General features: G+C 61.9%; 191 protein-coding genes, 3 tRNA genes and 2 pseudogenes (2 of these 196 cut by a window edge). 77 read left to right on the top strand and 119 right to left on the bottom strand.

Translation table 11 applies throughout. The annotated features are described in order from the left end of the window. The 5 genes from ACP7DE_RS05350 to ACP7DE_RS05330 all read right to left on the bottom strand — a co-directional run. A protein-coding gene (locus tag ACP7DE_RS05350; protein ID WP_426071100.1) for a LysM peptidoglycan-binding domain-containing protein crosses the window boundary here: on the bottom strand, positions 1-5,050 show its beginning. 5,486 nt of this gene lie to the left of the window's left edge; the window shows 5,050 of its 10,536 coding nt (coding positions 1-5,050); its start codon is at positions 5,048-5,050; its stop codon lies off the left edge, out of view. Between the two features lie 67 nt (positions 5,051-5,117). After that, positions 5,118-6,617 (bottom strand): hypothetical protein, encoded by a 1,500-nt coding sequence (locus ACP7DE_RS05345; RefSeq protein ID WP_426071099.1) that lies wholly within the window; start codon positions 6,615-6,617, stop codon positions 5,118-5,120. After that, positions 6,614-10,279 carry a hypothetical protein gene (locus ACP7DE_RS05340; RefSeq protein ID WP_426071098.1) on the bottom strand — a complete coding sequence of 1,222 codons (3,666 nt, stop codon included), beginning with the start codon at positions 10,277-10,279 and terminating at the stop codon, positions 6,614-6,616. Before ACP7DE_RS05340 ends, ACP7DE_RS05345 begins: the two co-directional genes overlap by 4 nt. A 182-nt stretch (positions 10,280-10,461) precedes the next feature. Further along, complete coding sequence (locus ACP7DE_RS05335) at positions 10,462-10,839, bottom strand: hypothetical protein (RefSeq protein WP_426071097.1); 378 nt, start codon at positions 10,837-10,839, stop codon at positions 10,462-10,464. 458 nt (positions 10,840-11,297) lie between these two features. Further along, the gene (locus tag ACP7DE_RS05330) at positions 11,298-11,756 is read right to left on the bottom strand and encodes a hypothetical protein (protein ID WP_426071096.1); all 459 of its coding nucleotides are present in this window, start codon (positions 11,754-11,756) and stop codon (positions 11,298-11,300) included. A 166-nt stretch (positions 11,757-11,922) separates the two neighbouring features. Here ACP7DE_RS05330 and ACP7DE_RS05325 point away from each other — a divergent pair, with 166 nt between their 5' ends. After that, the gene (locus ACP7DE_RS05325; protein WP_426071095.1) at positions 11,923-13,113 is read left to right on the top strand and encodes a low temperature requirement protein A; all 1,191 of its coding nucleotides are present in this window, start codon (positions 11,923-11,925) and stop codon (positions 13,111-13,113) included. Between the two features lie 41 nt (positions 13,114-13,154). Here ACP7DE_RS05325 and ACP7DE_RS05320 read toward each other — a convergent pair whose 3' ends face one another. Then, on the bottom strand, positions 13,155-13,685 hold the full coding sequence (locus ACP7DE_RS05320) for a GNAT family N-acetyltransferase (RefSeq protein WP_426071094.1): 531 nt from the start codon (positions 13,683-13,685) through the stop codon (positions 13,155-13,157). 80 nt (positions 13,686-13,765) lie between these two features. On the opposite strand from ACP7DE_RS05320, the gene ACP7DE_RS05315 reads away from it, so the two are divergent. Continuing rightward, a complete protein-coding gene (locus tag ACP7DE_RS05315) occupies positions 13,766-14,335 on the top strand; it encodes a helix-turn-helix domain-containing protein (protein ID WP_426071093.1) in 570 nt (189 codons plus the stop codon). Positions 14,336-14,357: 22 nt separating this feature from the next. Here ACP7DE_RS05315 and ACP7DE_RS05310 read toward each other — a convergent pair whose 3' ends face one another. Then, positions 14,358-15,254, bottom strand: coding sequence for a LysR family transcriptional regulator (locus ACP7DE_RS05310; RefSeq protein WP_426071092.1), 897 nt, complete (start codon positions 15,252-15,254; stop codon positions 14,358-14,360). A 63-nt stretch (positions 15,255-15,317) separates the two neighbouring features. On the opposite strand from ACP7DE_RS05310, the gene ACP7DE_RS05305 reads away from it, so the two are divergent. The 3 genes from ACP7DE_RS05305 (at position 15,318) to ACP7DE_RS05295 (ending at position 18,961) form a co-directional block, all read left to right on the top strand. Continuing rightward, entirely contained in the window at positions 15,318-16,823 is a 1,506-nt protein-coding gene (locus ACP7DE_RS05305) for an MFS transporter (RefSeq protein ID WP_426071091.1), read from the top strand. A gap of 219 nt (positions 16,824-17,042) precedes the next feature. Beyond that, positions 17,043-18,611 carry an EAL domain-containing protein gene (locus ACP7DE_RS05300; protein ID WP_426071090.1) on the top strand — a complete coding sequence of 523 codons (1,569 nt, stop codon included), beginning with the start codon at positions 17,043-17,045 and terminating at the stop codon, positions 18,609-18,611. Then, a complete protein-coding gene (locus tag ACP7DE_RS05295) occupies positions 18,608-18,961 on the top strand; it encodes a hypothetical protein (protein ID WP_426071089.1) in 354 nt (117 codons plus the stop codon). The genes ACP7DE_RS05300 and ACP7DE_RS05295 overlap by 4 nt, the downstream gene beginning before the upstream one ends. Positions 18,962-18,964: 3 nt before the next feature. On the opposite strand, the gene ACP7DE_RS05290 is transcribed toward ACP7DE_RS05295, so the two are convergent. After that, positions 18,965-20,329 carry a serine hydrolase domain-containing protein gene (locus ACP7DE_RS05290; RefSeq protein ID WP_426071088.1) on the bottom strand — a complete coding sequence of 455 codons (1,365 nt, stop codon included), beginning with the start codon at positions 20,327-20,329 and terminating at the stop codon, positions 18,965-18,967. A gap of 136 nt (positions 20,330-20,465) precedes the next feature. Beyond that, positions 20,466-21,401 (bottom strand): VirK/YbjX family protein, encoded by a 936-nt coding sequence (locus ACP7DE_RS05285; RefSeq protein ID WP_426071087.1) that lies wholly within the window; start codon positions 21,399-21,401, stop codon positions 20,466-20,468. 205 nt (positions 21,402-21,606) lie between these two features. Here ACP7DE_RS05285 and ACP7DE_RS05280 point away from each other — a divergent pair, with 205 nt between their 5' ends. Genes ACP7DE_RS05280 through ACP7DE_RS05270 form a run of 3 tightly spaced genes read left to right on the top strand, consistent with a single transcriptional unit; the run spans position 21,607 to position 23,063 of the window. Further along, positions 21,607-22,041: a DUF1801 domain-containing protein gene (locus ACP7DE_RS05280; RefSeq protein WP_426071086.1), complete on the top strand. Its 435-nt coding sequence runs from the start codon at positions 21,607-21,609 to the stop codon at positions 22,039-22,041. 38 nt (positions 22,042-22,079) lie between these two features. After that, positions 22,080-22,601: a hypothetical protein gene (locus tag ACP7DE_RS05275; RefSeq protein ID WP_426071085.1), complete on the top strand. Its 522-nt coding sequence runs from the start codon at positions 22,080-22,082 to the stop codon at positions 22,599-22,601. A gap of 21 nt (positions 22,602-22,622) precedes the next feature. Next, complete coding sequence (locus ACP7DE_RS05270) at positions 22,623-23,063, top strand: GNAT family N-acetyltransferase (protein WP_426071084.1); 441 nt, start codon at positions 22,623-22,625, stop codon at positions 23,061-23,063. Positions 23,064-23,352: 289 nt separating this feature from the next. Here ACP7DE_RS05270 and ACP7DE_RS05265 read toward each other — a convergent pair whose 3' ends face one another. Beyond that, a complete protein-coding gene (locus ACP7DE_RS05265; protein ID WP_426071083.1) occupies positions 23,353-24,375 on the bottom strand; it encodes a DNA-binding protein in 1,023 nt (340 codons plus the stop codon). A gap of 221 nt (positions 24,376-24,596) precedes the next feature. On the opposite strand from ACP7DE_RS05265, the gene ACP7DE_RS05260 reads away from it, so the two are divergent. Continuing rightward, positions 24,597-25,616 carry a tyrosine-type recombinase/integrase gene (locus ACP7DE_RS05260; protein ID WP_426071082.1) on the top strand — a complete coding sequence of 340 codons (1,020 nt, stop codon included), beginning with the start codon at positions 24,597-24,599 and terminating at the stop codon, positions 25,614-25,616. A 173-nt stretch (positions 25,617-25,789) separates the two neighbouring features. On the opposite strand, the gene ACP7DE_RS05255 is transcribed toward ACP7DE_RS05260, so the two are convergent. The 5 genes from ACP7DE_RS05255 to ACP7DE_RS05235 all read right to left on the bottom strand — a co-directional run bounded on the left by ACP7DE_RS05255 (position 25,790) and on the right by ACP7DE_RS05235 (position 29,100). Continuing rightward, positions 25,790-26,314, bottom strand: coding sequence for a hypothetical protein (locus ACP7DE_RS05255; protein WP_426071081.1), 525 nt, complete (start codon positions 26,312-26,314; stop codon positions 25,790-25,792). Positions 26,315-26,464: 150 nt separating this feature from the next. Continuing rightward, positions 26,465-26,890 carry a GNAT family N-acetyltransferase gene (locus ACP7DE_RS05250; protein ID WP_426071080.1) on the bottom strand — a complete coding sequence of 142 codons (426 nt, stop codon included), beginning with the start codon at positions 26,888-26,890 and terminating at the stop codon, positions 26,465-26,467. After that, positions 26,887-27,345, bottom strand: a complete 459-nt coding sequence (locus ACP7DE_RS05245) for a PaaI family thioesterase (protein WP_426071079.1) — start codon at positions 27,343-27,345, stop codon at positions 26,887-26,889. The genes ACP7DE_RS05250 and ACP7DE_RS05245 overlap by 4 nt, the downstream gene beginning before the upstream one ends. Positions 27,346-27,378: 33 nt before the next feature. Then, entirely contained in the window at positions 27,379-27,873 is a 495-nt protein-coding gene (locus ACP7DE_RS05240; protein WP_426071078.1) for a MarR family winged helix-turn-helix transcriptional regulator, read from the bottom strand. A 45-nt stretch (positions 27,874-27,918) separates the two neighbouring features. Continuing rightward, positions 27,919-29,100 (bottom strand): citrate synthase family protein, encoded by a 1,182-nt coding sequence (locus ACP7DE_RS05235; RefSeq protein ID WP_426071077.1) that lies wholly within the window; start codon positions 29,098-29,100, stop codon positions 27,919-27,921. Between the two features lie 100 nt (positions 29,101-29,200). Between ACP7DE_RS05235 and ACP7DE_RS05230 the strand changes: the two genes are divergently transcribed. Both ACP7DE_RS05230 and ACP7DE_RS05225 read left to right on the top strand, forming a co-directional pair. Continuing rightward, positions 29,201-29,764, top strand: a complete 564-nt coding sequence (locus tag ACP7DE_RS05230) for a GNAT family N-acetyltransferase (protein ID WP_426071076.1) — start codon at positions 29,201-29,203, stop codon at positions 29,762-29,764. Continuing rightward, complete coding sequence (locus ACP7DE_RS05225; protein WP_426071368.1) at positions 29,733-30,686, top strand: NAD(P)/FAD-dependent oxidoreductase; 954 nt, start codon at positions 29,733-29,735, stop codon at positions 30,684-30,686. The genes ACP7DE_RS05230 and ACP7DE_RS05225 overlap by 32 nt, the downstream gene beginning before the upstream one ends. 224 nt (positions 30,687-30,910) lie before the next feature. Here ACP7DE_RS05225 and ACP7DE_RS05220 read toward each other — a convergent pair whose 3' ends face one another. Further along, positions 30,911-31,792 carry a LysR family transcriptional regulator gene (locus ACP7DE_RS05220; protein ID WP_426071075.1) on the bottom strand — a complete coding sequence of 294 codons (882 nt, stop codon included), beginning with the start codon at positions 31,790-31,792 and terminating at the stop codon, positions 30,911-30,913. Positions 31,793-31,889: 97 nt separating this feature from the next. Here ACP7DE_RS05220 and ACP7DE_RS05215 point away from each other — a divergent pair, with 97 nt between their 5' ends. Both ACP7DE_RS05215 and ACP7DE_RS05210 read left to right on the top strand, forming a co-directional pair. Then, positions 31,890-32,486 (top strand): GNAT family N-acetyltransferase, encoded by a 597-nt coding sequence (locus ACP7DE_RS05215; RefSeq protein WP_426071074.1) that lies wholly within the window; start codon positions 31,890-31,892, stop codon positions 32,484-32,486. Positions 32,487-32,604: 118 nt separating this feature from the next. Next, positions 32,605-34,083 (top strand): MFS transporter, encoded by a 1,479-nt coding sequence (locus ACP7DE_RS05210; RefSeq protein ID WP_426071367.1) that lies wholly within the window; start codon positions 32,605-32,607, stop codon positions 34,081-34,083. Between the two features lie 4 nt (positions 34,084-34,087). On the opposite strand, the gene ACP7DE_RS05205 is transcribed toward ACP7DE_RS05210, so the two are convergent. From ACP7DE_RS05205 to ACP7DE_RS05195, 3 genes are all read right to left on the bottom strand, one after another. Continuing rightward, positions 34,088-35,140: an alpha/beta fold hydrolase gene (locus ACP7DE_RS05205; RefSeq protein WP_426071073.1), complete on the bottom strand. Its 1,053-nt coding sequence runs from the start codon at positions 35,138-35,140 to the stop codon at positions 34,088-34,090. A 29-nt stretch (positions 35,141-35,169) separates the two neighbouring features. Further along, positions 35,170-36,609 carry an alpha/beta hydrolase gene (locus ACP7DE_RS05200; RefSeq protein ID WP_426071072.1) on the bottom strand — a complete coding sequence of 480 codons (1,440 nt, stop codon included), beginning with the start codon at positions 36,607-36,609 and terminating at the stop codon, positions 35,170-35,172. An 85-nt stretch (positions 36,610-36,694) separates the two neighbouring features. Beyond that, on the bottom strand, positions 36,695-39,010 hold the full coding sequence (locus tag ACP7DE_RS05195; protein ID WP_426071071.1) for a heavy metal translocating P-type ATPase: 2,316 nt from the start codon (positions 39,008-39,010) through the stop codon (positions 36,695-36,697). A 97-nt stretch (positions 39,011-39,107) separates the two neighbouring features. Between ACP7DE_RS05195 and cadR the strand changes: the two genes are divergently transcribed. Next, positions 39,108-39,539: a Cd(II)/Pb(II)-responsive transcriptional regulator gene (gene cadR, locus ACP7DE_RS05190; protein WP_034787498.1), complete on the top strand. Its 432-nt coding sequence runs from the start codon at positions 39,108-39,110 to the stop codon at positions 39,537-39,539. Between the two features lie 12 nt (positions 39,540-39,551). Beyond that, positions 39,552-40,595, top strand: coding sequence for a hypothetical protein (locus ACP7DE_RS05185; protein WP_426071070.1), 1,044 nt, complete (start codon positions 39,552-39,554; stop codon positions 40,593-40,595). Here the strand turns inward: ACP7DE_RS05185 and ACP7DE_RS05180 are convergent. The 5 genes from ACP7DE_RS05180 to ACP7DE_RS05160 form a co-directional block, all read right to left on the bottom strand. Then, the gene (locus ACP7DE_RS05180) at positions 40,592-41,086 is read right to left on the bottom strand and encodes a hypothetical protein (RefSeq protein WP_426071069.1); all 495 of its coding nucleotides are present in this window, start codon (positions 41,084-41,086) and stop codon (positions 40,592-40,594) included. The two genes, ACP7DE_RS05185 and ACP7DE_RS05180, sit on opposite strands and share 4 nt — an antisense overlap. Positions 41,087-41,099: 13 nt before the next feature. Beyond that, entirely contained in the window at positions 41,100-41,486 is a 387-nt protein-coding gene (locus ACP7DE_RS05175; protein ID WP_426071068.1) for a hypothetical protein, read from the bottom strand. 103 nt (positions 41,487-41,589) lie between these two features. After that, the gene (locus tag ACP7DE_RS05170; RefSeq protein ID WP_426071067.1) at positions 41,590-42,141 is read right to left on the bottom strand and encodes a DUF4142 domain-containing protein; all 552 of its coding nucleotides are present in this window, start codon (positions 42,139-42,141) and stop codon (positions 41,590-41,592) included. A 97-nt stretch (positions 42,142-42,238) separates the two neighbouring features. Beyond that, positions 42,239-42,892 (bottom strand): SMI1/KNR4 family protein, encoded by a 654-nt coding sequence (locus ACP7DE_RS05165; RefSeq protein WP_426071066.1) that lies wholly within the window; start codon positions 42,890-42,892, stop codon positions 42,239-42,241. Next, a complete protein-coding gene (locus tag ACP7DE_RS05160) occupies positions 42,889-43,308 on the bottom strand; it encodes a MerR family transcriptional regulator (protein ID WP_426071065.1) in 420 nt (139 codons plus the stop codon). The genes ACP7DE_RS05165 and ACP7DE_RS05160 overlap by 4 nt, the downstream gene beginning before the upstream one ends. A 69-nt stretch (positions 43,309-43,377) precedes the next feature. On the opposite strand from ACP7DE_RS05160, the gene ACP7DE_RS05155 reads away from it, so the two are divergent. Continuing rightward, positions 43,378-44,172 carry an SDR family NAD(P)-dependent oxidoreductase gene (locus ACP7DE_RS05155; RefSeq protein ID WP_426071064.1) on the top strand — a complete coding sequence of 265 codons (795 nt, stop codon included), beginning with the start codon at positions 43,378-43,380 and terminating at the stop codon, positions 44,170-44,172. A gap of 3 nt (positions 44,173-44,175) precedes the next feature. On the opposite strand, the gene ACP7DE_RS05150 is transcribed toward ACP7DE_RS05155, so the two are convergent. The 3 genes from ACP7DE_RS05150 to ACP7DE_RS05140 all read right to left on the bottom strand — a co-directional run bounded on the left by ACP7DE_RS05150 (position 44,176) and on the right by ACP7DE_RS05140 (position 47,158). Continuing rightward, complete coding sequence (locus ACP7DE_RS05150) at positions 44,176-45,378, bottom strand: FAD-dependent monooxygenase (RefSeq protein ID WP_426071063.1); 1,203 nt, start codon at positions 45,376-45,378, stop codon at positions 44,176-44,178. Next, complete coding sequence (locus ACP7DE_RS05145; RefSeq protein WP_426071062.1) at positions 45,375-45,887, bottom strand: MarR family winged helix-turn-helix transcriptional regulator; 513 nt, start codon at positions 45,885-45,887, stop codon at positions 45,375-45,377. The genes ACP7DE_RS05150 and ACP7DE_RS05145 overlap by 4 nt, the downstream gene beginning before the upstream one ends. A 362-nt stretch (positions 45,888-46,249) precedes the next feature. Further along, complete coding sequence (locus ACP7DE_RS05140; protein WP_426071061.1) at positions 46,250-47,158, bottom strand: LysR family transcriptional regulator; 909 nt, start codon at positions 47,156-47,158, stop codon at positions 46,250-46,252. Positions 47,159-47,259: 101 nt separating this feature from the next. On the opposite strand from ACP7DE_RS05140, the gene ACP7DE_RS05135 reads away from it, so the two are divergent. Next, positions 47,260-48,705, top strand: coding sequence for an amidase (locus tag ACP7DE_RS05135; RefSeq protein ID WP_426071060.1), 1,446 nt, complete (start codon positions 47,260-47,262; stop codon positions 48,703-48,705). Positions 48,706-48,714: 9 nt separating this feature from the next. Here the strand turns inward: ACP7DE_RS05135 and ACP7DE_RS05130 are convergent, their stop codons facing one another. Continuing rightward, on the bottom strand, positions 48,715-49,137 hold the full coding sequence (locus tag ACP7DE_RS05130; RefSeq protein WP_426071059.1) for a DUF2061 domain-containing protein: 423 nt from the start codon (positions 49,135-49,137) through the stop codon (positions 48,715-48,717). Between the two features lie 228 nt (positions 49,138-49,365). Continuing rightward, entirely contained in the window at positions 49,366-49,716 is a 351-nt protein-coding gene (locus ACP7DE_RS05125; RefSeq protein ID WP_426071058.1) for a nuclear transport factor 2 family protein, read from the bottom strand. A gap of 92 nt (positions 49,717-49,808) precedes the next feature. On the opposite strand from ACP7DE_RS05125, the gene ACP7DE_RS05120 reads away from it, so the two are divergent. Further along, positions 49,809-50,393, top strand: coding sequence for a TetR/AcrR family transcriptional regulator (locus ACP7DE_RS05120; protein ID WP_426071057.1), 585 nt, complete (start codon positions 49,809-49,811; stop codon positions 50,391-50,393). 36 nt (positions 50,394-50,429) lie between these two features. Here ACP7DE_RS05120 and ACP7DE_RS05115 read toward each other — a convergent pair whose 3' ends face one another. Continuing rightward, entirely contained in the window at positions 50,430-51,797 is a 1,368-nt protein-coding gene (locus ACP7DE_RS05115) for a chitinase (RefSeq protein ID WP_426071056.1), read from the bottom strand. A gap of 261 nt (positions 51,798-52,058) precedes the next feature. Beyond that, positions 52,059-53,630: a PA domain protein gene (locus tag ACP7DE_RS05110; protein WP_426071055.1), complete on the bottom strand. Its 1,572-nt coding sequence runs from the start codon at positions 53,628-53,630 to the stop codon at positions 52,059-52,061. A gap of 312 nt (positions 53,631-53,942) precedes the next feature. On the opposite strand from ACP7DE_RS05110, the gene ACP7DE_RS05105 reads away from it, so the two are divergent. Both ACP7DE_RS05105 and ACP7DE_RS05100 read left to right on the top strand, forming a co-directional pair. Next, entirely contained in the window at positions 53,943-54,545 is a 603-nt protein-coding gene (locus tag ACP7DE_RS05105) for an NAD(P)H-binding protein (RefSeq protein ID WP_426071054.1), read from the top strand. A gap of 278 nt (positions 54,546-54,823) precedes the next feature. Next, the gene (locus ACP7DE_RS05100) at positions 54,824-55,120 is read left to right on the top strand and encodes a helix-turn-helix domain-containing protein (RefSeq protein ID WP_426071053.1); all 297 of its coding nucleotides are present in this window, start codon (positions 54,824-54,826) and stop codon (positions 55,118-55,120) included. A 19-nt stretch (positions 55,121-55,139) separates the two neighbouring features. Here the strand turns inward: ACP7DE_RS05100 and ACP7DE_RS05095 are convergent, their stop codons facing one another. The 7 genes from ACP7DE_RS05095 to ACP7DE_RS05065 all read right to left on the bottom strand — a co-directional run bounded on the left by ACP7DE_RS05095 (position 55,140) and on the right by ACP7DE_RS05065 (position 65,013). Continuing rightward, complete coding sequence (locus ACP7DE_RS05095; RefSeq protein WP_426071052.1) at positions 55,140-55,928, bottom strand: hypothetical protein; 789 nt, start codon at positions 55,926-55,928, stop codon at positions 55,140-55,142. An 18-nt stretch (positions 55,929-55,946) separates the two neighbouring features. Beyond that, positions 55,947-56,642: a putative type VI secretion system effector gene (locus tag ACP7DE_RS05090; protein ID WP_426071051.1), complete on the bottom strand. Its 696-nt coding sequence runs from the start codon at positions 56,640-56,642 to the stop codon at positions 55,947-55,949. Between the two features lie 9 nt (positions 56,643-56,651). After that, positions 56,652-59,399, bottom strand: a complete 2,748-nt coding sequence (locus ACP7DE_RS05085; protein WP_426071050.1) for a T6SS effector BTH_I2691 family protein — start codon at positions 59,397-59,399, stop codon at positions 56,652-56,654. 23 nt (positions 59,400-59,422) lie between these two features. Beyond that, complete coding sequence (locus ACP7DE_RS05080; protein ID WP_426071049.1) at positions 59,423-60,358, bottom strand: DUF4123 domain-containing protein; 936 nt, start codon at positions 60,356-60,358, stop codon at positions 59,423-59,425. A 14-nt stretch (positions 60,359-60,372) separates the two neighbouring features. Beyond that, positions 60,373-63,186 carry a type VI secretion system Vgr family protein gene (locus ACP7DE_RS05075; RefSeq protein WP_426071048.1) on the bottom strand — a complete coding sequence of 938 codons (2,814 nt, stop codon included), beginning with the start codon at positions 63,184-63,186 and terminating at the stop codon, positions 60,373-60,375. 122 nt (positions 63,187-63,308) lie between these two features. Next, on the bottom strand, positions 63,309-63,965 hold the full coding sequence (locus ACP7DE_RS05070; RefSeq protein ID WP_426071047.1) for a T6SS immunity protein Tli4 family protein: 657 nt from the start codon (positions 63,963-63,965) through the stop codon (positions 63,309-63,311). A 265-nt stretch (positions 63,966-64,230) separates the two neighbouring features. Beyond that, on the bottom strand, positions 64,231-65,013 hold the full coding sequence (locus ACP7DE_RS05065; protein ID WP_426071046.1) for a hypothetical protein: 783 nt from the start codon (positions 65,011-65,013) through the stop codon (positions 64,231-64,233). Positions 65,014-65,230: 217 nt separating this feature from the next. On the opposite strand from ACP7DE_RS05065, the gene ACP7DE_RS05060 reads away from it, so the two are divergent. The 7 genes from ACP7DE_RS05060 to tssA are packed head-to-tail and all read left to right on the top strand — an operon-like array spanning position 65,231 to position 74,639. Next, positions 65,231-66,076 carry a M15 family metallopeptidase gene (locus ACP7DE_RS05060; protein WP_426071045.1) on the top strand — a complete coding sequence of 282 codons (846 nt, stop codon included), beginning with the start codon at positions 65,231-65,233 and terminating at the stop codon, positions 66,074-66,076. A gap of 15 nt (positions 66,077-66,091) precedes the next feature. Continuing rightward, a complete protein-coding gene (locus ACP7DE_RS05055; RefSeq protein ID WP_034788054.1) occupies positions 66,092-66,361 on the top strand; it encodes a PAAR domain-containing protein in 270 nt (89 codons plus the stop codon). 31 nt (positions 66,362-66,392) lie between these two features. Beyond that, positions 66,393-67,835, top strand: coding sequence for a hypothetical protein (locus ACP7DE_RS05050; protein ID WP_426071044.1), 1,443 nt, complete (start codon positions 66,393-66,395; stop codon positions 67,833-67,835). Positions 67,836-67,881: 46 nt separating this feature from the next. Continuing rightward, the gene (tssM, locus tag ACP7DE_RS05045) at positions 67,882-71,793 is read left to right on the top strand and encodes a type VI secretion system membrane subunit TssM (protein ID WP_426071366.1); all 3,912 of its coding nucleotides are present in this window, start codon (positions 67,882-67,884) and stop codon (positions 71,791-71,793) included. Further along, positions 71,790-72,770: a type VI secretion system-associated protein TagF gene (tagF, locus tag ACP7DE_RS05040; protein WP_426071043.1), complete on the top strand. Its 981-nt coding sequence runs from the start codon at positions 71,790-71,792 to the stop codon at positions 72,768-72,770. The genes tssM and tagF overlap by 4 nt, the downstream gene beginning before the upstream one ends. A gap of 2 nt (positions 72,771-72,772) precedes the next feature. Then, positions 72,773-73,567, top strand: a complete 795-nt coding sequence (locus ACP7DE_RS05035; protein WP_426071042.1) for an OmpA family protein — start codon at positions 72,773-72,775, stop codon at positions 73,565-73,567. A gap of 28 nt (positions 73,568-73,595) precedes the next feature. Then, positions 73,596-74,639, top strand: a complete 1,044-nt coding sequence (gene tssA / locus ACP7DE_RS05030; RefSeq protein WP_426071041.1) for a type VI secretion system protein TssA — start codon at positions 73,596-73,598, stop codon at positions 74,637-74,639. A gap of 69 nt (positions 74,640-74,708) precedes the next feature. On the opposite strand, the gene ACP7DE_RS05025 is transcribed toward tssA, so the two are convergent. The 16 genes and pseudogenes from ACP7DE_RS05025 to ACP7DE_RS04950 form a co-directional block, all read right to left on the bottom strand. Next, positions 74,709-76,859 (bottom strand): T6SS phospholipase effector Tle1-like catalytic domain-containing protein, encoded by a 2,151-nt coding sequence (locus ACP7DE_RS05025; RefSeq protein WP_426071040.1) that lies wholly within the window; start codon positions 76,857-76,859, stop codon positions 74,709-74,711. A gap of 35 nt (positions 76,860-76,894) precedes the next feature. After that, complete coding sequence (locus ACP7DE_RS05020) at positions 76,895-77,392, bottom strand: DUF3304 domain-containing protein (RefSeq protein WP_426071039.1); 498 nt, start codon at positions 77,390-77,392, stop codon at positions 76,895-76,897. Positions 77,393-77,446: 54 nt separating this feature from the next. After that, positions 77,447-77,944, bottom strand: coding sequence for a DUF3304 domain-containing protein (locus tag ACP7DE_RS05015; protein ID WP_426071038.1), 498 nt, complete (start codon positions 77,942-77,944; stop codon positions 77,447-77,449). 52 nt (positions 77,945-77,996) lie between these two features. Continuing rightward, positions 77,997-78,533 carry a DUF3304 domain-containing protein gene (locus ACP7DE_RS05010; protein ID WP_426071037.1) on the bottom strand — a complete coding sequence of 179 codons (537 nt, stop codon included), beginning with the start codon at positions 78,531-78,533 and terminating at the stop codon, positions 77,997-77,999. Positions 78,534-78,549: 16 nt separating this feature from the next. Continuing rightward, a pseudogene (locus ACP7DE_RS05005) lies at positions 78,550-78,855 on the bottom strand (DUF3304 domain-containing protein); the annotation flags it as partial. A 268-nt stretch (positions 78,856-79,123) separates the two neighbouring features. Continuing rightward, the gene (locus ACP7DE_RS05000; protein WP_426071036.1) at positions 79,124-79,591 is read right to left on the bottom strand and encodes a hypothetical protein; all 468 of its coding nucleotides are present in this window, start codon (positions 79,589-79,591) and stop codon (positions 79,124-79,126) included. Next, the gene (locus ACP7DE_RS04995) at positions 79,581-80,504 is read right to left on the bottom strand and encodes a DUF4123 domain-containing protein (protein WP_426071035.1); all 924 of its coding nucleotides are present in this window, start codon (positions 80,502-80,504) and stop codon (positions 79,581-79,583) included. The genes ACP7DE_RS05000 and ACP7DE_RS04995 overlap by 11 nt, the downstream gene beginning before the upstream one ends. Beyond that, positions 80,501-83,302 carry a type VI secretion system Vgr family protein gene (locus ACP7DE_RS04990; RefSeq protein WP_426071034.1) on the bottom strand — a complete coding sequence of 934 codons (2,802 nt, stop codon included), beginning with the start codon at positions 83,300-83,302 and terminating at the stop codon, positions 80,501-80,503. Before ACP7DE_RS04990 ends, ACP7DE_RS04995 begins: the two co-directional genes overlap by 4 nt. A gap of 176 nt (positions 83,303-83,478) precedes the next feature. Beyond that, positions 83,479-86,166: a type VI secretion system ATPase TssH gene (tssH, locus tag ACP7DE_RS04985; RefSeq protein ID WP_426071033.1), complete on the bottom strand. Its 2,688-nt coding sequence runs from the start codon at positions 86,164-86,166 to the stop codon at positions 83,479-83,481. Between the two features lie 46 nt (positions 86,167-86,212). Continuing rightward, on the bottom strand, positions 86,213-87,307 hold the full coding sequence (tssG, locus tag ACP7DE_RS04980) for a type VI secretion system baseplate subunit TssG (RefSeq protein ID WP_426071032.1): 1,095 nt from the start codon (positions 87,305-87,307) through the stop codon (positions 86,213-86,215). Next, the gene (tssF, locus tag ACP7DE_RS04975; RefSeq protein WP_426071031.1) at positions 87,271-89,115 is read right to left on the bottom strand and encodes a type VI secretion system baseplate subunit TssF; all 1,845 of its coding nucleotides are present in this window, start codon (positions 89,113-89,115) and stop codon (positions 87,271-87,273) included. Before tssF ends, tssG begins: the two co-directional genes overlap by 37 nt. A gap of 2 nt (positions 89,116-89,117) precedes the next feature. Beyond that, on the bottom strand, positions 89,118-89,606 hold the full coding sequence (gene tssE / locus ACP7DE_RS04970) for a type VI secretion system baseplate subunit TssE (protein ID WP_426071030.1): 489 nt from the start codon (positions 89,604-89,606) through the stop codon (positions 89,118-89,120). Between the two features lie 146 nt (positions 89,607-89,752). Beyond that, a complete protein-coding gene (locus tag ACP7DE_RS04965) occupies positions 89,753-90,244 on the bottom strand; it encodes an Hcp family type VI secretion system effector (protein ID WP_034752191.1) in 492 nt (163 codons plus the stop codon). Positions 90,245-90,273: 29 nt separating this feature from the next. After that, complete coding sequence (gene tssC / locus ACP7DE_RS04960; protein ID WP_426071029.1) at positions 90,274-91,758, bottom strand: type VI secretion system contractile sheath large subunit; 1,485 nt, start codon at positions 91,756-91,758, stop codon at positions 90,274-90,276. A 4-nt stretch (positions 91,759-91,762) separates the two neighbouring features. Further along, positions 91,763-92,272 carry a type VI secretion system contractile sheath small subunit gene (gene tssB / locus ACP7DE_RS04955; RefSeq protein ID WP_426071028.1) on the bottom strand — a complete coding sequence of 170 codons (510 nt, stop codon included), beginning with the start codon at positions 92,270-92,272 and terminating at the stop codon, positions 91,763-91,765. 69 nt (positions 92,273-92,341) lie between these two features. Then, a complete protein-coding gene (locus tag ACP7DE_RS04950) occupies positions 92,342-92,920 on the bottom strand; it encodes a tetratricopeptide repeat protein (protein ID WP_426071027.1) in 579 nt (192 codons plus the stop codon). Between the two features lie 369 nt (positions 92,921-93,289). On the opposite strand from ACP7DE_RS04950, the gene tssK reads away from it, so the two are divergent. The 4 genes from tssK to ACP7DE_RS04930 are packed head-to-tail and all read left to right on the top strand — an operon-like array spanning position 93,290 to position 99,719. Beyond that, entirely contained in the window at positions 93,290-94,636 is a 1,347-nt protein-coding gene (tssK, locus tag ACP7DE_RS04945; RefSeq protein WP_426071026.1) for a type VI secretion system baseplate subunit TssK, read from the top strand. Between the two features lie 9 nt (positions 94,637-94,645). Next, the gene (gene icmH, locus ACP7DE_RS04940) at positions 94,646-95,425 is read left to right on the top strand and encodes a type IVB secretion system protein IcmH/DotU (protein ID WP_426071025.1); all 780 of its coding nucleotides are present in this window, start codon (positions 94,646-94,648) and stop codon (positions 95,423-95,425) included. Further along, positions 95,425-99,231, top strand: coding sequence for a type VI secretion system tip protein TssI/VgrG (tssI, locus tag ACP7DE_RS04935; RefSeq protein WP_426071024.1), 3,807 nt, complete (start codon positions 95,425-95,427; stop codon positions 99,229-99,231). The genes icmH and tssI overlap by 1 nt, the downstream gene beginning before the upstream one ends. A 50-nt stretch (positions 99,232-99,281) precedes the next feature. Then, positions 99,282-99,719 (top strand): hypothetical protein, encoded by a 438-nt coding sequence (locus ACP7DE_RS04930; RefSeq protein WP_426071023.1) that lies wholly within the window; start codon positions 99,282-99,284, stop codon positions 99,717-99,719. Between the two features lie 166 nt (positions 99,720-99,885). On the opposite strand, the gene ACP7DE_RS04925 is transcribed toward ACP7DE_RS04930, so the two are convergent. Together ACP7DE_RS04925 and ACP7DE_RS04920 are read right to left on the bottom strand one after the other, a co-directional pair. After that, on the bottom strand, positions 99,886-100,353 hold the full coding sequence (locus tag ACP7DE_RS04925; RefSeq protein ID WP_426071022.1) for a MepB family protein: 468 nt from the start codon (positions 100,351-100,353) through the stop codon (positions 99,886-99,888). Next, the gene (locus ACP7DE_RS04920) at positions 100,350-100,583 is read right to left on the bottom strand and encodes a hypothetical protein (RefSeq protein WP_426071021.1); all 234 of its coding nucleotides are present in this window, start codon (positions 100,581-100,583) and stop codon (positions 100,350-100,352) included. The genes ACP7DE_RS04925 and ACP7DE_RS04920 overlap by 4 nt, the downstream gene beginning before the upstream one ends. Positions 100,584-100,718: 135 nt before the next feature. Here ACP7DE_RS04920 and ACP7DE_RS04915 point away from each other — a divergent pair, with 135 nt between their 5' ends. Next, positions 100,719-101,081 (top strand): TfoX/Sxy family protein, encoded by a 363-nt coding sequence (locus ACP7DE_RS04915; protein ID WP_426071020.1) that lies wholly within the window; start codon positions 100,719-100,721, stop codon positions 101,079-101,081. Here ACP7DE_RS04915 and ACP7DE_RS04910 read toward each other — a convergent pair. From ACP7DE_RS04910 to ACP7DE_RS04885, 6 genes are all read right to left on the bottom strand, one after another. After that, a complete protein-coding gene (locus ACP7DE_RS04910; protein ID WP_426071019.1) occupies positions 101,070-102,074 on the bottom strand; it encodes a 2-hydroxyacid dehydrogenase in 1,005 nt (334 codons plus the stop codon). The two genes, ACP7DE_RS04915 and ACP7DE_RS04910, sit on opposite strands and share 12 nt — an antisense overlap. 87 nt (positions 102,075-102,161) lie before the next feature. Continuing rightward, positions 102,162-103,352: a hypothetical protein gene (locus tag ACP7DE_RS04905; RefSeq protein WP_426071018.1), complete on the bottom strand. Its 1,191-nt coding sequence runs from the start codon at positions 103,350-103,352 to the stop codon at positions 102,162-102,164. A 2-nt stretch (positions 103,353-103,354) separates the two neighbouring features. Beyond that, a complete protein-coding gene (locus ACP7DE_RS04900; protein WP_426071017.1) occupies positions 103,355-104,896 on the bottom strand; it encodes an MBOAT family O-acyltransferase in 1,542 nt (513 codons plus the stop codon). Next, complete coding sequence (locus ACP7DE_RS04895) at positions 104,886-105,959, bottom strand: glycosyltransferase family 4 protein (protein WP_426071016.1); 1,074 nt, start codon at positions 105,957-105,959, stop codon at positions 104,886-104,888. The genes ACP7DE_RS04900 and ACP7DE_RS04895 overlap by 11 nt, the downstream gene beginning before the upstream one ends. A gap of 34 nt (positions 105,960-105,993) precedes the next feature. Further along, entirely contained in the window at positions 105,994-107,472 is a 1,479-nt protein-coding gene (locus tag ACP7DE_RS04890; RefSeq protein WP_426071015.1) for a lipopolysaccharide biosynthesis protein, read from the bottom strand. A 15-nt stretch (positions 107,473-107,487) separates the two neighbouring features. After that, a complete protein-coding gene (locus ACP7DE_RS04885; RefSeq protein WP_426071014.1) occupies positions 107,488-109,572 on the bottom strand; it encodes a glycosyltransferase in 2,085 nt (694 codons plus the stop codon). A gap of 152 nt (positions 109,573-109,724) precedes the next feature. Here ACP7DE_RS04885 and ACP7DE_RS04880 point away from each other — a divergent pair, with 152 nt between their 5' ends. Together ACP7DE_RS04880 and ACP7DE_RS04875 are read left to right on the top strand one after the other, a co-directional pair. Continuing rightward, positions 109,725-111,023, top strand: a complete 1,299-nt coding sequence (locus tag ACP7DE_RS04880) for a putative O-glycosylation ligase, exosortase A system-associated (protein WP_426071013.1) — start codon at positions 109,725-109,727, stop codon at positions 111,021-111,023. Beyond that, positions 111,020-111,955: a polysaccharide deacetylase family protein gene (locus ACP7DE_RS04875; RefSeq protein WP_426071012.1), complete on the top strand. Its 936-nt coding sequence runs from the start codon at positions 111,020-111,022 to the stop codon at positions 111,953-111,955. The genes ACP7DE_RS04880 and ACP7DE_RS04875 overlap by 4 nt, the downstream gene beginning before the upstream one ends. Here ACP7DE_RS04875 and ACP7DE_RS04870 read toward each other — a convergent pair. The 3 genes from ACP7DE_RS04870 to ACP7DE_RS04860 form a co-directional block, all read right to left on the bottom strand. Further along, positions 111,864-113,810, bottom strand: coding sequence for an asparagine synthetase B family protein (locus ACP7DE_RS04870; protein ID WP_426071011.1), 1,947 nt, complete (start codon positions 113,808-113,810; stop codon positions 111,864-111,866). The genes ACP7DE_RS04875 and ACP7DE_RS04870 overlap by 92 nt on opposite strands. Further along, a complete protein-coding gene (locus ACP7DE_RS04865) occupies positions 113,807-114,985 on the bottom strand; it encodes a pyridoxal-dependent decarboxylase, exosortase A system-associated (RefSeq protein ID WP_426071365.1) in 1,179 nt (392 codons plus the stop codon). Before ACP7DE_RS04865 ends, ACP7DE_RS04870 begins: the two co-directional genes overlap by 4 nt. Positions 114,986-115,098: 113 nt before the next feature. Next, complete coding sequence (locus ACP7DE_RS04860; RefSeq protein ID WP_426071010.1) at positions 115,099-116,691, bottom strand: acyl-CoA ligase (AMP-forming), exosortase A system-associated; 1,593 nt, start codon at positions 116,689-116,691, stop codon at positions 115,099-115,101. Between the two features lie 145 nt (positions 116,692-116,836). On the opposite strand from ACP7DE_RS04860, the gene ACP7DE_RS04855 reads away from it, so the two are divergent. From ACP7DE_RS04855 to ACP7DE_RS04830, 6 genes are read left to right on the top strand one after another with little or no spacing between them, the layout of a single operon-like run. Next, entirely contained in the window at positions 116,837-117,649 is an 813-nt protein-coding gene (locus ACP7DE_RS04855; RefSeq protein ID WP_426071009.1) for a hypothetical protein, read from the top strand. Continuing rightward, positions 117,628-117,873: an acyl carrier protein gene (locus ACP7DE_RS04850; protein ID WP_426071008.1), complete on the top strand. Its 246-nt coding sequence runs from the start codon at positions 117,628-117,630 to the stop codon at positions 117,871-117,873. Before ACP7DE_RS04855 ends, ACP7DE_RS04850 begins: the two co-directional genes overlap by 22 nt. Continuing rightward, complete coding sequence (locus ACP7DE_RS04845) at positions 117,870-118,736, top strand: hydrolase 2, exosortase A system-associated (protein WP_426071007.1); 867 nt, start codon at positions 117,870-117,872, stop codon at positions 118,734-118,736. Before ACP7DE_RS04850 ends, ACP7DE_RS04845 begins: the two co-directional genes overlap by 4 nt. Next, positions 118,733-119,638: a hydrolase 1, exosortase A system-associated gene (locus ACP7DE_RS04840; protein ID WP_426071006.1), complete on the top strand. Its 906-nt coding sequence runs from the start codon at positions 118,733-118,735 to the stop codon at positions 119,636-119,638. The genes ACP7DE_RS04845 and ACP7DE_RS04840 overlap by 4 nt, the downstream gene beginning before the upstream one ends. Continuing rightward, positions 119,632-120,954 (top strand): glycosyltransferase, encoded by a 1,323-nt coding sequence (locus tag ACP7DE_RS04835; protein ID WP_426071005.1) that lies wholly within the window; start codon positions 119,632-119,634, stop codon positions 120,952-120,954. Before ACP7DE_RS04840 ends, ACP7DE_RS04835 begins: the two co-directional genes overlap by 7 nt. Beyond that, on the top strand, positions 120,951-121,664 hold the full coding sequence (locus ACP7DE_RS04830; RefSeq protein ID WP_426071004.1) for a tetratricopeptide repeat protein: 714 nt from the start codon (positions 120,951-120,953) through the stop codon (positions 121,662-121,664). The genes ACP7DE_RS04835 and ACP7DE_RS04830 overlap by 4 nt, the downstream gene beginning before the upstream one ends. Here the strand turns inward: ACP7DE_RS04830 and ACP7DE_RS04825 are convergent. The 11 genes from ACP7DE_RS04825 to ACP7DE_RS04775 form a co-directional block, all read right to left on the bottom strand. After that, entirely contained in the window at positions 121,651-122,388 is a 738-nt protein-coding gene (locus tag ACP7DE_RS04825) for a hypothetical protein (protein ID WP_426071003.1), read from the bottom strand. The two genes, ACP7DE_RS04830 and ACP7DE_RS04825, sit on opposite strands and share 14 nt — an antisense overlap. Before the next feature lie 16 nt (positions 122,389-122,404). Beyond that, entirely contained in the window at positions 122,405-122,851 is a 447-nt protein-coding gene (locus ACP7DE_RS04820; protein WP_426071002.1) for a DUF6678 family protein, read from the bottom strand. After that, a complete protein-coding gene (locus ACP7DE_RS04815) occupies positions 122,848-123,564 on the bottom strand; it encodes a DUF6058 family natural product biosynthesis protein (protein ID WP_426071001.1) in 717 nt (238 codons plus the stop codon). The genes ACP7DE_RS04820 and ACP7DE_RS04815 overlap by 4 nt, the downstream gene beginning before the upstream one ends. A 43-nt stretch (positions 123,565-123,607) precedes the next feature. Continuing rightward, positions 123,608-124,864 carry a formate-dependent phosphoribosylglycinamide formyltransferase gene (purT, locus tag ACP7DE_RS04810; RefSeq protein WP_426071000.1) on the bottom strand — a complete coding sequence of 419 codons (1,257 nt, stop codon included), beginning with the start codon at positions 124,862-124,864 and terminating at the stop codon, positions 123,608-123,610. A 94-nt stretch (positions 124,865-124,958) separates the two neighbouring features. After that, on the bottom strand, positions 124,959-125,456 hold the full coding sequence (locus ACP7DE_RS04805) for a VOC family protein (protein ID WP_426070999.1): 498 nt from the start codon (positions 125,454-125,456) through the stop codon (positions 124,959-124,961). Between the two features lie 67 nt (positions 125,457-125,523). Next, entirely contained in the window at positions 125,524-126,930 is a 1,407-nt protein-coding gene (locus ACP7DE_RS04800) for a TolC family protein (RefSeq protein ID WP_426070998.1), read from the bottom strand. Further along, entirely contained in the window at positions 126,920-128,263 is a 1,344-nt protein-coding gene (locus tag ACP7DE_RS04795) for an HlyD family type I secretion periplasmic adaptor subunit (RefSeq protein WP_426070997.1), read from the bottom strand. Before ACP7DE_RS04795 ends, ACP7DE_RS04800 begins: the two co-directional genes overlap by 11 nt. Then, complete coding sequence (locus ACP7DE_RS04790; RefSeq protein WP_426070996.1) at positions 128,260-130,434, bottom strand: type I secretion system permease/ATPase; 2,175 nt, start codon at positions 130,432-130,434, stop codon at positions 128,260-128,262. Before ACP7DE_RS04790 ends, ACP7DE_RS04795 begins: the two co-directional genes overlap by 4 nt. A gap of 89 nt (positions 130,435-130,523) precedes the next feature. Continuing rightward, on the bottom strand, positions 130,524-133,529 hold the full coding sequence (locus ACP7DE_RS04785; RefSeq protein ID WP_426070995.1) for a calcium-binding protein: 3,006 nt from the start codon (positions 133,527-133,529) through the stop codon (positions 130,524-130,526). Positions 133,530-133,824: 295 nt separating this feature from the next. Further along, complete coding sequence (locus ACP7DE_RS04780) at positions 133,825-134,466, bottom strand: DUF6000 family protein (RefSeq protein WP_426070994.1); 642 nt, start codon at positions 134,464-134,466, stop codon at positions 133,825-133,827. Further along, the gene (locus ACP7DE_RS04775; RefSeq protein WP_426070993.1) at positions 134,463-135,356 is read right to left on the bottom strand and encodes a LysR substrate-binding domain-containing protein; all 894 of its coding nucleotides are present in this window, start codon (positions 135,354-135,356) and stop codon (positions 134,463-134,465) included. Before ACP7DE_RS04775 ends, ACP7DE_RS04780 begins: the two co-directional genes overlap by 4 nt. A gap of 110 nt (positions 135,357-135,466) precedes the next feature. Between ACP7DE_RS04775 and ACP7DE_RS04770 the strand changes: the two genes are divergently transcribed. Next, positions 135,467-136,966: an MFS transporter gene (locus ACP7DE_RS04770; protein ID WP_426070992.1), complete on the top strand. Its 1,500-nt coding sequence runs from the start codon at positions 135,467-135,469 to the stop codon at positions 136,964-136,966. A gap of 100 nt (positions 136,967-137,066) precedes the next feature. Here ACP7DE_RS04770 and ACP7DE_RS04765 read toward each other — a convergent pair whose 3' ends face one another. The 3 genes from ACP7DE_RS04765 to ACP7DE_RS04755 all read right to left on the bottom strand — a co-directional run bounded on the left by ACP7DE_RS04765 (position 137,067) and on the right by ACP7DE_RS04755 (position 139,954). Continuing rightward, entirely contained in the window at positions 137,067-137,603 is a 537-nt protein-coding gene (locus ACP7DE_RS04765; RefSeq protein WP_426070991.1) for a CPBP family glutamic-type intramembrane protease, read from the bottom strand. A 94-nt stretch (positions 137,604-137,697) separates the two neighbouring features. Beyond that, on the bottom strand, positions 137,698-139,278 hold the full coding sequence (locus ACP7DE_RS04760; RefSeq protein WP_426070990.1) for a methyl-accepting chemotaxis protein: 1,581 nt from the start codon (positions 139,276-139,278) through the stop codon (positions 137,698-137,700). A 250-nt stretch (positions 139,279-139,528) separates the two neighbouring features. Then, positions 139,529-139,954, bottom strand: coding sequence for a hotdog fold thioesterase (locus ACP7DE_RS04755; RefSeq protein ID WP_426070989.1), 426 nt, complete (start codon positions 139,952-139,954; stop codon positions 139,529-139,531). 144 nt (positions 139,955-140,098) lie between these two features. Between ACP7DE_RS04755 and lpxO the strand changes: the two genes are divergently transcribed. The 3 genes from lpxO (at position 140,099) to fdx (ending at position 141,881) form a co-directional block, all read left to right on the top strand. After that, positions 140,099-140,998, top strand: coding sequence for a lipid A hydroxylase LpxO (gene lpxO, locus ACP7DE_RS04750; RefSeq protein WP_426070988.1), 900 nt, complete (start codon positions 140,099-140,101; stop codon positions 140,996-140,998). Positions 140,999-141,088: 90 nt separating this feature from the next. Beyond that, positions 141,089-141,487, top strand: coding sequence for a DUF6331 family protein (locus ACP7DE_RS04745; protein WP_426070987.1), 399 nt, complete (start codon positions 141,089-141,091; stop codon positions 141,485-141,487). Between the two features lie 61 nt (positions 141,488-141,548). Continuing rightward, positions 141,549-141,881, top strand: coding sequence for an ISC system 2Fe-2S type ferredoxin (fdx, locus tag ACP7DE_RS04740; RefSeq protein WP_426070986.1), 333 nt, complete (start codon positions 141,549-141,551; stop codon positions 141,879-141,881). A 33-nt stretch (positions 141,882-141,914) separates the two neighbouring features. On the opposite strand, the gene ACP7DE_RS04735 is transcribed toward fdx, so the two are convergent. Together ACP7DE_RS04735 and ACP7DE_RS04730 are read right to left on the bottom strand one after the other, a co-directional pair. Continuing rightward, complete coding sequence (locus ACP7DE_RS04735; RefSeq protein ID WP_426070985.1) at positions 141,915-143,957, bottom strand: M13 family metallopeptidase; 2,043 nt, start codon at positions 143,955-143,957, stop codon at positions 141,915-141,917. A 119-nt stretch (positions 143,958-144,076) separates the two neighbouring features. After that, positions 144,077-144,850 (bottom strand): hypothetical protein, encoded by a 774-nt coding sequence (locus tag ACP7DE_RS04730; protein ID WP_426070984.1) that lies wholly within the window; start codon positions 144,848-144,850, stop codon positions 144,077-144,079. A 167-nt stretch (positions 144,851-145,017) separates the two neighbouring features. Between ACP7DE_RS04730 and ACP7DE_RS04725 the strand changes: the two genes are divergently transcribed. Then, positions 145,018-145,254, top strand: coding sequence for a DUF7661 family protein (locus ACP7DE_RS04725; protein WP_426071364.1), 237 nt, complete (start codon positions 145,018-145,020; stop codon positions 145,252-145,254). Position 145,255: 1 nt separating this feature from the next. Here the strand turns inward: ACP7DE_RS04725 and ACP7DE_RS04720 are convergent, their stop codons facing one another. From ACP7DE_RS04720 to ACP7DE_RS04695, 6 genes are all read right to left on the bottom strand, one after another. Then, positions 145,256-145,825 carry a DUF1439 domain-containing protein gene (locus ACP7DE_RS04720; RefSeq protein ID WP_426070983.1) on the bottom strand — a complete coding sequence of 190 codons (570 nt, stop codon included), beginning with the start codon at positions 145,823-145,825 and terminating at the stop codon, positions 145,256-145,258. A 212-nt stretch (positions 145,826-146,037) separates the two neighbouring features. Then, on the bottom strand, positions 146,038-146,991 hold the full coding sequence (locus ACP7DE_RS04715) for a hypothetical protein (protein ID WP_426070982.1): 954 nt from the start codon (positions 146,989-146,991) through the stop codon (positions 146,038-146,040). 35 nt (positions 146,992-147,026) lie between these two features. Beyond that, positions 147,027-147,470, bottom strand: coding sequence for a hemerythrin domain-containing protein (locus ACP7DE_RS04710; protein ID WP_426070981.1), 444 nt, complete (start codon positions 147,468-147,470; stop codon positions 147,027-147,029). 105 nt (positions 147,471-147,575) lie between these two features. Beyond that, a complete protein-coding gene (gene prsR, locus ACP7DE_RS04705; protein ID WP_426070980.1) occupies positions 147,576-148,931 on the bottom strand; it encodes a PEP-CTERM-box response regulator transcription factor in 1,356 nt (451 codons plus the stop codon). 20 nt (positions 148,932-148,951) lie between these two features. Continuing rightward, positions 148,952-151,003, bottom strand: a complete 2,052-nt coding sequence (prsK, locus tag ACP7DE_RS04700) for an XrtA/PEP-CTERM system histidine kinase PrsK (protein WP_426070979.1) — start codon at positions 151,001-151,003, stop codon at positions 148,952-148,954. Further along, positions 151,000-152,388: a TIGR03013 family XrtA/PEP-CTERM system glycosyltransferase gene (locus tag ACP7DE_RS04695; protein ID WP_426070978.1), complete on the bottom strand. Its 1,389-nt coding sequence runs from the start codon at positions 152,386-152,388 to the stop codon at positions 151,000-151,002. Before ACP7DE_RS04695 ends, prsK begins: the two co-directional genes overlap by 4 nt. Before the next feature lie 203 nt (positions 152,389-152,591). On the opposite strand from ACP7DE_RS04695, the gene nadB reads away from it, so the two are divergent. From nadB to ACP7DE_RS04680, 3 genes are all read left to right on the top strand, one after another. Then, positions 152,592-154,205, top strand: coding sequence for an L-aspartate oxidase (gene nadB / locus ACP7DE_RS04690; RefSeq protein ID WP_353657322.1), 1,614 nt, complete (start codon positions 152,592-152,594; stop codon positions 154,203-154,205). A gap of 60 nt (positions 154,206-154,265) precedes the next feature. After that, positions 154,266-154,739 carry a hypothetical protein gene (locus tag ACP7DE_RS04685; protein ID WP_426070977.1) on the top strand — a complete coding sequence of 158 codons (474 nt, stop codon included), beginning with the start codon at positions 154,266-154,268 and terminating at the stop codon, positions 154,737-154,739. Positions 154,740-154,890: 151 nt separating this feature from the next. Next, on the top strand, positions 154,891-155,253 hold the full coding sequence (locus tag ACP7DE_RS04680) for a hypothetical protein (RefSeq protein ID WP_426070976.1): 363 nt from the start codon (positions 154,891-154,893) through the stop codon (positions 155,251-155,253). Positions 155,254-155,277: 24 nt separating this feature from the next. On the opposite strand, the gene ACP7DE_RS04675 is transcribed toward ACP7DE_RS04680, so the two are convergent. From ACP7DE_RS04675 to ACP7DE_RS04655, 5 genes are read right to left on the bottom strand one after another with little or no spacing between them, the layout of a single operon-like run. Beyond that, positions 155,278-156,639, bottom strand: a complete 1,362-nt coding sequence (locus ACP7DE_RS04675; protein ID WP_426070975.1) for a toxin-antitoxin system YwqK family antitoxin — start codon at positions 156,637-156,639, stop codon at positions 155,278-155,280. Continuing rightward, on the bottom strand, positions 156,624-157,970 hold the full coding sequence (locus tag ACP7DE_RS04670) for a toxin-antitoxin system YwqK family antitoxin (RefSeq protein ID WP_426070974.1): 1,347 nt from the start codon (positions 157,968-157,970) through the stop codon (positions 156,624-156,626). The genes ACP7DE_RS04675 and ACP7DE_RS04670 overlap by 16 nt, the downstream gene beginning before the upstream one ends. Before the next feature lie 9 nt (positions 157,971-157,979). Next, positions 157,980-160,319, bottom strand: coding sequence for a hypothetical protein (locus ACP7DE_RS04665; RefSeq protein WP_426070973.1), 2,340 nt, complete (start codon positions 160,317-160,319; stop codon positions 157,980-157,982). Further along, a complete protein-coding gene (locus ACP7DE_RS04660) occupies positions 160,316-161,083 on the bottom strand; it encodes a PP2C family serine/threonine-protein phosphatase (RefSeq protein WP_426070972.1) in 768 nt (255 codons plus the stop codon). The genes ACP7DE_RS04665 and ACP7DE_RS04660 overlap by 4 nt, the downstream gene beginning before the upstream one ends. Positions 161,084-161,097: 14 nt before the next feature. Next, positions 161,098-161,781: a vWA domain-containing protein gene (locus tag ACP7DE_RS04655; RefSeq protein WP_426070971.1), complete on the bottom strand. Its 684-nt coding sequence runs from the start codon at positions 161,779-161,781 to the stop codon at positions 161,098-161,100. 324 nt (positions 161,782-162,105) lie between these two features. Here ACP7DE_RS04655 and ACP7DE_RS04650 point away from each other — a divergent pair, with 324 nt between their 5' ends. The 4 genes from ACP7DE_RS04650 to ACP7DE_RS04635 all read left to right on the top strand — a co-directional run bounded on the left by ACP7DE_RS04650 (position 162,106) and on the right by ACP7DE_RS04635 (position 164,782). After that, entirely contained in the window at positions 162,106-162,549 is a 444-nt protein-coding gene (locus ACP7DE_RS04650) for a hypothetical protein (protein ID WP_426070970.1), read from the top strand. 26 nt (positions 162,550-162,575) lie between these two features. Continuing rightward, positions 162,576-163,733: a helix-turn-helix transcriptional regulator gene (locus ACP7DE_RS04645; protein WP_426070969.1), complete on the top strand. Its 1,158-nt coding sequence runs from the start codon at positions 162,576-162,578 to the stop codon at positions 163,731-163,733. Next, the gene (locus tag ACP7DE_RS04640; protein WP_426070968.1) at positions 163,730-164,167 is read left to right on the top strand and encodes a hypothetical protein; all 438 of its coding nucleotides are present in this window, start codon (positions 163,730-163,732) and stop codon (positions 164,165-164,167) included. Before ACP7DE_RS04645 ends, ACP7DE_RS04640 begins: the two co-directional genes overlap by 4 nt. Before the next feature lie 93 nt (positions 164,168-164,260). Further along, positions 164,261-164,782, top strand: coding sequence for a hypothetical protein (locus ACP7DE_RS04635; RefSeq protein WP_426070967.1), 522 nt, complete (start codon positions 164,261-164,263; stop codon positions 164,780-164,782). Between the two features lie 31 nt (positions 164,783-164,813). On the opposite strand, the gene ACP7DE_RS04630 is transcribed toward ACP7DE_RS04635, so the two are convergent. Continuing rightward, complete coding sequence (locus ACP7DE_RS04630) at positions 164,814-165,269, bottom strand: tellurite resistance TerB family protein (protein WP_096235317.1); 456 nt, start codon at positions 165,267-165,269, stop codon at positions 164,814-164,816. 310 nt (positions 165,270-165,579) lie between these two features. On the opposite strand from ACP7DE_RS04630, the pseudogene ACP7DE_RS04625 reads away from it, so the two are divergent. The 3 genes and pseudogenes from ACP7DE_RS04625 (at position 165,580) to ACP7DE_RS04615 (ending at position 169,627) form a co-directional block, all read left to right on the top strand. After that, a pseudogene (locus tag ACP7DE_RS04625) lies at positions 165,580-166,397 on the top strand (lipid II flippase Amj family protein). 100 nt (positions 166,398-166,497) lie between these two features. Continuing rightward, the gene (locus tag ACP7DE_RS04620) at positions 166,498-167,313 is read left to right on the top strand and encodes a hypothetical protein (RefSeq protein WP_426070966.1); all 816 of its coding nucleotides are present in this window, start codon (positions 166,498-166,500) and stop codon (positions 167,311-167,313) included. After that, positions 167,306-169,627, top strand: a complete 2,322-nt coding sequence (locus ACP7DE_RS04615) for a UvrD-helicase domain-containing protein (protein ID WP_426070965.1) — start codon at positions 167,306-167,308, stop codon at positions 169,625-169,627. Before ACP7DE_RS04620 ends, ACP7DE_RS04615 begins: the two co-directional genes overlap by 8 nt. 111 nt (positions 169,628-169,738) lie before the next feature. Here the strand turns inward: ACP7DE_RS04615 and purL are convergent, their stop codons facing one another. Both purL and ACP7DE_RS04605 read right to left on the bottom strand, forming a co-directional pair. Then, positions 169,739-173,797: a phosphoribosylformylglycinamidine synthase gene (purL, locus tag ACP7DE_RS04610; RefSeq protein WP_426070964.1), complete on the bottom strand. Its 4,059-nt coding sequence runs from the start codon at positions 173,795-173,797 to the stop codon at positions 169,739-169,741. 193 nt (positions 173,798-173,990) lie between these two features. Beyond that, positions 173,991-175,055 (bottom strand): diguanylate cyclase domain-containing protein, encoded by a 1,065-nt coding sequence (locus tag ACP7DE_RS04605; RefSeq protein WP_426070963.1) that lies wholly within the window; start codon positions 175,053-175,055, stop codon positions 173,991-173,993. A 351-nt stretch (positions 175,056-175,406) separates the two neighbouring features. Between ACP7DE_RS04605 and ACP7DE_RS04600 the strand changes: the two genes are divergently transcribed. Continuing rightward, positions 175,407-177,032, top strand: coding sequence for a tetratricopeptide repeat protein (locus tag ACP7DE_RS04600; RefSeq protein ID WP_426070962.1), 1,626 nt, complete (start codon positions 175,407-175,409; stop codon positions 177,030-177,032). Positions 177,033-177,110: 78 nt separating this feature from the next. Here the strand turns inward: ACP7DE_RS04600 and ACP7DE_RS04595 are convergent, their stop codons facing one another. Continuing rightward, positions 177,111-179,114 carry a hypothetical protein gene (locus ACP7DE_RS04595; protein ID WP_426070961.1) on the bottom strand — a complete coding sequence of 668 codons (2,004 nt, stop codon included), beginning with the start codon at positions 179,112-179,114 and terminating at the stop codon, positions 177,111-177,113. Positions 179,115-179,443: 329 nt separating this feature from the next. Continuing rightward, entirely contained in the window at positions 179,444-179,689 is a 246-nt protein-coding gene (locus ACP7DE_RS04590; RefSeq protein WP_426070960.1) for a hypothetical protein, read from the bottom strand. 448 nt (positions 179,690-180,137) lie between these two features. Between ACP7DE_RS04590 and ACP7DE_RS04585 the strand changes: the two genes are divergently transcribed. The 3 genes from ACP7DE_RS04585 (at position 180,138) to ACP7DE_RS04575 (ending at position 182,583) form a co-directional block, all read left to right on the top strand. Then, positions 180,138-181,475 carry a S41 family peptidase gene (locus tag ACP7DE_RS04585; protein WP_426070959.1) on the top strand — a complete coding sequence of 446 codons (1,338 nt, stop codon included), beginning with the start codon at positions 180,138-180,140 and terminating at the stop codon, positions 181,473-181,475. Further along, entirely contained in the window at positions 181,468-181,953 is a 486-nt protein-coding gene (locus ACP7DE_RS04580; protein ID WP_426070958.1) for a MarR family winged helix-turn-helix transcriptional regulator, read from the top strand. Before ACP7DE_RS04585 ends, ACP7DE_RS04580 begins: the two co-directional genes overlap by 8 nt. Positions 181,954-182,130: 177 nt before the next feature. Next, a complete protein-coding gene (locus ACP7DE_RS04575) occupies positions 182,131-182,583 on the top strand; it encodes a hypothetical protein (protein ID WP_426070957.1) in 453 nt (150 codons plus the stop codon). A 156-nt stretch (positions 182,584-182,739) separates the two neighbouring features. Here ACP7DE_RS04575 and ACP7DE_RS04570 read toward each other — a convergent pair whose 3' ends face one another. Continuing rightward, positions 182,740-183,792 (bottom strand): NAD(P)-dependent alcohol dehydrogenase, encoded by a 1,053-nt coding sequence (locus tag ACP7DE_RS04570; protein ID WP_426070956.1) that lies wholly within the window; start codon positions 183,790-183,792, stop codon positions 182,740-182,742. A gap of 178 nt (positions 183,793-183,970) precedes the next feature. Here ACP7DE_RS04570 and ACP7DE_RS04565 point away from each other — a divergent pair, with 178 nt between their 5' ends. Then, a complete protein-coding gene (locus ACP7DE_RS04565) occupies positions 183,971-184,915 on the top strand; it encodes an AraC family transcriptional regulator N-terminal domain-containing protein (protein ID WP_426070955.1) in 945 nt (314 codons plus the stop codon). Here ACP7DE_RS04565 and ACP7DE_RS04560 read toward each other — a convergent pair. Continuing rightward, positions 184,897-188,481, bottom strand: coding sequence for a hydantoinase B/oxoprolinase family protein (locus ACP7DE_RS04560; protein WP_426070954.1), 3,585 nt, complete (start codon positions 188,479-188,481; stop codon positions 184,897-184,899). The two genes, ACP7DE_RS04565 and ACP7DE_RS04560, sit on opposite strands and share 19 nt — an antisense overlap. 145 nt (positions 188,482-188,626) lie before the next feature. Between ACP7DE_RS04560 and ACP7DE_RS04555 the strand changes: the two genes are divergently transcribed. Then, complete coding sequence (locus tag ACP7DE_RS04555; RefSeq protein WP_426070953.1) at positions 188,627-190,171, top strand: NAD(P)H-hydrate dehydratase; 1,545 nt, start codon at positions 188,627-188,629, stop codon at positions 190,169-190,171. Positions 190,172-190,318: 147 nt separating this feature from the next. Here ACP7DE_RS04555 and ACP7DE_RS04550 read toward each other — a convergent pair whose 3' ends face one another. Next, on the bottom strand, positions 190,319-190,966 hold the full coding sequence (locus ACP7DE_RS04550) for an ABC transporter ATP-binding protein (protein ID WP_426071363.1): 648 nt from the start codon (positions 190,964-190,966) through the stop codon (positions 190,319-190,321). A gap of 160 nt (positions 190,967-191,126) precedes the next feature. Here ACP7DE_RS04550 and ACP7DE_RS04545 point away from each other — a divergent pair, with 160 nt between their 5' ends. Then, complete coding sequence (locus tag ACP7DE_RS04545; RefSeq protein WP_426071362.1) at positions 191,127-191,759, top strand: arylesterase; 633 nt, start codon at positions 191,127-191,129, stop codon at positions 191,757-191,759. 77 nt (positions 191,760-191,836) lie between these two features. On the opposite strand, the gene ACP7DE_RS04540 is transcribed toward ACP7DE_RS04545, so the two are convergent. The 11 genes from ACP7DE_RS04540 to ACP7DE_RS04490 form a co-directional block, all read right to left on the bottom strand. Next, entirely contained in the window at positions 191,837-193,762 is a 1,926-nt protein-coding gene (locus ACP7DE_RS04540; RefSeq protein WP_426070952.1) for a SurA N-terminal domain-containing protein, read from the bottom strand. A gap of 428 nt (positions 193,763-194,190) precedes the next feature. Next, positions 194,191-194,267: transfer RNA gene (locus tag ACP7DE_RS04535), tRNA-Asp, on the bottom strand. A 17-nt stretch (positions 194,268-194,284) separates the two neighbouring features. After that, positions 194,285-194,361: transfer RNA gene (locus ACP7DE_RS04530), tRNA-Asp, on the bottom strand. Between the two features lie 125 nt (positions 194,362-194,486). After that, positions 194,487-194,759 (bottom strand): HU family DNA-binding protein, encoded by a 273-nt coding sequence (locus tag ACP7DE_RS04525; RefSeq protein ID WP_010398442.1) that lies wholly within the window; start codon positions 194,757-194,759, stop codon positions 194,487-194,489. A gap of 204 nt (positions 194,760-194,963) precedes the next feature. After that, positions 194,964-197,375: an endopeptidase La gene (gene lon, locus ACP7DE_RS04520; protein ID WP_426070951.1), complete on the bottom strand. Its 2,412-nt coding sequence runs from the start codon at positions 197,373-197,375 to the stop codon at positions 194,964-194,966. Between the two features lie 273 nt (positions 197,376-197,648). After that, a complete protein-coding gene (gene clpX, locus ACP7DE_RS04515; protein ID WP_010398446.1) occupies positions 197,649-198,917 on the bottom strand; it encodes an ATP-dependent Clp protease ATP-binding subunit ClpX in 1,269 nt (422 codons plus the stop codon). A 199-nt stretch (positions 198,918-199,116) separates the two neighbouring features. Further along, positions 199,117-199,734, bottom strand: a complete 618-nt coding sequence (clpP, locus tag ACP7DE_RS04510; RefSeq protein ID WP_373629889.1) for an ATP-dependent Clp endopeptidase proteolytic subunit ClpP — start codon at positions 199,732-199,734, stop codon at positions 199,117-199,119. An 87-nt stretch (positions 199,735-199,821) separates the two neighbouring features. Continuing rightward, positions 199,822-201,162 carry a trigger factor gene (gene tig / locus ACP7DE_RS04505; protein WP_426070950.1) on the bottom strand — a complete coding sequence of 447 codons (1,341 nt, stop codon included), beginning with the start codon at positions 201,160-201,162 and terminating at the stop codon, positions 199,822-199,824. Positions 201,163-201,884: 722 nt separating this feature from the next. Continuing rightward, a tRNA-Leu gene (locus tag ACP7DE_RS04500) sits at positions 201,885-201,967 on the bottom strand. 753 nt (positions 201,968-202,720) lie between these two features. After that, the gene (locus ACP7DE_RS04495) at positions 202,721-205,819 is read right to left on the bottom strand and encodes an efflux RND transporter permease subunit (protein WP_426070949.1); all 3,099 of its coding nucleotides are present in this window, start codon (positions 205,817-205,819) and stop codon (positions 202,721-202,723) included. Then, positions 205,816-206,979, bottom strand: coding sequence for an efflux RND transporter periplasmic adaptor subunit (locus ACP7DE_RS04490; RefSeq protein WP_426070948.1), 1,164 nt, complete (start codon positions 206,977-206,979; stop codon positions 205,816-205,818). Before ACP7DE_RS04490 ends, ACP7DE_RS04495 begins: the two co-directional genes overlap by 4 nt. Before the next feature lie 293 nt (positions 206,980-207,272). Between ACP7DE_RS04490 and hpnC the strand changes: the two genes are divergently transcribed. The 6 genes from hpnC (at position 207,273) to ACP7DE_RS04460 (ending at position 212,317) form a co-directional block, all read left to right on the top strand. After that, the gene (hpnC, locus tag ACP7DE_RS04485; RefSeq protein ID WP_426070947.1) at positions 207,273-208,154 is read left to right on the top strand and encodes a squalene synthase HpnC; all 882 of its coding nucleotides are present in this window, start codon (positions 207,273-207,275) and stop codon (positions 208,152-208,154) included. A gap of 46 nt (positions 208,155-208,200) precedes the next feature. Beyond that, positions 208,201-209,034 (top strand): presqualene diphosphate synthase HpnD, encoded by an 834-nt coding sequence (gene hpnD / locus ACP7DE_RS04480; protein WP_426070946.1) that lies wholly within the window; start codon positions 208,201-208,203, stop codon positions 209,032-209,034. A 7-nt stretch (positions 209,035-209,041) separates the two neighbouring features. After that, complete coding sequence (hpnE, locus tag ACP7DE_RS04475; RefSeq protein WP_426070945.1) at positions 209,042-210,394, top strand: hydroxysqualene dehydroxylase HpnE; 1,353 nt, start codon at positions 209,042-209,044, stop codon at positions 210,392-210,394. A 130-nt stretch (positions 210,395-210,524) separates the two neighbouring features. Next, positions 210,525-210,680 carry a hypothetical protein gene (locus ACP7DE_RS04470; protein WP_426070944.1) on the top strand — a complete coding sequence of 52 codons (156 nt, stop codon included), beginning with the start codon at positions 210,525-210,527 and terminating at the stop codon, positions 210,678-210,680. A 28-nt stretch (positions 210,681-210,708) separates the two neighbouring features. Further along, complete coding sequence (locus ACP7DE_RS04465; RefSeq protein ID WP_426070943.1) at positions 210,709-211,500, top strand: DUF1700 domain-containing protein; 792 nt, start codon at positions 210,709-210,711, stop codon at positions 211,498-211,500. Positions 211,501-211,510: 10 nt separating this feature from the next. Next, positions 211,511-212,317: a head GIN domain-containing protein gene (locus ACP7DE_RS04460; protein WP_426070942.1), complete on the top strand. Its 807-nt coding sequence runs from the start codon at positions 211,511-211,513 to the stop codon at positions 212,315-212,317. A gap of 22 nt (positions 212,318-212,339) precedes the next feature. Here the strand turns inward: ACP7DE_RS04460 and ACP7DE_RS04455 are convergent, their stop codons facing one another. Then, positions 212,340-213,593 carry a TIGR03862 family flavoprotein gene (locus ACP7DE_RS04455; RefSeq protein ID WP_426070941.1) on the bottom strand — a complete coding sequence of 418 codons (1,254 nt, stop codon included), beginning with the start codon at positions 213,591-213,593 and terminating at the stop codon, positions 212,340-212,342. A 176-nt stretch (positions 213,594-213,769) separates the two neighbouring features. Here ACP7DE_RS04455 and ACP7DE_RS04450 point away from each other — a divergent pair, with 176 nt between their 5' ends. Then, positions 213,770-214,003 carry a hypothetical protein gene (locus tag ACP7DE_RS04450; RefSeq protein ID WP_426070940.1) on the top strand — a complete coding sequence of 78 codons (234 nt, stop codon included), beginning with the start codon at positions 213,770-213,772 and terminating at the stop codon, positions 214,001-214,003. A 42-nt stretch (positions 214,004-214,045) separates the two neighbouring features. Here ACP7DE_RS04450 and moaD read toward each other — a convergent pair whose 3' ends face one another. From moaD to thrC, 3 genes are read right to left on the bottom strand one after another with little or no spacing between them, the layout of a single operon-like run. Continuing rightward, positions 214,046-214,312, bottom strand: a complete 267-nt coding sequence (gene moaD / locus ACP7DE_RS04445; RefSeq protein ID WP_426070939.1) for a molybdopterin converting factor subunit 1 — start codon at positions 214,310-214,312, stop codon at positions 214,046-214,048. A 10-nt stretch (positions 214,313-214,322) separates the two neighbouring features. Further along, the gene (gene glp, locus ACP7DE_RS04440) at positions 214,323-215,549 is read right to left on the bottom strand and encodes a gephyrin-like molybdotransferase Glp (RefSeq protein WP_426070938.1); all 1,227 of its coding nucleotides are present in this window, start codon (positions 215,547-215,549) and stop codon (positions 214,323-214,325) included. Continuing rightward, positions 215,549-217,045, bottom strand: coding sequence for a threonine synthase (gene thrC, locus ACP7DE_RS04435; RefSeq protein ID WP_426070937.1), 1,497 nt, complete (start codon positions 217,043-217,045; stop codon positions 215,549-215,551). Before thrC ends, glp begins: the two co-directional genes overlap by 1 nt. 285 nt (positions 217,046-217,330) lie before the next feature. Here thrC and ACP7DE_RS04430 point away from each other — a divergent pair, with 285 nt between their 5' ends. Next, a complete protein-coding gene (locus tag ACP7DE_RS04430; protein WP_426070936.1) occupies positions 217,331-218,071 on the top strand; it encodes an AAA family ATPase in 741 nt (246 codons plus the stop codon). Between the two features lie 36 nt (positions 218,072-218,107). On the opposite strand, the gene ACP7DE_RS04425 is transcribed toward ACP7DE_RS04430, so the two are convergent. From ACP7DE_RS04425 to kbl, 3 genes are read right to left on the bottom strand one after another with little or no spacing between them, the layout of a single operon-like run. After that, positions 218,108-219,520, bottom strand: coding sequence for an L-serine ammonia-lyase (locus ACP7DE_RS04425; RefSeq protein ID WP_426070935.1), 1,413 nt, complete (start codon positions 219,518-219,520; stop codon positions 218,108-218,110). Positions 219,521-219,568: 48 nt separating this feature from the next. Next, positions 219,569-220,534, bottom strand: coding sequence for an NAD-dependent epimerase/dehydratase family protein (locus ACP7DE_RS04420; RefSeq protein WP_426070934.1), 966 nt, complete (start codon positions 220,532-220,534; stop codon positions 219,569-219,571). A gap of 20 nt (positions 220,535-220,554) precedes the next feature. Then, positions 220,555-221,787, bottom strand: a complete 1,233-nt coding sequence (kbl, locus tag ACP7DE_RS04415) for a glycine C-acetyltransferase (RefSeq protein WP_426070933.1) — start codon at positions 221,785-221,787, stop codon at positions 220,555-220,557. A gap of 220 nt (positions 221,788-222,007) precedes the next feature. Between kbl and ACP7DE_RS04410 the strand changes: the two genes are divergently transcribed. The 6 genes from ACP7DE_RS04410 (at position 222,008) to ACP7DE_RS04385 (ending at position 227,785) form a co-directional block, all read left to right on the top strand. After that, a complete protein-coding gene (locus ACP7DE_RS04410; RefSeq protein ID WP_034751403.1) occupies positions 222,008-222,583 on the top strand; it encodes a helix-turn-helix domain-containing protein in 576 nt (191 codons plus the stop codon). Between the two features lie 91 nt (positions 222,584-222,674). Beyond that, a complete protein-coding gene (locus ACP7DE_RS04405; protein WP_426070932.1) occupies positions 222,675-223,607 on the top strand; it encodes an STM4015 family protein in 933 nt (310 codons plus the stop codon). Between the two features lie 12 nt (positions 223,608-223,619). Beyond that, on the top strand, positions 223,620-224,702 hold the full coding sequence (locus ACP7DE_RS04400; protein WP_426070931.1) for an STM4014 family protein: 1,083 nt from the start codon (positions 223,620-223,622) through the stop codon (positions 224,700-224,702). Then, complete coding sequence (locus ACP7DE_RS04395) at positions 224,695-225,537, top strand: STM4013/SEN3800 family hydrolase (protein ID WP_426070930.1); 843 nt, start codon at positions 224,695-224,697, stop codon at positions 225,535-225,537. Before ACP7DE_RS04400 ends, ACP7DE_RS04395 begins: the two co-directional genes overlap by 8 nt. Further along, on the top strand, positions 225,534-226,913 hold the full coding sequence (locus tag ACP7DE_RS04390; RefSeq protein ID WP_426070929.1) for an STM4012 family radical SAM protein: 1,380 nt from the start codon (positions 225,534-225,536) through the stop codon (positions 226,911-226,913). The genes ACP7DE_RS04395 and ACP7DE_RS04390 overlap by 4 nt, the downstream gene beginning before the upstream one ends. Next, the gene (locus tag ACP7DE_RS04385; protein ID WP_426070928.1) at positions 226,907-227,785 is read left to right on the top strand and encodes an STM4011 family radical SAM protein; all 879 of its coding nucleotides are present in this window, start codon (positions 226,907-226,909) and stop codon (positions 227,783-227,785) included. Before ACP7DE_RS04390 ends, ACP7DE_RS04385 begins: the two co-directional genes overlap by 7 nt. 64 nt (positions 227,786-227,849) lie before the next feature. Here the strand turns inward: ACP7DE_RS04385 and ACP7DE_RS04380 are convergent, their stop codons facing one another. Next, complete coding sequence (locus ACP7DE_RS04380) at positions 227,850-230,033, bottom strand: prolyl oligopeptidase family serine peptidase (RefSeq protein ID WP_426070927.1); 2,184 nt, start codon at positions 230,031-230,033, stop codon at positions 227,850-227,852. 427 nt (positions 230,034-230,460) lie between these two features. Between ACP7DE_RS04380 and ACP7DE_RS04375 the strand changes: the two genes are divergently transcribed. Then, a protein-coding gene (locus ACP7DE_RS04375) for a GGDEF domain-containing protein (RefSeq protein ID WP_426071361.1) crosses the window boundary here: on the top strand, positions 230,461-230,686 show its start. It continues 1,562 nt past the right edge of the window; only the first 226 of its 1,788 coding nucleotides appear in the window; its start codon is at positions 230,461-230,463; its stop codon lies off the right edge, out of view.

The following is a 230,686-nucleotide window of genomic DNA, read 5'->3' as shown; positions in this document are numbered from 1 at the left end:
CCAGCGGCACGCCCAGCGCGGCGGCGATGGCGCCGAAGCTGTCGCCGGGCGCGGTGACGTGGCTGACGGCGCCGGCGCCGAAGTCGAAGACCAGCGTCACGCCCGTACGCAGCGCGCGCGGCGCCGCATTCGCGCCGATTAGCTGGGCAGCGGTGGTTTGCCAGCGACCGCCGGCGCCGGCCGGATCCGTGTAGCGGGCGGCGATGGCCGCCAGCGTATCGCCGGCCTGGATCACGGCGGACAGGCCGCCGACCTGCAGCGGCATCGCGCCATTCAGCGGATACATGGCATTCGGCAGCGACACGTCGTCCGCGTCGATGGCGTTGCCGGCCCGGTTGAAGGCGGCGACGATGCTGGCGATGCTGTCGCCTGGCTGCAGCGCATAGCTGTAATTGTCGAAGGCATCGATGGCCGATTGCAGCAGCGCGCGGCCGATCAGGCTGAAGACGTCGACGAAGATGAAGGCCGCCATCGATTCGGCGTCAGCGTCGTCCTGCGCCAGCAGCGCGGGCTTGGCGGGCGCCTTGCCCACCTTGGCGGCCACCTGACGCAGCACGCCGGCCACTGTGCTACGGTACTGTTCCGTCGCCGTCGCGTAGGTCTCAAGGTCGATCGCTTGCGTGCCGGCGCCGCCTTGCGGGTCGGGGACGTCCAGCCGCAGCCCGTCGAACAGCGGGAATAGCGTGGCGCCGTCCATATTGGCTCCCGGCGCGCTGATGTTCACGATGAAGCTGTCGGCGAGGAATTGGAGCAGGTCACCCATGCCGAATGGTTGCATGGCGGGGTCGGCCAGCACCTGGATGCCCGCCACCAGCTCCGCCAGCGTGACGCTGGCAGTAGCGGCAGCAGCCAGGTCCAGCGCCGCGCCGTCGGCCCGCGTCGCCGGCTGCAAGGCGTCGAGCAGCCACGGGAAATACGCCTTGCACAGCAGGTCGAACGAGGTCGTGCCTACTCCCGCGCCGCCGGCGGCCGGGTCCGGCGCATCCATGGCGAACAGGCAGACGAACGCGCCTTGCTGCGCGCTGCTGGCGGTGGCGCCCTGCGGCGCCAGCACCGTGAATTGCGGCGCCGCCACCAGTTGCAGCACCGGCTTGGCATCGGTGCGCAGCACGCGGCGCGGCTGACGGCGCGGCCCGGCGCGCAGCATGGCGGCCTGCAGTTCCATCGGCAAGGTGCGCGCGCGGCCGCGCACCAGGCTTTCCAGGCGCCGCGCGCCGCCGCCATCCCACGGCGCGCGGCTGTCGCTGCCGATGCGGAATTGCGCGCTGACGGTGGCGGAAAAGCCCACGGAAATGGTGAAGCTGAAGATGCCCAGGTCGATCTTGACGCGCAGGCTGATGCGCACCGAGGCTGTCACGGACAGGGGGATGGCGCGGTAGGATTCGTAGCCGATCTGCACTGACAGCGTGATATTGACGAGCAGCGAAGCGCTGATGATCTTCAAGTCCACTTCGCCGTACAGCATGCCGATCACGCCGAACGTGCCCGTCAGCTTAAAGTAGCTGCTTTCCTGTACGCTGCCGGACGCGCCGGCCTTGGCCAGCGCGACGGCGTTGCTGCTGTCGTACGGATGGTAGGTGGCGATCACGCCTTCGATGATGCCGAACACGGTCAGCGCGAAGCCGGCTTTCAGCGGCCCCTTGACGAAGTTGTAGCCCAGGCCCAGCTGCAGGCCCAGGCCGAAGACGATGACGGGATTGAAATACCCGAGATCGGTTTTCGGCACCTGCGTCGCCGTCGCGCTCGACAGCTTGCCGAAATACACGCCGCCCGCGCCCATCACTGGCACGCCGTAGACGATGGCGCTAAAGCTGAACGAGCGCGTAAAGTCCATATTGTAAGGAAAGCCGATGTCGATCAGGAAATCGCCATTCGTGTAGATCTTGATGCCTATCATCGGCAGCACCACGCTGACGGCGCCGAAGTTCAGGTTGCGTATGCTGTCGGGGAAGGTGAAGTCGATCTGGAACAGGCCCACGTCGTCGCTGATTTTCTTGTACAGGATATCGACCACCAGGCCGGCCAGGCCGCCCATCTTGGGGCTGCCCAGGGTCAGGCGCAAGCCGTACAGGTTGGGATCGTTGAAAACGATCTGTACGTCAACGGCCCACACGCCGGCTGTCTGCAGCACGCCGAAATGCGCGGCGATCAGCCAGTTGCTGTCCGGCTGGTAATACGGTTGGCCCTGCACGCCGCTGCCCGGGTTGACGGGATTGGTCTTGCCCGTGGTGGGCGGCACGCCGGCCAGCGCGTCGATGACAGCCTTGGTCGAGCTGAAGTCGGACGCGCCGTTGATGGCCACGCGCTGGCCCAGCATCAGCAGGAAGACCTTGAAATAGCTGGAACCGGCGCCCGGCACGCTGGGCATCTCTTCCACGTCCTGCCCCTTGTTCGGGTCCAGCAAGTCGCCCATGCTGCCTTTGAGCAATGGCGGCACGCTGGCGTCCAGCGCCAAGGTCACCTTGCCGTCCGTATTGCGCTTGAAGACGATGCTGCGGATGACGATGAATCCGAGGTTGAGGGGTGAACTGAGCGTGTAGGTGGCGCTGAGGCGGTTCTTTTCGCCGCTTTTCAGCGACACGTTGACGGACAGGCCGTCCAGCGTGACCTGGTTCAGCAAGTCCCACGGCGACGGCAGCACGAAATACGGATCGCCCAGTGTGCGCACGAGCGCCTGAATCAGGCTGCCCAACGACCAGCCCGCCAGGGTGAAACTGAGCATCTCGTTGCCGCTGGTATAGGTTGCCGTGAAGCCTTCCCAGCTCACGTACAGCGTGTGGTTCGGCCCCTTGTCGGTCGGCTGGAACGCATAGCCGAAGCCCAGTTTCAGATTGATGGCGGTATAGATCCATACGGCATCGGCCTTGCCCGAGAATTGCTGCGCGGCCGGCTTGGCGCCGTCATACTGTACCGAGAGCGTGGCTTTCTGCAAGCCGATCTGTTGCTGGCCAAGCATGAACAGCCAGGTGAAGGTGGTGTCGACCGTGTAGCTGGTGGCCAAGTCCGTGCTGGGCTTGCCGCTGGGAATGACTGCATCGATGGCGAACGCGGAAATCTTCAGGTTGCCCGGCAAGAAGACCGGGAAATCATAGATGCCGCCGGCGGCAAAGAATTGCTTGATCATCTCGCCCACGTCGAGTTCTTGCGCGAGGGAGGCGGAGAGGGTCCAGCGGGGCGGCGTTTCCTGGCTGCTGTAGGCCACGCTGACGGCGGCCTGCAGGCTGGCGCCCACGCCCAGCAAGCCGGAAATAGAACCGGCCCAGGCCGTGCCGGCGCCCGCCTTGCCGGCCTCGACAAGGGCCAGCGCGCCTTCCTGCTTGTCCGCGGCCACCGTGGCACTGATGCCAGACAGGCTGATCTGGCCTTCCGAAATGCTCAAGATGGGCGAGCCGCCCACCGTCAGGAAGGACAGGCTGATGGCGTAGTCGCTGGAAAACGCGAAGGACTGGGCCGCGCCGTCTATGCTCAGCGCGATATTCGACACCTCGGCCTGGATGCTGTCGGGCAGGCTGACGAGGCCGTTCGAGACGACGGACAGGAAGTCCGACAGCGTGGCCTTGCCGGGAAAGCTGGCCTGGAACAGCTGATCCGAGTTGAACTGCACGTCGAATTCGCCGCCCGGCGTGCCGTCGAGGTTGCGAAATACCGTGGGCAACAGAGTGAAGGTGGTACCGAACAGGTATTCATAGCGCGACTTTCCGCTGGCCTTGCTTGCCAGCGGCTGGTAAGCCGTCCAGTCGAGGAAGAACGAGGTGACGGTAAAGCTCAGCGCGGGCGTGGGCGCCGGGATAGGCTGCCAGTTGAGACCGCGCACGGTGCGCAGCTGCAGCGTGACCTGGTCCACCGTGGGCGTCGCCTTGGGCGGGATGCTGCCGCTGATGGTCATGCCGCCGAGGCCGAACGATGTCAGGAACTCCTGCAACACGGCCGGGGTGGCGCGGAAATAGCTGGCGCCCCCGCCGATCAGGCTGATGGCGGCGCCGGGACTGAGAGGCGGCCCGTCGCTGCCCGCTTCCAGGCTGACCGCGTAGTTGCCGTCGCCGTTGGCGTTCGATGGCTGCAGCAGCAGCGACAGCGTGTAGTCGGTGGCGCCTGCGCCTTCCACGCTGAGCGTGGCTGTGAGGGCCAGCGTGGCGGCCTGGTCGCCGTCTGCCGCTTCCTCGTCGGCCAGTTCGCCGTCGCCGTGCAGCAGCAGCTGCATGCCGCCGTCGAGCAGCAGGGCGTCGGGCGGCGGCGCATCGACGGGCGGCGGGATCGTCACGGTCAGGCTGGGCGCGGCCACGCGCAGGTAGCCGGCGAATGTGCAGTCGAGTTCGCTGAGCGTGGCCGACAGCACGCCGCTGGGCATCAGCCCGCCCAGTTCGAACGTCTTGCCGTCGTACAGCGCCATGTCCAGGTAGCCGCCGATTTTCAGCTTGCCCGGCGGCGCCGCCAGGTCGGAAAACAGTTCCAGAAATGGCGTCACGAAGGCGGGCAGTGCCACACTGGCGCTGAGGTTCTGCTTGGCGCCGCCCGTGACGGACAGCGCGCCGTCGCCCCCCCATGGATAGACGCCGTCGGCGCTGGAAAACACCAGCAGCGCGCCCGACAGCGGCAACTCGCTGAACGGCCAGCCGCCCATAAAGGGAAAGCTGCTATCCCAGTTCCAGCCGGCGGGACTGGCGGCCACCTGCACCACCAGCACGGCCGGGTCATCCCCGTCGTCATCCTCGTTGTCGCCCGCCGTGCGCGCGGCGGCAAGCTGGGTGGAAAACACCAGCGTGGCCGGGGTTTGCAGCAGGCCGCCGATGAAGGGCAGGCTCGCCTTGCTGACAGTAAAGACGCCGTCGCTCACGGCGCCCACGTCGGCTGCCGCGCAGCTGATCAGGAACTGCGCCGCGTCGATCTGGAATGCCTGGCCGATGATGGCGTCGAATTTTTCGGGCGGCGCGACGTCCGGGTCGGCCAGGCCCGCTTCCAGGAAGGCGGCATCGAGGGCGAACGGGCCGCTGCTGGCGGCGTTGACGATGGCTTGCTGCAGGTTTTCCAGCGCGGTATCGGTGGTGGCCATACGAACTTGCTCCTTGAATCAGTCATGATGTCCCGGGCGGACGCTCGCACCCGCCCGGACGCTCTGTCTACAGCACGGCAAACAGCGCCAGATGGTCGCTGGTGCTGCGCAGGTAGCCGTAATTGGCCCAGCCGTTCAGCGTGCGCGCCTCGCCTACGGCATACACAGCCGCCGGCGATTGCGGCCAGGCCATGCCGGCAGGCAAGTTCGTAAATTGCGCGGGCAGCGGGCGCGTGCCGATGGGCACGTCAGGGGGCATGGCGCCCGCCCCCGTGAATGGCGTGCCCGACACGGGATTCATCACCGTGAACTGGTAATTATTCGCCGGCACCAGCGGGTTGACGAGCATATTGTCGATCGAGAAAAAGTTGCTCACCATATCACTGCCGATATAGTTATAGCCCGGATACGGCGCCGCCAGCAGCGCGCCGCCGGCCGTATTGTCGGACCACAGGAAGCGCGATTGCTGCGTCAGCTGCTGCTTGGTGCGCTTGGGGCGGATATGCGTGGCCAGGTAGCCCTGATACGCGTCCAGCGTCAGGTTCGGTGCCACCGGCATGGCAAGCGGCGGGTTCAGCAGCGGCATGTAGTTGATCGCGCGCAACTGGTCGTAGGCCGTGGTCCGCCCGCCCGCCCCGGGCGGCTGCGCGTAGATGGCGTTCAGGTTAAAGTCGCCGCAGATCAACTTGATTTCATTGTGCGGCGCGGCGGCAGGCGCCGCCGCCACGTCGAGCACGCCACGCAGCAGGATATTGATAAAATTGGTGGCGCCGCCGTGGTTGGGCGGCGCATGCACGGCAAACAGGGTCAGGTTGCGCGTGATGACGTTGGCCTGGTTGGTTTCCACGAAACTGACCATGAAGGGCTGGCGCAAGCCGTTGAAATTGACCAGACCGCCAGCGACGGGCGGCACGGCTGGCGGCGGCGCGGGCGCAAAGGCGATGCGCGCCGCCGCCATGCCCTCGGCCAGGCCGCCGTTGTACTGGGCGCCGGCCGGGATGTTGCGCGCCGGCTGGCCTTGCGGGTTGAGCAAATCCTGGACGTTGGGCGCGCCGGCGCCCCCGGCCGGGTAGGCGGCGGGCACGGCGCCAGCTGCCACAGCCGACACGCCGCCGCCCGTCCACACGTTCGGCCCCGTGAAATAGCGCCGCACTTCCGTGGGCGTGCCAGCCGTGCCCGATATGCCGCGGTACAGCACGGCGACCGATTCCGTGCGCCCGCCCGTGCCCACTTTCAGCGGCGGCACCATGCGCCAAGCATCGCGGTTGGGGTCGGTGGCGTCGTTGCGCAACTGCTGCAGCAGGAAGATCGCACCCTGCAGGCCGCCCGTGGCGGGCGCCAGGTCGCCGGCGCCGGCCGCGCTGGCCGCCACTTCGATCAGGACGAAAATATCGGGCTGCGTTGCGCGCAGGATGGTCAGGATGTGGTTGCGGCGCTGCAGCGCAGCCACGGCCGGCAGATTACCGCCGCAGCGACCGCCTTCGCCATAGCGGGGCCGCTTGCGGCTCGGATTGTTGACCTTGTTGATGCCGAAGTTCTCGATATTCCAGTACACGACGTTGGTCATGCTGCGCTCCCCAATGAAATGGCAGGCAATGGCAGCGCGGCCAGTTCCGGCTCCTGCCGGGCGGGCGCATCGGCGATGTACGCGGCATACCAGCCCAGGCTGCCCGTATTCTTCGGGTCGCCAAACAGGAAGAACTGGATGTTCGCGTCGGCCGGCAGCTTGGCAATGCCGAGGAACTTGATGGCGATATTGTCGAGCCGCAGGCAATAATAGTAGGAGTCGCCGTCGGGCACTTTTTGCCGCATCAGGCCGATATTGTCGATGGCCAGCTTGAAGATGCCTTGCAGGCTGATCATCTTGGCGCCCGGTGCCGCACCGGGCAGCGACAGACCAACGAAGACGGCTTGCTCGTCGTCGCCGGCGGTGCTGGCGGGCGACCAGGCCAGCAGCAGGGTCGAATGGAAGCCGGCAGCCGAGACGAGCGCGCCCGGCCCGCCCATGGTGACGTCGTACACGACGCCGTGCCAGGGCCCGTCGAGCGTGCCCAGGTTAAGCGCCGTGCTGACCGGCAGGAAGCCGAAATCGGCCGGCTTTTGCCCGTCGGCGGCGGCGATAAAGCCCGACAGTTCCAGGCCGAAGCCTTTGAACAGGCTGTCCGGCCTGGCCTGGCTGGCGTCGAGGTCGTATGCCAGGTTGGCCGTCACCTCGTCGAAGCGCACGGCAGACGGCGTCGTCTGCGGATAGCGCATGTCGATCACCAGGTTGGAAAAGGCCAGGCCTTCGCCGTCCGGCGGCAGGTCCGGCGCCAGCGCGCCGAACGACAGCAGGTCCAGTGCGGCGCCCGTGCGATCGTCCAGGCTGGCGAAGTCCAGCGTACCCCAGACGGAAAAACGGTTCAGCACGGTCGCGCCCGCATCGGTGGTGCCCAGGCAGTTGAACTGGATGCGCTGGAAAGCCACGTGGCGCAGCAGGTTGCTGTCGAGGCTGAATATCGACGGCGTGGCTTGCTCGAAGATGTAGATGCCGGTGCCATTCTGGTCAATATAGCTGCCGTCGAGTACCACGCCGTTGTTCGGCATCGCATTGCCGCCGAAGGTGGTGGCCGTCACGCGCGAGCCGAGCAGGCCGTTGACGGCCAGCTGCACGTAGCTCTTGAAGGTCTTGATGACGGCATTGTCGAACAGCACCTGCAATTGCAGCACGCGGAACGCATAGTTGTCGGTGTCGGGCAGGGCGATGGGCGTATCGGGCGGCAAGCCGTTGCGCTGGCCCGCGGCGAAGGCCGGGTCCTGGTAGTCGACCAGGCCGAAGGTGCTGGAATTGCCGTCGAGGGTGATGCTGCCGTCGCCATGCACGGTCACGCGGCTGGCCGTGAAGCCGAAATGGTGGGCGACGAAGCGCGTCAGGTCGAGGCCGGCCGCGATGCCCTGCAAGCCAGTCGGCAGACTGGACGGATCCAGGTCCGCCTGCAGCACCAGCACGCCTGTCCAGGCGGGATCGCTGACCAGTTCCAGGAAATGTCGGTACGGCGATTCGGGCTTGTCCGCCGCCAGCACCTCGGCCGCTTCGATGACATCCTGCAGCCACTGCGACAGCCCCGTGTAGGCGATGCCCTGGACGCTGGGGCCGGCGTCGGCGGCCAGCGAAAAATCGGGCGCGCCCGACCAGGCGTTCGGATTGGCGACGCGTTCCCTGACACTGCCGCTGCAATACTTGAGCAGCATCACGTTGCGGTAGGACGTGGGCATCACGCCGACGCCCACCTGCGCTTGCATGGTCCAGCCCGCGATGCCCACGGTATTGTCGAAGCGCGCGCCGCCGTCCGACAGGTGAGCAGCGTTGACGGCCACCAGGAACAGCTGGTTGGTCTGCAAGGCATCCTGCAAGGTAGCATCCGGGAAGCGGAAGCCGAACGGCAAGACCTGGCCGCCGCCCAGGGTCTGGCCCAGGGTCACCGACAGGAAGGCGTCCTGGTCCTGCTCCTGGCTGGACACGGTGGCGACGGCTCCCTGCGGCGTGGTGCGGTAGTGCGGCGTTTCCGCCACCGCCTCGTCGGCGGCCAGCCCGCGCACGCGGCGGCTGGCGGCCGCGCGCGCCTGCCAGGTGGCGCTGGCGCCGCTGGAAATGACGGCCTTGCGCGTGGCGGCCACGATGCTGCTTTCAAAGCTAGACAGCAGGGAGGCGCTGATATCCAGCGGGCGGCCGCTGACGGCGCCGCCATACGGTAGCAGGGGAAAGGCGTGCGCGGCGCCCTGCGGCACGGGCAGCGCGGGCGGGGTCGAGGCGAGCACGGTATCGGCGGCCACGGCGCGCAGCAAGGCGGCCGCCCGGGCGGCCGGCGGCAGGCCGTACATAGGACTGCCCGCCGGCTCTGCATGGTATTGCGGCATGGCCGCGCCGCCCTTGAGCACGCTGGCCCAGCAACTGAGGTAGTCGGCCGTCAGCGGCGTGGCCACGTTACCGGAATCGGGCAAGTCCAGGGTCGCGGCCTGGAACGGGAAGACGGAAGCGTAGGCGGGCGAGGCGGGCACGAACAGCAGGCTGTCATTCTCCGGCGCGGCGCCATCATAGGTAGTGATGCTCAGCTGTTCCGAGCCGAAGATGCCGCATAACAAGTTTGTCTGCGTCCCGGCAGCCTGGCCGCTGGCGCTCAGGCCGAAGCGCCCGGCCGGCGTCAGCAGGGCCTTGCTGGTCGCGGGCTGAGAGGGGGACCGCGCGGCGCAGCCAAAGGCCAGGGCGCCAGACTGCAGGCCGACCTCGGGCGGCTGTCCGTTGGCGGCGCCCAGCGGCAGCAAGGCCGTCGCATGGCCCAGCGCCGTGCGGTAGGTGGACGGCAAGGCGGGCTGGCCGGTCGGCAGCAAGCCGCAGCGCAATACGCCTTCCAGCCTGGCCTTGGCGGACAGCTTCTGATTGTAGGGATCGAGCGGGTCGACCGTGCCCACCCAGGCCAGGTTGGCCGGCAGCGCGGCGGGCGCGCTCAGCGCCGGGTAGAACAGCTGCTGCAGCTGGCCGCTGGCCGTGTCGCGCGCGCTCAAGGGGAAGCCGACGGCCAGGCCGCCGGGGCCGAAGGTGACGGCAGGGTTGACGGTGGCCGTAAACGTCAGGCAGCCCGCATTCGCGCCCGCCAGCGGCACGAACGTGCGGATCGTGTTGCCGCTGCCCGTGACGCGTATGCCGATATCGCTGGCGTTGCGCTGGAAGGCCAGCGCCGGCGGCGTAGCCAGCGGCGCGGACAGCCGCAGACTGCCGCTGGCGGCGTCGATGGACAGGCCGACGCCGGACAGCACGTTGAACAGCAGGTCCTGTCCCAGCAGGAAATTTACATTGGTGCTGGTGGCAAAGCCCTTGGTCAGCGGGTTATAGCTGTAGCTGCAGCCATAGTTCTTGAAGGGATCGGCCGGCGCTGCATCGGCGTCGCGCAGCCACAGCAGGGCGTTCAGGTTCAGTCCCGGCGCCGACGACTGCCGGTCGATATAGGCGGCGAGGGCGGCGATGAAGGGGCCGGGCGCCGCGTCCAGCGCCGCCGGACGGGCGCTGGCAAACACGTAGCCGCCCATGCGCTGCGGCGACAGGCTGTCGGCATAGCTGATGCTGTCCGGGGGCGTGGCCGGCGGCGCGACGGGCGGCAGCAGGTAGCCGGCCCAGGCATGCTCCGCCTGCGGCGGCGATTCATATAGGCTGACCTTGCTGGCGGGATCGGTGGCGACGAAGCTGAAACCCATGACAACCTCCACTCAAGACGCGACTCGGGCTGCGATGCGGCGGCATGGCGCGCCGCGTGGCATCACAATCGTTTATAAAGGGTAGGCCCGGAAAGGGCGTCGGATGGCCAGGCTGGCTGCCTGGATGCTGTGGCGGGCGGCCATCCAGGGCGCCCGCCCGCAGGCGGGCGCGGAACCGCCGCTTACTGCGAGTTGGAGGTAAAGGTGGCCAGCACGAAGCCCGTGTAGCCATACACTGTGCCGCCGTCGACGATGTCGCCGGAGAGCAGCACGTTATACAGCCCTGTGCTTTGCGGCGAGTAGGTGACCGTCAGGCCGGCTTTCCACGTGACGACGCCATTGCCCGTGTCGCTTGCCAGCTTGGCCGTGGTGAAACCGGTGCTGACGCTAGGATTCCAGTACGTGGTGCGGCCCTGGAACTGGAAGGCGATGCCGGTCTGGTTGTTGCTGTCGCTGCTGGCTATGGACAGCGCGATGCTGTTCGGTGTGGTGTTGGTGGTGACGCTTTGGCCGGCGGCCAGCGTATGGTTGGTGACTTCGACGCGAGGTAAGTTAGACATGACATTCTCCATGAGGTGATATCGGCCTGCACTTGCGGTGGGCGCCCCGTGGCCGAGAGGTCCAGGGCAGTTGGGTAAGTCGGTGAAAAACGGTATTGCAACGGCTTTGCAACCATGCCATAAAAATATGGCAGGACAATACGCAATTTCAAATAAAGACAAGACATTTGATATTAATCAATCCGGAATTGATTAATATTTTTTTTATTTACTTATTCAAAACTGGTTTCCGGCTATTCGGAATATAACCATGCCGGCTCTTGCGCGTCACAAATAGCGATTCTATGCCTATTTTTTTGCGCGATTCTCTCGAATTGTCGCAAAGACAGGAATGGCACGGCATCCGGACGCGGTGCGGGAATGCGCCGCCGGCCATTTTCGCGGCGGCAGGCAAGCCGGATAGGGGATGCAATTGAATATAAACGGTTTATTGACTTAAATAGATGGCATGCGCGGCTTTATTGCGCGGCCGGCGCGGGCAGGACCGGACAGCGTTCAAAAACGGCTACCACCTTGCCAGTCAGCGTGTACTGCGTGCCGTCATCGAGGATGGGGCCATCGATGAGGATTTGATATTGCTGCGGACCGAGCGCCTGGAAACGCAGGGTCAGCCCTTTCTGGAATGTCACGATGGTATCGCCGCGGTCGGCGCCCAGCTGCAGCAAGATATTCGCTGTCGACAATAAAACCGTCCAGTACGCGGTGCCGTTGGCGCGCAGCGCCACCAGGGTGTTGTCATTGATATCATTGCTGGCCGTGGCGATGGCATCGCTGTTGACCGTCAGCGCCATGGTTTGCGGCGCCCGGCACGCGGGGGCCGGTTCGGCCAGCTGGCGCGCCAGCGCCGGGGCGTCGCCACCGAGCGATAGCAGCAGCACGGCAGCCAGCCAGGGGGCGCGCCAATTCAGCTGATACATGGTGGAGGTGGTGTCCCGCGCATGCGGCCCATCGTAGCGACTTTCGGCCGGAAGAGCAAACGCATGCCAACCGCAGCATCGCCATGGCCGCCATCCCCATCTGCTATCATCATGCCGTTTTGGCCGCCGCCGTGGGCGCCGGTCCGGTATTTATGCAAGGAAAAAAATGAATAATCGCATCTCCCTGCTGCGCACGCGCGGCGGGCAGGACAGCGGCAAGGTGGGCATGATCGAGCTGTTCTTCGACCTGGTGTTCGTGTTTGCCGTCACGCAACTGTCGCACGGCTTGCTGGCGCACCTGAGCGCCATCGGTTGGTTGCAGACGGGTTTGCTGCTGATGGCCGTCTGGTGGGTGTGGATTTTTACGTCGTGGATCACCAACTGGCTCGACCCCGAGCGCATTCCCGTGCGCATCAGCCTGTTTGCCCTGATGCTGGGCGGCTTGATCATGTCGGCCTCGATACCGGAAGCGTTCGGCACGCGCGGCCTGGGCTTTGCGGGCGCGTATGTGGCCATGCAGGTGGGCCGGCCCCTGTTTGCCTGGTGGGCCGTGCGCCATGAAGCGCTGGCGCGGCGCCGCAATTTCCAGCGCATTGCCTTGTGGGCCGTGTTGTCCGGCATCTTCTGGATCGCCGGCGGCATTGCGTCGCCCGAGCAGCGCATCTTCTGGTGGGGCGCGGCCCTGCTGATCGACCTGGCCGGCCCATGGATGCAGTTTGGCATGCCGGGCCTGGGCCGTTCCTCGACGGCGGACTGGGATGTCGATGGCGGCCATATGGCCGAACGCTGCGGCCTGTTCGTCATCATCGCCCTCGGTGAATCCTTGCTGGTGACGGGTGCCACCTTCGCGGGGCTGGAGTGGACCCCCGGCAACTGGCTGGGTTTCCTGTCGGCGCTGGTCGGCAGCATCGCCATGTGGTGGATTTACTTTGACACGGGCGCCGAAGCGGGCCACCACCGCATCGCTCATTCGAAGGACCCGGGCCGCATCGCGCGCAAGGCTTACACGTATATCCACGTGCTGATCGTGGGCGGGGTGATCGTCAGCGCCGTGGCCGATGAACTGGCCCTCGTGCATCCGGACGAGGCGAGCTTCGCCGGCATCAGCGCCTTGCTGGGCGGCCCGATCCTGTATCTGCTGGGCAATGCGCTATTCAAATGGGTCAGCAACGACCGCGCCACGCCGCCGCTGTCGCATCTGCTGGGCATCTTGATCATCCTGGCGCTGATCCCGATGGCCTACGGTCGCCTGTATTCGCCTTTGACCCTGGCGTGCATCACCAGCTGCGTGCTGGTTCTGGTGGCTGTGTGGGAACATATGGCGCTGCGCCGCCCGCCGCCGGATATTGATCTCTGATGCCCGACCTCTGATGCCCGATCCCTGATGCCTGCGTGACCTTATCCGGGCGGCGTGATGCCGTCCGGATCGCTGCGCGTATCGAGCTGCAGTTGCAAAAACGCCAGGTCCAGCCAGGCGCCGAACTTGGTGCCCACTTGGCGCAGCAAGCCCACTTCCTCGAAGCCCAGCTGTTTGTGCAGGGCGATCGAACCGGCATTGCCCGCTTCGATGCCCGCCACCATCACGTGCTTGCCCAGGCCGCGCGCGCGCACGATCAATTCCCCCATCAATGCCTTGCCGACGCCGGCGCCACGGCTATCGGCGCGCACATACACGGAATGCTCGACCGTATGCCGAAAACCCTCGAACGGACGCCAGTCGCCGAACGAGGCGTAGCCGGACACATTCTGCTGCGCATCGATGGCGACCAGCACCGGATAGCCGGCCCGCTGGCGGTCGGCCAGCCAGGCGGTGCGGTTGGCCGCATCGACCGTGCGTTCATTCCAGATGGCCAGGGTATGGCTGACGGCATCGTTGTAGATGGCCGTGATTCCTTCGATGTCGCCCAGCCGGGCCTCGCGTATCTGCATGTTGCTCTCCTTGCCAAGCGTCTACTATAATGGACAAATCATAGATTGCCACTCGCTACTTGTCCAATAAAATTCTATAGATGTCCACTAAACCAGACGAATTGAACCAGCGCATCGGTGCCAGGGTGCGCCTCGAGCGGGAAAGCCTGGGCTGGTCACTGACGGAGCTGGCGGCCCGTTCGGGCGTGTCGCGCGCGATGGTGCATAAGGTGGAGCGCGGCGATTGCAGCCCCACGGCCACCTTGCTGGCGCGGCTGTCGGGTGCCTTCGGCCTGAGCATGTCCGAACTGATCGCCCGCGCCGAGATGCGCGACGGGCGTCTGTTGCGCCAGCTTGAGCAGCCCGTGTGGGTCGACCCGCAGAGCGGCTATGTGCGGCGGCACGTGTCGCCCGCATCCGACATGCCGCTCGACCTCGTGCATATCACCTTGCCGCCGGGCGCCGTGGTAGCCATGCCGGCCGCCGCCTATGTGGCGCGGCGCCAGCTGATCTGGGCGTTGACCGGCAGCCTCGTTTTCATCGAAGGTGACACCCGCCACGTGCTGGACGAGGGCGATTGCCTGGAACTGGGTCCGCCGTCCGACTGCATGTTCAGGAATGAAACAGCCACCGCTTGCACCTACGCCGTGGCCGTGTTGAAACGCGGCTGACGGCCGAATCACCAGGCTAGACTCAGGCAATCGCCGCAGCGCGCAGCTGGGCGATGAAGGCGCGCGCGGCGGGCGCCTGTTCATGGCGGCGGAAGGCCACGGCGATTTCCGAGCTGATTTGCGGCGCTTCCAGTTCGCGGAAGCATACGCCAGGCAATTGCACGCTGGCCATCACGGAGTGGGGCACGATGGCGCAGCCCACGCCCAGCGACACTTCCGTCAGCACGGCCACCAGGCTGCCCGGGCGCGACACCACCTGCGCCGCAAAGCCGCCGCGCCGGCTTACCTCCAATGTTCCCAATTCCTGTTCCGGCACGATGAACGCTTGCTGCGCCAGCGCGGCCGGCCCCGCCACATCGAGGCCCGCCAGCGGGCTGTCAGCCTGTACGGCCAGCACGAAGCGGTCACGCAGCAAGACCACGCTGGCTATGCCGTCCGGCAAGTGCAGGGGCGGGCGCACGAAGGCCAGGTCCACCCGGCCCTGGTCCAGCAAGCCGGGCAGGGCATCCATCGCCTGTTCGCGCGCACCGATGTGGATGCCGGGGTGGCTGGCGCGAAAGCGGGCAAACTGGTCTTGCAGCACGCCGGAATACGCGGCCGAGGCCACGTAGCCGATTTCCAGCCGTCCCAGCTCGCCCCGTCCCGCCCGCCGCGCCACGTCCTGGGCCTGTGCAAGTTGCGCCAGCGCGCGCGCCGCTTCCACCACGAACAACTCTCCTGCGGCCGTCAGGGCCACGGCGCGCTTGCTGCGCTGGAACAAACGCGTGCCCAGCAGCTGTTCCGTTTCCTGTACCTGCTTGGTCAGGGCGGGCGGCGAAATGCCGAGTTCCGCAGCCGCCCGCGCGAAATGCAGGCTGTGCGCCACGGCAAGCACGCAGCGGAAATGCCGCAGTTCCATGTCTTTGACTATATTCACCATGGGTGAATTATAAGACGATTATCTTATAACAAGAAATAATACAAGCTTGCTTACAATCGACGCATGAAGAATACCAACTGGACCTTATATACGTGCTCGGGCGTGTGCGCGCTGATCATGCTCGATACCAACGTCGTGGCTGTCTCCTTGCCGTCGATCGCCCGCTCCCTCAACGCCAGCTTCGTCGACGTAGAATGGGTGGTCAGCGCCTACATGCTGGCATTCGCCTCGTTTTTGCTGCCCGCCGGCAGCGTCGCCGACCGCCTGGGACGGCGCAAGGTCATGCTGTTTGGCCTGACCGTGTTTGCGCTGGCGTCCCTGCTGTGCGGCCTGGCCTGGACGCCGTTCGTGCTCAACGTGGCGCGCGCCATCAAGGGCCTCGGTGCCGCGCTACTGCTGACGTCCGCGCTGGCCGTCATCGGCCACACGTTTCATGCGGAAAAGGAGAGGGCGCGCGCCTGGTCCGTGTGGGGCGCGGCCATGGGCGTGGCCATGACGGTGGCGCCGCTGCTGGGCGGCCTGATCACGAGCGCCATCAACTGGCGCTGGATTTTCTATCTGAACCTGCCCGTCGTCGCCATCCTGATGTGGCTGGTAGGCAAGCATGTGGAAGAATCGAAGGATGCCTCCAACGCCAGTTTCGACCCGCTGGGTGCGGCGCTGTTTTCCGCCGGCCTGTTCTGCATCATCTGGGGCTTGATCGACGCCAGCGTGGCGGGCTGGTCCAGTCATGCCACCGTGCTGCGCTTCTTGGCGGGCGCGGCGCTGCTGGTGGTGTTCGTGATGGTGGAACGGCGCCAGCGCGCGCCGATGGTCGATTTGTCCCTGTTTGGCCGGCGCGTGTTTGTCGGCGCCGTGCTGGGCATGTTCGGCTACGCCATCGCCGCGCAAGTGATGATGACTTTTTTACCCTTGTACCTGCAGAACGCCTTCGGCTTTTCCGCCGTGCTGGCCGGCTGTGCCATGCTGCCGTTTGCCGTGGCCATGGTGGTGCTGTCGCGCCTGGCACCGCGCGCCATGCGCCGCTTGGACGACTGCGGCATCCTGGTGACGGGTCTGTTGATCGTCGCCGTGGGCAACGTCGCCACGGCGCTGGCCGCCGCCAGCTTGCAGTATGGCCTGGTGGCGGCTGGCATGGTCGTCACCGGCGCAGGCGCGGGATTGCTCAACGGCACCACGCAAAAAGCCATCCTCGCCTGCATTCCCCGCGAGCGCACGGGCATGGGGTCCGGCATCAGCACCACCACGCGCTTTGTCGGCATCGTGCTGGCCGTGGGTGCGCTGGGCGCCGTGCTGGCCATGCGCACGGCCGCCTCGTTCGAGAAACTGGCGTGGCTGCACGGCTTGAAGGCCTCGCCCGAGATGATAGGGCGCATTGTCGCTGGCAACGCGGCCGAAGCCTTCGGCCAGCTGCCGCCCGCCATGCAGGCCGTGGCGCAGGAAGCGGCCCGACACGCCTTCATCGACGGCTTTGCCAGCGTGCTCCATCTGGCGGGCGGACTGGCGGCTGTCGTGGCGGCGCTGGTGTTTGTGCTGGCAAGGCCGGTGCAAAAAATGGAAAAAGTGTAACTCTTCAGCAATATTCGAGTACACGGCCTCTGCTTGTAATATGATGCCATCGAGCAATACATGGCAATCATATAACACGACCAATTAAGAGCGCCGAACAGAACCGTAGCGAGCGGCAGTGAGTTGTGGCTGAGAAGCGGAGCTGTGCGAATGCACAGTGAGCATCGGAGGCCGCAAATCGCGACGCGCAGTAGGTTATGTTCGGTGCGGGAGGAGCGCATGCGCAGAAAACGCATTATCATCACCAGCGTGCTGGTCGCAGTCATCGGCGTCGCCGTTCCCCTGAGCCTTGCCTTTTACCTGTCGTCCGTGCGCGCCGTGCAGGGCGAGCAGGAACGCCTGCGCCTGCTGGCAAGCTATGCGCTCGAGCGCGCCCACCGTTCCATCGCCTCGGCCGGGGTCGCCCTGCGCAGCGCCGATGCCCTGGACTTGGCGCCGTGTTCGGAAGCGCATATCCAGCAACTGCGCCGCATCACCATCACCACGCGCAGCATCGACGATATCGGCTATGTCGAGAACGGTTTGCTCAAATGCACGTCCACGGGCATGGAGGACGAGCGCATCGCCATCACGCCCGCCGACTTCACCATGAACAATGGCATGGGCATCGATTTCAACCTGCGCCCCGCCGTCAGCGGCGGCAAGCGCATGGTGGGATTGACTTACCGCGCCTATAAAGTGCTGATTGATCCCGTGCGCTTTTCCGACGTCATCATCGACAGCGATATCCAGATGGCCGTGGCCATCGGCAAGGAAGGCGTGCTCGACACCTTGCACCATCCCGACCCCGCGCTGGTGCAAACCTTGCTCGCCGGCCAGCCGGCGGCGGACGGCGCGCCGCAGGACGGCAGCATCCATGCCATCCTGTACCGCGATGGCTTGACGGCCGTGATGATCGAGCCGCGCAGCAAGCTGAACGACAGGTTGCGGCGCGAACAGTTGCTGCTCTTGCCGCTGGGCCTGCTGATGGCCGCCTTCATCGTCGGCATCGTCGTGTGGCTGTCGCGCCGCCGCCTGTCCCTGATGGGGGAACTGAAGATCGCCATCGAGCGGCGCGAATTTTTTGTCCATTATCAACCCATCATCGCCCTCGACACGGGCGTGTGCGTGGGCGCCGAGGCGCTGATACGCTGGCGCCGCCCCGACGGCAGCATGATACGGCCCGACCTGTTCATCCCCGTGGCCGAGGAAGGCGGGCTGATTTTGCCCATCACCGACCAGGTCATCGATTGCGTCATCGCCGACATGCGCGCCGCGCTGCTGGCCGACCGCGCACTGCACATCGCCATCAACTTGTGCGCCAGCGATATCGAAACGGGCAGGGTACTCGACGTGCTGGAACGCTCGCTGGCCGGCACCGGCATCGAGGCGCAGCAGATTTGGCTGGAAGCCACGGAGCGGGGCTTCATCAACGTGGAAGCGGCCCGCGCCACCATCGAAAAGGCGCGAGCGCGCGGCCATGCGGTGGCCATCGACGATTTCGGCACAGGCTATTCCAGCCTCTCCAGCCTGCAAAACCTGCCGCTAGACGCCCTCAAAATCGACAAATCCTTCGTCGACACCATCGGCACGGACGCCGCCACCAGCAGCGTCACGCCGCACATCATCGCCATGGCCCGCACCTTGAACATGCTGATCGTGGCCGAAGGCATTGAAACGCAGCAGCAAGCCGATTATTTGCTGGAGCGCAAAGTCGAATTCGGCCAGGGCTGGCTGTTTGCGAAAGCGCTGCCGGCCTTGGAGTTCCTTGCCTTTTACGAAACCCGCCGCTTGCCATTGTCGACATGAAACCAGCACGCTTGCCCTATCCCTTGCAGCCGCTGCGCGTACCGGGCGGCTGGCACCTTACCGTCAACACCCTGTTCGAGGTGGACCCAGGCCCGGATACCATGCAATGGTTCAGCAGCGCGCTGCTGCTGTGGGGGCATTGCCGCGAGACGGGCTACTGCTTCAATTCGCACTTCGAGCCGGAAGATGATCCGAACGGCGAATTCGTGCTGGAGATGGGCAAGATGGAATACGACCGCCACGGCAAGATCGTCCAGGGCAGCGACGCCTTCCTGGGCGAGTTTCGCACGCGCAGCAAGGCAGCGTTTGTCGAGCGGGTCGAGCAGTTCATGCAAGACCCGGCCGCCTGAGCGCTACGGTTTGCGCGGCAAGACCACGTCCTGCCCGCCCTGTTTGAGTACGGCGCCGGCGATCTTGCCTGCAGCATCGCGCGTAAAGGCCAGTTCCGCCTCGATGGCGCGGAAGAAAAACTGGTCTTTCGCGCTGGCAAACAGGGGCGCCGAGCCGACACCCGTGCCGGCCGCTTCCAGCCCCTGCTTGCCCAACGACACCGTCAATGTGAAATTCTCGCCTGGGGAATGTTCGAGCACATATTTGGCCACGTATTCAGCTAATGTTGCGCGCGGCAGCTCGATGGCGGCTTGCGGCTTTTTCAGCGGCGGCAATGGCGTGCCGGGCAGCAGGGCGGACAGGCCCAGGGCGTCGACATCGCGCGCCGTGTTCGTCAGCACCATCACGCCCCGCTTGCCGTCCGTGGTGAACGCCGCATAACTGGCGTAGCCGCCCGTCTGACCGCTGTGCCAGGCGTAGGCATGACCCTGTTGCTGTTCCAGCAACCAGGCGAGGCCGATTGTCGTGTCGCTGTCCGGCGCCAGCGGCCGCTGCGGCTGTATCGCCAGCGCATACGGGCGCAGCGGCTTGAACATATACGCTTGCAGGTAGGAAATCATGTCGCGCGCGCTGGAATACACGCCGCCGGCCGGCGCCACCACATTCAAATCCCAAGCGGGCGTAGGTTCGCCCGACAGTAAATGGCCGGGCGCCAGGCGCGCCAGCATGCCGTGCGTGGGCTGGTTCGAGGTCGAACGCATGCCCAGCGGCACGGCGATGCGCTTCTGCAGCAGCGCTTCATAACTGCTGCCGGCCTGTGCGGCCAGGGCCGTGCCCAGCACGGCGTAGCCGATGTTGGAATAATCGAAGACACTGCCCGGCGCGCGGGGCAGATGGTAGGCGGCAAGAAACTGCCGTTGTTTTGCTGGCGTGTAATCGGCATACGGATTGGCCGGGTCTTTCGGTGCGAAGTTGTCGGGCAGGCGCGGTAGCGCAGAATAATGCGTTGCCAGGTCGAGCAGGCTGATTGTCTTGCCGTCGAAGGCGGGCACCGTATAGCCGGGCAATAATGTCGCTACTGGCTCGTCGAGTTTCACCTTGCCCTCGACGATGGCGTCGGCCAGCAGCAAGGCCGTCATGGTCTTGGTGACGGAACCGATCTGGTAGACGCTGTCGGCGCCCGGTGTGGCGTTCTTGCCTGCCTGCACGCTGCCAAAACCGTAGACGGCGCTGTGCTTGCCGTCGATGACGGCGATGACAATGCTGGCGTGCATGCCCGTGCGCGTGAGTTCTTCCGCGCGCTGGCGCACGGCGTCGTCCAGCACGGGCGCGGCCAGTGCAGCAGTGCCGGCGAGGCAAAGGGGGAGGAGGGCGAAAGTGGCTGTCATGGAAACCTTGTCCAGGGTGGATCGAAGGCACGCCGGCGTCTGGCTAAGGTGGCTGGCATGCCTAATGAAGGATACGACCCCAACATGAAGGCGGCCTGAGTTTTATGGCTGCCAGCATGCCAAGTCGTGCGCTTGCTCAATTTTCAGCCATCGGCGCTTCCAGCAAGGCCGCCAGCTGCGCCCGCATGTCGGCGGAAATGCATTGCTGCAATTCGCCACGCCGGCGCGCATCGGCGCGTTTCTTTGATGGTACGTCGGCCAGGTCCGGCGCCCGGCAGGGCGCGCAGGGCAAGTGATAATTACCATCGCGCATGCGTAAGGCATGCAATTCCTGCCATGCCAGGTCGTAATCGGCGGCGATATGGCGGCGGCGCCGCGCATTCAGGGCGATGCGGTTGTCATTGCTGATCAAAAACAGGTTATTACAGGCAAAAAAATCACCGAAATCGCGTAGGGCCGCGACCATCAGGTTTTTCGGACGGCAACCGTGCAGCGCCCGCGTGGCTCCCTTGACAGCCAGCTTGCCGGCCTCGGAGCGCAAGCCTTGCAGCGCACCCAGCTGCAAGGAGACGCCATCGGCACGCGGCACAAATAGAAAGCTGGCCAGGTACAGGGGCTGGCCAGCGCGCGTCAGGCGCAGGCACAGTTCGCCTTCGCGGTAGCTGTCGTGGATGGCCGTCAGCTGCAAGCGATACGGCGCCCCGTCCTTGCCTTCGAACGCAGCCAGCACCACGGGTTGGCGCGCGGCACGCTCGACCAGGGCGCGCGCGCCCGCTTGCCACAGGAAGCGGTAATGCCCTTCCAGCAAGGCCAGGCGATCCGTGCAGCCCAACTGGCGCGAGGCGTAAGGACGGTAAATCTTGAAACGCAAGCAGGGATGCAGCTGCGCCAGTGAGGTCATGCCAGGCATGTTGCCCAGGAAGGCTTGCCAGCGCGTGCGCTGGCGGGGAAAGAAAAGGGCGCCCAGCGCCGCTTTCAGGCGGTGGCCTCTGGCGGAATGTGGTGGTACGGCGGGTAGCACGGCGGGCGGCACGGCGGCGCCGCGGCGCAAGGTTAAAGCGATGTCATTCATGGTTCTGCCGGAAAATGGCAGGCGCTGCACAATGAGAGCCTTGCCAATCTGAATGCTACGCGGGCCAGGTGAAGTTCATATTAAGAAGCTGGCGATACATCCAACGCGTTCAAGACGCGCCGGGGCGCAGAAGTGCTAGCATTGGACACCCCGGCATCGCGCAAGCGCATATGGGCACAGACAGGTCAGGAAAGAGATCACAGCCATGAAAAAAGCAGAGCCAGACACGCAGTCCGGGGAGAGCGCGGTGGGCGGCGAGTCCGCTACCCGCCAGATCGACGCGAAAATCGCCTCCCTGGCGGATTGGCGCGGCAAAACGCTGGCCACGGTGCGCGCGCTGATCCACCAGGCGGACCCGGACGTGGTCGAAGAAGTCAAATGGCGCGGCGTGCCCGTCTGGTCGCATGCGGGCATGATTTGCACAGGCGAAACCTATCAACTGGCCGTCAAGCTCACTTTCGCCAAGGGCGCCACCTTGCCCGATCCGGCCGGCCTGTTCAATTCCAGCCTGGACGGCAACACGCGCCGGGCCATCGACATCCACGAAGGCGAGCATCTCGATGCTGCGGCGTTCAAGGCGCTGATACGCGCCGCAGTGGCAATGAATACGGCGCCCACACCAAAGCGGACGAACAATTGAGACATTAACTGTATATCTGGCACGACCCGGCCGAGCGCATGCTGGTCGCTTCCGGCATCGAATTCAAGGATTTTATCCTCGCCCTCGGCAAGGCGGACGGCATCGTGCTGCGCAAGGGCAGCGCCGGCACGGCCAGCAAGCCTGCCGTCTATCAGGTGCTGGCCCGGCAGCAACTGGCGGCCCTGACGCATGAGGATATGTATGCCTGGGGCAGTCATGCCTGGGCCGATTGGCAGGAGGATGGCCAGGGCAAGCCGCCCGCTTCGCTTGATGCGGACGTGGCCGCGCTGCTCGACCACCGTGGCGCACTCGGGCCGCTTCCCGCCTTGCGCAGCCGCTTCCTCGCCTTTTCCCACGACGACGGCTGGTATTTGAAGCTGTTGTATGCGGCATGGGACGACGTGGCGGCGCTGCTCGCCGACGCCATCCCGCCAAGCTTGGGCACGCTCGATATGGACGCACTGCAACAGGGAGGCGACGGCTACTGGCTGCAAAACGGCGCGCTCCAGGTGGAGCGGAAAACCCACGATATCGACAGCGTGCTGAACCGTCGCCTGTAGCTGATGAGCAGCGCGCCAGCCATGAGCCTGATTCGTCGCTTTGCCAGCGCGGACACGCCGTCCTGCACCGCCATCCTGGCCCTGGCCGGGCGCGACACCTTCGGCCCTGTCGCCGACAGCGCCGCGTTCACGGCGGCGACGCAGGACGAAGAGATCTTCGTTGCCGAACGCGGCGGCATCGTCGTCGGCTTTGCCGCCGTACACACGGGCGACGCCCCCGACTACTTCCTGCACCACCTGTACGTGCATCCGGCGCACAGCGGACTGGGCATCGGCGCGCTACTGCTGGCGGCCGTGGTGGTGCGCTTCGGTCCCCGGTTGAGCCTAAAGACGCAGCTCAGCAATACGGGCGCGCGGCGCTTTTACGCGCGCGCGGGCTGGGTCGAAGAGGCGGCAGACAGCGGCGTGGACGCCATCGGTGCGTGGATAAGAGTGCGCTACCGTGCCAGGCAGGGACAGTGAAACGTCAGATGCTAGGTGGCGCGCAAGGCGACCATGGCGCTTCGCAAGCGCGCAGCATGCCGGCAGGAAGCGTTGCCTGCGCCGGCCGTTCGTGAAAATGCGCCGTGTAGCAGCCGCTACAGGCGCTAGCCAGCGCCAGTAGCTGTGCGCCGAGCGGCGTCAAAATGAAATGCTGGACATACTTGTCCCCATCGGACGTCATGGGACAGGGACTTAGCGCGGCAAGCCCTGAAAGCTGGCCAGGCCCGTCCTGGGGCCATCGTAGAGTTCCCATACCATGTAAACAGGTTCAAACATCGCGTTGCTCCTTGCCATCCATGAGCAGGCCCAGCCTGGCCGCCATGCCGGCATTTTCGCGCAGCAAGCCGTCGCGCTCCTGCGCCAGGCTTGCCGCCTTCAGTTGCGACGCTTGCGCATTTTCCGCCAGCATGTCGAGCTGCAGGTCTTGCGCGGCCAGCGCCACCTTGGCATCGTTCAGCGCCAGCATGGACGTATCGAGCTTGGCCAACAGGGCGTCCGCCGACGCGGCCGCCTGCAGATATTGAAATTCAAACTGGTCGCGCTCGGGACGCACGGTGGCCAGCGCTTCGCGGTCGGCGGACGCTTCGCCGGATAAACGCGTTTGCTCAGCCTGCAGCTGCGCCAGGCGCATGTCTTGCTGCACCAGGGTCGCTTGCTGACCCTGCAAACGCTGCTGCAACTGGGCATTATCCTGCTCCAGCCGGCTGATCCGCTGCTGCGCCTGGGCGCGTTCTTCGCTGCGCTGGGTAGCGGCCGCTTCCTGGTAATGGTCGAACTGCGAGCGCACCTGCGCCAGTTGGCGGTTCAAGGCGGCGATTTCCTCGCCCCGGTCGGCCAGGCGTTGCGTCAAGCCCGCGTTGTCGCTGTGCAAGGTGGCCAGGGTGACGGCGCGAAAATGGTGCTCTTCCTTCAGTTGCGCCAGCGCGTGCTGGGTGCCGCGCAATTCCTGGGTGAGGGCGGCGCGCGTCTCCGCCAGCTTCAGCCGTTCCGTTTCCGTCTTTTTCAGCTTTTCCAGCGCCGCGTCGCGTTCGGCGCGGTTTTGCTGCATGCCCGTTTCCAACTGCTGCGCCACGTCGCGCTGCTGCTTGTCATACACGCCGCGCATCGCTTCCATCAGCTCGGCTGGCAAGCCTGCCTCCGTTTTCACGGCGCCCGCGCCCTGGAACTCCTCCTTCCAGCGCTTGAGCAGGGGCGCGATGGTGCTCTTGCTGCCCGTGCCACCCAACGCTTCGCGCACATTGTCGACCGTGGGGTTGCGCCCATCGGCAGCGACGATTTGGGCTGCTTTCATAACATCAGAGTACAGAATGCCGGTGCGGGCCATAAAACCACCTATAAGCGAAATTTAGTAACGTATTACATAATACGTAATATCAAATAATATTACGATATAAATTTTGATGATTATTAAAAAATATAAGCTGTGATAAGATTGCTTATCGCGTGTTATGGGGGTGGTTTGCATGCTATTCTGTGATCCTCCCAGTACAAAACCGCGATTTCGCCACCGCCATGCCCGATTTACACCTCTCGAAACGCCGTGTCACCGTGCCGAAAAACGCCGCCATCGCCGCTGCCCCGTTACACGGCGCCCTGATCGATGCAGAGCTGGCCGCACGCCACCAGGCTTTCCTGGCCGCCGCCACGTCGGACAACACGCGCCGCACCTACCGTTCCGCCATCCGCCACTTCCAGGTGTGGGGCGGGGCGCTGCCCGCCGACGAGTCCACCGTCATCCGCTATCTGATGGCGTATGCGGATAGCCTGAACGCCCGCACCCTGGCCCTGCGTCTGACGGCCCTGTCGCAATGGCATGTGTACCAAGGCTTCGCCGACCCGGCGTCCACGCCCACCGTGCGCAAGACCCTGGCCGGCATCGCCCGCCTGCACGGCAAGCCGAAGAAGAAGGCTAAGGCTTTGCCATTGGAAGACCTGGAAGTTATCGTGACCAAACTGGCCGCGCTGGGCAGCGTCAAGGCCCTGCGTGACAGCGCCTTGCTGCAACTGGGATTTTTTGGCGGTTTTCGGCGCAGCGAACTGGTGGGATTGACACTGGAAGACGTGAGCTGGGAGCCGCAGGGCATGGTAATTACCTTGCCCCGTTCGAAAACGGATCAATCGGGGGAGGGCATCGTCAAGGCGATCCCGTTCGGTGACGGCGTCTGCTGTCCGACCACAGCCCTGCGTACCTGGCTGGCCGCGGCGCATATCCGTACGGGGCCGCTCTTGCGCACCGTCAATCAGTGGGGCCATGTGAGTATGAAAGCACTGCACCCGGGCAGCATCAGCACGATACTCGAAGGCTGCGCCAGGCTGGCACAGCTCGATTACGTGCCGGAATTGTCGAGCCACAGCCTGCGCCGCGGCATGGCCACCAGCGCGCACCGGGCGGGCGCCGATTTCCAGGCCATCAAGCGCCAGGGCGGCTGGCGCCACGACGGCACCGTGCACGGCTATATAGAAGAGGCGGGGCGTTTCGAGGAAAATGCGGCGGGGAGTTTGTTGAAGGCGAAGAAGAAGGCAGCGGGCTGAGGCGCCCTACAGCAACTTGCAGGCATTGGTCTGGCCGCGAATAGCATTGACAGCCTAATGCTCATACCATGGTTTTGCATGTCCGTTTCCGCCCCATAGCAGACATTCGAGGTAGGTCTCACGCTCGAGCCGAGCAGCACGTTGCTTTACTGTGTGGAAGATGCGGTTAAGTATCACTTAGTCCCAGCGACGAGAAAAAGCTGCCATGTAAAGGTCGCAGCACACGCGCCGAAGAAGAATACGCACAGCAGGCCAGTTATCCATTCGTCGAAGAACAAAGCCATAGCGCCGCCAGCGAACACGAATAAGCAAGAAATAATCAGGAATATCCAGAGTATCGGACGGCCGATTGATAGGGAGTGCGCTGCCATGGCTATGCGCCGTTGCATTGGTGTTGGGCGAAGCGGCTTTTCGGTCTTTGGCAGGCCAATGGAGAACAACCAGAATAGAACGTAATTAAAGGATACAAAGGCCACAGCAAAGGTGACAAGATTCGGCATTGTTACAGTAATAAGAGGTATGAACCAGAGCGCGCTGAGGGCCAGACCGTAGAACGCGAGTTGAATCCAAGCGCGAGAAGCACGCTGCTGTGCCGACAACAAATAGCATGGGCCGCTAGCGCCCCATAGTCGAAAGATATACCGCCCGTCCGGTAGTTGGGGTGAAAAGGTGCTGGCGACAAATTCTAAGATGGTCATAGGTGCGCAATGGTAGAAAAAACTTTAAGAAATTTCAAGGTACATCGACGACCGCTACTGGCCGACAGCGGCCGGCCAAAAATGGCTCACTATATGGCGCTATTGCTCCTTTGGCAAGCAAGAGGCGAACAAGTGGCTTTACGAGGCGTTCTAAGACAGCGACTTTATGAAGTGAATGCGCTCCCTGGCCGAGTCGCCAAAATGCTCCACCAGCCGTATCTGATATCCATTGCGGATCAACAAGCGCAGCATGGCGGGATAGCGGTTCATCGATTTCACCGTGACAGCCGCAAAGCCGCGTTCTTTGGCCCTGGCTTCCTGGGCTTCCAGCAGCCGCTGCGCCAGCCCCGTCTTGCGGTGCGCGGGCAGCACGCCGCCGAGCCAGCTATACAAAGAGCCATCCTCGGCGTCATGCCCAAGCTTGAAACCGACGGGCTGGCCGTCCGCTTCCGCGATGAGCACCAGGGCGCTGGCGGGCAGCCGTGCCTGCAGCTGCGCCAGGCTGCGCCGCTGGTCGAACTCGGGTATCGCCTGCAGCACGTGCCACGCTTCAGTTATGCTGCCGAGTCGAATCATGCGGTCGCCTGCTCCCGGGCGGCGGGCCGAATGATCATGCAGGTGGCCGTCGCGTGCGCGTACACCTTACCGGCCTCGTCGCGGATCGTGCCTTCGGAAATGACCAGGTTGCGCCCTGCATTGATGACTTTGCCTTCCGCGTAGACCGTGACGTTGAAGGGCAGGGGGCGGCACATCTTGATGTTCAGGTCCGTCGTGCCGTAGCTTTCGCCAGCCGGCAAGACCGTGTGCGTGGCGCAACCCGTGACCGTGTCGAGCACGGTAGCGGCAAATCCGCCGTGCACGCCGCCCATGGGATTGGTGTGCGTTTCATTTGCCGTCGCCGTGAAGATGACACGGCCATGCTCGACCGTTTGCGCATCCATGGGCATGGTCTTGGAAATGCCGGGCCGTGGAAACAGGCCTTGCGCGAAAGCTTGCATTAGTTGCAAGCCGGTCATGTCTTTCGGGTGCATGGGTAACTCCTGTGGTGGTGATGTTGGGATGAGTCAAACGTCTTGCTGGAAACGCAGGCGCGAGGCATGCAGCAGGAAGCGGGCGACGATGGCCAGTTCTTCTTCGCTGAAACCCGCTTTCAGTTGTTCATTCAGGCTGTCGAGCAGGGGCAGGGCGGCGGCCAGCACCTCGCCGCCCTTGGCCGACATGTGCAAGGTACCGGCGCGCGCGTCGAGCGCCGACTGGCCACGCACGATGAGGCCGTTCTCTTCCATGCGCGCCACCAGGCCAGTGACGGCCGAGTTTTTCAATTGCAGCGCCCGCCCCAGATCCTTTAATTGGCAACCTTCCTCGCCCTTCAGGGCAAACAGGGCGACCACTTGCGTGCCGGAAAAGCCCAGTTCGCTGGTGAACACGGCATCGGCCGAGCGAAACAGGTTCTGGCGCGACAGGTTGAGCAGGTTAAACAGACGCGGCGAGCGCTCGCCCAGCGGGCAGGCGGCTGCGGTATCGGGAAGGTCTGGCTGGGGGGAAGTATTGGTACGCATACGAAGTATACTACTACGTATGCGTAATAAATCAAGCGTCTATTGTTAGTCGCGCTGGTGGCGCCCCACATAGCGTGCACGCGGCCGTATCAGGGTCGCACCGGCGGCCTGCTCGGCGGCATGCGCGACCCAGCCGGCCGAGCGGGCCAGCGCAAACACGCTTATGCCCGCGCCCTCGGGCCAGCCGAACGCCAGCTCCATGGCCGCCAGCGCTAAGTCGGCATTCGGCTTGGCGCCGAGCAATTCGCCCGCCGTGGCGCACGCGGCCAGGATGGCGCGCAGTTGCGGGGGTTCGTGCGACAGCGTCGACAAGATTCCCAACAAATATGCGGCGCGCGGGTCGCCGTGCGGATACAGGGGATGGCCGAAGCCGGCGAATTCCGGTGCGATGCTCGCATAATAATTGCCGATGGAATCTCTGGCGTCCTTGGCGTCTGGCGCGGCCAGCGCCTGCGTCAACATGCGCCGGGCCGCCGCGCTGCCGCCGCCGTGTCTGCCACCGGACAGGGCTGCCAGCCCCGCGCCCAGCGCAGCGGGCAGGCTGGCGCCCGTCGAGGCGACGCAGCGCACGGCAAAGGTCGACGCGTTCAATTCATGGTCGGCCAGCAGCACGAGCGCCGCGCGGATCAATTCAGTTTGTTCCGCGCCGGCTTGCCAAGCCTGGGCCAGCTGCCGGTGCAGCGGCAGCGAGGACGGCGCCGTCTGCAGCAGAGCGGCAGCCAGGATGCGCATCAGTGCGGGGCCGGACTGCAGCGAGTGCACAATGTCCGCTGTTGTCAGCATGGCCATGGCCAACATGGCGCGCATCAAGGGCGGCGCGTCCGGCGCGCCGGCCAGCCCTTGCGGCAGGGCAGGCGCGTCTTGCTGAAAATAGTCACTTACGCCATCGTCCCACAGCAGGCCGGCGGCCGCCTCCAGGCTTGCATGCTGCGCCAGCGCCGTCGCATCGCAGCCGCGGTACAGCAATCGTCCGTCAGCAATATGCGAAATCTGCGTCTCCAGCACGGGCAAGCCCCAGTGCATGGCGGCCACGGCCGTCTGGCCGCCCCGTTTGGCGTCATTCTTGCGCGCCGCCAGCCGTAGCACGTCTTCCTGCGGATAGCGCTTGCGGCGCGCCGCGCCATTGCTGACGGAAGCCAGCAAGCCCCGGCTCACATAGGAATACAGAGTGGGCAGGCTGACGCCCAGCATGCGCGCCGCGTCAAGAGCGGACAGATCGTTGTTCATGGACGCCATTGTAGCGTTTGTCACTTTATATTGATTGATGGAATCAAGATTGACGGGCCGGGCCGCGCTTCACTAGACTCATGCCTTTCCAGGAGTTTCCATGAGCACATTCACCATTCGCACCCTGCGTCCGGACGACGCCGTCCCGCTACTGGCATTCGAGCAAGCCAACCGGGCCTGGTTCGAGCGCCACATCGACCCGCGCCCCGATGATTTTTACAGTATTGAGGGCATCCAGGCGCACGTTGCGCAATTCCTGGGCGAGCACCAACAGGGACGCTTGCACCCCTGCGTCATCGTCGACGAGCACGGAGAATTGATCGGGCGCGCCAACCTCAAGGACATTAACCGGAAGCAAGGCGTGGCAGAAGTCGGCTACCGCATCGGAGAGCTGCAAGCGGGCAAGGGCCTGGCCACAGCCGCGTTGCGCCATCTGATTACCCTGGCGCAAGACGAATGGCGGCTTGCCAGCCTGTGCGCCTACGCCATTGACGGCAATGTGGCGTCAATGCGCGTGCTGGAGCGCTGCGGTTTCGAGCAGGGAACGGCCGCGCCCGCTATCGCCATCGTGGCGGGCAAGGTCGTCGATGGCCATGCATACGCGCTGGATTTGCGGGCGGCTGGCGTAGACTCTGCCCAGTGTAAACAAGATCAGCAGATATGATCGTGAAAACCCCAAACGCATCATCGTCATCGGCGTCGGCATCGTCGGTGCGTCGCTCGCGTATCACCTGGCCAGCAAAGGCGCGCAAGTCACCGTAGTCGAGGCGCAAGGCATCGCTTCCGGCGTGACGGGCACCTCGTTTGCCTGGATTAACACGTCCTGCGCGGGGCCTGACCCCATTGCGGCACTACGCGGCGGCGCCATCGCTGCCTACCGCCAGCTGGAAACGCAGGTTCCCGGCTTGACGCTGCGCTGGCATGGCGCCTTGTTGTATGGCACGCAGGACGGGCGCGTGTCGCCCGCGTGCATATTGATTGAGCGCGCCCGCATTTCCCAGCTTGAACCAAATCTCAGGCAGCCGCCGCAACAGGCCGTCTACGAACCGGAGCAGGGCGCCCTCGATGCCGTTGCCGCCACACATGCCTTGCTGGCAGCGGCCCGAGCGCTCGGCGCGACTGTCCTCACGCACACGCCCGTGCTGGGCTTTATCGTCCTGGGCGCACGAGTGATGGGCGTGAAAACGGCCGCTGGCCTCATCGTTGCCGACACGGTCGTACTGGCAGCGGGCACAGGCACCGCTACATTGGCCGCGCAACTGGGCGCAAGCTTGCCGATTCACGCCTCGCCCGCCATATTCCTGCGCTACCAGGCGCCGAGCGGCTTGGTGCGCGGCATTATTTCCAGACACGCAATGGAAGTGCGCCAAGACGACGAAGGCACAGTGCTGGCGGCGGAAGATTACGCGGACGACGCACCTGAAAACCAGCCCGCCGCCATGGCGCGGCGCACGGCCAGCGCGATCCGCAATGAACTTGAGGGTGCCGAGGCCATCGTACCGGAATTCGTCTGCATCGGCCTGCGTCCCATGCCCTTAGACGGCGTGCCCGTCATCGGCTATTTGCCATGGCGAACCAGTTGTTGATGACAGTTGAGTGCATCGTGTAAAGCTTTCAGTACTTACCTGTAGTGCAGTTTGATGCCGCCAGTTCCAGTTGTGAGTGAGATGGCATGAAGCCTGGTCTCATCTTTCGGATACACCGTCATACCAATGTTTTAATTGCAACCGTCATATTGCCTTTGCCATGCCATCAACATGCCGCTACCAGCTTTTCCTTCATTAAATTACCGCAGTGACCGCAGTACGCCTTACCCCCTCGGCCCATCCAGCAACAACTCCGCCAGCCTGGTCGTCAACCACAAACTCGTCTCGCTGAGTTTTTTTCCATGGATCGACAGCCGCCGTACAGGCAGGCGCGACAGGGCCAAGGCGGGGCAGGGCACTTCCTGCAAATAGCCCTTGTAATTGTCGTAATTGGCGATATTCAGGGGCAGAATCGCCCAGCCCAGCTCGTCCGCGACCATTTCCGCGATGCTGTAGAAACTGTCGGAAAACCAGACGGCGGGGCTGAAGGCGTGTTCGCGGTTCAGCTCGGAATCCATGATCAGCTGGCGGTAGCGGGTCAGTTCGTTGCGGCTGACTTCCTGGCCGTGCGCCATAGCGTGGCCTTTCGCCACGAACACGCCTTGCGCCACGCTGCCGATGTGCTGCTGTTCCAGTATGGGCGAGATGGGGCCGCGGTCAAAATGAAACGCCACGTCGGCTTGCTGCTGCTCTACGTATTGCGCCACTTCCGACGCCGTGGCGTTGAGCATGACCAATTCCAGTGCCGGGTAGCGCGCCGCTAACTCCTTGACCAGCTTGCTGATGGCCAGGTAGGGCAGGGCTTCGTCCAGTGCCAGGGTCAGCTGCGCTTCGGGCGCCTCGCTCAGCAGTTGGGCGCGCAGTTGCAATCGCTCGGCCTGGCGCAGCAGTTCGCACGCTTCCAGGTGCATCACCTTGCCCGCTTCCGTCAGCACGGCGCTGCGGCGCGAACGGTCGAACAGTTCCACGCCGAATTCCGCTTCCAGCAAACCGATCGAGGTGCTGACCACCGATTGCGCGCGGCCCAGCCGGCGCGCCGCACCCGAGAAAGAACCGGCCGCGACAGCCGCTTCAAAGTAGCGCATTTGTTCCAAAGTCCATTGCATGGCATCCACCTATCTGTTTTACAGATGGATTTTAACTTGAATGCCATTCTGGGGCGACATAAAATGCCTTTACTAATTCAATAACATGAGATCCGCCATGAAAAACGCTCAACAGAATACGTCCGCCATCAGCTTCAGCTGGTGTCACGACGCCACCGCCGAAGATGCACTGTGCAAGCTCTACCTTGACAACGTCAGCGCCGACTATATCTCCCATTCGGAGCTGCAGGGTGAGCGCGCCGACGCGCCCGGCAACTGGCGCGCGGACTTGCCTGAGGTGATACGCGGCGAGATCCGCGCCGCCCTGTCGCATGACTGGGCACATGGCGATTCGACCCTGCTGGCCGTGGCTACCTTGGGCGACGATATCGTCGGCATGGCTTTGGTTTCCATCGACACGCGCCAGCGCGCTTCGAAATCGTTCGCCGCGCTGGACGATCTGGTCTTGCTGCCCTCCGTGCGCGGCAGCGGCATCGGCAGCCAGTTGGTGGAGTGGGTCGCCGAGGAGCTGCGCAGCCACGGCATCGCCCGCTTGTTCCTCGAATGCGGCGCGCACAACTTGACGGCGCAGAAATTCTTCCAGGGACGCGGCTTCAAGCAAGTGTCCGTCGTCATGCTGCGCGAACTCGACGTAGTCGATGCGGCCGTTGCAGCGTCCGCCGCCGTAGATGACAAGGACGGCGATCGTGGCTGACGCCCGCCGCCCCCGACAAGCCCAGGCCCGTGGCAGCCTGGAACGTAAATATTTGCGCAGCACCCGCTTTATCCAAACAGATAGTTGTTAACTAATACATGAGTTGTTTATGCATTCAATGAAAAAATGGCTGACGCTGGCCATCGTCTCCAGCGCCTTGTTCCTGATCGTGGTCGACATGACCGTGCTCTACACCGCCTTGCCCGCGCTGACGCGCGACTTGCAGGCATCCTCCTCGCAAAAATTGTGGATCATCAACGTCTACGCGCTGGTCGTCTCCGGCTTGCTGCCCGGCTTTGGCACCCTGGGTGACCGTTTGAGCCACAAACCCGTTTTCCTTGCCGGCCTGGCCGTGTTCGGCATCGCCTCGCTGTGCGCCGCGTTTTCGCCCGCGCCTGAACTGCTGATTTTTTCGCGCATCCTGCTGGCCATCGGTGCCGCCTTGATGATGCCTGCCACCTTATCCATTATCCGTTTGACCTTTACCGATAACCGCGAGCGCTCGTTCGCCATCGGCGTGTGGGCAGCGATTGCCTCGGGCGGCGCCGCGTTTGGCCCCGTGCTCGGTGGTTTCCTGATGGAACACTATTGGTGGGGTTCCGTCTTCCTGATCAATGTACCCATCGTGCTGCTGACCCTGGTGCTGGCCGCCGTTATCCTGCCGAAACGGGCCGGTAACCGCGACAAGCCGTGGGATCTGAAGGGCTCGCTGCAAATCATGATGGGGCTGCTGGGTAGCGTGTATGCGATCAAGGAGCTGGGCAAGCCGCAACCGTCGTATGCGCTGGCCGCCGCGTCGTTTGCCGTGGGCGCCTTCTTCATGCTGAAGTTTGTGCGCCGCCAGAAGCGCCAAGCCAAGCCGCTGATCGACTTCGCCCTGTTCCGCGAACTGCCGTTTTCCAGCGCCGTGGCCGCCGCCATGGTGGCCTCGGCCGCCCTGATCGGCATGGAACTGGCGTTGAGCCAGCACATGCAGTTGGTGCGTGAATTGTCGCCGCTGGAAGCGGGCTTGCTGCTGTTGCCGCTGCCGCTGGCGTCGGTGTTTGCCGGCCCGCTGACGGGTTTCATGCTGCCGCGCGCCGACAAGGCCAAGGTGCTGTGGGGCTCGCTGCTGTTGTCCGGGATCGGCATGGCATCGTATTTGCTGCTGCATGACGCCGCCGTCTCGGCGCAGGTGGCCAGCCTGGTGATCCTGGGTCTGGGCCTGGGCGCCGTCATGACGGCCGCGTCCAGCGCCGTGATGTTGAACGTGGCGCCGCAGCAAGCCGGCATGGCCGCTTCGATCGAGGAAGTGTCGTATGAACTGGGCGCCGTGATTGGCGTGACGGTGCTGGGCACCATCTTGTCGGCCGTCTACAGCGCCACCCTGGTCATTCCGGAAAGCGCGGGCCTGTTGCCGAATGCGCATGACACCCTCGATGCGGCGCTGCTGGCCGCCGAGCAATTGCCGGCCGAACTGGGCTTGCAAGTGTCGGAATTGGCCCGTTCCGCCTTCGACAAGGCGTTTATTGTCGTGCTGGCCACGGCTTCTGCCATCCTGATGGCGGCGGCAGCCACCATCCGCCACCTGCATCTGCGGGCACACCGCGCGATTTAATTGCTCAGTGGCCGATCAACGGCGCCACCTTGTCGCGCAGAATCGTCCATTGGGCTTCGAGCACGGCCTGGTTGGGGTCGTGTCCGGCCCGTTTCACCAGGGTGAAATCCTTGACCGGCGCCGTGAGGCGGTCAAAGTACGTGCGCGCGATGGCGGGCGAGGTCAGCAGGTCTTCTTCGCCCATGATGAAAAACACAGGTAATTCAAAGCGCGGGCCCAGCGCTGGCAAGTCGACTTTGGCGAACATGCCGTCGCCGCGCATGCCGATGAACTGGATATACGAGTAATCATCGGCCGCCTCGGCATCGGCCAGGGCTTGCGGCGTGGCGTAGAACGGCGCGGGTTGCCACCAGTGCTTGGGCGGCGCATCCGTTGCCAATCCTTCATATTTGCGGTCGAAGCGGCGCAAGATGCCGAAGTTGCGCGGATCGCGCCATGGCGGCGGACCGAGCGCCGTCAGCTTGTCCAGCGTGGTGGTATCGCCAGCCGCTTGCGCCAGCGCAAGCACTTCCCGGTACATGCCGGCCTCGTTGTCCCGCGCATTGACCACCTGCGCCGTGCCGATATACGCGTGGAACAGGTCGGGGCGCGCCTTGGCCATATGCACGCCCAGAATCGATCCCCAGGAACTGCCCATCAGGATGACTTTTTGCTGGCCCAGATGCTGCTCGATATAGCGGGCCACGGCGATGCCGTCGTCGCGCATCTGTGCCACGCTCAATGACACATCTTCCGTCGGGCGCTGTTTTGCATACGTCATGCCCGCGCCGCGCTGGTCCCATTGCACCAGCGTGTAGTGGCGCTCCCAGCCCGCATAGATGGCATCCGCATAAGGACTCAAGGCGTTGCCGGGGCCGCCATGGATGAACAGGATCACGGGATTGCCGCAGGCGGCGCCCGTGACCGTGATCCATTGCTCGATGCCATTGATGGGCACATAGCCTTGCTCGCGGATGGGCTGTGCGGGCGAGGCGCAGATGGACTGGGCGGCGGGCGGCGCCGCTTGCGCCGCGCCGAAACAAGATAACAGCAGCAATGTTAGGCCTGCGGTGCGCATATCGTCCTCTTCTCTATAGTTGGTGGGAACTACAGCGTGCAATCCTGCGCCGCCTTGCCGGCAATAAAGCGGCTGCTGGCCTGTTCAAAGCAGGCGGGCGCCGTCCATAAAAGGAAATGCGGGGCGTTCTGCACGGTGGACAGGGCCACTTTCCCGGCCTTGTTCTGCGTCAAAGCCTGCACTTGCGCCTGCGCGCCCGCGTACGGCGTCTTCGGGTCCAGTGTTCCCTGCAACACCAGCATCGGCGGCACTGTCGCCGGCAGGCCTCCGAAGTAGGCATCGCGCGGGTAGGTGGGCAAGCCGCCGCCCAGCAAGATGCGGGGCAGGGGACTGCTAAACAGCAAATCCGCCTCTGCGCGGTCGGTGTCCGCGGCCGTCCAGCCGGGACGCAAGGATGGCTGCAGATTGTTTTCCGAATTGCTGATGATATTGACCAGTGGAATCGACAGCGGCGACTGGGGATAGCTGCCAAGGCTGGCCGCCGCCTGTGTCAGGATGGCGCGCACGGACGCCAGTTCCGCATCGTCGCCCTGGTCCAGCTCGCGCAGCAGATACGGGATGCGGGCGCGGGCGGCCGGTACGTCGAGCATGCCGCCCAGGAAGTTTTTCAGGTTTTTGCCGGGAATTTTGGCCAGCAGGGAGGAATCGGCTTGCGCCGTGTCCAGCACGCGGCGGTACAGGCTTGCGGCCGGATCACCCAGTGCCGCATGGCAAGCGGCATCCGCGTCGCATTGGGCCAGCACCTGCAGACCGACCGTGTTGACCACGTGCGAACGCTGGCTCAAGTCCCAGCGCGCATCCGTTTGCGGCGGCACCAGCGAGTCAAGGATGACGCCCTTGACGGGCAGCGGCCCCAGCTGCAAGGTGCGCAAGACCAGCTGCGTGCCATACGACACGCCATATACATAGACCGGCGGCTTCTTGCTTCCGCGTTCGCCTTCGATCAAGGCTTTCAAGTCGCGCGCGGCCATCGTGATGGAAAACTGGCCCGCGTATTCCGGCATCAAGTTGATGCCGGCAAAGCAACTGCCCCATTCGGCGCCCGCCAGGGCGCGGCCGCCGGGACTTTGTTCGGACTCTTCCACCTTGCACAGGCGAGAAGAGTGGCCCGTGCCGCGGTGGTCGGGAATCAGGAATTCAAAGCCGGGAAAGCTGCGGCGCAAGGTGGGCAGCAGACTGTAGAACGACGCGCCCGATTCGCCGGGGCCGCCCGCCACCAGCCACAGGGTCCCCTTGGCGGGTTTGCCGGCCGGCACGTCGGCGGCGATCTTGCGCACGAAGACGTGCATCGCATCCGTATCGCCGACGGCGCGGCCTTGCGCATCGTAGCTGCCGGGCACGTTCAAGCCCGAGCACAGGCTGCCGGGAACAGCCGTATCGGAACAGGGCGTGAAAAATAGGGGTTCGGCGTGCAGGGAGGTGCCAGCCAGCAGAGTGGCCAGCAAGGTCAGGCAGGGCAGGAAGGTCATCGGCTACTTTGGCGGCGGTGGAGAACAGCCGCCAAAATAGCGTTTTTTACAGTAATTGTCCAGATGGAACTATTTCTGGAGGGCTTTAGTTACTTTTTCCATTACGCAGCAATCTCAGCCCGTTGGCCACCACCAGCAGGCTGGCGCCCACGTCGGCGAATACGGCCATCCACAGGGTCGCCATGCCGGCCAGCGCCAAGCCGAAGAAGATGGCCTTGATGCCGATGGCGAAGCTGATGTTTTGCACGAGGATGCTGCGCGTGCGCTGGCTCAGGGCAATGAATTCAGGCAATTTGCCCAATTCATCGTCCATCAGCGCCACATCCGCCGTTTCGATGGCCGTGTCGCTGCCGGCCGCGCCCATGGCAAAGCCGATGTCGGCCTGCGCCAGGGCCGGGGCATCGTTGACGCCGTCGCCCAGCATGGCCACCACGCCGAACTGCTGCTGCAATGCCTTGATTTCATCGAGTTTGTTTTCTGGCAGCAATTCCGCCTTGACCAGGCTCACGCCCACTTCGGCGCCGATGCGCTGCGCCGTCAGCAGGTTGTCTCCCGTCAACATCACGGTCGTCACGCCCAGCGCATTCAATTTGGCGATGGCAGACGCCGCCGAGGGGCGCAGCACGTCGGCCACGGCGATCACGCCCAGCGCGCCGGCTTTGGTCGCCAGGACCATGGCCGTGTAGGCTTGCTGTTCCAGCCGCGCCAGGATGGCTTGCAATTTCGGCGTCACGACATGCAATTCCGTCATCAGGCGGGCATTGCCCAGATAATAGGTCTGGCCAGCGATATCGCCTTGTACGCCGCGCCCATGCAGGGCGGCAAACTGGCTGACGGGCAAGTGACTGCTGGCGGGCGGCCCCGCCTTGACGATGGCGGCGGCCAGTGGGTGGGCAGAATTGGCATCCAGGCTGGCGGCCAACTGCAAGATGGCGTCGCGGCTGCTGCCTTCCAATGCGACCACATCCGTGACGGCCGGTTTACCCATGGTCAGGGTGCCCGTCTTGTCGACGGCGATGGCCTTGATGCGGTAGCCCGTTTCCAGGAATTGCCCGCCTTTCACTAAAATGCCGCGCCGCGCGGCCGCCGTCAGGCCGCTGACCACCGTGACGGGCGTGGAAATGACCAGCGCGCACGGGCAAGCGATCACCAGCATCACCAGCGCTTTATACACCCATGCCATGAAGGGTGCGCCCAGCAGCAAAGGCGGCAGCACGGCCACCAGGATGGCGAAGACGACCACGGCCGGCGTGTAGTAGCGGGCGAAATTGTCGACAAAGCGCTGCGTGGGCGCCTGTTTGCCCTGGGTCTCCTCGATCACCTTGACGATCTTCGCCAGGGTGCTGTTGCCGCTGTTGGCCGTCACGGTGACGTCGAGCAAGCCCCGTTCATTGATGGTGCCCGCATACACGACGTCGCCCACGGCCTTGTCCACCGGCATGCTTTCACCCGTGATGGGGGCCTGGTTGACGGACGATGCGCCGCTGGCCACCACGCCGTCGAGCGCGATGCGCTCGCCCGGCTTCACGCGCATGGTCGCGCCGATAGCCACCGTTGCCACGCTTACCGGCTGCCAGGCGCCGCTGGCATCGGCGACCGTCGCCGTGTCGGGCGCCAGCTGCATCAGGCTGTGCACGGCATTGCGCGCGCGGTTCAGCGACAATCCCTCGATCAGCTCGGCGATGGCGAACAGGAAAATGACCATGGCCGCTTCCGGCCACTGGCCGATGGCAATGGCGCCAAACACCGCTAGGCTCATCAGGAAATTGATGTTCAGGGTGAAGGTTTTCAGGGCGATCCAGCCCTTTTTCAGGGTCGGCCAGCCGCCCGTGGCAATCGATAGCAGGGCCAGGGCGATGACGAGGGGCGAACTGTCTTCGTGCGTGGTCCATGCCAGCGCCTCGGCAGCGGCAGCCGCCAGGCCGGACACCACCAGCAAGCCTTTTTGCAGGCTGCTGAGGCTGCCATCGTTCGGATCGCGTGTCACGGCAGCGTCCGCCTGCATGGGAATCGCCTGCATGCCGATGCCGTGCAGGGCCGCTTCCACCGTCGCCAGCGAAGCCAGGGTGTGATGCACATCGAGCACGCGGTTCAGCAGATTGAAATCGAGGCCCACCACGCCCGCCATATTGGCCAGCTTGTTGCGGATCAAACGCTCTTCCGTGGGGCAATCCATGTTGGCAATGCGGTATTTGGCCATGCTCGCGCCGGCGATGGGGGCGCTGGGCAGGGCTGGCCCTGACGGCGCGGCAGGCGCAGACGAGCACCCATGCTGGCTGGAACAGCAGCTGGTCGCCCTGGGCGTAGCGTTCGCGGCTGCTTCGTGCGCCTGCTTGTGCTCATGCTCATGCTCGTGCTTATGATCGTGGCCCTGCGCGTGGTTATGGCTATCGTGCGGCATCGCATCATCCTTCTGGATTGGTGTATGCTTGCATTAGAAACCCTGTAGCCGCTACAGGGTCAAGCGGAATTTGCACGAAAGAATGAAAAGGGATGCCATGCGTATCGGAGAACTGGCCAAACGGACAGATTGTGACGTGGAAACCGTGCGTTACTATGAAAAAGCGGGCTTGTTGCAAGAACCGGGCCGTAACAGCGCCGGCTACCGCGAATATCGGGAGGAGCACCAGGAACGGCTGCAATTCATCCGCCATTGCCGCTCCCTGCAGATCGGCTTGACGGATATCCGCGCCTTGCTGGAATTTAAGAACAATCCGGCCGAAGGGTGCCAAAGTGTCAACGAATTGCTCGACCACCATATCTTGCGCATCGCCGAGCAAATGGCCAACCTGCAAACCTTGCAGCAGCAACTGGTGACCTTGCGCCACCAGTGCGACCAGCCGCAGCCGTCGCAAGACTGCGCGATTCTACAAAACTTGTCCGAGGCGGCCAGCGGCCACGACTGCGCCTGCCATACCGAACTCCATTGAACCGATTGCTGCATGCTGAAACTGATACCTGGAAGTACTTTACTGACCTTATCCCTGCTGTCGCCGCTGGCCCAGGCCGTCGACACTCCTCCCGCTGCCGGCCACTACCTGACCCTGTACGCCGTGCCCGGCGTGCCGCAAAGCGATGACCCGTACACCTGGAGCACGGCTGGCGGCAAGCAGCTGACAAAAGGCTTGACCAAGGCCGACGGCCGCGCCTATCTCAAGGGCGAAGAAGGTGAAGAGTCGTATGTCCTCGAAACGCTCAGCATGCGCTGGACCTTCCTTGTACCGGCTCGCTGCTGGCAGGAAACGCCTGCCGCCTTCCAGTCATGCCTGACACTCAAGCAAACGGCCAGCCTGTACGATATCGAACAAGATGCGGCGAAACTGGCCAGAGAGAAAGATCAACAGGCCAAGGCGGCGGCCTATGTACTGGCTGCCAGGGCCAACGACGATGCCCTGGCCTGGCTGGGCAAGCTGCCGCCGCAGTGGTCGACGCAGGAACACGCCAAGCGCCTGCTGTCCATCGGCGACAAGATCGAGCGGCATATCGCCAGCGGCTTGCGGCAAGGCGGCCCCGATGTACGCCAGTTCGCCTGCAAGGCGCCCACCGCCTACGGCGCATTGCCGCAGCAGCAAGCCGTGCTGGCCTTTCAGTTGCAGCCGCTGCCGATGCTGCACTTCGGTGCCGTCTGGGACCAGCTGCTTGCGGCTGCCGCACAGGGCAACTGGATGGCGCGCCTGGAAGTGTATTACGCGCTGGCGGAGCGCAAGGTGAGAGAACTGAGCTATGTGGAGCAGGCGCGCCTGGTGCAATTGATGGAATGGCTGCACCAGCGCGAAATCGCCGGCCTGTACCGCTTTTTCAGCGCCCGTACCATCGGCGATGGCGCCATGCAAGACCGCGTGGCGCGCCTGGCCGCCATGCAGGGCAGCGTTATGGACCAGAGCGTCGTTGGGAAGCTGCTGCAGGACGAGGACGATCCGGCGCTGGTGGCGGCAGGCAAGCGGATGCTCGACTGCGCCGCAGCGGCCATGCAGCCACCGCGCTAACGCGGCTGCAGGGGCCGGTCGCTATCGCCTTGACGAAAGGCGTCGATCGAGCCGCTACCAGTCGCCCGGATCTTTCGCCGCCGCGCGCGCCAGGTCGTCGCGCCCGTCCTGCCGCACCAGGCAGTAGATATCGACAAAGAAGGCGCGCGGGTCGTCCATGTCATCCCACCGGGCGGCAGGGCGTAAGTACTCTCGGGATCATGCTCTAGGATGGCCTGGAAGTCATAGCCAGGGTCTTGCAGCGCCTGTGCCAGCACTGCCACCAGTGCATGGCGGTGGCGGCAGCTGAGTTCCTTGAATTGCGCCGTGATGTCGCGCCGTATCAGTGCCGCGCGCCGGCTGGCGTCGTTCATGTCCCAGGTGTTCAGTTCCACGCCCAGCGTGTGTTCGCGGTCGTACACGTCAAAAGGACCGAGAAATTGGTAAAGCGTGGGTTCATACGGCACGTCGACCCAGGGGCCGCGCAGCCCCTTTTGTTTTAGTGCTTGCATGATTATTCCCCGTTCACGCGCATTCGGGCAAGGTCCAGCCTTCATAGCCCATGTCGGTCGGGTAGATGGCGCGGTGGTGGTTCTGGCCCCAGCGTGCATAGTCGAGGATACCGTCTTCATGCATGTCCAGTACCCATTCGGTGCTTTCCAGCAAGGTGCCATCCTTGTGGTACACGCGGAAAAACGTGGATGTGCTGAGTGCGCGCACGATGTTTTGTGGCACGCCGTTGCCATAGTGCGGCATATAGGTCTTGATGACGCAGGTGCCTTGCTCGTTCCACTGCTGGGCATACACGGTAGCATTGCGCGCCGCCGCCACTTTGATGAAGAGCCAGCCTGCCAGCAGGATGGCGAACAAAATGGCGACGGCGATCAGGCAGGTTTTCTTGAGTAGCTGCATGAGGTCATGGCATGGCCGAAAACGAAGTTGCCGCATTGTATGTCAAGAGCGGAAATACTTGCTGTACGGCATGTACGTCGAGTATTTATCCGCGTATTGCTGTCTATTTCGCCAATGCCGCCTGCAAGGCGTACGCCATGTCCAGATGATGTTGTAACGCTGGCAAGGTTTTCTTGGCGAAAGCCTTAATGTCGGGATCGCTAACCTTCTGGCTGGCATCCGTAAACAGTTTCACGGCCTCTTTGTGCGCGGCCACGCCGATGCTGGCCGCATATTCCTTGTCGAATTGCTGGCCTTCCAGGCGGCCCAGCTTGTCGATCTGCGCCTGGTGCTTCGTACCGGGCTGGTCGCTGACCTTGATTTGCTTGCTGCTTGCCAACTGCTTCAATTCCTCGGCCACTTTCGTGTGTGCCGTGACCATGGCATCGGCGAATTTCTTCACCTCGGGATTGCTGCTCTTGCCTTGGGCCACTTTGCTGGCGGCAATTTCCGTGCTGCCCGCGTCGGCAGCCTTGCTGAGGAATTGCTTGTCGTACGCGCCCGGTGCGGCAGCGGCGATGCTGTTGATGGCAAGGCCGCTCAACAGCGCCACGGCGGCGGCTATGGCCACGCTCTTCAGGGATGGGGTACGGGAACTGGTGGTGGAGATGCGCATGGGATTCCTCGGGTATGGTTTTTTCTACAAGCTGATGGCAATGTTAAGCCCGCAGCCTGCGTACACCCATAGGACGCTCACGACTATCCCCGTAGGACTAGTCCTGTTCGTTAGCGCACAGTTCCACTTGTTTTAGAGCAAACAAAGCGGTAATGCCTGCATCTCGGCGCCAGGCGGGCATGCCGATATCGAGCCACTGCGCCATCGCCTCCAGGTGGGACGGCTCCGCGACGCTGTGTTCGAGTTCATCGAGCACCGTATCGCGGTCGATATACAGGCCGTCCAGCCAGGCGTCGAACGATGGCGCCAGTTCCATCATGCCGTGGGTGCGCTTGCCCGTCCAATCCGGCAACTCCTGCACATAGGCCAGCACCCGCCCGCCGCCTTCCTCCGTCAGATCCAGGTAAACCATGGAATTGCCGCCATCGCGGGCGAACGGTAGGATACGTACCGGCATGTCCGTATGCTGGCGCGCGGCGCGGATTTCGCCCACCAACGTTTCATCGCAGAAATCACCTTCCTCGGCGCTAAAGAAGGTATTGAAGCCCATTTTTTCCATACCCCCATTGCCGTCCGGCACATCGCAGGTGTAGTCGAACCAGGCGCCGTTGGCCACCTGCAGGAAAGCCAGAAAGGCCGGCGGCAACGGTGCTTCCAGCAAGGTTTCGATGGCGGCGATCTGCTGTGCCGTGGGGGCTGGCTTGGCGCCCTCGATTGCCAGGTGACGGTACTGCGTGTAACGGTTGCTCATTGATTATCCTTGTATTTATTCTTGAATTTATCCTCGTTTATGTGCACTGGCGCCACATCGTTGCAGCCCGTCTCCACCTTGGCCAGCGCATCGACGAGGCCCGCGCGCAGCACGGCCATCGAGCGGGCCTTGTCGTCAATCTGGGCGATTTTCGTTTCCAGCATGACACGCTTGGTAGCCGCATCGAGCGCATTTTCCTGCCAGACGGCAATGACTTCGGCGATTTCCTTCAGTGTAAAACCCAGCGCCTTGGCGTGACCGATCAACTCGATGCGCCGCAAGGCTTGCGCCGAGTACTCTTTATAGTTGTTCGTCATGCCCGGCTGCGGCGCTTCATCCAACAAGCCCTGGCGCTCGTAGAAGCGCACCGTATCCTTGCTGACGCCCGTCAGGCGGGTGATTTCTCCGATGCGCATGTTTCCTCTTGACCGTGGTCTAAAGACCACAGTTTACAGTGAATTTCTCTTCACTACGATTCAATTGCCATGACCGCTTTCAATTACACCAATCAAACTGTGCTGATCACGGGCGCCTCGTCCGGCATCGGCCGCGTCTTTGCGGAAACCCTGGCCGCCCGCGGCGCGCATTTGCTGCTGCTGGCCCGCTCGGGCGCCGTGCTCGATATGCTGGCCGCCGACCTTTCCCGGCGCCATGGCACCCGCGCGCACGCGCTGGTGGCTGACTTGAGCCTGCCCGGCACCGCTGCACAAGCCCATGCGCAAGCTTGCGCGCTGGGCATGCCGCCCGACGTGCTGATCAATAACGCGGGTTTCGCCACGCATGGCAGGTTTGAAACCATTCCCCTCGCGCGCCAGGCAGCCGAAGTGACCGTCAATTGCACGGCCCTGATGGAACTCACGCACTGCGTCTTGCCGCACATGCTGGCGCAAGGGCGGGGCGCCATTCTCAACGTGGCGTCCACGGCGGCTCTGCAGCCCGATCCCTACATGGCGATTTACGGCGCCAGCAAGGCTTTCGTGCTGTCGTTTTCGGAAGCGCTGTGGGCGGAAAACCGCAGCCGTGGTGTGCGCGTGCTGGCCCTCTGCCCGGGCGCCACGGACACGGCCTTCTTTGACGTGGTGGCCGCACCCGAAGCGGCCGTGGGTCAGCGCATGGCGCCGCAAGTCGTGGTCGACGAAGCGCTGCGCGCCCTGGACCGCGGCTGCAGCAGCCACGTAGCGGGCCGGCCCAACCGGCTGCTGGCCTGGCTGCCGCGCTTGCTGCCGCGTCAGACTGTGCTGGGCATCGTGGAAAACATGCTCAAACCGAAGGCGGCCTAGGCTTCAGAAGGCCATGTCCGCATAATTGGGCAGCGAGATGGCATCTGCCTTGGGCGTCAGGAACTTGGCCAAAACTGATTTCACAATTGGAACGTTTGACATGCGCAACATGGCATGGCCCAGGGCGATCCCGGCGCGGGTGTGCGGGGAAGCCAGGCGGGGCGCGAATGAGGGCATGCTCTGTGCCTGATCAACATACGGGCGCATGATGCTTTCATACGCGGCAAATGCTTGCGTGTGAGTGTCGTGGCGTCCCAGTTCGCCTGCCAACACGTAAGCGCCGCACATGCCCAGGCTCGTGCCCATGCCGCTGATGGGCGAGGCGCAATAGGCGGCATCGCCAACGAGCGCAATCCTGCCCTTTGACCATCGCGCCATTTTGACTTGAGAAATCTGGTCGAAATACAGGTCGGGGGCGTCGTCCAGGGACGCCAGGATGCGCGGCGTCTCCCACTTGAGAGCCCCAAATTTCTCCTTCAGCAGTGTCTTTTGCTCGGCCGGCGAGAGCTTTTCATAAGCACTGGGCGCTTCCTGGAACGAGAGCAGGGCGCGGGTGGTGCCCAGGTTATCGGGACGCAAGCAAACGCTCAAGCCGCCAGGGGCATTGAACCATCGCATCTGGCGCGCATCGCCCGGCGCGCGCGGGATGGTGAAATAGGCCGTGTAGAGATTGAACGACCGGCGCTTGACTTCGTCCCCGAACACCAGGGTGCGCGTATGCGAGCCGACGCCTTCGGCGCCAATCACGAGATCGAACATTTCTTCGCCGCCCTGTTCAAAGCGCACGTTGACGCCATGGGGCAGTTCTTCGAGCGCCGCAATGCTATCGCCAAATCGGTAGTTCACTGCTTGACGGCTATGCTCGATTAGCAGCTTGGCCAGCTCACCCCTTAGAATTTCAAGCTCGGCCACCGGACCGTTGCCGCCAAACGCCCCGATGCCAAATTCCGCCTGGGTACGGTCTTGCGCGTCGACAAACCTGATGCCATCTTCATGCGTGCTCCGGGAGCGGATGGCGCTCTCGAGTCCCATGCGTTGCGCCACCAGCTTGCCTGCGCCGCGCACGTCGATCGTTTGCCCGCCATCGCGAAATTCGGGCGCCCGCTCGACAACAGTGACTTCCATGCCCAGGCGCGACAGCCAGAAAGCCAGGGTGGGACCGGCGATACTTGCCCCTGTCACCAAGATTTTTCGTTTAATCGTCATATGGTTTTCTTTTTTGATGTGGTTGGCAAAGTGCTCTGGTACACAGTAATCACTTGCTGGAGAAAATGTTCAATCGTCGTACGCTCGTCCGCCGACAGGCCGCTCAACACCGCGTCCAGACCATCGAGCATCGGTGCGATATGCCTGTACGTTTGGGCCACCGATGCCTGCACGGGATGCACCAGCACGCGACGCTTGTCGTCCTGCTGGCGTTCCCGCGTCACATGGCCGGCACGTTCCAGGCGGTCGATGACGAGCGTCACGCCCGCTGTAGTGACGGAAAGGCGCGAGGCAAGCTCATTGGGAGAAAGGGGACCATGTGTGATCAATTGCTCCATCAATGCCAGATCGGTCTGATTAATGCCCAGCGCGGTGCTCAGGCGCAATGCCGTATCGCGCGTCAGAATCGCGATATCCTGCAACTGGCGGCCGATGACATCGCCTGCGATGTGCATGCCGCGCGGATCTTCTGCTGCGAATGATTCAATATGTGTTTCCTGGTCATGCATGGCTTACCTCAAGTTCAGATTTTGCAGCAGTTGAAAAAAATATAGTCACGCCCATAAAGGCAACGAGAATGAAAGCCTGGATCGTCAACGCGGCACTTAAAGCCAGGTCCGGCGCCACATCGGGATGCGCGGCAAAAATGCCGCACTGAACACGGCCACGCCTATCGAAGCGGCAATGGATTGCCCCGGCCAGCCTTTACAGCAAATCCATGATTTCGGAAACGATCATGACAAGTAAAATCGGCCAACAAGGTAGTGCGGCAGTATTGATACTATTTAATAGCTAACTTAGTTAGTGATAATGTGAGACGGTATACGGACTTTTGATCTTTGTCAACAGCGACCGGCTGATAGGCAGCGACTTAAGCTCGCTTCCCGTTGCGCTCCATGATGCGTTCGCGCAACCAGCGGTGCGCCGGGTCCAGGTGCATGCGCTCGTGCCAGACCATGGCCATCTCGTAATCGGGCAGGCGCATCGGCGGCTCCCACGTGCGCAGCGCGCCCAGCGCGTTTTTCAACAGGCGCGACGGCAGCAGGGCCACCATGTCGGACGCCGCCAGCAAGGGTGGGACGATGAGAAAATGTGGTACCGACAGCACCACTTTGCGCGTTCGCCCCAGTTGCTGCAGCGCTACATCGACGGCCGTGCGGAAACCGCCGCCGTTGGGCGAGACGACGATGAATTCCAGCGCGCAAAACTGGTCGAGATCGGGTGGCGCCTGCAGCAGCGGATGGTCGCGGCGGCCCGTCAGCACATAGTGTTCGGTGAACAGGGTGCGGTGGCGCAAGCCCGGCGGCGCTTCTTCCTGGGCCAAAAAGCCCAGGTCGACCTGGCCGCTTTCCAGGTCTTGCGCCATGCGCGCCGGCACGGCTTCGAACACGGCCATGCGCGACAACGGCGCCTGCGTGCGCAGAGATGCCAGCATGGGCAGCAAAATCGCATATTCGGTGGCGTCGGCTGCCGCCAGATTCCAGCGCACCTCGGCCGTAGCCGGCTCGAACGCCTGTTCCGGCTGCAAGACTTGCTCCAGTTGGGCCAGCACGGCTTGCAACGGTGCCAACAGGGCCAGCGCGCGCGCCGTGGGCAGCATACCGCGCGGCCCGGGCAACAGCAGCGGATCGTCGAAGGCCGTGCGCAGCTTGCCTAGCTGCACGCTGACGGACGGCTGGCTCAGGTGCAGCCGCGCCGCCGCCCGCGTGACGTTGCGTTCGATCAATAAGGCGTTGAGGGTCAGCAGCAAATTCAAGTCAAGCTTATGCAAATTGTTCATGACTATACCTTCTATATGAACTATTCATTTCCACTATGATAGCGCAAGCCCTAGAGTGGTTCCTGTGACTTTCATTCTTCATCCATTACAGGAAATAACTGATGCAACTACATGAATATACAAGCTTTGATGGATTAGGACTGGCTCAGCTCCTGCGCACTGGCGCCGTCTCTGCCACCGAACTGTACGACGCGGCCGTGCGCGCCTGCGCCGCCGTCAACCCGCAGCTCAACGCCGTGGTTGAGCTCTGGCCGGCGGATGTGGCCGCCATCGACAGCACAGTCAGCACTGCGGCGTTTGCCGGTGTGCCGTTCCTGATCAAGGACGTGGCCGTGACGATGGCGGGCCAGCGCAGCGAAGCGGGCAGCCGCCTGGGCGCTGGCCATGTCGCCGCGCTGGATTCTCATCTGATGACGCAATTTCGCCAGGCGGGACTGGTAACGTTTGGCCGCACTAGCACGCCGGAAATGGCCTTTGCCACCACCACGGAACCTGTGCTGTATGGCGCCACGCGCAATCCCTGGAACGTCAACTTGAGCGCGGGCGGCTCCAGCGGTGGCGCGGCGGCGGCCGTCGCAGCCGGCATCGTGCCGCTGGCCCATGCGACGGACGCGGCCGGGTCCATCCGCGTGCCGGCCGCGTCGACGGGCTTGTTCGGCTTGAAACCGAGCCGTGGCCGGGTCTCGAACGGCCCCGCCATAGACGAAATCTTCAGCGGCCTGGGCGTGCAGCTGGGCGTGAGCCGCACGGTGCGCGACAGCGCGACCTTGCTTGACGCCGTGCAAGGAATACTGCCGGGCGAGCCGTATGTGACGAGTGCACCGGGCCATAGCTGGCTGTCGCAGGTGGCCGTGGCACCGGGCAAGCTGCGCATCGGCGTGCAGCGCGCCGCTTGCAATGGCGCCCATCCCGTGGCTGCAGTGAATAGCGCACTGGACGCCAGCGTGCGCCTGCTGGAGGGGCTGGGTCATCACGTGGAAGAAGTAAAACCCGCGCTGGGTGTGTCGTGGGAAGCGTTCGTGCACGCCAATGCCAGCATCTGGTGCGCCAACCTGGTGCCTTGGATAGACGCCCTGGCGCAGGAAAGCGGGCGCGGCGTGTCGCTGGACACGCTGGAGCCGGCCACGCTGGCTTGCTACCGCCATGGCCAGGCGGTCTCGGCCGTCGATTTCGTGGCCGCCCTCGACGTGCGCAACACAGTCACGCGCCATGCCGGCGCCGTATTTGGCCAGTACGACGTGCTGCTGACGCCCACCATGCCGGACTTGCCATGGCAGCTGGGGCGCTATTGCGAGGATGAGTACAAACTCGATGGCTTGGGTTGGACGGCGCGCCTGTTTGAGCATTCTCCCTACACGCCGCTGGCGAACGTGGCGGGCTTGCCAGCCATGTCCGTGCCGCTGGCGCAGTCGCCTGATGGCTTGCCGATCGGCATGCAGTTCATGGCCGGCTATGCAAAGGATGGCGTGCTGCTGCGTCTGGCGGGACAGCTGGAACGGACGGCGCCGTGGCTTCCAAGGCGGCCGCCCGTGTGGGCAGGTAATTAAGAAGGACGACTACAGGGCGGCGAGGCGGGCGGCGCCCCGGCTTTCCAGGCGAAAGCGGGCTTTTTCCCACAGCCGGTCGTGGAAGGGCAGGACGATCACGTTACAGATCGGCTCGACCACGGCCAGCAAGCCGCCGAACGCCATCGACCCCGTGGCCCAGTACATGACGCCGAAGGCCACACCCATGTGCAAGGTCGTTTGGCTGAGTTTTTCGCCGGCCACGGCGGCAAAACCCAGGCGGCTGGGGGCGTAGCGGCGGCGGATCGCATGCCAGGCTTTTTCATGCCAGGGCAGCAGGGCAACGTTAATGATCGGTTCGATGATTGCGGCCAAGCCACCGAGCGCCAACGAGCCCGTCAGCAAATAGGCAAGGCCGAAGGCGATCGACATATGCGTGCAGACCTGGCTGAATGTTTTGATGGCAGTGAACAAGGGATGCTCCTTTCTATCGAATTCGTTTATCCTTGATTTAGATAGTAACGATTCTCATTTACAAAAGAAAGTAAAATATTTCAACTGAATCCATAGTTTTAAGCTATGAATTGATAAATATCAATTGCCCCTGCTGCAGACGCATCCATCTGCAGCCATCTGCGGCCATCGCCGTCAGCGTATCGCCGTCGCCTGCGACCAGACGGCTTGCCAGCGTCCATCGCGCCGCTAATAGCTGTCGATATGCCAGTAGCGCGAGCGGGGCACGGCCTGGCCGCCGAAATTGATTTCAAGCTGGGCCTGATAGCGCAGGACAGCCGCATCGCCGTGCAGGCGCACGGCGATCTCGCCAGGCTCCCAACTCAGATAGCGCATGTGGCCTGCCGCGATGGCTCCCAGATATTCTTCCTTGGACAGCATGCTGCCGATGGGCGTGACCAGCTGAAAATCATCGGCGTGCAAGCTGTGCGCCACCGCCAGGTCGCCATCGACCAGCGCGCGCAGGCGGCTGCGTTCGATATCGCGCAATTGTTCCGTATGTTGCAAGGCCGATTGGCGGCCAGGCTCCTGTTCTTCCATGATTCCATCCCTCCGTATAGAGTGTGATACTTTGACGTAAGTTATCCAAAAGTCATGTTGACACTATATATTCAAAGTGTCAATATGCCCACATGTCACTCCACACCTTGAAAACCCAGCGGATACTCGATGCGGCGCTGGCCGTGTTTTGCCGCTACGGCTACCGCAAGACGTCCATGCTCGACATCGCGCAGGCTGCCGATATGTCGCGCGCCGCGCTGTACCTGCACTTCAAGAACAAGGAAGACGTGTTTCGCGCCGGTTCCGAACGAGCGCATGCCAGCGTCATGGCGCAAGTGGCCGCGGCGCTGGCCGAGCCCGGTCCCGTCTTCGCCCGTATCGAGACGGCGCTGCTGGCATTCCAGCAAGGCTTGACGGCGGAAATTTCGTCCAGCGCGCATGGGCAGGAATTGTTCGATGCCAACATGACCTTGGCCGCCGACATCACCTTGAATGCGCGGGCAACCTTGGTGGCATCGCTGGCCGGTGCGCTGGAACAGGCCGAAGCGGTGGGCGATATCGCGCTGCGACGGGTGGAGGCAACTGCCGCGCAAGTGGCCGGCTTGCTGGTGGCGACCATGGATGGCATCAAGCACACGCAAGGGGGAGGGGAGGCGCTGCGCCAGGGCATTGCGCTGCACATGCGCTTGCTGGGCGCCGCGCTGCTGCGCATGTGAGCGGATTGCCTCCCATGCGCAGACGGGCCAAGCCAGTTACGGCAGGGTCTTCAGCACAGTCTTCGTCGGCACGGAGAAATTATAGTTGTCGTGGCGGTCCCAGTTGATCGACCACGTCATCACGCCACGGAAGTCCGGATACGCCTGCAGCGGCTTGATGGTGCCGCAGTTGAGCAAGCGCGTCAGGCAATTCAGGGCGTTGCTGACGTCGGCATTGGTGGTAAAACCCGAGCCGGCCGAGCTGCGCCCCGATGGCACGCCAAAGCCCACCTGGTCCGGACGCAGGCCGGCGAAGGTATTGCCGCCATAGTTAAATCCTTCGATCAGCATGCGCGCCGTGGCCACCAGCTGGTCGGCCGAACCGGCCTTGATGGCGCCCGTGGCATACGGCGTGTAGATGTCGCCATTGTTATAGTACTGCGGGTGCAGCACCGTCAGTTCGCTGCGCAAGGCATTGATGATGGGAATGTAGGCGCCCCAGATGCTGCCATAACTCGTGTATCCCCCTTCCACATACACCCATTCCGGCGCCATCGACAGGTAAAAGCCACTGCCGACCTTGGTTTTCAGGTTTTTCACGGCGATCGGCAAATAAGTCTGGATAGCCGCGCCTTGCGCCACGCCATTTTCCAGGTCTAGGTCGATGCCGTCGAAGCCATACTTGGTGATGATGGCGTACAGGCTGTTGGTGAAATTCGTCGCTTCGGCCGTGTTGCCGACGGACACGGAACCGTTTTGCCCGCCCAGCGACAGGATGACTTTCTTGCCTTTCGCCCGCTTGGCGGCCACGTCGGCGATGAATTGCGCTTCCGTGCCCGCGCCCGGGTCGATGGTCAGGCTGACATTGCCGCCGCCCGCGTTGTCGCCGAACGAGACGACGATCACATCCCAGTCATCGCTGACCTGGCTGATCGGGTAGGTGGCGCCGCTGGGGTTGGTGAAGTTGTGCCAGTAGCCGATCAGCGCGTGCTTTGCCAAGCCGGTGGGCGTTGGTGTCGGTGTCGGTGTCGGGGTGGGAGTAGGTGTCGGAGTAGGTGTCGGAGTAGGTGTCGGAGTCGGCGTAGGTGTTGGGGTAGGGGTAGGCGTGGGTGTCGGAGTTGGCGTAGGCGTGGGTGTCGGCGTGCCGCAGTCTCCCACCACCGTCCACGGCTGACCGCTGCCGGCGCCGCCGCTGCTGGTCGACGGGTTATTACCTTGCGTCCACCAGTTTGCCGTGTAGTTGACGTTGTTATAGCTGGCCTGGCCGCCGCCATTGTAGGCGGTGCCGCTGTTCCATGGCGTGTAGCAGGCCACCGCTGAGGTCGCACCGGCCAGCAGCTGGCTTGCGCCGGCGTTGGCTCCGTCGCTGCCGCCGCCGCAGGCGGCCAACGTCCCCCCGAAGAGGGTAAGAATAAGGGTATTCATGACTGTCCGGTTCATTGCATCTCCTTGTGTATTTTTTTCATGGCCGGCCGGCTGGACACCGTCCGATTTTTCAGAGTGCAAGCATTGCAAGTGGTCGTCAACTGGTTTTATTCTTTGCGCAAGATCACAATACCAGTTGCGGCCACACCCCAGGGCAAGGGCGATACGGGCCATACCAGTGCCTGTTTTCCAGTGCGCTGGTATGGTGCCCGGAATCGCGCGGGGAGCAGGGCGGGGAAGGGAGGTGGACTCCCGCGACAACTACGGCGCTGTTTCCTTGCGCAAATCGGCATACGGCACGCGCGACAGGTCCAGCAGCATCTGCGTCAAGGCCACGGTTTGGCGCTGCATTAGCCGGTAGTCCACGCGCGTCACGGCGTCGGCGCCGTAGTTGAGCAGATAGTTCGGTCCCGTGATGTAGTTCATCGTGGGAATGCGCTGCGCAGCCCAGAAATACTGGCCTACACCAGGCCAGGCGGCATTCTTCGGACTACCGTCCCCCCCGGGATTGGTGGGCGGCAGCACGAATGCGGGGGCCGCATCGGCGTGCTTCAGCATGGCATATGCGGCGTTCATCAGGGCCGGCGTGCGCGGTGAAAACAGGGCGGCCGGCTCGAACCTGCCCGTGAGACGCAAATAACCGTTGCTGTCGGGCAGTACTTCCAGCGCGCCCAGGTGCTCGATGCTGAGGGTGGCAGCGATCCGTTGCGTCAAGCCATCATCCTTGTGCCGATCAATAAACTGCTCGATACCCACGCCGCCAGCGAAATGGCCGCTCGTCAGCAACAGCATGATACTGCGTGGCAAGCTGTCCTGCGGCAGGCGCGCTAAGTACTGGGCCATATCGACGATGGCGTTCGGCCCATTGTCTTCCAGCGCGTTCGGGCCATCCGTGTGGCTAATAAGCACCATCAATTCCTCGGACTTGCCGGGGATGATGCCGACCAGGTTGCGCGTCTGCACTTGCCGCACCGTGGCATCCATGGTCAGCCTCACGGCTGGAGGCTTGCCCGCCAGCACGCTGTCGCGCAGGCGCCGGCCCCGCTCACGGTCGACAAACACGCCGGGCAGCTGGCGCACCACGCCGTCGTAGGGCGCATACAGGCCGTACGCCGTCGAGGCTGGCGCATCAAGAATGACAATCACGCCTGCCGCACCAGCCGTCTGCAGGTTGTCCAGCAAGGCGATGAACGGCCCCAGCATCTGGAATGGGCGCGCATACGGCGTCTCCGGCCCCATGGCGTTCTGCGGATCGTGCATGTGCACGGCGGAATCGTGGAAAACCTTGCCCGTCCACGCCACCTTCGGCATCTCGACGAGCACCAGCTTGCCGGCCAGGCTGGCATCGGGCTGGCTGCCGGGCGCCAGGTAAACCAGGGGCGCGACAAGGCCGGACGGCGGCGTGACGCCCGAATATGGAATATAACCGGCCGAAACGAGCATGCCAGGCCGTTCGCCATCGGTCACTTCCAGACTCCAGTGTTCCCGTTCCACCGACCATTGCCGGAAGCTGACCTGCTCAAAGCGCAGTTGTTTGACACCGGCGCGCACCAGGCGTTCATGCAGGACGTCGATATACGCTTCATGCCGGGGAGATCCCGTGGCGCGCAGGCGGCGCTCGTCCAGGTCGTATTGCCAGTCAACCAGTTGTTTCCTGGACAGAAACTGCGTGGCATCGGCCGTCACGGCAGCCGACGGCGGCAGGGCGCGCGCAGGCCAAGGACCAGGCTTGCTGGCGCAGGCGGACAAGGCGGCCGCGATGGCCAGCGCGCCAAGGGACAGAAAGCGGCGGGAGTGAGGTAAAAGCGCGGTGTGTGGATGCGCCTGGGTCATGCGTCTCTCCTGATTATTTGATGCCGACGCTTCGATCAGCAGGGCCAGCGACGTGCTCGATGCACAGCATTATGTTGAGACTTCGCATTCAAAGTAGTCTTCAACGCCCTGATTTCATTGATATCGCAGGCAACGGAAAACTTGTCACGAGCGGCAATTTACCATGAGACAAGGCGCTGGGCCTGCACCCGTGAAAACGGGCTTTGCCTCTTTTTCAAGCGCGCCGTGTTCCTTTCGTCAAAGAAAGCCTGTAACTTCCTGCATGGCACTGTGCCATGATGAAAGCGAAAATGAAGAAAAAATCATTGATTCTTGGCGCAGTGGGTCATCCGCGCCTTGGCAGGCAGTGAAGACATCGCCTTGACGCTGTTGCTGCGCAATCCCGGCAAGCTGCCCACGCCAGTCCCGGCCAACGGAAGCGTGCTGGCCGGCAATGTACTGGACCAGGCATTGCTGCAGCAAACGATGCCCGGACACGACTTGGTCTACGCCAATCTGGTGGGCGACGACATGGAAGACCAGGCCAACAGCATCATTGCCGCCATGCGGACCTCGGGCGTCGAACGCCTGGTTTTCGTCCTGTCGATGGGTATCTACGATGAAGTTCCCGGCAAATTTGGCGAGTGGAACAACGCCAGGCTGGCCGAAGACCTGAAACCATTCCGCTGCGCCGCCGACGCCATCGAAGTGTCGGGCCTGGCATACACCATCGTGCGCCCAGCCTGGATGACGGACGAAGACGAAGTCGACTACGAACTGACCACGCGCCACGCGCCATTCAAAGGCACCGTGGTGTCGCGCAGGAGCGTGGCAAACCTGATCACCAGCATCATCGAAGCGCCAGAATTGCACCTGCACGCCAACCTGGGCGTGAACAAACCGAACACGGACGGGGAAAAGCCGTATTTCATGTAGCTTGTCCAAGCAAAGGCGGCAGCTGCGCGCAGAGAAGGGAAATCGCATTTGCGATTGGGGAGTTGGCAAAATGGGAGTTCTTTCAAATTCATCCATAATTTCGCATAATTTATATTATGTCAAATGGCTAAAAGAGTGCAAAATCAAAGCCTTACATTCACTAGTACGAGTACGCCGACAGCATTGTGAGTACTCCCGCGACAGCGACTCATTGCGACATTTCCCAATGTCAGAAAAAAGGATACAAAATATTTTGTACACCACAAAAACGGTAACTCATGCACCTCTACGAAGTCGGCAAAGCAGTCCGCGTCCGTCGCTTGGCCCTTGGGTTGACGCAGCTTCGCCTGGCGCGGTTGGCGGGTCTGTCGCACCAGACGGTGCAGCAACTGGAGGCTGGAACCATCACCGACTTGAGTTTTGGACGCGTGGTGAAACTGCTGGGTGTACTTGGACTCAGTTTTGCCCCGCCGACGATCAAGGCCAGGCAGAAAAAGCGCGGTTTGTGGATGCCGGCAAAAAACGCGAGAACTACAGTCAATTGGCGATTCGTCATCCCAGGCGGTGTCTGCTAAGGGCATTTTGTCCAATGTTTTAAGCCGGTATCATCGCATCGCGCAACAGTTCGACACGTGATCTGGCTCTGACAGGCAAGCTGCCCAGTGTCCAAAGTGTTGCGTCCGTCACAGTCGTGAAACGCGGGCCGCCGTGGGCCAGATCACATACACACGATGCAGACACGAATATTCCGTCGCAACGGCCAGCAGCGACGAATCGTTCAAAGTGCCGTTGGTGCCGACTGATGAAGCTCATCACAAAATCGCCTAGCCAAACCGAAGCAGCCTCATGATCAGGTTGGTTTAGTAGCCCGTCTTCCGGCATTAGGTCGTCAATATTCATGGCAACGATGCCTCCCTCGCCTCGAGCTTCAATCTGCCTGACGCCCTTCCTCATCTGGGCTTCGACCCCCTTCTCTGAATACACTTTCTTGCATGCTATCGGTATGGCCGCGCCACCGATGCTTGCCTGAAGATCGGGCGGATCGACCAAATCAGCTGTAATGCCACGCCGTCGCAAAAGATCGCATAGTTCTAGCTCCCAAAGATGGTCCTTACCTTGTGATTGCGTACGGTGCTGAAGATCCATCGAATTCCCAGCGATCCGCCTCAACGATTGCAAGGCATCGGACTCGTCGGCCATAGCGATTACTGCGTCGGCGATTCGCCCAGCCAGCGAAACTTCAACAATTTGTCGGATATGACTAGAGCGATGCCCCTCTTCCCATGCCGTCGACACCTTGTTAGGTAGGCGATTCGATTCCTGTCGCTCATCGAAAAGATGGCTTGCAAGCACAAGCGTCCAATCGTCTAGAAATATCTCCATAGAGTATCTCCTTCACGCCTAAAGATAATACACACCCATCGGCAAAGCGGGTTTTCCTGAATTTCTTGATTTTCTCGTACTTTTAAAAAGATCAATTTTTTCCGGCTCAGCGATTCCTAGTGCCTTCCCCACTCTATTCATCTCCTTTGAGAACTCCATAAAATCTTTCCAACTCAAGCCAACGGTTATAAATAGAATAATTGGAGTACTAAAAGTAGCGCAAATTAACATGAACCAGACCGGGATTCCACCAAAAAGTGCTGCCAAAATTGCTAAAATATATAATGCAATAAAAGCATAGCCACAGCACTTTAATAAATGATATTTTTTGGCAATTGTTCCACGTTCAGAATGTGGCTGCATCCATATCTTGTTTTTCTTTACATCCACTACTGCCAAAGCAATAAATTCATTATTTTTTTGATACCCAACCACTTGAACCGCATCCCCATCCTTAAAATCAACCTTCCAAAAACTCCCAATAATCAATTTTCCATTGACATTCATGGTGAACCCTGTAACGGGATCACCGTCACTTGTCGCTGCCTGTGCGCTGTGAACAGCGCCTGGCTCGCCGGCAGCAGCTTGCACAATCGCAGCCAAACCGGACATTTTTTTGAATTTTTCAGCATTTTTCAAATAATTTACATGCATCTCGGAAGTTCTTAAATTCTCAACCATACCGCTGACTAACTGATAAGATAATTCATGCATATATTTTCCTCATGACACGTCCTTATAAGACCTCCCAAGTTCCTCTAACAAAATTTTTGGATTCTTCGCACCTTTTTCTTTTTCTTTTCCAAAAGGACATTTCTCGCACCATTCTTTTAAAGAATTTGGCGTCACAAACCATATAATTAAGGTTATAGCAAGACCAGCCATGTTAAGCCGAACTGCCCAAGTCATACTAAACAATCGGTAATACAAAAGTCTTGACCCTGTCCACTGTATAATTTTTCGACCGCTGTTTTCCATTAGAGGGGCAGCATATGACAAACTTGAAAGTAAGCCAAAGGTAGCCGCAATAAATTGAGTTGTAAATTTCAATGAATATAGAGCTGCCAAACTATAATTATCCTTATCGATATTTACATTTACGTTTTCCAAATCCTTAACTGCCGAGTAATAACCAGCTGCTGCACTTAGAACACCGCCATACACTTTTAAATATTGAAATGTCACCGATACCTTGTCGCCGACTAAATGTTTTGCTGCATTGGCGCCAATATCAAGAATCGCGGCAGTCGTCGAGCATATGGCAGCACACAATTCACCCAAGGTTTTTTTATCATCCTTGAATTCCCAAGCAATCTTTACCAAATTAATAATTTCAAGTGTCGCGACAAGCAACGATAAACGATTTTCTTTCAGTGCCGTAGGGCCTTTGGTAGTATCTCCCTTTACCTCCATCCATTTCTTTTCCAGTGCTGCATATTTGTCGCTTTTTAAATCATTCCCCGATCCGATGAAGCTTTTCGCTGTCGACAAGCGACGTACAATATCGGCTCTGGCTAAACCTTCCTGCCTTGCCTGAATTTCTATTGCGCTGATGATGCGACCAGGTTCAACTCCGGCACGCGCCATCATCAAACCTCGAACCGCATATTCAGCTGTGGAATCTGCCCCTCTCTTCAAAAAAGGCCTGAACAGCAAATCTCCAACTGTCATGAACAAGCGATCAAGATCAACCACCTTTATGATTTTAATACCCTCGGTAGCGTCTGCAGCCTTCAGCAAGGTATTTTGCATGGTATTGACCTTCTTGTAGATATCGCAGGCCTTTCTGATATGCACTGCCAAAAAATCCATACTGGCCTTACCGACCTCGCTGAAACTCGTTCCTGCTTCTGCCAGCGCAGTATTAAATTGCTCACCAAGTACTTTCTGATTCAAAGACAGGGCACGCCAAAGAAGATTTGACTCATGCGCCTTCATCTCTTTGACCCATTCGGTAATTTTATTCTGTCCTTGAATACTCGAATTCATGCCGTTTATTGCACTACCTATCTTATCCTCAAAGGCAACACCATCTTCGATACTCTCCACATTAAATTCGCTCAAGTAATTAATCAATGATTTTGATTCCAACCACATGATCAGATCATGTGTTCTTTCGTCGATAATATTTTTTGCTTCATCCAGCATCGCATCATATTTTATCCGGAAGTCCTGATAAGCTCCAGGCTCCAGCATCTCCTCATACTTCGCCCAAGACAGTTCTTTTTCTTTGGCGATCATCGCTGGAGAATTTTCTCTTCGCCTCGCAATAAAGCTGTCCGCATCGGCTTTTACCTTGGCCATCTTGATACTGCGCGACGGCTCCGAATAGGCATTTGCATCATTAAGGCGTGCACTAAAACCCATGGTAACCGGCACCTTCTCCCGAGCCCACTGGTCCAACAAATCACATACTTCGGTTTCACGACTTCTTTGCGGTTCCGCCAGTTTTAATGCCCGATCACGGCGTTCCTTTGTTGAGCTTATTTGAGGAGCGTTATTTCGCGTGTCCTCCTGATGCTGCTCTTCGTTCGCCACCGCCGTATTTTCCAGAGTTTTTCTGACGCCTTCGATGCCTTGCAATGCAGTCAGTTCCAGTTCTCGTTCTTCACTGTATTTTTTTATCCAACCTGCAGGTTCATTCCGGAAGCCGTTGAGCTCATGGGTAATGCCAAATGCATCCCATAGGGCGATAATGACAGGAGCATTGCCCTTGGAATTTTTTGCTTCACCTACTGTTTTCATCAATCCAGCCAGTTTTTCGCTTTCACCTTTTCTCAGGTGCAAAGCATGGCAAGTGCTTTCCATTTTCAGTTTTGAAGCGTTGTAACTACCATCTACCTTGCTTATTTCACCGAGCGGCAGCCCGTTGATACTTATTGAATTGAAATTTTCTTTATACTCAATCACCTTTTCAATATTTTTCTTGGTAGCGGGAAGGCCGTGTCGGTAACCTCCAGCCGTCACCCATATCGAAGGTAAAAAAGTTTGCATACGTTTGTCGCGCAATTTTTCGTCGCTGGCAAACAAAGTGAAAGTTTCTTTACTCCATGCATGGTCTGAAAATGCCAGCCAGACTTTGCCACATTTTTCGGGTTTTTCGATTGATATGATTGAAGCAGGTATATTATGCCCGTCGCGCGAACAGGCCGGTTCAACGCTAATTGGCCTGAGACCGCTGTTAAAATATTGTTTCCATAAGGTCCCTGCCTCAGAGACGCTATACACTTCCCATTTGATTTGACTTCCACGCGCATGTTTTTCATAAAAAAGATAGACAAAACCTTTACGCAAGGTGCGCAATGCATACTTGTGATGCTTGAGTTTCACGTCCGTGACTTTATTTCCTAGCGGATCGGGTAGTGTTGCATCAACATCCTTTGGCACAACGGCATATCGAACAGGCAGAATAGCCAGTCCAGACTTATTGCAGTTTTCGCATTCTGGGTTTTTTGGATTAGTACAAGCCATAAATTTTCCTGAGGGTCTTTATCTTATTTTTTAGAAAAATAATCTTGTAATTGATCAGCAGGGCATCCCGTCACCTCTTCGAGTGCACCACCATAAAATTCGCCGGCGCCGGTCATGATCCACACTGCCTGTAGACGCTGATCATCATGGAAGCCACTGCCAAGTTGCAAAACATGCAAAGCAAATAATTCACGGTCTTTTCTATCCAAGATGCCATAGTCCGTAGCGCGTGCCAATGCTGAAAAAACCGCCTGTTCCCATTGCATCGGCCCAGATTTCCCCCACGTTAGCCAAGCGGCATGGAGTGTGGAATAATCATTCACTTGGGCCCACTGTGCTGAACTCAAGATCAGCCGCTGCTCAGGCGCTGCATGGGGCGAAAGCGCACGGGTGTTATCCAGACCATGTCGCATCAGGTTTTGCTGCCGATCAAATGCGGTCACACTACTTACTGGCCCCAGCATCTGGCGCTGCTGTTCGACACTCATCGTCGGCCATAACCATTCGCGGACACCTGGGTCATGGAATCTGAGCAATTTTTCCAAGCCTTGAACTGCATGAATATAGCAATGGCTGGCCCAATGGCGCGCTATCTTTTCCGACGCTTCTTCACTGGTGATCCATCCGGCGATGGCTTGACCGTTACCAGCCCACAGACTGTCCTTTGTCCAAGAGTTCCAGGCAAGTTCGACACTCATTTTGAATAGTTCAGCGCCGGCATATTCATCCAGCGCCAGTTCGATCAGATATGGCGCGAACTGCTGATCGAAACGGGGATGTGCAATGGGCACGACTATTTTTCGTTGCTGCACGATCGCATGCGAAGAAAACGGATCTCCTTGTGCAGGATTTACCCATAACAAACATCGGTCATTTGCCGTTTCATGAAATTGTTTATGGAGCAGTTGAAGTGGTGCTTCCCATGCTTGGCTGACAATGACCTCGACCGTCGATTCCATACAAATTCCCCGAGCTACAATGTTTGTGATCCGGCCTGAGTGGCGCTGGCATTCTTACTTGCTTGTTCGCACCCCTTGAGGTCACCCACCGGCAATTGCTTTACCGCGCTACTGCTGGCCGGCCCCGTGAGTTCCTTCATGCCGGCCTTGAATTCCATCTTGCCGGGTCCATGAATCTCGATATTGCCGCCTTCGAGCTTGATATAGGCGCCCTGCACCGTCATCAGCACATGCTGCTTGCCGCTGATGTTGACGCTTTTGCTGACGCTGGCCACGGTCACGGCCTTGTCTGCGGTTAATTTTGTTTCATCGGACTGGCTCTGGCTGCTGACCTTGCCACTGGCCGCGTGCAGGCGGATGCCCGTTTCCTGGTTGGGTTTGTCGGCCTTGCTGGCCTTGCCGTAGGTAAACAGGCTGATGCCGGAACTGATCGCATGAAAATGGTTGCCTTGCGCGCCGAAATTGATGTCCTGCCCTGCCGCGATGCTGCTGGTATTGCCGGCGGCGAAAAGTGCGTTGAGCGGCGTGGTGGCGGCGATGCCGGCCGGACTGGACAATTGCAGCTGCGGCGCGCCATAGGCCGTCGCCTGGCTGTCGGCTGTGCCTGCCGTACCCTTGAGCATTTCTATGCTGTGCGCCAATTGTTTCAGTGCCGGCAGCGTCTCGGGTGCCGCTTCGGCCTGGCCTTGCCCACCACCCAACACAGCCTTGTGCTTTTGCGCCGTCTCGGCAAGCGAAGTCAGCAGGGCCAGGCTCTGTTCGATCTGGGCCGTGGCTTCCTTGGTATCCATCTGCGTGCCGCTGGCGTTGGTACGCGCGTCGGTCGACAACAGCAGCCCCTGCCCTGCGCGCAGCGCGGCGCTGTGCTCGGTTTTCAGTTCGGCGCCGAAGCCGGCCGCAGCCAAGCGCTGGTTGTCCGTCTGATGGCGCAAGTGTCCCAGGTTCAGCTCGGCAGTGCCCTGGTGCGCGCCGGCATGGCGCTGCAGGGCCACGCGAGGCTGGCCCGGGCTGTCGTCGAACACCAGCTGGCTGTACGCCGCGCCGCCCTGCTGGCTGGCCTGCATGGCCTGGCTCTTGATGCCGGACAGTGCGGCCGGGTGCGCATGCGCGCCCGCTTCGCCGGGAAACCAGGCAGGTGCATTGCCTGTGGCCGGCCCAGCGCCATGGGCCACGCGGTTATTCTGAGCATCGACCGTGCCTTGGCCGTTATAGACGGTGCCGATCACGAGCGGCCGGTCAATATTGCCCTCCAGAAAATCGATCAATACTTCCTGGCCGATGCGCGGCAAGGCATGGCCGCCCCAGTTGGCGCCCGCCACCGGCGCCATGGTGGAGGCCACGCGCACCCAGGTGCCGGCACTGTCGTCACCTGGCGCACCAGTATGCTTGCCGCCTGGCGGATGGTCGAGGCGGCTGTGGCTCATGACGCCGCGCTGCCAGTGAAATTGCACCTTGATGCGGTGGTCGCGGTCGGTGTGAATCTCGGCGCCGGCCGGGCCCACCACGACGGCCGTCTGCTGGCCATGCACGGTCGGGCGCGGATGCAGCAACTGGCCATGCTGGTCCTTGCCGCTGGCGCGATAAGGAATATTGCTGCGGATGGCATCGATACGGTTGCGATACAGGGGCCGCTCGGCAATGGCGCCCAGCAGCGCGGGCATCCGATGCAGGCTGCCGGCTTGTTCCTTGCGGATCGCCGCATCGAGCAAGCCCGTCTTAAGCGTTTGCACAATGGACGACTGCAGATCCGCGCTCAGGTTGTTGTGCATCAGGTGGACCGTGCGCACGATCAGGAAGCTGCGTTCGTCGTCGTTGCCGGCCTGGTTGAACACCGGCTGTCCCTGCAAGACAAACGTGGTGCCCGGCGACAAGGTACGCACGGTTCCGGCCGCCACGTGGACCTCCTTGCCCGCTTCGAGCGCCTGCAACTGCTTGCGCGCGATGCGCTGGCCCTGCTCACGCGAAGCGTAGGCATAGGCACCGGGCGCATCGCGGCTGAGCAGCTCCAAGCCCTGTGCCCCGCCCCCCTCTGCCGCCGCGCTGGCGACACGCTGGTCGAGCGAGCGGTAATCCCAGCTACCCATTGCGATGGCATTGGTCTGCTGGCGCAATTCGGTGCGCCAGCGGTCGATGCTGTCGACCTTCATGACGGCGCCCGGCTGCGTGAAAATGATGCTGCTCTGGGCATTCGGCTTGAACGCGCTATTATGGTCCGCGATCACCAGGCAGTGGCTGCCCAGGCTGGGGCTGCCGGGATCGCCGCTGTGTTCATAGTAATAAAACAGGCCTTCCTCATGCATCAGGCGTTGCGCATAGGCCCAGTCGCTTTCCTGGTATTGGGTGCTCAGGCTGCGCTTCGGGTATGCCGCGCGGTCGAAAATATCGAAACGCCAGGCCGGCGCCAGCTTGCCCTGCGCCTGGTAAGCGGCAAACAGCGCGTCCAGGATGTCGAATACCGTCATGTCCTGGAAGACGCGGCTGTCGCGGCCGTGGGCAAGAAACGCGCTCCAGGGTTCCAGGGTCAGCTGATAGCGCGCCATGCCGCCGTTTGCACCGACCAGCTCGACGGCAGTGATATGGCCGTGGAACGGGCGCAGCGCGTCGGCGCTGGTAACGGTCAGCAATTGCAGCAAGGCCGGCTGGCCAATCAGGGTGCGCAAGGAAATGGCGGCGTCCGTCGACAGGGCCGCGATCTGGAACACGAAGCCCGCGCTCAAGCCCTCCTCGCCGCGCACGCATTCGGCCAGCAGGCGGTCAGCGCCCAAGGGCGTGGTCAGCTGTAACAATCTGGTAGCTTGCGTGAAACTGGCGGGCAAGGACATGGACATCCGGAACTCCATCACGCGGCTTCCCGCACATAATTATTAAATAAGCACTTTTATCAAAGCCATTACACCCTAGAAATTTCGTTATAGCAAGAGTGATTCGATTGAAATCGGGATCGCAGCAATCATCGCGTACCGTTAAGACCGCGCAACTCCGGCATGGCTGGTTCGGTGGGCCGCAAATGCGTACTCTTCAACAAGGTTTCCTGGCGCGCGTAACTGGAATTGAACGGCGGCGGATTCTGCTTCAGTTCCGGAGCCTGCGCTATGCTGAGGCTGCTTAGTTCGATCAGAATATAGGGCAGCACCGCCGTGCCCAGCCATCCCGCGTAAGCGGTAAATACCGTATAGGTTTCAAATGGCGCACTGTCTGGCCGGCTCACTTTCAGCGCCACGCCGCCCTGCTGCGCCGTCAGCGCGCCGATGCGGGCGCTACGGGGAACGATGCGTTCGACAATGAAGGGCTTGGCTTCCTGCTCGCCGCGGCTGCCGAACTGGCCGATGCCGCCGGTGGTGGCCGCCTGGACCAGCGGCACTTTCAAGGCGCGCGGATCGACGTTGCCGGTGCTGATCGTATACAACACGCCGGGCGCGTCAGGCCAGCGCAAGGACTGCTTGATGCTGCTGATGGTCCTGCCGTCATCGGCGATAAAGCCATGCGGGATGCACAGGCCCAGTTCTTTGGGCACCTCGGCGGTGGCGCGCGGGCGAAAACTTTTCAAGAACCGGATGAACTGTTGGCCATGCGCTGCCTCGCTATCCTTGTTGCGTATTTCTTCCATAGATTCAAACACATAGACATAATCGCCGCGCTTCAGGTGGCTGCGATAGATGGAATAACGCGTGGGGTTAATCGTTCCCGAACCTTCACTGGTGCGGTAGCCGTCACTGTCAGACAGGCCGGAATCAAATGCATGGTAGTTGGTTTGCAGCTCCTTGATCTGCGCCTGCCTGCCGCTGACCGATTTCTGCGCCAGATAGCGCGCCTGGCGGGTCTTGGCGCGAGGTATTTTTCCGGTACGTGCATATTTGATGGCAGCATTGCGCTCATCGCGCGCCTTTCGCCGCAGCCCTGGCCGCCTTGCACAGGGGCTTGTCGGTCCGGCCGGCGCAGGTTCTCTGCCGGCAGCTCTCGGCCGCCGCCGGTTTCAATTTGCTGCATTGCTGTAACTGGGCTTGCAGGCTGGACGGCGCTTTTTTGGGCGGCATGCCAACTTGGGCATGCGACACCAGCGCGGCCAGAAGGGCCACGTCGTTATCCTGTTCCGGCGTGGCGGCGGGCTTGGCCGGATCAGCAGGCTTGAGCGGTTTGGCTGGCGGTCTTTTCTGCGGCGCGTGCGCCGGCCTGGATGCGCTCTTCTGCGGGCTTTCCAGTGCCTTGCTCAGCACATCCCTTGGGGTGGGCACGGGTGCAGGGGCCGGGACTGGGGCTGGGGCTGGCAGGTCGGCGTCCAGCATTTCGCTCAAGCTTTGCTGCGGCAGGGCCTGCTGTTCCTCCTCGCGTATGCTGGCCGCCGTGGTGATGGGCGCGGTGGCTACAGCCGGTGTTTCCGGCGCTGGCGCCGTGCTGGTCACCACCGGTTCGGCCACCGCCGCCGTCTCGCGCTGCCCCAGCCAGGCGCCGGCGGCCAGCAACAACATGGCGCCGGCCAGCATGCCCCCCCAGACAGGCCACCGGCTGGCGCGCCTGCCTTCATGCGGCACGGGCGCAGGCCGCCTGCCGCCTTCGAGATGGTTGAGGATACGGCTGCGGTCGGCCTCGGCCTGTTGCGCGGGCGTCAATAAGCTGGGCCGTGTCGAAGGCCGTGGGCTGTCGTCATTGCTTGGCAAAATCTTAACTCCTGTCAATATTTGCAATACCTTACGACAATAAAAAAAAGCGTGACGCATGTTAGGAAATCAACAGTGCGCACCCGGCGCACAATTGAAACTAAGCTCCCGTAATTAGCAAGTTAGTAAGATATACTCAGAGGCAATATTAGCGCAAACGCTGGCACAGCAGCATTTAACTGCCCATGCATGGCGTCTTTTTTCGAATGGGGTGGGCGTGTTTCTACTGGCGGTGGCACTCTATTTTTTACTGGCATGCCTGATCAGCTGGCTGGTGCTGTTCCCATCCGGTCGAGAACTGCTGATGCGGGTGCTGGCGACGGCCGAACAAGGCATAGTGGCGCGGCTCGAGCGCCTGGCCCGGCGCAGGAACGCCGGCCTGGACACGCTGCGCCGTGGCGGCGCCAGCACGCTGCTCGGCAGCGCGGCATTCGTACGCCGCCATTACCTGCTGTTCCTGGGCGGTGCGGCGGTGATGTGTCTGCCACCGGCGATCGCCTTGCTGGCAGGCAGCAAAAGCATATTGGGCGGTTACGAGGTCTCGACGCGCGAAGTAAATACGCAAGTGTCGGCCCTGCTGCAAGGCGAACAGCTGGTGCCGCCGGTGGACTTGCCGCCGCTGGTCTTCGCCACCGAAGAAGTGCAGCAAGTGCGGCCTATGCTGGTATCGGCCAGCCGCAACTGGACGCTGCTCAATGCCGAATATGCACAAAGGCTGCTGCTGGTGTTCAAAATCATGAAGGAAAAACATGGCTATGACATGGCCATCCTGGAAGGTTACCGCAGTCCGGAACGGCAAAACATGCTGGCCGGCATGGGCAGCAATGTCACCAATGCGGCCGCGTTCCAGAGCTGGCATCAGTATGGCCTGGCGGCCGATTGCGCCTTTTTGCGCGACGGCAAGCTGGTGATCTCGGAAAAAGATCCCTGGGCCATGCGCGGCTATCAACTGTATGGCGAAGTGGCCGAATCGGTCGGTATGACCTGGGGCGGGCGCTGGAAAATGATGGATTTCGGCCACACCGAACTGCGCGTGCCTGGTGTGATGAAGAAACAACGATGACTGGAAGGAGCACAGATGGCTGGTCCTGTAATCAGATTGGGCGATAAGACATCGCATGGCGGCAGCGTGCTGGAAGCCTCGGCAGTGACGGACAGCGGCGGCATCGGCATCGCGCGCGTGGGCGACAAGGTGTCGTGCCCGCGGCCAGGCCATGGCATTTGCCCCATCGTCAGCGGCGACGCCAGCTGGATCGTCGATGGCAAACCGGTGGCCCGCCAAGGCGATAAAACCAGTTGTGGCGCGGTGCTGATCGCCAGCCAGCAAGCCACCACGGATCAGCTATGACGTCCGGCCGCCACTGCAAGGGAGCGCGCTGATGCGCCCGTGGCTGCGGCGCAGCCTGCTGATACTGGTCGTGTTCGCTTTGTGCTGGGGCGGCGCAATCTGGTACTGGCGCAACAGCACGCGCATGCCATCGACAGGCGACCTGGCCGGCACCATGCTGGCGTTGCCGCTGGCGCTGCTCATAAGCTGGTGGTTGGGCAAGAAACTGTTGGCCAGGCTGGCCGTGCCGGCTGCGGTACCCGCGCTGACCGATGCCGCCGACGCCAGGGCGTCCGGCAATGCCCCTGCGCCGCGCGCGCCGCTGCACCTGGCGGCCGCCGCACTGCGCATGCCGGGTGGCGCCTCGGCGCCGGAACTGGCGGCCGCGCTGCAGGACAAGCGGCAGCGTCCTGAACTCGATCCGGAGCTGACCGATGCGCAAGGCTACCCGGTGATGAGCGCCCGCGTGGCGGACCTCGATGAACATGAGCAAAAGGCAGTGCTGGACGACTGGCTGCGTACCCGTCCGGCCGATACGATGCAGGACGCAGCAGCGCATTTTGATGCCGAACACTTGCGCGCATTGGCGCTGGGCGCTGAGGTATTGACCGAACTGATGCAGGAAGCGGCGATGCACACGACGCTCGACGACTACAAGGCGGCGCAACCGGGATCGCGCGCCGCCCTGCCGCTGCCTACCCTGCAACTGCATCTGCTGTTGCCACCCGATTGGGACAAGCCGCAGTGCGACACGGGCGCCGCCTGGCTGCATGCGCAAGCGCAACAGCAAGGCTGGCCTGCCGCCAAGCTCAGCGTGCACCTGGCCGGCGACAGCGGGCCGCTGGCGCTGATCGAACAGCTGGCCGCGCAGACTGCCTTGCAAGAACTGCCTTGCCTGGCCATCGTGCTGGCCTGCGCTTCGCATATCGGCGAACTGACCGTGCATGACTGGGCCGCACGCGGCCTGCTGTTCCATAACGCCCAGCCGGGCGGGCAGATTCCCGGTGAAGGCGCGGCCGGCCTGTTGCTGGCCGATGCGGCCCAGGCTGCGGCGCTGCAGGTGGACACACCGGTACTGCTGCACCATGCCAGCATGGCCGTGCGTGGCCAGTCAGCGGACAGCCGCGGCCATGGCGATGCCACCTTGCTGGCCGAGCTGGGCGGCAAGGCGATATCGGCGGCGTCTGTCGCCCCGGCCGCGATCACGCGGCTATACGCCGATGCCGACCAGCGCTCCAGCCGCATGATCGAACTGATGAACAATGCCGGCACGCTGCTGCCCGATATCGATCTCAGCAACGACGTACTGAGCGTGGCGGCGGCCTGCGGCCAGAGCGGCCAGGTGGCCACCTTGGCGGCGCTGGTGCTGGCGTGGCACGAGGCGGCCGACAATGCCAGCCAGGTGCTATGCCTGAGCAACCTCGACGCGTTCCAGCGGGCCGCCGTGGTGGTGGGGCCGGTGGCCCTTGCCCCTGAATCCCTCGCAGCGACATGACCATTCCATCCACCATGCCTATCAACCTCTCGCCCCTCATATTATGATGCAACGATTCTGGCATTCCATTACTACCCGTTTCAGCCTGTTCGCCATCGGCTTCGTGGCACTGGCCGCGCTGCTGGCCAGTTGCGCCGTCATCTTTGAATGGCCGCTGGTATGGATCGTGCCGCCGCTGGCGCTGGTCCTGCTGTTCGCCAGCGTGGTCTGGTGGCTGCGGCGCTGGCGCCGCCAGCGCGACGCCACCCGGTTCGGCGGCATGCTGGAACAGCAGACGTCCGGTACGGCGCCCAAGGCAGGCCCCACACAGCGCGAGGAAACCGAAGCCATCCGCAAGCGCATGCTTGCGGCGATCGGCACCATCAAGACGTCCAAGCTGGGCCAGTTGTCGGGCGACGCGGCCCTGTACGAGTTGCCCTGGTATATGGTCATCGGCAATCCGGCGGCCGGCAAGAGCACGGCGATCGCCAATTCTGGCCTGCAATTTCCTTTTGCCGACAGCAAGATCGTGCAAGGCATCGGTGGCACCCGCAATTGCGACTGGTTCTTCACCACCGACGGTATCCTGCTCGACACGGCGGGCCGCTATTCCGTCAACGACGAAGACCGCGCCGAATGGTTCGGCTTCCTGGCGCTGCTGAAAAAACACCGCAAGCGCGCCCCGATCAACGGCATCATCATCGCCGTCAGCATTGCTGAACTGACCGGCAGCCGGCCCGAATTCGCCATCAACCTGGCCAAGAACCTGCGCCAGCGGGTGCAGGAACTGACGGAAAAACTGGAAGTCCACGCGCCCGTCTACGTGGTGTTCACCAAGGCCGACCTGATTACCGGTTTCAACGAATTTTTCCAGGATACCGAACGGGGCGAACGCGACCGGGTATGGGGTGCCACCCTGCCCTACAGCCAGACCAGTTCTAAACAGGACGTGCTGGAGCAGTTCGACCAGCGTTTCGACGAGCTGTATGACGGCTTAAAAGAGCTGAGCCTGGCCAGCATGGCGCTGCAGCAGAACGAACGCATGCCGCCGGGCGTGTTTACCTTCCCGCTCGAGTTCAGCGCGATCAAGGGGTCGCTGCGCGCCTTCATCGCCACCCTGTTCGAGGAAAACCCGTTCCAGTTCAAGCCCGTCATGCGCGGCTTCTATTTCACCAGTGCGTTACAGGAAGGCATGTCGGTATCGGCCTCATCGGAACGCGTGGCGCAGCGCTTCGATTTGAAATTGCAGCCGCAGCAACACAACGAGGTGCAGGACCAGCATGGCTATTTCCTGCTCAATCTGTTCCGCAAGGTGATCTTCGCCGACAAGGAACTGGTCGCCCAGTACGCCAGTCCAGCCAAGACCCGCGTGCGCTACGCCACCTTCTTTGCCGCCACCGCGCTGGTGGGCCTGGCGCTGGCCGGCTGGAGCTGGTCCTATATGGCCAACCGTCAGTTGGTGGCCAACGTGCAGGCCGACCTGGACCAGGCGATCAAGGTACAGGACAAGCGGCTCGACTTGCAATCGCGTTTCGAAGCGCTGGAAATCATGCAGGACCGAATCGAGCAGCTCGATTCCTACCGCAACAGCCGGCCTATCTCGCTGGGCCTGGGCCTGTACCAGGGAGAATTGCTGGAGCGAAAACTGCGCGAAGAATACTTTTCGGGTGTGCGTGAAGTGATGCTGGGCCCGGTCGCCCAATCGTTGGAAGCCTTCCTGGCCGAGGTCAATGCCGGCGCCAGCCGCTTGCAGCCGATGGCCAGCACGCCGCAGTCCGGCGCGGTGTCGGCCAGTGCGGCCGCCACCCTGCCCGCGCCGGCCGGCACCCTGGCCACGCCGGTGGCCGCCACGCCGACGGTGGCCCTGGCCAGCGCCCCTGCCGCCGCACCACCAGCCACGGCCGCTGCCGTCAACCTTGGCGCGCAGCAGTTCAAGGATGCCTCGCCGGCGAATGTGGAAGACGCCTATAACGCCCTGAAAACCTATCTGATGCTGAGCGACAAGTCGCGCGCCGAAGCGAGCCACTTGAATGACCAGCTGACCCGTTTCTGGCGCGTTTGGCTCGACAGCAACCGCGGCAACATGCCACGCGAACAGATGATACGCAGCGCCGAACGCATGATTTCGTTTTACCTCACCCAGATCAACGACCCGTCCTGGCCGCGGATCGACAGCAAGCTGGCGCTGGTCGACCAGTCGCGCGACAGCCTGCGCCGCGTGGTGCGGGGCATGCCGGCGCGCGAACGCGTGTACGCCGACGTCAAGGCACGCGCCGCCACGCGCTTCGCCTCGATGACAGTGGCGCGCATCGTCGGCGAGCAGGACAAGGAGCTGGTGCTGGGCAGCTACGCCATTCCCGGTACTTTCACGCGCGACGCCTGGGAACAATTCATCCAGCAAGCCTTCCAGGAGGCGGCCAACCGCGAACTGCAAAGCGCCGACTGGGTGCTGAAAACGGCGTCGAAGGATGACCTGACCCTCGAAGGCAGCCCGGAGCAGATCCAGAAAGCGCTGGTCGAGCTGTACAAGACGGATTACGCCAAGGAATGGCAGAAATTCATCCAGGGCGTCAGCATCCGCGAATTGAACGGCTTCGACAGTGCGGCGGCGGCCATGAACCGGCTCGGCGATCCGCAAACCTCGCCGATCAACAAGCTGATCGAAACGGTATACAAGGAAACCTCGTGGGACAACCCGTCGCTGCTGGGCCAGGGCTTGCAGCGCGCCCAGCGCGGCATGATGGGCTGGTTCAAGGAAACCATCCTGCGCCAGAAACCCTCGGGCATCAACGTCAACGTCGGCAGCGGCAGCGGCGCGCCCACCACCAGCGCCTTGCCGATGGGACCGGTGGGCCGCGAGTTCTCCGGCGTGGCCCGCCTGGTCGTTACCAAGGACAAGGACGCTTCGCTGATGCGCGGCTACATGGACGCGCTGTCCAAGCTGCGCGCCCGTTTCAACCAGATCAAGAACCAGGGCGATACCGGCCCCGGCGCCAAGCAGTTCATGCAGCAGACGCTGGATGGCACCGGCTCGGAACTGGCCGATGCGCTCAAATACGTGGACGAACAGATGCTGACCGGTATGACCGATGCGCAAAAGCAGGCGATCCGGCCGTTGCTGGTACGCCCGCTGATGCAGACCTTCGCCGTCATCATCAAGCCGACCGAGACTGAAATCAACAAGGTCTGGCTGGCGCAGGTGCTCGAACCGTTCCAGAAAACCCTGGCGCCCAAGTATCCGTTCTCGCCCGCCTCGGGTAGCGAGGCCAGCAATGCCGACATCGGCCAGGTGTTCGGACCGGAAGGCAGCATCGCCAAGTTCTTCAATACCACCATCGGCCCGCTGGTGGTGCGCCGTGGCGATTCACTCAGCGCCAAGACCTGGGCCAACATGGGCATCGGCCTGGCGCCGTCTGTGGTGGCCAGCTTCCCCGGCTGGATTGCTCCGCTCAGCGCCAATGGCGTGGCCACGGCGGCCGGCGCCGGCGAAGCGCAAACCCGTTTCGACCTGCAGGCGCTGGCCGCCGTCGGCGCCACCGAGTACACGATCGAAATCGATGGACAGGCGCTGCGCTGGCGCGGCCAGCCGCAGCCGTGGATCCATATGGTCTGGCCGAATCCGCAAGGTACGCCAGGCGCGCGCATCAGCGCGATTACGCCGGAAGGCCGCACGGTCATATTGCTCAACGAGCTTGGCCATTTCGGCCTGAAGAAAATGATCGATTCGGCCAAGCGCAAGCGCAAGGATGGCGGCGTATTCGAACTGAGCTGGGAAAACAGCGGCGTGAGCGTGGCGGCCAACCTGAAGATCGTCGCCACGCCGGCGCCGGCCGCTGCGCCAAGCACCGCCTCGGGCGCCGCGGGCTTCCGCAGCCTGAAGCTGCCGGAAATCGTGGCCCAGAGCGTGCCGGCCGTGAATGCGCCTGGTGCCGCCCCCACCGTCACCGGCAATGCGGCCAACGCCGCCGTCGCGCCATGACCCGCACCACCGCCACCCCGATCGGCTACTTTGGCAAGCTGCCTAGCCGCGGCGACTTCGTCAAGGCCAGCGACAACCCGGCCCTGCTGAAGATCCTCGACGACTGGCTGGCGCAAGCGATGGACCTGCTCAGCGCCGACGCGCGCTGGAAACTGACCTACGATGCGCTGCCGCCCATGCATTTCGCCTTTATCGGCCCGCGCCGGGGGCGCGCCATCGCCGGCCATATCGCCGCCAGCAGCGATGCCTCGTCGCGCCGTTTTCCCTTCCTGATGATGAGCACCATGGAAGTGGACCAGCCGGCCGCGTTTGTCGCCAACAGTCCGCTGGTGCTGTCGCGCCTGTGGAACCGTTGCGAGGGGCTCAGCAATGACATGCGCGGCCCCGATGCAGGCAACGCGCTGCACGCGGCAAGCCATGCCAGCATCGACCTCGACCTGCGTGCCGCCGCCTATGAAGCCACTTTCAACGATTTCCTCGACATGCAGACCGTGGGCGAACTCGACGCGCTGCTGGCGCCCACCGGTTTCACGGGCACGGTGCGGCAGGTGCTGCTGGCGCTGGGCCTGCTGCTGCAGCCGGTGATGGCCAGCAGTTCCAGCCGACTGGAAAAAAGTCTCGAATTGCCGCTGCCGGCCGACCCGTTGTACCGCAACATGGTGGCGGCGTTCTGGATGCACCTGATCACGCCGTTCCTGGCGCGTGCCGACTTCGAGCTGGCGCTGTTCATCACGCGGCTGCGCGGTCGCCAGACGCTGGTGCTGGGATTTTCCGGCGCATCGGCGCAGACCCTGCATGTGCTGATGAATCCGCAAGCGGCACTGGATCACCATATCGCGTTCGACGACCTGGACTGGGTCGAGGAACACGTCGGCAACGACTATGCGATCAAGAAAGTATCGACCTATCTGGCACAAGCCAACCTCTCGCTCAAATCGGCGCACGATTCCTTGCGCGCCGCCTTTATCGGAACCTGACCATGCGCGTATCCCGGATCGTTCTCTTCCTCGGCATGGCGCTGGCCGCCATGTCCGCTTCAGCGCAAGCGCCCATATCGATACCCACGGCCGCCACGCCGCAGCCAGGCCAGGTATTGGCCGCCGGCACCGTGCCCGACGAAGCGAGCAAAGCCGCCGTGCTGGCACGCCTGCGCGAACTGTACGGCGCCGACAAGGTGGTCGACCAGATTGCGGTCGGTCAGGTGGTCTTGCCTGCCAACTGGAACGCCTATGTGCAAAAGCTGCTGTCGCCCAACCTCAAGCAGATCAGCCGCGGCCAGCTGAAGATCGACGGCAGCGTCGTCAGCGTGCGCGGTGAAGTGGCCAACGAGGCGCAGCGGCAAAAAATCGCCAGCGATATCGCCACCAGCCTCAATCCTACCTACACCGTCAACAATGGCCTGCGCGTGTCGGCCAGCGAGCAAGGCGTACTCGACACCACCCTGGCCAACCGCACGATCGAGTTTGAAAGCGGCAAGGCAACGCTGACGCCATCGGGCCGTGCCATCCTTGATGAAATGGCGGCAGCCATGCAAAAGCTGGCCGGCCGCAAAGTGGAAGTCATCGGCCATACCGACAACCAGGGCTTGCGCGCCAGTAACCAGAGCCTGAGCCAGGCGCGGGCCGAAGCCGTCAAATACTACCTGGCATCGAAAGGCATCCATGGCGACCTGCTGACGGCGTCGGGCCAGGGCTCCGACCGGCCGATCGCCAGTAATGACACGGCGGACGGGCGCGCCCGCAACCGGCGCATTGAATTTCGCATGGCGCAATAACCATCCATCAGAGGAATCAGAGGACCACATGTTTTCAGCCGAACAGTTATTACTCCCGATCAGCAATGAACAACCGGCAGGCGTGGACCTGGCGTTTTCGCCCGAACTCGACGCCATTACCCTGGCGCGCAAATTCGACGACCCCTCGCTCGACCAGGGCGAATGGGTCGCCGACCTCAAGGAGGCTGACTGGGACTTCGTCGTGCGCAGCTGCGCCGGCCTGCTTGCCGGCAGCAGCAAGGATCTGCGCCTGGCGGTATGGCTGACCGAAGCGGGCACCAAACGCTACCACCTGCGCGGCATGGCAGAAGGTTTGCTGGTGCTGGCCGGGCTGTGCGAAAAATTCTGGGATCGGGGTTTGTTCCCGGAAGCCGAGGACGGCGACCAGGAGCAGCGCATCGGCAACCTCAGCTGGATACTCTCGCGCATCCCCGCGCTGCTGCGCGAGGTGCCCCTCACGGCAGGCCCGGGCGGCGCTTTTTCCACCATCGATTTCGAGACCGCGCGGCGCCAGGCCGGCCCGGGTGATTCCGCCAGGCAGCATGAGGGCGTCAAGTTGTCCGACATGGAAGCGGCGCGGCGCAACAACTCGGCCGCCTTTTGCGCCAGCTTCGCCGTCGACGCGCAAGATTGCCTGGAAGCGCTGCGCAAGCTTGAAAGAGTCGTCGACGCCAGGCTGGGCAACGACAGCCCTGCCTTTTCCACGGCGCGCGAAGCCGTCGAAGCGATGCTGCGCGTGATGCCCGCCAGTACCGGCGTGGCGCCAGCCGCAGTCCCCGCCGCCAGTGGCGTTCCTGCTGCTGACAGCGCGATGACGCCGGCCGTGCCGGCGATCCCGGCCGGCCCGCCCGGCGCCATCGCCACCCGCGCACAGGCAATCGAGCAACTGCGTGCCGTGGCGCAGTTCTTCCGCCGCAGCGAACCGCACAGCCCCGTCTCCTATTTTGCCGACAAGGCCGCCAATGCCGCAGACCAGGACTTGCACAGCTGGCTGCGCTCGGTGGTCAAGGACGCCGGTTCGCTCGCGCATATCGAAGAACTGCTGGGCGTGCAGCCGCCCGGCAATGGCTAAAATCGATGTTCACGCCATGGCGGTGCGTCTACCGCCGCCATGGCGTGAAGGTTTGTGCCTGGCTCAGTATTATTTCGATTTTTCCCGGTCTTCCTCGCGCCAGCGCTTTTTCAGCTGCGCCAGCCACTCAGCCTCTGCATTGGCATATCTTATAATGATTTTCTTTTCTGCCTGATAATAGAGCCGGGCTTCCTGACTGGCTTGCTGCATGGAGTTTTTCGCGGTCTTGACTGCGCGGTCCAATTTTTTTTCCGCCTCGACTCCGGCATCGTGCACGCCGTGGCCGACGCGGGTGGCGCCATCGACGATCATCCGGCTCGTTTCCTTGTACGTCTCCACCGCCCGCCGTTCCAGCAGCTTTTCGGCCTCGGACACCCCCCGCGCGGTCGCGGCAATCTTTTTGCGCGCCATACGATAAGTGCTGACGGTGTAGCCATACAACTGCTGGAAGTAGGTCACGGCCGCATCGCCCGCTGCTTTGACCGCCTTCAGCGATTCATTGGCGATATTCGACATGTTCGAATAATCATCGCTTTGCGCGAACACGTGGCGGAAGCGGCCGTAGCCGCCCGTCAGCCATACCGGCTCGTGCTTGCCCAGGATGCGAAAGCCGGCGCGGGAATCGTGCACATAATCTTCAAACAGCGTGACGCAGCCAGCCGGCGGCTGCGCGCCTTCCGTCATGATTTTCAAAAACCGATCTTCCCAGTCGCTTAAGGGGTCTTTTCCTTCTTCCACAAACAGCATGCCAGCCGGGCTGACGCGATGCAGAACAGTCTTGGCACGTTCACCGAGCCACCCCATCGTGGTCGCATTGGCCTTCTTTCGTTCGCGCCACGAGCGCAGGTATATCCCCAGATCGGTATCGGCCTCCAGTAAATCTTTCTGGCCCGGCTGGTCGGATTCCTTGAAAAAGCGCCTGGTCTTCAGCTGCTCTTTTCCCTGCGCGTGCAACATGCCGCGCCAGCGCAGATATTGTTTTGTATGCGCCTCGGTAAAGGTCTTCACGTCAGCGCCCTTGATGCCGTTATGCGTCAGCCAGTTGTTGTAGGAGGAGATCAGTCTTGGGTCGGTGGCAAAAGAATGCATGAGCGCCTCGCGCTTTACCTCTTTCATCTCATTCAGAGTGCGTAAGGGCGCACCGGCTTTCAGGGCGGCGAAATGCATGTCGATCAAGGGAATCTGCGACAGATGCGGCGAAGGCCCCCAGCTCGGCATGGATCTGCCCTGCTCGCCTGGGTAATACCCTCCACCTACATCGGAATGCATGCCAGGGTAGCCAACATTGCCACGCCCTGTCGCCGATTCCAGCGGAAAACTCGCGCGCTGTTCGTGCAAAGCAATGAAATGGGTGCACTCTTCAACTACGGGATGAATGCTCTGGGTTCCGTTTCCCCAAGCCATATGTCCAAAAGTGACTGGCGTTACGTCTCCGACGCCAACGGCGGCGACGGTATCGAAAATTCCCAGGAAGCCTATGCGTATGGGGACGCCTGCCAACTCAAATGCGCCGGTTTCCCGTTCGAATACCTGATGCAGCCAGTGCGCACTGGCGCGCGCTTCGGCCGCGCCACGGGAAAAGCCGAAGATGGATACGTTGATTTGCTTGAGCTTGCGCTGATGAGTTTTGACGACACGCGCCAGTTTTTCCTCAAGCGACGTCAGCATTGTCCACCGCTGCACACCTTCCAACCCGAGCAGCATTTGTGAACTCATCAAATTGACCAACACCCGCTGTGCGTCGTTATCAATTAATTTTGATCCTGTCAAGTAGATATGCACTGCATTGAACAGCGAGGTGATACCCCAATTTATTCTATCGGCCCCCATATAACCAAATCCGCCACCAGCATTATCGTTAAGCGTTGGAATAGTGTCGCCAATAGCAGAAAATGGTGTACCTACGCCTGGCACATAAACACGGAAAAAACCATTTTCAGGTTCCTCCAGATGCGCATCCCACAACTTGGCAACGTTGCTGTGCTTGTTCCGTTCCCGTTGTGTAAGATTTTTCGGGTTAACAACCGAATCAACTTGCCTCCACGCAGCATTATTTCCGCTACCATCATAAAACAGTCCGATGTAAATCTGTCCTTGACACTCAGTTTTATGAGGTGATCTGACACATGCCATGGCTTTTGCGCGCTGCGACGATTCTTTTGGAGTAAGTATGCGTCGTCCATCCAAGGGCGCCTTACGACCAGTATAAATAATAGACATTTATAAAAGCTCCATAAACAATTTTTAAAATAGAGTTACTCCCATATAATTTCCACTGGCACACCTGGCTTAAGCTCTGCCTCCTTGCCCGAGAGCGGATACTTTCGATGCCCCAATATATATTTAGTCACAAATACTTTGTAATTTCCATTATGCAAAAAATGCACTATAAACATTCCGGCATCGCTTGATACATATTTAGGTACTGGAACAGTTTTTTCCAAACTAATTTCTTTTCCATTTTTTATGGTGCTCATGCGAATTGTCGCCGTCATCCCCGGTTGCCATACGACCGGAATTGAAAGGCAACAAGTGTATCCACCGCCACCAGCACCCGCATCGAGATAGCCTACTTCCACTTCCGCCCCCGTCGACAAGGATACTAAATAACCCCCGATCCCGTGCTCGGTATGATTGTATCCACTTACATTGACTGGCAACATCATCTTTTCCTTGCCACAAGCCATATTTGAAAACAAAAGAAAACCACATAAAAAAACGCAACCAAATCGCTTTCTAAATAAATTCATCATAGTATTCCAGTAATTGAAAATAGATTATAACAAAGCACATTCACATCAAAAAATTCACTCCCATATTATTTCTAGCGGCACTCCCGGATCTAGTTCTGCTTCCTTGCCAGAAAGCGGATATTTCCGATGTCCTAACGAGTATTTAGTTACAAAAATCTTGTGGCTTCCATCGTGAAGAAAGTGAACAACAAATATGCTAGCATCGGAAGAAGTGTATTGAGGTATAGATACTATTTTCTCGACTCGGATGCACTTATCACCTTTTACCGTGTCCATGACTATCGTTGCTTTCATACCAGGTTTCCATACGAACGGTATTGAAAGACAACAAGTTATCCCTCCACCACCTTCCCCTGGCGCCAAATAACCGGCCTCGGCTGAAGATCCGTCATCGAGTGTCACGATATGGCTTCCAACACCATGTTCGGTATGATTATGCGCCGTCATATTCAGGCTTATTCTCATTGATTCCTTACTGCAAGCAGTATTCAAAAATAATAGAAAAATATATAAAAGAACACAACCCAATTTCTTTCCAAATAAATTCATCATACACTTCATGAATTGATAGTAAATGCTGCAAAGAACACTCACATCAAAAAACTTACTCCCATATTATTTCCAGTGGAATACCCGGCTCCAGTTCCGCCTCCTTACCTGAAAGTGGATACTTACGATGTCCCAACAAGTATTTTTTTACAAAAACCTTTAAGCTGCCATCGTGAAGAAAATGAACGACAAACCTGCCGGCATCGGAAGAGTTGTAACGAGGTATAGAAACCGTGTTCTCCACTCTGAGCGGCTTACTATTTTCTAATATATGCATGGCAATGGTCGCATTCATACCGGGCTTCCAGGTTGCAGGTATAAAAAGACAGCAAGTTTTCCCTCCACCACCTTCCCCTGGCGCCAAATAACCGGCCTCAGCTGAAGAACCATCATCTAACGTCACGATATAGCTTCCAACACCATTTTCGGTATGGTTATACGCAGTAAGACTCACAGCGGTTTTCATTAATTCTTTATTGCAAGCCACAGTTGAGAATAAAAGAAAAATAGAAAAAACAGAAAAACTTAATCGATGTTTAAATGGAGTCATAAAAATAATTTTCAACAAATAAACAAAAGTAAATTTAATCAATCAATCCCACAAGAACCTACTTCCATATTATTTCAAGCGGCACTCCATGTTTTAATTCAGCTTCTTTTCCAGAGAGTGGATATTTCTGATGCCCAAGTAAATATTTAGTCACAAATACTTTATATCGTCCATCATGTAGGAAATGAACGAGAAATCTACCAGCATCAGAGGCCACATAAGGTGGTACGGGCACTACTTTCTCCACTCTGACATCTTTTCCGTCTTTTATAGTGTCCATGATAACGGTGAATTCCATCCCCTTTTTCCATACAGCAGGGATCGAAAGGCAACAAGTTTCACCTCCACCACCCTGACCTGGAGCAAGAAATCCAGCCTCAGTCCAGGAACCGTCGCAAGTTTTACAATATAACTACCAACTCCATGTTCGGTATGATTGTAGGCGGTGAGATTCACGCTAATTTTCATGTTTTCCTTGCCACATGCCGCATTTGAAAATGCAATCAAAATACATAAAAATACATTGAGTAAATTTTTTTGAAAATAGTCTTTTGATCATCTGAGTTCCTGAAATTCGTTGACCAAATACATCCTGAGATTGAAATGAAAATTAAATCAACTTTAGGAGTCGCTTATCCCTTGGGGTCATACGCCTCCCACAGCGGCGGCCCCGCTTCCCAAACGGTTTTCGGCAAGGCTTGCAGCGCGTCATAAAAAGCATCGAGCGATGCGGGTGGGTTTTTCATGAATGCAATAAACAAGGGCTGTTCCATGGCTTTGCCTGATGTGTATAAAGCCAGCAATACGTATTGGGTTTGCCGGTCGAGGTCATCGATTCCTGCATCGAGCGCGTGCTGCTGGTATTTCGCGACAAAAGCGTTCAGCACGCGTGGCGGCGTGTCATTGGTTTCATCGGTGATCACGCGCCGCAAATGACTGACCAGGTTAGCGGTGTCGGCCGGTTTCAGCTTTGCATGTTTCACCGTGCTTGACGCCTGCGGTGCGGCCTTGGCCGCTGTCTGCGCCGCGACGTTGCCACCGGCAAATGCCAAAGCCAAACTCAGGCACAGTGCCAGTGCCGGCAGTTGGTCAAGCTTCATGCTGAATGCCCCATAAGGGTGGGCCGGCTTCCCATACGTCGTCGGACAAGGCTTGCATGGCTTCATAGAAACTTTCGATAGAGGTGGGTGGGTCTTGCATGAGGGCAATGAAATCGGGGTGTTCGATGCCGGCGCCGGAGGTATACAGGGCCAGCAGCAGGTACTGCGTCTGGCGGTCCAGGTCGTCGATGCCAGCGGCCAGTGCGCGCTGCTGGTAGCGGGCGACGAATTCATATAGCAGCCGTGGCGGGGTATCGTTGGTTTCGTCGGTGATCACGCGCCGCAAATGGCTGATCAGCGTATCGGCGTCGCCGGCATCGACCAGCATGCCGTATTGCGCATCATCCAGATGGATGAGAGGCGAGTCCATGAGCGCAGCGTCCGGCGCAGCACCGGCTGTGTCGACATCCAGCAGGACGGCAACATCGCCAAAACGGTTGATGTACTGCAAGTTCAACAGTCCAGCCACGAATTGCTCGCGCTGTAGCGGCTCCAGGCAGGCCAGCCAGACCGGCAGGATGCGGGTGTCATACCAGCGCAGCATCATCTGCTGCTGGTCGCTCAGGCCGACGGCATGAAATTGGCGTAAATGCCGTGCCAGTTCGGGCAAGGGCCAGGGACTTTCCATCCAGCTCAGGCAAGGCGCGCCATATCCAAGCTTTTCAGCCCAGTCGCAGACTTTTTCCAGCATGGTCGGCGCAAGACCGGACAGCGGTATCAACAGGGGCGCGATCTCCGGCAGGCTCGCTTCGTGGGTCTCCTCGAACAGCGACGCATACGGTACTTTCCAGCGCTGTAGCATCAGGTGGCTGTTTTCGGCTTGCGCACTGTCGAGCAACAAATAAGGCAGGCGTTGCTGCTCAAGACTGGCCCGGACCCAGCCGTGCAATGCCGAAACGCTGTCGGGCCTCAACGCAGCACTCCCGCTGCGCCCTGTTGCATGGCGCTCAAAATGCAGTTTTTGCAAGTGCTCGATGGCAATGGCGGCATCACATACGGTGCGCGCGTGGGCCCGATAAAACTCTTCTTGCCGGCATATACCGTGATCTTGCCCGGGCACTGGATCGTGATATTGCCACCCTCGATGGTGATGTTGGCCCCGCCCGCCGTCGACAGACGAATGCTTTTCGCCGCCGCCCAGTCCACATGCGCGTTGGCGCTGATGACGTTGATTTCGTCGCGCGCCTGCACCTTGAGCACGTCGGCCTGCGCCTGCAGGTCGATGGCCTGTTTGGCGGCGATCAGCTGCAGGCCGATATTGTTCTCGCCCGCCTTGACCACGCCGCCCAGCATGCCGATGGCCTGGCCGCTATGCACGCGCAGTTTTCCGCCGCTGCTGAACTGGGTATCTTGGCCGCTCATCACGGTGACGGTTTCGCCGTTGACCAGTTGCATGTCTTGCCCTGCGACGACGCCCAGTCCAGCCCTGGCGGCAAGCGCGATGATGGCGTCCTTTGTTTGCGGCAACTGTTCATGCATGCCGGAGACGCTGGCCAGCATCGCCTTGAGCGGCGCGGCCTTGTCGTCGAGCGCGCTGGCGTCCGGCTTCGCTACTCCGATGTGGCTGGCGTAGGCCACCGTCTGGTGCGTCTTGGCGGCCTGGCTGAAGGTGTCGCCCAGCAGCACCGCCTGTTTCAACAATGCCATGCCGCCGGCATTGTCGCCGGCCGGATCGCGTTGCGCGGCGTCGTGCCTGAGCACATAGCTGCTCACCAGCAAGCCCGCCTTGGCGCGTACCACGCCATACGCGTCGGTGCGCAATTCGGCGCCAGCGCCGCGCAAGCTACCCCGATAATTGTCGGCCACATGGATCAGATGGCCCAGGCTCAGTTCGCTGGCCGCATGACTGCTTTTCAGTTGCACGCGGCCCTGGCTGTCGGTGTCGTCGAACAACAGCTGGTTATAGCCCGCCGCGCGGCCCGCCTTGCCGAACTCCTTGCTGCGGATGCCCCATTGCGCTGCGCCATTGCGGTGCGCCGCGCTGGCACCTGCGGCGCCATGCCACAGCGGACTGTTGCCGCCCGCCACATTGCCCTGGCCCGCGATGGCGTGGTCATGCGCCGGCTGGAACACGCCGGCATCGTTTTGATCACGCACAATGCCACCCGGGGTTGGTTTGGTGCCGCCCTCGCCCTGCCCGTTGTACAGCGCGCCGACGATGACGGGCCGGTCGATATCGTTTTCCAGAAATTGCACCAGCACTTCCTGGCCGATACGCGGTAGGAACTGGCTGCCCATGCCGCCGCCGGCCGCACGCTGCGCCACGCGTACCCAGCAGGTCGCGCCGGTCTCTTGCTGCCAGTGAAAGCGGATGCGCACCCGGCCCAGCTTGTCGCAATAGATTTCATCGGCGCCGCTGGCCACGTCATTGCCATCGGCGCCCACGACGATGGCGCTCTGGCTGCCCAGGGCGGTCGGCGTGGCGTGCTGGCGCGCATCGTTGCCAACTTGCACCGGACGCCACGGGGTCGCTGCACTGATCATGTCGATGCAGTTGGCGTAACCGCTGGCTTGCGCCTGGGCAAGCGCGGCGGCGAAATCGGGAAACCCTGCGCCCCACTCTGCCACGCTTTCTTCCAGCAATTCCGCTATCGGGCCGAACAATTCCGCCAATCCCTCCAAGGCCGGCGCCGGCAGGTTGTTGACGCCGATGCTGGCCACGCGCAGCACGACATACTCGGGTGCGGCACCGTCGGCTGGCTGCAACGGTCCCTGCGTCAGGGTAAAGCGCGTGCCGGCGCGCAGGGTGCGCACGGTCGAGCGCGCCTGCCACTGCTGCGCGCGCGCTTCATGGGCCTGCATCTGCAACCGCGCGTAGCGCTGCGCCTGGGCGGCGCTGGCGTACCAGTACTGGCCCGGTGTGTCGTAGCTTTCCAGCAGCGGCGCGTTCTTGCCGCCGAGAACCATATTCGTCGGCACGCTGGCGGCGACCGCCTTCTTGGCCTTGTAATCGTAGCTGAGCACGCTGCTCAGCCCGACGTGCAGGCTGCGCCGCGCGCTCAAGGCTTGCACGCTGTCGCCCGGCTCGCCGACGCGCGCGCCATGAAAACGGATGCCGCTGCCTTGCACGCTGCTGGCGTCCTCGGGCGTGGCACAAGCCTGGCTGCTGTCGGCAAAGACAATCAGAGTCTGATCGTCAAACCGCCAGGTCAGCCCTTCTTCGGTCAGCAGGCGGCGCACGAAGTCGAAATCCGATTCGCGGTACTGGCAACAATAGCTGCGTTCGCCCGCTTCCTGCATGCACGACGCGACCTCGTCGCTCCAGCGCCACAGCGCGTGCGGCGCATACGCCTGCAATACCTCGTCGACGATGGCTGTCACGGTTTTGTCTTGCCAGACGCGGCTGTTACGCACTTGCGTCAGCAGCCACAGCCACGGCGTGATGCGCAGCCGGTAGCGCGCCAGTCCGCCATTGCTGCCGAGCATGGCTGCGGCGCTGATGTAGCCGGAAAACTGGGTGCGCGTGCCGTCTGCCAGGCTGATATGCAGGCTGGCAGGCTGGCCCAGCAGGGATGCCAGCGCAACATGGGCGCTGGTGGACAGGGCGATAATCTCGCGCGCGCCGATCACCTGCAATTGCTCGTCGGCGGCAAAGGCTTCGACCAGCAAGCCGCTGTCCGCCTCCTCGCCGATGGTCAGTTCGTACAGCCGCGTGGCGCTCGTGAAAGCAGCCAGCGCGTCTGCAATCTTGTCGCTTGAAGTGGATGGCATGCGGTTCCCGTCAGTCGTTTACTATGCTTTGCATATTTAACAATTATTGTAGCGAGGAATGTATATCGCAGGAGCGCGCTTGAAACGGGGTGAACAGATTGCCCCGTGCTGTCCGTGCTGTAGCGGGCAAATTGCATCTGCCACCCATCCTTTTTCACGCACCATGGCTGCAGCGCTTACTTGATCGTGTACTTGAACTGCCCTTGCTTGCTGGCGCTGACCTTGATTTTCGTGATGGCCGCGCCTTCGGCCATTTTGGCCAGCACCGACTCGGCGATCTCGGGCAGCACGCTGCCGTTGAGGATATTGTCGACATTGCGCGCGCCCGAATCGACTTCGGTGCAGCGCGCCAGCACGGCGTCAACCAGCGCTTCGTCGTAGCTGAATTCGGCCTTGTGATTGGCTGTGATGCGCTGGGCGATCTTGCCCAGTTTCAGGCCGATGATATTGACCAGCACGTCGTCTGAGATCGGATAGAACGGAATCACTTTCAAGCGCCCCAGGAAGGCCGGCTTGAAGGTCTTCACCAGTTGCGGGCGGATCTTTTCCTCCAGCTGTTCCGGCGTCGGCAAGTCTGGTGCCGCCACATTCAGGCAGGCTTGCATCAGGATGCTCGAACCGACGTTCGAGGTCAGGATGATGATGGTATTTTTAAAGTCGATCTCGCGCCCTTCGGCATCCTCCATCACGCCCTTGTCGAAGACCTGGAAGAACAGCTCGAGCACGTCCGGATGGGCTTTTTCCACTTCATCGAGCAGCACCACGCTGTACGGATTGCGCCGCACCGCCTCGGTCAGCACGCCGCCTTCGCCGTAGCCGACATAGCCGGGCGGCGAGCCTTTCAGGCCCGACACGCTGTGCGCTTCCTGGTATTCGCTCATGTTGATGGTGATCAGCTTGCGTTCGCCGCCATACAGCACATCGGCCAGCGCCAGTGCCGTTTCCGTCTTGCCCACGCCGGACGGGCCGACGAACAGGAACACGCCCTTCGGCTTGTTCGGATCGTCCAGGTTGGCGCGCGAGGTACGCACGCGCTGCGCCACCGCCTCGATCGCATGCGACTGGCCCAGCACGCGCTCCTCCAGCATGTCCTTCAGCTTCAATACCGTGCGGATTTCATCCTTGACCATTTTGCCGAGCGGGATGCCGGTCCAGCCAGCGACGATTTCCGCCACCACGTGACCGTCGACCTGCACCGGCACCATCGGCGTTTCGCCCTGCAGTGCGCGCAAGTCCTTGAGCAAGGCTTGCAGGTCGCCGACCTGGCTGGCGTCCGCTTTCGTGCCTGCCTGGCTGGCGCCCGCGCTTTCCAGGTCATGGCGGGCCGCCTTGACCTTCCCGCTCAGGGTCTTTTCGTTTTCCCAGCGCGCGGCCAGTACCGCATGCTCGCTTGCAGCGGTGCTGCGCTGCGCGCGCAAGTCTTTCAGGCGCACCGGGTGGTTCCCACCGCTCTTTTCCTCACGTTCGAGCGTAGCGACTTCGGCATCGATGCGGTCGAGCTTTTTGACCAGGTTTTCCAGCAGGGCCGGCGTCGCGTTCTGGCTCAGCGCTACCTTGGCGCAGGCGGTATCGAGCACGCTGATGGCCTTGTCGGGCAGCTGGCGACCCATGATGTAGCGATGCGACAGCCGTACCGCTTCGGTGATGGCTTCGTCATAGATGCGCACATTGAAATGCTTTTCCATCAGCGGCGCCATGCCGCGCAACATGGCGCAGGCCAGTTCCTCGCTCGGCTCCTCGATCTTGACGACCTGGAAGCGGCGCGCCAGCGCGGCGTCCTTTTCAAAGTACTTCTTGTATTCGCCCCAGGTGGTGGCGGCAATCGTGCGCAGCTCGCCGCGCGCCAATGCCGGCTTGAGCAGGTTGGCCGCGTCGTTCTGGCCGGCCGTGCCGCCGGCGCCGATCATGGTGTGCGCTTCGTCGATGAACAGGATGATGGCGTGCGGGCTTTTCTTGACTTCATCGATGACGTTTTTCAGGCGGTTCTCGAACTCGCCCTTGACGCTGGCGCCGGCTTGCAGCAGACCCATGTCCAACGTATGGATCTCGACGCCCTTCAATACATCGGGCACGTCGTCCTGCGCGATGCGCAGGGCCAGTCCTTCGACCACGGCCGTCTTGCCCACGCCCGCCTCGCCCGTCAGGATGGGGTTGTTCTGGCGGCGGCGCATCAGGATATCGATCGCCTGGCGTATCTCGGCATCGCGCCCGATCACCGGGTCGACCTTGCCGTCGCGCGCGCGCGCCGTCAGCTTGGTGGTGAACTGGTCCAGTGCCGGGGTTTTCGAGGCGGCCGCGCGTCCTTCGAGTTCGCCGACGGGGTCTCCTCCTCCCTCGCCGCCCTCCCCGTCATCGCCATCGGAAGCCGAGACGCCTGCCGCCTCCTGCGAGCCTTGCGTGATCTTGTCGAGGTTGTGCTTCAGGTCATCGAGCTTGAATGTATTGAACAGTTTCGAGCCGCGGTAAGCCAGCTGCGCCAGCTCCGGGTCGGTCAGCAACGCCTGCAGCAGATGGGCGCTGCGGATGCTGGCCTGGCGGCCTGCCTGCACGTCGAGCGACGCAATCAGCCAGGCGTTTTCAAACAGCTTCGGCAACCTTGGCGAAAACACGGGGGTGCGCGCATTGCCGGTCTGCAGGCGCGCCACTTCGGCCTGCAGGTCCGCTTCGAGCATGCTGACGCTGATGCCGCTGTGGCGGGCGATCAGCGCAAAGTCGCTGGCCGGCTGTTCCAGCAGGGCCAGGAACAGATGTTCCAGGTCGACCTCGTATTGTCCGAGGCCGACGCAGATGCCGGCGGCGCGGGTGGCGGCGGTGCGACTGGTGTCATTGAGCTTGCTGATCAGCGTCTTGAGGTTGATGCTCATGGGGCAAAGGTCCTTGTGTGGAAACGGCTAAAAAAGAGAAGATGGTTCATGCCAGCGTATGCAGTTCGTAGCGCACGTCGCTGCGGTCTTGCGCGGCGCCGGCGGTGATCAGGAAACTGTCCCAGCCCAGCCGCCCGCCGCTGCGCGGTTGCTCCAGCGTGACGCCGTGCACATCATCGGCGCGCAACACCAGTTGCACTTCGTATTCGAGGCACAAGCCGGTAAACATGGTGAGCATTTTTTCCAGCGCGCGTGCCGCCGCGCCGCCCGGCAGAAAGGCGTCGAAATGGACGCGCGCCAGCGGGCCGACGACCAGCCGCATGCGCAAATCGCGCTGCCAGACGCGCGCGCCGACCAGCGCGGTCGAACCCAGCATGGCGTTCATGCCACCCAGGCAGCTTTGCTGGTCGCGCGGCACGTCGTACCAGCAGCCGACAAACTGGGTCACCTTGATGGACTGGCCAAAATAGGCGGACAATACTTGGCCGATCGCCACCGCCGATGGCGGCCGGTGCCGCATGGCGGCGACAAAAAAACCCACCGACTCGTCGAGGACGCCATCGCCATCGTCGTACAGGCGCTGGCGCAGCGACGCATGGCCCAGGCCCGCCAGCGATAGCAGCAGCGGCAAGAACTTGTCCCTGCCATCGAGCTGGTATTTGAGTTCCAGGCGGTACTTGCTCCACGCTTCGTAGAACAGCGCCAGTGCGCGACTGGAAAAAGTGTCGAGAAAGGCGCGCGGTCCTTCGTCCTTTTCGTATAGCTGGTGCGCGGCGATGCTTTCGGTGTAATGGGCCGGCAGCGCGCCGGCCACGCCGAGAAAGCCCATGAAGGCAGGCGTGATGCGGACGTATTTCAGCTCGCCGTGCCGCACGGCCGCACCCAGCGCGCGCATGTCGGCCGCCAGGGCGCCCAGCGCGCGCGGTTCGGCATGCACCGCTTCAAGCTGGCTGGGCGCAAAGTTGAGCGACAGCGAATTTTGAAAGCGCAGGAAATTGGCCACCGCGCCCTCGCGCGCCATGCCGTTGCGAACCAGCCAGAGTTCAAGCATGCGTACCGCCTGGAAGTACTGGAAGCGGTAAGGCTCGGCGAACAGGCGCTCGATTACACTAGGCTCAAATCGCCGCTGCGTGGTTTGCATCGCAACAACTCCTCTCCCGATTTTTTCGACAGCACCACCAGTTGCGTGAAACTGTTGGCATGCACGTACAGGCCGAGAAAACATTCAACGATATGGGCAAACGCATGGATGCCGCTGCCGACGAAGGCTTCCTCATCGAGCGTCAGCCGCACTTCCAGGCCGCGCACCAGGCAGGCGAAGGGATTGCCTGGCAGCCAGGCGTTCGCCGCCTTGTGGTCGATCGCCGCAATGCCGCTGATCTGCCGTTGCGAGGTTGCCGATCGGGGCAAGTCATACAGGGTCAACATTTCCTGGAACGCTTCCAGGCCGCTGCCCGACAGCGACAGATGGTTCAGCGACAGGTGCGAGATCAAGCGCCAGTGCGCGCCGCGGCCCCGCTCAAAACGGTGCGACTCGGTCGGCTTGCGCAGGAAGTTGATGCTGCGCACGCTTGATCCGCCTTCCAGGAACAGGTCGCCGCCGCGCAGGCCATAGGTAAGTTGCGCCGGCAGATCGCGGTTAGTACAGCTCAATTCCAAGCTCAGGGTATCGGTTTCAATCGCTGCCGGATCAAAATCGATGTCGACGATGGAAATCTCGGTCTCATAGCCGGGGCTTTTTTCGCTGATCGCGTCATCGCGCCGCATCACCCAGTAATGGCCATCCTTGGCGGGCATCTGGCCGTGGCGCAGCGAGTAGAACGGGCGAAATTCGGTGATCGACTCGCCTTGCGGCGTCTGGCGCACCAGCTTGACCGATTCGATGGCTTGCACCTCGAAAGCGTAGGCGCGGCGCGCATCGGCCAGCACCGGATAGCTGGCGGCCGTGTGCGTCAGCCGGATCGGCTCGCCGCGCAGGCGGAACAGGTTGACCACCGGCGTGCAGCCCAGCAGCAGGTTATTGGTCGACATGGTGCCCAGCATGCGCGCCGTATTCGAATCCGTGCGCAAGCCGGCCAGCGCCAGGTGCAGCGTGATGCGTCGGCAGCCGGACGGCAGCGGCGCGCACAGCGCGGCCAGGTCGATGTCGAAGAAGTTGAATTTTTCGGGAAAGCAGAAGTATTCGGTCAGCAGCCGGTAGGCTGGATGCGAACGGGCCGAAAACGGAATCAGCGCATCGTCCTCGGCATAGCCGGCGGTGCTGACAGGGATCTGCGCCAACGCGTTCCAGCGTCCGCTGTCATCCGCTTCCACATAGGCCTTGACCGTGCGCATGAACAGCGCGTCGCGCAGCGCCGCGCAAAACGAAGGCTCGCCGTCGATGAACACGCGCAGCTTGCTGACGCCCAGCTGCGCCAGACTGATCTGATCGGCGGTCGCTTCGATGACGATGCTCACGCTGGAGGTGGCGTTTGGCGGCAGTGGCACCTGCTCGGGCGCGTCGATAATGGCGGCAAACGCCGCATGCGTCAGCGCCAGAGGCGCCACGGTGACAGGATAAGCGGTGCGGAAGGTGCAGGCAACGCCCTTGACGGGACGTGTCGCCAGCTCGGTGCCGCGCGCAATCTCGGTGGCGGCCGTCAGCTGCGCCGCCGCGCCGCTGTAGTCGAGGCGCGCGATCGAGCACGAAGGAAACGGTCGCAGGTAATGCGGGTACAGTACCTCGAACAGCGCCTCGGTGAATTCCGGGTAATCGTCATCGAGACGTTTCGAAATGCGCGAATTGAGCAGCGCGAAGGATTGGATCATGCGCTCGATATGCGGGTCTTCGCAGACTTCGCCGCCGATCAGCAGTCGTCCCGCGATCTTCGGGTAGCGCTCGGAAAACTCGCGCGAATAGCGGCGCAGGAAACCCAGTTCACGTTCGTAATACGGTAATAAGTCTTCCAAGTTCAGGCTCCTTGCGCCGCACGGCGCGCCTTGCTGATCGTGTAATGCAGGCTTGACGGCTGCAGGATGGCGTCAAAGTTGACGGGTTCCTGGGCCGAGTGCACCACCAAGAGCGCGGTGATGGCGAAATTGAGGCGGTTGATCGAGCCTTCCTGGATTTCCAGCGAAGCGCGCACGTTGCGCAAGCGTGGCTCATGGCGCGCGATGGCTTTTTCCAGGCACTGGCAGATATACGCGCGGTCATCGGAACTCGACAAGCTCAGGCCGGCGAAATCATTGAGGCCATAGGTGACAATCGAGCGACCGCATTCGGGAAAATTTTTCAGCAGCGCTTCCGGTATCACGGTGCGCGTGTTGAGCAGCGCCTCCAGGTCGCGTGCCACGGTGTCTTTCAAATCTTCCAGCGACAGGCGCGAGACGGTGCTACTGGAAGCGCCCTGAACAGGCGTGTCCATCAGGCGGTCGAACAATCCCGGCGTAAAACCCTTCATTGGTATCCTGTCGTTGGCAGTAGGAAGGAACAAAAGGGCGGCCTGCGGCGGCCCTATGATTCAAGAGAATCAGTCACACAGACACAAGCCGGAGTCACCGTCGGCGGCTAGCCGGGGCGGCTTCATCCGGCAAGGGCCGTTGTCGATCAAATCGTCTTGTTGGCCGACAGATCCCAACCGCCAGAGGTATTGCCGCCGGAGCCACCACCAACTTTTTGCTGCGTGTATTTCCACTTGACCTTGGAATACTTGATCGACACGTTTTCGCCGAGGATGTCGCCAGCTGCGACGGACGGCGCCACGCTGCTGATCAGCACGTTTTCCAGCTCGATCTCGAAGTACTTGATGCGCTCGCCCTGGCCGTCAGCGCGCAGGAATTCGAACTTGGCTTTCGGGATCGTTTTACCGGATGAGCAATTTTGCAGCAGCAGCGGCGTGGCGAGGTCGGCCAGCTTGGCGACCACGATATCCTTGTGCTCGGTACGTTCGGCGGTATGGCCGCCGCCGGTCGAGGCGGTGGCGGACTTCGGCTGCAGCACTTCCCACTGGACCGACTTGCATTCGATCCAATCTTTGTGGGAGGTGTCGGTGGATTCGCCTTTGATACCATCAATTTGCAAGTAAACGTCGATTGCCATGTCATTCCTTTCGGTTATTTATGAAAAAATCAGGATTTGGTCGATTGCGGCAGCTCCGCGACCAAACGGAGTGAAACGGACAGCTCATCGAGCTGGAAATGCGGACGCAAGAAGGAAATGGCGCGGTAGACGCCCGGACGACCAGGCACTTCCGACACCTGCACCGATGCTTCGCGCAGTGGAAACTGGGCCTTTTGCTCCTGGCTGGCGTTATCGTCGAGCAGCACGTATTGCATCAGCCAGCGGTTAAGGAAGTCTTCGACGTTGGACGCGGCGGCAAAGCTGCCGATCTTGTCGCGCATCATCGCCTTCATGTAATGGGCGATGCGCGAGACGGCAAAGATGTATTGCAGCTGCGACGACAGAACCGCATTGGCATTGGCGGAATCGGTGTTGTATTTCTTGGCCTTCTGCGCCGACTGGGCGCCGAAGAACGCCGCGTAATCGGTGTTTTTGCAATGCACCAGCGAAATGAACCCCAGGTCGCTCAGCTCTTTTTCGCGCCGGTCAGTAATCGCAATCTCGGTCGGGCATTTCAGCGCCACTTCGCCTTCGTCGGTCTTGAATGTGTGGGTCGGCAAGTCTTCTACCAGGCCGCCACCTTCCACGCCGCGGATCGCCGCGCACCAGCCATAGTCGTCGAAGGCCGCCGTCAGCCTGGCGCCGAAGGCATAGGCGGCATTGCACCACAGGTATTTCTGGTGGTTGGTGCCATCGACATCCTCGACGAAATTGAAGCCGTCGACGGTGGCGCCATCGGCCGGATTGAACGGCAGCCGCCCCAGGTAGCGCGGCAGCGTGAGGCCGACGTAGCGCGCATCTTCCGATTCGCGGAACGACTTCCACTTCGCGTATTCGACCGTGTCGAACACCTTGGCCAGGTCGCGTGGTTTGCCGAGGTCGGCATAGCTTTCAAGGCCGAACAGCTCGGGCGATGCGGCCGAAATGAAGGGCGCGTGGGCTGCAGCGGCCACATGCGACATCTGTTCGAGGAAATACATGTCTTCAGGCTGGCGCGTGAACTCGAAGTCGCCCAGCAGCGCGCCGAACGGAGCGCCGCCGAAAGTGCCGAACTCTTCCTCATAGACTTTCTTGAACATGGTCGACTGATCGAATTCCAGCGCGCTCTGGAAATCGCGCACCAGCTCGCGCTTGGTGGCATTGAGCAGCTTGATCTTCAGGTTGGTGCCGGTGGGCGTGTTGTCGACCAGGTGATGCAGGCCGGTCCAGCTGCTTTCCAGCTTCTGGAATTCGGGCGCATGCAGGATGACGCTGAGCTGGCGTGAAATGAGTCTGTCCAGCTCGGCAACGCGCGCATCGATGGTGGCCGCCAGGTTGTCTGACACCACCACGGTGCCTTCCATCACCTGGCTGACCAGTTCTGAAATCAGGTCCTTGGCGCGTGCATGCTCGACGCTGGATTTGGCAACCTTGCTTTGTTCGACGATCTGGTCGAGCAAGCCGATATCGGTGGTCGCGGCGGCGCCGGACGCGGGGGTCAGTTGAGCGGACATGGGATCAGTCTTTCTTGGCGGTGGATTGTTGTTCCAGCTGGGCCAGCTTTTCCGTGCTGTTGAGCACGTCGTTGAGGAGATCTTCCAGTTTGTCGTTACCGGCCAGCTTGTTGCGCAGGTCGGCCAGCTTGGTACGCGCCTCGAGCAGGCGGCGCAACGGCGCCACCTGTTCCACCACCGCCTCGGGACGGAAGTCGTTGAGCGACTTGAAGCGCAAGTCGACGCGCAGCTGGCCACCTTCATCGCTGAGCTCGTTGGATACGCCAAACGCGGCGCGCGGCTCGACGCCCTTGAGCACCTCATCGAAATTGTCGCGGTCAATGCCGATGAACTTGCGGTCCTTCAGCCGTTTTTGCTCGACTTCGGAATTGCCGCCGAAGTCGCCCACGACGCCCATCACGAAGGGCAGTTCCTTGTTTTCAATCGCATCGCCGATTTCCACGTCATACGTCATCTGCACGCGTGGCGGCCGGACCTTTTGCAGGCGTTTTTGAACACTTTCTTTTTTTGACATGACACATCCCTTCACGAGTAAACGGCGGCATCCGTGATGCCCCTGGTAGATTGCCTTACTGCCTCAGCTTCACTTCAACCCATCGAAGGGATTGGCACTGCTGTCGGCAGTCTTGCCCTGGCCCTTGCGCGGCGGACGCGCCGGCGGCTTGTCGCGGGCCTGCGCCGAGGCCGGCGCCGGTACCAGCACGGTTTCGCCCAGGCTTTCGCGCAACAGTTTGGCCAGATCCTGCGATTCGGTGCGCAGCGGGCCGGACAGGTTGTTCTGGCGGCTCAGATCAGCCAATGCACGTGTCGACAGGCGCAGTCCGCTGATCGCAATGACGCTGTTGGCCAGCTTGTCGGCAGGGTCGCGCACCAACACTTCCTGGGCATGGATGATGGCATCGCCGTACTGGCCCGCCTCATAGCGGGTCTGGGCCATGCGGACCCATGGATTCTTATCGGCTGGAAATTCGACAGCGGCTTGTTTCCACAAACCCATGGCCGCTTCGTTATTGCCCGAACTGGCAGCCTGGGTCGCCTTTGCCATCAGCTCGTCGAGCGAGGGCGGCGCCGCCGTCTTGACCGCTGGTGCGGTGCTACAGGCACTGAGCGTCAATGCGCAAGCAACCGCGGCAAAAAAATGGAATGTAAATTGGCGAGACATGGTCTGATTTCCCTAAAAAAAAGATGACGTGGTCATTGAAATACTTGCAATTTATAGTTATCAAATTCAGTTGCTAAATTCTTATTTTTGCGAGACTAACACGGATTTAATATTGACTCCGTTCAATAGAAAATACGCGAAAACTCACATTTCCATCGACCGAAAAGGCAGGCACCATGCGGGAAACGTACCGTACGCACCTTTCTTCCAGATAATGTTAATGTTGTTGCAGTTGCGAAAAAAGCACATAATTTCTTACCGCAAAGATTGAATGATCGGACGCTCCGGCAAGGCGCCGATCGCGCTTCAAAAGAGCCCGGGAGCGACAGCGTTCTCCGCGCTTTTACTTCCTCGGAAAAAGGGCAATCGATGAGCATTACAAGCAAATTGTTATGGGGTGAAGGTCTGTTTCTGCGCCCCCAGCACTTCCAGCAACAAGACCAGTACCATGAACATCGCCTGCACGAAAGCATCAAGGCGCTGCATCCTTACGCATGGGGTGTCAACCACGTACAGATCGACCGCGATGCGCTGAGCAATAACACGCTGCGGCTGCTGGAACTGTCGCTGGTGTTCCAGGACGGCGAAATCTATAACGCTCCCGGCGCCGATGAATTGCCCGAGGCCCTGGACCTGAGCAAGCTGCTGCAATCACAGCAAACCGTCACTTTTTATGCCGCCCTGCCCGCTTTCAAGCATTTCGGCGGCAACTTTGCCGCGCCCGACCAGCCCAGCAGCGCAGCGCGCTACGCTCAAGCCAACCTGGAAACGCCCGACCTGTACACCCATGCAGCGCAGGCCGAATTGGTCTACTTGCAAAAATCGCTGCGTCTGGTGGCCGAATCGGAACCGCGCGATTCGTATGTGAATTTTCCGTTGCTGCGCCTGCGGCGCCTGTCGACCGGCGGCTTTGAGCCGGACCCGTCGTTCGTGCCGCCGAGCCTGTCGATCCGCAGCGCCCCGCTGCTGTTCCTGCAATTACGCCGCCTGATCGATGCGCTGCAGGCCAAGGTCAACGCCCTGTACGGCCACCACCGCGAGCCGAGCAAGAATGTGATCGAATTTCGCTCCGGCGACATGTCCTCATTCTGGCTGCTGCACACGGCCAGTTCGGCGTTCGCCTCGCTCAGTCATTATTTCCATCATCCGGCGCTGCACCCGGAGCGCCTGTACGAAGCGCTGCTGGCGCTGGCCGGTGCGCTGATGACGTTCTCGAAAACCCATGCGCTGGCCGACCTGCCAGCCTACCAGCACCTCGATCCCGGACCATCGTTCGCGCGTTTGCACGCGATCATCCGCGAACTGCTCGACACGGTAATCTCTTCGAAATATTTCGCTATTGCGTTGACCGAAGTCAAACCGTCTTACCATCACGGCAAGCTCGATTCGGGCAAGATCGACGACAAAACCGCGTTTTACCTGGGTGTCTCGGCCGACATGCCGGGCGTGGAACTGGTGGACGTGGTGCCGCTGCGCTTCAAGATCGGCGCACCGGACGATGTGGAGAAATTCGTGCTGTCAGCCCTGCCCGGCGTGCGCCTGCAGCACACGCCGCAGGTGCCGGCCGCCGTGCCGGTGCGGCCCGATACGTATTACTTCACCATCGAAGCGAAAGGCCAGATGTACGACCGCATGTTGCAGGCCCAGTCGATTTCCATCTACGTTCCGTCCGGCATGCGGGATCTGAAACTTGAACTTGTCGCCATCACTTCCTGAAGATAAACGATGAATGCAAACGCCCCCTCCCTGATGTCCGGCGGCTCCGCCGCTTATGCATCGAGCGTTCCGGCCGGCCCGGGTACCGAACACACGCTGACAGACCTGATGTACGACGGTTTCTATGCGCTGTTCATGCTGAAAAACGGCAGCGGCCCGCAAGACAATGCCGACTTCATCAGAAAAATGACGCAGTTTCTCGACGAGTTCGGAAACGCGGCAAAAAAACATGCTGCCTCGGCCGATGATATCGACGCCGCCAAATATGCATTTTGCGCGGCTGTCGACGAGATCATCCTGCGCTCGCCGTATGCCATCCGCGACGACTGGGCGCGCCGCCCGCTGCAGTTGGTGCTGTTCGGCGACCAGCTGGCCGGCGAGAACTTCTTCATCCGTCTCGAAGCGCTGCGCGCGCGCGGCAGCGCGCACCTGCAGGCGCTGGAAGTGTTCCACATGTGCCTGCTGCTGGGATTCCAGGGGCGATACATCCTCGAAGGCTCGGAAAAACTGGCCTACCTGACGGCCCGCCTGGGTGACGAGATCGCCCAGATGAAGGGCAAGAAAGCCGGCTTTGCGCCACATGCGGAACGCCCCGACCAGATTGCGCACAAGTTGCGCAACGACGTGCCGCTGTGGGTGCTGTGCTCGGTATTCGCGCTGATCTGTGCACTGGGCTACCTGGGTCTGCGCACCATGCTAGCCAAAAACACCGAACAACAGATGAACGCCTACAGCGATATCGTCAAGCTGGCACCGCGCACCGCCAACCTGACCATCACGTTGCCGTAATGAGCGGCCTGGCAACGACAGAAGCTGCCCCGGGGGTGTTCGGCAGCGGCCTATCGCAGCATGCGCGGCTGATTACGCTGGCCACGGCGCAGGAATCGAACCAGCCCGAATCGCTGATGGCCGAGCGGATGACGGGCCGCGAGGCGGTCAATGAGTTGTTCCGCTTCGAGGTCGATGCCTTGAGCACGGCGGCGGGCCTGGACCTTGCCAGCTTTCTCGGCGAAGAAATCACGCTCAAGTTGTTGCAGCCCGACGGCAGCTGGCGCGCCTGGCACGGACTGTGCACCGACTGCGGCTTTGCCGGCGCCGACGGCGGCGTGGCGCGCTACCGGCTGCGCCTTGAGCCCGCCCTGGCCTTGCTGGGCTTGCGCCGCGACAGCTATATCTTCCAGGACAAGAACGCGCGCGACCTCATTACCGAGCTGCTCGGCGACTATCCGCAGGTCCGCTTCGAATTCGATGTCAGCCAGGAACTGGCGCCACGCCCCGTCTGGACGCAATACCGCGAAAGCGACCTGGCCTTCCTGACCCGCGTGCTCGCCTTCGAAGGCCTGAGCTGGCGCTTCGAGCACGAGCAGGAGGATGGCGCGGCGCAAGAAGGAGAACAACAGAATGCACAGCAGGCCAAGCACAAGCTGGTGATTTTCGACAGCAAGGCAGTTGCGCCGGCGACGCCCGGCGTGGCTGGCCTGCGCTTTCACGGCGTGCGCGCCAGCGATACCGATGACGCCATCGACAGCTTCAGCGCGCGGCGCCAGGTGCGCCCCAATGCGGTCGGCATCAGCAGCTGGGACCCGCAGCAACTGGCGGCGCCGGCCGCCGAACACAGCTCGAGCCTGCAGGCGGGCGAGTTGCCGCCCCTGCCGCTGTACGACGGCTCCGGCGAACGGCGCTATGCCGACAGCATGGCGGCCGATCCGCACGGCCTGCGCATGTTGCAGGCTCTGGAACTGGAGAACAAGCAATTCACGGGCGCTGGCGCGGTGCGGCGCATGGCGGCCGGCCACGCCTTTAACTTGTTGCAGCATGAACATTATGCCGACGGCGCCAACCAGTTCACCGTGCTATGGGTCGAGCACGAGGCACGCAACAATCTGGGCCCGGCCGGCGGCGCACTGACGACGCTACTGTCGAAACTGTCGACAGTAGCCAGCCTGAGCGACGTCGCCAGCCTGCTCGATGGCCAGCTCGAGGCCGGCACCTACCGCAATACCTTTGCTTGCGCGCGTACCAGCGTGGCCATCGTGCCGCCCGCCACCGCCGCGCGCCAGGCCAGCAGCGCGCTAGGGCCGCAAACGGCGCTGGTGGTCGGCCTGCCCGATAGCGTGGCGACCACCGGGCGCGATCATCAGGTACGCATCCAGTTCGCCTGGCAACGCGGCAGCGCCGCGAATCCGGGCGGCATGGCGCACAACACGGATCAACAGGGCAACGCGCCCGGCAATGAAGCTTCGGGCACCTGGGTGCGCGTTGCCGAAGCATTAGCGGGCCCGAACTGGGGCTCGCAATTTACGCCGCGCATCGGCACCGAAGTGCTGGTCGATTTCATCGAAGGCGACATGGACCGTCCGCTGGTAGTGGCCCAGCTCTATACCGGCAGCGACGCGCCACCCTACGCGGCCGGCGTCGGTTCGGACATCAATCACGCCGGCGTCATTTCCGGCATCCACAGCCACAATTTCGATGGCGGCGACTATAACCAGTGGGTGATCGACGATACGCCGGGCCAGTTGCGCACCCGCCTGGCGACAAGCAGCGCGGCCACGCAGCTGAACCTCGGTTACCTGGTACAGCAAGGCGTGGGCACGGCCCAGCGCGGCAGTTACCGCGGCAGCGGCTTCGAATTGCGCACCGACGCCTGGACCGTGCTACGCGGCGGCGAAGGCGTGCTCATCTCTACCACTGCCCGCGCACAGACTGGCGCGGGCATTGCCTCCACCCAGCTCGACACCACGGAGGCGTTGGCCCAGCTGAAAGGCGCGGCCGAACTGAACGAGTCGTTGGCCGAGGCCGCACAGCAACAAACCGCCCTGTTCAGCCAGGATGCGAAACAGGCCCAGCTGGACCTGATCAAGCAGATCGATCCCCAGCAAGATGGTAAGTACGGGGCCAGTGTGGGCGGGCAGGAGGCGCTGAAGGCCAGCGCAGGCGAGCGCAAGCTGGCCGCCGACCAGCCGGTGGAAAAATTCGGCCAGCCGCTGGTACTGATGGAGGCGCCTGCCAGCATCAACTGGGCCACGCCAGGCTCGACCGTGCTGTTTGCCGCCCAGCAGCTGCAATGGACGACGCAATCGGACCTGCACATGACGGCCGGCCACACCTATTCATCCGTGTCGGCCAGTGCGCAGGGGCTGTTTACCCACACCGGCGGCATCCAGGCGATTGCCGCCTATGGTCCCGTATCGCTGCAGGCACATACGGGGCAACTGGAAATCCTGGCCGACAAGGCCATTACCGTGATCTCGGTCAACGACAGCATCGACATCAAGGCCAATCAGAAAATCACGCTGCAGGCCGGGCAATCGTCGATCACGCTTGAAGGCGGCAATATCACGTTTGCGTGCCCTGGGAACTTTACAGTCAAGGGCGGCCAGCATGTGTTCAACGGCGGCGCCAGCGCGGCCGGCATTCTGGCAGCGCTGCCGGACACGCGTATCAAGCTGTTCGACGAAGGCTTTGTGCTGCGCGACCGCGACACGGGCGAACCGATGCCGCGCCAGCCCTACCGCATCAAGCGCGAAGATGGCAGCTATGAGAGCGGCATGACCGACGCAAAGGGCTTGACGCACGTGATTGCAGCCGCCGCCGCCGAGGCGCTGGTGATCGAGCTGCTGAAAACTGTGGGCGGCCAGGGTTCGGCACCGGCACCGGTATCCGCCCCCTCTTCAGCGCCGGCGCCGGTACCAGGTTCGCCAGGGCAGCCGGCAGCCAGGGCCAGCACCCCGCCAGAACCGAAATACAAGCCGGCAGGCGACTCCAGCACCACGCCGGTGGACAACAAGCGCCGCAAGGAAGTGCTGGTGAAGCTGCCGGCCTGCTGGATCGAAGACTACGAAAAGGAAATCGCCGGTCCCTCTTATGGCCGCTATGCGCAGCCTTTCCAGCACGACGGTACGCCGCACAAATACAAGGACAAGATTTGGTTCAAGCTGTACGTGCCGGCAAAATCAGACCGCCCGGTGGTGGTGGAAGTGCGTTTCAAGGCTATCACGGTACTCGACGCCGTAGGACAGGCGCTGGAAGAGAGCGACAAGGGCACAGAATCAGCGGCGCTGCGCGCCAAGCAGCGCGCCTACGTGGTGACGGTGGCGCAGAAAAACGCGACGGCCGGCATCGAAGGCAACTGGAACAACAAGTTCCGGCTTGAAATCAATGATCCGCAATGCGGACAAAAAGTGTTGCCCGTGGTTTTCCGCGTCCTCTGGGTCGACGATAAGCAGCACTACACGCTGCAGATCCACAAGCGCTATGACCGCGAAAACGTTACCGGCGACGTGATGAACGTGTCGCTGGCAACGGAACTGACCACGTATGCGCATGAATTCGGGCATTGCGTCGGCATGCCCGACGAATACTCGTACACGGAGTTCGAAGAAACGGTACGCTATTTCAAGCCGGACGGCACGCTCGACGAGCCCATCGTTTGCCACGTCAACGGCACCTCGCCGCAAGACCTGACGCAATCGATCATGTCGTATGCGGAAGGCGCGCGGATCCTGAAACGCCACGGCTGGAATATCGCGATAGAAGCGCAGGAATTGCTGAGCAAAAAAATTGGCAGGAAAATACGATGCGATATTGTCTGACCCTGCTTATCTATGCCATGCTGATGGCACTACCATTGAAAGCAAACAACATGACGAGCACCCACGCGCCCCTCTCCATCTCCCTGCAATGCCTGGGCAACACTGGCTGCATTTATCAGCGCAAGCCGATCGACGTGCTGGTCACCATCCGCAACGATGGCAGCCGCGATATCGGTTTCCCACTCGACTACCTGCGCAAGTCTGGCCCGATCGTCAAATTCATCGATACCGATACGGGCGCCGTCACCTACGCCCGCCGTGGCCTGGCCAATCCGGCGCTGAAAACGCAATTCACCACGATCGCGCCAGGCGCCTCGATTTCCATGGAAATCGATGTGCATCCGACCGACATTGAAACGTTTCGCATCAAAAAAGTCGATATCAGCGTGGAGGTGATACTGAAGGGCAACATACGCATCGATGGCGAAGCGGACCTGCAAGACTACCAGGGCGGCGCGAAGATACGCATCGTTGAAAAAGATGAGTAAGACCAGGCTGGCGCGGAGGCTGTACAGCATCCGCGTCTAACAGCAGCTGCCGTCACCACTGAAAGGATATCGCCGTGCGTCTCTGGTTTCTTGCACTCGCCTCTTTGAACGACAAATTCGCCGCTACTTGCGCCCGCTATTGCAGTGCATCCTGGGGCCAGGAATATCAGGCGGGCGTCTCCAGCAGTCGCCCCAGCCGCGGCTGATCCCCAGCCGCCACAAAACAGGCAACCTGCCAGCGCTGGGTGCGCAGGGCCTGGGCAGATTCAGGCACACACCAGGGCGGATACACGCGCAGCGCGCGCTTGCCACCGGCGCCGGCGCGCGACATCACGCCGCGTTCCAGTAGCACGCTGCGCGGAAAAATGAAAAAGCCGTGCTGCGCGCTGTCGCTAACGGCGATGATGACGACATCCACGCGGTCCGCTTCGTCCAACGGGGCAATCTCGGCATCGGCATGGGGGCGCTTCCAGACGGTGACGAACTGGCCGATTTTCGTCGGCGTGGTTTTCGCCATGCGCAAGACCAGCCGCTTGCCGTCCAGTTCGGCACGGCAGGCGCCGTACTGCGCGCTTTCCGCTTCCAGCACGGGCGCTTGCGGCAATCCCAGGAAGGCCCACGGGCTGGCCTTCATTGCGCGCTGAACTCGGCTGCGGCCTTGGCCGCCCACAGCGCCTCGGCGTGGCTTGTGTACGGGCTGTCGTAGCCGTCGAGCGTGCCGTCTTCGTCGACAAAATACAGCCACCAGCCGTCGCCCTGTTCGCGGATGGCCGTCTGGCCCGGCGCGCAGTGGGCTGCCACGTCCTGGGTCGATGCGAGGGTGGTGATGGTGATGCCGTGGTGAGTAATCAGGTGGGGAGTCATGGAAAAATAAACCGCGCTAAATAAATAATGGCCCTAGTGTAGCCGCGCCGGGCGCCCGCTGGCCAGCGCGTCACAGAAAAAAGGCCGCAGGCATAAATAGCTTGCGCTACACTGGCCCCTCAAACGGAGGACAACATGGCATCACAGCAAGGCACCGTGGATTTTTTGCTCGATCAACTGGCGGGCGCCGGCAGCGTCAGCGCGAAAAAAATGTTTGGCGAGTACGGCTTGTATTGCGACGGCAAGATGTTCGCCATCGTCGCCGACGACCAGCTGTTCATCAAGCCCACGGACGCGGGACGCGCCTGGATCAGCGCGCAAGGCACGCTGCAGGAAGCGCCGCCCTACCCGCAAGCCAAGCCGTATTTCCTCATCGATGGCGGGCTGTGGGACGAGCGCGACTGGCTGGGCCAACTGGCGCGGCGCACGACGGATGCCTTGCCGCTGCCGAAACCCAAGCCGCCGCCCAAGCCTAAAAAACCGGCGTCAGCCAGCTAGTACGCTGTTTTCGCACGCCTTGCCCTGCAGGAAGCATTGCAGGTTGTGATAGGTGATGGCAGCGATCTCGCGCAGCGCTTCGATGGTGAAGAAGCCCTGGTGACCCGTCACCAGCACATTCGGGAACGTCATCAGGCGCTGGAAGATGTCGTCGTCGATGATGTCGGACGAGCGGTCTTGGAAGAACAGATTGCTTTCCTGTTCGTACACATCGATGGCAAGCGAACCCAACTGGCGCGATTTGAGCGCCTCGATGACGGCGCCGGTGTCGATCAGCCCGCCACGCGAGGTGTTCACCAGCATGGCGCCCTTCTTCATCAGCGGCAGCGTTGCTTCGCTGATCATGTGGCGCGTGCTTTCCATCAAGGGACAATGCAGGGAGACAATGTCGGATTCGGCCAGCAGCTGCGACAGCTCCACCATCGTGCCCAATTCTGCGAACGCGGTCGCCGGATATGGGTCGTGGCCCAGCACCGTGCAGCCGAAACCCTTGAAAATGCGCGCCGTGGCCAGGCCGATCTTGCCCGTGCCGACGATGCCCACCGTCTTGCCGTGCAAGGTGGCGCCCAGCAAGCCGTCCAGCGAGAAATTGCCTTCCCGCACGCGGGCATACGCGCGGTGCGTGTGGCGGTTCAGGGTTTGCACCAGGGCCAGCGTGTACTCGGCCACGGCTTCCGGTGAATACGCGGGCACGCGGGCAACAAAAAAGCCCAGGCGCTTCGCCGCTTCCAGGTCGAGGTTGTTGTAGCCGGCGCAGCGCAGCAGGATGGCACGCACGCCGTAGCCGTGCAGGGCTTCCAGCACTGGCGCGTCAAGCACGTCGTTGACGAAGACGCAGACGGCCTCGGCGCCTTGCGCCAAGACCGCGGTTTCCTGGCTCAGCAAGGCGCTGTGGTAGACCAGTTCGATGCCGGCAGGGTCGGGCTGGAACGGCAAACCTTCATCGAAGAAGCGGCGGTCGTAGGGCTGGCTGGCAAAGAAGGCGATTTTCATGGAGAGTCCTGGAACTTGCTGAATGGCAAAACAACATCATAACGCAAGCGCCCTGCTCCACGCCGTACGCCTGGCACTGGCTACCGCTTATTGAGGCTCACGGGGCAAGGTCAAGACATGGCGCAGATACGCCGTCTCGCCCGCGTGCCGCGCATGGTAGCGCTCGCGCGCGGCGCGCATGGCCGCCTGGTGGGCGGCGATGCCGGTTTCTGTCAGCTCGACGCCGAAGTCCGCCGGCGGCCGTGGCGCGCCGCCGAACAGGCGCGCCAGGATGAAGTGGCCCACATTGTCGCGGTAGTGCGACGCTTCCCAGTAATAGCGCATTTCGCGCGCGCCCGTCACTTGCGGGATCGGCTCGCTGGTGATGCTGTTGAAGCCTGAAAAATCGTACACGCGCACGTCGCAGCCCTGGCGCCGGTAGCGCCCGGCCATCTGCGCCAGATCACGCTGCCACTGCTGCATGGCGTCCCACTTGCCGCGCCAGTACAGGGCGCCGAGCGTGAGCGCATGCGTGGGATTGATGTACACGCGCAAGCGCGTGCCGCCCCGGCATAGCTTGCCGACACTGGCATCAAAGGCTTGCAGCGCGGGCGCCGTCGGCCCCAGACCGTCGCCGAATTCCTGCAGTCGTGGCGTGAACGCGCGCGCCGTGCCGGCCCAGCCATGGTTGCGGCTGGTGATGCAGGACTGGTCGCGCTGGCCGTGCAGGGCCAGACTGGACAAGCACGCGCCGTCATAGCTGCCGCTGAGGATGCGCCAGCTGTCGCGCGTCATGTCCACCGTCAAGCCGCGCTTGAGGTTGAGCAAGGCGCGCCGTGCGAAAAAGGCGGGGCCGCCGTCCGTCAAGGCCGGCTCAACGCCGGCCGAGCCCAGTTCCATGGAAAACGAGGGTGCGTCGATGCCCCACACCATCGTGTCGACATGACTGACCCTGGCCGCGTGCTCGGCCAGCAAGATGGCGTCGCCGATCGAGGCGCCCGAGACAGCGCTGTTGAAGACGCTCTTTCCCTCGAACAAGGCACGCACGCCCGTTGGCAAGCCCATTTCCGTGCGCGAATTGCCGATATAGACGACGGCGGGCCGGTAGCGCGCCACGGCATACGTCTTGCCCCACACGGCCAGCTTTTCATACGTGGGACGCAGGCGCTGCACCAGGGGCGTGTCCCACTGGTGCAGCAAATACGGATCGACGCGATAATTTACGGCGGAAACGAGGGCCAGCGCGGCCAGCACGCAGGCAAAGAAGAGGGCGAGGTAGCGGCGGGCGTTGGTATCCATGATCAGAATTGAAAGTAGAGAAATTCGGTGACCCGGTTCATGCCGAAGATGCAGGCGACGAACAGCACGGCAAAACCCACGCTCCAGCGCCGCGTGGGCCGCCAGATGAAGGACCAGCGCCCTGCGGGTTGAAATATTCTTTCAATGGCAGGCTCGTAGAGAAAGAAAATTTCTTGCGTGTTCGGCGCCCTGAAGGCCAGCAGCATGGCGCCCAGCAGCACGGGCAAGCCCGGTCCCGCCAATTCGATCCAGCGGATGCCGTCGAAGGCCGGATGCATACCCCATTGCGCCAGGCTGATCGCATGGCTGGCCAAGCCGCGCGGCAAGCTCACGCCGTTCGCCCCCACCAGCGCGCCCGCGATATCCCAGGCCGTGGACACGTCGGGCGCGCGGAAAAAGATCCAGGCCAGCATCACGGCAAGAAAGGTCAATACGCTTGGCCACCAGCGTGTCCGCGCCGCGCCGAATGCACGCTGCCACGCTTGCTGCAGCACCAGGTAGAGGCCGTGCAAGCCGCCCCAGATGACAAAGGTCCAGCCGGCGCCATGCCACAGGCCGCCCAGCAGCATGGTCAGCATCAGGTTGCGGTAGCGCATGGCTACACCATGGCGGCTGCCGCCCAGGGGAATATATAAGTAATCTCGCAAGAAACGCGACAAGGTCATGTGCCAGCGGCGCCAGAAGTCGGCGATATTGGCGGCCTTGTATGGTGAGTTGAAATTGAGCGGCAATTTCACGCCGAACAGGCGCGACAGGCCGATGGCCATGTCCGAATAGCCGGAAAAGTCAAAATACAACTGGAAGGTGTAGGCCAGCACGCCGATCCACGCTTCGATCAGGGTGGGTGTCACCCCGGCCGCGAAGACGGGCATGGCCAGCGGCGACAGGTTGTCGGCGATCAGCACCTTTTTTGCCAGGCCGATGGTGAAAATCGACAGGCCGATGGCGAAATTGGCGGCGCGCGGGTGGGCGTTGGCCGGGTCGGCAAACTGCGGCATCATGTCGCGGTGGTGCAGCACAGGGCCGGCGATCAGGTGCGGGAAATAGCTGACGAACAGCACGTAATGGATGAAACGGTATTCGCGCACCTCGCCCCGATAGCAATCGACGAGGAAGGCGATCTGCGTGAAGGTAAAAAACGAGATGCCGATCGGCAGGATGATGGCTAGGCCATGCCACGGCAGGCTGGCAGCGCCGGCAAGCTCCGCGACGGCATCCACGCTGTCGATGAAGAAATTCGCATATTTGTAGTACGCGAGCAAACTCAGGTTCAGCGCCAGCGCCGCCACCAGCACGCGCTTGCGGGCTGCGCCCGCGCTGGCGCCGATCAGGCGCCCGGCACCGTAATTGACGCAGATCGAGGCCAGCAGCAGCGGCAGGTAACGCACATCCCACCAGGCATAGAAGAACAGCGAGGCGAGCGCCAGCCACATGGCCGGCGCCAGGCGCCAACTGGCGGAAGACGCCCAGCGGTCCAGCAGAAAATAGCCGGCCAGCACGATGGGCAGGTAGCCGAACAGGAAGGCGAAGGAATTAAACAGCATGCTGCCTCCTGGCCGTCAAGGACTGGGCCTGGCAGTAACAATCGGCAATCTGCGCGGCCACCCGTTCCCAGGTAAAACGTTCCACCAGGGCTTGCACGCGGGAGCGCTCGGGCGGCAGCGCCAGCAGTTCGAGGATGGCTTGGCGTTGCGCGCGGCCATCGTCCCAGCGCACCTTGCGCAGCGCAAACGCGGAGTCGGGCAAGTCCAGCGCGCTTTGCGCCGTCATGACGACGGGCGTGCCGGCCGCCAGCGCTTCGAGCACGCTCAAGGGAAACACTTCGCCCTGGCTGGGCAAGGCCGCCACGGCCGCCGCATGGTAGGCGCTCGCCAGCAGCGGGTCGGCATGGTCTAGCGCGCCCAGCCAGCTGACATGCGGCAAGTCCAGCAACTGTTGCAGATACGTTTGCTGTTCGCGCGGCGCGGCGCCGATCAGCACCAGGGGCAAGCTGGCGCCCACCAGCGCCTGCGCCAGTCCCAGCTGATTTTTATACGCTGAAATGCTGCCCGTCATCAGCACGAACGGTCCGGCGATGCCCGTCTCGCGCAGGAACAGATCGCCATTGGCCGTGAAGAAATGCGGGTTGATACCGTTGGGCAAGACGCGGATGGCGTCGGCCCGCATGCCGAAACCTTGCACGATGGCGTCGCGCTCGGCCTCGCCCAAGGCGATCACCACGTCGGCCAGCTGCAAGGCGCGCCGCGTCTGCGCATAACTGGTTTGCACCATCCATTCCGTCAGGCGTCCCGCCAGCCGGTCGGCCAGCCGCGCGCGCCAGGCGCTGGCGCGGCCCCAGCCGGGCGACAGCAGCGGCGACAGCACCACGGGCACGCCTTGCTCGCTGGCCATTTCCATGATGCGGTAAGTGCCATTACTGGCCGAAAACACGTGCAGCACGTCGAAATCGGCCAGCCGCTGGTGGTTGGCGTCGACCAGCTGCACCTCCAAAGGGCGCGCCGCCTGCTGGGGCAAGCGGTTCAGGGCGGCAATGGTTTCGCGTACCTGGATCTGCAAGCCGCCGTCGCGCTGGAACAGCATCGGGTAGGACAAGATACCGACACGCATGGTCATCCTTTCGTGCGCCCGCGCCGCTAGCGGCTCAATGCGGTGATTTGACTGCCAGCCAGCGGCCAGACAGCTTGCGTTGCAACAACAAGAATTCGCCAGCGAGCTCATGCTTCAACAGGAACAGACCGGCCAGCCAGCTCAGCAAGGTGGCCAGCGCCGTGCCCATCAACGCCAGCAGCGCCGGTGTCTCAGGCGCCAACCACAGCAGCGCAGCGACGGGCGCCACGGCGCTGATACCGCAGAGCAGCAGACTCTTGCGCAAGGCCCGCGCCAGGATGCGCCAGTCCAGTGCGCTCAAACGCCGCAGGCAGCCGTAGTTCAGCCAGCTGCGCAGCACGTTGCTGAGCACCACGGCCCAGGCCATGGCCACCAGACCGAACGGCGCCGCAGCCAGCAGCAGCGCCACCTTCATTACGCCAGCGCAGGCATCGAGCCGCACCTGCGCATGCAGCTGGCCCGTCGCCACGAACAGGTAGCGGGCCATGCTGAACATGCTATACACGGCAGAGGACAGGCACATGATGCGGATCAAGGGCACACAGCCGATCCATTGCGCGCCGTATAGCACCTTGACCAAGGGCAAAGCCATGCAGGCGAGGAAGAGAAAGAAAGGCCAGGCCAGCGCCGTCATGTAGCTGATCGTGCGCAGATACACGAGCTCCGCCCCGCCCTGCCCGCCCTGGCCCCCCCCTTCCCGCGCGCGCGCCGCGAACAGGGGAAACACCACGGGCGAGATGGCGCTGGTGATGGCCTGGTTGAAAATATTCAGCACGCTTTGCGCCTTGCCGAACAGGGCCAGGCTTTCAATGCCGATCAGCTTGCCGATGATGAGGTCCGGCGCCGCCACGCCCGCCTCGTCGACCAGGCCGCCGCCCGTCGCATACGCGCCAAAGCGGGCGATGGCGCCCATGCCGCGCCGTCCCGGCAGCCACGGCAGATCGCCAGGGCGCACCAGCAGGCTCACCAGCAGCGAAGCGCAGGAACCGGCCAGCGCCGCCCACACCATGCTCATGTAACTGTAACCATGCAGCGCCAGCAGTACGGCCACCAGCAGGTTGATCACGCTATTGGCCGCGTTGATGGCGTAGATGGCGCGAAAACGCAACTGGCGGCGCAGCATGGGTAGCGTTAGCGCACTGAACGGGATCAGCAGGAAATTGATCGCCAGCAGGCGCAGCACGAGGGTCAGCCGGGGTTCGCCATAGAACTGCGCCAGCGGCGCGCTGGCCAGCAACACCAGGCCCGCCAGCAGCCAGGCGACGAGCAGGCTGGTGGCCAGCGCGGCGCGCAGTTTCACGGCATCGAGCTGCTTTTCCTGGATTAGGTATTGGCCCACGCCAAAATCGCGCACCACTTGCGCCAGCGCCACCAGCACGGCGCCCAGCGAATACACCCCCACCTCGGCCGGCGTAAGCAGGCGCGACAGCACCATGGTGGCGATGATGCCCAACAGCAGCACCGTGTATTTTTCGGCGAAGGAAAAGAAAAACGAATGGCGGGTGGCGCTCATGCGGGCCGCCCGCGCCTATACCAGGCCCGCATAAAATTGGCGCAGCTGGCGTTCCAGGCGCGGCATCGAATAGCGCTGCACGGTTTCTTCGCGCGCCAGCCGTCCCATGCGCGCGCGCCGGGGCGTGTCCGCCAGCAGCTTTGCCACGGCCGCGCAGGCAGCGTGCTCGTCGTCGAGCGGCAGCAGCAAGCCGCCCCCGCTGTCGTGCAGGATATCGTGCGTGCCCGGCACATCCGTGCCCAGCGCCGGCACGCCGCAGGCCATGGCTTCGATGGTGGCGATGCCGAAGCCTTCGTTTTTACTCAGCAGCATATGCAGGTCGAAGGCCGGCATCAACAGCTCGATGCGTTGCTGGAAGCCGGCAAACACCACGCGATGCTGCAAGCCCGTCTGTTGCGCCTGCAGCCGCAGCATGGCTTCCAGCGGCCCCGTGCCCACCAGCACTAAATATAGGTGGGGAAACTGCGCGGCCAGCCTGGCAAACAGAGCCAGCAGCGCTTGCGGGCGCTTTTGCGCGGACAATCTGGCCACGCAACCGAGCACCAGCGCGTCCGGCGGCAGCCCGAATTGCCGCCGCGCCAGCGCCCGCCGCTCGGGCGAGACGACGAAGGTATCAGTATCGACGCCGTTCGGGATCACGGCCAGCCGCGTGGCGGGCGGCAGCATGTCGCGGTACAGGTCGAGGAAATGCCGCATGGCAGACGGCGACACGGCATACACGCCTTTGACGCTGCGAAACGCTTCTTGCAAGCGGGGCCGCTGCCAGGCGCTGAAGGTTTCCAGCGGAAATGCATTGTGCACGCTGATCACGGCCGGCAAGCGGCACTGCCGCGCCAGCCACAGGATGGAAGCGCCATAACTGGTCCAGCAAAACGCCACGTGGACCAGGTCGGGCCGCAGCCGCCGCAGCCGCCAGGCGCCCGTCAGCCTGGCGCGCAGCAGATTCCAGCGGCGCCACGCCCAGTGTTCGAGAAATAGCGGCGGTTCATACACACGCACTTGCATCTGCCTTGCACGCAAGCCTTGCGCCCAGGCAGTAAAACCGGGAAAGCGCCGCAGCGCCAGCACGCTGTCATAGCCGCTCTCGCCCAGCACTTTCGCCTCTTGCGCCATGCGCAGCTCCATACCGCCCAGCTCGCCCGAATAACTGCTGATGACGATGCGCGGCAGGCGTTTGCGCCGTCCCCGCCAGGCTTCATGGAAAAAGCCGCGCAGCCAAGCCCGTTCCCACTGGCGCAGGAACAGGTCGGCGTGGTCGCGCCGCAGCCAGGCCCGCACGGCGCCGAGCGTATCGCGCACGTACCTGCCCAGCATCCAGCGCGGCACGCCCAGCCATTCCACGCTGGGCGCGAGCGTGGCCAGCCGGCATTGACCCCGGCCAAACAACATGGCGCGGTGCAGTATCCAGGCGCGCTGCACTTGCTGTGGGCGGATGATATGCGCCACCCTCGCTTGCGGACAGAACCAGGAAGGGTTGCCGGCCGCATGCATCTCCAGGTTGAGCCGGGTTTCGCTGCCCATGGCGTAGCTGCTTCCCTGCGGGCCGATGCTTTCGTCATAGCAGGCGCCCGCCTCGAAGATGCGGCGGCGAATCGCCATGTTGGCGCCCCAGACTAAGCCCGGATAGATGGGCGCATCGCGCAATTCGGGGCTGGTGATGCCCCACGTCAAGCCAACGGGGGTCAGTCGCAGCAGCCAGTGGGCCGGTTGTTCGCGCCAGGCGGGCACGATGGCGCCGCCGAACAGGGCGTAGCCGGGGTGGCTGCGCGCGCTGTCCTGCAGGCGGCACAGCCAGTCGGGCGCGGGTATGGCGTCGTCGTCGCCAAACACGAACAGCTCGCTGCCATCGCCGCCCTGGCGCAAGGCGTGCTTAAGCGCGCCATTCAGGGCGGGACTGCGGCCGCGCCGCGCCACGTAAACCGAGCTCAAGGGCAGACGACCGCGAAAGGCGGCGATCACCTGGGCCGTGGCGTCCGAGCTGCCATTGTCGGCAATGACCAGGCGCCAGCCGCCCACGGGCGGGCGCAGCGCCATGTAGGCGCGCAATACCTGGGGCAAGGTGCCGGCGCCATTGTAGGTCGCCATGAGAACGGTCAACAAGGACATGCCTCCTTGGTCTTACCATGACAAAACTGATGCACAGTTTCAACAACGCTGAGCAGTATTAATCCAGTGTACTGAAGCCTGCCCGCCAGCCCGTTGACAGGCATCAATACCATGCCAACCGGGCCAAAACCAGGAGCCTCCCCTTCATGCGCGACATCGTGATCACCATCATCATCCTGGGTTCCCTGCCTTTTATCCTCAAGGCGCCGGCCATCGGCGGCCTGATGTGGGTCTGGGTCAGCGTGATGAACCCGCATACGCAGGCCTGGGGTTTTGCCACCCATATGCCGTTCGCCTTCATCATCGCCATCGCCACCATGCTCAGCCTCTTGACGACGCGCGAACCGAAAAACCTGCCGCTCACGCCGGTCAGCGTGCTGCTGTTGTTGTTCGTGGCGTGGATGAATGTCACGGCGCCGTTCGCCCTGCTACCGGAAGCGTCATGGGTGCAATGGAACAAGGTCATGAAGATCATGCTGATGAGCTTTGTGATCATGATGGTGATACGCACGCGGCGCGACATCGTGCGCCTCGTGTGGGTGCTGGTGGGCTCGATCGGCTTTTATGGAGTAAAAGGCGGCATCTTCACCATTCGCAGCGGCGGCACCGAGCGGGTCTGGGGGCCGGAAGAAACGTTTATTGGGGATAACAATGCGCTGGCCCTGGCCCTGATCATCACCATCCCCCTCATGTACTACCTGCAGCAAAGCACGGACAAACGCTGGCTGCGCCATGGCCTGACGGCGGCAATGCTGCTGTCGGCGCTGGCGGCGCTGGGCTCGTATTCGCGCGGCGGGCTGCTGTCCATCGCCGCCATGGGCTTGTTCATGTGGCTGAAAAGCGACCGCAAGCTGGTGCTGGGCGCGTTGCTCGGTGCGGTCGCGCCGCTGCTGCTGGCCTTCATGCCCGAGCGTTGGGCCGAACGCATGGACACCATCAACACGTATCAGGATGATGTCTCTGCCATGGGCCGCCTGAATGCCTGGCGCATGGCCTGGAACCTGGCGCGCGACCGCTTTCTTGGCGGCGGCTTCGATGTGTCCGACGCCAGCATCTTCGCCCGCTACGCGCCGAACCCCATGGATGTGCACGCGGCGCACAGTATCTATTTCCAGGCGCTGGGCGAACATGGCTTTGTCGGCTTGTTGATTTACCTGGCGCTGGGTATCGCCACCTGGCGCACGGCCGCCGCCATCATCCGCCGCACGCGGGGCAAGCCGGAACTGCGCTGGGCGCACGGCCTGGCCACCATGAGCCAGGCCAGCCTGATCGGCTTTGCCGTGGGCGGCGCCTTCCTCAGCCTGCTGTATTTCGACATGCCGTACTACCTGATGGCCGCCCTGATCGCCACGCGCATCATCGTCGAGCAGCCAGCGCCCACCCTCACTCCCAACGCCCGCGCCCGCCAAGCCAAGGCCCGGGCCGCCATCGCGGAGCAGCCATGACGGCCACTTTGTCCATTTTGATTTACCACCGCGTGCTGGCGCGACCCGATCCCCTATTCCCCGGCGAAGTGGACGCCCGGCTGTTCGAGCGCCAGCTACGCCTTTTAAAACGTTTCTATACGCCGCTGCCGCTGAGCGAGGCCGTGCAGCGGCTGCAAGATGGCAACTTGCCGCCGCGCGCCGCCTGCATCACCTTTGACGACGGCTATGCGGACAATGCGCAAGTGGCTCTGCCGCTGCTGCAGCGCCATGGCTTGCACGCCACGTTTTTTATTGCCACGGGCTACCTGGACGGCGGACAGATGTGGAATGACACGGTGATCGAGGCCGTGCGCCAGGTGTCCGGTCCCGTACTCGACTTGCAGGAACACGGCCTGGGCTGCCTGCCCCTCGCCAGCCTGGCACAGCGGCAAGCCGCCATCGCCACCTTGCTGGGTCAGCTCAAATACCTGCCGTTCGCACGGCGCCAGCAACTGGCCATGCAGATCCGCCGTCAGGCTGGCGCCACGGCGGGCCAGACCACCATGCTGAGCACGGCGCAGCTGCGCCAGTTGCATGCGGCCGGCATGGACCTTGGCGCGCACACGGCCAGCCATCCGATTTTGTCCACCTTGCCGGACCACGCCGCGCGGCTGGACATCGCCAACGGCAAGCGCCAGCTGGAAAGTTTGATCCAGACGCCCGTCTCCCTGTTTGCGTATCCGAACGGCAAGGCCGGGCGCGATTATGGCGCGCCGCATGTGGCAATGGTCAACTGCCTGGGTTTCAAGGCGGCCGTGGCCACGGACTGGGGCGTGGCGCGCCCCGGCGCGGGGCTGGACCTGCTGCAACTACCGCGCTTTACGCCGTGGGATCGAGGACGCCTGGCATTTCTGTGGCGCTTGCGGCAAAACCGCCGGCAAGCGCACCCAGCGCGCCCGGATGCTGGCTGAGCCACTGTTCCAGCATCAGCAGCAGCCACACCATGGTGCCGTGATAGGCCGGATGTTCCGCCAGCAAGCGTCCTTGCAGATCGTCGATGAAGGCGGGCCGCACGATGCCGCGCCCGCGCAGCTGCGTCAGGTTATCAAAGGCAAATTCGCGCAGCGGTGCGTGACTGTGCAGCCACTGGCCGAAAGGCAAGCCGAAGCCGTGCTTTTTCTTGCGCACGATGGCCGGCGGCAAGATCTCCGCCAGTGCCCGCTTGAAGAAGGGCCGCAACTGCCTGCCATGGAGCTTGTCCCGCGGCGCCAGGCGCGCGGCAAACGCCACCATCGCATCGTGCAGGAAGGGAAAGGCCGCTTCCACGCCCGCCAACTCGCAGGCCTTGCGCACCTTGAACAGATCGTTGTCGGCCAAAGTAAAACGCATGTCCAGCGCCAGCAGTTCATTGATCTGGCTCAAACCCTGGCCTTGCCGCTGCCAATAGGCGCCATTCACGCAGCCGGGCGCCATGCCCGGGGCGATGGTGTCGATGAAGCCCGCTTCCAGCACCGTGCCATGGCCATGACGCAGCAGCAGGTTATAGCTGTCGAGTCTAGCCGGCAGCGGCAAGCTCGCTTGCTCGATGTAGCGGCGCGCCTTGTCGCCCAGCCGCCACGGCTTGCCCCTTTTCTGGCGGAAGAGCAGCGGCTCGATGATGGCCTGGCGCAATATGGCGGGCAAGCGCTCGTACTGCGACAGCAAGGCTTGGTGCGCATAGCGCTCATTACCGCCAAACAATTCGTCGCCACCGTCGCCGCCCAGCAAACGCGTCACGCCATCCTCGCGCGCCATCTGCGCACAGTAAAAGGCGGGAATGGCCGAGGCATTGCCGAAAGGCTGGTCGAAAATGGCCGCCATGGCGGGAATGGCGGCCAGCACATCGCTGGGTGTCACGTAGCGCTCGTGGTGGATGCTGCCCGCGTGGCTGGCAGCCAGGCGCGCATACGCCATTTCGTCATAGCCGGGAGAGTCAAAACCGATGGAATACGTGCGCGCGGGCCGGCCCGTGACTTGCCCCATGATGGCGGCCAGGGTGGAACTGTCCGTGCCACCGCTGAGAAACGCGCCCGTATCGGCCCCATCCGCACCCAGGTTACTTTCCACGGCCAGGCGCAGCAGGCGCAGGAATTCCTGCTTGTTGCCGGCAAAGCTGGCCCGCGTGCGCGCCGCGCTGGGCTCCTGGAAGGTCAGCTGCCAGTAGCTGCCCTTGCATTGCTTGCCACCGCGCACATGCAGGTATTCGCCAGGCAGCAAGCGCTGCTGGCCCAGGTAAGCCGTGGCCGGGCCGGGCACCATGTGGAAATACAGGTAGTGATACAGGGCTTGCGGATCGAGTGCCCCCCGAACGGACGGATGGGCCAGCAAGGCGTCGTGCGAGGAGGCAAAAAACAGGCCCTGCGCATTGTTCGCATAGCTGAGCGGATGCATGCCGGCGCGATCCACGGCCAGCAGGGCAGAGCCGGAAAAAGCGTCGAGGATGGCCAGCGAAAATGCTCCGGACAGGCAGGCGCAGGCTGCCACGCCCCGGCTCAGCCACAGGGACGCGAGGCGGCTCGCCACATCGTCCGCCGAACCGTCGAGCACGGGCCGGCCCCAGATCGCCACTTGCAAGCCATCTTGCTGGTGCACATGGCGGCTGCCATCGATGGCTGCCACGGCCATGCCGCCCACGTCGCTCAAGCTGACGGCCAGGGGTGCGTCATCAAAACGCGACAGCGGTGCAGCCATGGCCGCCAAGGTGGCCCGCGCCGCGCCATCGGCTGCCGTGCCGCTCTCCGCGGCAAGGCAGGAAGCCGCCGCCAGCCAACCGCACAGGCCGCTCATACGAGCACCTCGGCCGGCAGCGGATGGCCGAGAAAGGCCGTCGGGCTGGCCGTCAAGCCATACGCGCCCGACTGGAACACCACCACCAGGTCGCCCTCTTCCGCGCGCGCCATCTCCATCTGGTCGGCCAGCAAGTCCAGCGGCGTACACAGCGGCCCCACGACGGACGCCACCTCGCGCCCGTCGCCCAGCAGGCGGTTGCCGATGGCGACCGGGTAATTCTTGCGGATCAGCTGGCCAAAATTGCCGGAGGCCGCCAGATGGTGGTGCAAGCCGCCATCCGTGACGAGAAAGACTTGCCCATGCGACACCTTGCGTTCGAGCACCTTGCACACATAAATACCGGCCTCGGCCACCAGGTAGCGGCCCAATTCCAGGTTCAGGCGGGCGCCGGGCGCCGCCTGGGCCAGGATGTCGAGCTGCCGCTGCAAGCCTGCAGCCAAGGGCGCCAGGTCGAGGGCTTGGTCGCCGGGGAAATACGGCACGCCGAAGCCGCCGCCGATATTCAGGGTGCGCAAGGGCGACGGCGCGCTGTCGGCCAGTTGCAGGGCCAGTTGCACGCTCAGGGCCTGCGCTTCGGCCAGGGCGGACGCCGACAGATTTTGCGAGCCGGCATACAGGTGAAAGCCGTGGAAATCCAGCCCCAGCTGGCCGATGCGGCCAAGCAGCGCCGGCACCAGGGCCGCATCGACGCCAAACGGCTGCGCGCCGCCACCCATGCGCATGCCCGTGCGGCGCAAGGCGAAATCGGGATTCACGCGCACGGCCACTCTGGCCGCCACACCCAGCCGTTCACTGGCCAGCGCCGCCTTTTCCAGCTGGGCGCCAGATTCCACGTTGATCAGCACGCCTGCTGCCACGGCCCGCGCCAGGTCGCCATCGCTCTTGCCTGGCCCCGCAAAACTGATGCGTGACGGCGTCATGGGCGTATCGAGCGCCGTCGCCAGTTCGCCGCCCGACGCCACGTCGATGCCATCGACCAGGCCGGCCAGCCACTGCACCACGGCCGGCATGGGATTGGCCTTCATGGCGTAATGCACGAGCACGCCGGTGGGCAAGGCGGCGCGCAGTTCGGCCACGCGGCGCGTGATGTGCGCGCGTTCATACGCATAGAACGGCGTGCTGCCCACGCGCTGGGCCAGTCGGCGCAAGGGCATGCCGCCGATCTCCAGCATGTCGCCAGCCACGGCGAACTGGCGCAGGGGCGCGTGCGACGGCAGTTCAAGCCTATCGGGGCTATCGGGGCTATCCGGGCGATTCAAATGGGCGTCTTTTATGCCGGGACCGTTCATGCCGCATCTCCTGATTGGACCGCATACGCGCGCGCCAGTTCCCTGGCCAGCAATGGACGGTCGATCTTGCCATTCGGATTGCGCGGCAACACGCCGTCGCGGATTTCCACCCACAGCGGCACCATATAGCTGGGCAGGCGCGCGCGGCAGGCGGCCAGCACGCTGTCGCGCACCACTTCGACGCCCGGCGCGGGGGTGACGAGCAAGGCGATCGCCTGGCCCAGCACGGCATGGGGCAGGCCCAGCGCGGCCGCCTCGCCCACCAGCCCGCTCGCATACACGATTTCCTCGATCTCGGCCGGGCTGACCCGGTAGCCGGACGTCTTGATCATGTCGTCGCTGCGGCCCACGAAATACAGATAGCCATCCGTATCGCGGCGCACGGTGTCGCCCGACCAGACGGCCAATTCCGGCAGCACCAGGCCGCTCGCCTGCGGCGGCAGCGGTTTGAAGCGCTCGGCCGTGCGCGCCGCATCGTTCCAGTAGCCAAGCGCCACCAGCGCGCCACGATGCACAAGCTCGCCCGGCTCGTCAGCGTCGCACACGCTGCCGTCCGGGCGCAGCACCAGCACTTCCGCGTTGGGGATCGCTTGCCCGATGGAATCGGGGCGCCGCTCCAGCTGTTCCGGCGCCAGGTAGGTGGAGCGGAACGCTTCCGTCAAGCCATACATCAGGTAGACCTGCGTGCGCGGCAGCGACTGGCGCAGCCGGTCGAGCGTACTGCGCTGCATCACGCCGCCCGAATTGGTGATGTAGCGCAGAGGCGTGGACAAGGGCCAGCTCAGCTGCGACAGCTGCACCCACAGGGGCGGCACGGCGGCCAGGCCCGTGATGGCTTCCTGCTCCACGAGCTCGACAATGTCGCGCAGCAGCAGATAATTCATCAGCACGGCGCAGGCGCCGCTGGCAAACGCCGTCGTCAGCTGGCTCAGGCCGTAATCAAAACTGAGCGGCAACACACACAAAATCCGGTCTTGCGGCGTGTTGCGCAGGTAGGACGACACGCTGAGCGCACCGGCCAGCATGTTCCGATGCGACAACACCACGCCTTTCGGCCGCCCCGTGCTGCCCGAGGTATACAAGATGGCAGCCATGTCCGTGTCAATCACCGCGTGCCACAGGGGCGCGGGCGCGGCGGGTATGCCACTCCACGGCAGCAGCTGCACCTTGCCCAGGCTGGTTTGCGACGACGCTTCACCCGTCAGCAGCACCGTCTGCAAGTCCGGGCAGGCGGCCAGCGCAGGGCCCAGCTGCGCCAGGCGTTCGCGCGAGGTGACGAGGATGGCCACGTTGCAATCAGCCAGGATGTAAGCCACCTGTTCCGGCTTGAGCAGCGGATTGACGGGCACGAACACGCCGCCGGCCGCCACCGCGCCAAACATGGCGCTGACATTTTCCGGGCGTTTTTCCAGGTACACGGCCACGCGCGCGCCACGCTGCAAGCCCAGGGTCAGCAAAGTGCTGGCCGCCTCGCGCACGGACTGCGCCAGTGCGGCGTAAGCGAGTTCCTCGCCCTGCCACGACAGCGCCGGCGCGTGCGGCGCGCGTTGCGCCGTATCGAATATCAGCTCGTGTATCAATGTCGCCATCGTTTCGTCCCCGGGTTGCCATGATTGCCATGTATTCCCCTAATGATTCAGACAAACGGCCACAGCGGTCTTGATTTTGATCAAGTAAGAGTTTCAGCAACACAGCTTGAGCCGGCGCAAGACCACCGCCGGCCGCTGCGCTCTAATGGACAACATTGGCTGCATAGCCGCCCCATCCTTGACCGCCATGGCCAGCTTCGCCCGTTTTCCCCAGTTGCAACGGCTTGCCGCCAGCCTTCGCCAGCTAGGCTGGCGCGACAGCGCCTGGCTGGCCCTGGCGCGGCTGCTGGCCACGGTGCCGGGCGGGCGCTGCGCGCTGCACCGCTACCAGTTCGTGGCGCAAGCCGTGGCGCCCGGCTCGCTGTGCCGCGGGCGCGGCCAGTCGGTCACCGTCACGCCCTGCCTGGCGGAGGCGGACTTGCCGTCCGGCCCCGAACGCCGTCCCGGCGCGCTGCGCGAACGCTACCGCCAGGGCGCGCAATGTCTGGTGGCGCGCAGCGCGCAAGACGCTGACCAAGCCGCCATGGTTGGCTGGATCTGGCTGCTGCGCCACGGCTGCCAGGAAGACGAGGTGCGCGCCCGCTATGCGCTGGCGTCGGACCAGTCTTCGTGGGACCTGGACGTGTGGGTCCAGCCCGACCAGCGTGGCGGCCTGGTCTTCGCGCGCCTGTGGGAAGAAGCCAACGCTGTGTTGTACGCGCAGGGCGTGCGCTGGTCGTGCAGCCGCATCTCGCGCTTCAACCGCGCCTCGCTGGGTGCCCATGCGCGTCTGGGCACGCACGCCCTGGGCACGGCCACCTTCCTGCGCTGCGGGCGCTGGCAATGGATGGCCGCCAGCCTGCCGCCGTATTTGCACCTGTCGCGCCGTCTGGACGACATTGCCTGCCTGGCCTTCGATACCAGCCGCCTGCCGCACTACCCTTCCCTGGAGCTGACATGCCGCATCTTGAAGCAGTAAAGCACATCCTCGACACCACCCTGGGCTTGAACGGGCGGGCGCTGGAAGCCCACACGCCACTGCTGGGCAGCGTGCCGGAACTCGACTCGATGGCCGTCATCGGCGTGATCGCCGCGCTGGAAGACCATTTCGGCATCTTTGTCGCCGACGAAGACATCCACGCGCGCCACTTCGCCACCGTGGCCACCCTGCACGATTTCGTCTTTGCACAGCTGCGACTATGAACAGCGCCGCCACCGACGCGCTGCCGCTGCTGCCCTTCTTCCTGCCCGCCAGCGGCGGCCAGCGCTATTGCCTGCTGCACTTGCCGCCGCCGGGCCGCAACGCGCGCGGCGGCATCCTCTACGTGCATCCGTTCGCGGAAGAACTCAATAAAAGCCGCCACGTGGCCGCCGCGCAGGCGCGCGCCTTTGCCGCCGCCGGCTACAGCGTGCTGCAGATCGACCTGTTTGGCTGCGGCGACAGCAGCGGCGACTTCGGCGAGGCGCGCTGGGACATCTGGCACAACGACCTGCACCTGGCTTGCGCCTGGCTGGCGCAGCGCGTCGACGGTCCCTTGACCGTGTGGGGCTTGCGCCTGGGCGCCCTGCTGGCGCTCGATTTCGCCAACCGCGCGCCACTGCCCCTGGCGCGTTTGCTGCTGTGGCAGCCGGAAGCCGATGGACGGCGCAGCATCGACCGCTTCCTGCGCCTGCGCCTGGCCACCAACATGCTGGCCGGCGGCATGCAGGAAGCGCCCGGCCAGGCGCGCGCCAAACTGGCGCAAGGTGAACCTGTGGAAGTGGCCGGCTACCTGCTGGCGCCCGAGCTGGCGCAAGCCATCGATGACGCCGGCGCAGCCGCGCTGCTGCCCACGGTGCCCGCGGTACCCGTGTATTGGCTCGAGTACCAGGGACCGGAGCAGGCCTGCGCGCGCTTGCCGCCGCTGGCGCGTGTATGGCGCGAACGCGGCGCCGCCGTGCACCTGGCCAGCTTCGGCGACGGCCCGTTCTGGCACAGCGGCGAGCTGCTGGCATGTCCACAACTGCTGGACGCCACGCGAAAACTGTGCCGCGACTGGCTCGACGAGGAAAGGACGCCGGCATGAAGCGCGACAACAGTCAGCAGCACCTCGCGGCACACCCCGTGCGCGAGCTGGCGCTGCGCTTTCGCAGCGTGGCCGAAGGTGCCGATGCGGGTGAAGACAGCGATGCGCAGGCGCGCATGGTCGGCATCCTCAGCCTGCCCGCCATGCCAGGGCCGCGCGGCGTATTGATCGTCACGGGCGGGCCGCAGTACCGGGTGGGCAGCCACCGCCAGTTCGTCTTGCTGGCGCGCGCCCTGGCCGCGCAAGGCTGGCCCGTGCTGCGTTTCGACCTGCGCGGCATGGGCGACAGCCAGGGTAGCGCGCGCGATTACCGCGCCGCCGGTCCTGACATCGCCGGCGCGCTGGCGCAATTCTTCGACGCCGCGCCCTCGCTGCGCGAAGTGGCGCTGTGGGGCTTGTGCGACGGCGCCACGGCCGCCGCCTGTCATGCGCCGCGCGACGCGCGCATAGTTGCGCTGATCCTGCTCAACCCGTGGGTGCGCAGCAGCGCCGGCCTGGCACGCGCCACCCTGCGCCATTATTATCTGCCACGCCTGCTGCAAGGTGCGTTCTGGCGCAAGCTGGCCAGCGGCGGACTGCAGCTGGGCGCCAGCCTGGCCTCGCTGCGGCAGGTGGCGGCCGCCACGCAGAAACTGGCAGCGCAGGAAAACCACGCGCCCGTGCCAGCCTTGCTGCTGGCGCTGACGCAGTTCCAGGGCAAGGTCTTGCTGATCCTCAGCGGCGACGACCTGGGCGCGCGCGAGTGGCAAGCCTTGCTCGATGGCGATGCGGCGTGGCGCGCCGTCGCCGCGCGCGCGCACTGGACGCAGGCGCAGGTCGATGGCGCCAACCACACCTTCGCCAGCGCCGCCTGGCGCGGCGAAGTCGAACGGCTGTGCGCACGGTGGCTGCAGTCATGCTAGGGATCACGCCGAACGCGGCCCGGCCGATCGCGGCCCGACCAAAACGGGTGCTGATGGTCGCCTACCATTTCCCGCCGCTTGCTGGCGGCAGCGGCATCCTGCGCACCCTGGGCTTCGCGCGCCATTTGCCCGACTGCGGCTGGCAGCCGCTGGTGCTCAGTCCCGCGCCGCTCGCATATGCGCAGCGGGGCGATACGCAACTGGCGCAGATCGGCGCACGAGCCACCGTACGGCGCACCCTGGCGCTGGACGCGGCGCGCCACCTGGCCATCGCCGGGCGCTATCCGCGCTGCCTGGCGCTGCCCGACCGCTGGAGTTCCTGGTGGCTGAGCGCCGTGCCGGCCGGCCTGCGCATGATCCGACAGTACCGCCCCGACGCCATCTGGTCCACGTACCCGATCGCCACGGCGCACCTGATCGCGATGACCTTGCAAAAAATCAGCGGCCTGCCGTGGATCGCCGACCAGCGCGATCCCATGCTCGATGACAGCGACCCGCTGGCGCCGTATCCGCCCGAAGCGCGTTTGCACCGCATGCATGCGTGGATCGAACAGCGCATCGCGGCGCGCAGCGCGGCCATCGTCTGCACCACGCCGGGTGCCATCGCGGCGCACCAGCGCCGCCTGGCGCAGGTGGAGCGCGAACGTTTCTGCCTGATCGAAAATGGTCATGATGATGACCAAGGCGCGCCTCAGGCGCATCAGCCGCACGGGCCACATGGCCACCCTGGCCACCGCAGCCGCTTCCAGCTGCTGCACAGCGGCGTGATCTACCCGTCCGAGCGCGACCCGCAACCGCTGTTCGAGGCCCTGGCCAAGCTACGCCACGACGGCGTACTCCATGCGCGCAATTTCCAGCTGGTGCTGCGCGCCACGGGCCACGATGCATGGCTGGCCAGCCTGCTGGTGAAATACGGCATCCTGGACCTGGTGCGACTGGAACCTTTGCTGCCGCACGGCGCGGCGCTGCAGGAAATGCTGGCGGCCCACGGCTTGCTGCTGCTGCAGGCGGCCAATTGCAACGCGCAGATTCCCGCCAAGCTGTATGAATACCTGCGCTGCCGCCGGCCCATCCTGGCGCTGACCGACCTGGCCGGCGACAGTGCAGCCAAGCTGCGCCACTGCGGCATCGACACCATCGGCCAGCTGGCATCGAGCGGCGATTGCGCGCGCGCCCTGCTGCGCTTCCTGGAACTGGCGCGCCAGGGCCGCGCGCCACTGGCCAGCCCCACCGCCATCGCCCTGCAATCGCGGCTAGCCCGCAGCAACGCCCTGGCCGACTTGCTGGACCAGGTCAGCCACAGGAGAACAGCATGAAACACCTGATACTTGCCTGCACCCTCGGCGCCTGCTGCGCCCATGCCAGCGCTGCCGGATGCCCGCCCTACGTGAAACACACGCCGGGCGGCGACTATACGAGCGCGCAAGACCGCGCCGGCCTGTCCGTGGTCGAGCAATTTCACTTTTCGCGCGCCGTGGAAACGCTCACGCAAGGCATGACGGGCAGCCTGGGCGCCGATATCAGCTACACGCTGGAACACTTCCCGAATCACCACCGGGCGCTGGCCTCGATGGCGAAGCTGGGCTTGCGCCTGAAAAGCGCGCAGCCCGTCGGCGCCCGCTATACGATCAGCTGCTTTTTCGAACGGGCGACCGCCTTCGCGCCGCACGACGTGACGGCGCGCATGGTGTATGGCAACTACCTGCTGGCCACGGGCCAGGATGCGGCTGCTCTGGAACAGCTGGACGCGGCCAGCCGCCTGGCGCCCGAGCAAGCCACCATCCAGTACAACCTGGGCTTGATGTATGTCAAAAAGAAGGAGTACGACAAGGCCAGCGCGCACGCGCAAAAAGCCTATGCGCTGGGTTTTCCCCTGCCGGGACTGAAGAACAAGCTGAAGGCGGTGGGCAAATGGCGCGAACCGGAGCCCGCACCCGCCGTCGTTGACGCTAAGGAAACGAAGGAAGCGGAAGAAACGCCAGTACCCGCAGTGCCCGAGCCCGTGGAACCGCCTAGCGGGGAATGACGGCCAGCCGCTTGGCCAAGCTCAAATGCCCCGTCGGCGTGGTGGCCAGCGCGGCGGCCAGGTCGCGCCGCGATTGCGCCTTGTCCTCGGCCTCGCTGATGTACGCCAGTTCCGCTGGCTGCAGCACGGTGACGGTGAGCAGCATCACTGCCCCATACGGCGTGTCGAACGTTGGGGGAAGCTTGGCCGCGCCCCGTACCAGCAGCACGCCCACCTGTTCATTGTCGTCTTCCAGTCCCTTTGGTGCATCCTGCACGTCCAGCGCCATCGACACGCTGCCGTGGCGCTGCACCAGCAAATCGATGGAACCGTGGTCGGCCACGTTCTGGCTGACCTGGTACACCAGGTCGAAAAGCCAGGACTGCGCCACTTCCTGGCCGGCGAAGACGGCCAGCGGCGCCTCGATGCACACTTCCAGCAAATGGCCGCGCGGCACAAAAACGTCGTCGTCATCCTCGAACGGGTCGCTCAAGCCATCGCTGGCGATCACGATCGAGCCGGGCCGGCGAATCACGCGCCAAGCCTGGCGCAGTGACGACCAGCGTGGCCCGCCCATGAAAGCGGGATTGAGCAGCGGCGCCAGCACGTCGGCGTCCATGGCGCCCAGCGTGGCATAAAAGGCGTCGCGCGCGGCGCAGGCCGTGGCCAGCATCTGCGCGCCCGCTTCCTTGCCGACGACGGCGTCGTCCGGCTGCGGCACTTGCGGGATAGTGTTGTCAGGCATAACAATACTCTTTGAATTAGTCGGCAGGAGGAAAGTCGTCATAACTGCGTGGCAAATAGCCCCAGATACGCGCGACCCGCTCACGCACCTCGAAATCGAAGCCGATGCGTTCCAGTTCGGGCACGATCCACACGCCGTGGTCGATGATTTTCTTTGGCAGCAGCATGCCCACGTGCTCTTCCGAGGTCAGGCCGATGTCGAACCATTCCACGCCCATGAAGGGAAACGGCGGGTGGTAGTCCCATTCCGTCTCCCAGCGCGAGACGTAGCCGGTGACGGAGCCATAGCGGTACGACGGCAGCCAATCAATCTGCCCGCGCATGAAGGCCAGCAGCGCGTTCCACTTGCAATCGTTGGCGGCGCCGGCCAGGTTGCGCCGCGCGATGTGGCCGCGCAGCTTGCGCTTGATGTCGTCGCCGCCGGCGTCGGCCAGCGGCAGGCAGTGCGTCGCCGATGCAGTCATGCAGGCGTCCATTCCCGGTGGTCCACGCGGATGCTTGCCCGTAGATCCTCGACCAGGCGCTTGCGGCTGCTCAAGGCGTATTCGACGGGCGAAAAAGGCATGGCGGCCGTGGCATAGGCATCGATCAGCGCATGCATTTCCTGCGCCTGCTGTTGAGACAACAGCGTCTTGCTGCCATTCTCGCTTTGCTGTGCGAGCTTTTCCTGCAGTACTTCTTTCCAGGCAATGTGCGCCTCCGACATGGGATGGGCGACGCACAGGGAAAACGTACCGTTCAAAAAATACGTCCAGGCACTGTCGGTACGGGCGCGCAAGCCCTCCGCTATCGGCGCGCCACTGTCGTCGAAGCTGTCGCGCAGGCGCCAGGTTGTCAGGTTCAAGGTCGCCAGCGCGGCCGCATAGCGGGAAGTAAATTGTGCCTGCAAGCGCTCGTGCGCGGCGTGCGCCGTACTCGCGGCAACAGCGTCACGCGCAATGGCGATCCAGGCCAGTTGGGACGGCGGGAAGTAGCGGCCGGCCCTGGACCCGGGCGCCGCCATGGCGCCAAAGGCGAACGAGAACACCTTGCCGCTGTCATCGACCACATACGCGGGGGCGGGAACCAGGCCAGCCTGGATCAATGCATCGATTTCTTGCATGGCCATGGCGGCGGCTGCCGCCAATTGCGTCTCGTCCAGATAGTGTTGCGAAAGATAGTTATCGAGTTCTGTCATGCCGCTGCTTCCATGTTGCCGACTGTTTTACCCGCAGACTGGCTTACTTCGCCACCGGCTTCACTTTGGACGCTGCCAGCACGGCGCGCGCGCGGGCCGTGTCGATATCGTTGGCAGTGGCCAGCGCCACGCCCATGCGGCGGCGGGCGAACGATTCCGGCTTGCCGAACAGGCGCAAGTCCGCACCCGGCACGCTCAAGGCGTCGGCCACGCCTTCGAAGGCGATGCCCTTCGCTTCCAGCTGGCCGTAGATGACGGCCGAAGCGCCGGGAGAACGCAGCGCCACGTTGACGGGCAAGCCCAGGATGGCTTTCGCGTGCAATTCGAATTCGCTCTGCACCTGGCTGGCCATGGTGACCATGCCCGTGTCGTGCGGACGGGGGCTCACTTCCGAGAACCACACCATGTCGCCCTTGACGAACAGCTCCACACCGAACAGGCCCAGGCCGCCCAGGTTATCCGTCACCTTGCGGGCGATCTCGCGCGAACGCTCCAGGGCCAGCGGCGCCATGCGGGCCGGCTGCCACGATTCCACGTAATCGCCCTGCACCTGCAAGTGGCCGATCGGCTCGCAAAACTGCGTCTCGATCTGTCCCGACGCGCCCACCGCACGCACCGTCAGCAGGGTGATTTCATAATCGAAGTCGATGAAGCCTTCGACGATGACCCGGCCCGTGTCGACCCGCCCGCCGCTGGCCGCATACGCCCACGCCGTTTCCACATCGGCGGCGCTATCGAGCTTGGACTGGCCTTTGCCCGACGACGACATGACGGGTTTCACGACGCAAGGGAAACCGATTTCCTGGCACGCCAGTTGCAGCTCTTGCAGGCTGCTGGCGAAGCGGTATGGCGAGGTGGCCACGCCGAGCGTTTCGGCCGCCAGCGTGCGGATGCCTTCGCGGTTCATCGTCAGCACGGCGGCGCGCGCGTTCGGTATGCAGGTGATTTGTCCCGCCGCTTCCAGCGCCGCCAGGGTATCGGTGGCGATGGCTTCGATTTCGGGCACGATCAAATCCGGCTTTTCCAGGGCTATCAGGGCGGCCAGGGCCACGCCGTCGTTCATGTCGATCACGTGCGAGCGGTGCGCCACGGGGTGGCCCGGCGCATTCGGATAGCGGTCGACGGCGATTACTTCCACGCCCAGACGCTGCAGCGAAATGATCACTTCCTTGCCCAGTTCACCCGAGCCCAGCAGCATAACTTTGATGGCGGTGGAAGACAGCGGCGTGCCGAAGGTGCGCGGCGCGATGGTGCTGCTGGTGCTGCTGGTGCTAGTGGTGCTAGTCGAGCTAGTGGTCATGGCAGGGTCTGTAAGCGGATGGAAAGATGGCTGGGACTATAACAAATGCCAGCCATCTTGGACAGGGCGCAGCGCTAGCGTACGGCGTGCGGCACTAGCCCGCATACGCCCGCTTGATCTCGCCAATGTTAATCTTTTTCATGCCCATCATGGCTTTCATCACGCGCTGGGCCTTGACGGGATCAGGGTCCGTCAGCAGCTTGATCATGATGGTGGGCACGATTTGCCAGGACACCCCGAACTGGTCCTTGAGCCAGCTGCATTGCTGCGCTTCCGGCGGCCCGCCTTCGGACAGCTGGGTCCAATAGTGATCAACTTCGTCCTGGGTTTCGCAATTGACCTGGAACGAGATGGCTTCGGAAAACTGGAACAAGGGACCGCCATTCAGCCCCGTGAAAGTCTGGCCATCGAGTTCAAAAGCCACCGTCAGCACGCTGCCCGGCGCCTGGCCGTGGAATTCCTTGCCCTCCTCGCCGTAGCGCAGGATCTGGCCGATCTTCGAATTGGGAAATATTTGCGTATAAAACCGGGCCGCCACCTCGGCGTGGCCGTTGAACCATAAACATGGAGTAATCTTTTGTACGCTGTGCATAATGTTTCCCTTGGCCGAAGCAGAAACACCTTCCCTGTGCGGGAAGGCCCGTCTCTAATAATAATCACTATTGCGCCGTCGGGGCGCGCAATTTGCCGCCACTTTTACCACCACCGTCCCGGATATCGTCCCGCTCCAGTACGCCGGCGCTGGCGAGCAGGCGCAGCCGGGCCGAATGCCAATCCGCCTGGCAACGGATGCGCTCCTGCTGCGCTTCGAGCAGCACGGACTGCGTGTTCAGCATTTCCAGGATGTCCGCCGCGCCCAGGCCGAACTTGCGCTGCACGCTGGCCAGCGCATCGCGCGCCGCCTCCAGCCAAGCTTGCGACGCGACCAGGTTGGCCAGGGCCGTGTTCGCTTCCGCGTGCGTTTTTACCAGGTCCATCATGGTCTGCTGCTGCGTTTCCTGCGCCTCCGCTTCCTTCTGCTCGGCCTGCGCCAGTGCCCCGCGCACCTTGTAGTGGCGCGAAAAACCGTCGAACAGGGGGATGTTGAGCGTGATGCCCACCAGGGTTTCGCGCGTGGATGCGGCGGACAAGCCCTGGTTGGGGCGGCCATTCTGGTAAACATTTGCCGTCAGGTCGATGCTGGGGCGGCCCTCGGACCGGCTCACGGCCACCCTTTCGCGGGCAGCCGCCAGCTGCGCCTGCGCCGCCAGGATGGCTGGGTGCCGCGCCTGGGCCAGTGCCAGCCAGGCGTGCAGGGCATCGTGAAGGCCCGCCGTCGAATCGACAGGGGCATCGTCCAGGGTCACGCCCGCATTGGCCGGCAAACCCAGGGTGTACACCAGCACGGCACGGGCCTTACGGTCGTCGCCGTCGGCGCGGCTGGCTCCCAGCGCTGCCTTGGCCAGCGCACTGGTCGCCTGCAGGGTATCGCTGTGCGAACCGAGCCCCCGCTGTGCGCGGCGCTGCGTGGCCAGCACCGTTTCATTGGCCAGCGCCTGGTATTCCTGGCGCATCTGCACGCTGGCCCGCGCCGTCTGCGCCTCGAAATAGGCGCTGACGGTTGCCGCCAGAGTTTTTTGCAACATGGCGTCGCGGTTGGCCAGGGCCGCATCGAGCAAGGCTTGCGCCGAACGCTGGCCCGCCGCGCGCCCGCCAAAGTCGAACAAGCGCCAGGAAAAGCTTAGCGAAGCCGTATTATTGTCCAGGCTGCTAGAAGGCGTGCTGGCACCGGGATAGGCCGTGCGGTCGTGCACCCGGCTCACCCCCGCATTCAGCGTCGGCAGATAGGCGGCCCTGGCCTCGCCCAGGCCGGCCGCCTGCAGCTTGATGCCGGCCCAGGCGCCGTGCACTTGCGCGTTGTGGCACAGGGCCAGGTCGACGGCCGCCGGCAGGGTCAGCGATACACTCGCCTCGTACCGGGGCGAACATGGCGCGGCATCGAGCTCGCCCGGTGCTTGCGCCTGTGCCGCAGCACTGGCCAGCAGCAAGCCAGCGCCGATGGTCATGACGCGGCATCTAGCGTTCATGCAGCGCCTCCTTCTGGTGCTGCACCAGCGGCGAGAGCACGTATTCAATCACCCTTCTCGTCCCCGTGCGAATTTCCGCGCGCACCGCCATACCGGCCGACAGCGGCACCGTTTTACCGTCGATGACGATGACCGGCTGCTGCACGGTGATTTTCACGGCATACACGAGACCCTTCTTCTCGTCCTCGATGGCGTCGCGCGAGACGCTGCTGACGACGGCGGGCATGGTGCCGTATTTCGTGTAATCGAAGGCGTCGACCTTGATGGCGACCGTCTGTCCCGCCTGCACGAAGCCGACGTCGCGGTTTTCCAGCACGGCGTCGATTTCCAGCTTGCCCTGGCGCGGCACGATCTGCATCAGCGCCTGCGCGGCCGGCACCACGCCGCCCACCGTATGCACCTTGAGCTGCTGCACCGTGCCGTCGACAGGTGCCGTCAAGCGCAGCAGGCTGCCGCGGGCGCCGGCGCGGCGCGCATCCTGGCCGCTGGCGGCGGAGACCCTGGCCCCTTCCGTCAGCGCGTCGTAGGCGTCCTTGCGCGTCTGCGCCACCAGGGCCGCGCGTTCGCTGCGGGCCGACGCCAGCTGGCCCGCCAGGTCGATGCGCGCCTGTTCTTTTTCCAGCCACGCGTGTTCGGCCACGTCGCGCGTCGCCAGCAGCGCCCGGTAATCGCCGGCGCGCTGCGCCGCCAGCGGCAACGCCTGGGCATAGCGGGCGATCTCGCCGTCGAGATGCGCCAGCCGGGCGCGGAAACTCGCGTACTGGCCATCCACGTGCGCCTGCGCGGCCGCCCGATCGGCCACGGAAGCCGTTCCGGGCGCCGCCAGCTTCGGCGGCGTGCGCGTATCGACGGCGGCGATCAGCGCGCGCGAGCGGGCCATCTGCAGGGCAGCGGCCAGGGCGTCGCCGGCGGCCTTGTCGCGCTCGGCGTCGGGGCCACGGCTGTCGAGTTCCACCAGCAGCTGGCCCGCCTGCACGGCTTGCCCCTCCCGCACATGCAGGGCACGCACGGCAGCCACGTCAACCGAGGCGATGGTCTTGGTATTGCCAGATGGAATGATCTTGCCGGCCGCATTGACGATGATATCGACCCGCCCAAAGATGGACCACAGCACGACGCAAGCGACCAGCAGCATCAGCACCTTGGCCGTCAGGCGCAACGATGGCGACACGGGCCGCTCCTGCAGCGCCAGCGCGGCCGGCAGGAAGGCCGCCTCGTCTTCGCTGAGCACTGGGCCGCCCAGGGTGGCGCGGCTTTGCCAGCTATGGCGCAGCACCTGGGCATAGCGTTTCAGTAACTCGCCATACGCGGCGAAACGGTGGCCGGCGCTCATGCCGCGCTCCCGGCACTGCCCTGCTGCAGGCTGTACAGGCGGGAGTAGATGCCGTTCGGCTGCTTTAGCAACGCGTCGTGGCTACCCAATTCGGCCACCTGGCCCCGCTCCATGACGACGATGCGGTTCGCTTCGCGCACGGCCGACAGGCGGTGGGCGATGATCAGCACCGTGCGCCCCGCGCAAATGCCGCGCATATTATCCTGGATGATCTTTTCCGATTCGTAGTCGAGCGCGCTCGTCGCTTCGTCGAAAATCAGGATGCGCGGGTTGCCGATCAGGGCGCGGGCGATGGCGATGCGCTGGCGCTGGCCGCCCGACAGGCCCGTGCCGTGCTCGCCTACCATGGTGTCGTAGCCTTCGGGCAACTCGCAGATAAAATCGTGGGCGCCCGCCAGTTTCGCCACGGCGATGACCGTATCGACGGGCAGCGCCGGGTCGCTCAAGGCAATGTTGTCGCGCACGGAGCGGTTAAACAGGATGTTTTCCTGCAGCACCACGCCGATCTGGCGCCGCAACGAAGCCGTGTCGATGACGGCGATATCCTGCCCGTCGATCAGGACCTTGCCCCGTTCCGGGATGTACAGGCGCTGCGCCAGCCGCGTCAGGGTGCTCTTGCCGGAGCCGGAACGCCCGACGATGCCGATCACTTCGCCGGGCGCGATGGAAATCGAGACATCGCGCAGCACCTCGGCCGCATCGGCACGGTAGCGGAAACCCACCTGCTGGAAGTCGATGGCGCCGGCGATGGGCGGCAGGCGCGCCTTCTGGCTGCCCGCTTCAGTACGGGCGTTGAGGATATCGCCCAGCCGGCTCATGGAGATGCCCACTTGCTGGAAATCGTTCCACAACTGCGCCAGGCGCAAGATGGGCGAGGCCACCTGCCCCGCCAGCATGTTGAACGCCACCAGTTCGCCCACCGTCATTTTCCCGTCGATGACGAGGGTAGCGCCCCACCACATGATGGCCGCCGTGACTAGCTTGCTCACGAGCGTGACGCCGCCGCTGGCCAACATGCCGATGTTATTTGCCGACAGGCCCGCCGAGACATAGCCGGCCAACTGCTTTTCCCACTGCTGCTGCCAGCGCGGTTCGACGGCCATGGCCTTGAGCGTGTCGACGCCGCTGATGGTTTCAACCAGGAAAGACTGGTTTTCCGCACTGCGGTTGAATTTATCGTTCAATCTCCCCCGCAGCACGGGTGTGAGCAGCATCGACAGGGCCGCGTAGACGGGGATCGAAGCGAGCACCACCACGCTGAGCGCGGCGCTGTACCACAGCATGGCGCCGATGAAGATGAAGGAAAACAGCAGGTCGAGCACCAGGGTCATGGCGTTGCCGGTAAGAAAAGAGCGGATGTTTTCCAGTTCATGGATGCGGGCCACGGAATCACCCACGCGGCGCGCCTGGAAATAGGCGATCGGCAAGGCCAGCAGGTGGCGGAACAGGCGCGCGCCCAGTTCCACGTCGATCTTGCTGCTGGTGCGCGCGAAAACATAGGTGCGTATCATGCCCAACGCAGCCTCGAAGACGATGGCGCAGACGAGGCCGATGGCCACCACGTTCAAGGTCTGCATGGCGTGGTTAACCAGCACTTTGTCCATCACCACCTGGAAAAACAGGGGCGTGGCCAGGCCGATCAGTTGTAGCACGAAGGAAATCAGCAGCACTTCGCCCAGCAGCCTGCGGTACTTGACGATGGCGGGAATGAACCAGCTGAAGTCGAAGCGGGCCGTCTCGCCCGCATAGCTGGCCTTGCTGGTAAAAAAGATCAGTTCGCCCGACCAGATGGCGAGGAAATCGTCGCGGCCGAGGATTTGCGGCGGCTGGCCCGGATGCTGGATCAGCACCTTGCTCACGGCGCCGTCACCGCTGTCAACCTTGCCGAGGATAAAGAAACGCCCGGCGGTATCAATGGCGATGGCCGGCAACGGCGCCTGCGCCAGCCGTTGCGGGGCCTGGCGCACCAGCTTGGCCGTCAAACCCAGCTGTTTGGCGGCCAACAGGACGGTTTGCCCCGTAAACACGGCCTGGCCGAAAGCGTGCTTGAGCTGGGCGCCATCGGCGGCAATGCCGTGCAGGCTGGCCATCAGCAGCAGCGACAGCAGGCCCGTGTCGGGCGATGTTGGTTCAAGGGGCGGCGGATCGTTGCGGTATGAGAGGACTGTCATCGGGCAATATCAGAGATTCAATGGCGCAGCCAGGCCGTGGCTGTTACCCCGGCCTGGCTGCGTGCTGGTGAAGCTAACGACTCAAGCGATCAATGCGCGGCAGCCAACTGGATCTGCGGCGACGGGCCGCCGTGCGCCGACCAGGGCGCCGATGCTGCCGAAGGCACGGCAAAGCCGGCCATCGCCTGCACCAGCTGCGCCGAATCCGCTTGCCAGCTGCCAAAGCCGCCCTGGCTGGCAGCACTGAATTGCTGACCGGAACGCCAGTTCTGCGCCAGCACCGGCGCCAGGGTAGCGGCCGTGCCTGCAGGCAAGGTCAGCTGGCCAACAGGTGGCGGCGTCAGGCCCGCCATTGCCTGCACGAGGTTTTGCACATCGCTACCCAGCAAGATTCTGCCATCGGCCATGCGGAATTGCTCGATACGCACCGGCGTGTCCGTATACCAGTTATTGACAGTGATCTTGTCCGTGGTGCCGATGGTGCTCACTTCCAGGTTCGCGCCCACCTGGCGGAACCACAGCTGTTCGGCGCTGACGCCGGCCAGGAAAGAGACAACGTCGTGGCTGCCCGCCTCCACCCCCTCGTCAATGATGTCGGCACCGTCGCCGCGGGCAAAGAGATAGGTATCGTTACCCATGATGCCGGCCAGGGTGTCGTCGCCCTTGCCGCCTTGCAAGGTATCGTTGCCGTAGCCGCCGAAGAGGATGTTCTTGAGCTCATTGCCGGTCAACACGTCATCGAATTTGCTGCCGAAAACCATGCTGAAATTGGCCAGCACGTCGGCGCCCGGACGCGCTAGCATGGGCGCGCCAACCGCTGCGAAGGCGGCCGTCACGCCCGACGTGGCACCACTGTAATTGAGCGTATTGCCGATCCCGCCGCCGTCAAGCATATTGCCGCCAGGCGTATCGACATAAAAGACATTGTTGTTGTAAGCGCTGCCAGTTACCGTCAGGCCGGAGCCGTTAAGGCGCACGGTCTCGACGTTGTCGGCCACCTTGTAGTTGACGCTGGTGTAAACGGTATCATTGCCGCCGTTGCCCCGTTCGACGATGAAGTCGCCCGTATGGTTGACGTAATAGGTGTCATCGCCGCCCAGGCCTTCCAGCAAGTCAGCGCCGGCGCTGCCGCTGATGACATCGGCGCCGGCCGTGCCGACGAAGGTTTGCCCCGTCGGTTGCGTGGGGCCATTGAAGTGCCAGGCCTGGGCCAGCACAGGCGCCAGGGCGGCGGCGGTGCCGGCCGGCAGGGTCAGCTGCCCCAAGGGCGGCGGCGGCAAATTCGCCATCGCCTGCACCAGCAATTGCACGTCGGCGCCGCGCATGACGTGGCCGGCGGCCGTGCGGAATTCCTCGATGTTCGGCGTGGCCGCGTTCCAGGCGCGAATGGTGATCTTGTCCGTGGTGCCGATGGTGCTCACTTCCAGGTCTGCGCCCACCTTGCGGAACCACAGCTGGTCGATATTCACGCCTGCCAGGAAGGCGATGGCGTCGTAATTGGCATCCGCGGAAGGCTCGGCGATGATGTCGGCGCCGTCGCCACGCGCAAAGACATAGGTATCGTCGCCCAGCCCGCCAGTCAGCACGTCATAGCCCTTGCCGCCTTGCAAGGTATCGTTGCCGAGGCCGCCGGACAGGGTGTTGGCAAGTTCGTTGCCGGACAGCACATCGTCATACGCGCTGCCCGTCACGCTGGCAATATTGACCAGCACATCGCTGCCCGGGCGTGCCACCGGGGTGCCGCTGAGGGAAGCGATGGTCGCCGTGGCGCCCGCCTTGGAACCCGCATAGGTGGCTGTATTATTGCTGCCGATGCCATGCAGCAAGTGGCCGCCGGCAACGTCGACGTGGAAGATGTTACCGCTGCCGTTACCTCCGTTACCCGTCACACCCAGGCCGGCGGCGGCGAGGTGCAGCTCTTCGATGTTGGCGGCCATGGTGTAGTTGACCGTCGTGTAGACAATGTCGCGGCCGCCACCAAGCTGTTCATTCACCACATCGTTGCCATGGTTGACGTAATACATGTCGTCGCCGGCCCCGCCGGCCATCACATCGGCGCCTGCCGTGCCCTTGATGATGTCCGGGTTCGCCGTGCCTGGCCCCTCGGTGCGCCAGTTCTGCGCCAGCTTTGGTGCCAGGATGGCGGCGATGTCGGGCGGCAGGGTCAGCTGGCCAGCCGGTGGCAACGGCAGCGCCGCCATCGCCTGCACCAGGTTGTGCACATCGCTGCCCACCAGCACGCGGCCATCGGCCGTGCGGAATTCCTGGATGCGGGGCACGATGCCTGCGCTGTACCAGCCATTGATGGTGATCTTGTCTGTCGTGCCGATGGTGCTCACTTCCAGGTTCACGCCCACCTGGCGGAACCACAGCTGGTCGGCGCTGACGCCGGCCAGGAAGGAAACGACATTGTGGCCGCCCCCCTCAACGGCCTCGGCGATGACATCGGCGCCGTCGCCACGGGCAAAAATATAGCTATCGTCGCCTTGCAGGCCGGCCAGCAAATCATCGCCCTTGCCGCCCCGCAAGATATCGTTGCCTAGATTACCTACCAAGATGTTCTTGAGCTCATTTCCGGTCAGCACATCGTCAAACTTGCTGCCGACGACGCTGGCGAAATTGACCAGCACATCGCTGCCTGCCGGCGCCGTTAGAGGGGCATTCGGACTTGCCAGCGTCGCCGTCACGCCCACGCCGGAGCCGAGGTAATTGACCAAGTTGCCCGTGCCGCCACCGTCGAGCACATTGCCGCCGGCCACGTTGACATGAAAGATATTGTTGGTGTTGGCGCTACCCGTCACCGTCAGGCCGTTGGCGGCGAGGCGCACGTTTTCGACGTTCTCGGCCACTGTGTAGTTGACGCTGGTATACACGGTATCGGTGCCGCCGTTGGCCAGCTCGACGATCACGTCGCCGCTGTCGTTGACGTAATAAGTGTCGTCGCCGGCCAGGCCTTCGAGCACATCGGCGCCCGTCGTGCCGGTGAGCACATCCGCGTTCGCCGTGCCGGTAAAGCGCTGCGGCGCGGCCACCGAACTGTTCAGGTAAGCTTCGTTGGCGGAGGTGGAAGTTTGCGATGCAAATTTTTCAGTCATGTTGCAGTTTCCTGTCGTTAAACAACTTAAAAACCAAGATTGAATATGTCGGCGCAAGCTGACATGCAAGGCAAAAGTCCCGGCCGCATCCACTTGCAGTTCAGCATGCACCTTCAACGGTCCGGCACTTTCGGCGTATGGACGGCGCGCGGTTGAGCGTCGCCTCGCATACACCCCCTACTGACGTTCAAGCGGGCGAAACACTGTTGTTTGTCATGCAAATGTCACACTGCATGGTGGAAGGAAGAGGAAAGGCGGAAGAAAGCGCGCGCGTGCGCGCTTGGGGAGATGGCGCTTAGTTGCCAGGCGCTGAGGCCTGCAAGGCGCGCAAGGTGGCCATGCGGGCAGTAAAGAGCGCAAGCGATTCATCCAGCGCCAGGCCAGGCCGACGGGCGGCGAAATCGGCCCAGGCTGGTGCATGGCGCGCCGCCTCATCCCGGCCATGCTGTCCATCCAGGTAGGCAATGGCTCCCATGGCTTGCTCCTGATCAAAGTGCAGCTGCGGCTGGCGCAAATAATGTTCGAGATAGCGGTGCAGGTAGCCGCGACTGCTTGGTGTGTCGAAGGCAGCAAGCGCCAGGCAATACGCGCTGCCCGCGTAACAAACCTCGCTGGCCAGCAGCAGGCCGCCCAACTGGTCCGTGAAGGCGGGCTGCCCGGTCAATGCCGCCAGGTAGGAGCCCGCCGTACGGCTGCGCCAGTCGAATTGCCCCAGCAGACGCGCGATGACAGTGTCGTCGGCCAGCGTCAGCCGGGCCAGGCATGCGCGCGCCTGGGGCTGGTGCAAGCCCATGTACAAGGGCCGCACCCAGTCATCGCGCAGGGCCGCCGTCAGCGGCTCCTGCGACGACGGCGGCAAGGGGAACGGATGGTCGTGGCTGACCGTGGCGCCGGCCACGTGGCGCTGCAGGCCGGCATGCTCATGCTCATCGTTCAAGGCAGGCCTCCAAAAGTCTGATCCTGCAATTGCTGCACCAGGAAATCGATCAACACGCGCAGGCGCGGCGGCAGGTGGTGGCTGGCCGGCCACAGCAGCCAGAAGGCCGTGCGCGCCTGCGTATGCTCGTCCAGCAGCGAAACCAGTTGCCCCGCCGCCAACTCGCGCTGCACGGCAAATGCGGGCAGGTAGGCAATGCCCTGCCCTTGCACGGCCAGGAAGACGCGCATTTCCACGCTGTTGCAGACCATGCCGGGCGTCGACTGGGCGGCCTCATCCACCAGCGGCCACTGTTCCAGGCGGCCCGTGGCGGGAAAACGGTAGTCCAGGCGGGCATGGCGCAGTAGCGCGGCACCATCGGCGGGCCGGCCATGGCGCGCCAGGTAGGCGGGCGATGCCACCAGCAGGCGGCGGAACGTACATAGTTTGCGCTGCATCAAGCCCGAGTCGGCCAGCTCGCCCGTGCGCACGGCGGCGTCAAAACCGTCGCTGACGATATTGACCATGGCATCGGAGAAATCGAGGTCCAGTTCGATGGCGGGATAGGCTTGCATGAACGCGCCGATGGCCGGCTCGAACAGGCCGCTGTAGCGTGGCAGGCTGAGGCGCAGGCGGCCGCTGGGCGCGCTGCTGGCCTCGCACAATTCCCGCTCGGCCGCTTCCACCTCGGCCAGGATGCGCTTGCAGCGCTGCAAAAACTTTTCCCCTTCCGCCGTCAGCGCCAGATGCCGCGTACTGCGCTGGAACAGGCGCGCCCCCAGCCGCGTCTCCATGCGCGCCACGCTCTTGCCCACGGCCGACGATGACAGCCCCAGCAGACGGCCCGTGGCCGAAAAACTGCCGCTGTCGGCCACCTGCACGAACATGGCGATGCCACCCAAGCTATCCATGTGATTCCCCATTGAAGACATTTTTGTCCGATATGTTAGGTAGTTTAGCCCATTTTTCTTCAATGACGGGCGCACCATACTCACCGCTCCTTCTTTCCGAGCCAACGCCCATGCCTTCACCCTCACGTCTTTTACTCCCCCTGCAAGTGCTGGCCGCCTGCCTGACGGGCCTGCTGATTCCCCTGTGCTTCACGGGTCCGGCAGTGGCGCTGCCCGCCATCGGCGCCGAACTGCACGGCAGCGCCGCCGCGCTGAACTGGGTCATCAATGCATATATCCTCAGCTATGGCAGCGCCATGATGGTGGCGGGCAGCGTGACGGACGTGCTGGGACGGCGCCGCGTCTGGCTGGCGGGGCTGGCGCTGTTCTGCGTGGCAACCCTGGCCATCGCCGTCGCGCCCTCGGTGGCATGGATCGCCGCGCTGCGCTTCGTGCAAGGCCTCGGCGGCGCGGCCGCGTTTGCCGCCGCGATGTCCTCGCTGGCGCCCCTGTTCCACGGCGCGGCGCGCAACCGCGTGATGAGCATGCTGGGCACCACCTTCGGCCTGGGCCTGGCTTTCGGTCCGCTGGCGGCCGGCGCCATGCTGGCACTGGCCCGCTGGCCCGCCATCTTTTACGCCACGGCCACGCTGGGCGCCATTGGCATACTGCTGGTGTGGGCCAGCGTGCCGGCCGATCCGCCGCGCAACAAAGGCCGGCTGGACTGGCTTGGCGCCCTCAGCTTCAGCGTCGCGCTGGCCCTGTTGACCCTGGGCATGCTGCTGGTGCCCGAACACGGCTGGCGCAGCGGGGCCGTGATGCTATCCGTCGCCTCGTCCGTGCTGCTGTTTTTCATTTTTATCGTGATCGAACGCAGGACGGCGCAGCCCATGCTGGACTTGAGCCTGTTCCGCCAGCGCCGTTTTGTTGCCGTGCAAGTGCTGGCCGCCTCGCCCGCCTTCCTGTTCATCGTGCTTATCGTCATGCTGCCGGGGCGCTTCATCGGCATTGATGGCGTGTCGCCGCTGGCGGCGGGCCGCCTGATGATCGCCCTAGCCGCGCCGCTGCTGCTCGTCCCCATGCTGGCGGCGCTGCTATTGCGCTGGGTCAAGGCCGGCACCCTGTGCGCGGCGGGATTGCTGCTGGCGGCCTGTGGGCTGGCCTGGCTGGCGCAGGTGCTGGGCCATGGCGGCGCCACGGCGCTGGCCGGACCGCTGCTGCTGATCGGCGTGGGCATCGGCTTGCCGTGGGGCTTGATGGATGGCATGGCCCTGAACGTGGTGGAAACGGAGCGGGCCGGCATGGCGACGGGCATCTTCAATACCGTGCGCATCAGCGCCGATGGCGTGGCGCTGGCCTTGGCCGGCGCCGTGCTGGCCGGCCTGATTGGCACGGGCCTGACGCGGCAGCTGCCCGCCGATCTGCCCGTGCTGGCGGCCGCCAGTCGCGCCGCGCTCGGTGATATGCAACAAGCAACACAGCTGCTGGGCGGTCAGGAAGCGCTGCTGCGCGCCAGCTATGACGCCGCCTTCCGCCAGTTGCTGGGCGGTTTAGCGGGGCTGGCCGTGGCGCTGGCGGCGCTGGTGCCGTACTTGCTCAGGAAGGAAGAAAAGCACCTAACAAAACCGTAGCGAGCGGAAGGTAGAGGTGGTCGAGAAGCGCAACCGTACTAGAGTACGGTGAGCATCGCAGGCCGCCTATACCGACGCGCAGTAGGTTTTGGAAGGTGCTTTAGGCATCGAGGCCGTAAAACACGGCGACGAGGATGGCGATATTGTTGCAGGCGCGGGAAAATGCCGTCGTCGCATAGGCAACGGCCACGCCCGGTTCGCGGTAGCGCAGGTAGACAAAGCTGAACATGGCGCCCGAGCCCAGCGCGACGATGGCGTGTAGCAAGCCGCCGCTGATGAAATGCACGATGCCCCACAGGATGGCGCCGATGAAAATACTCAGCGGGCGACTGGCGCCCAGGCGCCTGAGGATTTCCAGCGGCAGCAACTGGCCCAGGAAGGTTTCCAGGATGGGAGAATAGATGACGACCCAGAACACCAGCAGGGGTAGCGACATTTCGCGCTTGAACTTGGTCAAGCCCGTGTGTGCGCCCCAGTATTCGGGCGGCAGCAGCCATTTGGTGAGAAACAGGATTACAAAGCACAGCACGCAGGTGAGCAAGCCCCAGCCCAGGCCGGCAAGGGCCAGCTGCAGCACGGGCGGCGCCGGTTTGTCGTCGTCCGGGCTGGAGAGATCGTGGCTGCTGCGCACTTGCATGAGAAGTCCTGGCGGTGATCCAGCTCTCATTGTAGCGCGTAATATGACTATTGGCGCATCGCTGTGGGCGCGCCGCGCTGGTGCGCTATCGGCCTCAGGCCGTCAGGCGCAATGGACCGTTGGCCGGCTGGGCCAGCTTGAAAATCCCCACTTCCTGTTCCAGCTGGGCCGCCTGCTGCTGCAACTCGTGCGCGGCAGCGGCCGCCTGCTCCACCAGGGCCGCGTTTTGCTGGGTGACGCGGTCCATGTCGACAATCGCGCGGTTGACTTGCTCGATGCCGGCGCCCTGCTCCTGCGTGGCGTGGCTGATCTCGGCCATGATGCCCGTCACCCTGCCGATGCCGGCCACCACCTCATGCATGGTGGCGCCCGCCTGCTCGACGAGCACCGTGCCGGTGCCCACCTTACTGACGGAATCGTCGATCAAGGCCTTGATTTCGCGCGCGGCGGCGGCGGAGCGCTGCGCCAGGCTGCGCACCTCGGTGGCGACCACGGCAAAACCGCGCCCCTGTTCACCGGCGCGCGCCGCTTCCACGGCCGCGTTCAAGGCCAGGATGTTGGTCTGGAAGGCGATGCTGTCGATCACGCCGATGATATCGACGATCTTGTTCGACGAGGCATTGATCAAGCCCATGGTATGCACCACTTCGGCCACCGCCTTGCCGCCCTGCTCCGACACGGTCGACGCTTCGCGCGCCAACCGGTTCGCCTGCTGCGCGTTGTCCGCATTCTGGCGCACGGCGGAAATCAGTTCTTCCATCGACGAGGCGACTTCTTCCAGCGAGCCGGCCTGCTGCTCCGTGCGCTGCGACAGGTCACGGTTGCCCGAAGCGATCTCGGTCGAGGCCGTGGCGATGCTTTCCGTACCATGACGCACTTTGCCAACGATGGCGGCCAGGTTGTCACGCATGGTTTTGATGGCAAACAATAAACTGCTGTCGTCGCCGTGGCGCGTGTGCACGTCGATGGCCAGTTCGCCCAGCGCGATGCGCCCGGCGATCAAGGCCGCATATGCCGGTTCGCCGCCCAACTGGCGCAGCAGGCCGCGCGTGATGACGGTGGCCACCGCAATGCAAATGAGCACGCTGAGCGCGGCCAGCACGCCGATCCAGCGCAGCGATTGGCCATAGATGGCGCGCGCGGCCACGCTGGCCTGCTCCGATTCGCGCTGCACGTTTTTCAGGACGACATCGATGTCGGCGACGATCTGGCGCCGCAGGGGGCTGCACTCTTCGACGAGGAAGGTGCCGTATTGCTCCATCTGTCCCGCCGCGCGGAACTGGCGCGGACGCTGCAGTTCCTGCGCCATGGCTTTCAGACCGGTACTGACTTTCTCGAATTGGGGATCGCCTGTGAACTGCGGCGCCAGCCTGGCCAGCGCGTCCAGGTACAGCGCCTTCTGGCTGTCGAGGATGGCCAGTTCTTTTTCGGCCGCGGCCTGGTCACGGAAGATATACGCGTTGCGGGCGGCCAGGCCCGTCTGGTCGAGCGCTTCGCGCGCCACGTACAGCGGTTCGAGTTTTTCCAGTTGGACTTTTTCTTGCGCGTCCATGGCGCCCGAGATGGCGCCGATGCGCAGCAGCGCGAAGGCGGCCAACGCCAGCATGAGTAAAACCAGCAGCCCGAAGCCTGCGCTCAGGCGCGCGCCTATCGTCAAACGATTGAATGACATCATTGTTGTTATTGCCCTGTATAAAGTTGATTGTTTGCCAGTTCCGCTAGAACCAGCGATCTGCTCACCGTCATGTTGCCTTTCCTGCATGGCGCAGGGTGGGTCTCTAACTGGCGTTTTTTGGGCAGTCAGCTTCTATTCCGGGCAATGTGAACGCGCGTAAAACTCCCGCACGGTACAACAGCACACTGAATTATAAGCGAACGGCGTTCTGGATGATTTCACGCGCTCACTTTTAATGCTTTGATGCAAGTCAAGGGGCGTCGATGACGGCCATGGTGATGCGCGAGATGCAGCACAGTTTGCCGTCGTCGTCGACGATGCGGATTTCCCACACCTGGCTGCTGCGGCCCCGGTGGATCGGCGTGGCGCGTCCCGTGACGTGGCCGCCGCGCACGCCGCGTACGTGGTTGGCGTTGATTTCCTGCCCCACGCTCACCTGCCGGCGGCTGTCCAGGCAGGCATTCGCGGCCATGCTGCCCAGGGTTTCAGCCAGCAAGACCGATGCGCCGCCATGCAGCAGCTTGAACGGCTGCAAGGTGCGGTGGTCGACCGGCATGGTCGCTTCGATCCAGTCAGGGCCAAATGCCGTGAATGCGATGCCCAGGTGGCGCATAGCCGTGCCCTCGCTGGCGGCGTTGAGCGTGGCCAGGTCCAGCGGTGCGTGCCAGATTTCCATTGTTACCTCGGATAATTGTGGAGAAAAAAGCATTGTAAGGCAGCTGGCGCGGGCGCGCCGCTTCATCTTTCCTTCAGCGTGGGACGGGGTGGCGGTGGCATTAACTGGTTATAATTGCCCCATTCTTAAAAAACGAGGTTGTGTATGAAGTGGGCCTTGCTGGGCATTTTTGTGTTTTCTGTTTTACATATTCATTTTCGTGGCAAGGTACGCCTGCCGTTTCGCCGCCAGATCTTCGATCACTCCTCGTTCATGGCGCCGCTGAACCTGTTCATGCACACCTTTTCCAAGGTGCCGGCCACACCCTATCTTTCCGTCGATCAATTTCCGGAACTGGCGCCGCTGCAGCAGAACTGGCAAATCATCCGCGATGAAGCGCTGCGCATGCAGGAAATGAAAAAGATCAAGGCGGCTGAAAAAAACAATGACGTGGGCTTCAATTCCTTCTTCAAGTATGGCTGGAAGCGTTTCTACCTGAAATGGTATGACGCGAACCACCCGTCGGCACAGCAAATGTGTCCGCAAACCTATGCGCTGCTGCAATCGATTCCCTCGATCAAGGCCGCCATGTTTGCGGAACTGCCGCAAGGCGGCAAACTCAACCCGCACCGCGACCCGTTCGCCGGCTCGCTGCGCTACCACCTGGGCTTGCAGACGCCGAACGACGACCGCTGCTTCATCGACGTCGATGGCGAACGCCACAGCTGGCGCGACGGCCAGGCCGTGATGTTCGATGAAACATATATCCACTGGGCACGCAACGATGCCGATAGCGACCGCATCATCCTGTTCTGCGACATCGAACGCCCGATGCGCTACCGCTGGGCGCAAGGCCTGAACCGCTGGCTGGGCCGCACCCTGATGACGGCCGCCGCCTCGCCCAACGAACTGGGCGACCAGGTAGGCGGCGTGAGTAAACTGTTCCAGATTTCCTGGACCATGGGCCAGTACCGCCGCCGTTTCAAGGCGTGGAACAAGACGGCGTACCAGGTCACCCGCGTGGTGCTCGTCGTGGGCGTCGTCGCGCTGATCTACTTTATCTAGTTGACGCAGTGTCTCCCGCATAAGAAAACCGCCTTCGGGCGGTTTTTTTTATAATGCGATGCCACTCACTTTGAATGCACAACCTGAAAAATGACTGAACGCGACCGCCAATACGATATCCAGATTGCCGATGATGCATGGATTGAATTCATCGACATTGCAGGGCGCTATGAGCGAGCCACCGACATCGATGCCCTGCTGGGTGAGCTGTGGCCGCTGATTTACCGGCTGGAAACGCATTGCGTGGCCGGCTGTTGCGGCATGGATGCCTACGACTTTACGCACGAAGGCATAGCCACGGCGCTGCTGGAACTTGATCGCTCGCAACTGCATGCCGCCTGCGCAGCGGCCAAGGAGGCCGTGGCGGCGGCCGCCAGCGATGTATTCACGAGTGCCACGATGAATCACGTGGCGGATAAACGCGTATTCCTGCAATTGCTCGATCATCTGGACAAGTGCATCGTCGCACAGGATCGCGCAGGGGCTTGACCTTGCCAAGGCGGGAAGGTCCACGGTGACGGTATTGAAGGATAACCGAGGAGAATCCCGCATGCCAAAAATCACCGTCCTGCCCCATCCCGAGCTGGCCCCCGATGGCGCCGTCTTCGAGGCGCCGGAAACAATCAGCATTTGCGAGGCCTTGCTGCGCAATCAGATAGCCATGGAACACGCTTGCGGCCAGGTGGGCGCCTGTTCCACCTGCCACGTGGTCGTGGTGCAGGGTTTCGATTCGCTCAACGCACTGGGCGACAATGAAGAAGACATGCTCGACCAGGCCTGGGGCTTGCAGCCCCACTCGCGCCTGTCCTGCCAGGCACGCCTGGCCCACGAAGATCTGACCTTGGAACTGCCCAGGTACACGCTCAACCACGCCAAGGAATAATCCCCGGCGCGGATGCCCAACCGCCCTACTTGCTTACCACATGATCACGCGCTGCTCGGGCGGCAGATACATCGGGTCGCCCGGCTTGATGCCGAACGCCTCGTAGAAGCCCGGTTGGTTTTTCACCGTGCCCTTGGCGCGGAATTCGCCCGGCGAATGGGGATCGCTCTTGATCTGCGCGATCGCCGCCTCGGGACGCAATTTCGCGCGCCATTTCTGCGCAAAGCCGATGTACAGGCGCTGTTCGCCCGTCAGGCCGTCCAGCACAGGCGACGGCTTGCCACCGAGCGAACGCTGGTACGCCTTGTAGGTGATCGACAGGCCGGAATTGTCGCCGATGTTCTCACCCAGGGTCAGCTCGCCATTGATGTGATAGCCCGGCACGGGGCTGTAGGCGCCATATTGCTTGACCAGCCCGGCGGCCAGCGCCTTGAAGGCCGTGCGGTCCTCTGCCGTCCACCAGTTGCGCAAGCGGCCCTTTGCGTCATATTGACTGCCGGAATCGTCGAAGGCATGGCTGATTTCATGGCCGAAAGTGATGCCCAGCAAGCCATAATTGACGGCATCTTCCGCTTTCACATTGAAGAATGGCGGCTGCAGGATGGCGGCCGGGATGGTGATGGCGTTGAGAGCCGGGCTGTAGCTGGCGTTGACGGTTTGCGGCGTCATCGACCACTCATCGCGGTCGACGGGTTTGCCCAGCTTGTCCAGGTTTTGCTGGCGGCTCCAGGCGCGCGAGGCGCGCACGTTGGCGATCAGGTCGTTCGGCTGCGTCCGCATGCTGCTGTAGTCGCGCCAGGTATCCGGGTACGCGATCTTCGGTTTCAAGGCTGCCAGCTTGAGCTGGGCTTCCTTCTTGGTTTCCGGACCCATCCAGTCGAGCTGTTCGATGCCATCCTTGAACGAAGCGACGAAATTGTCGAACATGGCCATCACGCGGGGCCGGGTTTCCGGCGGCAAATACATTTCCACGTAACGCTTGCCGACGGCATCGCTGATGGCGTTGTCCGTGAAGCGCAGCGCCAGTTGCCACTGCGGTTCGCTTTGCGGCACGCCGCGCAGCACCGTGCCGTCGAAGGCGAAACGCTCCTTGACGCTAGCGCTGTCCAGGTAGGAGGCATAGCTTTCGATGATGCGCCAGTTCAGATAGCTCTTCCACGATGCCAGAGGAATCGCCGCCACGGTCTCGGAAAAACCTTTGATGAAGCTGGGCTGGCGCACCACCGCCGAGGTTTCCTTTTTCGCCAGGCCGGCGGCGGCAAAGTAAGCGTTCCAGTCGAAGGCCGGCGCCAGTGCCGTGAATTGGTCGAAACCGACGCGGTTGTACGACTTGACGGGGTCGCGCATCTGCACGCGCGTCCACTGCGCTGCCGCCAGGCGCGTCTCGATATCGAGGATTTGCGCCGAATGTTCGGCGGCGGCCTGGTCGCCACTCATGGTCAGCATGGTCTCAATGTGCTTGAGGTATTTGGCGCGCACGGCTTGCAGCTTGGCGTCGTCATCCTTCAGGTAGTAATCGCGGTCAGGCAAGCCCAGGCCGGACTGGCTGATATTGACCGTGTAGCGCTCGGGGTCTTGCGCATCGGGCGCCACATAAGCGGAAAACGGCGTGGCGATACCATTGCCTTGCAGGTAAGCGAACAGCGCCGGCAAGTCTTTCTTGTCTTTCACGCTAGCAACTCGGGCCAGCTCGGCGCGCAGGGGCTTGAAGCCGGCCGCGTTGCGCGCCTTGTCGTTCATGAAACTCGTGTACAGATCGGCGATCTTGTGCGCCTCGCTGCCGGGCTTGCCGGGATTCTTGACGGTGGCGTCGATCAGGCCGCGCAGCTGGCCTTGCGCGATTTCACGCAATTCGATATACGTGCCCCAGACGGATTTGTCGGCCGGAATGTCCGTATTGCGGGTCCAGACGCCGTTGACGTAGCCGTAGAAATCATCCTTGGGGCTGACCGCGGGGTCCAGGGTTTTCAGGTCGATGCCGGAAACCGGTGCGGCAGCGCCTTGCTGGGCGTACAGTGACGGCGTGGATAAGGAGAGCAAGGCGCAGCAGGCGGCGCTGATGAGTGAGCGTTTCACGAAGATTCCTTTAATTGTTTTAACTTCATGTTGGAGAACATGCTGTGTCCAGGCATGCGAGGCAGGATTATAGTCGGCCTGCCTGCGGGACAACAATGACGGTTGAACAATTTCAGAAATCAGCGGATCAGGAGATCAAACAGGTCCAAGCCTTTTTTATCCTGATTTTTCAGCATGTCTGCAAGCGAACCCGGCGTTGGCCCGCCATTGCCGGCCGCATGATTGAAATAGTTAAAATCGAGCTTGATCTTGTCTTCCAGGTCGCTCGCATAATTGGCGGGATATTGCGACTGTTCCAGCTGCGGCAATGTATTGAAATGCGCGAGCACCGACTTGAAGAAATTGGTCATCTTGCCGGTGGCATTGTATTCCTGCATGGCTTGCGCCAAGACCTGGGTGCGCCAGGCCTCTTCTTCCTGATATGCCTGCGTAAAGGCGGCGCGCCGCTCGTTGATGGTGAATGTCCCGCTGTCATCGTTCGAAATGGCGGCCAATTGCTCGCGCGACAAGCCAGCGAATGGATTGGGCCCCTTCCTGTCGACAAACGCCGTGGCGGCGGCGGCCGACTTTGCCGCTGCCGCGTCATTCGGTTGCGGCACCTGCTTTGCGGCGGCCGCCTTGTGTTCGGCGTCCAGCGGATACAGGATGTCGGTGGTATTGTCATTCACCCAGGCACCCAGCGTGGCGTGGTCGTAGCCCCGGATGGTGGTGCTGGTGGCCGTCGAGGCCGCCAACAGACGCCCGGCCAGGGTCGAGATCACGACATCGTCCGCCACGGCCCCAGGACCGGCTGGCGCTGCCGGGGCCTGCGCCTTGTCCGACGATAAGGTCTTCTTGCCTTCTGCGCCAGACAGTGCCCCAGGCTGGATTCCTGTCGTGATTATATTCATCATCGCCCGCCCCAAGCTAAGTAAATGTTACTATAGCACAATAAATATCCAAGATATGCAGAGGGAATTCACGGGGGTTTTCTCTCCAGCGATGACGTTCGAGCTCATGCGACAGCTATTCCAGCCGGGTGTCCTATCTCTTTGCCTATCTCTTTAACTGGAGCAGCTTGATGCAGGAATTCCGATTCAATGTTTTCGGCACGCTCATTGCCATCCGGGGGAACCAGGGCGCCTGGCGCGCATTCTATCTTGGCGCAGAAGGCAAGCGCCGGCCTGCCGATTTCATTATTCCGGACGATATTGGCGCCGATGCGCTGTGCGAATACCTGGCTGACCTGTTCCATGAAGAGGCGACACCGCGCAATAACACAGCAACGCAAATCAGCTCGTCTGCGTTCGTGACCTAGCCTATTTCACCGGCTCGAACGTCACGGTCAGCCCATTCCCGGTGGTCCTGATCTGCGTGGGCACGAATTGCACGCCCGCATAGCGCAGCTCTTCGGGCTTGAACGTGTAGATCGGTGTTTCATGCATGAGCTGGTCGGCCACCAGGCTGGCCACCTTGGCGAACTGGCGCTGCTGCGCTTCATCCATGCCGTCGATGCCCACCTTGTCCACGCTCGCTTCGCTCAGGTAGACGGCGTTGCGCTGGGCGTCGAGCACCAGGCGGCCCGACATGGCCAGACTGCCGCGCCAACTCTGGCGGATAAACGGCGGCAAGACGCTGGCGTCCACGCTGAGGGCGACTCTTTCGCGCTCGGGCTGCAAGGACAGTTGCGGGTGGGTCAGTTTTACGTCCAGCACGGACAACACCCGTTTATCGATGGGAAAGCGCCGCTCCAGGCCTTGCTGCATCTTGCTCAGCGACACATTCACATCGCGCGGGCCGATCAGGGTGGAGCACGAAGCCAGCGCAGCACAAGCAAAAGCGGCGATGGCGGCGGTTTTCAGCAAGGGACGGATGGCGGTGACATTCATGGATAGTCTCGGTGGAAAGATGGCGCCATCTTACACATGCACCCGCGTCAACACAAACGGCGCCCGCTTACGGCGGGCACCGTTTTTTACGTCGACGTCTTAATGCACGAACAGGGCAATCAGTATGATGATGGGCAATGGAATGCCCAGCAGCAGCAAGAGGATGGAACGCATGGCACTCTCCTAGATTGAATGGTAGATTAAATGATGGATTAAATGGTCACATGGCGCAGCACGCGCTCATGGTCGCGCTGGCGACCGCCGAACGTTGCCGCCAGGCTGGCAACGAAAGCGCCCAGTAGCAAGGCGACGAACATCCACAAGGCGGTGTGGGCACCGGCCTTGCGGGCCGTGTCGGCCGCTTGCTGGGCGGCCGCCTTGGTATCGGCGGCGGCCTTAGCGGCGCGTGCGTAGACGGCGTCGACGCGCGCTTCGGCTTCAGCTTGCGTCAAGCCCGTGCGGCTGGCCACGATCTGGCCCAGGTAAGCGCGGTCATCGGCGGCCAGGCTGCCCGTGGACAGGCCCGTGGCGAAGATCTTGCCGATTTCCAGGCGCTGGTCGGCGAACGTGACGCCAGCAGATGTTGGCGCTGGCGTGCCGGCGGTAGCAGCAGGGGCGGATGCGGGCGCGGCGCGCAGCAGCATGTCCGAGAAATAATCGAGCGCATTGGCGCTACTGCCACCCTCGCCCGCCTTGGCGCCAGCCGAGTTCCCGGCAACTGCGGCGCCCGCTGCTGCTGCGGGTGCAACGGCCGCCGCCACGCCGCTGCCAGCATCGATGGCGCCGCTGAGCACGGCGCGCGTGCCGCCGGCCAGCACGGCCACGGTGATCAGAGTCGCCACGGCCCAGGCCAGCAAGCCGTGCGCCGTATCGCGGAAATGCACTTCATCCGTGTGGATGCTACCCCATTTTACGCGCAGCCGGCCCGCCATGTAGCCGCCGATGCCGGACGCGGCCAGTTGCATGAAGGCCAGCCAGGCGATGGTCGACACGCCGATGGCTGTGGCATTAAACGACCACGGCGAGACGGACGACAGGCCCAGGCCCACACCGAGGATCAGCAAGATGAAGGACAAGGCGGCCGCTGCGGCAGCGCCCGCCAGCACGGCGCCCCAGGAGACGCCCGGATTGTTCAGGTCCGACACGGACAATTGTGTAGCTTGCATGGAAGACTCCCTTGGTTGTTGATTTTTTAAACCGGTCAGGCGGCCAAGCCCTTCAGCTGTTCCTTGCGCGCGGCCATTTCCCGGCCCAGCGCATCGAGGTCGACGGCCGTATGCCGCACCTTGGGAAACATGTCGCTCTCTTCTTCCTTGACGTGGTGTTCGATCTGCTCGGACAGTACCTTGACCTTGGCGTCGTACAGGTCGTCGGCGGGGTCCATCGCTTCGATTTGCGCAATGAGTTCCTTCGCGCTCGCGTGCTCGACGACGGCTTCATCCATCAAATCGCTGTCGTGGATGGGGCGACGCACGGCCGGGTAGAAAATCTCTTCTTCCAGCTGCGTGTGCACGGTCAATTCCTGGCAAATCTGGTCGGCCAGCTTTTTCTTGGTGGCAAATGAGCGGTCGCTCAAGCCTTCATACTGGGCAAACAGGGCCTTCACGGCCTTATGGTCCTGCATTAATAAACTGATCGCGTTCATGGAGCCTCCTTGTTGTGGATGAGGCAAGGATGCGCCACGGCGGCGCCAGTGTATGTGCGACGCCTTACATAAAATTGATATTTAATCTATATCAGTATCCTGCGCCTACTTGATGCCGTGGTGGCCCATCAGGTCGTACAGGGTGGGCCGGCTCACGCCCAGCAACTCGGCCGCGCGGGCGATATTCCCGTCGGCCCGCGCCAGCGCGCGCACCATGACCTTGTATTCGGCCGCTTCGCGGGCCTGGCGCAGGTTCAGCGGCTCATCCTGTGGCACCGCCTGTGCGCTGGCGGGCAAGCCCAGGTCGTCGGCCGCGATCTGCGGTCCGTCGCACATGATGACGGCCCGCCTGATGCAGTTTTCCACCTCGCGCACATTGCCGGGCCAGCCGTAGCTTTCGATCAGCTGCAGCGCGCCTGCGCTGAAATGCAAGCTGCCGCGCCCTTCGCTGGCGCAGAACTTGTTCTTGAAATGGTGGGCCAGCAAGGCGCAATCGCCGGCCCGTTCGCGCAGGGGCGGAATGCGTAAGACGATTTCGCTGAGCCGATAAAACAGGTCTTCGCGGAAACGTCCCTTTTCCGCCAGCACCTTTAAGTCCTGGTGCGTGGCGCAGACGATGCGCACGTCGACGGCGATCTCGGTGCGCCCGCCGACACGCTCGATGACCCGCTCCTGCAGGAAGCGCAGCAATTTCGCCTGCAGCGCCAGCGGCATGTCGCCGACCTCGTCAAGAAAGAAAGTACCGCCGTGTGCCAGTTCGATCTTGCCCAGGGTTTGCCGCGCCGCGCCCGTAAATGCCCCCCGCTCATAGCCGAAGAGCTCGCTTTCCAGCAAGTTTTCGGGAATCGCCGCGCAGTTGATGGCAACGAAGCGCTGCGCGTGGCGGCTGGAAAGCGTATGCAAGCCCCGCGCAATCAGCTCCTTGCCGCTGCCCGAGTCGCCCAGCAGCATCACGCTGGCCGACGAGGGCGCGACTTTTTCCGCGCTGCGGCACAGTTTCAGCATGCCCGGGTCGCGGCTGATGATGCCGGCCAGCGGCGAGTCCGCCTGCGTCTGCAACATGCGGCGGTTTTCCTGCTGCATGGCGTGCAGGTAGAACGCGCGCGCGATGACCAGGCCCAGCATGTCGGCCTCGAACGGTTTCTGGTGAAAATCGTAGGCGCCCAGCGCAATGGCCTTTAACGCATGTGCCCGCTCCTGGTTGCCCGAGAGGATGATGACCTTGGTGTCCGGCGCCAGCGCAAGGATGTGCTGCAAGGTAGCCAGGCCTTCCGTGGCGCCGTCCGGGTCGGGCGGCAAGCCCAGGTCCATCGTCACCACGGCCGGCTGATGGCGCCGCACCAGCGCCAGCGCGGCCTCGCGCTCGCCCGCCAGCAAGACCTCATAGCCGTCGAAACTCCAGTGCAGCTGCTTTTGCAGGCCGGGATCGTCTTCGATGACCAGCAGTTTTTGCTTGCCCATGGCACTCCTTTTGCTAGGTGCTAGGCCGCGTGCAGCGGCAGGATCACGCGAAACGTGGTGCCGACGTCGGGTTCGCTGCGCACTTCCAGGCTGCCGCCCACTTCGCGCAGGTATTCGCGGCTTTCGAACACGCCGATGCCCATGCCTGCCGTCTTGGTTGTGTCGAACGGTTTGAACAGGCGTTCGCGAATGAATTGCTCGCTCATGCCCTGCCCCGTATCGTCGAGTTCGACCACGGCCGTGTGCTGCTCGCGCCGCAGCCGCACGGCCACCTTGCCATCGCTGCCCGTGGCCTCAATGGCGTTCTGGATCAAATGGCCCAGCACGCGCTCCAGGCGCGCGCGGTTAGCCAGCACCGTCAGCTCGCCATCGACGATTTCCAGCCGGGGCGCCGGCGCCAGGCTGGCCTTGGCGGCCACGGCCTGGCGCAGCAAGCCATCGAGCAGCAGCGGCGCCGGCGCTTCCGGCGCCTCGCCGCGCGCCAACTTCTGCAGCAAGGTCTTCATTTTCTGCACGGAATGGTCGAGGGTGCCCAGCATGTCTTCCTGGAAGGCGGGATTGGCACGGTGCTTTTCGGCATTGCTTAATAGCAAGGACAGCTGGAACACCAGGTTTTTGAGGTCGTGCACGATGAACGTGGACATGCGGTTGAACGAGTCGAACTGGCGCGACACCGTCAGGGTATCGAGCGATTCGCGGTGCGCCAGGTAGCTGGCGGCCTGGCTGCCGGCAATTTTCAACACGTCGCGGATTTCCCAGTTCAAGCCGATACGCGTGCGGGGCCGCGCCAGCGCGACAAAGGCGAACAGTTGGCCATGCAGCATCAAGGGCACCAGCAGCCACACTTGCGGCAGCGCCAGCAGCGCAGGCGGCAGCAGCAAGCCGCCATACTGGCGCGGGTTTTGCTGGCAGTCAGGCACGTCGATCACCCATAGCCTTTCTTCCAGGAACTGGCACAGGCTGCCTGCCGCAGGCTCGCTCCACGTGCTGGGCGGCCAGTTCCAGCTGGCGGCAGGGACAAACTGCCCCTGTTCGCGCAAGATCCACAGCGCGCCGGCGCGGCTTTCCACCAGCTGCGCCATGGCCTGTATCGTGCGTTCGCCCAAGGCCGGGCCATCTTCGGACAGCGCCCGCGTAAACCTGAGCCATTCCTCGCGGTAATCAAAGATGGCATTGTAAAAATGTTTATTGATCGTCACCTTGAGCTTGGCGCGCAGGCTGCCGGAAAACAGCACGCCCGCCAGCAGCAGGGCTGCGCCACCCAGGTAAGCCATCTGCATCAAGGAACCCCAGGTGCCGCCGAAATAGCGCAAGTAATAGGCGCTGGCCGCCATGGCCAGTAAATAGATGGCCGAACCCAGCAAGGCGGCCGAGCGATACAGCATCTGGCGCGAGACGGACAGGCCCAGCGCCCAGCCTGGATTGCGCGCCGCCGAGACGGCCAGCAGCGGCGCGCACAGGGCGTCGACGATGCCGCGCGCGGCCCAGATATCGTCGTTGATCGCGCGAAACAGCAAGGCGTCGCTGTACAGATAGAAATCATAGGCAAACAGGCCGCCCACGCCCAGGCAGGCAAACTTGATGCCCCAGCGTTTCAAGGGCGGCGTATTGCGATACCACTGTTCCACCAGCAGCATGCCCAGCACGGCCAGCAGCAAACGGCAGACACTGGCGATGAGACGCGCAGGCAAAGGCAGCGCCAGCCACAAGGAAGCCATCGAGAACAGCCAGGGCGCCAGCGCCGTGAGGGCGATGCCTACCAACACCAGGCGCAAGCGGGGCCGCGACGGTTCGATCAGCAGCAGCAAAAAGACCAGCCAGGCCAGCGTGCGCAGTAGTTCCAGCGCATCGCCGACCAGCGCGATGCGCTGCCCCAGCAGCACCAGCACCACCGTGCCCGTGGCCCAGCTCCCCGTCGCCAGGCAAGCGACCAGCAAGGCGCGCACGTTTTGCCGCGCGCGCCAGTTGCTGATGAGCAGTAGTGCCAGCACGAAAAAGGCCAGCGACGCCAGGCCATGGCTGAGGGCCGCCGCGTCGGCCGCCGCCAGCCAATCCGACTGCGCCCCCATCATCGGCTGCCCTTGCCAAACAGCACCACCTGCACCGTGTCGAGCAGGATCAGCAAGTCGAGGAAGAGGCTATTGTTTTTCACATAATACAAATCGTATTGCAGCTTCTTCACGGCATCGTCGACGGAGGCGCCATACTGATAACGCACCTGCGCCAGGCCCGTGATGCCCGGTTTGATGCTGTGACGAATGTTGTAGTAAGGCACCTGCTGCTTCAGTTGCTCGACAAAATACGCGCGCTCGGGGCGTGGCCCGACAAAACTCATCTCGCCGCGAAATACATTGAGCATCTGCGGTAACTCGTCGATGCGCAGCTTGCGGATCAGATTACCCACCCGCGTGATGCGCGCATCGTTGCTCAGCGCCCAGATGGGCTTGCCGTCGCGCTCCGCATCGCTGCGCATGCTGCGAAATTTCAGCACGTTAAAAGGCAAGCCATCGCGCCCTACCCGCTCCTGCTGGTAAAACACGGGGCCGCCGTCTTCCAGTCGGATGCACAGCGCCGTCACCAGCATCACGGGCAGCGCCGCCAGGCAGATGATGCCGCTGGCCGCCAGGTCGAACAAACGCTTCGAGGCGGCGCGGAAAAAACTCTGGTCGAAGCCGCCGCCATAGATCAGATAGCTGGGTTGCAATGAGTCGATGCGGATCTGGCACGCTTCGCGCTCGAAAAACGTGGCTGCATCGATCACTTTGACGCCGCCCAGCGCGCATTCCAGTAGTTGCTTGGCAGGAAACGCGCCATTGCGACGGTCGCTGACGGACACGACGATCTCATGCGCAGCATGGCGCTGGGCCATGGCCAGCAGCGACGGTTCGGCCGGCAGCAAGGCCGAGGCCGGTACGCAGCATTGCTCGCCAGCCACATCGATGCAGCCGACCACCGTAAACTGGTGGAAACCGATCTTGCTGGCTGCCAAGTCCATGCAATCGCGCGCCAGCGCCCCGCCGCCCACCAGGATCAGCCGGCCTTCCATCAGCGCCGATTGCGAGGATTTGAATACCACCAGGCGCGCCAGCAGCACGCCGATCGCGCCCAGGCCGAAGATCAGCACGCTGCCGCGTCCGAAATGCAAGGACGGGACGAAACGGATCAAGACGCTGAGCACAGCAAAACCCAGCGCGAACGACGGCAAGATGCGCAGCAAGGTGTTGCGGATGTCTTCGCGCGAGCGGTGCTGGTACATGCCCAGCGCACTCATGCTGAACACAATGACCAGTGCAAAGATCGCCGACGACAGATAGACCTCGCCCACCAGCAGCACGCGGCTGCCGTCCGCCAGCCACAGCATCGATGTCAGGGTGGCCGACAGCAGCAGGATCAGAATTTCCAGCAACAGCAGGATAAATGCTGTTTTCGAGACATAATGGCTGAAGATGCGGATCATGGTTCCTCCTGCAGCAAAAAGCATCAGGCCGCGCACAGGGCGGCTTGCTGCTGTCTTACCATGATGGCGAACTGTTCCAGCAGGACATTGATGCGCCACAAGCTACGTCCCCAGCTATCTTTCGCCGGCAGAATTTATCTCAACACATTACCGAATGAGGGGAAATGGCATATAGTATGCTTCCCCTAAAAGAGATAAATGTCATGAAATTTGATGTAGCGATTGTCGGCAGTGGCCTGGCGGGTTTATCGGTTGCACTGCATTTAGCTGAGACGCGCACTGTCGCGATCATTTCCAAACGCGCGCTGCTCGATGGTGCCAGCAACTGGGCGCAGGGCGGGATCGCGGCCGTGCTGGACTCGGGCGACAGCCACCAGCAACATATCGAAGATACCCTGATCGCCGGCGGCGGCCTGTGCGACGAGAGCGCCACGCGCTATATCGTCGAGCACGGCCGCGAAGCCATCGAATGGCTGATCGAGCAAGGCGTGCCGTTTACGCGCGACGCCACAGCCGAACTGGGTTTTCATTTGACCCGCGAAGGCGGACACAGCCAGCGCCGCATCATCCACGCGGCCGATGCCACCGGGCACGCCGTGCAAGTGACGCTGGAAGAAAAGGTGCGCGCCCACCCCAACATCAGCCTGTTCGAACACCATTGCGCCATTGACCTGATCACCTCCGACAAGCTGGGCATGAAGCCGACCCAGCGCAACGCCCAGCCCCATTGCCACGGCCTGTACGTGCAGGATGAACAAACGGGCAAGGTGCACACCTTTGCCGCCGAGCACACCGTGCTGGCCACGGGCGGCGCGGGCAAGGTGTATTTATATACCACCAACCCGGACACGGCCAGCGGCGACGGCATCGCCATGGCCTGGCGCGCCGGCTGCCGTGTGTCGAACATGGAATTCATCCAGTTCCATCCCACTTGCCTGTACCACCCTTACGCGAAATCGTTCCTGATCACCGAAGCCATCCGTGGCGAAGGCGGCTTGCTGAAACTGCCGCCTGAAGCGGGCGCGGCAGCGGGCACGCGCTTCATGCTGGCCCACGATGAGCGGGCCGAACTGGCACCGCGCGACGTGGTGGCGCGCGCCATCGACTTCGAGATCAAGAAGCGGGGCCTCGACTACGTGCACCTGGACATCAGCCACAAGCCGGCCGCATTCCTCATCGAACACTTCCCCACCATCTACGCGCGCTGTTTGGAACTGGGCATCGACATCACCAAGCAGCCGATCCCCATCGTGCCGGCCGCCCATTACACGTGCGGCGGCGTAGTGACGGACTTATCCGGTCGCGCCGACTTGCCGGGTCTGTATGCGGTCGGCGAGACGGCCTGCACGGGCTTGCATGGCGCGAACCGCCTGGCGTCGAATTCCTTGCTGGAATGTATCGTCATCGGCCGCGCCTGCGCGCAAGATATCGAAAGCAAGGAAAAGCTGGGTACGCCGTATCTGCCCGACTGGGATGAAAGCCGCGTCACCGATGCGGATGAAGAAGTGGTGATTTCCCACAATTGGGACGAGCTGCGCCGCTTCATGTGGAATTATGTGGGCATCGTGCGCACGACCAAGCGCCTGGAGCGGGCCCAGCACCGCATCGCCCTCTTGAAGGAAGAAATCGACGAGTACTACCGCAACTTCCGCATCACCCACGATTTGCTGGAGCTGCGCAATCTGGTCGACGTGGCCTCGATGATCGTCAACAGCGCCCTGTCGCGCCGCGAAAGCCGCGGCTTGCACTTCAGCCGCGATTATCCGGAGACCTTGCCGAAGGCGATAGCCAGTGTGCTGACGCCGCCGCATAGGTAGGCGACATACACAAGCGCCGTCTAATGCTGATTGCATCACATCGTACGATCAGGCATTGCGGTGTTCCGCTATTTGCCAGAAGCGCCCACGCTGGAGGCATCGAGCAATCACCTAAACTGGATGGAAATGTTGCATAGTAAACTTTTTGATGCCATTGCATCTGCGGTGGACCTGGATGACCCTGCAGAACAACTTTTAGCTCAGCGATTCATGATTGAGGCTATTGAAAGAGTGACTTCCCAATTGCCTGAGGTTGCCAAGTCAGCAGCAGCTGTGGCGTATCGATACATCGCCGGTGCGGCGACGGCTGAGGAAGTCATCAGGGAGCGTGTACGCCTCTGGCGAGCAATTGAAGGGCGAGACCAATCGGACGCGCCAGACGTTTTGAAAATAAGAACTGCCATATGCGTCTTGCATCCTATGGATATTGGCGCTCCTGCCGAAACATTGGAGTATTTTTTTTATTTTTGGCAGCAAGGAGGCTTGTCGCAGGCTGAGCTGAAGGCCGCTGTTCAAAACAATTATGGAATTTGAGGTGGCTACAAGCGGCCAACAGCAGTCGTTCATCGCATGGGACGACAATGTCGCTAGTTGGATGGTGGTGTCGCTATTCATTTCGCGCAACATTGCGGCCTGGCTCCACGCTGTGCCTGCCAGTAGCGCCCTTGTGGCAGTGAACTGATCCATGGGCGTTATTGTTATCGGTCTTCTTGACCCCAAACATCCGCCCTCGGCCGAAAACCTGTCCTGGGCCAGTATCGATGATGCACTATGGCGTGTGTTTGGCGCCATCTTCGATGAGGTATTGAGTTCCAATCATGAAACATTGTCCAGCATAACAAGCGGAGAATTCATCACCCAGGAGGTGTATTCCTTTCAATTGCTAGGTGCCGAAGACTTTCTGATCGCCATCACCAGCCTGCGGGAATTCTTTGCTGATTTTACGCAGGAAGAAACTCCGCGTGATATCGCAGCCTGGGTCTGGAGAGCCGATATTGAACCGTTGCTGATCCAGGATTACCGCTATGCCCGTTTGATCACAGGCTGATACCGGACCTGACCGGCCCGCCGCCTAGTCTATGTGTAAGCCATCTTCCGTATACGAAAATCTGGCCGACTCGCCCGTGCATGCGCCCTGTGGCTCGTCCGCCACATAGCGGCATTCGCTTTCCACGCTACCGTCCGCACGCCAGTGCCGAGTCCAGCCGTCGCGCTCGCCATCGACATATTCGATCAGTTGCCTCGGCATGCCATTCACATACCATGAACGCAATGCGCCCTCCTCGCGCCCGCCGGCGTTCCACAACTTGTGCACGATCAATACGCCGGCCCGGCTGAAGCGCTGTTCGCTGCGCAAGACATCCCGGCCGCTGTGCGTGCGCTTGCTGGCCACCTTTCCGTCCGGATAGTACTCGAGGCTTTCGCTGCTAAGCTGGCCGTCGACATAAGTGACCGTGCGGTGCAACTTGCCATCTGGAAAATACGCCGTGCTAGGGCCTGTCAGCTTACCGTTGACATACAGGCTGCGGCTTTCCACCTTGCCATCCGGATAGAACAGCAGCATTTCGCCATTCTTCTGGCCCTTGACCAGCGTCATGCGCGTGCGCAGCTTGCCATTCTTGTCGAAAGTTTCCACCAGACCATCGGCACGCACCCCGTTGCGGTAAGTGCGCGACTCGAGGAGCTTGCCACTCTGGTGGTAAGTCCAGTCTTCCCCGTCCTGTACGCCATTGCGCCAGGTAGCCCGCATGGCCAGCTTGCCGTCCGGGTAATAGCGGGTCTGGGTGCCTTCCTGCACGCCGCGCCCATCCTGCTCCACCTGCATTTCCAGCTGGCCATGCGGGTAATACATGCTGTAGGTGCCCACCAGCTTGCCGCGCAGGTAATCGGGATCGTTGACCTGGCCCGTCAGCCGCTTCGGCTCGCCTTCCCGCGCGTGCACCACCTCGACTTGCCAGGTACCAGGCGTCTTGCCGGGCGGCAGCGGCAGGAGCAGCGCATAGCGCGCCTGTTCCATCACCTCGCCGCGCGACAGGTTGTGGTTCAGGTATAAACGGGCCTTGCCATCGGCACAGTGCGCATCGCAGCCGCGTAACATGTGGATGACGGGAATGGCCTCGACCTTGGCATCGGCGCCGGCGCGGTCGGGCGCCGGGCAGGCACGCAGGCGTACCAGCAGCGGGTTCCTGTCGCGTATCATGTTGGCCAGCTCGGCCTTCATGACGCCATACTGTTCCTCGCTCAGCCCGACCGATGCGGCATCCATGCGCAACTGCCGGCCGCCGCAGCCAGTGTCGTCGTCCACGGTCAACACATCGCCGCTGCCAGGCGCGGCCGTGATCGCCGTGATTACCTGGCGCTGCACGATCTCGGCGTGGGCCAGCACCGGCAACAGCAGCATGGCGCCAAACAAATGTTTCAAAGTGCGCGCCATGCCTGCTCCCTGCGCAACAGCTCCCGCGCTGGCGGCGCTTCGCCGCAGTCGCCCTGGGCCTTGCCGGCTACATACTGGCATTCGATTTGCAAGCTGCCATCCTCGCGCCAACTGCGGCGCCAACCATCGCGCTCGTCGTTCACGTAGTCGATGGAATGCTCGGGCTTGCCGCTTTCGTACCACGAGCGCGACGTGCCCTGCTCGCGCAGTTGCTGGTCCCATTTTCGTTCCAACACCAGCACGCCCCGGGGGCTGTAGCGCTGGACGCTCAGCAGCACGCCCTTGTCGCCATACTGCTGGCGGCTTTGCACCTTGCCGTCAGGATAGAACCCCAGCGCCTCGCCCGTGGGTATCTTATTGACTTTCGACATGGTGCTGCGCACGGCGCCATCGGGATAGTAACTCGTCGTCAAGCCATTGGATTTGCCCTGCTTTACTTCCGAGCGGCTGGAGATTTTCCCATCAGAGAAATACGTAAACATTTCGCCTTCGATGCGCTCGTCGCGTATAGTGTAGCTGGTGTCCAGCTTGCCATTCTCGTCGAAGGTCTGCACGGGCCCGTCGACTTGCTTGCCGTCGCGGTAGACCGTCGCCTCGCTCAGCTTGCCCGTTGCGTGATAACGCTGGTGTTCGCCCTCGGGCAAGCCATGGCGCCAGTCGCCGCGCAGCTCCAGGGTGCCATCGGGAAAATACTCGCTGCTGATGCCGTGCTCCCGGCCCTGCCCATCCTGCGCTACCCGTTCTTTGATCTTGCCATTCGGGTAATACGAGACATAACCGCCCACCAGTTCACGGAATGCATAATCGGCCTTGTTGACATGGCCGGACAGGCGCAGCTTGTGGCCCGCCACGCTGTAAACGTCAACCTTCCACGTGCCCGGCAGCTTGCCTTTTGGCAAGGGCAACAGCAGTACATTCGGTGCCTTTTCCTGCTCGATGGGAAAGAAACGTTCGTGCAGGTACAGCCGCGCCCGGCCATCGGTACAGCTGGTGGGTGTACAGACGGCGATCTGCCGCACGATGGGCACGCTCGCATCCTCCGGGCATTTTTTCAGGCCGACGAGCATGGGCGTCCTGGCGCGGATGTGCCGGGCCAGATCGGCTTTCAGCGCCTCGTACGGTGCCTCGTCCAGCCTGACCGAGTGGGCATCCATGCGTATCTGCTTGCCGCCGCAGGCCGTCGTGCCCGCAATAGTAAACACATCGCCGCCCTCGCTATCCTTCTCGCTGGCCATGCTTGCCAGCACCTGGCGCTGCACGATTTCCGCCTGCGCCAGGCTGGGGCACAGCAAGCAAGCGCCCAATAGCGCGCATAAGATCTTGATTTTCATGCTATTCCTTTAATTTTCCGCCGTGACGGCCACACCGCCCGGCACAAAGCTGACCCGGCCATCGCGGTAGCGCACCAGCACCACCACCTTGGCATCCTGCAGTTGACCGTGCTGCACGGCCGGCATGTAGGTCCAGCGCTTGACGCTGTCAAGCAGCACCTTGTTGAGCACGGGTTCCATCGGCAACTCGGCCGCCGCATAACTCAGGGTGCCGTCGGCGGCAATGGTCAGGGTCAAGCGGTTTTCACCCCTTGCATGCTTTTCGTCAAGCACGCCATAAGCAACCGTCGTCATCGTCTCACGCTGCACGCCGCCGACCTGGTCCCGCAAGGGCGGCATAGCCTTGAGCCTGGCCGCCAGCAGCGCACCATCGGCCAGCGCCTTGTCCCAGCGCTTCTGGTAGCCCCCCCCTTGGGCCAGGCGCAGCACGTTGGCGGCCCGGTCCATGCGCCGCGCCGTGGCGGCGACGCCATTGTCGGCCGGCTCGCCCGGTTCCGTCGGCATGGCGTTCTCCACCGCGTAACGATAAGACGTCAGCTGTGCCAGCGCCACCATATTGACGGCATCTTGCTCGTCGCCGCCGCGCAGCAGCGCCGTGGCAGCGATGCCCAGCCAGGCCACGCCATCGCTCGGGCGAGCCCACACGGCTTGCTCGAAATACTGGCGCGCCGCCTGCGGTTCATTCAAACTCAGGTGCATGCGGCCCATGGCCGCCGCTGCCAGGTGGTCGCGCGGGTTGGCTTGCAACTGGTCAAGATAGGTTTTCGCCAATTCGGGGGCGTAGCCGGGCATCGCGCCCAGCCCTTCCATCAAGGTGGTACGCAGGCGGGCGCGCACCTTGTCACCCTCGTAGCGCGACGACTTGTCCTCTCCCGCCCGGTACAGCAATTGCAAGCCGCGCGTGACGGCGTCATCGTCGCCCTTGCTGACCGCTTGCGACAGGCTGTGCACGGCCTCGCGCGCGTCCGACTGCTGGAAACCGCCCGTCTTGCGCTGGCGCCAGCTAAATACTTCCAAGCCAGCCGCCTGGTCGGCTTGCGCCTGCAGGCTGGCCTTGTTCTTGACTTCGTCTGGCGACGAGGTCCAGGCCGTAAATCCGATCAGTAACAGCACGATCAGCAGCACCACCACGGCCCAGCCCTTGCCGGTGATACCACCGCCTGTATTGCCCGCCATTGGGATGGTGACCGGCGCCGGCGCCGTGCGGCGCACACTGCGCTGCTGCGGCAGCGATTGCTGTTGCTGTTGCGGTTGCATCTGCTGCGCCTGCACGGAGGCCTGCGCGGCCGCGCTGATGACCTTGTCGCGTGCGCAAGCCGCGCAACCCTGGCCCGCAAAATGCTGGTGTTCGGGATTGACGGAACACACGACGAGCTTGCCGCCGCTGCGCTGTGCATAGCCGCGCAACAACAGCGCCCAGTCAGCCGCCGATGGCCGCTGTGGCTGCGGCGATGGAGCAAAGGCGCGGTCGAACATGGCGCGCAGCTCGGGCGGCATCAAGGCATGACCACTGGTGGCGTTCGGCGCCAGCTGCTTGTGGCGCTTCACGCCATACGCATAACAGCCGTCGCGGATGCGCCCGGGAATATCGGTCGCCACTTGCGCATTGCCGGGTCGCCCGCTGTACGGGTGGATGCCAAAGTTCAGCAATTGGAAGATGACGACGGCCAGGGCGAAGCGGTCTTGCGCCATTTCCGTGCCCGCCGGCATGCCCTTGCGCTGGAATTCCGGCGCCAGGTAGTCAGCCGTGTATTGCTCGGCAGGAAAACGCTCGGCATGGCCCTGGATGCTGAAGCCATCGCAATCGAGCATGGCGATGTACAGCGAGTCGCGGTAAAAGCGCAGATTCACCGGTTTTAGATCGACCACATAATGCTGCTGCTGGTGCAGCGCGTCGATGACGGCGGCCAGGTTGGCAGCCAGCGTCAGCTTGGGGCCGAGCCCCGTGGGCAAGCCTGCCGCGCGCGCCTGGCGCTCCTGCATGATCTGTTCCAGCTCGGCCGTCTGCGCCATGTCTAGCAGGGGCATGACGAAACCGGCAAAGCCGCCCTGGCCGTCGAACACGGCCGCTTGCGGCCAGGCAATCTGCACGTAGCGCTTGCCGTTTTCCACTTGATCGGGCAACTCGGGCGACAGTTCCAGCATCGCTTCGAGCTTGCGCCGGTTGGCGGCCCGGTCCAGGTGCGGGTGGTACAGCTTGACGACCTGCGCAGGCGCGCCGGGCAACAGATACACGCTACCCGCGCCGCCGCTCTTGACGAGTTTGCCCAAGATCAAACTACGAACTTTATCCAGCCAAATTTTTCCACCCGGACTCAGGCCGGGCGTCACACCTTGCTTCTTGCTCATGCGCGCAAAGCCAGCAGCAGGGTCTTGTCGTCGCCCGTGATCTGGTGCGTGCGCGGGTCGGCCAGGGTGGACGCCAGCGCCGCATTGCCCAGCTCCACGCTCTCGACCGTGCGCAGATAACCTTGCACGGCATCCATGAACGGTGCGTACAGCGCCGCATTGTGCTTGCTCATGGCAAAGGGCATGCAGCCGTCAGACATCAGCACCACGCCGCGCACGGCGTGCGGAATCGCAAGCAGGCGCAGCTGTTCGCGCCAGCGCTCGCCGCTGATGAAATAGGTTTCGTTGGCGTATTCGCCATTCGCGGGCAGCGAGATGAGTTCGCCTCCATCGCCCAGCTGCGCCACGCCCAGGCCGTCGCCCAGGTGGAAAAAGAAACCGTTGTCGGCGCCCATTACCACGCCCACCACGGTGCTGGCGTAATCGTCCAGCGTGGCGTTGGCGGCGCGGGCGATGTCGCCCAGCGCGGCGCGGATTTGCGCCAGGGTGCCGGCCAGCGCGCCGTCATGCAAATCCTGCACGGTGGCGCCCTGTTCCAGCCGTCCGGCCAGCGCTTGCACGGTGTGCGCGGCAACAAACTGCGCGCCCTGTTCGCTGAGGCGGGCCGAACCGGCGCCATCGCAGACGATGGCCACCAGGACGCCGCCCACGACGGCGTGCGCGTGCGCATCCTGGCAAGGGATATTCTTATCCAGGTGCGCCTTGCCGGTGACGGACGCGCCAAACACGCGCCAATGCTTGCTATGCTTGCTTACTATCGCCATGGATCAGCGGGCTTTCACGTATTCACGACGGACCAGCCGTCCGTCGAGGCCAGCTGGGCCTGCGCACCGGGACGCGATTGCGACACCACTTGCATGCTGGCGCTCAGCCACAGGAACAGTTCGCGGAACTGCAAGCCTTTCAGCTGCTTCACGCCGCGCTCGCCACGGCTGGAAAACTGCCCCAGGGTATCGATATTCGCGTGATCGCCCACGGCGATAGGAAAGATCGCCACTTTATTGGCCTGCTCGGCCGCGCGCGCCTGTTCGGCACCCTGCTGCCAGCGGTCTGTCGGCTCGCCGTCCGACATCAAGAACAGCCACGGCCGCGTGTACGCCACGCCGGCAGCGCGAAAACGCTGCTTTTCCTGCTCGATTTCGACCAAGGCCAGTTCGACGGCTGCACCGGTCGGTGTGGTGCCGTTGGCTTCCAGCCGGGGCGCCGTGAAATCCATGGCATCGCACCAGTTGCTGGCCACCACGGCTTCATCGTGGGCGCCATATTGAATCACCAGGATGCGCACGCGCTTCGCGGCAATCACATCGGACTTGAGCTCCTGTTCCAGCAAGGCCAGGCCTTCGTTCAGCAGCGAGACGGGTTCGCCGTCCATGCTGCCGGAGCAGTCCAGCACGAGCACCAGCGGCGTGCGTTGTTCGGTGTTGTCGACCAGGGCGACGTCGGGAATCATTATTGAACTCATGGGCAATCGGTAAATGTGAAATCAAACATAATGCGAATCTTACATCACACGCCACGACTTGCCGCGCGAGATTGCTTTGATGAAAGATTGTGGATGACGCGGCGCCTTGGTCGACTTGGCCTGACGCCAGAATCCGGCCTAACTTGATGAATGCACGGATGGCCTTGGGGCCATTTCAGATAGCCGCATCCCGCAAAATATCCATCCCCATCTCATTCGGATGAATGATGCGCAACGCAGCGCCGTTGCCTAGACTGGCTTCAGCCTCACGCCCGCCCGACCGGGCCACGCGCCAAAGGCACTCAACCATCGAGGGACAACATCATGAAAACCATCATCCTCAGCACATTACTGGGCCTGTCCGCCACCTGCCTGGCGGCGACCGCGCAAACCCTGCCGCAAGATATGACCGTGGACGTGGCGGCTCACTCGCTGCGCATCGACGTTCCGGACCAGCCGCGTCACATGCTGCGCGAAGAGTTCCAGCAATTTGCGGGCGCCTACGACTTGTCGAATGGCGACACCCTGCAGCTGCGCCGCGCCGGCAGCATCATGTATGCGCGCATCGGCAACCAGCCCGAGCACCGCATCGTCGCCACGGGCCGCAATGCCTTCGTCGCGCTGGATCGCCAGCTGAAAGTACGCATCGACCATCACGACGATGGCAGCGTGGGTGGCGAGCTGGTGATGGTGGTGCCGGCACTCCAGTTGGCCGATGGCAGCGCGCAGGGCGAGCATCTGGCCACGCTGGGTTTTCCAGGCCGCTGACGGCGTGGCACGAGCTGGCGGACGCCATGGGCATGCCGATGACAGCGCAGCAGCAGGCATTGATCGCCCGCCTGTATGACGCGGCGCTCGATGACGCGCTATGGCCGCAGCTGTGCCGCGACCTGGCCGATGCGTGCGGCGGCGCCAGTGAAACCATCCTGATCCTGCAAAGCGACAGCGGCGCGCAGCTGCTCAATCCTGCGGGCCACTTCGGCAAGGAGGCTACCAGCGCGTATGAAGCGTATTACTGGCAGCACGATATCTGGGCGAAACTGGCATACCGCCTGGGCGTGGGCCAGGTACACGACAGCGCGGAGCACATTCGTCCGCGCGATTTCGAGCGCACGGAATTCTATGCCGACTTTTGCCGCCCGCATGACCTTTACCACGTCATCTGCGCGATCTTGCCCATGGCGCCCGGGGAATCTGCCCAGCTGGGTGTGCACCGCCAGCGCACGCAGGGGCCGTTTGCGGACAGCCCACTGGTACAGGCGCAACTGCAAGCGCTGCTACCGCACCTGCAGCGCGCCCTGCGCATCCGCGCCCGCCTGGCGCAGAGCGGCATGCAGGAACGCACCACGCGCGCGGCGCTCGACGCGCTCGACACGGCCGTGCTGCTGGTAGATAGCCGGCTCGACGTGCTCTACGCGAATGCCAGCGCACTGGCCCTGTTCGGTCCCGGCCTGGAACGCAGCCTGCATTGCCCGGCTAGCGGCAGCCCCCGCTGGTGCGCGCTGCCGCAACTGGCGCAAGCCGTGCGGCAAGCTATCGGCACCGGCCAGGGCAAGCGGCTCGCCGCGCCCGTGGCCAGCGCCCTGCGCCTGCCGCGCCCGGGCGCGCCCGATCTGTGTTTGACGGTGGCGCCCTTCCAGTCGCCGCAAGGCCCGTTGCGGCAGCGCCCATGCGCCCTGGTGCTGGCGCGCAACCCGCAGGCGCCGACCATCGCCGTGCCTGCGCTGCAACAGCTGTTTGAACTGACACAGGCCGAAGCGCAAGTGGCCCAGGCGCTGGCGCAAGGCGCCGCCATCGACCGCATCGCCGCCGATACGGGCGTCTCCATCAACACCGTCAGGACGCATCTGCACCACATCTACGACAAGACGGGCACGGCGCGCCAGGGCGAACTGATCGCCAAGATTCACCAGAGCGCCAGCCCATTTACCAGAAAGGAGTATTCACCATGAAAAATACCGTGATTTCCGCCATCGTCATCGCCGCCAGCGCCCTGGCCACGGCCCAGGTGCTTCCGCCGGAACGCACGGTCGAAGTGCCGGCCCTGTCGCTGCGCATCACGCCGCCCGCCCAGCCCCGCTACCTCAGCCGCAAAGACTTCCAGCCATATGCTGGCGAGTACACCTTGGCCAATGGCCGGAGCCTGCGCCTGCGCCAGTACGGCGGCTTGCTGTACGCCAAGGTGGGCGACGGCGAGGAACACCGCATCGTCGCCGCCGCGCCCAACGTATTTGTCGCCCTCGACCGCAAGCTCAAGGTGCGCATCGACCGCCGCAGCGACGGCACGGTGACAGGGGAACTGGTGATGATGGTACCGCCGCAGCGCGTGGCCGACGGCAGCATACGGCTGGAACGGGTGGCGGCGCTGCCGATCGCGGCGCGCTAGCGGTGCCGCAGGCGTGCACCTGGGGAAAATAGTTGCGTGCTATGATCGCCGCCTTCGGCGCGACACCGCCGCAGCCATTCTCCATGGAGCACCATGTCCCAGACTGAAAAGATTCCAGCCCGCCTGCTGCGCCGCAGCCTGCGCCTGCTGGCCTGGCCAATGCTGGCCCTGGTCAGCGCCGCCTGCACCAGCACCACGCGCCATCCTGCCAGCGAGCCCACGCAAGTCATCCTGCGCTTTACCTATGACGACGGCAAGCCGATGCGCCATGATCAGTACATGGCCAATGCGCGCCAGCAAACGTATATCAAGCGCTGCAGCAAGATAGGCAGCACCAGTGTCTGCGACATCGGCGTGGAAATACTCTACATGGGCGGCGACGCCACGCTGGACGCCAACGGCGAAGTACGCGTCACCGTGCGCTCGACCGGTCCCATCGGCGACACCCCGACCAGTCGCTGCATCAATGGAAAGTCCTACGTTTTCAATTCCGGCGACTGGATACGCGGCCCCTTCAGCCCCGGCCAAGTGATCGAGATCCGCTACAGGATCAGCGAAGTGAAAATGGCGTGCCCGACGTCGGAGGACGCGCCGCCGTGGTGGGACAAAGGTTAAGCTAGCCAGCCGGGGCCGGCTGGCTAAGCAGTTACTGCAACTCGAACTCCGCAGGCGTCAAGCCCAGCTCGCGCGCAATCTTGCTGGCTACGCGCTGCTCGTTGGCGTCGAAATTGCCGTCCGACGAAGCGACGGCGATGATCATGCGAACCAGCAGGCGCGACGCCTCCACATTCGACTTCATCTTGCCCAGCGCCTGATACGCCTTGGCTTCGCCGATATCCTTGTCGAACTCCAGCTGACCGACATAGTCCTGGAAAGCCTTGATCACGTCCGTGGTGGTAAACACCGACAGCGCGTCATTGCTTTCAATAAACTTCACCATCTTCTGCTTCTCTTCCGCACTGACACTGCCGTCGGCCATGGCGATCAGGGCCGATCCCGCCATCGCAGCGTTGAGGAAATCCTTGTTCTTGTACTTCAATGCTTCGGTTTTCAGTTCGCTGGCTTTGGTCTTCAGTTTGGACAAAAAGGAATCGAAACTCATGGTGTACCTCCGGGTTGGTTAGTTCATGTCGAACGGCAAATCTTACCGCTACCAGCGATAGTTGAGGGTGCAAGCTTGAAATACAAGCAACAGATAAGCAATAGATAAGCAATAGATAAGCAACAGATAGTAAGATCCAGCAAGAACAAGCAAGTGGGCGCACCGCCGTCGCCAATCGCCACGCTTTGCCCTCAAAAACGACTGCATCGCCACGCCAATTGAGCAACACTCAAAGTTATATAATTTGCAGTTGAAAAATAAGTAACTTCATGGCAGCATGGAATGACTTTTTCTTTACTGCAAGGTTCTGATGGACAAGCAATTGCTGTTGATTTGCGCACTGACGTTCATCATCCACATCATCGGCACCCTCGCCTACTCCGTGCGCATCGCCGGCATCCGCACGCGGCGCATCGCCATGTCGCTGGCGTTGTTCAGCATTCTGATGCTGCTGTCGCGCACCTCGAACTCTTTCCTGGGGCCGTTTTTCAGCCTTACCTTCGCCAAGCGCGTGGAAACGGGCATCGACCAGCACGTCGCCGCCAGCACCCTGCTGCTCGACTTCCGCTGGCCGCTATTCTCCGCCAGCTTGGCGACCATCCTCGGCGCCATACTGATCCCCACCTTCCAGCGCGCCTTCTGCCGCGCCGTCGAGCACTTCCAGGTACACAGATCGGTACCGAAACTGCTGCTACACGCCGTCTTCAAGGGCGGCTTGTCCTACCTCAAGACTTCCGCCAGCCTGCCCAAGCCCGCCAACGTCACGGGCCTGCGCGAAAAATCCGGCGTCTCCGTCTCCATGACAGCCATGAACGTCATCGCCACGGCCTTGTGGACGGTAGGCGTCTTCGCGGCCCTGTACGCAGGCGTGCTGGACCCCAGCGTGCGCGTCACCTCCAGCACGCTTTCATCGATCATCAACGGCGGCGCCACCATCATGATGGCCGTCTTCATCGGCACGTGGTGTCGGGCATGACGGATGACGTCATCGAAGGCAAGATCGACGAATCGCAATTCCGGCGCGCGGTGGTGTGGCTGGTGGGAAGCAGATTGGCGGGCACGCTGATTGCGCAGTTTTTGCTGGTGCCGTCGGCGGTGGTGATTGCGGGGGTGGCGAAGGGGTTATGATTAAAATTTTTATTTTAAATAAATTTCTCAAAGAATAAAAAATAAACACCGCACATTGAGCCTATTAATCTAAAAACATTACAATGCGAAAACTAATCCTATGCACATAGAAAAACCTGTTCTTGGAGATATTACACAAGGATCTATATTTACTGCGGCAAACACGGAAAATTATTCTGAAAAACCAACGTGGGGACTATGCATTACTGCAAGATGTGACATGGCACATGAAAACAAGGTGCAGGTATTCAACTACATACCTATTGTAAGATATGAAGACTGGATATTGGAAGATGGCGCAAAAATATTAATAAATAGAATAAAATGTGAAGTAGAAGCAACCGCAAAAGACTTCTTAAGAAGTAAAGGAAAGGCGGACGACATACTAGATTTTTACCCACCAAACCAAATACTAAATACTTTCTTTCCTGAGAATTTAAAATTTAAAGAAATTACAGAAAAATTAGAATCACTAAAATTACTGCAGAACAATTCCCCATCAAAAATAGATGATATAAAAAAAATTACAATAGGAAAAAACAAGACATGTGAAAAATTCCTGAAAGAATTATGGTCAAATCAATTATCAGGCTATTACTACCTAGATGATATTGGGGAAACAGAATTCGGATCAAAATCAGGCTATGTAATATTATTGCGAGAAGTTCATCACGTACCCAAAAAAACTGCTAAGGCTATCGGAAATGGAATATTGTTAGATGGCGAAAATGGTTTTGAGTTTAGAGGAAATCTAAACTCAAAAATATTTGACTTCTCCTATACCATTGGCGTATTAAAATCTCCTTGGATAGAGCATTTAATGCAGCAATTTTCAATAATGTTTTCCCGAATTGGGCTGCCAGACCCAACCACAACTTCTCTTACAAACTTAAACAAGGCGACAATCCATGAGTGATAACGCAAGATACATCGTGATTGATAGATTAGCGGCAGGAGAACTAGTAGGCGACAGAAGTTATCAGTCTACAGACTTCCCCAATGGGTTGTCACTAGCTTTATTACTAACTGAAAAAGCAAGAAATTTTCCACAAAATAAAAAAATATCTTTCATAGATATAAAACGTGGCTTTTTCTTTTTATCAAAGAAATCTGCATCTGATGATATTCTTGTCATTGATCTACAAGAAGCCCCACTTTTCAATAAAAGATCAGATTCAGAAGCGTTATTATTATTTCAAAAAGTCATTAGATTTGCCATAAAAAGATGGGAAAAAATGAGTTTTACTTGGGCTGAACGTGTTTTACCAAACAGTACCAAAGGAATATTATTCCCTTTTACTCATTCTGCGCAAGTTCCATTTCGAATAACATTCGAACTTGCACCTGATCAACGCAGAAGAGAGAAAAGAGCAAAAGGTGAAGAGCTACTACTATATAAATGTGGTAATGAAGAGGGTGGTGGGGCAAGTGAAGAAGCTGGAGTCACAAATTTTAAAAAGGCTATCGAAGCACTACCAGAAGCATATTTACTCGCATTAACGCCAGAAAAACCAAGTTCTCTGTCAAATGGTGGAACCACCTCTCTTGGAGTAACTAGACTTGACAGCGGTCAAGACTTCCCACAGATAGGTGAAGCCAGTTTTGAAGAATGGGTTCCACTTTTAACTAGTGCTCAGCGTGACTTCATTAACGAAGATGTAACTGTACCTCATAGAATTGAAGGGCCGGCAGGCACAGGAAAAACACTTAGCTTAGTACTGAAATGTATCGCCACTTTGCGCCGCGCAAATGAAAGGACAGATTCACACAGTTCACTATTTATTGCACATAGTGATGCGACGAAAAGAAACATTGCTGGTCTATTTCAACCAGAGTTAGATAAAGGGATAATTAGTACGGATGGCGTTATGGCAATGCAAACAGTGAAAATCACCACTTTACAAGCCTATTGTGCAGAAGTATTAAACACAAAGATAGCAGAATCCGAGTTTTTGGATCGAGACGCCTTTGAATCAAAACAAACTCAACTTCTATATACATTAGAAGCCCTTGATGATGCGATAAGAGAATATTTACCTACAAATCGAACATTTATGACCCCTGAATTTATTCATTTTATAGAAAATGAAGATCGATGGGTAGTCGCAGAAATGCTTCAGCATGAAATTAGCGTTAAGATAAAAGGCAGGGCCGATGAAGATGAAGCAAAATATCGAAAACTACCAAGATTAACTTACGGTTTGCCTGTTACAAATGATGGCGATAAGGTTTTTGCATTTCTCGCCTTCAAAGGCTATAGAAAAAGACTCGAAAATGCCGGACAATTTGACACTGACGATATAGTTTTAAGTGCATTGGGTCAACTAAATACTCCTATTTGGAGACGCAGAAGATCGCGCGAAGCATTCGATAGCATATATATTGATGAAACACATTTGTTCAATGTAAATGAATTATCAGTTTTTCACAAACTGACAAGATCAGAAACAAATTTTCCAATTGTTTACTCCGCGGACATTAGCCAATCTTTAGGGGATCGTGGATGGGATGGCGAAACATTTGATGCCGCTATGGGAGCGACGAATTCTGAAAAACACAGTCGAGCTGCAACAACTTTAAGCTCTATTTTCAGATGTTCCCCCGAAATTGTGAGTCTCGCATTCTCGGTGACATCATCTGGCGCAACGTTATTCACAAATTTTCAAGACCCAGTAGCCGCAGCAAGCAGTGCATTCACTTTTGAAGAAGAAAAAAAATGCAAAACTCCTCGCTATTGGCTAGTAGGAACAGATGAACAATTGCTCAAGAAGGCATTTTCCTTAGCAGATGAACTATGCACGGAAATTGGCTGTGGGAAATCAGATATCGCGATTGTCTCTTTTAGCGATCAATTATTTTCTGAAGCTGAAAAATATGCAAAAAGTATAAATAAACCTTTTGAAGTAATTAAACATCGCGGCGACTTCGATGTTGTTAAAATTGCAAAACAAAGGGGGCGATATATTTTAACTACGGCTGATTATGTGGGCGGACTTGAATTTTCTGCAGTAGTTTTAATTGGCGTTGATCGGGATAGATTACCTCCACGCCCATCAGATATTCATGGTGAAAGTCTAAATTTTCTTAGCTATGCATCACATCAAAGGCTCTATGTTGCAATTACCCGAGCACGATATAGAGTAGAAGTAATGGGACTGAAAACTCGCGGTGAAAGTTCACTATTAGGTGCAGCAATAGAAAACAAATTAATCAACATGATCACCGAATAGAAAAGTATAAATACTGAAAAGAAAAAAGCCGCTGTCTCCCGACAGCGGCTTTCTCATTCCTACCCCAGCAGCAGCGCCTTGAACTCCAGCGCTGCCCTGCAAGCGAGCTAGTTACCCCACAAACTTCCGTGCATTCCTGAACATGCGCATCCAAGGCGAATCCTCGCCCCACGCTTCAGGGTGATACGACTGCTGCACGCTGCGGAACACCCGCTCCGCGTGCGGCATCAGCACGGTGAAGCGGCCGTCTGGCGTGGTGACGGAGGTGATGCCTTCCGGCGAGCCGTTCGGATTGTACGGGTACGCTTCCGTGGGGGCGCCCTTGTTGTCGACGAAGCGCATGGCTTTGGTGACTTGGGTGATGTCGCCCGTTTGCGAGAAGTCGGCGTAGCCTTCGCCGTGGGCGATGGCGATGCCGGCTTGGGTGCCGGCCATGCCGTTGAAGAAGATCGATGGGGAATCCATCACTTCGACCATGGCAAAGCGGCCTTCGAATTTCTCCGACTTGTTGCGCGTGAATTTAGGCCAGGCGTGGGCGCCGGGGATGATGGATTTCAGATTGCTCATCATCTGGCAGCCGTTGCAAATACCCAGGCCGAAGCTGTCCGTGCGGTTGAAGAAGCGCGCGAACTGTTCCGCCAGGCTGGCATTGAACAGAATCGTTTTCGCCCAGCCTTCGCCCGCGCCCAGCACGTCGCCGTAGGAGAAGCCGCCCACGGCGATGACGCCCTGGAAGTCATCCAGTTTGACGCGGCCCGCAATCAGGTCGCTCATGTGCACGTCGACAGCCGTGAAGCCTGCCTGGTGCATCACGTAAGCCGTCTCGATGTGCGAGTTGACGCCCTGCTCGCGCAGGATGGCGACACGCGGACGCACGCCGGTGGCGATGAATGGCGCGGCGATGTTCTCGTTCTGGTCAAACGTGACGATAGGCGACATGCCCGGGTCTTGCACGTCCAGCAGGCGGTCGTATTCGGCGTCGGCGCACGCAGGATTGTCGCGCAAGCGGGCGATGCGCCAGCTCGTTTCGCTCCACAGGCGGTGCAGTTCCGCGCGCGGCTGGGTGTAAATCAGCTTGGCGTCGCGCGTGAATTCGATCACGTCGCGGTCGTTCAATTTGCCGATGATATGGCTGCAGGCGCCCAGGTTAAAGGTGCGCAGCACGTCCATGACCAAGGACTTTTCTTCCGCGCGCACCTGGATGACGGCGCCCAATTCTTCGCTGAACAAGGCGCGCAGGGTCAGTTCGTTGCGGCGTTCCGCTACCTGGCCGGTCCAGTTCTTCGCGTCGCCCCAGTCGCTGGAATGTTCGCCTCCCATGGTCAGCATGTCCAGGTTGACGGACATGCCCGTGTGGCCGGCGAAGGCCATTTCCGTCAGGGTGGCGTACAGGCCGCCGTCCGAACGGTCATGGTAGGCCAGCAGCTTGTCGTCGCTGTTCAATTTCTGGATGGCGGCGAAGAAGCCTTTCAAGTCTTCCGCGCTGTCCACGTCCGGCGTCTCATTGCCCAATTGGCCCATGACTTGCGCCAGGGCGGATGCGCCCAAACGGTTCTTGCCGCGGCCCAGGTCGATCAGGATCAAGGACGTGTCGCCCTTGTCCGTTTTCAGCTGCGGCGTGAGCGACTTGCGCACGTCGGTGACTGGCGCGAACGAGGAAACGATCAGCGAGACCGGCGACGTGACGGATTTCGCCGCGCCCGTGCTCTCGTCTTTCCACGTCGTGCGCATCGACAGCGAATCCTTGCCGACGGGGATGCTGATGCCCAGCGCGGGGCACAGGTCCATGCCGATGGCTTTCACCGTGTCGTACAGGGCCGCGTCCTGGCCAGGCTGGCCGCAGGCGGCCATCCAGTTGGCGGACAGCTTGATGTCGGAAATGTCGGCAATCGCTGCGGCGGCGATGTTGGTGACGGCTTCGCCCACGGCCATGCGGCCCGAGGCGGCAGAGTCGATGACGGCCAGCGGCGTGCGTTCGCCCATGGCCATCGCTTCGCCCAGATAACCTTCAAAGCTCATGGTGGTGACGGCGCAATCGGCCACCGGCACTTGCCATGGTCCCACCATCTGGTCGCGCACGGTCATGCCGCCCACGCTGCGGTCGCCGATGGTGATCAGGAAGGATTTGTCGGCCACGGTCGGCAGCAGCAGCACTTTTTGCGCCACGTCCACCAGGTCCATGCCCGTCAGGTCAATCGCCGGGAAATCGTTGGCCACGTGGACCGCGTCGCGCTGCATCTTTGGCGGCTTGCCCAGCAAGACGTCCATCGGCATGTCGACCGGCTCGTTGCCCAGTTCCGGGTCGATCAGTTTCAGTTGACGCTCTTCGGTGGCCACGCCCACGGCGGCGAACAAACAGCGTTCGCGTTCACACATGGCTTTGAACAGTGGCAGGCTTTCCGGCGCGATGGCCAGGACGTAGCGTTCCTGCGACTCATTGCTCCAGATTTCCTTCGGCGCCATGCCCGATTCTTCCAGCGGGATCTTGCGCAAGTCGAAAATCGCGCCGCGCTTGGCGTCGTTGGTGATTTCCGGGAAAGCGTTCGACAAACCGCCCGCACCCACGTCGTGGATGGAGATGATCGGATTATCAAGCCCCATTTGCCAGCAGGCGTTGATGACTTCCTGGGCGCGGCGTTCCATTTCCGGATTGCCGCGCTGGACAGAGTCGAAGTCCAGGTCGGCCGTGTTGCTGCCGGTGGTCATCGACGAAGCGGCGCTGCCGCCCATGCCGATGCGCATGCCCGGGCCACCCAGCTGCACCAGCAGACTGCCGACGGGGATGTCGTTCTTGTGTGTATGCTGCGCCGAGATATTGCCGATGCCGCCCGCGATCATGATCGGCTTGTGGTAGCCAAACACGGCGTCAGGGGCGCCCGCTTCTTTCGCGCCGACGTTCTGTTCATACGTGCGGAAGTAGCCGCCCAATACCGGACGACCGAATTCGTTCGAGAACGCGGCGCCGCCCAATGGGCCTTCGATCATGATTTGCAATGGCGAAGCGATGCGTTCCGGTTTGCCGTATTGATCTGCATGATCTGCATCAATGCGCGCGGCCAGCGGCGCCGTCACGGAAGCGGCCGTTTCCCAGCTGCGCACGGCATCCGGCAGCGACAGATTTGATACCGTAAAACCCGTCAAGCCAGCTTTTGGCTTGGCGCCGCGGCCCGTCGCGCCTTCGTCGCGGATCTCGCCGCCCGCGCCTGTGGAGGCGCCGGGGAATGGAGAGATTGCCGTCGGGTGATTATGCGTTTCCACCTTCATCAGGGTGTGCGTCAGTTCCGTCGACGCCGCATATTCGTGGTTTGCACCGCGCGGGTAGAAGCGCGAGACGGTCGCGCCTTCCATGATCGAGGAATTGTCGCTGTAGGCGACGACGGTGCCCTTCGGCTGCAGTTCGTGCGTGTTCTTGATCATGCCGAACAGCGACTTGGGCTGCGCCACGCCGTCGATGGTCCAGTCGGCGTTGAAGATCTTGTGGCGGCAATGCTCGCTGTTCGCCTGCGCGAACATCATCAGTTCCACGTCCGTCGGGTTGCGGCCGGCCTTGGTGAAGGCGGCGTCCAGGTAGTCGATTTCGTCTTCCGACATCGCCAGGCCCAGTTCCGTGTTCGCGGTTTCCAGCGCACGCTTGCCCTGCCCCAGCAAGTCGATCGATTCCAGTGGACGCGCTTCCAGGGTGCGGAACAAGTCCTTGGCGTCGTCTGCGCTGCGCAGCACGGATTCCGTCATACGGTCATGCAGCAGGTCGGCCACAGAGTTCAACTGCGACTCAGTCAATTTGCCGGCGCCGATGGCGCTGCCCAGGATGCCCGATTTCAGGTTGATGCGGAAAGCGATGCCGCGTTCGACGCGCTTGATGTGCGCCATGCCGCAATTATGCGCGATGTCGGTGGCTTTCGAAGCCCACGGCGAAATCGTGCCGAAACGGGGGATGACGAAGAATTCTTCCGCAGCGCCTTCCGTATTGTCAGCGTGGGCCGGCTCGCCGTACGTCAGCAGGGCGCCAAGGCGCGTGCTGTCATCGTCGGTGAGAGGCGCGCTGGCATCGATGAAATGGACATAGCGTGCTTGTACCGCAACAATCGCAGGCGAGACGGCTTGCAGTTGGCTTAACAGACGGTGGCTACGGAAATGGGACAGGGCATTGGAACCCGGCAGTATCAACATGATTGGAAGGTGGTTGATGCAGCGTGGCTGCGGGTTAAAGGTAGGTATGACAATATCTTTCGTACGGCAAATTTCCTTTGCGCGCATTATACCCTTTTTACCCCTGCCTTATGACCGGAACTTGGGGCTTTGCCACCCTTTTGCCCGGCACAGCGGCAGTTTTTGACACGGCAACAACACCCTCAGACGGCCATCAGGCGATCACGTAACGGTTCTTGCCCTGGCGCTTGGCCAGGTACAGCGCTTCGTCGGCCAGCCTGTAGCTGTGGCCCAGCTCCTTGCCCCGGTCCAGCTCGGCCACCCCCACGCTGATCGACACGAACTGTGCGGCATGGAAAGCCTGGCTGACGGCCTCGACCAGGGCGCCGGCAAAAGTGCGCACAGCCTCGTGGTCGCCCGCGTAGACGACGCCGAACTCTTCGCCGCCCAGGCGCCCGCACAGATGGCCTTGCGCCTTGTCCGCGATGATGGCGGCCGTGCGCATCAGCACCTCGTCGCCCGCATCGTGCCCCTGCTGGTCGTTGATGATCTTGAAATCGTCGATATCGATCATCAGGAAATGCAGCATGCCGCCATGGGGGGCGCCATGCATCTGCTGCGCGCGCTGCGTGAACATGCGGCGGTTGTTCAGGCCCGTCAGGCCGTCCTGGAAGGCCAGCCGCGTCAATTCCAGTTTGGAGTGATAGTTACGCAAACGCAATAAGCTGAAGCTGACATTCAGCGCCAGCCCGAACAAGACGCTGACGGCGATCATCAGCGGCGCCCACGACTGGTCGGGCAAGCCCGCATTCACGGGATACAGGCCGTGGCCCACGTTCCACCACACGCCCGCCACCACCGCCAGATAGCTGAGGCCGCCGTTGAAGATGGAGGCAATCGCCAGGGTCATGAAGACACCCACGGGCAAGACCCAGAAACTGGCGTGCTCGACGGCATCGGCCATGGTGCGCAAGCCAAAGGTCAGGGTCAGCACGGCGCAGGCACCGGTGATGGTCAGCACGGGCAAGGTGGTACAGCGGTAGCGCACCACCAGGCTGGCCAGCATGCCCAGCAGCGCCAGCACGGCGTGCGCCTGCTTCGGATGATAGGGGTCTGGCATCAGCAGCCAGGTCAGGCTATAGGCAATGATGCCCAGCAGCTGCGTGACCATGCCGACCCGGTGCAGCTCCGCAAAATAAGTATGCTGCTGCTCGCTGTTACCGCCAAATGCAAGGGGAACGGCAACGCGCCGCAAGGTAGACAGATCAGGTAGGCGCATAGCGGGTATCGACACCAGAGAGGGATAAAGCGCCCGGTAAAGCCTTGCGCATGCCTTGCCGCAATATGGCGCGGCATGCAACAAGTGTTGCATTTTTATAATACTATCATGCTAGTCAAGAAATGAACGAGAAAACCGGCGACGGCACCGCCGCAAGGGGCCGGCGTGTCATGAAATACAACGCTGGACGGCGCCAGGCGTCCCTGCCCTCGCGCAGCGCGCCCGATTGCATGCATTTTGCTGGCAGTGTCGACCAGCTTTGCAGTATGCTGATAAAAAATAATACTGCCAGGCAGATACCTATAAGAAGAGTTCCCGCAAATGACCGAACAGATGAACGAGAGCTGAACCATGCCAGAAACTAGCGACTTATCTGTCCTGATCGTCGACCCGAACCCCAGCATGCGGGGCAATCTGCACAATATGCTGAACCAGGCGGCCATCACCAAGGTGGAATATGCCGTCAATTCCGGCACGGCCATCCGCTTGCTGACGAAGAAACCGTTCGACATCATCCTGTGCGAGTACGATCTTGGTAGCGGCACGGACGGCCAGGATGGCCAGCAATTGCTGGAAGACTTGCGCCATCACAAGCTGATCGGCCTGTGGACGATCTTCATCATGCTGACCTCCGAAGCCATCCACAGCAAGGTGATCAGCGCGGCCGAACTGATCCCGTCCGACTACATATTGAAGCCGTTCACGGTCGACGTGTTGAGCGGACGCATCGCGCGCGCCATCGAGCGGCGCGCCATTTTCCTGCCCACGTATCAGCTGATCGACAAGGGCGACTTGCGCGAAGCCGTGAAAAGCTGCCGCGCGGCCGAACTGCAGCACCCGCGCCTGGCGGCCGATTTCACCCGCCTGCGCGCCGAGCTGCATATCGCCCTCGATGAGTGGAAGGAAGCGGAACAGCTGTACGCCGACATGCTGGCCTTGCGGCCCATGGCCTGGGCCCATCTGGGCTTGGCGCGCACCCTGTTCGAACAGCAGCGCCATGAAGATGCGCAGGAGGCGCTGCTGGAACTGGTGGAGACCTATCCCCGCTTCATGGCCGCCTACGACCTGCTGGCGCAAAACCATGAAGCCATGGGCCAGCAGATGCAGGCGAAGAAAATCCTCGAAGACGCGGTGGCCATCTCGCCGCACATGGTGAGCCGCTTGCGCCACCTGGGCGGCATTGCGTTTGACACGGGCGATATCAGCGCGGCCGAACGGGCCTACAAGCAGGTAGTGACCAAAGCGAAGTACTCTGAATTCCGCGACCCGGAAGACCACGTCAACCTGGTGAAAACGCTGGTCAAAAAGGGCGATGCGCCGCAAGCCAGCGGCGTGCTGCGCGACATGGAGCGCTCGCTGCGGGGCGGCGCCAACGTGGAAGCCTGCCGCGCCATCTCGGCCGCCATGCTGCATGAACTGTCGGGCAATGACATCGCCGCCGCCAGCGAACTGCAGCTGGCCGCCGCCGCCCTGGACACGGCGCGCGGCCTGTCGACGCAGCTGAAGGTGGGCCTGGTGCAAAGCTGCCTGAAAAACAACTTGGAGCAGGCGGCATCCGACGTCATGATGAAACTCGTCAACGAAGCCGACAGCGAGGTGACGATGGAAGCGGCCGTGGCTGTGTTTGAAAAAGCGGGCCGCCATGACCTGGCGCAAGGCATGGGCCAGCAGATCAGCAACCAGGTGCAGGAACTGATGCAGGACGCAGCCAGCAAGTCGGAAAGCGGCGAGCTCAAGGGAGCCGTGTTCGTGCTGCGCCAGGCCCTGCGCAAGACGCCAGGCAACCTGCCCGTGCTGTTCGCCTCCGTCGACGCCATCCTGCGCCAGCTCAATATGCTGGGCTGGGAAGCCCCGCTGGCAGAACAGGCGCAGCACCAGATGCAGGTGATCCGCAAGATCGATCCCAAGCATCCGAAGCTGGAGTCGCTCAAGCAGCAATACGCTGCCACACAGCACAAATACGGTATCGCTACCTGACTCCTGCCCGCTCCTTTAAGGTCCGTCCACACCAGCCTTTGCCATGGCCGCAAATTGCAGTTCGCTGTCCCTTGGCGACTAACTCGTTGGGTAGCGCATTTCCAGCGCCACGCCGCCAAGTTTGAAAACCAGGTTGGCTGAATTCCAGCCGCTATATTTGTGGGAGGTGCTTGGGAAGTAAGTTTCGTTGTCGAGTATCAGGTGATACTCGCCTGGAATCAGCTTGAAGTCCATGGAGAAGAAGCCGGAGCGCGCAACATCGACGGAGCGATTGAAGGTATCCAGGACCCGCTGCACATCAACAGCGTGATCAAAATCAATTTCCGAATTGTAAATTGCCCTTTCTGTGCCGTCGGGGAACCGCACCAGCAAGCGGTGATACACCGAGTAGTTATGCATGCCCGCCCCAAGATGCATGTCCACTCGGGGGCCGACTTGCAATCTGGTGAGGACTTGCACATGCATCCTGACGTCGATTTCCTGGCCTGTGTAGCTGAACAGATGCTGCATTACCAGACTGTGCTCCCGCGAGTCTGCCTTATAGGCATTCTGGACCTGAAAAAACGTCTCAGTAACCTCGCCCTTGCCATTGGTCAGCGGGTGTCTGCCGGGCGTGTGCGTTTCGCTAAAATACGTGACATGCGGATTCCCTTTAGGGAATGGCGTGTACTTTCGACTTTGCTGGACGCTGGCAGGAACACCACGAAACAGTGGGCTGCCGTTAAAGATGCCAACAGCCAACACAGGCTCGTCAGGACCAAACACCGGGTATAGCGCTGGTGTGGCGCCACGGAACCTGCTATCGATCGATACGCCAACTGCCGGCGCAGTAGTCGGAAAGTGCCATTTGTAGCGCGCGACCGTCACCCGCGTCGTCGCTACATCCCTCAGCACGGCCCTGTCATCGGAGGCGATCAGATCCAGGCAAGCGAACGGCGCCTGATGCTGCTGCCCGGCCTGGGCTTGTGCGTAGCCACTCACGTCCATGGGCGGAACTTTACCATCGCGCAAATCAGAAGGACGGAACAAGGAACGGGCATACATGCCCTGGATTGCCGCTTGCGGAGACGCCGCCAACGGCCCTGTCGACTTTCGGCCCACCAGATTCAATGCGGCGCACAGCAAATCGGTACGCAGCAGTATCTCGTCCACATGCACAGGAAACTCACGTGCGCTCATGTCTGTCATGCCGGCGCGCATGATGGGATCGAGCGACAGGAAAATAAAATCCTCAACTGCTGCGGTATAAGCCTCAGTCTGCTCGCGCATCAACAATCCAAAGTTTTGCTGCAGATATTGCTCGATGCGGTTGGCCGCGAATTGGTCGGTACTGAGTGCCAGGCAATGCACGCACAGCCCCTTCAACTGGACAGAGATAGCTTGGAGGAAATATCCCTCGATCACCAGATACGCCGATTCTCGGCTGATCTTCTTATTGCGCACCTGCTGCGCCAGCTCCTTGGCCCAATGATCCAGCAATGAATCCTGCCCAAATGCCGCTTTCGCCAATACCCGACGGATGGTATCGATGCAATCGGGCACATCCGCTACGTACGACGCGAACTCATGGGCCGCTTTCATCAGATATTCCGGCGTCATGCCTGGAAAGTGCGGCATATTTTCGGTCAGTAGCCGCAAAGAGATGGCGCCACCAGTGGCATCCGCCTTCTGCAGGCTGGCGTCGGCGTCGGCGTAACCATAGGCCACATCGATGCGTCCCATGGCAGTCAGCAAGGTTTCCACCTTCAGGCTCTTTTCCATGAAATTGTGCAACTCGTCCAGTTTCAACAAAATTTCCGAGGTCATGGACTCGACCCGGTCCAGCGAGCGCTGGACTTCAGTAAGCTTGTCACTGATTATGTCCAGCTTGCCAGCCAGGTCCGGGCCGCCCATGCCGACCGCTCCCAGGAATTCCTGGAACAGCATGCCAGCGGCCGCCCCGACAATCCCGCTGGCGGCATTCTTGCCGATCCACTTGGTCAAATTGCCCGCCGCTGACCAAGACAAGGAGTTCAGTTGCAAACTCGGCGCGCCCAGCATTGCTGCAGTAGCAGCGGCATCCGGCTGTGTATCGATGTGCATATCGGCATCCTTGTCATATTGATCAGGACGACAACTGTATCTGAAAGATGGCGTTGCTAAAAATTATTTGTGCTGCGTGCACAAACAGGTATCGGCTCGACATGGTTCTCACTACGGGAGCGTGTAAAGTGAGACGCTGCGCCTCCGTTAGCCTGCAACACCTGCTGTCAGCGACGCGAGGAAGATTGCCATCTTGGATGAAGTGACAAGTTCTGGTGAATAGTCCAGCAGCGATGCCGATAGGCCGAAGCGAGTTCTGACCCGCGTGCCGATGCCGTCCAATAGCCGCATCACTGGATATCGGATATCCGCCGACTATTCTTTTGCCATCATGGGACGGTCATGTCCAAACCGACCATCCTGACAACGAAGAAGGTGACGATCCCCAAGGCCAGGAGCGATAGCACGAAGAATGCGACCACCTTGCCGCTCGCGCGTAGCACCGCGCGATTCTGCTTCGCCTTATCCTTATCCTTCTTCCCTTGATCGTAATGCCACTTGATGGCGAAGAACATGCCCGTGCCGAGCACGAGAGCCTTGAACGTAACGAAGACTATAGGGGTCCAATCCATCATTTTGAGTATTTCCAGTCTATTACTTGACACTATCTATCGTGAGGAACACTACCTCAAAACGCTGCTTCAGCAGCTTCTGTTCCAACCAGCCCCCCAGGCATCGCGTTTGAAGCTTTCATTATATCTAGCGATGAAATAACGATGGCATCCAGCGCAGTGATGTGCCGAATGCGGATGAGAGAGGAGCAAACGTCAGTGACTGCCATGCAAGGACGGGGTTGCTGCACGTTCTGAAGCATAGTACTTGAAAACAATTTCCATACATTGAGACAAAATGTCCCAGTTGAAAAAAATGCAAGATAAAAATTGGGCTATCTGCTTGCCGCCATAGGACGGGAACAAAGGGCCGCGTTTTTTGCAGATTGCGGATGCGTTGCTCGATGTTTCCTATTTTTTCTACAATATATTGCACAACATATTGTATTATCGAGTCTCAACGAGGGGAAACATGAAAATGCGCTATCACTTATGTCTACTTCAAACGCTGTCGGCGTTGTCCATCATTTGCGCATCGGGCGCTTTTGCCGAGGCACCGGGCATCTCACGAGACGAAAAGAGCGAGATCATCGCCTCGCTCAACAGCACCTTGAATGCAAACTACGCGTTTCCCGACATCGCAAGAAAAATTGCGCCGGTGCTTCAGGAGCATCTGAAAAAGGGAGATTATGACTCGGCGGCGACGAAGGCAGAGTTTGCGAGCAAGCTGACCGACGATCTCATCAAAGTCAGCGGCGACTTGCATTTCCTGGTGGGTGCCGACCCAAAATGGATCGCGGAATTCAAGGCGAAGGCCAACCCGGTGCTCAAGGCCAAGATACAAAAAGAAGAGTCGAGCAGGCTCGAGGAAACCAATTTCGGTTTCGATGAGGTCGCTCGCCTGAAGGGAAATATCGGTTATATACGATTCAGCTATTTTGCTGATCCGGAACTTGCCTATGATACGGCGGCGTCCGTTATGCGCTTCGTGGGCAATACGGACGCCCTCATCATTGATTTGCGCTATAACAATGGAGGACATCTGGAAATGGCGCAATTTCTAGCGAGCTATTTCTTCTCCAGCGAGAAAGACCAGCTGCTCTTCGACTATTACTATAATGAGGATGGCAAGCGTATACAGCGCGGGCAATGGGTGCTGCCGGGCCTGCCGGGCAAACGCATGGTGGACAAGCCGGTGTATATCCTGACCGGTTCCACGTCGTTTTCCTCCGCAGAATGGTTTTCCTATGCGATGAAGAAGCTAGGGCGAGCGACACTGATCGGGGAGCGGACCGCCGGTGGTGCGCATCCGGTTGCGCGTAAGCCGCTCAACGACGATTTTTTCGTGCAAGTGCCGATTGGCCAGATCCAGGATCCCGTAGATCATGGCGATTTCGAAGGAACCGGCGTGCAACCCGATATCCCAAGCCCGTCTATTCGCGCGCTTCCTCTGGCACACAAACTGGCGCTTGAAAATCTGGCGAAGACCGATGACGCCAGGCGAACCGAACTTGCCTGGCTGCTCCCCAGCTTGACGGCAGCTATCGAGCGCCCGCGCGTCGATGCCGCGATGTTGAAGCAAGCCGCCGGAAAATATGAGGGCCGCCAGATCATCCTGGACAATGGCACGCTCTACTATCTCTGGCGCGATCGGTTTCGGGTCGCACTTGAGCCGATCAGTCCCGAGCTGTTCGCGGTGGAAGGCGTGTCAGATTTTCGATACCGCTTGAGTGTTTCGCGCGGAAAAGTGACGGCGCTGGAACGCGTGAACAAGGACGGTAGCATCCAGAGGTACAAGCGCCTTGACTAAGGAAACACATCACCTGGCTGCGATCGATGACGCCGTGTTTCTCGGCCGCGCCGTCGAACGGCTGAGCGTCCTGATCGCTGAGCAATCCAAGACTGTCTTCGATACGATGGGGATCGTCATCCCGGTTCGTTCGTGCTCACTGATGACTGTTCTTGCAACGCTCGGCACGGCCTCCGCCTCGGATCTGGCGCGCGAACTCGGACATTCGCACCAGCTGGTCATGCAAAAGATACCAAAGCTGCTCCGTCTGGGCCTCATACAGTATCGGAACGATGACAATGATGCACGGCGACGAATATTTATGCCCACTGATGATGGCTTGTCGCAGCTTGCGAAATTCGAGCAGTGCACGGTGCTGATTCGGGCGGCCTATGCCGGCTTGTTTGCCGAGGTGGGGGACGTCAGGCAATTCGTGGATCGAGCCGCCGATGCGCTCAACGAGAGGCCGCTGGACAAACGCATAAGCTCCCCGGCCTGACGGAGACGGTGTCCATTTGAGGCCAAAAGCGGACAGCGTCACGCAAGGCGTCGTTCATTTTTATCTAACTCATCACGTTCATGTCTAGCGCTCCGATCAGCAGTCGACAACAGACCAACAATGATAAGCTCTCGATAACAGCCCCCTCACAGACAGCGATATACCCTGAGACACTTCATGAAAAAGATGACGGCGACAGAAAAGAAGACGATTACTCAAGACTGGAAAGAAGCGATTGGCGCATATGAAATATATAAGCCACTTCACTTATTGAAGCGTAACGGCCTTCTGCTGACTGGCATTTATCTAAAACCCGTGTATGGCGAGGAATATTATGTTCCCGTTTTCCACACGCACTCACTAATGACGCCGTTTCCTGTGGTTTCACTGGCCACACTTCCCGATACAAGCCATGACCGACAATGTCTTGTTGCTGGCTTGGTGTCGATTTGCCAGATGATGGCATCACACCGCTGGGAAGCGGCGTATTTTTTAAGCCGAGCAGAGCCGCGCGGCACAGTTCCAAGGCAGGAAGTCGTCGACCCGGTTAACCGGGTGATCGGCGATATTGGCCGGCACATGGCAGCAGCATGCAGGTGCGCCACAGCGCCCCATTTGCCCAGGCTGTAGGTATCGCGTAGCTGCAGAATCTGGTCTTGGCTTTTCGGGTAGCGTTCCGGGAACGCCCGAAAAACGCCCAGAGTTAGGCGCACTGCCGAAGACAGTACGAATAGTACGGCGAGGCAGTGCAACAACGCCCTGGGCGTTTTATCGGGTGTTCGTTATTTACACTGAGAGCGATGCCATGTCGATGACGAAGCGGTAGCGTACATCGCTTTTGACGACGCGCTCAAACGCCTCATTGATATCCTGGATGCGGATAATTTCGATATCGGACACGATATTGTGCTTGCCGCAGAAATCCAGCATTTCCTGGGTTTCCTTGATCGAGCCGATCATGGAGCCGGACAGGCTGCGGCGCGCGCCCACCAGGCCGAAGGCGCTGATCGGCGGCACGGCACCCTCAGGGATGCCGACGATGACCATGCTGCCATCGACTTTCAGCAGGTTGATGTACTGGTTCCAGTCGATAGACGCGCCCACGGTGCAGATGATCAGGTCAAACGTGCCGGCCAGCTTGCTGAACGTTTCCGCATCGTTGGTGGCGTAGTAATGCTTGGCGCCCAGACGCAGGCCGTCTTCGCGCTTCGACAAAGTCTGGCTCAGCACCGTCACTTCGGCGCCCATCGCGTGGGCGATCTTGACACCCATGTGGCCCAGGCCACCCATGCCCAGGATGGCGACTTGCTTGCCAGGGCCGGCCTTCCAGTGGTTCAGCGGCGAATACAGGGTGATGCCGGCGCACAGCAGCGGCGCGGCCGCGTCCAGCGGCAGGTTGTCGGGGATCGACAGCACATAGCCTTCCTTGACAACGATGCTGTCCGAGTAGCCGCCCTGCGTGGCCGTCTTGCCATCCGCCTCCAGGCCGTTGTAGGTCTGGATCAGGCCTGGCATGTACTGTTCCAGGTCCACGTTGCGCGTCTTGCAGGTGGTGCAGGAATCGACGAAGCAACCCACGCCCACATGGTCGCCCACCTTGAACTTGCTGACGTTGGCGCCAACGGCCGTGACGACGCCGGCGATTTCATGGCCGGGCACCATCGGGAAGGCGGCGCCGCCCCATTCGTCGCGCGCCTGGTGGATGTCGGAATGGCACACGCCACAGTATTTGATCGAGATGGCCACGTCGTCTTCGCGCGGGGCGCGGCGCTCGAACGTGAACGGTTGCAGTGCGGAGGTGGGGCCCAGTGCGGCGTAGCCTTTGGCGATGGTGGTCATGAAAACTCCTGTATCTATAGGTGTGTGACGAGGGGGGACGCGTGCCGTGCATGCGATTGCACAAGTGTGCCTGAGAAGCCCTCCCGCCGTTACCGCGATCCTGCAAGACCTTTGCACGATCCTCCAAATCTGCGTAAGATCAAGCCCTGCCCTTCCTCGCCTCACGCATACTCGCCCCATGTCCACACAGATCCTCCCGCAAGATGAAATCGCCGCCCTGATCAGCCGCCATGCGCCGCGCAATGGCGACTACACGACTGCCATCGGCAACCTCACATTCCACCGTCAGTCCTCGGTCACCGAATCGCTGTTCCATGCGGCGCGCCCCAGCGTGGCCATCATCGCGCAGGGAGCGAAGGACGTCACCCTGGGCAGCGAAACCTTCCATTACAGCCGCATGCAGTATCTGCTGACCTCCGTCGACCTGCCGGTGCAGGTGCGCGTGGCCGAAGCGAGCGTGGACAAGCCGCACCTGTGCGTGGTGCTGGGCATCGACATCGCCGACGTGGCCGCGCTGCTCGACAGCGACAGTGGAGGCGAAAGCGCGGCGCAAAAGATTCTCCCCGCCACGCGCGGCATTTCCGTCAGCGATGTCTCGCCCGAGCTGCTCGACGCCATGCTGCGCCTCGTGCGCTTGCTGGACAAACCAGGGGAAATCGCCACGCTGGCGCCCTTGATCCGCCGCGAGCTGACTTACCGCCTGCTCAATGGCCCCGTCGGCGCGCGCCTGCGCCACATGGCGCTGGCCAGCAGCCAGTCGCACCAGGTGGGGCAAGCCATCGACTGGATCAAGCACCATTACGCGCAACCGCTGCGCATCGAGCAGTTGGCCGGCATGGCGAACATGAGCATGTCCTCGCTGCACCACCACTTCAAGGCGATTACCGCCATGACGCCGATGCAGTACCAGAAGCTGCTGCGGCTGCAGGAAGCGCGGCGGCTGATGCTGGTCGAGCAGATCGACGCGGGCACGGCCGGCTACCGCGTCGGCTACGCCAGCGAATCGCAGTTCAGCCGCGAATACAGCCGCCAGTTCGGCCGCGCGCCCATGCGCGACGTGGGCCAGGTGCGCGCGCAACTGAGCGGTGCCAGTGCCGGCACGGCCTATTCCGTCTTGCCGTAACCGCCGCCCCCCGGCGTCTCGATCACGAACACGTCGCCTGCCTGCATGCCGGTTTTGCCGATATGCGCCAGATGCTCCACCGTGCCGTCCACCCGCTCTACATAATTGCGTCCCAGCGCACCCGCCTCGCCGCCATCCATGCCGAACGGCGGAACAATCCGGTTGTTCGACAGAATCGCCGCCGTCATCGGCTCCAAAAAGCGCATCCGGCGCACGCCGCCATTGCCGCCATGCCAGCGCCCCGCGCCGCCCGAACCTGCGCGGATGCTGTAGCTGTCCAGGCGCACGGGGAAGCGCCATTCGAGGATTTCAGGGTCCGTCAAGCGCGAATTGGTCATGTTCGTCTGCACCACGTCCGTGCCGTCGAAGCCGGGACCGGCGCCCGAGCCACCCGAAATCGTCTCGTAATACTGGTACTTGGCGCTGCCAAACGTGAAGTTGTTCATCGTGCCCTGCGAGGCGGCCATGGCCCCCAGCGCGCCATACAGGGCATTCGTGATGCAGGTCGAGGTTTCCACATTGCCCGACACGACGGAGGCCGGGTACTGCGGGTTGAGCATGGAGCCGGGCGGGATGATCACGGTCAAAGGCTTCAGACAGCCCGCGTTCAGCGGAATGTCGTCATCGACCAGGGTGCGGAACACGTACAGCACTGCCGCCATGCAGACGGCGGACGGCGCATTGAAATTGTTCGGCAGCTGCTCAGACGTGCCAGTAAAGTCGATGGTGGCGCTGCGCTCGGCCACGTCGACCTTGATCGTCACCTGGATGCGCGCGCCGTTGTCCAGGTCCAGCGCATAGCTGCCATCCTTCAGGGTGGTGATGACCCTGCGCACGGCTTCCTCGGCGTTATCCTGCACGTGGCCCATGTACGCTTGCACGACGGGCAAGCCGAAATGCGCGACCATCTCGTGCAGTTCTTCGGCCCCCTTCTGGTTGGCCGCCACCTGGGCGCGCAGGTCGGCCAGGTTTTGCCGGGGATTGCGGGCCGGCCAACTGGCGCCCGCCAGCAGGGCCAGGGTCTCGTCTTCGCGCATCACGCCCGTGGCGCCGTCGACCAGCTTGAAATTGTCGATCAACACGCCCTCTTGCTCGATGCGCGTGGAATCGGGCGGCATGGAACCGGGCGTGGTGCCGCCGATGTCCGCATGGTGGCCGCGCGAGCCGACATAGAAGAGGATGGCGTCACCCGCTTCGTTAAACACAGGCGAGATCACCGTCACGTCGGGCAAATGCGTGCCGCCGTGGTAGGGGTCGTTCAGCATGAAGACGTCGCCGGGCTGCATGGCGCCCGCATTGCGCGTCATGACGGTGCGAATGCTCTCGCCCATGGAACCCAGGTGCACGGGCATGTGCGGCGCATTGGCAATCAGATGACCTTGCGCGTCGAAGATGGCGCAGCTGAAATCGAGCCGCTCCTTGATGTTGACGGAGTGGGCCGTGTTTTGCAGGCGCAGTCCCATCTGCTCGGCGATCGACATGAAGAGCTTATTGAAAATCTCCAGCATCACGGGGTCGGCTTGAGTCGCTGTTGGCAAACCCTTAGCGCGCCGCTCCGGCAAGGCGACGACCCTGCGCAAGATCAAATGGCCGTGCGCCGTGACCTCGGCGCGCCAGCCCGGTTCGATGACGGTGGTGGCATTGGCGTCGCTGACGATGGCAGGACCAGCGATGCTATCGCCGGGACGCAGGCTGTGCGCCCCATACAGGCCGCTGTCGCGCCACGCGCCGGCGCAGTACATGGCCACCGTCGCCACGGGCGCCAGCGCGCCGGCACGCGCCGCATAGGCCGGCGCAGCCACTTGCGGCGCATCGGACGCGCCGATGGCTTCCACGGAAATGGCTTCGACGATCAAGGCGCGCGCCGGCATCAAAAAGGAAAAACGCTTTTTATACGCCGTTTCGAACTGCGCCTGCATGCCGGCCAGCGTATCGAACAGCACGACGAGGGCCGAATCCGTGCCCTCATAGCGCAGGTGTACGCGCGACACCAGCGCGATGCGCTCTCGTTTCACACCCTGGCGCAGCAAGTCGCCCCGCGCCAGCTCGCCCAGTTGCACAAGATCGGCGGCCAGATCCGCGCCCAGTGTCGCCTCGACGGCCTGTTCGCGCATGGCGCTCTGGTCGGCCAAGCCCATGCCGTAGGCCGACATCACGCCCGCCAGGCTATGGATGAAGACCGTGCGCATGCCCAGCGCATCGGCCACCAGGCAGGCGTGCTGGCCGCCCGCGCCGCCAAAGCTGGTCAGGGTATATTCGGTGACGTCGTGACCGCGCTGCACGGAAATCTGCTTGATGGCATTCGTCATATTGCCCACGGCGATGGCGATATAGCCTTCGGCAACCTGTTCCGGCGTCGAGTTCACCGTGCGCGCCAGCGCCGCGAACTGGGCGCGCACCGTGGCCACGTCCAGCGCTTCATCGGCGTCGGGACCGAAAACGCGGGGAAAGAATGCGGGCTGCAGCTTGCCCAGCATGACGTTGCAGTCGGTGACGGCCAGCGGGCCGCCGCGCCGGTAGCTGGCGGGGCCGGGGTTGGCGCCTGCGCTGTCCGGCCCCACCTTGTAGCGGGCGCCGTCGAAATGCAGGATGGAGCCGCCGCCGGCGGCCACCGTGTGGATGCTCATCATGGGCGCGCGCATGCGCACGCCGGCGATCTGCGTCTCGAATACGCGCTCAAATTCGCCCGCGTAATGCGACACGTCCGTCGAGGTGCCGCCCATGTCGAAGCCGATGACTTTATCGAAACCGGCCAGCGCGCTGGCGCGCACCATGCCGACGATGCCGCCCGCGGGGCCGGACAAAATGCTGTCCTTGCCCTGGAAGGCACGCGCGTCCGTCAAGCCGCCATTCGACTGCATGAATTGCAGATGCACGCCGGGCAGTTCGGCCGCCAGCTGGTCGACGTAGCGGCGCAAAATCGGCGACAGATAGGCGTCGACCACCGTGGTGTCGCCGCGCGCCACCAGTTTCATCATAGGGCTCACTTCGTGCGATACGGACACTTGGGTAAATCCCGCCTCGCGCGCCAGTTGCGCCAGCCGCGCCTCGTGTGCATGGTAGCGGTAGCCGTGCATGAGCACGACCGCGATGGCGCGTGCGCCGCGCGCATGCGCGTGTGCCAGCGCGGCGCGCGCAGCCGCCTCGTCCAGCGGCGTGACCACCTCGCCGTGGGCGCCCAGGCGTTCATTGATTTCGATCACGTCGCCATACAGCAGCTCTGGCAAGACGATCTGGCGCGCGAACAGTTGCGGGCGGTTCTGGTAGGCGATACGCAAGGCGTCGCGAAAACCGCGCGTGATGGCCAGCACGGTCGGTTCGCCCTTGCGCTCAAGCAGCGCGTTGGTCGCCACCGTCGTGCCCATCTTGATGGCGCCCACCAATTCGACGGGCAGCGGCGCTTCGGGCACAAGCCCCATCAGCCGGCGCATGCCCGCCAGCGCCGCGTCGCGGTACTGGCCCGGACTTTCCGACAGCAGCTTGCAGGTGGCCAGGCTGCCGTCAGGACGGCGCGCCACGATGTCCGTAAAGGTGCCGCCCCGGTCGATCCAGAATTGCCAGTCCATCGCCCTGCCCTCCATGCCTGTGTGTGATCCTAAGTGAGATGGCTATTGTAGCCGCCAAACAGGGGCGCGTTTCAGGCGTGCGCGCCTTGCCTTTCACCCGGTTCGGCCTTATGTTGAAGGCGTGCTGACTAACGGAACACGCTCCATGCCCCTGATCGACTCTGCAACACCGCTGTACGCCATCGCCGAACTGCGCGCCATCGAACAAGCCGCCATGCGCGACCTGCCGCAAGGGCTGCTGATGCAGCGCGCGGGCCAGGCTGCCGCCAGTGCCGCCCTGAAGCTGCTGCACGCCCAGGAAGATGCCGGCGACGCGGGCCACCGGCGCGTATTGGTGCTGGCCGGCCCCGGCGACAACGGCGGCGATGCGCTGGAAGCGGCCGCGCACCTGGCCGGCAGCGGCACCGAGGTGCTGGTATGGCTGGCGCCGGAGGCGCAAGCCACGTCGCCCGAACGCGAACAGGCACTGAGCCGCGCGCGCAACAGCGCCGCCCGCTTCGTGGAAGCGGCAACTTCCATGGCCTCGGCCGCAGTGGGCGTCGCGCCATGGCACCTGGTTATCGATGGCCTGTTCGGCATCGGCGCATCGCGCCCGCTGGACGGTGAATGCCGCGAAGTGGCGCAGCTGGTCAACAATCTGGCATGCCCCGTGCTGGCGCTCGACGTGCCCAGCGGCCTGCATGCGGACACGGGTGCCATCGACGGCGTCGCCATCCGCGCCACGCATACGCTCACCTTCATCGGCGACAAGCCGGGCCTGCATACGGCAAACGGCCGCGACTACGCGGGCGAGGTGGAAGTGGCGGCGCTGGCCATCGATCCTTCCCTGCTGCCGCCCGCCAGGGCCCAGCTGGGCGGCCTGCACCTGTTCGCCCGTCAGTTGCAGCCGCGCCGGCAAAACACGCACAAGGGCAGCTACGGCAGCGTCGCCATCATCGGCGGTGCGCAAGGCATGGCAGGCGCGCCCATCCTGGCAGCGCGCACGGCCCTGCATGCGGGCGCGGGACGAGTGTTTATCGCGTTTCCCGACGCGCCGCCCGCGTTTGACAGCGGCCAGCCGGAACTGATGTGCCGCCGCGCGCAGGACGTGGATTTCTCGGGCCTGCACTTTGCCGCGCTGGTGGCCGGTCCCGGCCTGGGCGACGACGTCGATAGGGTGGAACTGCTGCAGCGGACGTTTGAGAGCGACAGCCCGCTGCTGCTGGACGCGGACGCCCTGAACCTGATGGCGGCCGAGCCGGAACTGCAATCGGCACTGGCCGTGCGCACGGGCGCTGGCGCGACAATCTTGACGCCCCATCCGCTGGAAGCGGCGCGCCTGCTGGACCTGACGGTGGCCGAGGTACAGGCCGACCGCCTGGGCGCGGCGCGCCAGTTGGCAACCCAGCTGGGCGTCATCGTGGTGTTGAAGGGATCGGGCACGGTAATCGCCGCACCCGATGGCCAGATCGTCATCAACAACACGGGCGGCCCCGCGCTGGCGACTGCCGGCACGGGCGACGTGCTGTCCGGCCTGTGCGGCAGCCTGCTGGCGCAGGGCTGGCCGGAATGGGAAGCGGCGATTGGTGCTGTCTGGCTGCACGGCGCGGCGGCCGATGCGCTGGTGGCCTCGGGCGCGGGTCCCATCGGCCTGACAGCGGGGGAACTGATCCCGGCGATACGCAAGCTGATCAATGCCTTGTCGGCGTAATAACGCCGTATTACAAGGAATGTCACGACGCCTGACAGTACCGTAGCGAGCGTCAGTGATTTGTGGCCGAGAAGCGCAACTGTGCTCTAGCACAGTGAGCATCGCCGGCCGCAAAGCGCGACGCGCAGTAGGTAATGTCAGGTGTATCTAGATCAAGCGGCCTGCTGAGATCGTGATGGTGCGGCCGCAACGGGCCGCAATCGAACTGTCATGCGTTACCAGCACCAGGGTCGAGCCGCGTTCGCGGTTCAGCTCGAACATCAGCTGGATCACGGCCTCCCCGGTGGCCGCGTCCAGGCTGCCCGTCGGCTCGTCGGCGAACAGCAGCGGCGGTTCCGTGACAAACGCGCGCGCCAGGGCGACGCGCTGCTGCTCGCCGCCGGACAGGTATTTCGGATAGTGCTTCAGGCGGCTACCCAGGTTGACCCTGCCCAGCATGGCTTGCGCCTTCTCTTTCGCATCCGGGTCGCCGCGCAATTCCAGCGGCAGCATGACGTTTTCCAGTGCCGTCAGGTGCGCCAGCAGTTGGAACGACTGAAACACGAAACCCAGCTTTTCCTTGCGGAAACCGGCGCGGCCATCTTCGTCAAGGGCGAAGATATCGGTGCCGTCGAGGATGACCTTGCCCTCGCTGGGCGTATCCAAGCCGGCCAGCAAGCCCAGCAAAGTCGACTTGCCGGAACCGGAGGCGCCGACGATGGCCAGCGTCTCGGCCGTTTGCACGGTAAAATTGACTTGATGCAGGATGGTCAGCTCACCATCGGCATCGGGTACGCGCTTGGCCAGCTGGACCACTTCGATGGCAGGTTGGCCGTTATGACTCTTGCTTGCAGCAGGCCGCTGAGCGGCTGCATCGGACGGGAGAAAACTGGTGGAAGTCGCTTTAGGGAATTCGGGCATGCTGATCTATCTTAAAAAATTTCGTGAACAAATAAATGTCAAGGGCAGCAGCCGCATGCGGCGGCGCACCCTGGCCTTGCTTCCTGCGGCAGCCCTGCTCATGGTGTCAGGCATGACGAACGCCTATTCTGCACCAAAAACGCTGCTGGTGCTCGGCGACAGCCTGTCGGCCGAGTATGGTCTGGCACGGGGCACGGGCTGGGTGGCGCTGCTGGAACAGCGGCTGGCAGCGCAAAAGAACGATACGCGCATCGTCAATGCCAGCATCAGCGGCGAAACCACCAGCGGCGGCCGCGCGCGCCTGCCTGCCCTGCTGACGAAGCACCAGCCCGATGTCGTGCTGATCGAACTGGGCGCCAACGACGGCTTGCGCGGCTTGCCCGTGGCGGCCGCCGAAGCGAATCTGCGCGCCATGGGTGACGCAGCCAGGAAAACGGGCGCGCAGGTGGTGCTGGTAGGCATGCGCATGCCGCCCAATTATGGCCGCGCCTATGGCGAGCAGTTTTATGGCGTGTATGGCAAGCTGGCCAAGGAATGGAAGGCGCCGCTGGTGCCCTTCATGTTCGAAGGCATCGCCGACCAGCCGCAGCTGTTCCAGGCCGACCGCATGCACCCGAATGCGCAGGCGCATCCGACAATTTTGAAAAATATCTGGCCGCAACTGGCGCCATTGCTGAAAGCCAAGTAAGCCTGCGCTAAGCCCGCACATGTTGCAGACAAAAAAATAGCCGCTCGAAAGCGGCTATTTTTATGCGTGGAAACTAATTATGGTGCTGCCGGCGTTGCTGTGGCTGGGGCGGTGACCGGCTTGACGATCTTCACCTTGGCCTTGGATTTCAGGTACTCGACGTAATCGAACATTTCCTGTTGTGCCAGGATGCCGCTGATCTGGTCTTTCTCTTGCTGGCGGCGCGCTGCGTCCACTTGCGCTGGCTGTTGCACCTTGGCGATGCGGTAGATGCCGTAGCCCAGCGCTGGCAGGTCCACGCCTACATAGGCTGGCAGCTTGCTCGTGTCCGCTTTCATGACTTGCGCGATGGCGGCACGGTTGATGCCGTCGAGCTTGCTGCGCGATACCCATTGCGCTGCACCGAAACCAGTGGCGTCACCCGAGGCTTTCAAGGCGGCCAGCTTGGTCTCGCCTGCTTTCTTGGCCAGCTTTTCCGCTTCTTCCAGGGTCACGCGCTGACGGATCATCGCTTCGACTTCGGCCAGCGGACGCTTCGAGGCAGGCTTGAATTCCACCACGCGGCCGGCGATCAGCACGTTCGGCGCAACGGTCACGGCTTCCGTGTTGCGCTTGTCCTTCAATGAATCGTTCGAGAAGATGGCGGTCAGGAACTTGGCGTTGTTGAACGGCGCCTTGCCCAATGCTGGCGACGGCGTGCGCGACAGGTTGGCGACGCTTTCCACTTTCAGCTTCAGCTTGTCAGCTACCGGCTTCAGGCTGTCCGATTGCTCGTAGACCGTGTTGGTGAACATTTCAGCCATTTCCGAGTATTTCTTGGCAGCAAATTGCTTGCGCAGATCGGCCGTGATTTCGCCGCGCACTTCATCGAGTGCCTTGACGTGCTGTGGCTTGAGCGAGGTGACCGTCAGGATGTGGAAGCCGAAATCGGAAGCGACGACATCGCTGATTTCGCCTTGCTTGAGTTTCGCCACGGCATTCAGCAATGGCGTAGGCAAGCCATCCTTGCCGATCACGCCAAGGTCGCCGCCCTGTTCGGCGGAGGCCGGGTCATCCGACTTGGCCTTGGCCACGGCGGCAAAGCTGGCAGGCGCTTTGCGCACGTCGGCCAGGATGGCTTCAGCCTTGGCCTTGGCGGCTGTCTTGTCGGCGGCCGAGGCGTCTTTCTTGACGGCTACCAGGATGTGACTGGCCTGACGCGCCTCTTGCGTCGTGTAAGCTTTCTGATTCTTCGCGTAGTAGCCGGTCACGTCTGCGTCGCTGACGTCGACTTGCTCGCCGGCAGTGCTGTCGTCCAGCACGACGTATTCGATCTTGGCTTGTTCGGGAATTTCGAAGAACTTGCTGTTCTTGTCATAGAAAGCCTTGATCATGGCGTCCGTCACTTTGACTTCCGGCACGTACTGGGCGATCGGCAACAGCAGTTCCTGCACTTCACGCTCTTCCGAAGTGATGTCGGACAGGCGCTTGGAGATGCTGCTCGGCGCGAAGGCAGTGCCTTGCACGGCGCCGGCCAGTTGCTGCAGGGCCATGTCGCTGCGGCGGCGCGCATCGTACATCTGCGGCGTCATGCCTTGCGCGGCCAGCATGGCCTTGTAGCGTTCCAGGTCGAATTTACCGTCCGGCAAGGTCAAGCCTGGGATTTCCAGCACTTCCTTTTGCAGCACGGCATCACTGATGACCAGGTGGCTACGGCCCACTTCCGCGGCCACGGCGCGCTCGGCGATCAGGTTGTCGAGGATGCTCTGGCGCGCTTCCGGCGTATCAAACATTTTCTGGTCGAACTGCTCACCCATCATCTGGCGGTAGCGGTCGATCTGCTGGCGTTGCGCTTCTTCATATTGCTGCTGCGTAACCACCTGGTCGCCGACCTTGGCGATGGTGTTTGCGCCGTCGCCGAAGCTTTGGTAGCCGCTGATACCGACCAGTGCAAAAGACGGGACGATGACCAGCATCAAGAGAAACTGCATCAAGCGTCGATGGGTACGAATAAATTCAAACATGGTCAGCCAATTCGGGATGAGTGGATCACTATAAAAAAAGGCGAACATGCGTTCGCCTTGATTTCTTCGGCGGAATGGACGGGACAGATGTCCACTTCCCCTTTAGATTCAACAACTTGGCGCTGGAACTAAAGCAGGATTCTGACGCCCAAGCCATTATCTCCTGATTCTACAATGCCCATAGCGCTATAGCAAGAGTAAATCAGGGCACGCGCCCTGCCCTCAAGCTGCGGCACAGGCCGCTAAAATCGACGCCACGGGCGCATGCAGAGGAACATGGCAAGCGCGATCATTAAACACGCTCAGGCTTAAGGCAGATTTAAAACGCTGGCGGCTGGATAGAATTAAACCGCGCGACGCGAAAGATAATCATGAAGCGCAAAAGAAAAACCCGCGCTACTTATTCAGCAGCGCGGGTTTCTATATTCTGGCGGAGCGGACGGGACTCGAACCCGCGACCCCCGACGTGACAGGCCGGTATTCTAACCAACTGAACTACCACTCCTTAAGAGCGTATTTTTTTGGCGGAGCGGACGGGACTCGAACCCGCGACCTCCGACGTGACAGGCCGGCATTCTAACCAACTGAACTACCACTCCGAAAAATACACAGTACTACTTGCATTTGCATCCAGGGTTGCCATTCGAAGAACCTCAACCCTGAAATTGCGGCCCCCGGAGGCGCCGCCAAATGTTTCCGGTGATTGTCACCTCACCGAAGTCCGTTAGTTTACAGCATCCTTCAAAGCTTTGCCAGCTTTAAATTTTGGAACTTTTGCAGCTTCGATCGTGATCGCTTCTTTGGTACGCGGATTGCGGCCGGTACGCTCAGCGCGTTCGCTGACCGAGAAAGTGCCAAAACCAACCAGCGTCACGCTGTCGTTGTTTTTCAAAGTTTCCGTCACGCCGCCAATAACAGCGTCGAGTGCGCGCGCAGCGGCGGCTTTGGAAATGTCAGCTTTTTCAGCAATGTGGTCGATCAATTCAGTCTTGTTCACTAGCATCCCCAATTACAAAGGTATAAAACGTTTACCGTATCGTTGCGGCACTTTTGGCACCACAGCTGTCCGGCGAAAAAAATGTGCAGGCGTATTAAACAAGCCACACTGTATATGTGTCAAGCGCTTTGGGGGCGCAATTCACGTTTCAATATAAAACAAGCGCTCTAAAAGCGCTTGTTTGGGGAAAACAGGGGTAAAACGTTAGTGTTTTACTACCTCGCCAGCCACGTCAGGCTTGGCTGCGGCGGCCGTGACAGCCTCCACGGCAGCGACTTCCACCAACGGTTCTGGCATGCGCTCGAGGGCGATTTCCAGCACTTTATCGATCCAGCGCACGGGCACGATCTCCAGCTTGTTCTTGACGTTGTCCGGAATTTCGGCCAAGTCCTTCACATTTTGCTCTGGAATCAAGACCGTCTTGATGCCGCCGCGATGGGCCGCCAGCAGCTTTTCTTTCAGGCCGCCAATCGGCAACACTTCGCCGCGCAAGGTGATCTCGCCCGTCATCGCCACGTCGGCACGCACGGGGATGCCCGTAAAGACCGATACCATCGCCACCGTCATGGCCGCGCCAGCCGAAGGACCGTCCTTCGGTGTCGCGCCTTCCGGCACGTGGATGTGGATGTCGCTCTTCTCGAACACGTCCGCCTTGATGCCCAGGCGCTGTGCCCGGCTGCGCACCACCGTGCGGGCTGCCTCGATCGACTCTTTCATGACGTCGCCCAGGGTACCCGTGCGGATGATGCCGCCCTTGCCCGGCATCGACACGGCTTCGATGGTCAGCAGATCGCCGCCCACTTCCGTCCATGCCAGACCGACCACCTGGCCCACCTGGTTTTCTTTCTCTGCGACACCGAAATCATAGCGGCGCACGCCGAGGAATTTATCCAGGTTCTTCGAGTTGACGATGACTTTCTTGTCGGATTTCTTCAGCAACAGCATCTTGACCACCTTGCGGCAGATCTTCGACACTTCACGCTCGAGCGAACGCACACCGGCTTCCCGCGTGTAGTAGCGGATGATGTCGCGCAAGGCTGACTCGGCCACCGAGATTTCGTCTTCCTTCAAGCCATTGTTCTTGATCTGCTTCGGCAACAGGTAGCGTTGCGCGATGCTGGTCTTTTCATCTTCCGTGTAACCGGACAGACGGATCACTTCCATGCGGTCAAGCAAGGCTGGCGGAATATTGTACGAGTTCGACGTGGCCACGAACATCACATCGGACAAGTCGAAATCGACTTCGATGTAATGGTCGGAGAACGTGTGGTTCTGTTCCGGATCCAGCACTTCCAGCAGGGCAGACGAAGGATCGCCACGGAAATCGGCACCCATCTTGTCGACTTCATCGAGCAGGAACAAGGGATTGCGCACGCCGACTTTCGCCAGCGATTGCAAGATCTTGCCCGGCATCGAGCCGATGTAAGTGCGGCGGTGGCCGCGAATCTCAGCTTCGTCGCGCACGCCGCCCAGGGCCATGCGCACGAACTTGCGGTTCGTCGCGCGGGCGATGGACTGGCCCAACGAAGTCTTGCCCACGCCCGGAGGACCGACGAAGCACAGGATAGGCGCTTTCAGCTTGTCGACGCGCTGTTGCACCGCGAGGTATTCCAGGATGCGTTCCTTGACCTTGTCGAGGCCGTAATGGTCGCCCTCGAGCACTTTTTCCGCATTCGCCAGATCGTTATTGACCTTGGATTTCTTTTTCCAAGGCAAGTTGACCAAGGTATCGATGTAATTTCGCACGACGGTGGCTTCGGCCGACATCGGCGACATCAGCTTGAGCTTTTTCAACTCGTTGGTGGCCTTGTCGAGCGCTTCCTTCGGCATCTTGGCCGAAGCGACTTTTTTCTCCAGCTCGTCGAGGTCGGCACCATCTTCGCCCTCGCCCAGTTCTTTCTGGATCGCCTTGACTTGCTCGTTCAGATAATACTCGCGCTGGGACTTTTCCATCTGGCGCTTGACGCGGCCACGGATGCGTTTTTCCACCTGCAGGATGTCGAGCTCGCCTTCGAGCTGGCCCAGCAGGTGCTCGAGGCGTTTGGCCACGCTGAAAATTTCCAGGATGACTTGTTTTTGCTCAAGTTTCAGCGGCAGATGCGCGGCCACCGTGTCGGCCAGGCGGCCGGCATCGTCGATGCCCGACAGGGATGCGAGGATTTCCGGTGGAATCTTTTTGTTCAGTTTGACGTACTGGTCAAACTGCTGCACGATCGCGCGGCGCATGGCTTCGACTTCCGACTCGTCGCCCGGCTCGGACTCGAGCGGCGTCAGGTCGGCGATAAAGTGCGTCGGCGCATCGCTGATGTGATTGATACGAGCACGCTGCGCGCCTTCGACCAGCACCTTGACGGTGCCATCGGGCAGCTTCAGCATTTGCAGAATATTGGCGACACAACCAATTTCATAGATATCCGAAGGAGACGGCTCGTCCTTCGCGGCTGCTTTTTGAGCGGCAAGCATGATGCTCTTGCCCTGCTCCATCGCAGCTTCCAGCGCCTTGATCGACTTTGGACGGCCAACGAACAGCGGTATCACCATATGCGGGAAAACGACGACATCCCGCAACGGCAATAACGGCAGTTGAGTTTGCTCAGTTAATTTGGAAGTTGTCATGGCGTACCTTATAGAAAGCGTGTTTACGATGTTGGCGCTCGCTGCCAAAACACAAGACCGGCGAGAATAAATAATTCTGTGAAACAAACATAGAGTCTATTTCGCAAAACACACCCGCATGACGGTAACAAATGCAGTTTTAACAGTAAAAAAGCCACGCGCAGCTAAGCGCCGCGAGTGGCTTTACGATTGAAGCCTGCACTCATTGATTTAAATTGTACTGCCATGCATTAAGGAATCAAAACCCTTTTTATGCATTTGTCTCGGCAGTTTTCAATTTTCTCCGGAGGCCTTGGCAGTCTCTTGATAAATCAACAAAGGTTTGGCGCCACTGGTGATGGTATTTTCGTCGATGACGACTTTCACCACATTTTGTTCGCTCGGCAATTCGTACATGACGTCCAGCAAAGCATGTTCCAGGATGGAACGCAGGCCACGGGCACCGGTCTTGCGCGCCAGCGCCTTCTTGGCGATAGCATGCAGGGCGGCCGGACGAATCTCCAGTTCCGCGCCTTCCATCTCGAGCAGCTTCGAATACTGCTTGATCAGCGCATTCTTCGGCTCGACCAGAATCTGGATCAACGCCTCTTCCGTCAATTCCGCCAGGGTGGCGATGACAGGCAGACGGCCCACCAGTTCCGGGATCAGGCCGAACTTGACCAGATCTTCCGGTTCCGCTTGCAGCATCAGTTCGCTGGCCGAGCTTTGCGACTTGCTGCGCACTGTGGCCGAGAAGCCGATGCCGCTCTTTTCGGAACGGTTGGCGATCACTTTCGACAGGCCGTCAAAGGCGCCGCCGCAGATGAACATGATGTTGGTCGTGTCGATCTGCACGAAATCCTGGTTCGGATGCTTGCGGCCGCCTTGCGGCGGCACGGAAGCCATCGTGCCCTCGATGAGTTTCAGCAAGGCTTGCTGCACGCCCTCGCCCGACACGTCGCGCGTGATGGACGGATTGTCGGACTTGCGCGAAATCTTGTCGATTTCATCGATGTAGACGATGCCGCGCTGGGCTTTCTCGACGTCATAGTTGCAGCTTTGCAGCAGCTTCTGGATGATATTTTCCACATCTTCACCCACGTAACCGGCTTCGGTCAGGGTGGTGGCGTCGGCGATCACGAACGGCACGTTGAGCATGCGCGCCAAGGTCTGCGCCAGCAGGGTCTTGCCCGAGCCGGTAGGACCGACCAGCAAGATGTTGCTCTTGGCCAGTTCGATGTCGTCTTTCTTGCCCAGGTGCTTGAGACGCTTGTAATGGTTGTACACCGCCACCGACAGGATGCGCTTGGCAGTCTGCTGGCCGATCACATACTGATCGAGCAAGGCGGCAATTTCTTGCGGCGTCGGCAGATCGGATTTGGTACCGGTCACCGTCTCGATGCTCGACGTTTCATCACGGATGATGTCGTTGCACAGGTCGATGCACTCGTCGCAAATGAACACGGACGGGCCGGCGATGAGTTTCTTCACCTCGTGCTGGCTTTTGCCGCAGAACGAGCAATACAGTAATTTTTCGCCGCTAGAGGATTTTTTGTCTGACATAAGGCATTTTGGTTGGAACTGCATTAACAATATTGCAAAATCGCAAGCCGGAGTGCGGTAGTTACCTGAAAGACAACCACCGATGGCGCAAGTCAACAACCTGCACAAGCTCCATGCTACCCGAAATAAAAGCGAAACGCCCGAACGTTTGAGCGCCCGGGCGTGAACTTACGTACTTAGCAATACCGGTAGGGGCTCATCAAGCGCGGCTGGTCAACACTTTGTCGATCAAACCATACTCAACGGCCTCGTCGGCGGACATGAAACGGTCGCGGTCGGTGTCCTTGGCGATCTGTTCGATCGACTGGCCCGTGCGCTCGGCCATGATGCCGTTCAAGCGGGTACGCAGGTAAAGGATTTCCCTTGCCTGGATCTCGATGTCGGACGCCATGCCTTGCGAACCACCGGACGGCTGGTGAATCATGATGCGTGAGTTCGGCAGCGAGAAACGCTTGCCCTTGGCACCAGCGGCCAGCAGGAAAGCGCCCATCGAGGCAGCCATGCCCGTGCACAGGGTCGATACGTCCGGCTTGATGAACTGCATGGTGTCGTAGATGGCCATGCCGGCCGAAACCGAACCACCTGGCGAGTTGATGTAGAGCGAGATTTCCTTTTCCGGATTTTCGCTTTCCAGGAACAGCAGCTGGGCGACAACCAGGTTGGCCATCTGGTCATTGACCGGGCCGACCATGAAAATCAAGCGTTCCTTCAGCAGGCGCGAGTAAATATCATACGAGCGCTCGCCGCGACCGCTTTGTTCCACCACCATCGGCACCAGGCCGAGCATCTCTGTGTCCAGCGCTGGATTACGGTTCATACCTGTCATTTCATTTCCTTGTGAAGCAGTTAGGCGATGCCGCCGCCGGCCTTGCCGGCCCGCCGCGGCATGCGGATACCAACTGGTTTACGCTTGTGCGTTGCTTCCCATCAGTTCGTCGAAAGCAACTGCTTTCGACGTGACTTTCGACAGGCCCAACACGTAAGTGACGACGTTTTCTTCCAATACAAGGGCTTCGATCTCACCCAGACGACGACGGTCGCTGTAGTAGTACTTCAGCACTTCGCGTGGATCTTCGTAGCTTTGAGCGAAATCTTCGATTTGCGCTTTTACTTGCTCAGGCGTTGCCTGCAGATTGTTGTCGCCCACCAATTGCGACAGGATCAGGCCCAGGCGTACGCGACGCTCGGCTTTGTCTGCGAACAGTTCTGCTGGGAAAGGCACATCCTTGACATTCATGCCGCGCTGCGCCATGTCCTGGCGGGTCATTTCGGCCAGACGCTCGGAATCCTGAGCGATCAGCGTTTTTGGCACTTCCAGCTCAGCAACTTTGATCAGCGCGTCCATGACGGCTTCCTTGTTACGTGCTTTCACGCGGCCAGCGACTTCGCGTTGCAGGTTGACTTTGATGTCTTCGCGCATTTTGGCCAGGTCGCCATCGGCAACGCCCAAGGACTTTGCGAATTCAGCATCGACTTCCGGCAGGTGCGCCCATTCCAGCTTTTGCAGGGTGATGGTGAACGAAGCGGTTTTGCCGGCTACGTCCTTGCCATGGTAATCCTCAGGGAACGACAATGGGAAAGTCTTGGACTCGCCCACTTTCAGGCCCAGGGTTGCTGCTTCGAATTCTGGCAGCATGCGGCCTTCACCCAGCACGAAAGCATAGCCTTCAGCTTTGCCGCCTGGGAATTCAACGCCGTCGATAGCACCGACGAAGTCGACCGTCACGCGGTCGCCGTTGGCAGCAATCGGCTCACCGCCGTCGCCGTGTTCGCCAGCTTCGCCCTTGGTGTGGAAGTGCACGCGCTGCTTGCGCAGGATGTCGATGGTCTTGTCGATTTCGGCTTCCGACACGTCGGCTTGCACGGTTTCGATTTCAACGGCCGTCAGGTCGCCGATGGCCACTTCAGGATACACTTCGAAGGTCGCGTCGAAAGCCAGCTGGCCTTCGGCTGCTTCTTCTTTCGGCACGATGTTCGGGAAACCGGCCACGCGCAGATTGTTTTCGTTGGCGGCGTCGTTGAACGCGCGGCCGACTTTGTCATTCAGCACTTCCGATTCAATTTGGTAGCCGTATTGTGCTGCGACCATTTTCAACGGCACTTTGCCCGGACGGAAGCCCGGTGCCTTAGCCGTACGGGCTTGCACTTTCAGGCGCTTCTCAACTTCCGTGCGGACGTCCGTCAGCGGGAAGGAGATCGTGATACGACGTTCGAGTTTGCCCAAGGTTTCGACTGCAGTTGCCATGTAAAAAATCGTCCAAAAAATAAACACTGTTGGTGCGAGAAAAGAAGACCCGACCCCTTGCGCCATCACTGGCGGCAAGACATGGGTCCAGCTTCACTCGCTCGCATATTCATCTGTAAAAGTACTGAAAAACAGGACGATGGACCTGGTCTACCCGGCTGAGGGAAAACCCGCACCAGGCACCAAACAATCCGCCGCTTCCAGTACTGCGACAGGGCTCCGAGCGTCCAGCCTTGCTTCCAAGTAAATGCAAGGCCGGCCATCATTCGGTAAAGCGTGGCATTATAACAAAGGACTTCGGGAAAGTGGCTGGCTTTGCAGCCCGGCCACAGAGGATGCCAGCGGCGGCGAACGAATCGCCACAGCCTGGGTTGCCCTGTCTTTACTCTCGCCCCGACATTCTTTATTTCGCCAGAGACAGGCTTTCCAGCCTGCTTCGTTCATTAGTATATGCGAACTGGCGCTCCGTCCGAAACAAAGAAATGCGCTCTTGGCGAAGATTTCAGCCAAAAAACCTTTGATTTACCTCAATTTGGCCATTTTTCAGGCAAACCCAGGCCCGGGTCCTGCCCTACCGCCCGATCTTTGGCGAAAAATTGCTCAAACAAAGGCATTCCGAATGATGGAAATACAGGAAAGACAACAGAAAAACAAGAGACGCCTGCAACGAGGCTGAAGGACAACTTGATGGTGCTGCACTTCCGGGTTGGAACAACCCGGATTGGTGCGGATGGGGAGACTCGAACTCCCAAGCCGAAGCACTGGCTTCTAAGACCAGCGTGTCTACCAATTCCACCACATCCGCATTTTTGTACGCAGCTTGTACCGACCGCGTCACTGCTGCACCTGATTTTAACAACTCGGGAGCAATCTGGCTACCGCCGACTGATCGAGCAAGCCGTCGGTAAAGCAAAGGCGGCATTCTACTGGATTTTCCAGAGGAATGCCGCCTTTTTTATGCCGACACCTTGGCGCTGGCTCCTAGCCTTCTTTTGCGGTCACCGGCTCCGGCTTCTTGACGCGGAACCAGGCCGCATACAGGGTTGGCAGGAACAGCAGCGTCAAGGCCGTCGCCAGGATCAGGCCGCCCATGATAGCCACCGCCCTGCGTGATCCGCCCCAGAACACGGAGCGCGACAGCGGGATCATCGCCAGAGTGGAGGGTTTACTTCCCTAGTCCCCATCCTTGTCCAGCGCCACCGGCTTCTTGACCCGGAACCAGGCCGCATACAGGGCTGGCAGGAACAGCAGGGTCAAGGCTGTCGCCAGGATCAGGCCGCCCATGATGGCCACCGCCCTGCGTGATCCGCCCCCAGAACACGGAACGCGACAGCGGGATCATCGCCAGAATGGAGGGTATACTTCCCTAGCCGCCATCCTTGTCCAGCGCCACCGGCTTCTTGACCCGGAACCAGGCCGCATACAGGGCTGGCAGGAACAGCAGCGTCAAGGCCGTCGCCAGGATCAGGCCGCCCATGATGGCCACCGCCCTGCGTGATCCGCCCCAGAACACGGAGCGCGACAGCGGGATCATCGCCAGAATGGAGGGTTTACTTCCTTAGTCCCCATCCTTGTCCAGCGCCACCGGCTTCTTGACCCGGAACCAGGCCGCATACAGGGCTGGCAGGAACAGCAGCGTCAAGGCCGTCGCCAGGATCAGGCCACCCATGATGGCCACCGCCATCGGCCCCCAGAACACGGAACGCGACAGCGGGATCATGGCCAGCGCGGCGGCGGCGGCCGTCAGCACGATGGGGCGGCAACGGCGCACGGCCGAGTCGATGATGGCATCCCATGGCGCCGAGCCATCCTTGATGTCTTGCTCGATCTGGTCGACGAGGATCACGGAATTGCGGATGATCATGCCGAACAGCGCGATGACGCCCAGGTTGGCCACGAAGCCCAGCGGACGGTGCAGCAGCAGCAAGGCAAATGCGGCGCCCGCCACGCCCAGCGGGCCCGTCAGGAAAACCAGCAGGGAGCGCGAGAAACTGTGCAACTGCAGCATCAGCAAGGTAAAGATGATGAAGATGGCCAGCGGCAAGTTGGTCGCGATCGATGCTTCCGCCTCGCCGCTGTCGGCCGCCACGCCTTTGACGGTGATGCGGTAGCCGTCCGGCAGCTTGGCGCGCAAGGCATCGAGCTGCGGCGCCAGCTGCGTCGACACGGTGGCGCCCTGGATGCCGTCGACCACGTCCGATTGCACGGTGATGGCCCATTCACGCTTGTCGCGCCAGACCACGCCCGGCTCCCACACGAAATGCGCGCGGGCCAGCTGCGAGATGGGCACGGACTTGCCCGTTGCCGTCGGAATATTCGTGTCATTCAGCACAGAAATCGTCGCCCGTTCGGCCAAAGGCTGGCGCACCTGGATATCGATCAGCTTGTTGTCTTCGCGGAACTGGCCGATGACGGTACCCGATAGTATCGTATTGGCCGCCTGCATCACCGTTTTCGAGGTGACGCCCAGCGCGCGCATCTTGTCCTGGTCCAGGTCCAGGCGCAGCACTTTCACCGATTCATTCCAGTTGTCGTTCACACCCAGGGTGTTCGGATTGGCGCGCAGGATGTCCTTGACCTGGTCGGCGATGACGCGCACGCCCGCCACTTCCGGTCCCGTGACACGAAATTGCACGGGATACGGCACCGGCGGCCCGTTCGGCAACAGTTTTACCCTGCCCCGCACTTCCGGGAAATCCTTCTTGAACACGTCGACGATTTGCTGGCGCAAGCGTTCGCGGTCGGCCAGACTCTTCGGCAAAACCACCACTTGCGACACATTGGTCTGCGGGAATATCTGGTCCAGCGGCAGGTAGAAACGGGGACTGCCCGTACCCACATAACTGGTCACGCTATCCACGCCGTCGAGCTTGCTGACGAAGGCTTCGAATTTCTTCACCTGCTTCTCGTTCGCGGCAAAGGTCGTGCCTTCGGGCGACCACAGCTCCACCATCAGTTCAGGACGGCTGGAATCGGGAAAGAATTGCTTCTCGATAAAGTTAAAGCCATAAATACCCAGCGCAAAGATGGCCAGGGTGGCGGCGATCGTCGTCTTGCGCCATTCCACGCACCAGGTGACGGCACGGCGGAAGCGGCGGAAGTTAGGCGTATCGAACAATTCATGGTCGTTATGCGCGTGCGGCTTGACCTTCAACAAGACATAGCCGATATAGGGCGTAAAGACGACAGCCACCACCCACGAGATGATCAGGGCCAGCGCATTGACGGAGAACAAAGAGAACGTGTATTCGCCGGCGGCCGACTTGGCCAGGCCGATGGGCAAGAAACCCGCCACTGTGATCAAGGTGCCCGTCAGCATGGGCATGGCCGTCGACGTGTAGGCGAACGTCGCCGCATCGAAGCGCGACATGCCCTCTTCCATCTTGCGCACCATCATCTCGACGGCAATGATGGCGTCATCGACCAACAGGCCCAGCGCGATGATCAGGGCGCCCAGGGAAATTTTGTGCAAGTCGATGTCGAGTAGGCGCATGAACAGGAAGGTGACGGCCAGCACCAGCGGGATGGTCAGCGCCACCACCAGGCCGGGCCGCACGTCGATGCGCAGCGGTTTCGTGTGCAAGCCCAGCGCCACAAAGCTGACGGCCAGCACGATCAAAATGGCTTCGATCAGGGTATGCACGAACTCGCCCACGGAAGCGGACACGGCTTCCGGCTGGTTCGACACGCGCTGCAACTCTATACCCACCGGCAATTCGCTCTTCATGCGCGTCACCGTCGCTTGCAAGGCCTTGCCCATGTCGATGATGTTGCCGCCCTTTTCCATCGACACACCCAGGCCGATCACTTCCTTGCCATTGAAACGCATCTTATCCTTGGGTGGATCGACGAATTCACGTTTCACGGTGGCAAAGTCACCGAGGCGGAAGGTGGTGCCGTTGGCGCGCAGCTCCAGATTCTCCAGGTCCTTGACGGTGACCATGGCGCCCGTCACGCGCACTTGCAGGTTATCCGTGGGCGTCACCAGCACGCCCGTGGCGTTGATGCTGTTCTGTGCAGACAGTTGCTGCACGATGGCATCGAATGGAATGCCCAACTGGGCAAATTTCTTGTGCGAAAAGATGATATTGATCTTTTCGTCTTGCACGCCGAACAGTTCCACCTTCGATACCTGTCCCACGGCCAGCAGCTCCTGGCGCACCTTGTCCGCGTAATCCTTCATTTCCGCGTAGGTAAAACCGTCGCCGGACAGGGCGAAGATGGAGCCATACGTGTCGCCGAACTCGTCATTGAAGAACGGGCCCACCACGCCGGCCGGCAAGGTGCCCTGGATGTCGCCGATCTTCTTGCGCACCTGGTACCAGGCAGCCGCCGTCTCCTTGGGCGGCGCCGATTCGCGCAATTCGAGCAAGATCAAGGTTTCGCCCGGCTTCGAATAGCTGGTGATCTCGTCGATGTACGGCGTTTCCTGCAGCTTCTTTTCCAGCTTGTCCGTCACCTGCTCGGCCATCTGCAGCGCCGTGGCGCCCGGCCAGTACGCTTGCAAGACCATGGCGCGGAAGGTGAACGGGGGATCTTCATCCTGGCCCAGGCTGGCATAGCTGAGCATGCCGCCGATCAGCAGCACGGCCATCAGGTAACGCGTCAGCGGAATGTGTTCGAGGGCCCAGCGCGACAGATTGAAACCGCCCTTCATTTGGCCGCACCCACGCTGACGGCGGCAGCGGCAACATCAGGCGTGCTGGCCAGTTCGGCGCCGAGGATGGACACTTTTTGGCCAGGCTTGAGCAAGTTGACGCCGGCCGTGACCACCGTCTGGCCCGCTTTCACGCCCGAGATCAGCAGCAACTCATTGCCCGCCACGCCGCCCACCGTCACCGGCACCAGCTTCACGGCGCCGTTTTCCACCACCCACACGGAGCTTTGCGACTTTTCATTGAACAGGGCCGTCAGCGGCACCTTGATCTGCGGCGTGGCCGTCTGCGAGGCGAACTGCACCACGGCCGTCATGCCCAGACGCACTTGCGGCGCGTCCGGGATGCTGACCTTGGCCAGGTAGGTGCGCGTGGCGGCATCGGCGACGGGCGACACTTCGCGTATTTTGCCCGGCAAGCCCTGTTTCGGGTCGGCCCATAGGCGCACCACCACATCCTTGACGCCGCGCAAGGTTTCCACTTTGTCTTCGGGAATGCCGATCACGACTTCCTTCTCGCCGCTCCTGGCCACTTGCACCACGGGCGTGCCGGGCGCCACCACTTGCCCTACTTCGGCCTCGATGCGCGTGACGACGCCATCGACGTCGGCCAGCAAGCTGGCATAAGCGGACTGGTTCGCCTGGCCCCGGTACAGGGCCTGGGCCGCTTCCACATTCGCCTGCGCCGCCTTGTAAGTGGCGTCCTTGCCATCGAGCACGGCCTGGCTAACGAAATTTTTCTCGCGCAAATCCTGGTAGCGCTTCAGTTCGGCGCGCGCCAGGTCGCGGTTTGTTTCCGCGCTGACCAGCGATGCCTTGGCCTGCGCCTGCGACAGCTGCAAGTCGGCTGGATCGAGCTGCATCAGCACTTGCCCTTTCTTCACGCTGGCGCCCACATCAACCTTGCGCGCGACGATCTTGCCACCCACGCGGAAACCCAGTTGCGACACCACGCGCGGCACGACCTCGCCCGCCAGCTCGGCACTCACGTCAACATTGCTACTAGACAACACCATCGCGCGCACGGGGCGCACGTCTTCGACTTTTGCGACAGGCTTGGAACAGGCCGCCAACGTCAGCGCCAGGGCGGCGCCGGCGATCAGGCGAAGGGCGGGCAGTGCGGGTGCGCCGGTCTCGCGGCGCAGGGTTTTCAGGGCAAACAAGGTATTTTCCTTTACTATGCGGGCTGTTAGATTTTCACGTGAGGAAACTTTTCGCTTGCTAAGTGATGCTAGCCAAACTTTTTCGCACACGATATCCTTAAATTTGTGACAATATCAGCTTGGCCATGACAAGGAGTGACTTTCCCCTAATGACTTTCTGGTTATTAATTATAATCGTGCGTAAAAGCTTTTAGTGACTTCTGCGTCATTAATCTTGAGACATACAACGTTCGGCAATCCTCCTGCGCTGGCAGGGTGCCGGAAAAAACTGCAAGACTAAAGAAGCGTGTTCAATGCCTGTAGACCATTACGAAAATTTTCCTGTTGCATCATTCCTGCTGCCGCGCCGCCTGGTGCCCGCCGTCGAAGCCATCTATGCCTTCGCCCGCAGCGCCGACGACCTGGCCGATGAAGGCGACGCCACGCCGGCCGAACGCCTGGCGGCCCTGCACGCCTACGAAGAGGCGCTGGGCCGCATTTCCCGCGAGGAAGGCCATGCTGGCGAGAACGCCGCCATGTTCGAACGTCTGGCCGCCGTCATCGCCAAATTCCAGCTGCCGCTGAAGCCGTTTTACGACTTGTTGTCGGCCTTCAAGCAGGATGTGCATACGACGCGCTACGCCAGCTACGCCGACCTGCTCGATTACTGTGCCCGCTCCGCCAACCCCGTGGGGCTGCTGATGCTGCACCTGTACGGCGCGGCAGATGAACAGAATGTACGCGATTCCGATGCGATATGTTCAGCTTTGCAACTAATTAATTTCCTGCAAGACGTCGCCATCGACCAGCAAAAAGAGCGCATCTACCTGCCGATGGAAGACTTGAGCCGCTTTGCCGTCTCCGCAGCCGCCTTCGAGCGACCCGAGGCGCACGGCAAGTGGAGCGCCCTGATGCGCTTTGAAGTGGCCCGCACGCGCGCCCTGATGCTGTCCGGCGCGCCGCTGGCCCTGCGCCTGCGCGGGCGCATCGGCTGGGAACTGCGCCTCGTGGTGCAAGGCGGCTTGCGCATCCTCGACGCCATCGAAGCCGTCAATTACGACGTCTTCCGGCGCCGCCCCAAGCTGGAAAAACGCGACTGGCTGATCATTTTCTGGCGCGCCCTGCGCATGTCGCGCAAAAGCCTGCATCAAGAGACACAAGTAAAAACGGCTTTTCCCCCGTCGCCCACTCTGTAAGACGATAGAATAGCGGCTTCGATCTGCAACCCTTGCTCTTTTGACTATGTCTCCCGACGAATACTGCCAACAAAAGGCCGCCCAGAGCGGCTCCAGCTTCTACTACAGCTTCCTGTTCCTGCCTGCCGAACGCCGCAAGGCCATCACGGCCCTGTACGCCTTCTGCCGCGAAGTCGATGACACGGTCGATGAATGCACGGACGAAGCCGTGGCACGCACCAAGCTGGTCTGGTGGCGCAAGGAAGTCAAGGCCATGTATGAGGGCAACCCCACGCATCCCGTGATGCGCGCGCTGCAGCCGCACCTGGACATCTATCAACTGGAAGAAAAGCATTTGCAGGCCATCATCGACGGCATGGAAATGGATTTGAACCAGACCCGCTACCTCGACTACCAGGCCATGAGCCGCTATTGCTGGCACGTGGCCAGCGTGGTGGGCATCTTGTCGGCCAGCATCTTTGGCGCGACGCGCCCGGAAACCCTGCTGTACGCGGAAAAACTGGGCCACGCCTTCCAGCTGACCAACATCATCCGCGACGTGGGCGAAGATGCGCGCAAGGGGCGCATCTACCTGCCGATCAGCGAATTGCAGCAATTCAATGTGACGGCGGCCGACTTGCTGAACGCGCGCCACAGCGAAAACTTTGAAAACCTCATGCGTTTCCAGGTGGCGCGCGCGCAGACGGCATATGACGAAGCGTTCGCGCTGCTGCCTGCCGAAGACCGCCGCGCCCAGCGCCCTGGCTTGATCATGGCCGCCATCTACCGCACGGTGCTCAATGAAGTCGAGCGCGACGGCTATCACGTGCTGAAACAGCGCATCTCGCTGACGCCGATCCGCAAACTGTGGCTGGCCTGGAAGACCTGGGTTCGTGGTTGAGAGTAGCGTGAAGCAACGCTACGCCGTCATCGGCGCCGGCTGGGCCGGTTGCGCGGCGGCCATGGAACTGGCGCGCGCCGGTCACTCGGTGACCGTGTTCGAGGCGGCGCGCACCCTGGGTGGACGCGCGCGCCGCGTCGAACGCGAAAGTACCATACTCGACAACGGCCAGCACATCTTGCTGGGCGCCTACACGGAAACCTTGCGCCTGATCAAACTCGCAGGGCAAGACCCTGCCGAGCTGATCCTCACCCTGCCCCTGCAGATGCGCTATCCGGCCGGTTCTGGCGGCATGGATTTCATCGCGCCGCGCCTGCCCGCGCCGTTGCACCTGGCATGGGCCCTGCTGCGCGCCAAAGGATTATTGCGCGCCGACAAGCTGGCCTTGATGCGTTTTTCCACCGCCATGCGATGGATGGGCTGGCAACTGTACAACGATTGCACGGTCAGCGAATTGCTGCAGCGCTTCGACCAGACGGAGCGCTTGAACCAGCTGATGTGGCACCCGCTGTGCCTGGCTGCGCTGAATACCCCGCCCGAGCGGGCCTCGGCCCGCGTCTTCATCAACGTGCTGCGCGACAGCCTGGGGGCGAGCCGCCGGCGCGCCTCCGACATGCTGATCCCGAAAGCGAACCTGACTAGCCTGTTGCCCGACGCGGCAAGCCGCTATATCGCGCAGCATGGCGGCGAAGTCAGGACGGGCGCCAAGGTTGCAGTCTTGCAAGCCTTGTCCGATAGCCGTTGGCAGCTCGATGACGGGGAAAGCTTTGACGGCGTGATCGTGGCCACCTCATCCGTACAGGCCGCCAGCCTACTGCAAGGCTTGCAGGATCCGCGCCTCGATGATGTTATTACCAAAATGCAAGCCTTCACGCCGGAAGCCATCAGCACCTGCTACCTGCAATACGACGCCTCGTTACGCCTGGACTTGCCGTTTTACGCTCTCGTCGATGCACCACAGCAGCAGCACTGGGGCCAGTTCGTTTTCGACCGGGGCCAGCTCGACGCCAGCCAGGCGGGCTTGCTGGCCGTCGTCATCAGCGCGTCCGGCCCTGCCGCCGAGCAAGGTCACTCACCGCTGGCGCAAGCCATCGCGGCGCAACTGGCGCAGGTGTTGCAACGCCCTGCCCTGGCCCAGCCCCTGTGGACCCAGCTGATCACGGAAAAGCGCGCCACCTTTGCCTGCACGCCGAACCAGGCGCGCCCCGGCAACGCCAGCGGCATGCCGGGCCTGCTGCTGGCAGGCGACTATACGGCCAATGAGGACCGGACGCAGGACTATCCGGCCACCATCGAGTCGGCCGTGCGCAGCGGCGTGGCGGCAGCCAGGGGTATCATCACGGGCAAGGTGGCAAAGTAGACTTGACGGTGCGTCCTGCCCTGGTGTCGCTCGCCCCCGCGAAATTGCATTCTGTCGCACCGCGCTGGTGCAGCTGCGTGCGCTTGGGTACAGTCTGATCATCGACAACGGCCATGCCACGGGGAATACCATGCACACCACCTTGCACTTGAAAAACAGCTTGAAAGCCGTGGCGCTGCTGGCTTGTGTGGCGCTGGCCACCCTGATCGTCATGCACGTACAGCAAGCGCCACAATCGCCATTGCTGCTGAGCCAGGCAAGCATGCTGCTGCCGGCAGTGGGCTGACGCGGCGAAGCGAACGGATAGGAAGAATATGATGAACAAGCAAGACTATCTCGACGCGCTGCGGCGCGCGCTGGCAGGCTTGCCACCGGACCTGGTGGCCAAGACCATGGACTATTACGAACAAACCTTCATCGAAGGCGCCGCGGCGGGCCGCAGCGAACACGAGATCGCCGACGAACTGGGCGAGCCGAAAAAAATTGCCCTTACCTTGCGCAGCAGCACCCACCGCCAGACTTTCGAACACAAGAAAACCCCCGTTAACCTGCTGCGCCTGCTCGTCTCGCTGCTGGGCCTGGCCATCTTCAACTTGTTCATGGTCGTGCCTGCCGCAGTCTACGCGGCCCTGCTGGCCACCCTGTATGCCGTCGGCCTGAGCTTTTACCTGGCCGGCATCGCCATCACGGCCAGCGGCTTGTCCGGCGCCAACGAACTGGTGCTCGATGGTCCGCTGCGCCATGTCTTCATCCATGACGATGACGGCGGCGAAGGCGGCGAGCGGCGCGAGACACGCATCACCATCGGCGAGACGGGCATCGAAGTCGATCACCTGCCCGGCCCCTCGCAGCGTGAATCAGCCGAACCCGAGGCGCCGGGCGCTTCGTCGCGCATGATGGAGCGGGCCGAAGCGCTGGCCGGTGGCGGCATCCGCATCTCCACCGACATGGACCGCGATGCGCGCACCACGCAAACCGTCTTCGGCGTGGGCATGCTGCTCGGCGGCATCGCCATCTTCCTGCTCAGTCTGGTGGTCACGCGCTATACCTTGATCGGCATCAAGCGCTACATCGCCATGAATGTCTCCCTGCTCAAAGGTCACTAGAAAGGCTGCCATGAAACGCTTGCTCAAAGTTGGCCTGTCCATGCTCCTGCTGGCACTGGTCTTGATCGCCATGTCGTATGCCGCGCTGCGCGCCAAGGGAATCAGCAATCCCAGCAGTGCTGCCGGCCGCGCCGTGCGCAGTGAAACGCGCCCGATTTCCGCCGATATCACCAGCATCGACCTGGCCGGCCCCATCGACCTGGTGCTGCGCCGCGGCGCCACGCCATCGATGAAGGTGAGCGGCGAGCAGCGTTTGCTGTCGAACGTCGCGACCACCGCCGATGGCACGACCCTGCATATCGGCCCGAAAGGCATGCTCTTCCACCATCGCCAGCCGATACAGGTGGAACTGGTGCTGCCATCGCTCGTGCGCGTGGAAGTGCACGGCAATGGCGACAGCAAGATCACGGGATTTTCCGGCGACAGTTTCATCCTGGAATTGACGGGTTCGGGCGACATCAGCTTCACCGGCCGCTACAAGCAGGTGTCGGCCACCGTCAACGGCAGTGGCGACCTCGACATCAACGGCGGCAACAGCGACAGCGTGGTGCTGGAAATGGTGGGTTCCGGACGCATAGCCGCCAGTGGCAACACAAAATTCCTGCGCGCCGACCTGAGCGGTTCGGGCGACATCGATGCCGAGCACCTGGCGGCCGACAAGGCCAGCGTCAGCCTGCAAGGCTCGGGCCAGAGCACCGTCTTCGTGCGCGACGCCGCCAACCTCACCTTGCGCGGCAGCGGCGACATCCACGTCCACGGCAATCCGCGCCAGCGCGAGATTCAGAAAAGCGGCTCAGGCGAAATTACCTGGCATTAACTTTCGGCATTAGCTTTCGGCATTAACTTTCGGCAGTAACTTTCTCTTCCAGCCACGCCACCGCCTGCTCGCCGGCCGCCTTGCCTTGTGCCAGACAAGCCGTCAGCAGGTAGCCGCCCGTGGGCGCTTCCCAGTCCAGCATTTCGCCCGCCACGAAGACGCCTGGCATGGCCCGCAGCATGCTGCCTTTGACACCGTCGAAGTCCACGCCGCCGGCGCTACTGATGGCTTCGTCGATGGGGCGCGGACGCTGCAAGGTGACGGGCAACAGCTTGATGGCGCGCGCCAGCTTGGCTTCGTCGGCGAAGCCGGCAGCGCTCAAGCATTCGCGCAGCAAGCCCGATTTCACACCCTTGATGCCCAGCCGGCTATTCAGATGGCTCGACATGGAGCGCGCGCCACGCGGGCGCGTGACTTCCTCGAACACGCGTTCATGGCTGTGGTCAGGCGCCAGGTCCAGCCAGATGGTGGTGTGGCCCGCAACGGCGATCTGCTCGCGCAATGCGGCCGACAGCGCATAAATCAGGCCGCCTTCGACGCCGCCCGCCGTGATGACGCACTGGCCCTGGCGCTTGATCGTCAAGCCATCGATGTCATGCGCGGTAATGGCTACCGTGGCCAGGTGTTCGCCCGCGTAACGGCTGCTAAAATGCGCGCTCCAGTCCACGTCGAAGCCGCAATTGGCCGGTGCCAGCGCTGCCACGGCGACGCCCTGCCCTTGCAGCAGCGGCACCCAGGCGCCATCCGACCCGAGACGCGCCCAACTGCCGCCACCGAGCGCCAGGATCACGGCGTCGAAGGAGTGCAGGCGTTCGCCGTCCGGCGTGGCGAAGGCCAGCTGACCGCCTTGCCAGCCCGTCCAGCGGTGGCGCATGTGAAATTGCACGCCCGCTTCACGCAAGCGGTGCAGCCAGGCGCGCAGCAAAGGCGCGGCCTTCATGTCAGTGGGGAAGACGCGGTTTGAGGAACCGACGAAGGTGTCCACGCCCAGGCCGTGCACCCAGTCGCGCACCTTCTGCGGGCCGAACTGGTCCAGCGCCGGTTTCAGGCGGTTGGCTTGCCTGGCGTAGCGCGAGACAAAGGCTTGGTAGCCTTCCGCGTGCGTGATATTCATGCCGCCGCGCCCCGCCAGCAGGAATTTGCGGCCAACAGAAGGCATCGCGTCGAACAATTCCACCTGTGCCCCCTGATCGGCGGCCGCCTGGGCGGCCATCAGGCCGGCGGGGCCGCCACCGATGACGGCGATGTGAAACGGAGGCGAACTGGAGTTGGTCATGGCATGCCGGGAAGACGGTGAAAACCCCGGCATTTTAGTCGAGATTGGCCCGGATATGGCCCGGATATGGCCCGCCGATGGCGATTGCGCCCAAAAATGGGGCATACTGCACCAGGCATGCTGCAATCATCGGCAGTTTCATATCACTTGACGACAAAACACGAGAGGAGAAACACATGGGCGCAGGATTCTGGATTTCCCGCTATTTGCTGGCCAGCTCGATTTTATTCATCATCCTGACGGTGGTCGAATACAGCAAGGGCACCACCAGCCAGGCCGACATCCTCAGCGCCCTGGCCTGGTCGCTGGTGGCATCGGCCATCTTCATCGGCTCGAAATACTGGCGCTACAAGAAAGCCATCGCCTGCGCCACGTGCAGCGGGGACAAGCCAGGAACCAAGTCGTCATAAGAAAATGGCCGCTTCAGCGGCCATTTTCTCAAGTGGGCATTCTCAGCCGCCCGTCACGGGCGGGAAAAACGCCACCTCGTCGCCTTCGCCTATCACGGTGTCGGCATCGCACATCACCTGATTATGCGCCATGCGCAGCGCGCGGCCCTGCGCCAGCGCATATTCCCAGTTGCCACCGCGGGCGATCAGGAGATTTCTCACATCGCCCACGGTACGCAGCGGCACGGCCCCCTCCTCCAGCACCAGCACTTCCTGGGCCGTGCCCAGCAACTCGCGCACGCTGGCGAAAAAACGCAGATTGATCTTCATCGACACTTCCTTAGTACAGCAATTCGTTAAACGGGATAAAGCGCAGCATGTCGCCGCGCGCAATCGACAGCCCCGGCGGGCAGTCGATCAAGCCGTCACCCCACACGGTGGAGGTCAGCACGCCCGAGCTCTGGTTGGCGAACAGTTCCAGCTCGCCGTCGTCATTGATCTTGGCGCGCAAAAACTCGTTGCGCTTGTCCGCCTTCAGGCGTTCAAACGCGGCCGGCAGCTTGTAGCTGCGCGGCGCCAGATTTCCCGCCACGCCTTGCAGGCGCAGAATGAACGGGCGCACGAACAGCAAGAACGTGACAAAGCTGGACACGGGATTGCCGGGCAAGCCGACAAAGAACGCATTCTGCACTTCGCCAAACGCCAGCGGTTTGCCCGGCTTGACGGCGATCTGCCACATGTTCAGCCGCCCTTCCGCTTCCACGGCCGGCTTGATATGGTCTTCCTCGCCCACAGACACGCCGCCCGAGGTGATGATAAGGTCATTGCCCTGGGCCGCCTGGCGCAGCACGGCTTTTGTCGCTTCCAGGCTGTCGGGCACGATGCCCAGGTCCGTGATCTCGCAGCCGAGGTTTTCCAGCAAGCCGCGCAGAGTAAAACGGTTCGAGTTGTAGACGGCGCCCGGCGCCAAAGGCTGGCCCGGCATGGCCAGTTCGTCGCCCGTGAAAAACACGGCCACGCGCAGCTTGCGCAGCACCGGTACTTGCGCCAGGCCCACCGAGGCGGCCAGGCCCATTTCCTGGCTGCGCAGGCGCCGGCCCGCACCGAGTATCTCGCCGCCGGCGCGGATATCCTCGCCCTGGCGGCGCACCCATTCCCCGGCTTTCGGCACGTGATTGACCGTCACCATGCCGTCCGCCGCCGTGCACTGCTCCTGCATCACCACGCTATCGGCGCCGTCCGGGATCAGGGCGCCCGTAAAGATGCGCGCCGCCGTCCCCGGCTGCAAGGGCTGGCCCACGTGGCCGGCCGCGATGCGCTGCGACACGGGCAAGCTGGCCGCGCCGCTGGCGCAATCTTGCGCGCGCACGCAATAGCCATCCATCTGCGTGTTGTCGCGCTCAGGCACGTTCAGGGTCGACGTTTGCGCCGTGGCCAGCACGCGGCCGTTGGCGCGCATGGTGTCAATGTGCTCCACTTCGGTCACCGGGCGCGCCGCGGCCAGCATGAAGGCTTGCGCCTCGGCCACCGACAGCATCGGTTTGCGTACAGTGCTGGCGTCTGTCATCACAATCCCGTGTTCGAGGCGATAAACGCCTTCATTTTCTCCACGTCGGCATCCATCACGACGAACTTTTGCGGCAAGTCTTCGATGTTCTCGAAACCGTTTGGCCGTTCAGCATCCACGCCCAGCGCTTCGAGGATGGTTTCGTTGAACTTGGCCGCCAGCGCCGTTTCCAGCACGATCATCGGCACGTTGGGCTCCAGGTGCTCGCGCGCCACCTTGATGCCGTCGGCCGTGTGCGTGTCGATGGTAATGCCATAGTCGTCGGCCACATCGCGGATGGTGTCGAGGCGGTCCTGGTGCGTGGACTTGCCCGACTTGAAGCCATATTTGGCGACTTGCTTGAATTCGTCGCCGTCGCTGCCAGGTTTGCCGGACAGGTCAAAACCGCCGTGCGTTTCCACTTTGGTAAACAGGGCGCGCACGCGCTCGCTGTCGCGGCCCACCAGGTCGTAGACGAAGCGCTCGAAGTTCGACGCTTTCGAGATATCCATCGACGGGCTGCTGGTGTGGTAGGTCTCGGCCGACTTGCGCACGCGGTACACGCCCGTGCGGAAAAATTCGTCGAGCACGTCGTTTTCATTCGTCGCCGCCACCAGCTTCGAGATGGGCAAGCCCATCATGCGGGCGATATGGCCGGCGCAGATATTGCCGAAATTACCCGAAGGCACTGTGAACGACACTTTTTGCTCGTTGCTGGTGGTAGCCGCCAGGTAGCCGCGGAAGTAGTACACGACTTGCGCCACGACGCGCGCCCAGTTGATGGAATTAACGGTGCCGATTTTCTGCTTTGCCTTGAACGGCAAATCGTTCGAGACGGCCTTGACCATGTCCTGGCAATCGTCGAACACGCCTTCGACGGCGATGTTGACAATGTTCGGGTCTTGCAGGCTGAACATCTGCGCCGTCTGGAACGCGCTCATTTTCTTGTGCGGCGACAGCATGAAGACGCGGATGCCCTTCTTGCCGCGCATCGCGTATTCGGCCGCACTGCCCGTGTCGCCCGACGTGGCGCCAAAAATATTGAGTTCGGCGCCCGTCTTGGCCAGGGTGTATTCGAACAGGTTGCCCAGCAACTGCATGGCCATGTCCTTGAAGGCCAGGGTCGGGCCGTTCGACAGCGCCTGCAGCATCAGGGTGGTCTGGCCGCCCTTGACGACGTTTTCTTCGAGCACGCGCAGCGGCGTGATGTCGGCCGCGTTTTCGCCGGCGCGGGCATTCTTGTAGACAGCTTTGGTATAGGTTTTCGCCGTCAGTGCCTTCAAGTCCGCGGCCGGGATATCGGTGGCGAACTTCTTCAGGATTTCGAATGCCAGGTCGGCATACGACAATGTGCGCCAGGCGTTGAGCTCGGCACCAGTGACTTGCGGGTAGTGTTCTGGTAGATACAGTCCGCCATCGGGGGCCAGGCCGCCCAGGAGGATGTCGGAGAATTGCTGCAAAGAAGACTGTTGCGACTGCGATGGCGCTTTATCAGCGCGGGTAGACACGTAGTGCATAAATTTGAAGAGTCCAGTTGAGCTGAGTGCGGTTGATCATGAATGGCAACGGATATTATAGTGCCAGCCGCCGTCCAAGGCGAATCGCGTGGCGCCAGCCAGATCAAGATGTGACAATTGGAGAGCCTGAGTGTTATCAAACAAGCCATAATGGCATGAGATCAAGCCAGGCGAACATCGCAGGCGTATGCACTGGCGTGCGCCGCCGATTTGCGCCACACTGTGCTGAGTGTCCCTTGATGTAACCATTAACGGAGTCGAAAACCATGGAGTCGAAAACCGGCCATGCCGATCAGTAAAAAACCGTATTTGCAAAGCGCCGCGCTGCGCCCCGACGCTGTCGTCGACCTGGACCACTATCCGTTCACCATCCCCGCCATCCGCGACTTCGTGCAGATGGACTTCCACCGCGACGTGACTTTTTTTGTGGGCGAGAATGGCAGCGGCAAGTCGACCATGCTCGAAGCCCTGGCCGTGGCGCTGGGATTCGGCAAGGATGGCGGCACGCGCAACGTGCGCATCGCCCTGCCGTCGGACGAGGAGTCGGGCTTGCACGCGCACTTGCGCTTGAGCAAGAGCTACAAGAAGCCCGAGGACAGCTATTTCCTGCGCGCCGAAAGCTTTTTCAACGTCGCCACCTACATGGACGACATGCCTGAATACCTGGCCAGCTACGGCGGCAAGTCGCTGCACGCGCAATCGCACGGCGAAGCGTTCATGGCGACCTTGATCAACAAGCTGCGCGGCAAGGGCTTGTATCTGTTGGACGAGCCCGAGGCGGCCCTGTCGCCCAGCCGCCAGATGGCGGCCCTGTCGGTGATCCACCAACTGGTGCAGGACGACTCGCAGCTGATCATCGCCACCCACTCGCCGATACTGCTAGCCTACCCGAACGCGAAAATCCTGATGTTTACGGGCGGCGGCATCCACGAAGTGGCGTACGAAGACACGGAACACTATGCCGTGACACGCGACTTCTTGAATAACTACCCCAGGAGGCTGGAGCAGTTGTTTGAGGAGGACTAAGGCGATTCCGCCTTGACATCAACGCCCGGGACGCCCTCAACAAGCGGCGTGGTTGACAGTGATCACGTGCACGGCCAGCCCGCCCAAGGACGTTTCCTTGTACTTGTCCTGCATGTCCGCGCCCGTCTGGCGCATGGTTTCGATGACTTCGTCGAGGCTGACGAAGTGCGTGCCGTCACCCTTCAGCGCCAGCGAGGCGGCCGTAATCGCTTTCACGGCGCCCATGCCGTTACGCTCGATGCACGGGATCTGCACCAGGCCGCCGATGGGGTCGCACGTCATGCCCAGGTGGTGCTCGATGCCGATTTCGGCCGCGTTCTCGATCTGTTCATTCGTGCCGCCCAGGGCCGCCACCAGGCCGGCCGCCGCCATGGCGCACGCCACGCCCACTTCGCCCTGGCAGCCCACTTCGGCGCCCGAGATCGAGGCATTGCGCTTGCACAGCATGCCGATGGCGGCTGCCGTCAGCATGAAGCGGCGCACGCCGCCGGCCGGGTCGCTGGGGCGGCAATCCTGCGCGTAGTAGCGCAGCACGGCCGGGATGATGCCGGCGGCGCCGTTGGTCGGCGCCGTCACCACGCGCCCGCCGGCCGCGTTTTCTTCGTTGACGGCCATCGCGTACAGGCTGACCAGGTGCACGGCGTCGTGCGGCAAGTCGTTGGCGCGGTTGTCCGACGCCTTCGCCTCCTGCGCCAAGCGCCATAATTTCGCGGCGCGGCGCTTCACGTTCAAGCCGCCCGGCAGGTTGCCCGTCGTTTCCAGGCCGTGCGCGATGCAGTCGCGCATGACATGCCAGATACGGTCCAGTCCTTCATTGAGTTCCGCGTCGCTGCGCTTGACACACTCGTTAGCGCGCAGCATTTCCGGGATCGACAGGCCGCTTTCCACGCCATGCGCCAGCAACTGCTCCATGGTGTCGAACGGGAAGACGACTCTTGCGCTGGCGGCCGATTCCACCGACGCTTCGGCCTGCGCCGAGGTTTGAGCTTCTCCGGCTTCGCGGATAAAACCGCCGCCGATCGAGTAATACACCTTGTCGACCCGGCTGCCGTCCGCCATTTTCAGGGTAAAGCGCATGCCGTTCGGGTGCTCGGGCAGCGACTCGCTCTTGTGCCAGATCAAGCCGGTGGCGGCCGTAAACGGCACCACGTGCATGCCCAGCAACGCGATTTCACCGGCCGTCTCGATGGCGGCCAGCTTGCTGTCGACGGCATCGGGCGCCACGTCCTGCGGCGTTTCACCCATCAAGCCCAGAATGACGGCCTTGTCAGTGGCATGGCCCACGCCCGTCAGCGCCAACGAGCCATACAGGGCCGCCTCGACGCCCACTACCTGGTCCAGCGGACCGTATTCGACCAGAAAACGCCGCGCCGCCGCCATCGGCCCCACCGTGTGGGAACTCGACGGCCCGATGCCGATCTTGAACAGGTCAAATACGCTCATATCCATGTAGTGTCTCTTTATATTAGTATGTTTTTATGAAAGCGGGTTCGTACTTCAGGCAGCCTGCGCAGCCTGCCCCGCATCGACATTGGCCAGCATGTCGGTGACCATCTGCTCGACGCCGATCTGCGCCTTCCAGCCCCAGTCCGCACTGGCCTTGCTGTCGTCCAGGCTTTGCGGCCAGCTGTCGGCGATGGCCTGGCGGCTGTCCGGCTTGTAGCTGATCTTGAAGTCGGGCACCATGTGCACGATGGCTTTCGCCAGCTGCTCGGGGTTGAACGACACGCCCGCCACATTGTACGAAGAACGGATCTTGATCGATGCCGCCGGCGCGTCCATCAGTTCGATGGTGGCGCGGATCGCGTCGGGCATGTAAATCATCGGCAAGGTGGTGTTCGCATCAAGAAAGCAGTCATAGCGCTCGCCGCGCAAGGCCGCATGGAAGATGGCGATCGCGTAATCGGTGGTGCCGCCGCCCGGAGGCGATTTGTAGCTGATGATGCCCGGGTAGCGGATGCTGCGCACGTCCACGCCATACTTGTTGAAATAGTATTCGCACAGGCGCTCGCCAGCCAGCTTGCTGATGCCGTACATTGACGTCGGGTCCATCACCGTCATTTGCGGCGTGTTCACTTGCGGCGTGTTCGGGCCAAAGGCGGCGATCGACGATGGCCAGAAGATGCGCAAAGGTTTACCCGCTTCGCCCCGTACACGCGCCAATTCCAGAATATTCAGCAAGCCATCCATGTTCAGGCTCCACGCCTTCAACGGTGCCGCCTCGCCCGTGGCCGACAGCATGGCTGCCAGCTGGTACACCTGGGTGATGTCTTCGTCGGCGATGATGGTCGCCAGGCCGTCCTTGTCCAGCACGTTCAATTGCGCATAGCGCTTGGCCTGGTACAGATTATTCGTGCCGATGTCGCTGGCGATGACGTTGTCCGCGCCGTGCTGCTGCGCCAGTGCGCCTACCAACTCACTACCGATTTGGCCGTTTGCGCCGATGACTAAGATGCGTTCCATGCTATTTTCCTGAATTCTTATTAGTTAGTGGTGGTAGTGGTGGTAGTGGTCAGCAGACCGAGTTCCTTGCCTGCCTGCTCGAAGGCGGCCAGCACTTTCACCAGCTGTTCACGCGTGTGCGCGGCCGACAGCTGCACGCGGACACGGGCCTGGCCCATCGGCACGACCGGGTAGAAGAAGCCCGTCACCAGCACGCCCAGTTCATACAGGCGGGCGGCGAATTTCTGCGCCACGGGAGCGTCGAACAGCATCACCGGCACGACAGGATGGGTACCCGGCTTGATGGTGAAGCCGATGCGCTCGATCTCGCTGCGGAAGAAAGCCGTATTGTCATGCAGGCGGTCGCGCAGTTCCGTCGACTTGGCCAAGCGTTCCAGTACCGACAGCGAAGCGCCGGCAATCGATGGCGCCAGGGTGTTGGAGAACAGATAAGGGCGCGATTTCTGGCGCAGGGTGTCGATGACTTCCTTGCGCGCCGAGGTAAAGCCGCCCATGGCGCCGCCCAGGGCCTTGCCCAGGGTGCCCGTGATGATGTCGATGCGGCCCATCACATTGTGGTGTTCGTGCGTGCCGCGGCCCGTTGCGCCCATGAAGCCGGAAGCGTGGCATTCGTCGATCATCACCAGCGCGCCGTACTGGTCGGCCAGGTCGCAGATCTTGTCCAACTGCGCTATGGTGCCATCCATCGAGAACACGCCATCGGTGACGATGACTTTATGGCGCTTGCCGGCGGCAGTCGCCGCTTGCAGCTGCACTTCCAGATCGGCCATGTCGTTGTGCGCATAGCGGTAGCGGCCAGCCTTGCACAGGCGGATGCCGTCGATGATGGAAGCGTGGTTCAGCGCGTCCGAGATGATGGCGTCGTTTTCATCGAACAGGGGCTCGAACACGCCGCCGTTGGCGTCGAATGCGGCCGCGTACAGGATCGTGTCTGCGGTGCCCAGAAAAGCGGAAATCGCCTGTTCCAGCTCCTTGTGCACGGTTTGCGTGCCGCAGATGAAGCGCACGGAAGACAGGCCGTAGCCGTATTTTTGCGTGGCGGCAATGGACGCTTCCTGCGTCTGCAAGTCACCGGACAGGCCCAGATAGTTATTCGCACACATATTGATCAGGGTACGGCCATCGTCGCACACGACTTCGGCGCCCTGGCGCGAGGCGATCACGCGCTCGGACTTGTACAAGCCCTGCTGGCGCAGTTGATCGAGATTCTGTTGCAGACCGCTGAAAAAGGTGTTCTTCGCTTGCTCGCTCATGATGATCCTTGTGTGTCCCTGTTGTATGTGTGGTATCCGGGTGACCTCAGCCGCCATAGGGAAAGCGGCCGCTTGACCGGTGCGCGCAGTATGCTGTACCGTGAAGCGCTGTTTGAAGTCTACACGTTTCCGTGTTTATCCTCAAAATCCACTATTTCGAACTGAAATTCAATATAGTGGATATTACCCAAGCCTATTGAACTTTGCAAGCTACCTGCCGATGAAAACCAGCGTTTCGACCAATTCCCCCCCTGAAGTGGGTGCCACCCTGCAACGGCTGCGCCTTGCGCGTGGCCTGACACTGGAGGATTTGTCGCGCATCGCGGGCGTCTCGAAGTCCATGCTGTCGCAAATCGAGCGCGAAAAAGCCAATCCCACCATCGCCATCACCTGGCGCCTGGCCAACGCCCTGGGCGTGCAGATCGGCGAATTGCTCTCCAGCGCGGAAAAAGCCGTGGAAACCATCCGCATCACGGACGCCCACGAAACCCCCACCCTGCCCGGCGACCACGCGGGCTACGTGCTGCGCATCCTGGGGCCGATGGAACTGGCGGGCAAATACGAATGGTATGAAGTGACCCTGGCGCCGGGCGGCGAACTGGCGTCGCAGCCGCACGATCCGGGCACCACCGAGCATTTGACAGTGATCCACGGGAACCTGGAGCTGGAAGTGGGTACGGCGAAGAAAAAGGTCAAGAATGGCGGCACGGCCCGCTACCCGGCGGACCAGCCGCATACCATCCGCAATTTGGGAAAAACCGAGGGCAAGGCGCTGCTGGTGGTAATCCATAGATAGTTGCTTTTCAGCGGTGTGCAATAAGCTCTTTCACCCATGCTAAGATTTTGGAATAGACAAGATTTTCACTGTCTTTCATGGAGCCTTAGCAATGACGATTTCCGAAAGCACCACCCTCTTCCACAAAAAAAAGGTCGTCCAGTACGACCCTGATATTGCGCTGCAATCCGGGCAGGATATCGTCTACCGCCTCTCGCTCGAGTATGACGACAAGCGCAAGATGCCGGACTTGATCTCCGGCTTCCTGGAAAAAACTGACAAGAATGCGCTTGAGGCGCTGATCATCGGCATGTGGGGCGACCCCTACGAGGCGGGCGCTGACGAGGTGATCGCCGCGCTGGCCAGCCACGCGCCGCAGTTGCCCAACTTGCGCGCCCTGTTCATCGGCGACATGACGTACGAGGAATGCGAAATCTCGTGGATCGTGCAAGGCAGCTACAAGCCGCTGCTGGACGCTTTCCCGCAGCTGGAAGAACTGCGCATCCGTGGCGGCAATGAATTGATCATCGAACCGTTCGCGCACCAGAACCTGCGCAAGTTCACCATCGAGTCCGGTGGCCTCGATCAAAAGATCGCGCAGGCGTTGGCCCAGTCGAGCATGCCCAAGCTGGAATACCTGGAACTGTGGCTGGGCACGGACGACTACGGCTTCTCGGGCGACGTGGCGCTGTACCAGCAGGTACTGGCGCAACTGGCCACGCCAACCCTGCGTTACCTGGGCCTGCGCGATGCGCAGATCGCCGACGAGCTGGCCGTCTGGCTAGCTAACGAGCCGCTGCTGGCCACGGTCGAGACCCTGGATCTGTCGCTGGGCACCCTGGGCGACGTCGGCGCCGAAGCACTGCTGCACGGCACGCAATTGGGAAATCTGAAACGCATGGACCTGTCGCATCACTATATCTCGGAAACGAACCAGGAAAAACTCAACGCCCTGCCCTTCCCGATCAGGCTCGATGATCCGCAGGAAGACGACGAGGACGATGACGATGACGAAGTCTATCGCTATGTCGCCGTCGGCGAATAAATAAGGATGCTTTTGCTGGCCACCGGCGGCAGCAAGCGCGTGCGCCTGATGCAGGCGGCGCGCGCGCAACTGCGCCTGCCGCCCGCGCAAGTACTGGAATGGCGCGACTGGCTGGCGCAGCCGGCGCTACTGGAGGAGGCATTGCGCCAACCCTGTTTGTTCAAGATCGAACCGCCCGGCGACGATCCCGCCGCCCACCTGCTGTTGCTGCAGGCAGGCTGCCGGCTGCTGGACCGTCCGCCAGTCGCGGCGCCCGCGCATGGCGAACTGCTGGCCATGGATGCCTGGTTTGCCGGCTTTACAGCTGCCATGGCGTCCCTGACGGCGCAACTGGCCGAGCTGCCGCAGGCGCGCGTATTCAATGCACCGGGCGAAATCAGCCTCATGACGGACAAGCTGGCGTGCCAGCGCCATCTGGCCGCGCACGGCGTGCCCATACCGGCCTTGCTGGGTCCCGTGCATGGCTACGAACATTTGCAGTCGCTGCTGCGCGAACATGAGCTCGACCGCGTGTACCTGAAACCGCGCTACGGCTCGTCCGCCTCCGGCGTCGTCGCCTACCGGCGCAACCGGACGGGCCGCCAGCAAGCCACCACCTCGGCCGCCTTATCGCGGGCGGACTGCCAGACACGTTTGTTCAATGTCAAGCGCATGACACGCTACGAGGCAGCGGCCGACATCGCGGCTCTCATCGATGCGCTGGCCGCGCAACAGCTGTACGCGGAAGCATGGCTGAACAAGCCGCGCTGCGGCGACAGCCACTACGACCTGCGCGTCGTGACCCTGGCGGGCCAGCCCGCGCACCGGGTGGCGCGCATCGGCGACCAGATGATGACCAATCTGCACCTCGACAACCGGCGCGGCGACGCGGCCGGCATGCTGCTCGCTGCCGATATGCAGGCACTGGAGGAAACCGCCGCCCTGGCCGCGCGCGCTTTCCCGGCCAGCCACGTGACGGGCTACGACCTCGTGGTGCGCCACGGCCAGGCCTATGTGCTCGAAGCGAATGCCTTCGGCGACCTGCTGCCCGGCCTGCTCTGGCAAGGCATGGACACCTACACGGCGCAACTGGCCCATTTCACGCATCATGCTTAAAGAAATACCGACCATCCCCGACATGCACGCCATCGTGGGCAGCCACGACATCGTCTTCATCACGCTCGACACCCTGCGCTATGACGTGGCGCAAGCGCTGTATGAAGCAGGCGAATTGCCCGTGCTGGGCCGCTTGCTGCCACCGGGAGGCTGGGAACGGCGCCACTCGCCCGCCACATTTACCTATGCTGCGCACCAGGCCTTCTTCGCGGGCTTTTTGCCCACGCCGGCTGCGCCGGGACGCCATCCGCGCCTGTTCGCCAGCGCTTTCGCGGGCAGCGAGACGACCTCGCCGCACACGTTTGCGTTTGAGGAAGCGGATCTACCCGCCGCGCTGGCCGCGCGCGGCTACCGCACCCTCTGCATCGGCGGCGTGGGTTTCTTTAATAAACAGACGGCGCTGGGCACGGTGCTGCCGTCGCTGTTCCAGGAAAGCCACTGGAGCGCCGGCATGGGCGTGGCCAGCCGCCACTCGACGCAACAGCAGGTGGCGCTGGCCATAGAGCGCCTGGCAGACGGCGCGCAGCGCACCTTTTTATTCATCAACGTGGCCGCCCTGCACACGCCGAACCGCGCCTACCTGCCCGGCTGCCGCGCCGACAACCTGGACAGCCATGCGGCGGCCCTGCGCTACGTGGACAGCGCGCTGGCGCCCCTGTTTGCCGCCTGCGCCGCGCGCGCGCCCACGTTTGCCATCGTCTGCTCGGACCACGGCAGCGCCTATGGCGAAGACGGCTACCGGGGCCACAGAGTGGCCCACGACAGCGTGTGGAACGTGCCGTATGCGCACTTCTTCCTCGCCCCCGATACCCCCCCCAAGGAGTCCCCACCGTGAATCCAGCCGAACAAGCTGCCACCCTGGCGCAGCGCATGCGCCACACGCCCTACCAGGCATATTCGTACTCGTACCCACACAAGGCGGCCTACCGCGCCTTGCCGCAAGCGACGCCCCTCGCGCCCCTGTGGGCACAGCAAGACCGCTCCGCCCTCTTCGCCTACATCCACATCCCGTTTTGCGAAATGCGTTGCGGCTTTTGCAACCTGTTCGCCATGGCCCGCCCCAGCGCGGACATGGTCGAGCGCTATGTGCAGCAAGTGCTGGTGCAGATGCGCGCCATGGACGGCGCGCTGGGCGAGCGGCGCTTTGCCCGCTTCGCGCTGGGCGGCGGGACGCCCACCTATCTATCGCCCACGCAGCTCGACACCCTGCTGTGCGGCGCGCGCGACATTCTCGGCATAGCCCTGCAGCACACGCCGGCCGGTATTGAAGCGTCGCCCGAAACCATCACGGCCGAACGGCTGGCCGTGTGCCGCGCGCACGGCATCGACCGGGTCAGCCTGGGCATCCAAAGCTTTGCCGCCGGAGAAATGCGCGCGCTGGCACGGCCCCAGCAAAACGCCACCGTCCATCACGCCATCGGCCTGATACGCGCGGCCGGCTTTCCCACCCTGAACCTGGACCTGATCTACGGCATTGCGGGGCAAACCATCGCCAGCCTGCTCGCTTCCATCGACAGCGCGCTGGCTTTCCGGCCCGAGGAAATCTATCTGTATCCGCTGTACGTGCGCGAACAGACGGGTCTCGGCAAGGTGGCGCGCCGCCAGGGCGCGCCATCGCTCAACCCCATCATGCTGGCGCAGGGCGGCGACAGCCGTTTGGTCCTGTACGCGGCCGCGCGCGAGCATTTGCGCGCCCAGGGCTACGCGCAGGTGTCAATGCGCATGTTCCGCGCACCGCATGCACCCGAGCAGAACGGGCCCTCGTACTGCTGCCAGAACGATGGCATGGTGGGCCTGGGCGCGGGCGCCCGCTCCTACACTTCGCGCCTGCATTATTCGAGCGAGTACGCGGTGGCGCGCACGGACACCATCAACATCATCGAACAATATCTCGCGCTCGATGAAGCGCGCTTTGCACAGGCCGAACACGGTTATGTACTCGATGATGCAGAACAGCGGCGCCGCTATGTGATCCAGTCGCTGCTGACCGAACCGGGCCTGGACCGCGACACCTACACGGCGCGCTTCGGCACGCGCTGCGAAGAAGACTTGCCGCAACTGGCCGAGCTGCACGCGCTGGAGTTGGCCAAGGAAGATGGCCCGCTGCTGCGCCTGAATGACCGGGGCTACAGCTACGCCGACACCATCGGTCCCTGGCTGGCCTCCGATACGGTGCGCGCGCTGATGGCCGAAGGCGGCCAGGCGTGCTGACAACACAGCCTGGCACGTTGTCCCTGCTGTACCGGGGCACGCTATCGAGCTGCAACTACGCCTGCAGCTACTGCCCGTTTGCCAAGAAGCGCGACAGCCGCGCCGCGCTGGCCCGCGATGCGCGCGAAGTGGCGCGCTTTACAGATTGGATAGTGCGCCAAACGCGCCCTATCAGCATCCTGTTTACGCCCTGGGGCGAAGCGCTGGTGCGGCGCCACTACCGCACGGCCATGCAAACCCTGGCCAGCCTGCCCCACGTGCGCCAGGTGGCGCTGCAAACGAATCTGTCCGGCCCCTTAGGCTGGCTGGATAGCCTGGACGGGCTGGAAAAGATCGGCCTGTGGTGTACCTACCACCCGGACCAGACCACCCTGGCCCGTTTTCTCGCACGCTGCGCGCGCCTGGACGTCATGGGCGTGCGCTATTCCGTGGGCGTCGTGGCGATGAACGAGCACATGGACGCCATCGGCGCCCTGCGCGCGGCCCTGCCGGCGCATGTGTACCTGTGGCTGAACGCCTACGACCGCCGTGGTCCCGGCTACTACACGCTGGAAGACCTGGCATGGCTTGATGGCGTTGACCCGTGGTTCGCGCAAAACCGCCGCCCGTCTCCCTCGCGCGGCAAACCTTGCCTGGCGGGCGAACTGTCGCTGTCTGTCGATGGCGACGGCGAACTGGCGCGCTGCCATTTCGTGCCCGAGCGGCTGGGGAATTTGTACACGGACGACCTGGCCGACCTGCTGCAGGAAAAATCCTGCCCACGCTTCAAGTGCGACTGCTATATCGGTTATGCGCAACGCAAGGATTTGCCGTTTCTGACCACGTTTGAAAACGGCGTGCTGGCGCGCATCGCGCCTTTGCAATGGATGTAAAAAAGCGCGGGCCAACTGCGCCCGCGCTTTTACCTTGCTGCAACTACAGAATGACTGCGCCGAGTTACTGCGCCGCCACTTTCGCCGGCTCCGCCGATGCTGCCGGCGTCATCTTCAGCGAACGGCTGAGGAAGCCCCAGCGGTCCGCCACTTCTTCGATCTGCTTGGTCGTCGGCTTACCGGCGCCATGGCCGGCCTTGCTGTCGATGCGGATCAGCACGGGTGCCGCGCCGCCTTGCGCAGCCTGGGCGGCGGCGGCGAACTTGAAGCTGTGGGCAGGCACCACGCGGTCGTCATGGTCGGCCGTGGTAATCATGGTGGCTGGATAACAGCCGCCCGCCTTCAGGTTGTGCAGTGGCGAGTATTTCACCAGCGCCTTGAACTGCTCGGCGTTGTCCGACGAACCATAGTCAGGCACCCAGCCCCAGCCCACGGTGAACTTGTGGAAGCGCAACATGTCGAGCACGCCCACTTGCGGGATGGCCGCTGCGAACAGGTCGGGACGCTGCGTCATGGCCGCGCCCACCAGCAAGCCGCCATTGCTGCCGCCGCCGATCGCCAGTTTCGATGGCGAAGTGACCTTGTTATCCACCAACCACTGCGCCGCGCCGATAAAATCGTCGAACACGTTTTGCTTGTTCAGTTTGGTGCCAGCCTGGTGCCAGGCTTCGCCGTATTCGCCGCCGCCGCGCAGGTTGGCCATCACGTAGACGCCGCCCATTTCCACCCAGGCAAGATTGGCTACGGAGAAGCTCGGCGTGAGGGAAACATTGAAGCCGCCATAACCGTACAGATAGGTAGGATTCGTGCCATCGAGCTTCATGCCTTTTTTCGAGACGATGAACATCGGCACCTTGGTGCCGTCGCGGCTGGTGAAGAATTGCTGGCGCGTTTCAAAGGCGCTCGGGTCGAAATCAACCTTCGGCTGGCGGTATACGCTGCTCTTGCCCGACTTCATGTCGTAGCGGTAGATGGTCGCTGGCGTCGTAAAACTGGTAAACGAGTAGAACGTTTCCGTATCGCCACGCTTGCCCGCAAAGCCGCCCGCCGAACCGATGCCCGGCAGCGCCACTTCACGCACCAGCTTGCCCTTCAGGTCGACGATCTTGATTTGCGTTTGCGCATCTTTCAGGTAGTCGAGCACCAGCTGGTTGTTGATCAGGTTGACAGCAACCAGGGTTTCCGCACTTTGCGGCACGATTTCCTTCCAGTCGGCGGGCGCCGGTTTGCGCGTATCGATGGCGATCACGCGCGATTTTGGCGCCTTGTTATCCGTCTTGAAGAAGAACACGGGACCGTCATTGTCGATGAAGGAATACGAAGCGTCGAACGCTTCCAGCAAGCCCACCACTTTGGCATTCTTCTGGCGCAAGTCCTTGTAAAAGACGCGGTTCTTGCGCTCCGTGCCCTGCGACGCCGTGATGATCAAATAATTGCCGTCGTCGCTGACGACGCTGCCGCCAAACGCCCATTCCTTCTGGTCGGGACGGTCGAAGACCAGCACGTCGTCGCTTTGCGGCGTGCCGATTTTATGGAAATACAGTTTCTGGAAGTAATTGATATCGGCCAGCTTGGTCGCTTCATTCGGCGCGTCATAGCGGCTATAGAAGAAACCGGTGTTGTCCTTGGTCCACGAGGCGCCCGAGAACTTGGCCCACTTGATGTGGTCGGTCAAATCCTTGCCCGATTCGATGTCACGCACCTTCCACTCGTTCCAATCGGAACCGGAGGCGGACGTGGCGTAGGCCAGGTACTTGCCGTTCGGGCTGATCGAGGTGCCGGCCAGCGCCACCGTGCCATCCGTGGACAGGGTGTTCGGATCGAGCAGCAGACGGGGCTCGTCCGTCAGTTTTTTCACCGTGTACAGCACGGCCTGGTTCTGCAAGCCGTCATTGCGGCTGTAGAAGTAACGGCCACCCTGCTTCGTTGGCGTAGAGAAACGCTCATAGTTCCACAGCTTGGTCAGGCGCTGCTTGATCGCGGCGCGCTCGGGGATGGTGCCCAGGTACGACTGCGTCAGCTTGTTTTGCGCCGCCACCCATTCGCCCGTCTCGGCGCTGTTGGCGTCTTCCAGCCAGCGGTAAGGGTCGGCTATGGTGGTGCCGAAATAGCTATCTTGCTGGTCGACTTTTTTGCTGACCGGATACGTCACGGAGGCGCCATCGCCGGCCGGGCAGGATTGCGCCATGGCATTGCCACCGAAAGCGGCCAGCAAGCTGAATATGAGGGTTGCACTACGTAATTGCATGGGTTGTTTGTCTCATTGTTGGATGTCGAGGAAAGCAGGCCGTTCAAGCACGCGTCACGGCTGCCCATGTTGACTTTCGCCAAGAGAAATCATAGCGCGGATTGCCACTTTTAAAGCACAGTTATCTGATGGATTTGCCGTCTTTTGTTTGGACAATTTACATGAATCGCCATGATAAATCTCGCCTCCATCGGAATCGGCAAACTGACGTTCATATAAGAAACATTATCAAAAGCAAAGTCGTTTCATCAAGCCGTCATAAATCTTCTTTACTATCGGCAACATGTTCATGGCCCGTCCAGAGGCCGTGCCGCCACAGCTGCCTATGTACACTCTCGCCCTCCCCACCGCCACCGCCACCGCCACCGCCGCGCCGCCTGGCCCGACGCCATCGAATGTGGCTTACCTGAAGCCGCCATCTGCCACCATGTCCATCGAAGGAACGGATGCCTTGCACGAGATCCTGGCGGGCCGCAAGCTTAGCGCGCTGTTCCAGCCCATCATCCACATGCACAGCGGCGACATCATCGGCTACGAAGGCTTGATACGGGGCCCGTCCGACAGCCCCCTGCACGCGCCGATGAATCTGTTCAAGGTGGCGCGCGCGCATGACCTGACCCTGGAAGTGGAGCACCTGTGCCGGCAAGTGGTGC

It is taken from the genome of Janthinobacterium sp. DSP2-3-3 (assembly GCF_049897325.1).
In the GTDB taxonomy this organism is placed as follows: domain Bacteria; phylum Pseudomonadota; class Gammaproteobacteria; order Burkholderiales; family Burkholderiaceae_D; genus Janthinobacterium.
This window is presented reverse-complemented; position numbering and strand designations above follow the sequence as displayed.

Coding starts and splice junctions, on each gene's coding strand:
- ACP7DE_RS05345 (WP_426071099.1), bottom strand. CDS start 6,617: ATGACCAACGTCGTGTACTGGAATATCGAGAACTTCGGCATCAACAAG.
- ACP7DE_RS05340 (WP_426071098.1), bottom strand. CDS start 10,279: ATGGGTTTCAGCTTCGTCGCCACCGATCCCGCCAGCAAGGTCAGCCTA.
- ACP7DE_RS05335 (WP_426071097.1), bottom strand. CDS start 10,839: ATGTCTAACTTACCTCGCGTCGAAGTCACCAACCATACGCTGGCCGCC.
- ACP7DE_RS05330 (WP_426071096.1), bottom strand. CDS start 11,756: ATGTATCAGCTGAATTGGCGCGCCCCCTGGCTGGCTGCCGTGCTGCTG.
- ACP7DE_RS05325 (WP_426071095.1), top strand. CDS start 11,923: ATGAATAATCGCATCTCCCTGCTGCGCACGCGCGGCGGGCAGGACAGC.
- ACP7DE_RS05320 (WP_426071094.1), bottom strand. CDS start 13,685: ATGCAGATACGCGAGGCCCGGCTGGGCGACATCGAAGGAATCACGGCC.
- ACP7DE_RS05315 (WP_426071093.1), top strand. CDS start 13,766: ATGTCCACTAAACCAGACGAATTGAACCAGCGCATCGGTGCCAGGGTG.
- ACP7DE_RS05310 (WP_426071092.1), bottom strand. CDS start 15,254: ATGGTGAATATAGTCAAAGACATGGAACTGCGGCATTTCCGCTGCGTG.
- ACP7DE_RS05305 (WP_426071091.1), top strand. CDS start 15,318: ATGAAGAATACCAACTGGACCTTATATACGTGCTCGGGCGTGTGCGCG.
- ACP7DE_RS05300 (WP_426071090.1), top strand. CDS start 17,043: ATGCGCAGAAAACGCATTATCATCACCAGCGTGCTGGTCGCAGTCATC.
- ACP7DE_RS05295 (WP_426071089.1), top strand. CDS start 18,608: ATGAAACCAGCACGCTTGCCCTATCCCTTGCAGCCGCTGCGCGTACCG.
- ACP7DE_RS05290 (WP_426071088.1), bottom strand. CDS start 20,329: ATGACAGCCACTTTCGCCCTCCTCCCCCTTTGCCTCGCCGGCACTGCT.
- ACP7DE_RS05285 (WP_426071087.1), bottom strand. CDS start 21,401: ATGAATGACATCGCTTTAACCTTGCGCCGCGGCGCCGCCGTGCCGCCC.
- ACP7DE_RS05280 (WP_426071086.1), top strand. CDS start 21,607: ATGAAAAAAGCAGAGCCAGACACGCAGTCCGGGGAGAGCGCGGTGGGC.
- ACP7DE_RS05275 (WP_426071085.1), top strand. CDS start 22,080: ATGCTGGTCGCTTCCGGCATCGAATTCAAGGATTTTATCCTCGCCCTC.
- ACP7DE_RS05270 (WP_426071084.1), top strand. CDS start 22,623: ATGAGCCTGATTCGTCGCTTTGCCAGCGCGGACACGCCGTCCTGCACC.
- ACP7DE_RS05265 (WP_426071083.1), bottom strand. CDS start 24,375: ATGAAAGCAGCCCAAATCGTCGCTGCCGATGGGCGCAACCCCACGGTC.
- ACP7DE_RS05260 (WP_426071082.1), top strand. CDS start 24,597: ATGCCCGATTTACACCTCTCGAAACGCCGTGTCACCGTGCCGAAAAAC.
- ACP7DE_RS05255 (WP_426071081.1), bottom strand. CDS start 26,314: ATGACCATCTTAGAATTTGTCGCCAGCACCTTTTCACCCCAACTACCG.
- ACP7DE_RS05250 (WP_426071080.1), bottom strand. CDS start 26,890: ATGATTCGACTCGGCAGCATAACTGAAGCGTGGCACGTGCTGCAGGCG.
- ACP7DE_RS05245 (WP_426071079.1), bottom strand. CDS start 27,345: ATGCACCCGAAAGACATGACCGGCTTGCAACTAATGCAAGCTTTCGCG.
- ACP7DE_RS05240 (WP_426071078.1), bottom strand. CDS start 27,873: ATGCGTACCAATACTTCCCCCCAGCCAGACCTTCCCGATACCGCAGCC.
- ACP7DE_RS05235 (WP_426071077.1), bottom strand. CDS start 29,100: ATGAACAACGATCTGTCCGCTCTTGACGCGGCGCGCATGCTGGGCGTC.
- ACP7DE_RS05230 (WP_426071076.1), top strand. CDS start 29,201: ATGAGCACATTCACCATTCGCACCCTGCGTCCGGACGACGCCGTCCCG.
- ACP7DE_RS05220 (WP_426071075.1), bottom strand. CDS start 31,792: ATGCAATGGACTTTGGAACAAATGCGCTACTTTGAAGCGGCTGTCGCG.
- ACP7DE_RS05215 (WP_426071074.1), top strand. CDS start 31,890: ATGAAAAACGCTCAACAGAATACGTCCGCCATCAGCTTCAGCTGGTGT.
- ACP7DE_RS05210 (WP_426071367.1), top strand. CDS start 32,605: ATGAAAAAATGGCTGACGCTGGCCATCGTCTCCAGCGCCTTGTTCCTG.
- ACP7DE_RS05205 (WP_426071073.1), bottom strand. CDS start 35,140: ATGCGCACCGCAGGCCTAACATTGCTGCTGTTATCTTGTTTCGGCGCG.
- ACP7DE_RS05200 (WP_426071072.1), bottom strand. CDS start 36,609: ATGACCTTCCTGCCCTGCCTGACCTTGCTGGCCACTCTGCTGGCTGGC.
- ACP7DE_RS05195 (WP_426071071.1), bottom strand. CDS start 39,010: ATGCCGCACGATAGCCATAACCACGCGCAGGGCCACGATCATAAGCAC.
- cadR (WP_034787498.1), top strand. CDS start 39,108: ATGCGTATCGGAGAACTGGCCAAACGGACAGATTGTGACGTGGAAACC.
- ACP7DE_RS05185 (WP_426071070.1), top strand. CDS start 39,552: ATGCTGAAACTGATACCTGGAAGTACTTTACTGACCTTATCCCTGCTG.
- ACP7DE_RS05180 (WP_426071069.1), bottom strand. CDS start 41,086: ATGCAAGCACTAAAACAAAAGGGGCTGCGCGGCCCCTGGGTCGACGTG.
- ACP7DE_RS05175 (WP_426071068.1), bottom strand. CDS start 41,486: ATGCAGCTACTCAAGAAAACCTGCCTGATCGCCGTCGCCATTTTGTTC.
- ACP7DE_RS05170 (WP_426071067.1), bottom strand. CDS start 42,141: ATGCGCATCTCCACCACCAGTTCCCGTACCCCATCCCTGAAGAGCGTG.
- ACP7DE_RS05165 (WP_426071066.1), bottom strand. CDS start 42,892: ATGAGCAACCGTTACACGCAGTACCGTCACCTGGCAATCGAGGGCGCC.
- ACP7DE_RS05160 (WP_426071065.1), bottom strand. CDS start 43,308: ATGCGCATCGGAGAAATCACCCGCCTGACGGGCGTCAGCAAGGATACG.
- ACP7DE_RS05155 (WP_426071064.1), top strand. CDS start 43,378: ATGACCGCTTTCAATTACACCAATCAAACTGTGCTGATCACGGGCGCC.
- ACP7DE_RS05150 (WP_426071063.1), bottom strand. CDS start 45,378: ATGACGATTAAACGAAAAATCTTGGTGACAGGGGCAAGTATCGCCGGT.
- ACP7DE_RS05145 (WP_426071062.1), bottom strand. CDS start 45,887: ATGCATGACCAGGAAACACATATTGAATCATTCGCAGCAGAAGATCCG.
- ACP7DE_RS05140 (WP_426071061.1), bottom strand. CDS start 47,158: ATGAACAATTTGCATAAGCTTGACTTGAATTTGCTGCTGACCCTCAAC.
- ACP7DE_RS05135 (WP_426071060.1), top strand. CDS start 47,260: ATGCAACTACATGAATATACAAGCTTTGATGGATTAGGACTGGCTCAG.
- ACP7DE_RS05125 (WP_426071058.1), bottom strand. CDS start 49,716: ATGGAAGAACAGGAGCCTGGCCGCCAATCGGCCTTGCAACATACGGAA.
- ACP7DE_RS05120 (WP_426071057.1), top strand. CDS start 49,809: ATGTCACTCCACACCTTGAAAACCCAGCGGATACTCGATGCGGCGCTG.
- ACP7DE_RS05115 (WP_426071056.1), bottom strand. CDS start 51,797: ATGAATACCCTTATTCTTACCCTCTTCGGGGGGACGTTGGCCGCCTGC.
- ACP7DE_RS05110 (WP_426071055.1), bottom strand. CDS start 53,630: ATGACCCAGGCGCATCCACACACCGCGCTTTTACCTCACTCCCGCCGC.
- ACP7DE_RS05100 (WP_426071053.1), top strand. CDS start 54,824: ATGCACCTCTACGAAGTCGGCAAAGCAGTCCGCGTCCGTCGCTTGGCC.
- ACP7DE_RS05095 (WP_426071052.1), bottom strand. CDS start 55,928: ATGGAGATATTTCTAGACGATTGGACGCTTGTGCTTGCAAGCCATCTT.
- ACP7DE_RS05090 (WP_426071051.1), bottom strand. CDS start 56,642: ATGCATGAATTATCTTATCAGTTAGTCAGCGGTATGGTTGAGAATTTA.
- ACP7DE_RS05085 (WP_426071050.1), bottom strand. CDS start 59,399: ATGGCTTGTACTAATCCAAAAAACCCAGAATGCGAAAACTGCAATAAG.
- ACP7DE_RS05080 (WP_426071049.1), bottom strand. CDS start 60,358: ATGGAATCGACGGTCGAGGTCATTGTCAGCCAAGCATGGGAAGCACCA.
- ACP7DE_RS05075 (WP_426071048.1), bottom strand. CDS start 63,186: ATGTCCATGTCCTTGCCCGCCAGTTTCACGCAAGCTACCAGATTGTTA.
- ACP7DE_RS05070 (WP_426071047.1), bottom strand. CDS start 63,965: ATGGAAGAAATACGCAACAAGGATAGCGAGGCAGCGCATGGCCAACAG.
- ACP7DE_RS05055 (WP_034788054.1), top strand. CDS start 66,092: ATGGCTGGTCCTGTAATCAGATTGGGCGATAAGACATCGCATGGCGGC.
- ACP7DE_RS05050 (WP_426071044.1), top strand. CDS start 66,393: ATGCGCCCGTGGCTGCGGCGCAGCCTGCTGATACTGGTCGTGTTCGCT.
- tssM (WP_426071366.1), top strand. CDS start 67,882: ATGCAACGATTCTGGCATTCCATTACTACCCGTTTCAGCCTGTTCGCC.
- tagF (WP_426071043.1), top strand. CDS start 71,790: ATGACCCGCACCACCGCCACCCCGATCGGCTACTTTGGCAAGCTGCCT.
- ACP7DE_RS05035 (WP_426071042.1), top strand. CDS start 72,773: ATGCGCGTATCCCGGATCGTTCTCTTCCTCGGCATGGCGCTGGCCGCC.
- tssA (WP_426071041.1), top strand. CDS start 73,596: ATGTTTTCAGCCGAACAGTTATTACTCCCGATCAGCAATGAACAACCG.
- ACP7DE_RS05025 (WP_426071040.1), bottom strand. CDS start 76,859: ATGTCTATTATTTATACTGGTCGTAAGGCGCCCTTGGATGGACGACGC.
- ACP7DE_RS05020 (WP_426071039.1), bottom strand. CDS start 77,392: ATGATGAATTTATTTAGAAAGCGATTTGGTTGCGTTTTTTTATGTGGT.
- ACP7DE_RS05015 (WP_426071038.1), bottom strand. CDS start 77,944: ATGATGAATTTATTTGGAAAGAAATTGGGTTGTGTTCTTTTATATATT.
- ACP7DE_RS05000 (WP_426071036.1), bottom strand. CDS start 79,591: ATGAAGCTTGACCAACTGCCGGCACTGGCACTGTGCCTGAGTTTGGCT.
- ACP7DE_RS04990 (WP_426071034.1), bottom strand. CDS start 83,302: ATGCCATCCACTTCAAGCGACAAGATTGCAGACGCGCTGGCTGCTTTC.
- tssH (WP_426071033.1), bottom strand. CDS start 86,166: ATGAGCATCAACCTCAAGACGCTGATCAGCAAGCTCAATGACACCAGT.
- tssG (WP_426071032.1), bottom strand. CDS start 87,307: ATGCAAACCACGCAGCGGCGATTTGAGCCTAGTGTAATCGAGCGCCTG.
- tssE (WP_426071030.1), bottom strand. CDS start 89,606: ATGAAGGGTTTTACGCCGGGATTGTTCGACCGCCTGATGGACACGCCT.
- ACP7DE_RS04965 (WP_034752191.1), bottom strand. CDS start 90,244: ATGGCAATCGACGTTTACTTGCAAATTGATGGTATCAAAGGCGAATCC.
- tssC (WP_426071029.1), bottom strand. CDS start 91,758: ATGTCCGCTCAACTGACCCCCGCGTCCGGCGCCGCCGCGACCACCGAT.
- tssB (WP_426071028.1), bottom strand. CDS start 92,272: ATGTCAAAAAAAGAAAGTGTTCAAAAACGCCTGCAAAAGGTCCGGCCG.
- ACP7DE_RS04950 (WP_426071027.1), bottom strand. CDS start 92,920: ATGTCTCGCCAATTTACATTCCATTTTTTTGCCGCGGTTGCTTGCGCA.
- tssK (WP_426071026.1), top strand. CDS start 93,290: ATGAGCATTACAAGCAAATTGTTATGGGGTGAAGGTCTGTTTCTGCGC.
- icmH (WP_426071025.1), top strand. CDS start 94,646: ATGAATGCAAACGCCCCCTCCCTGATGTCCGGCGGCTCCGCCGCTTAT.
- tssI (WP_426071024.1), top strand. CDS start 95,425: ATGAGCGGCCTGGCAACGACAGAAGCTGCCCCGGGGGTGTTCGGCAGC.
- ACP7DE_RS04930 (WP_426071023.1), top strand. CDS start 99,282: ATGACGAGCACCCACGCGCCCCTCTCCATCTCCCTGCAATGCCTGGGC.
- ACP7DE_RS04925 (WP_426071022.1), bottom strand. CDS start 100,353: ATGAAGGCCAGCCCGTGGGCCTTCCTGGGATTGCCGCAAGCGCCCGTG.
- ACP7DE_RS04920 (WP_426071021.1), bottom strand. CDS start 100,583: ATGACTCCCCACCTGATTACTCACCACGGCATCACCATCACCACCCTC.
- ACP7DE_RS04915 (WP_426071020.1), top strand. CDS start 100,719: ATGGCATCACAGCAAGGCACCGTGGATTTTTTGCTCGATCAACTGGCG.
- ACP7DE_RS04910 (WP_426071019.1), bottom strand. CDS start 102,074: ATGAAAATCGCCTTCTTTGCCAGCCAGCCCTACGACCGCCGCTTCTTC.
- ACP7DE_RS04905 (WP_426071018.1), bottom strand. CDS start 103,352: ATGGATACCAACGCCCGCCGCTACCTCGCCCTCTTCTTTGCCTGCGTG.
- ACP7DE_RS04900 (WP_426071017.1), bottom strand. CDS start 104,896: ATGCTGTTTAATTCCTTCGCCTTCCTGTTCGGCTACCTGCCCATCGTG.
- ACP7DE_RS04895 (WP_426071016.1), bottom strand. CDS start 105,959: ATGCGTGTCGGTATCTTGTCCTACCCGATGCTGTTCCAGCGCGACGGC.
- ACP7DE_RS04890 (WP_426071015.1), bottom strand. CDS start 107,472: ATGAGCGCCACCCGCCATTCGTTTTTCTTTTCCTTCGCCGAAAAATAC.
- ACP7DE_RS04880 (WP_426071013.1), top strand. CDS start 109,725: ATGCGCGACATCGTGATCACCATCATCATCCTGGGTTCCCTGCCTTTT.
- ACP7DE_RS04875 (WP_426071012.1), top strand. CDS start 111,020: ATGACGGCCACTTTGTCCATTTTGATTTACCACCGCGTGCTGGCGCGA.
- ACP7DE_RS04870 (WP_426071011.1), bottom strand. CDS start 113,810: ATGAGCGGCCTGTGCGGTTGGCTGGCGGCGGCTTCCTGCCTTGCCGCG.
- ACP7DE_RS04865 (WP_426071365.1), bottom strand. CDS start 114,985: ATGCTGGAGATCGGCGGCATGCCCTTGCGCCGACTGGCCCAGCGCGTG.
- ACP7DE_RS04860 (WP_426071010.1), bottom strand. CDS start 116,691: ATGGCGACATTGATACACGAGCTGATATTCGATACGGCGCAACGCGCG.
- ACP7DE_RS04855 (WP_426071009.1), top strand. CDS start 116,837: ATGGACAACATTGGCTGCATAGCCGCCCCATCCTTGACCGCCATGGCC.
- ACP7DE_RS04850 (WP_426071008.1), top strand. CDS start 117,628: ATGCCGCATCTTGAAGCAGTAAAGCACATCCTCGACACCACCCTGGGC.
- ACP7DE_RS04845 (WP_426071007.1), top strand. CDS start 117,870: ATGAACAGCGCCGCCACCGACGCGCTGCCGCTGCTGCCCTTCTTCCTG.
- ACP7DE_RS04840 (WP_426071006.1), top strand. CDS start 118,733: ATGAAGCGCGACAACAGTCAGCAGCACCTCGCGGCACACCCCGTGCGC.
- ACP7DE_RS04835 (WP_426071005.1), top strand. CDS start 119,632: ATGCTAGGGATCACGCCGAACGCGGCCCGGCCGATCGCGGCCCGACCA.
- ACP7DE_RS04830 (WP_426071004.1), top strand. CDS start 120,951: ATGAAACACCTGATACTTGCCTGCACCCTCGGCGCCTGCTGCGCCCAT.
- ACP7DE_RS04825 (WP_426071003.1), bottom strand. CDS start 122,388: ATGCCTGACAACACTATCCCGCAAGTGCCGCAGCCGGACGACGCCGTC.
- ACP7DE_RS04820 (WP_426071002.1), bottom strand. CDS start 122,851: ATGACTGCATCGGCGACGCACTGCCTGCCGCTGGCCGACGCCGGCGGC.
- ACP7DE_RS04815 (WP_426071001.1), bottom strand. CDS start 123,564: ATGACAGAACTCGATAACTATCTTTCGCAACACTATCTGGACGAGACG.
- purT (WP_426071000.1), bottom strand. CDS start 124,864: ATGACCACTAGCTCGACTAGCACCACTAGCACCAGCAGCACCAGCAGC.
- ACP7DE_RS04805 (WP_426070999.1), bottom strand. CDS start 125,456: ATGCACAGCGTACAAAAGATTACTCCATGTTTATGGTTCAACGGCCAC.
- ACP7DE_RS04800 (WP_426070998.1), bottom strand. CDS start 126,930: ATGAACGCTAGATGCCGCGTCATGACCATCGGCGCTGGCTTGCTGCTG.
- ACP7DE_RS04795 (WP_426070997.1), bottom strand. CDS start 128,263: ATGAGCGCCGGCCACCGTTTCGCCGCGTATGGCGAGTTACTGAAACGC.
- ACP7DE_RS04790 (WP_426070996.1), bottom strand. CDS start 130,434: ATGACAGTCCTCTCATACCGCAACGATCCGCCGCCCCTTGAACCAACA.
- ACP7DE_RS04785 (WP_426070995.1), bottom strand. CDS start 133,529: ATGACTGAAAAATTTGCATCGCAAACTTCCACCTCCGCCAACGAAGCT.
- ACP7DE_RS04775 (WP_426070993.1), bottom strand. CDS start 135,356: ATGGATAGCTTGGGTGGCATCGCCATGTTCGTGCAGGTGGCCGACAGC.
- ACP7DE_RS04770 (WP_426070992.1), top strand. CDS start 135,467: ATGCCTTCACCCTCACGTCTTTTACTCCCCCTGCAAGTGCTGGCCGCC.
- ACP7DE_RS04765 (WP_426070991.1), bottom strand. CDS start 137,603: ATGCAAGTGCGCAGCAGCCACGATCTCTCCAGCCCGGACGACGACAAA.
- ACP7DE_RS04760 (WP_426070990.1), bottom strand. CDS start 139,278: ATGATGTCATTCAATCGTTTGACGATAGGCGCGCGCCTGAGCGCAGGC.
- ACP7DE_RS04755 (WP_426070989.1), bottom strand. CDS start 139,954: ATGGAAATCTGGCACGCACCGCTGGACCTGGCCACGCTCAACGCCGCC.
- lpxO (WP_426070988.1), top strand. CDS start 140,099: ATGAAGTGGGCCTTGCTGGGCATTTTTGTGTTTTCTGTTTTACATATT.
- ACP7DE_RS04745 (WP_426070987.1), top strand. CDS start 141,089: ATGACTGAACGCGACCGCCAATACGATATCCAGATTGCCGATGATGCA.
- fdx (WP_426070986.1), top strand. CDS start 141,549: ATGCCAAAAATCACCGTCCTGCCCCATCCCGAGCTGGCCCCCGATGGC.
- ACP7DE_RS04730 (WP_426070984.1), bottom strand. CDS start 144,850: ATGATGAATATAATCACGACAGGAATCCAGCCTGGGGCACTGTCTGGC.
- ACP7DE_RS04725 (WP_426071364.1), top strand. CDS start 145,018: ATGCAGGAATTCCGATTCAATGTTTTCGGCACGCTCATTGCCATCCGG.
- ACP7DE_RS04720 (WP_426070983.1), bottom strand. CDS start 145,825: ATGAATGTCACCGCCATCCGTCCCTTGCTGAAAACCGCCGCCATCGCC.
- ACP7DE_RS04715 (WP_426070982.1), bottom strand. CDS start 146,991: ATGCAAGCTACACAATTGTCCGTGTCGGACCTGAACAATCCGGGCGTC.
- ACP7DE_RS04710 (WP_426070981.1), bottom strand. CDS start 147,470: ATGAACGCGATCAGTTTATTAATGCAGGACCATAAGGCCGTGAAGGCC.
- prsR (WP_426070980.1), bottom strand. CDS start 148,931: ATGGGCAAGCAAAAACTGCTGGTCATCGAAGACGATCCCGGCCTGCAA.
- prsK (WP_426070979.1), bottom strand. CDS start 151,003: ATGATGGGGGCGCAGTCGGATTGGCTGGCGGCGGCCGACGCGGCGGCC.
- ACP7DE_RS04695 (WP_426070978.1), bottom strand. CDS start 152,388: ATGATCCGCATCTTCAGCCATTATGTCTCGAAAACAGCATTTATCCTG.
- nadB (WP_353657322.1), top strand. CDS start 152,592: ATGAAATTTGATGTAGCGATTGTCGGCAGTGGCCTGGCGGGTTTATCG.
- ACP7DE_RS04680 (WP_426070976.1), top strand. CDS start 154,891: ATGGGCGTTATTGTTATCGGTCTTCTTGACCCCAAACATCCGCCCTCG.
- ACP7DE_RS04675 (WP_426070975.1), bottom strand. CDS start 156,639: ATGGCGCGCACTTTGAAACATTTGTTTGGCGCCATGCTGCTGTTGCCG.
- ACP7DE_RS04670 (WP_426070974.1), bottom strand. CDS start 157,970: ATGAAAATCAAGATCTTATGCGCGCTATTGGGCGCTTGCTTGCTGTGC.
- ACP7DE_RS04665 (WP_426070973.1), bottom strand. CDS start 160,319: ATGAGCAAGAAGCAAGGTGTGACGCCCGGCCTGAGTCCGGGTGGAAAA.
- ACP7DE_RS04660 (WP_426070972.1), bottom strand. CDS start 161,083: ATGGCGATAGTAAGCAAGCATAGCAAGCATTGGCGCGTGTTTGGCGCG.
- ACP7DE_RS04655 (WP_426070971.1), bottom strand. CDS start 161,781: ATGAGTTCAATAATGATTCCCGACGTCGCCCTGGTCGACAACACCGAA.
- ACP7DE_RS04650 (WP_426070970.1), top strand. CDS start 162,106: ATGAAAACCATCATCCTCAGCACATTACTGGGCCTGTCCGCCACCTGC.
- ACP7DE_RS04645 (WP_426070969.1), top strand. CDS start 162,576: ATGGGCATGCCGATGACAGCGCAGCAGCAGGCATTGATCGCCCGCCTG.
- ACP7DE_RS04640 (WP_426070968.1), top strand. CDS start 163,730: ATGAAAAATACCGTGATTTCCGCCATCGTCATCGCCGCCAGCGCCCTG.
- ACP7DE_RS04635 (WP_426070967.1), top strand. CDS start 164,261: ATGTCCCAGACTGAAAAGATTCCAGCCCGCCTGCTGCGCCGCAGCCTG.
- ACP7DE_RS04630 (WP_096235317.1), bottom strand. CDS start 165,269: ATGAGTTTCGATTCCTTTTTGTCCAAACTGAAGACCAAAGCCAGCGAA.
- ACP7DE_RS04620 (WP_426070966.1), top strand. CDS start 166,498: ATGCACATAGAAAAACCTGTTCTTGGAGATATTACACAAGGATCTATA.
- ACP7DE_RS04615 (WP_426070965.1), top strand. CDS start 167,306: ATGAGTGATAACGCAAGATACATCGTGATTGATAGATTAGCGGCAGGA.
- purL (WP_426070964.1), bottom strand. CDS start 173,797: ATGTTGATACTGCCGGGTTCCAATGCCCTGTCCCATTTCCGTAGCCAC.
- ACP7DE_RS04605 (WP_426070963.1), bottom strand. CDS start 175,055: ATGCGCCTACCTGATCTGTCTACCTTGCGGCGCGTTGCCGTTCCCCTT.
- ACP7DE_RS04600 (WP_426070962.1), top strand. CDS start 175,407: ATGCCAGAAACTAGCGACTTATCTGTCCTGATCGTCGACCCGAACCCC.
- ACP7DE_RS04595 (WP_426070961.1), bottom strand. CDS start 179,114: ATGCACATCGATACACAGCCGGATGCCGCTGCTACTGCAGCAATGCTG.
- ACP7DE_RS04590 (WP_426070960.1), bottom strand. CDS start 179,689: ATGATGGATTGGACCCCTATAGTCTTCGTTACGTTCAAGGCTCTCGTG.
- ACP7DE_RS04585 (WP_426070959.1), top strand. CDS start 180,138: ATGAAAATGCGCTATCACTTATGTCTACTTCAAACGCTGTCGGCGTTG.
- ACP7DE_RS04575 (WP_426070957.1), top strand. CDS start 182,131: ATGAAAAAGATGACGGCGACAGAAAAGAAGACGATTACTCAAGACTGG.
- ACP7DE_RS04570 (WP_426070956.1), bottom strand. CDS start 183,792: ATGACCACCATCGCCAAAGGCTACGCCGCACTGGGCCCCACCTCCGCA.
- ACP7DE_RS04565 (WP_426070955.1), top strand. CDS start 183,971: ATGTCCACACAGATCCTCCCGCAAGATGAAATCGCCGCCCTGATCAGC.
- ACP7DE_RS04560 (WP_426070954.1), bottom strand. CDS start 188,481: ATGGACTGGCAATTCTGGATCGACCGGGGCGGCACCTTTACGGACATC.
- ACP7DE_RS04555 (WP_426070953.1), top strand. CDS start 188,627: ATGCCCCTGATCGACTCTGCAACACCGCTGTACGCCATCGCCGAACTG.
- ACP7DE_RS04545 (WP_426071362.1), top strand. CDS start 191,127: ATGCGGCGGCGCACCCTGGCCTTGCTTCCTGCGGCAGCCCTGCTCATG.
- ACP7DE_RS04540 (WP_426070952.1), bottom strand. CDS start 193,762: ATGTTTGAATTTATTCGTACCCATCGACGCTTGATGCAGTTTCTCTTG.
- lon (WP_426070951.1), bottom strand. CDS start 197,375: ATGACAACTTCCAAATTAACTGAGCAAACTCAACTGCCGTTATTGCCG.
- clpX (WP_010398446.1), bottom strand. CDS start 198,917: ATGTCAGACAAAAAATCCTCTAGCGGCGAAAAATTACTGTATTGCTCG.
- clpP (WP_373629889.1), bottom strand. CDS start 199,734: ATGAACCGTAATCCAGCGCTGGACACAGAGATGCTCGGCCTGGTGCCG.
- tig (WP_426070950.1), bottom strand. CDS start 201,162: ATGGCAACTGCAGTCGAAACCTTGGGCAAACTCGAACGTCGTATCACG.
- ACP7DE_RS04495 (WP_426070949.1), bottom strand. CDS start 205,819: ATGAAGGGCGGTTTCAATCTGTCGCGCTGGGCCCTCGAACACATTCCG.
- hpnC (WP_426070947.1), top strand. CDS start 207,273: ATGCCTGTAGACCATTACGAAAATTTTCCTGTTGCATCATTCCTGCTG.
- hpnD (WP_426070946.1), top strand. CDS start 208,201: ATGTCTCCCGACGAATACTGCCAACAAAAGGCCGCCCAGAGCGGCTCC.
- ACP7DE_RS04470 (WP_426070944.1), top strand. CDS start 210,525: ATGCACACCACCTTGCACTTGAAAAACAGCTTGAAAGCCGTGGCGCTG.
- ACP7DE_RS04465 (WP_426070943.1), top strand. CDS start 210,709: ATGATGAACAAGCAAGACTATCTCGACGCGCTGCGGCGCGCGCTGGCA.
- ACP7DE_RS04460 (WP_426070942.1), top strand. CDS start 211,511: ATGAAACGCTTGCTCAAAGTTGGCCTGTCCATGCTCCTGCTGGCACTG.
- ACP7DE_RS04455 (WP_426070941.1), bottom strand. CDS start 213,593: ATGACCAACTCCAGTTCGCCTCCGTTTCACATCGCCGTCATCGGTGGC.
- ACP7DE_RS04450 (WP_426070940.1), top strand. CDS start 213,770: ATGGGCGCAGGATTCTGGATTTCCCGCTATTTGCTGGCCAGCTCGATT.
- moaD (WP_426070939.1), bottom strand. CDS start 214,312: ATGAAGATCAATCTGCGTTTTTTCGCCAGCGTGCGCGAGTTGCTGGGC.
- glp (WP_426070938.1), bottom strand. CDS start 215,549: ATGACAGACGCCAGCACTGTACGCAAACCGATGCTGTCGGTGGCCGAG.
- thrC (WP_426070937.1), bottom strand. CDS start 217,045: ATGCACTACGTGTCTACCCGCGCTGATAAAGCGCCATCGCAGTCGCAA.
- ACP7DE_RS04430 (WP_426070936.1), top strand. CDS start 217,331: ATGCCGATCAGTAAAAAACCGTATTTGCAAAGCGCCGCGCTGCGCCCC.
- ACP7DE_RS04425 (WP_426070935.1), bottom strand. CDS start 219,520: ATGGATATGAGCGTATTTGACCTGTTCAAGATCGGCATCGGGCCGTCG.
- ACP7DE_RS04420 (WP_426070934.1), bottom strand. CDS start 220,534: ATGGAACGCATCTTAGTCATCGGCGCAAACGGCCAAATCGGTAGTGAG.
- kbl (WP_426070933.1), bottom strand. CDS start 221,787: ATGAGCGAGCAAGCGAAGAACACCTTTTTCAGCGGTCTGCAACAGAAT.
- ACP7DE_RS04410 (WP_034751403.1), top strand. CDS start 222,008: ATGAAAACCAGCGTTTCGACCAATTCCCCCCCTGAAGTGGGTGCCACC.
- ACP7DE_RS04405 (WP_426070932.1), top strand. CDS start 222,675: ATGACGATTTCCGAAAGCACCACCCTCTTCCACAAAAAAAAGGTCGTC.
- ACP7DE_RS04395 (WP_426070930.1), top strand. CDS start 224,695: ATGCTTAAAGAAATACCGACCATCCCCGACATGCACGCCATCGTGGGC.
- ACP7DE_RS04380 (WP_426070927.1), bottom strand. CDS start 230,033: ATGCAATTACGTAGTGCAACCCTCATATTCAGCTTGCTGGCCGCTTTC.